Annotated in this window: 203 protein-coding genes, 1 pseudogene and 2 riboswitches (2 of these 206 cut by a window edge); of the genes and pseudogenes, 113 read left to right on the forward strand and 91 right to left on the reverse strand. The window is 70.3% G+C overall.

The features are described 5' to 3' along the window. The 3 genes from ABIC53_RS00540 to ABIC53_RS00550 form a co-directional block, all read right to left on the reverse strand. Nucleotides 1-338, reverse strand: the 5' portion of a protein-coding gene (locus tag ABIC53_RS00540; RefSeq protein ID WP_274178984.1) for a phosphatase PAP2 family protein. Its footprint begins 1762 nt before the window's first position; the window shows 338 of its 2100 coding nt (coding positions 1-338); its start codon is at nucleotides 336-338; its stop codon lies off the left edge, out of view. A 143-nt stretch (nucleotides 339-481) separates the two neighbouring features. Further along, nucleotides 482-1525 (reverse strand): ATP-dependent DNA ligase, encoded by a 1044-nt coding sequence (locus ABIC53_RS00545; RefSeq protein ID WP_274178983.1) that lies wholly within the window; start codon nucleotides 1523-1525, stop codon nucleotides 482-484. Nucleotides 1526-1534: 9 nt separating this feature from the next. Further along, a complete protein-coding gene (locus tag ABIC53_RS00550; RefSeq protein WP_274179039.1) occupies nucleotides 1535-2692 on the reverse strand; it encodes an AI-2E family transporter in 1158 nt (385 codons plus the stop codon). A 219-nt stretch (nucleotides 2693-2911) separates the two neighbouring features. Here ABIC53_RS00550 and ABIC53_RS00555 point away from each other — a divergent pair, with 219 nt between their 5' ends. Beyond that, the gene (locus tag ABIC53_RS00555; protein ID WP_274178982.1) at nucleotides 2912-4783 is read left to right on the forward strand and encodes an alkaline phosphatase; all 1872 of its coding nucleotides are present in this window, start codon (nucleotides 2912-2914) and stop codon (nucleotides 4781-4783) included. Nucleotides 4784-4857: 74 nt separating this feature from the next. Beyond that, the gene (locus tag ABIC53_RS00560) at nucleotides 4858-5838 is read left to right on the forward strand and encodes a COG1470 family protein (RefSeq protein ID WP_274178981.1); all 981 of its coding nucleotides are present in this window, start codon (nucleotides 4858-4860) and stop codon (nucleotides 5836-5838) included. A gap of 18 nt (nucleotides 5839-5856) precedes the next feature. Here ABIC53_RS00560 and ABIC53_RS00565 read toward each other — a convergent pair whose 3' ends face one another. After that, on the reverse strand, nucleotides 5857-7104 hold the full coding sequence (locus tag ABIC53_RS00565) for an acyl-CoA dehydrogenase family protein (protein ID WP_354449950.1): 1248 nt from the start codon (nucleotides 7102-7104) through the stop codon (nucleotides 5857-5859). A gap of 46 nt (nucleotides 7105-7150) precedes the next feature. After that, complete coding sequence (locus ABIC53_RS00570; protein WP_112617601.1) at nucleotides 7151-7816, reverse strand: TetR/AcrR family transcriptional regulator; 666 nt, start codon at nucleotides 7814-7816, stop codon at nucleotides 7151-7153. Between the two features lie 61 nt (nucleotides 7817-7877). Between ABIC53_RS00570 and ABIC53_RS00575 the strand changes: the two genes are divergently transcribed. After that, nucleotides 7878-9398 (forward strand): FAD-dependent oxidoreductase, encoded by a 1521-nt coding sequence (locus ABIC53_RS00575; protein ID WP_274178979.1) that lies wholly within the window; start codon nucleotides 7878-7880, stop codon nucleotides 9396-9398. Nucleotides 9399-9407: 9 nt separating this feature from the next. Here ABIC53_RS00575 and ABIC53_RS00580 read toward each other — a convergent pair whose 3' ends face one another. Next, nucleotides 9408-11102 (reverse strand): long-chain-fatty-acid--CoA ligase, encoded by a 1695-nt coding sequence (locus ABIC53_RS00580; protein WP_274178978.1) that lies wholly within the window; start codon nucleotides 11100-11102, stop codon nucleotides 9408-9410. A gap of 62 nt (nucleotides 11103-11164) precedes the next feature. Continuing rightward, nucleotides 11165-11665 carry a small multidrug efflux protein gene (locus ABIC53_RS00585; protein WP_282501432.1) on the reverse strand — a complete coding sequence of 167 codons (501 nt, stop codon included), beginning with the start codon at nucleotides 11663-11665 and terminating at the stop codon, nucleotides 11165-11167. A 112-nt stretch (nucleotides 11666-11777) separates the two neighbouring features. Between ABIC53_RS00585 and ABIC53_RS00590 the strand changes: the two genes are divergently transcribed. The 4 genes from ABIC53_RS00590 to sucD all read left to right on the forward strand — a co-directional run bounded on the left by ABIC53_RS00590 (nucleotide 11778) and on the right by sucD (nucleotide 15851). After that, a complete protein-coding gene (locus tag ABIC53_RS00590) occupies nucleotides 11778-13022 on the forward strand; it encodes a sensor histidine kinase (RefSeq protein ID WP_354449953.1) in 1245 nt (414 codons plus the stop codon). Further along, the gene (locus ABIC53_RS00595; protein ID WP_274178975.1) at nucleotides 13019-13621 is read left to right on the forward strand and encodes a response regulator transcription factor; all 603 of its coding nucleotides are present in this window, start codon (nucleotides 13019-13021) and stop codon (nucleotides 13619-13621) included. The genes ABIC53_RS00590 and ABIC53_RS00595 overlap by 4 nt, the downstream gene beginning before the upstream one ends. Nucleotides 13622-13754: 133 nt before the next feature. Then, entirely contained in the window at nucleotides 13755-14921 is a 1167-nt protein-coding gene (gene sucC / locus ABIC53_RS00600; RefSeq protein ID WP_354449955.1) for an ADP-forming succinate--CoA ligase subunit beta, read from the forward strand. 27 nt (nucleotides 14922-14948) lie between these two features. Continuing rightward, nucleotides 14949-15851: a succinate--CoA ligase subunit alpha gene (sucD, locus tag ABIC53_RS00605; protein ID WP_112617478.1), complete on the forward strand. Its 903-nt coding sequence runs from the start codon at nucleotides 14949-14951 to the stop codon at nucleotides 15849-15851. A 93-nt stretch (nucleotides 15852-15944) separates the two neighbouring features. Here the strand turns inward: sucD and ABIC53_RS00610 are convergent, their stop codons facing one another. Continuing rightward, a complete protein-coding gene (locus ABIC53_RS00610; RefSeq protein ID WP_269267966.1) occupies nucleotides 15945-17381 on the reverse strand; it encodes an NCS2 family permease in 1437 nt (478 codons plus the stop codon). Nucleotides 17382-17460: 79 nt separating this feature from the next. On the opposite strand from ABIC53_RS00610, the gene ABIC53_RS00615 reads away from it, so the two are divergent. The 7 genes from ABIC53_RS00615 (at nucleotide 17461) to ABIC53_RS00645 (ending at nucleotide 28053) form a co-directional block, all read left to right on the forward strand. Further along, nucleotides 17461-18747 (forward strand): cell division protein PerM, encoded by a 1287-nt coding sequence (locus ABIC53_RS00615; RefSeq protein ID WP_354449958.1) that lies wholly within the window; start codon nucleotides 17461-17463, stop codon nucleotides 18745-18747. Nucleotides 18748-18751: 4 nt separating this feature from the next. Continuing rightward, nucleotides 18752-19366: a phosphoribosylglycinamide formyltransferase gene (purN, locus tag ABIC53_RS00620; protein WP_354449960.1), complete on the forward strand. Its 615-nt coding sequence runs from the start codon at nucleotides 18752-18754 to the stop codon at nucleotides 19364-19366. A 39-nt stretch (nucleotides 19367-19405) separates the two neighbouring features. Further along, nucleotides 19406-21010, forward strand: a complete 1605-nt coding sequence (gene purH, locus ABIC53_RS00625) for a bifunctional phosphoribosylaminoimidazolecarboxamide formyltransferase/IMP cyclohydrolase (RefSeq protein ID WP_112617475.1) — start codon at nucleotides 19406-19408, stop codon at nucleotides 21008-21010. 94 nt (nucleotides 21011-21104) lie between these two features. Continuing rightward, nucleotides 21105-22544 carry an RDD family protein gene (locus ABIC53_RS00630; protein WP_354449962.1) on the forward strand — a complete coding sequence of 480 codons (1440 nt, stop codon included), beginning with the start codon at nucleotides 21105-21107 and terminating at the stop codon, nucleotides 22542-22544. Nucleotides 22545-22585: 41 nt separating this feature from the next. Next, complete coding sequence (locus ABIC53_RS00635; RefSeq protein WP_354449964.1) at nucleotides 22586-27163, forward strand: type VII secretion EssC family protein; 4578 nt, start codon at nucleotides 22586-22588, stop codon at nucleotides 27161-27163. 80 nt (nucleotides 27164-27243) lie between these two features. Further along, nucleotides 27244-27609 carry a hypothetical protein gene (locus ABIC53_RS00640; protein WP_274178970.1) on the forward strand — a complete coding sequence of 122 codons (366 nt, stop codon included), beginning with the start codon at nucleotides 27244-27246 and terminating at the stop codon, nucleotides 27607-27609. A gap of 204 nt (nucleotides 27610-27813) precedes the next feature. Next, on the forward strand, nucleotides 27814-28053 hold the full coding sequence (locus tag ABIC53_RS00645) for a hypothetical protein (RefSeq protein ID WP_274178969.1): 240 nt from the start codon (nucleotides 27814-27816) through the stop codon (nucleotides 28051-28053). A gap of 240 nt (nucleotides 28054-28293) precedes the next feature. Here the strand turns inward: ABIC53_RS00645 and ABIC53_RS00650 are convergent, their stop codons facing one another. Further along, on the reverse strand, nucleotides 28294-29793 hold the full coding sequence (locus tag ABIC53_RS00650; RefSeq protein ID WP_354449966.1) for an HNH endonuclease signature motif containing protein: 1500 nt from the start codon (nucleotides 29791-29793) through the stop codon (nucleotides 28294-28296). 589 nt (nucleotides 29794-30382) lie between these two features. Here ABIC53_RS00650 and ABIC53_RS00655 point away from each other — a divergent pair. From ABIC53_RS00655 to ABIC53_RS00690, 8 genes are all read left to right on the forward strand, one after another. After that, nucleotides 30383-30670, forward strand: coding sequence for a WXG100 family type VII secretion target (locus ABIC53_RS00655; protein WP_112617469.1), 288 nt, complete (start codon nucleotides 30383-30385; stop codon nucleotides 30668-30670). A 64-nt stretch (nucleotides 30671-30734) separates the two neighbouring features. Continuing rightward, entirely contained in the window at nucleotides 30735-31037 is a 303-nt protein-coding gene (locus ABIC53_RS00660; protein ID WP_023955668.1) for a P-loop NTPase family protein, read from the forward strand. Further along, nucleotides 31034-32161, forward strand: coding sequence for a hypothetical protein (locus ABIC53_RS00665; protein WP_088380581.1), 1128 nt, complete (start codon nucleotides 31034-31036; stop codon nucleotides 32159-32161). The genes ABIC53_RS00660 and ABIC53_RS00665 overlap by 4 nt, the downstream gene beginning before the upstream one ends. Then, the gene (locus ABIC53_RS00670; RefSeq protein WP_282501423.1) at nucleotides 32161-32802 is read left to right on the forward strand and encodes a hypothetical protein; all 642 of its coding nucleotides are present in this window, start codon (nucleotides 32161-32163) and stop codon (nucleotides 32800-32802) included. Before ABIC53_RS00665 ends, ABIC53_RS00670 begins: the two co-directional genes overlap by 1 nt. A gap of 9 nt (nucleotides 32803-32811) precedes the next feature. Continuing rightward, nucleotides 32812-33486, forward strand: a complete 675-nt coding sequence (locus ABIC53_RS00675; RefSeq protein ID WP_282501422.1) for a hypothetical protein — start codon at nucleotides 32812-32814, stop codon at nucleotides 33484-33486. A gap of 32 nt (nucleotides 33487-33518) precedes the next feature. After that, on the forward strand, nucleotides 33519-34004 hold the full coding sequence (locus tag ABIC53_RS00680; RefSeq protein ID WP_274178965.1) for a hypothetical protein: 486 nt from the start codon (nucleotides 33519-33521) through the stop codon (nucleotides 34002-34004). Nucleotides 34005-34111: 107 nt separating this feature from the next. Continuing rightward, the gene (locus tag ABIC53_RS00685; protein WP_274178964.1) at nucleotides 34112-34762 is read left to right on the forward strand and encodes a hypothetical protein; all 651 of its coding nucleotides are present in this window, start codon (nucleotides 34112-34114) and stop codon (nucleotides 34760-34762) included. Between the two features lie 80 nt (nucleotides 34763-34842). Further along, nucleotides 34843-35568 (forward strand): hypothetical protein, encoded by a 726-nt coding sequence (locus tag ABIC53_RS00690; protein ID WP_354449970.1) that lies wholly within the window; start codon nucleotides 34843-34845, stop codon nucleotides 35566-35568. 27 nt (nucleotides 35569-35595) lie between these two features. Here ABIC53_RS00690 and ABIC53_RS00695 read toward each other — a convergent pair whose 3' ends face one another. Beyond that, on the reverse strand, nucleotides 35596-37023 hold the full coding sequence (locus ABIC53_RS00695) for a dihydrolipoyl dehydrogenase family protein (RefSeq protein ID WP_354449972.1): 1428 nt from the start codon (nucleotides 37021-37023) through the stop codon (nucleotides 35596-35598). Between the two features lie 251 nt (nucleotides 37024-37274). Between ABIC53_RS00695 and ABIC53_RS00700 the strand changes: the two genes are divergently transcribed. From ABIC53_RS00700 to ABIC53_RS00735, 8 genes are all read left to right on the forward strand, one after another. Further along, on the forward strand, nucleotides 37275-37568 hold the full coding sequence (locus ABIC53_RS00700; protein ID WP_354449974.1) for a hypothetical protein: 294 nt from the start codon (nucleotides 37275-37277) through the stop codon (nucleotides 37566-37568). Next, a complete protein-coding gene (locus ABIC53_RS00705) occupies nucleotides 37565-39256 on the forward strand; it encodes an alpha/beta hydrolase (RefSeq protein ID WP_112617460.1) in 1692 nt (563 codons plus the stop codon). The genes ABIC53_RS00700 and ABIC53_RS00705 overlap by 4 nt, the downstream gene beginning before the upstream one ends. A gap of 3 nt (nucleotides 39257-39259) precedes the next feature. Then, nucleotides 39260-39961 (forward strand): hypothetical protein, encoded by a 702-nt coding sequence (locus ABIC53_RS00710; RefSeq protein ID WP_274178959.1) that lies wholly within the window; start codon nucleotides 39260-39262, stop codon nucleotides 39959-39961. A 4-nt stretch (nucleotides 39962-39965) separates the two neighbouring features. Continuing rightward, nucleotides 39966-40622, forward strand: a complete 657-nt coding sequence (locus ABIC53_RS00715) for a hypothetical protein (protein WP_274178958.1) — start codon at nucleotides 39966-39968, stop codon at nucleotides 40620-40622. A gap of 141 nt (nucleotides 40623-40763) precedes the next feature. Then, complete coding sequence (locus ABIC53_RS00720) at nucleotides 40764-42278, forward strand: AlkA N-terminal domain-containing protein (RefSeq protein ID WP_274178957.1); 1515 nt, start codon at nucleotides 40764-40766, stop codon at nucleotides 42276-42278. Next, on the forward strand, nucleotides 42275-42820 hold the full coding sequence (locus ABIC53_RS00725) for a methylated-DNA--[protein]-cysteine S-methyltransferase (RefSeq protein WP_274178956.1): 546 nt from the start codon (nucleotides 42275-42277) through the stop codon (nucleotides 42818-42820). The genes ABIC53_RS00720 and ABIC53_RS00725 overlap by 4 nt, the downstream gene beginning before the upstream one ends. Before the next feature lie 308 nt (nucleotides 42821-43128). Beyond that, nucleotides 43129-44979: an ABC transporter ATP-binding protein gene (locus ABIC53_RS00730; protein WP_323986452.1), complete on the forward strand. Its 1851-nt coding sequence runs from the start codon at nucleotides 43129-43131 to the stop codon at nucleotides 44977-44979. Then, nucleotides 44976-46787: an ABC transporter ATP-binding protein gene (locus ABIC53_RS00735; RefSeq protein ID WP_354449977.1), complete on the forward strand. Its 1812-nt coding sequence runs from the start codon at nucleotides 44976-44978 to the stop codon at nucleotides 46785-46787. Before ABIC53_RS00730 ends, ABIC53_RS00735 begins: the two co-directional genes overlap by 4 nt. Nucleotides 46788-46870: 83 nt before the next feature. Here the strand turns inward: ABIC53_RS00735 and ABIC53_RS00740 are convergent, their stop codons facing one another. Both ABIC53_RS00740 and ABIC53_RS00745 read right to left on the reverse strand, forming a co-directional pair. Then, the gene (locus ABIC53_RS00740; protein ID WP_354449979.1) at nucleotides 46871-47797 is read right to left on the reverse strand and encodes an N-acetylglucosamine kinase; all 927 of its coding nucleotides are present in this window, start codon (nucleotides 47795-47797) and stop codon (nucleotides 46871-46873) included. Next, on the reverse strand, nucleotides 47794-48774 hold the full coding sequence (locus ABIC53_RS00745) for an acetylxylan esterase (RefSeq protein ID WP_354449981.1): 981 nt from the start codon (nucleotides 48772-48774) through the stop codon (nucleotides 47794-47796). The genes ABIC53_RS00740 and ABIC53_RS00745 overlap by 4 nt, the downstream gene beginning before the upstream one ends. A 115-nt stretch (nucleotides 48775-48889) precedes the next feature. Here ABIC53_RS00745 and ABIC53_RS00750 point away from each other — a divergent pair, with 115 nt between their 5' ends. Next, a complete protein-coding gene (locus ABIC53_RS00750; RefSeq protein WP_112617452.1) occupies nucleotides 48890-51106 on the forward strand; it encodes an NADP-dependent isocitrate dehydrogenase in 2217 nt (738 codons plus the stop codon). A gap of 75 nt (nucleotides 51107-51181) precedes the next feature. Here the strand turns inward: ABIC53_RS00750 and ABIC53_RS00755 are convergent, their stop codons facing one another. The 3 genes from ABIC53_RS00755 to ABIC53_RS00765 all read right to left on the reverse strand — a co-directional run bounded on the left by ABIC53_RS00755 (nucleotide 51182) and on the right by ABIC53_RS00765 (nucleotide 53703). Further along, the gene (locus ABIC53_RS00755; RefSeq protein WP_274178950.1) at nucleotides 51182-51634 is read right to left on the reverse strand and encodes a GNAT family N-acetyltransferase; all 453 of its coding nucleotides are present in this window, start codon (nucleotides 51632-51634) and stop codon (nucleotides 51182-51184) included. Nucleotides 51635-51702: 68 nt separating this feature from the next. Beyond that, on the reverse strand, nucleotides 51703-53142 hold the full coding sequence (locus tag ABIC53_RS00760) for a L,D-transpeptidase family protein (protein WP_282501412.1): 1440 nt from the start codon (nucleotides 53140-53142) through the stop codon (nucleotides 51703-51705). Between the two features lie 123 nt (nucleotides 53143-53265). Next, nucleotides 53266-53703 (reverse strand): hypothetical protein, encoded by a 438-nt coding sequence (locus ABIC53_RS00765; RefSeq protein ID WP_269267931.1) that lies wholly within the window; start codon nucleotides 53701-53703, stop codon nucleotides 53266-53268. A 172-nt stretch (nucleotides 53704-53875) separates the two neighbouring features. Here ABIC53_RS00765 and ABIC53_RS00770 point away from each other — a divergent pair, with 172 nt between their 5' ends. From ABIC53_RS00770 to ABIC53_RS00790, 5 genes and pseudogenes are all read left to right on the forward strand, one after another. Then, on the forward strand, nucleotides 53876-55024 hold the full coding sequence (locus ABIC53_RS00770; RefSeq protein WP_274178948.1) for an ROK family transcriptional regulator: 1149 nt from the start codon (nucleotides 53876-53878) through the stop codon (nucleotides 55022-55024). 94 nt (nucleotides 55025-55118) lie between these two features. Then, nucleotides 55119-56378: a sugar ABC transporter substrate-binding protein gene (locus ABIC53_RS00775; protein WP_274178947.1), complete on the forward strand. Its 1260-nt coding sequence runs from the start codon at nucleotides 55119-55121 to the stop codon at nucleotides 56376-56378. 59 nt (nucleotides 56379-56437) lie between these two features. After that, the gene (locus tag ABIC53_RS00780; protein WP_274178946.1) at nucleotides 56438-57415 is read left to right on the forward strand and encodes a carbohydrate ABC transporter permease; all 978 of its coding nucleotides are present in this window, start codon (nucleotides 56438-56440) and stop codon (nucleotides 57413-57415) included. Then, a complete protein-coding gene (locus ABIC53_RS00785) occupies nucleotides 57412-58377 on the forward strand; it encodes a carbohydrate ABC transporter permease (protein WP_274178945.1) in 966 nt (321 codons plus the stop codon). The genes ABIC53_RS00780 and ABIC53_RS00785 overlap by 4 nt, the downstream gene beginning before the upstream one ends. After that, nucleotides 58374-59138, forward strand: a pseudogene (locus tag ABIC53_RS00790) (ROK family protein); the annotation flags it as partial. The gene ABIC53_RS00785 and the pseudogene ABIC53_RS00790, both read left to right, overlap by 4 nt. Nucleotides 59139-59245: 107 nt before the next feature. On the opposite strand, the gene ABIC53_RS00795 reads toward ABIC53_RS00790, so the two are convergent. The 5 genes from ABIC53_RS00795 to ABIC53_RS00815 form a co-directional block, all read right to left on the reverse strand. Continuing rightward, nucleotides 59246-59659, reverse strand: a complete 414-nt coding sequence (locus ABIC53_RS00795) for an NUDIX hydrolase (protein WP_162815470.1) — start codon at nucleotides 59657-59659, stop codon at nucleotides 59246-59248. Beyond that, nucleotides 59656-61023, reverse strand: a complete 1368-nt coding sequence (locus ABIC53_RS00800; RefSeq protein WP_274178944.1) for an FAD-binding oxidoreductase — start codon at nucleotides 61021-61023, stop codon at nucleotides 59656-59658. Before ABIC53_RS00800 ends, ABIC53_RS00795 begins: the two co-directional genes overlap by 4 nt. After that, nucleotides 61020-61418 carry a YrdB family protein gene (locus tag ABIC53_RS00805; RefSeq protein ID WP_274178943.1) on the reverse strand — a complete coding sequence of 133 codons (399 nt, stop codon included), beginning with the start codon at nucleotides 61416-61418 and terminating at the stop codon, nucleotides 61020-61022. The genes ABIC53_RS00800 and ABIC53_RS00805 overlap by 4 nt, the downstream gene beginning before the upstream one ends. A 62-nt stretch (nucleotides 61419-61480) precedes the next feature. Continuing rightward, the gene (nagA, locus tag ABIC53_RS00810) at nucleotides 61481-62641 is read right to left on the reverse strand and encodes an N-acetylglucosamine-6-phosphate deacetylase (protein WP_274178942.1); all 1161 of its coding nucleotides are present in this window, start codon (nucleotides 62639-62641) and stop codon (nucleotides 61481-61483) included. After that, a complete protein-coding gene (locus tag ABIC53_RS00815; RefSeq protein WP_354449986.1) occupies nucleotides 62629-64155 on the reverse strand; it encodes a beta-N-acetylhexosaminidase in 1527 nt (508 codons plus the stop codon). Before ABIC53_RS00815 ends, nagA begins: the two co-directional genes overlap by 13 nt. A gap of 70 nt (nucleotides 64156-64225) precedes the next feature. Beyond that, a riboswitch (ZMP/ZTP riboswitch) is annotated at nucleotides 64226-64309 on the forward strand. Nucleotides 64310-64362: 53 nt separating this feature from the next. On the opposite strand from ABIC53_RS00815, the gene glyA reads away from it, so the two are divergent. Continuing rightward, nucleotides 64363-65637 (forward strand): serine hydroxymethyltransferase, encoded by a 1275-nt coding sequence (gene glyA, locus ABIC53_RS00820; protein ID WP_274178940.1) that lies wholly within the window; start codon nucleotides 64363-64365, stop codon nucleotides 65635-65637. A 142-nt stretch (nucleotides 65638-65779) separates the two neighbouring features. Continuing rightward, nucleotides 65780-66661, forward strand: a complete 882-nt coding sequence (locus ABIC53_RS00825) for a bifunctional methylenetetrahydrofolate dehydrogenase/methenyltetrahydrofolate cyclohydrolase (protein WP_354449988.1) — start codon at nucleotides 65780-65782, stop codon at nucleotides 66659-66661. Between the two features lie 85 nt (nucleotides 66662-66746). Here the strand turns inward: ABIC53_RS00825 and ABIC53_RS00830 are convergent, their stop codons facing one another. From ABIC53_RS00830 to ABIC53_RS00840, 3 genes are read right to left on the reverse strand one after another with little or no spacing between them, the layout of a single operon-like run. Further along, nucleotides 66747-67526 (reverse strand): amino acid ABC transporter ATP-binding protein, encoded by a 780-nt coding sequence (locus ABIC53_RS00830; protein WP_407667113.1) that lies wholly within the window; start codon nucleotides 67524-67526, stop codon nucleotides 66747-66749. Further along, a complete protein-coding gene (locus ABIC53_RS00835) occupies nucleotides 67523-68368 on the reverse strand; it encodes an amino acid ABC transporter permease (protein WP_023955608.1) in 846 nt (281 codons plus the stop codon). Before ABIC53_RS00835 ends, ABIC53_RS00830 begins: the two co-directional genes overlap by 4 nt. A gap of 20 nt (nucleotides 68369-68388) precedes the next feature. Then, complete coding sequence (locus ABIC53_RS00840; RefSeq protein WP_112617438.1) at nucleotides 68389-69243, reverse strand: ABC transporter substrate-binding protein; 855 nt, start codon at nucleotides 69241-69243, stop codon at nucleotides 68389-68391. Between the two features lie 291 nt (nucleotides 69244-69534). Between ABIC53_RS00840 and ABIC53_RS00845 the strand changes: the two genes are divergently transcribed. Further along, nucleotides 69535-70614: a winged helix DNA-binding domain-containing protein gene (locus tag ABIC53_RS00845; RefSeq protein WP_354449991.1), complete on the forward strand. Its 1080-nt coding sequence runs from the start codon at nucleotides 69535-69537 to the stop codon at nucleotides 70612-70614. 125 nt (nucleotides 70615-70739) lie between these two features. Here ABIC53_RS00845 and ABIC53_RS00850 read toward each other — a convergent pair whose 3' ends face one another. Continuing rightward, a complete protein-coding gene (locus ABIC53_RS00850) occupies nucleotides 70740-72182 on the reverse strand; it encodes an XRE family transcriptional regulator (RefSeq protein WP_269267914.1) in 1443 nt (480 codons plus the stop codon). A gap of 118 nt (nucleotides 72183-72300) precedes the next feature. Here ABIC53_RS00850 and ABIC53_RS00855 point away from each other — a divergent pair, with 118 nt between their 5' ends. After that, nucleotides 72301-74199: a phosphoenolpyruvate carboxykinase (GTP) gene (locus ABIC53_RS00855; RefSeq protein WP_354449993.1), complete on the forward strand. Its 1899-nt coding sequence runs from the start codon at nucleotides 72301-72303 to the stop codon at nucleotides 74197-74199. Nucleotides 74200-74283: 84 nt separating this feature from the next. On the opposite strand, the gene ABIC53_RS00860 is transcribed toward ABIC53_RS00855, so the two are convergent. Continuing rightward, nucleotides 74284-76239, reverse strand: coding sequence for an ABC transporter ATP-binding protein (locus ABIC53_RS00860; protein ID WP_354449995.1), 1956 nt, complete (start codon nucleotides 76237-76239; stop codon nucleotides 74284-74286). A 95-nt stretch (nucleotides 76240-76334) separates the two neighbouring features. Between ABIC53_RS00860 and ABIC53_RS00865 the strand changes: the two genes are divergently transcribed. Beyond that, on the forward strand, nucleotides 76335-76871 hold the full coding sequence (locus tag ABIC53_RS00865) for a DUF6023 family protein (protein WP_354449997.1): 537 nt from the start codon (nucleotides 76335-76337) through the stop codon (nucleotides 76869-76871). 4 nt (nucleotides 76872-76875) lie between these two features. Here ABIC53_RS00865 and rraA read toward each other — a convergent pair whose 3' ends face one another. Both rraA and ABIC53_RS00875 read right to left on the reverse strand, forming a co-directional pair. Continuing rightward, the gene (gene rraA / locus ABIC53_RS00870) at nucleotides 76876-77343 is read right to left on the reverse strand and encodes a ribonuclease E activity regulator RraA (RefSeq protein ID WP_274178932.1); all 468 of its coding nucleotides are present in this window, start codon (nucleotides 77341-77343) and stop codon (nucleotides 76876-76878) included. 36 nt (nucleotides 77344-77379) lie between these two features. Further along, nucleotides 77380-78231, reverse strand: coding sequence for a sulfurtransferase (locus tag ABIC53_RS00875; RefSeq protein WP_274178931.1), 852 nt, complete (start codon nucleotides 78229-78231; stop codon nucleotides 77380-77382). A gap of 62 nt (nucleotides 78232-78293) precedes the next feature. On the opposite strand from ABIC53_RS00875, the gene ABIC53_RS00880 reads away from it, so the two are divergent. Genes ABIC53_RS00880 through ABIC53_RS00890 form a run of 3 tightly spaced genes read left to right on the forward strand, consistent with a single transcriptional unit; the run spans nucleotide 78294 to nucleotide 80916 of the window. After that, on the forward strand, nucleotides 78294-79235 hold the full coding sequence (locus ABIC53_RS00880) for an ABC transporter ATP-binding protein (protein ID WP_274178930.1): 942 nt from the start codon (nucleotides 78294-78296) through the stop codon (nucleotides 79233-79235). After that, on the forward strand, nucleotides 79232-80092 hold the full coding sequence (locus ABIC53_RS00885; RefSeq protein WP_354450000.1) for an ABC transporter permease: 861 nt from the start codon (nucleotides 79232-79234) through the stop codon (nucleotides 80090-80092). The genes ABIC53_RS00880 and ABIC53_RS00885 overlap by 4 nt, the downstream gene beginning before the upstream one ends. Beyond that, entirely contained in the window at nucleotides 80089-80916 is an 828-nt protein-coding gene (locus ABIC53_RS00890) for an ABC transporter permease (protein ID WP_114588579.1), read from the forward strand. The genes ABIC53_RS00885 and ABIC53_RS00890 overlap by 4 nt, the downstream gene beginning before the upstream one ends. A 74-nt stretch (nucleotides 80917-80990) precedes the next feature. On the opposite strand, the gene ABIC53_RS00895 is transcribed toward ABIC53_RS00890, so the two are convergent. The 8 genes from ABIC53_RS00895 to ABIC53_RS00930 all read right to left on the reverse strand — a co-directional run bounded on the left by ABIC53_RS00895 (nucleotide 80991) and on the right by ABIC53_RS00930 (nucleotide 88308). Further along, entirely contained in the window at nucleotides 80991-82433 is a 1443-nt protein-coding gene (locus tag ABIC53_RS00895) for an MFS transporter (RefSeq protein WP_269267903.1), read from the reverse strand. Between the two features lie 221 nt (nucleotides 82434-82654). After that, nucleotides 82655-83005 carry a Fe-S protein gene (locus tag ABIC53_RS00900; protein ID WP_274178928.1) on the reverse strand — a complete coding sequence of 117 codons (351 nt, stop codon included), beginning with the start codon at nucleotides 83003-83005 and terminating at the stop codon, nucleotides 82655-82657. Nucleotides 83006-83045: 40 nt separating this feature from the next. After that, entirely contained in the window at nucleotides 83046-83519 is a 474-nt protein-coding gene (ribH, locus tag ABIC53_RS00905; RefSeq protein ID WP_274178927.1) for a 6,7-dimethyl-8-ribityllumazine synthase, read from the reverse strand. Continuing rightward, nucleotides 83516-84835 carry a GTP cyclohydrolase II gene (ribA, locus tag ABIC53_RS00910; RefSeq protein WP_114588578.1) on the reverse strand — a complete coding sequence of 440 codons (1320 nt, stop codon included), beginning with the start codon at nucleotides 84833-84835 and terminating at the stop codon, nucleotides 83516-83518. Before ribA ends, ribH begins: the two co-directional genes overlap by 4 nt. Further along, nucleotides 84832-85464 carry a riboflavin synthase gene (locus ABIC53_RS00915; RefSeq protein WP_354450003.1) on the reverse strand — a complete coding sequence of 211 codons (633 nt, stop codon included), beginning with the start codon at nucleotides 85462-85464 and terminating at the stop codon, nucleotides 84832-84834. The genes ribA and ABIC53_RS00915 overlap by 4 nt, the downstream gene beginning before the upstream one ends. Then, complete coding sequence (gene ribD / locus ABIC53_RS00920) at nucleotides 85464-86546, reverse strand: bifunctional diaminohydroxyphosphoribosylaminopyrimidine deaminase/5-amino-6-(5-phosphoribosylamino)uracil reductase RibD (RefSeq protein WP_354450005.1); 1083 nt, start codon at nucleotides 86544-86546, stop codon at nucleotides 85464-85466. Before ribD ends, ABIC53_RS00915 begins: the two co-directional genes overlap by 1 nt. Before the next feature lie 57 nt (nucleotides 86547-86603). Then, nucleotides 86604-86750, reverse strand: a riboswitch (FMN riboswitch). Nucleotides 86751-86806: 56 nt separating this feature from the next. Then, complete coding sequence (locus tag ABIC53_RS00925; protein WP_269267896.1) at nucleotides 86807-87670, reverse strand: Fpg/Nei family DNA glycosylase; 864 nt, start codon at nucleotides 87668-87670, stop codon at nucleotides 86807-86809. Nucleotides 87671-87744: 74 nt separating this feature from the next. After that, nucleotides 87745-88308 (reverse strand): GNAT family N-acetyltransferase, encoded by a 564-nt coding sequence (locus ABIC53_RS00930; protein WP_112617420.1) that lies wholly within the window; start codon nucleotides 88306-88308, stop codon nucleotides 87745-87747. 402 nt (nucleotides 88309-88710) lie between these two features. Here ABIC53_RS00930 and ABIC53_RS00935 point away from each other — a divergent pair, with 402 nt between their 5' ends. Beyond that, nucleotides 88711-89592, forward strand: a complete 882-nt coding sequence (locus ABIC53_RS00935) for an endonuclease domain-containing protein (RefSeq protein WP_274178924.1) — start codon at nucleotides 88711-88713, stop codon at nucleotides 89590-89592. 494 nt (nucleotides 89593-90086) lie between these two features. On the opposite strand, the gene ABIC53_RS00940 is transcribed toward ABIC53_RS00935, so the two are convergent. The 8 genes from ABIC53_RS00940 to sdhC are packed head-to-tail and all read right to left on the reverse strand — an operon-like array spanning nucleotide 90087 to nucleotide 97276. Further along, the gene (locus ABIC53_RS00940) at nucleotides 90087-90617 is read right to left on the reverse strand and encodes a hypothetical protein (RefSeq protein WP_354450008.1); all 531 of its coding nucleotides are present in this window, start codon (nucleotides 90615-90617) and stop codon (nucleotides 90087-90089) included. Next, complete coding sequence (gene trpS / locus ABIC53_RS00945) at nucleotides 90610-91614, reverse strand: tryptophan--tRNA ligase (RefSeq protein WP_502915505.1); 1005 nt, start codon at nucleotides 91612-91614, stop codon at nucleotides 90610-90612. The genes ABIC53_RS00940 and trpS overlap by 8 nt, the downstream gene beginning before the upstream one ends. Before the next feature lie 50 nt (nucleotides 91615-91664). Then, nucleotides 91665-92504, reverse strand: a complete 840-nt coding sequence (locus ABIC53_RS00950) for an exodeoxyribonuclease III (RefSeq protein WP_112617418.1) — start codon at nucleotides 92502-92504, stop codon at nucleotides 91665-91667. A 33-nt stretch (nucleotides 92505-92537) separates the two neighbouring features. Further along, a complete protein-coding gene (locus ABIC53_RS00955; RefSeq protein ID WP_354450010.1) occupies nucleotides 92538-93698 on the reverse strand; it encodes a YihY/virulence factor BrkB family protein in 1161 nt (386 codons plus the stop codon). Nucleotides 93699-93755: 57 nt separating this feature from the next. Further along, nucleotides 93756-94526, reverse strand: coding sequence for a succinate dehydrogenase iron-sulfur subunit (locus ABIC53_RS00960; RefSeq protein WP_094260201.1), 771 nt, complete (start codon nucleotides 94524-94526; stop codon nucleotides 93756-93758). Further along, nucleotides 94526-96352 (reverse strand): succinate dehydrogenase flavoprotein subunit, encoded by a 1827-nt coding sequence (gene sdhA / locus ABIC53_RS00965; RefSeq protein ID WP_354450012.1) that lies wholly within the window; start codon nucleotides 96350-96352, stop codon nucleotides 94526-94528. The genes ABIC53_RS00960 and sdhA overlap by 1 nt, the downstream gene beginning before the upstream one ends. 46 nt (nucleotides 96353-96398) lie before the next feature. Next, nucleotides 96399-96842: a succinate dehydrogenase hydrophobic membrane anchor subunit gene (locus ABIC53_RS00970; protein ID WP_354450014.1), complete on the reverse strand. Its 444-nt coding sequence runs from the start codon at nucleotides 96840-96842 to the stop codon at nucleotides 96399-96401. Beyond that, nucleotides 96842-97276 (reverse strand): succinate dehydrogenase, cytochrome b556 subunit, encoded by a 435-nt coding sequence (sdhC, locus tag ABIC53_RS00975; protein WP_023955538.1) that lies wholly within the window; start codon nucleotides 97274-97276, stop codon nucleotides 96842-96844. Before sdhC ends, ABIC53_RS00970 begins: the two co-directional genes overlap by 1 nt. Nucleotides 97277-97465: 189 nt before the next feature. On the opposite strand from sdhC, the gene ABIC53_RS00980 reads away from it, so the two are divergent. The 8 genes from ABIC53_RS00980 to ABIC53_RS01015 all read left to right on the forward strand — a co-directional run bounded on the left by ABIC53_RS00980 (nucleotide 97466) and on the right by ABIC53_RS01015 (nucleotide 106916). Beyond that, nucleotides 97466-98581 carry a mannose-1-phosphate guanylyltransferase gene (locus ABIC53_RS00980; protein ID WP_282501399.1) on the forward strand — a complete coding sequence of 372 codons (1116 nt, stop codon included), beginning with the start codon at nucleotides 97466-97468 and terminating at the stop codon, nucleotides 98579-98581. 127 nt (nucleotides 98582-98708) lie between these two features. Continuing rightward, on the forward strand, nucleotides 98709-99821 hold the full coding sequence (locus tag ABIC53_RS00985; protein ID WP_114588573.1) for a BMP family lipoprotein: 1113 nt from the start codon (nucleotides 98709-98711) through the stop codon (nucleotides 99819-99821). An 85-nt stretch (nucleotides 99822-99906) separates the two neighbouring features. Then, complete coding sequence (locus tag ABIC53_RS00990) at nucleotides 99907-101421, forward strand: ABC transporter ATP-binding protein (RefSeq protein ID WP_112617412.1); 1515 nt, start codon at nucleotides 99907-99909, stop codon at nucleotides 101419-101421. After that, nucleotides 101418-102752: an ABC transporter permease gene (locus tag ABIC53_RS00995; RefSeq protein ID WP_274178918.1), complete on the forward strand. Its 1335-nt coding sequence runs from the start codon at nucleotides 101418-101420 to the stop codon at nucleotides 102750-102752. The genes ABIC53_RS00990 and ABIC53_RS00995 overlap by 4 nt, the downstream gene beginning before the upstream one ends. After that, nucleotides 102752-104029: an ABC transporter permease gene (locus ABIC53_RS01000; protein WP_282501397.1), complete on the forward strand. Its 1278-nt coding sequence runs from the start codon at nucleotides 102752-102754 to the stop codon at nucleotides 104027-104029. Before ABIC53_RS00995 ends, ABIC53_RS01000 begins: the two co-directional genes overlap by 1 nt. Before the next feature lie 7 nt (nucleotides 104030-104036). Next, the gene (locus tag ABIC53_RS01005) at nucleotides 104037-104438 is read left to right on the forward strand and encodes a cytidine deaminase (RefSeq protein ID WP_023955526.1); all 402 of its coding nucleotides are present in this window, start codon (nucleotides 104037-104039) and stop codon (nucleotides 104436-104438) included. Further along, complete coding sequence (locus ABIC53_RS01010; RefSeq protein WP_114588570.1) at nucleotides 104435-105745, forward strand: thymidine phosphorylase; 1311 nt, start codon at nucleotides 104435-104437, stop codon at nucleotides 105743-105745. The genes ABIC53_RS01005 and ABIC53_RS01010 overlap by 4 nt, the downstream gene beginning before the upstream one ends. 55 nt (nucleotides 105746-105800) lie before the next feature. Further along, nucleotides 105801-106916 carry an adenosine deaminase gene (locus tag ABIC53_RS01015; RefSeq protein ID WP_274178917.1) on the forward strand — a complete coding sequence of 372 codons (1116 nt, stop codon included), beginning with the start codon at nucleotides 105801-105803 and terminating at the stop codon, nucleotides 106914-106916. 88 nt (nucleotides 106917-107004) lie between these two features. On the opposite strand, the gene ABIC53_RS01020 is transcribed toward ABIC53_RS01015, so the two are convergent. From ABIC53_RS01020 to ABIC53_RS01055, 8 genes are all read right to left on the reverse strand, one after another. Continuing rightward, nucleotides 107005-107808 carry an endonuclease domain-containing protein gene (locus ABIC53_RS01020; protein WP_274178916.1) on the reverse strand — a complete coding sequence of 268 codons (804 nt, stop codon included), beginning with the start codon at nucleotides 107806-107808 and terminating at the stop codon, nucleotides 107005-107007. Between the two features lie 198 nt (nucleotides 107809-108006). Then, a complete protein-coding gene (locus ABIC53_RS01025; protein ID WP_274178915.1) occupies nucleotides 108007-108807 on the reverse strand; it encodes an alpha/beta hydrolase in 801 nt (266 codons plus the stop codon). Next, entirely contained in the window at nucleotides 108804-109970 is a 1167-nt protein-coding gene (locus tag ABIC53_RS01030; protein ID WP_282501396.1) for a mannitol-1-phosphate 5-dehydrogenase, read from the reverse strand. Before ABIC53_RS01030 ends, ABIC53_RS01025 begins: the two co-directional genes overlap by 4 nt. Continuing rightward, a complete protein-coding gene (locus ABIC53_RS01035; RefSeq protein WP_023955519.1) occupies nucleotides 109967-110404 on the reverse strand; it encodes a PTS mannitol transporter subunit IIA in 438 nt (145 codons plus the stop codon). Before ABIC53_RS01035 ends, ABIC53_RS01030 begins: the two co-directional genes overlap by 4 nt. Before the next feature lie 86 nt (nucleotides 110405-110490). Further along, nucleotides 110491-112074, reverse strand: coding sequence for a PTS mannitol transporter subunit IIBC (locus tag ABIC53_RS01040; RefSeq protein WP_112617403.1), 1584 nt, complete (start codon nucleotides 112072-112074; stop codon nucleotides 110491-110493). A gap of 48 nt (nucleotides 112075-112122) precedes the next feature. Further along, nucleotides 112123-113778, reverse strand: coding sequence for a phosphoenolpyruvate--protein phosphotransferase (gene ptsP / locus ABIC53_RS01045; RefSeq protein ID WP_112617402.1), 1656 nt, complete (start codon nucleotides 113776-113778; stop codon nucleotides 112123-112125). A gap of 50 nt (nucleotides 113779-113828) precedes the next feature. Then, entirely contained in the window at nucleotides 113829-114101 is a 273-nt protein-coding gene (locus ABIC53_RS01050; protein ID WP_023955516.1) for an HPr family phosphocarrier protein, read from the reverse strand. After that, nucleotides 114098-114451 carry a PTS sugar transporter subunit IIB gene (locus tag ABIC53_RS01055; protein ID WP_112617401.1) on the reverse strand — a complete coding sequence of 118 codons (354 nt, stop codon included), beginning with the start codon at nucleotides 114449-114451 and terminating at the stop codon, nucleotides 114098-114100. The genes ABIC53_RS01050 and ABIC53_RS01055 overlap by 4 nt, the downstream gene beginning before the upstream one ends. A gap of 107 nt (nucleotides 114452-114558) precedes the next feature. Between ABIC53_RS01055 and ABIC53_RS01060 the strand changes: the two genes are divergently transcribed. Further along, nucleotides 114559-116478, forward strand: a complete 1920-nt coding sequence (locus ABIC53_RS01060) for a BglG family transcription antiterminator (RefSeq protein WP_112617400.1) — start codon at nucleotides 114559-114561, stop codon at nucleotides 116476-116478. A gap of 10 nt (nucleotides 116479-116488) precedes the next feature. On the opposite strand, the gene ABIC53_RS01065 is transcribed toward ABIC53_RS01060, so the two are convergent. From ABIC53_RS01065 to ABIC53_RS01075, 3 genes are all read right to left on the reverse strand, one after another. Next, nucleotides 116489-117058, reverse strand: coding sequence for a GNAT family N-acetyltransferase (locus ABIC53_RS01065; RefSeq protein ID WP_274178911.1), 570 nt, complete (start codon nucleotides 117056-117058; stop codon nucleotides 116489-116491). A gap of 150 nt (nucleotides 117059-117208) precedes the next feature. Then, a complete protein-coding gene (locus ABIC53_RS01070; protein WP_274179038.1) occupies nucleotides 117209-118855 on the reverse strand; it encodes a phospho-sugar mutase in 1647 nt (548 codons plus the stop codon). Between the two features lie 80 nt (nucleotides 118856-118935). Continuing rightward, nucleotides 118936-119769 carry a purine-nucleoside phosphorylase gene (locus ABIC53_RS01075; RefSeq protein WP_274178910.1) on the reverse strand — a complete coding sequence of 278 codons (834 nt, stop codon included), beginning with the start codon at nucleotides 119767-119769 and terminating at the stop codon, nucleotides 118936-118938. 68 nt (nucleotides 119770-119837) lie between these two features. On the opposite strand from ABIC53_RS01075, the gene ABIC53_RS01080 reads away from it, so the two are divergent. Then, nucleotides 119838-121301, forward strand: a complete 1464-nt coding sequence (locus tag ABIC53_RS01080) for an NAD(P)H-quinone dehydrogenase (RefSeq protein ID WP_114588564.1) — start codon at nucleotides 119838-119840, stop codon at nucleotides 121299-121301. A gap of 114 nt (nucleotides 121302-121415) precedes the next feature. Here the strand turns inward: ABIC53_RS01080 and ABIC53_RS01085 are convergent, their stop codons facing one another. From ABIC53_RS01085 to ABIC53_RS01095, 3 genes are all read right to left on the reverse strand, one after another. Continuing rightward, nucleotides 121416-121868 (reverse strand): hypothetical protein, encoded by a 453-nt coding sequence (locus ABIC53_RS01085; protein WP_354450022.1) that lies wholly within the window; start codon nucleotides 121866-121868, stop codon nucleotides 121416-121418. A 16-nt stretch (nucleotides 121869-121884) separates the two neighbouring features. Beyond that, a complete protein-coding gene (locus ABIC53_RS01090) occupies nucleotides 121885-123651 on the reverse strand; it encodes an acetyl/propionyl/methylcrotonyl-CoA carboxylase subunit alpha (RefSeq protein ID WP_112617395.1) in 1767 nt (588 codons plus the stop codon). Between the two features lie 98 nt (nucleotides 123652-123749). Next, nucleotides 123750-124406, reverse strand: a complete 657-nt coding sequence (locus tag ABIC53_RS01095; protein WP_323986401.1) for a Maf family protein — start codon at nucleotides 124404-124406, stop codon at nucleotides 123750-123752. 44 nt (nucleotides 124407-124450) lie between these two features. On the opposite strand from ABIC53_RS01095, the gene ABIC53_RS01100 reads away from it, so the two are divergent. Genes ABIC53_RS01100 through ABIC53_RS01115 form a run of 4 tightly spaced genes read left to right on the forward strand, consistent with a single transcriptional unit; the run spans nucleotide 124451 to nucleotide 128710 of the window. Continuing rightward, nucleotides 124451-125743: a class I SAM-dependent RNA methyltransferase gene (locus ABIC53_RS01100; RefSeq protein WP_323986399.1), complete on the forward strand. Its 1293-nt coding sequence runs from the start codon at nucleotides 124451-124453 to the stop codon at nucleotides 125741-125743. Nucleotides 125744-125752: 9 nt separating this feature from the next. After that, nucleotides 125753-126409, forward strand: a complete 657-nt coding sequence (locus tag ABIC53_RS01105) for a response regulator transcription factor (protein WP_114588562.1) — start codon at nucleotides 125753-125755, stop codon at nucleotides 126407-126409. Next, nucleotides 126399-127637 (forward strand): sensor histidine kinase, encoded by a 1239-nt coding sequence (locus tag ABIC53_RS01110; protein WP_274178905.1) that lies wholly within the window; start codon nucleotides 126399-126401, stop codon nucleotides 127635-127637. Before ABIC53_RS01105 ends, ABIC53_RS01110 begins: the two co-directional genes overlap by 11 nt. After that, the gene (locus ABIC53_RS01115; RefSeq protein ID WP_112617392.1) at nucleotides 127634-128710 is read left to right on the forward strand and encodes a hypothetical protein; all 1077 of its coding nucleotides are present in this window, start codon (nucleotides 127634-127636) and stop codon (nucleotides 128708-128710) included. Before ABIC53_RS01110 ends, ABIC53_RS01115 begins: the two co-directional genes overlap by 4 nt. A 201-nt stretch (nucleotides 128711-128911) precedes the next feature. Here ABIC53_RS01115 and ABIC53_RS01120 read toward each other — a convergent pair whose 3' ends face one another. Continuing rightward, the gene (locus tag ABIC53_RS01120; RefSeq protein ID WP_181574234.1) at nucleotides 128912-129163 is read right to left on the reverse strand and encodes an acyl-CoA carboxylase subunit epsilon; all 252 of its coding nucleotides are present in this window, start codon (nucleotides 129161-129163) and stop codon (nucleotides 128912-128914) included. Beyond that, nucleotides 129160-130749 carry an acyl-CoA carboxylase subunit beta gene (locus ABIC53_RS01125; protein ID WP_181574233.1) on the reverse strand — a complete coding sequence of 530 codons (1590 nt, stop codon included), beginning with the start codon at nucleotides 130747-130749 and terminating at the stop codon, nucleotides 129160-129162. The genes ABIC53_RS01120 and ABIC53_RS01125 overlap by 4 nt, the downstream gene beginning before the upstream one ends. A gap of 129 nt (nucleotides 130750-130878) precedes the next feature. Between ABIC53_RS01125 and ABIC53_RS01130 the strand changes: the two genes are divergently transcribed. From ABIC53_RS01130 to ABIC53_RS01175, 10 genes are all read left to right on the forward strand, one after another. Beyond that, the gene (locus ABIC53_RS01130; RefSeq protein ID WP_274178904.1) at nucleotides 130879-131667 is read left to right on the forward strand and encodes a biotin--[acetyl-CoA-carboxylase] ligase; all 789 of its coding nucleotides are present in this window, start codon (nucleotides 130879-130881) and stop codon (nucleotides 131665-131667) included. A gap of 62 nt (nucleotides 131668-131729) precedes the next feature. Next, a complete protein-coding gene (locus ABIC53_RS01135) occupies nucleotides 131730-132284 on the forward strand; it encodes a PH domain-containing protein (protein WP_269267865.1) in 555 nt (184 codons plus the stop codon). A 76-nt stretch (nucleotides 132285-132360) separates the two neighbouring features. Continuing rightward, nucleotides 132361-133488: a 5-(carboxyamino)imidazole ribonucleotide synthase gene (locus tag ABIC53_RS01140; protein WP_112617388.1), complete on the forward strand. Its 1128-nt coding sequence runs from the start codon at nucleotides 132361-132363 to the stop codon at nucleotides 133486-133488. Nucleotides 133489-133599: 111 nt separating this feature from the next. Then, nucleotides 133600-134067 (forward strand): 5-(carboxyamino)imidazole ribonucleotide mutase, encoded by a 468-nt coding sequence (purE, locus tag ABIC53_RS01145; RefSeq protein WP_112617590.1) that lies wholly within the window; start codon nucleotides 133600-133602, stop codon nucleotides 134065-134067. Next, the gene (locus tag ABIC53_RS01150) at nucleotides 134064-135506 is read left to right on the forward strand and encodes an LCP family protein (RefSeq protein WP_282501387.1); all 1443 of its coding nucleotides are present in this window, start codon (nucleotides 134064-134066) and stop codon (nucleotides 135504-135506) included. Before purE ends, ABIC53_RS01150 begins: the two co-directional genes overlap by 4 nt. Then, a complete protein-coding gene (locus ABIC53_RS01155) occupies nucleotides 135503-136588 on the forward strand; it encodes a glycosyltransferase (protein WP_282501386.1) in 1086 nt (361 codons plus the stop codon). Before ABIC53_RS01150 ends, ABIC53_RS01155 begins: the two co-directional genes overlap by 4 nt. Before the next feature lie 69 nt (nucleotides 136589-136657). Next, nucleotides 136658-139324, forward strand: a complete 2667-nt coding sequence (locus tag ABIC53_RS01160) for an FG-GAP-like repeat-containing protein (protein ID WP_282501385.1) — start codon at nucleotides 136658-136660, stop codon at nucleotides 139322-139324. Nucleotides 139325-139410: 86 nt separating this feature from the next. Further along, nucleotides 139411-140313: an ABC transporter permease gene (locus ABIC53_RS01165; RefSeq protein WP_282501384.1), complete on the forward strand. Its 903-nt coding sequence runs from the start codon at nucleotides 139411-139413 to the stop codon at nucleotides 140311-140313. Beyond that, the gene (locus ABIC53_RS01170) at nucleotides 140310-141047 is read left to right on the forward strand and encodes an ABC transporter ATP-binding protein (RefSeq protein WP_282501383.1); all 738 of its coding nucleotides are present in this window, start codon (nucleotides 140310-140312) and stop codon (nucleotides 141045-141047) included. Before ABIC53_RS01165 ends, ABIC53_RS01170 begins: the two co-directional genes overlap by 4 nt. A 1-nt stretch (nucleotide 141048) precedes the next feature. Continuing rightward, on the forward strand, nucleotides 141049-143019 hold the full coding sequence (locus tag ABIC53_RS01175) for a DUF6541 family protein (RefSeq protein WP_282501382.1): 1971 nt from the start codon (nucleotides 141049-141051) through the stop codon (nucleotides 143017-143019). Here ABIC53_RS01175 and ABIC53_RS01180 read toward each other — a convergent pair. Further along, nucleotides 143016-143471, reverse strand: coding sequence for a DUF2304 domain-containing protein (locus tag ABIC53_RS01180; protein WP_282501381.1), 456 nt, complete (start codon nucleotides 143469-143471; stop codon nucleotides 143016-143018). The genes ABIC53_RS01175 and ABIC53_RS01180 overlap by 4 nt on opposite strands. A 2-nt stretch (nucleotides 143472-143473) precedes the next feature. Next, nucleotides 143474-144172, reverse strand: a complete 699-nt coding sequence (locus tag ABIC53_RS01185) for a glycosyltransferase family 2 protein (RefSeq protein ID WP_275887878.1) — start codon at nucleotides 144170-144172, stop codon at nucleotides 143474-143476. A gap of 56 nt (nucleotides 144173-144228) precedes the next feature. Between ABIC53_RS01185 and ABIC53_RS01190 the strand changes: the two genes are divergently transcribed. From ABIC53_RS01190 to ABIC53_RS01210, 5 genes are read left to right on the forward strand one after another with little or no spacing between them, the layout of a single operon-like run. Then, nucleotides 144229-145407, forward strand: a complete 1179-nt coding sequence (locus ABIC53_RS01190) for a glycosyltransferase (protein ID WP_282501380.1) — start codon at nucleotides 144229-144231, stop codon at nucleotides 145405-145407. Between the two features lie 47 nt (nucleotides 145408-145454). Continuing rightward, nucleotides 145455-146060: an acyltransferase gene (locus ABIC53_RS01195; protein WP_114588550.1), complete on the forward strand. Its 606-nt coding sequence runs from the start codon at nucleotides 145455-145457 to the stop codon at nucleotides 146058-146060. Beyond that, entirely contained in the window at nucleotides 146057-147157 is a 1101-nt protein-coding gene (locus ABIC53_RS01200; protein WP_282501379.1) for a DegT/DnrJ/EryC1/StrS family aminotransferase, read from the forward strand. The genes ABIC53_RS01195 and ABIC53_RS01200 overlap by 4 nt, the downstream gene beginning before the upstream one ends. Continuing rightward, the gene (locus ABIC53_RS01205; RefSeq protein ID WP_282501378.1) at nucleotides 147154-148137 is read left to right on the forward strand and encodes a Gfo/Idh/MocA family protein; all 984 of its coding nucleotides are present in this window, start codon (nucleotides 147154-147156) and stop codon (nucleotides 148135-148137) included. The genes ABIC53_RS01200 and ABIC53_RS01205 overlap by 4 nt, the downstream gene beginning before the upstream one ends. Nucleotides 148138-148171: 34 nt before the next feature. Continuing rightward, a complete protein-coding gene (locus tag ABIC53_RS01210) occupies nucleotides 148172-149950 on the forward strand; it encodes an ABC transporter ATP-binding protein (protein WP_282501377.1) in 1779 nt (592 codons plus the stop codon). Here ABIC53_RS01210 and ABIC53_RS01215 read toward each other — a convergent pair whose 3' ends face one another. Beyond that, nucleotides 149951-150928 carry a glycosyltransferase family protein gene (locus ABIC53_RS01215; protein WP_282501376.1) on the reverse strand — a complete coding sequence of 326 codons (978 nt, stop codon included), beginning with the start codon at nucleotides 150926-150928 and terminating at the stop codon, nucleotides 149951-149953. A gap of 53 nt (nucleotides 150929-150981) precedes the next feature. On the opposite strand from ABIC53_RS01215, the gene ABIC53_RS01220 reads away from it, so the two are divergent. The 4 genes from ABIC53_RS01220 to ABIC53_RS01235 are packed head-to-tail and all read left to right on the forward strand — an operon-like array spanning nucleotide 150982 to nucleotide 155658. Then, nucleotides 150982-152052, forward strand: a complete 1071-nt coding sequence (locus tag ABIC53_RS01220; RefSeq protein WP_282501375.1) for a glycosyltransferase family 4 protein — start codon at nucleotides 150982-150984, stop codon at nucleotides 152050-152052. Beyond that, a complete protein-coding gene (locus tag ABIC53_RS01225) occupies nucleotides 152045-153226 on the forward strand; it encodes a glycosyltransferase family 2 protein (RefSeq protein WP_282501374.1) in 1182 nt (393 codons plus the stop codon). Before ABIC53_RS01220 ends, ABIC53_RS01225 begins: the two co-directional genes overlap by 8 nt. 30 nt (nucleotides 153227-153256) lie before the next feature. Further along, a complete protein-coding gene (locus ABIC53_RS01230) occupies nucleotides 153257-154567 on the forward strand; it encodes a nucleotide sugar dehydrogenase (RefSeq protein ID WP_282501373.1) in 1311 nt (436 codons plus the stop codon). Continuing rightward, nucleotides 154564-155658, forward strand: coding sequence for an acyltransferase family protein (locus ABIC53_RS01235; RefSeq protein ID WP_282501372.1), 1095 nt, complete (start codon nucleotides 154564-154566; stop codon nucleotides 155656-155658). Before ABIC53_RS01230 ends, ABIC53_RS01235 begins: the two co-directional genes overlap by 4 nt. 45 nt (nucleotides 155659-155703) lie before the next feature. Here ABIC53_RS01235 and rfbB read toward each other — a convergent pair whose 3' ends face one another. From rfbB to ABIC53_RS01270, 7 genes are read right to left on the reverse strand one after another with little or no spacing between them, the layout of a single operon-like run. Continuing rightward, nucleotides 155704-156702 carry a dTDP-glucose 4,6-dehydratase gene (rfbB, locus tag ABIC53_RS01240; protein WP_282501371.1) on the reverse strand — a complete coding sequence of 333 codons (999 nt, stop codon included), beginning with the start codon at nucleotides 156700-156702 and terminating at the stop codon, nucleotides 155704-155706. A gap of 36 nt (nucleotides 156703-156738) precedes the next feature. Next, a complete protein-coding gene (locus ABIC53_RS01245) occupies nucleotides 156739-157638 on the reverse strand; it encodes a glycosyltransferase family 2 protein (RefSeq protein ID WP_282501370.1) in 900 nt (299 codons plus the stop codon). Beyond that, a complete protein-coding gene (locus ABIC53_RS01250) occupies nucleotides 157635-158873 on the reverse strand; it encodes a lipopolysaccharide biosynthesis protein (protein WP_282501369.1) in 1239 nt (412 codons plus the stop codon). The genes ABIC53_RS01245 and ABIC53_RS01250 overlap by 4 nt, the downstream gene beginning before the upstream one ends. After that, complete coding sequence (locus ABIC53_RS01255; RefSeq protein WP_282501368.1) at nucleotides 158866-159999, reverse strand: glycosyltransferase family 4 protein; 1134 nt, start codon at nucleotides 159997-159999, stop codon at nucleotides 158866-158868. Before ABIC53_RS01255 ends, ABIC53_RS01250 begins: the two co-directional genes overlap by 8 nt. Before the next feature lie 6 nt (nucleotides 160000-160005). After that, complete coding sequence (locus tag ABIC53_RS01260; protein ID WP_282501367.1) at nucleotides 160006-161205, reverse strand: glycosyltransferase family 2 protein; 1200 nt, start codon at nucleotides 161203-161205, stop codon at nucleotides 160006-160008. Continuing rightward, a complete protein-coding gene (locus tag ABIC53_RS01265; protein ID WP_282501366.1) occupies nucleotides 161202-162398 on the reverse strand; it encodes a glycosyltransferase family 4 protein in 1197 nt (398 codons plus the stop codon). Before ABIC53_RS01265 ends, ABIC53_RS01260 begins: the two co-directional genes overlap by 4 nt. A 4-nt stretch (nucleotides 162399-162402) precedes the next feature. Further along, the gene (locus tag ABIC53_RS01270; protein WP_282501365.1) at nucleotides 162403-164316 is read right to left on the reverse strand and encodes a DUF6541 family protein; all 1914 of its coding nucleotides are present in this window, start codon (nucleotides 164314-164316) and stop codon (nucleotides 162403-162405) included. 158 nt (nucleotides 164317-164474) lie between these two features. Here ABIC53_RS01270 and glf point away from each other — a divergent pair, with 158 nt between their 5' ends. From glf to ABIC53_RS01295, 5 genes are read left to right on the forward strand one after another with little or no spacing between them, the layout of a single operon-like run. Beyond that, nucleotides 164475-165611 carry a UDP-galactopyranose mutase gene (gene glf / locus ABIC53_RS01275; RefSeq protein ID WP_114588536.1) on the forward strand — a complete coding sequence of 379 codons (1137 nt, stop codon included), beginning with the start codon at nucleotides 164475-164477 and terminating at the stop codon, nucleotides 165609-165611. Between the two features lie 12 nt (nucleotides 165612-165623). Further along, nucleotides 165624-167219 (forward strand): acyltransferase family protein, encoded by a 1596-nt coding sequence (locus ABIC53_RS01280; protein WP_282501364.1) that lies wholly within the window; start codon nucleotides 165624-165626, stop codon nucleotides 167217-167219. Further along, nucleotides 167167-167691: an SGNH hydrolase domain-containing protein gene (locus ABIC53_RS01285; protein ID WP_282501363.1), complete on the forward strand. Its 525-nt coding sequence runs from the start codon at nucleotides 167167-167169 to the stop codon at nucleotides 167689-167691. The genes ABIC53_RS01280 and ABIC53_RS01285 overlap by 53 nt, the downstream gene beginning before the upstream one ends. Nucleotides 167692-167701: 10 nt before the next feature. After that, nucleotides 167702-168493 (forward strand): ABC transporter permease, encoded by a 792-nt coding sequence (locus ABIC53_RS01290; RefSeq protein ID WP_114588534.1) that lies wholly within the window; start codon nucleotides 167702-167704, stop codon nucleotides 168491-168493. Then, on the forward strand, nucleotides 168493-169233 hold the full coding sequence (locus tag ABIC53_RS01295) for an ABC transporter ATP-binding protein (RefSeq protein WP_282501362.1): 741 nt from the start codon (nucleotides 168493-168495) through the stop codon (nucleotides 169231-169233). Before ABIC53_RS01290 ends, ABIC53_RS01295 begins: the two co-directional genes overlap by 1 nt. Here ABIC53_RS01295 and ABIC53_RS01300 read toward each other — a convergent pair. Then, complete coding sequence (locus ABIC53_RS01300; protein WP_282501361.1) at nucleotides 169230-171146, reverse strand: glycosyltransferase; 1917 nt, start codon at nucleotides 171144-171146, stop codon at nucleotides 169230-169232. The genes ABIC53_RS01295 and ABIC53_RS01300 overlap by 4 nt on opposite strands. Before the next feature lie 93 nt (nucleotides 171147-171239). On the opposite strand from ABIC53_RS01300, the gene galE reads away from it, so the two are divergent. After that, nucleotides 171240-172235 (forward strand): UDP-glucose 4-epimerase GalE, encoded by a 996-nt coding sequence (gene galE, locus ABIC53_RS01305; protein WP_282501360.1) that lies wholly within the window; start codon nucleotides 171240-171242, stop codon nucleotides 172233-172235. A 4-nt stretch (nucleotides 172236-172239) separates the two neighbouring features. Here galE and ABIC53_RS01310 read toward each other — a convergent pair whose 3' ends face one another. Genes ABIC53_RS01310 through ABIC53_RS01325 form a run of 4 tightly spaced genes read right to left on the reverse strand, consistent with a single transcriptional unit; the run spans nucleotide 172240 to nucleotide 177470 of the window. Then, nucleotides 172240-173208 (reverse strand): glycosyltransferase, encoded by a 969-nt coding sequence (locus tag ABIC53_RS01310; protein WP_354450035.1) that lies wholly within the window; start codon nucleotides 173206-173208, stop codon nucleotides 172240-172242. 10 nt (nucleotides 173209-173218) lie between these two features. Continuing rightward, entirely contained in the window at nucleotides 173219-174565 is a 1347-nt protein-coding gene (locus ABIC53_RS01315) for an O-antigen ligase family protein (protein WP_354450037.1), read from the reverse strand. Further along, complete coding sequence (locus tag ABIC53_RS01320; RefSeq protein WP_282501356.1) at nucleotides 174562-176010, reverse strand: O-antigen ligase family protein; 1449 nt, start codon at nucleotides 176008-176010, stop codon at nucleotides 174562-174564. The genes ABIC53_RS01315 and ABIC53_RS01320 overlap by 4 nt, the downstream gene beginning before the upstream one ends. Nucleotides 176011-176045: 35 nt before the next feature. Further along, nucleotides 176046-177470, reverse strand: coding sequence for an O-antigen ligase family protein (locus ABIC53_RS01325; RefSeq protein WP_354450039.1), 1425 nt, complete (start codon nucleotides 177468-177470; stop codon nucleotides 176046-176048). Between the two features lie 71 nt (nucleotides 177471-177541). Here ABIC53_RS01325 and manA point away from each other — a divergent pair, with 71 nt between their 5' ends. The 4 genes from manA to ABIC53_RS01345 all read left to right on the forward strand — a co-directional run bounded on the left by manA (nucleotide 177542) and on the right by ABIC53_RS01345 (nucleotide 183497). After that, nucleotides 177542-178711, forward strand: a complete 1170-nt coding sequence (gene manA, locus ABIC53_RS01330) for a mannose-6-phosphate isomerase, class I (RefSeq protein WP_354450041.1) — start codon at nucleotides 177542-177544, stop codon at nucleotides 178709-178711. 147 nt (nucleotides 178712-178858) lie between these two features. Then, nucleotides 178859-179179 carry a WhiB family transcriptional regulator gene (locus ABIC53_RS01335; protein WP_023955405.1) on the forward strand — a complete coding sequence of 107 codons (321 nt, stop codon included), beginning with the start codon at nucleotides 178859-178861 and terminating at the stop codon, nucleotides 179177-179179. Nucleotides 179180-179268: 89 nt separating this feature from the next. After that, entirely contained in the window at nucleotides 179269-182109 is a 2841-nt protein-coding gene (locus tag ABIC53_RS01340; RefSeq protein WP_354450044.1) for a glycosyltransferase family 2 protein, read from the forward strand. Beyond that, nucleotides 182106-183497, forward strand: a complete 1392-nt coding sequence (locus ABIC53_RS01345; RefSeq protein WP_354450046.1) for a DUF5719 family protein — start codon at nucleotides 182106-182108, stop codon at nucleotides 183495-183497. The genes ABIC53_RS01340 and ABIC53_RS01345 overlap by 4 nt, the downstream gene beginning before the upstream one ends. A gap of 7 nt (nucleotides 183498-183504) precedes the next feature. On the opposite strand, the gene ABIC53_RS01350 is transcribed toward ABIC53_RS01345, so the two are convergent. Next, entirely contained in the window at nucleotides 183505-183945 is a 441-nt protein-coding gene (locus tag ABIC53_RS01350; RefSeq protein WP_354450048.1) for a metallopeptidase family protein, read from the reverse strand. Nucleotides 183946-184025: 80 nt separating this feature from the next. Here ABIC53_RS01350 and ABIC53_RS01355 point away from each other — a divergent pair, with 80 nt between their 5' ends. Continuing rightward, nucleotides 184026-184232 carry a DUF3499 family protein gene (locus ABIC53_RS01355; RefSeq protein ID WP_036305938.1) on the forward strand — a complete coding sequence of 69 codons (207 nt, stop codon included), beginning with the start codon at nucleotides 184026-184028 and terminating at the stop codon, nucleotides 184230-184232. Here ABIC53_RS01355 and ABIC53_RS01360 read toward each other — a convergent pair. Next, complete coding sequence (locus tag ABIC53_RS01360) at nucleotides 184204-185064, reverse strand: RDD family protein (protein ID WP_354450050.1); 861 nt, start codon at nucleotides 185062-185064, stop codon at nucleotides 184204-184206. The two genes, ABIC53_RS01355 and ABIC53_RS01360, sit on opposite strands and share 29 nt — an antisense overlap. Nucleotides 185065-185080: 16 nt before the next feature. Here ABIC53_RS01360 and ABIC53_RS01365 point away from each other — a divergent pair, with 16 nt between their 5' ends. Genes ABIC53_RS01365 through katG form a run of 3 tightly spaced genes read left to right on the forward strand, consistent with a single transcriptional unit; the run spans nucleotide 185081 to nucleotide 188959 of the window. Next, a complete protein-coding gene (locus tag ABIC53_RS01365; protein ID WP_274178866.1) occupies nucleotides 185081-186076 on the forward strand; it encodes a stage II sporulation protein M in 996 nt (331 codons plus the stop codon). Nucleotides 186077-186135: 59 nt separating this feature from the next. After that, on the forward strand, nucleotides 186136-186573 hold the full coding sequence (locus ABIC53_RS01370; RefSeq protein WP_274178865.1) for a Fur family transcriptional regulator: 438 nt from the start codon (nucleotides 186136-186138) through the stop codon (nucleotides 186571-186573). 40 nt (nucleotides 186574-186613) lie between these two features. Then, nucleotides 186614-188959, forward strand: coding sequence for a catalase/peroxidase HPI (gene katG, locus ABIC53_RS01375; protein ID WP_354450053.1), 2346 nt, complete (start codon nucleotides 186614-186616; stop codon nucleotides 188957-188959). Between the two features lie 544 nt (nucleotides 188960-189503). On the opposite strand, the gene ABIC53_RS01380 is transcribed toward katG, so the two are convergent. The 5 genes from ABIC53_RS01380 to ABIC53_RS01400 are packed head-to-tail and all read right to left on the reverse strand — an operon-like array spanning nucleotide 189504 to nucleotide 194819. Then, on the reverse strand, nucleotides 189504-190805 hold the full coding sequence (locus ABIC53_RS01380) for a DUF58 domain-containing protein (protein WP_354450055.1): 1302 nt from the start codon (nucleotides 190803-190805) through the stop codon (nucleotides 189504-189506). 6 nt (nucleotides 190806-190811) lie between these two features. Beyond that, entirely contained in the window at nucleotides 190812-191777 is a 966-nt protein-coding gene (locus ABIC53_RS01385; RefSeq protein WP_354450056.1) for an AAA family ATPase, read from the reverse strand. Continuing rightward, nucleotides 191774-192943, reverse strand: a complete 1170-nt coding sequence (locus tag ABIC53_RS01390; protein ID WP_354450058.1) for a DUF4350 domain-containing protein — start codon at nucleotides 192941-192943, stop codon at nucleotides 191774-191776. The genes ABIC53_RS01385 and ABIC53_RS01390 overlap by 4 nt, the downstream gene beginning before the upstream one ends. Beyond that, complete coding sequence (locus ABIC53_RS01395; RefSeq protein WP_354450060.1) at nucleotides 192940-193572, reverse strand: DUF4129 domain-containing protein; 633 nt, start codon at nucleotides 193570-193572, stop codon at nucleotides 192940-192942. The genes ABIC53_RS01390 and ABIC53_RS01395 overlap by 4 nt, the downstream gene beginning before the upstream one ends. Beyond that, a complete protein-coding gene (locus ABIC53_RS01400) occupies nucleotides 193569-194819 on the reverse strand; it encodes a DUF7847 domain-containing protein (protein ID WP_354450062.1) in 1251 nt (416 codons plus the stop codon). The genes ABIC53_RS01395 and ABIC53_RS01400 overlap by 4 nt, the downstream gene beginning before the upstream one ends. A gap of 142 nt (nucleotides 194820-194961) precedes the next feature. Between ABIC53_RS01400 and mtrA the strand changes: the two genes are divergently transcribed. The 5 genes from mtrA (at nucleotide 194962) to hpf (ending at nucleotide 200504) form a co-directional block, all read left to right on the forward strand. Further along, nucleotides 194962-195642 (forward strand): MtrAB system response regulator MtrA, encoded by a 681-nt coding sequence (mtrA, locus tag ABIC53_RS01405; protein ID WP_112617343.1) that lies wholly within the window; start codon nucleotides 194962-194964, stop codon nucleotides 195640-195642. 7 nt (nucleotides 195643-195649) lie between these two features. After that, on the forward strand, nucleotides 195650-197320 hold the full coding sequence (gene mtrB, locus ABIC53_RS01410; protein WP_274178859.1) for an MtrAB system histidine kinase MtrB: 1671 nt from the start codon (nucleotides 195650-195652) through the stop codon (nucleotides 197318-197320). After that, nucleotides 197320-198993 (forward strand): LpqB family beta-propeller domain-containing protein, encoded by a 1674-nt coding sequence (locus ABIC53_RS01415; protein WP_323986319.1) that lies wholly within the window; start codon nucleotides 197320-197322, stop codon nucleotides 198991-198993. Before mtrB ends, ABIC53_RS01415 begins: the two co-directional genes overlap by 1 nt. Before the next feature lie 89 nt (nucleotides 198994-199082). Continuing rightward, nucleotides 199083-199748, forward strand: a complete 666-nt coding sequence (locus ABIC53_RS01420; RefSeq protein ID WP_354450065.1) for a ComF family protein — start codon at nucleotides 199083-199085, stop codon at nucleotides 199746-199748. A 93-nt stretch (nucleotides 199749-199841) separates the two neighbouring features. After that, complete coding sequence (gene hpf / locus ABIC53_RS01425; protein WP_112617340.1) at nucleotides 199842-200504, forward strand: ribosome hibernation-promoting factor, HPF/YfiA family; 663 nt, start codon at nucleotides 199842-199844, stop codon at nucleotides 200502-200504. A gap of 72 nt (nucleotides 200505-200576) precedes the next feature. Here the strand turns inward: hpf and ABIC53_RS01430 are convergent, their stop codons facing one another. Further along, complete coding sequence (locus ABIC53_RS01430) at nucleotides 200577-201902, reverse strand: hypothetical protein (RefSeq protein WP_274178857.1); 1326 nt, start codon at nucleotides 201900-201902, stop codon at nucleotides 200577-200579. A gap of 160 nt (nucleotides 201903-202062) precedes the next feature. On the opposite strand from ABIC53_RS01430, the gene secA reads away from it, so the two are divergent. Together secA and ABIC53_RS01440 are read left to right on the forward strand one after the other, a co-directional pair. Further along, nucleotides 202063-204852 (forward strand): preprotein translocase subunit SecA, encoded by a 2790-nt coding sequence (gene secA / locus ABIC53_RS01435; protein WP_112617338.1) that lies wholly within the window; start codon nucleotides 202063-202065, stop codon nucleotides 204850-204852. Between the two features lie 60 nt (nucleotides 204853-204912). Beyond that, entirely contained in the window at nucleotides 204913-206136 is a 1224-nt protein-coding gene (locus ABIC53_RS01440; RefSeq protein WP_269267808.1) for a pyridoxal phosphate-dependent aminotransferase, read from the forward strand. 4 nt (nucleotides 206137-206140) lie between these two features. On the opposite strand, the gene ABIC53_RS01445 is transcribed toward ABIC53_RS01440, so the two are convergent. Continuing rightward, nucleotides 206141-206572 (reverse strand): Rv3235 family protein, encoded by a 432-nt coding sequence (locus ABIC53_RS01445; RefSeq protein ID WP_274179036.1) that lies wholly within the window; start codon nucleotides 206570-206572, stop codon nucleotides 206141-206143. Between the two features lie 141 nt (nucleotides 206573-206713). Here ABIC53_RS01445 and ABIC53_RS01450 point away from each other — a divergent pair, with 141 nt between their 5' ends. Beyond that, complete coding sequence (locus ABIC53_RS01450; RefSeq protein ID WP_274178854.1) at nucleotides 206714-207295, forward strand: hypothetical protein; 582 nt, start codon at nucleotides 206714-206716, stop codon at nucleotides 207293-207295. Between the two features lie 4 nt (nucleotides 207296-207299). Here the strand turns inward: ABIC53_RS01450 and ABIC53_RS01455 are convergent, their stop codons facing one another. Then, nucleotides 207300-207572 carry a helix-turn-helix domain-containing protein gene (locus tag ABIC53_RS01455; RefSeq protein ID WP_112617334.1) on the reverse strand — a complete coding sequence of 91 codons (273 nt, stop codon included), beginning with the start codon at nucleotides 207570-207572 and terminating at the stop codon, nucleotides 207300-207302. A 98-nt stretch (nucleotides 207573-207670) separates the two neighbouring features. Between ABIC53_RS01455 and ABIC53_RS01460 the strand changes: the two genes are divergently transcribed. The 3 genes from ABIC53_RS01460 to ABIC53_RS01470 are packed head-to-tail and all read left to right on the forward strand — an operon-like array spanning nucleotide 207671 to nucleotide 211059. Then, nucleotides 207671-208297: an SAF domain-containing protein gene (locus ABIC53_RS01460; RefSeq protein ID WP_354450069.1), complete on the forward strand. Its 627-nt coding sequence runs from the start codon at nucleotides 207671-207673 to the stop codon at nucleotides 208295-208297. Further along, nucleotides 208297-209556 (forward strand): CpaE/TadZ family protein, encoded by a 1260-nt coding sequence (locus ABIC53_RS01465; RefSeq protein ID WP_354450071.1) that lies wholly within the window; start codon nucleotides 208297-208299, stop codon nucleotides 209554-209556. Before ABIC53_RS01460 ends, ABIC53_RS01465 begins: the two co-directional genes overlap by 1 nt. 9 nt (nucleotides 209557-209565) lie before the next feature. Continuing rightward, entirely contained in the window at nucleotides 209566-211059 is a 1494-nt protein-coding gene (locus tag ABIC53_RS01470) for a sensor histidine kinase (protein ID WP_112617585.1), read from the forward strand. A 70-nt stretch (nucleotides 211060-211129) separates the two neighbouring features. On the opposite strand, the gene ABIC53_RS01475 is transcribed toward ABIC53_RS01470, so the two are convergent. Next, entirely contained in the window at nucleotides 211130-211378 is a 249-nt protein-coding gene (locus ABIC53_RS01475; protein ID WP_023955350.1) for a WhiB family transcriptional regulator, read from the reverse strand. Between the two features lie 221 nt (nucleotides 211379-211599). Between ABIC53_RS01475 and ABIC53_RS01480 the strand changes: the two genes are divergently transcribed. Continuing rightward, entirely contained in the window at nucleotides 211600-211986 is a 387-nt protein-coding gene (locus ABIC53_RS01480) for a histidine kinase (RefSeq protein ID WP_282501343.1), read from the forward strand. A 13-nt stretch (nucleotides 211987-211999) separates the two neighbouring features. Here the strand turns inward: ABIC53_RS01480 and bcp are convergent, their stop codons facing one another. The 3 genes from bcp to aroA are packed head-to-tail and all read right to left on the reverse strand — an operon-like array spanning nucleotide 212000 to nucleotide 214883. Beyond that, nucleotides 212000-212467 (reverse strand): thioredoxin-dependent thiol peroxidase, encoded by a 468-nt coding sequence (gene bcp / locus ABIC53_RS01485; protein ID WP_282501342.1) that lies wholly within the window; start codon nucleotides 212465-212467, stop codon nucleotides 212000-212002. Next, a complete protein-coding gene (gene rsgA, locus ABIC53_RS01490) occupies nucleotides 212464-213543 on the reverse strand; it encodes a ribosome small subunit-dependent GTPase A (RefSeq protein WP_282501341.1) in 1080 nt (359 codons plus the stop codon). The genes bcp and rsgA overlap by 4 nt, the downstream gene beginning before the upstream one ends. Then, entirely contained in the window at nucleotides 213540-214883 is a 1344-nt protein-coding gene (aroA, locus tag ABIC53_RS01495) for a 3-phosphoshikimate 1-carboxyvinyltransferase (protein ID WP_274178849.1), read from the reverse strand. Before aroA ends, rsgA begins: the two co-directional genes overlap by 4 nt. Before the next feature lie 66 nt (nucleotides 214884-214949). Here aroA and ABIC53_RS01500 point away from each other — a divergent pair, with 66 nt between their 5' ends. Beyond that, nucleotides 214950-215603, forward strand: a complete 654-nt coding sequence (locus ABIC53_RS01500; protein ID WP_378719613.1) for a sigma-70 family RNA polymerase sigma factor — start codon at nucleotides 214950-214952, stop codon at nucleotides 215601-215603. Beyond that, complete coding sequence (locus tag ABIC53_RS01505) at nucleotides 215600-215848, forward strand: zf-HC2 domain-containing protein (protein WP_112617327.1); 249 nt, start codon at nucleotides 215600-215602, stop codon at nucleotides 215846-215848. Before ABIC53_RS01500 ends, ABIC53_RS01505 begins: the two co-directional genes overlap by 4 nt. 97 nt (nucleotides 215849-215945) lie before the next feature. Here the strand turns inward: ABIC53_RS01505 and ABIC53_RS01510 are convergent, their stop codons facing one another. Then, nucleotides 215946-219665: a multifunctional oxoglutarate decarboxylase/oxoglutarate dehydrogenase thiamine pyrophosphate-binding subunit/dihydrolipoyllysine-residue succinyltransferase subunit gene (locus ABIC53_RS01510; RefSeq protein ID WP_354450075.1), complete on the reverse strand. Its 3720-nt coding sequence runs from the start codon at nucleotides 219663-219665 to the stop codon at nucleotides 215946-215948. Nucleotides 219666-219863: 198 nt separating this feature from the next. On the opposite strand from ABIC53_RS01510, the gene guaB1 reads away from it, so the two are divergent. After that, nucleotides 219864-221321, forward strand: coding sequence for a GMP reductase (guaB1, locus tag ABIC53_RS01515; RefSeq protein ID WP_269267798.1), 1458 nt, complete (start codon nucleotides 219864-219866; stop codon nucleotides 221319-221321). Here the strand turns inward: guaB1 and ABIC53_RS01520 are convergent. After that, a complete protein-coding gene (locus ABIC53_RS01520) occupies nucleotides 221311-221961 on the reverse strand; it encodes a GNAT family N-acetyltransferase (protein WP_354450078.1) in 651 nt (216 codons plus the stop codon). The two genes, guaB1 and ABIC53_RS01520, sit on opposite strands and share 11 nt — an antisense overlap. Nucleotides 221962-222087: 126 nt before the next feature. Between ABIC53_RS01520 and ABIC53_RS01525 the strand changes: the two genes are divergently transcribed. Both ABIC53_RS01525 and ABIC53_RS01530 read left to right on the forward strand, forming a co-directional pair. Then, nucleotides 222088-223455: a hemolysin family protein gene (locus ABIC53_RS01525; protein ID WP_354450080.1), complete on the forward strand. Its 1368-nt coding sequence runs from the start codon at nucleotides 222088-222090 to the stop codon at nucleotides 223453-223455. Beyond that, nucleotides 223452-224510 carry a hemolysin family protein gene (locus ABIC53_RS01530; RefSeq protein WP_112617324.1) on the forward strand — a complete coding sequence of 353 codons (1059 nt, stop codon included), beginning with the start codon at nucleotides 223452-223454 and terminating at the stop codon, nucleotides 224508-224510. The genes ABIC53_RS01525 and ABIC53_RS01530 overlap by 4 nt, the downstream gene beginning before the upstream one ends. A gap of 24 nt (nucleotides 224511-224534) precedes the next feature. Here the strand turns inward: ABIC53_RS01530 and ABIC53_RS01535 are convergent, their stop codons facing one another. Further along, entirely contained in the window at nucleotides 224535-225602 is a 1068-nt protein-coding gene (locus ABIC53_RS01535) for an NADH:flavin oxidoreductase/NADH oxidase (RefSeq protein ID WP_354450082.1), read from the reverse strand. Nucleotides 225603-225637: 35 nt separating this feature from the next. On the opposite strand from ABIC53_RS01535, the gene ABIC53_RS01540 reads away from it, so the two are divergent. The 4 genes in view from ABIC53_RS01540 to ABIC53_RS01555 are tightly spaced (at most 42 nt apart) and all read left to right on the forward strand, a layout consistent with a single transcriptional unit that may run on beyond the window. Further along, a complete protein-coding gene (locus ABIC53_RS01540; protein ID WP_274178844.1) occupies nucleotides 225638-226489 on the forward strand; it encodes an ADP-dependent NAD(P)H-hydrate dehydratase in 852 nt (283 codons plus the stop codon). 42 nt (nucleotides 226490-226531) lie between these two features. Next, nucleotides 226532-227737, forward strand: a complete 1206-nt coding sequence (locus tag ABIC53_RS01545; protein WP_274178843.1) for a glycosyltransferase 87 family protein — start codon at nucleotides 226532-226534, stop codon at nucleotides 227735-227737. A 14-nt stretch (nucleotides 227738-227751) separates the two neighbouring features. Continuing rightward, entirely contained in the window at nucleotides 227752-228096 is a 345-nt protein-coding gene (locus ABIC53_RS01550) for a thiamine-binding protein (protein ID WP_112617321.1), read from the forward strand. Next, nucleotides 228093-228302, forward strand: the 5' portion of a protein-coding gene (locus ABIC53_RS01555; RefSeq protein ID WP_274178842.1) for an MFS transporter. 1047 nt of this gene lie beyond the right edge of the window; the window shows 210 of its 1257 coding nt (coding positions 1-210); it begins with the start codon at nucleotides 228093-228095; its stop codon lies off the right edge, out of view. The genes ABIC53_RS01550 and ABIC53_RS01555 overlap by 4 nt, the downstream gene beginning before the upstream one ends.

Consider the following 228302-nt stretch of genomic DNA (forward strand, 5'->3'; position numbering starts at 1 on the left):
ATGTTGGCGTCGAGCACCGCCGCGCCGGCATCCGTCGCCCGGCCGGTGTCCCAGGTGGCTCCCGGCTGCCAGAGGTCGAGCATTCCCGAGAGCACACCGATCGCGGGGTTCGTCTCGGGCGTGGTGTTGGCGGAGCTGTTCGCGGTGTAGACGTCGACGAACGTGCCGTAGGGAGCGGCGTGCGGTGCGATCGCGTTCTCGTCGAGCAGATCGCCGGCGGCCGCGTTCGCGGGCGCGGCGACGCCGAGAGCGAGGGTCGTGACGGCGAGCGCCGCCACGGCCAGGGGGATGCCCGTGCGGCGCCGGGATGGATCGGAAGCAGAGGGAGCGAGGTGCATGCAGCGTCCTTCGGATGCGGGGGGAGAATCGCGCCCCCAGCCCGGGCGGGCGGGGGTTGCGGGCGACTCTCGCACGCTAGGAAGCGGCGCGCAACGATCGGTGGCCGCGGCGTGAACGGCCGGTGTCGCCCCCTCGCCCGCCGTCAGTCCAGAACGTCGGCAAGGTCGTAGGCGGCGACGGTCTCGAGCTGGTCGAACGTGCACGAGCGGGCGTCCCGGTCGTGGCGCCAGCGCTCGAACTGGACCGTGTGCCGGAACCGCCGACCCTCGAGCTGGTCGTAGCGCACCTCGAGCACGAGCTCGGGTCGCAGCCTCACGAATGAGACATCCTTCGACGATGCGAAGCGCGAGCGGTCGGATTCGCCGGTGACCGCCGCCCCGGCGGCATCCCGCTCGACCAGCGGCTCGAGCTCGTCGATCAGCTCACGGCGCCGCTTGTCGCTCCACGCGGACACCCCGCCGACCCCGTGCAGCTCGCCGTCATCGCCGTACAGCCCGACGAGCAGTGAGCCGACCCCGGTGCCGGACTTGTGGATGCGGTATCCGATCGCGACGACGTCCGCCATGCGGGCATGCTTGATCTTGAGCATCGTGCGCTTGCCCGGGGCGTAGGGCTGATCCACGGGCTTGGCGACGACGCCGTCGAGGCCGGCGCCTTCGAACTCCGCGAGCCAGCGACGCGCGGTGCGCACGTCGTCGGTCGCGCGCGTCACGTGGATCGGATCGGGCACGTCGCGCAGCAGCTCGACGAGTTCCTCACGCCGCCGCGAGAAGGGCTCGGCCTGCAGGTCTCGCTCGCCGCGGGCCAGGAGATCGAACGCGATGAACATGGCAGGTGTCTGCTCGCTCAGCAGCGCCACTCGCGAGGCCGCGGGGTGGATCCGCTGCGAGAGAGCCTCCCACTGCAGCCGCCGGCCGGCACCGGTGTCGGTGGCCACGACGATCTCACCGTCGATGAGGCACGGCTCGGGGAGCAGCCTCGAGAAGGCGTCGACGAGCTCGGGGAAGTACCGGGTGAGCGGCTTCGAACCGCGGCTTCCGATCTCGACCCTCTCGCCGACCCAGGAGACGATCGCGCGGAACCCGTCCCACTTCGGCTCGAACGACAGCCCCGCGCCGCGGGGGCCGGCATCCGGAATGGCGGGCACCGCTTTGGCCAGCATCGGGGCGGGGATGTCGTACGTCATCGCGGTCCCTCAGGCGCGCAGCTGCTCGCGCGGCTTCGGTCGGGCCCAGCGGGCGGGCAGGTTCGGCCCGTCCCACACCTGCACGATGCCCCACACGACGGCGGTGATCGGGACGGCGAGCAGGGTGCCCAGGATGCCGCCGATCGCGGTGCCGGCGGTCAGTGCGACGAGCACGACGAACGAGTGCAGCTTCATCGTGCGGCCCATGAGGACCGGCTGCAGGAAGTTGCCCTCGAGCTGGTTGACGAGCACGACGGCACCGACGACGAGGACCGCGTTGAGCGGGCCGTTCGCGACGAGTGCGACGAGCGCGGCCAGGATGCCGGCGAGCGTCGCACCGACGATCGGGATGAAGGCCAGGAGGAAGACGAGCACGGCCAGGGGGATGGCGAGCGGAACCTGGAGGGCGAGCAGCGCGATGAAGATGCCGACCGCGTCGACGAAGGCGACGGCGGCGGTGCCGCGGATGTAGGAGCCGAGCACCACGACCGTCTTGTCGCCGATACGGCGAGCCCGCTGCTCGTTCGCCCCGCGGAACGGGCGCAGCAGGAACTCCCACATGCGCGGGCCGTCCTTGAGGAAGAAGAACAGGATCACCACCATCAGCACCGCGCCGGTGATGAAGGTCGCGACCGCGCTCACGCCGGCTATGGCGCCCGATCCGAACTGAGCGCTGGTGACGAAGTCGCCGAGGGCGCCCAGCCACTCGTCGATCTGCTTCTGATCGATCGAGAAGGGCAGCGTCTGCGCCCAGGCGACGAGCTGCTGGAATCCTTCCTCGGCCTGGGAGTACAGGTCGTCCCACTGGTCGCGGACCGCCCACACGATGAGCCACGAGAGGCCGCTGAGCAGCAGCACGATCGTGAGCAGGGTGATGATCGTCGCCAGCAGCGACGGCACGCCGTGCCGACGCATCCAGCTCATGGCCGGCGCGAACGCGCACGCGAAGATGAGCGCGAGGATCAGGGGGATCGCGACGACCGACACCTGGCGCAGCACGTAGACGACGCCGATCGCGAGGATCACCAGGACGATGATCTGCACTCCGCGGATGGCCAGCCGCCCGAAGCCGTCGGCCCACAGGCCTGCGGGAGGTCGCTCGGCGTCGCGGTCGATGGCATCCGCCAGCACGATCTCGGGCCGCGGTCTCCGTCGGAACAGGCTCATGACGACGACGCTAGCGGACCGCGACGCCCCTGACGCGGGGTTGCGCTCGAGGCGCTCGCGGGGCAGGGCAGCGGCGACGGCGGTCACGTCCGCGGCTCCTCCCGTTCACCGACCCGTCGCTCAGGTGTCGGCGGGTGGACACCTGCGCCGACCACCGTTGAAGGGCCGCCCGCACGCGGCGGCTTTCGCACCTCCCCCCAGATACGAAAGAGGATCTCCATGCAACGGAGAGCGCACACGCGCGCCTGCACATTGACGGCGACGAGCATCGTCACCGGCCTCGCCCTCGCGTCGGCACCCGCCATCGCCGCGGGCGCGACCGAGGCCGACCCGGCATCCCTTCCGAAGAACGTCATCCTGATGATCTCGGACGGCGCGGGCTACAACCAGTTCGACGCCGCGAGCCTCTACGAACACGGAACGAGCGCGCACCAGGTCACCGTCGATCCCGCGACCGGCGCGATCGCGCACGAGGCGGCCACGCCCGGTCAGGCCTACGAGACCTGGCCCGTTCAGGTCGCCCAGTCGCACTACTCGGCCTCGGGTCGGGCGGAGTACGTCACCGAGAAGGCGTGGGGGGACTTCGACTGGGTCGCTTCGGGCGCCACCGACTCCGCGGCAGCGGGCACGGCGCTCGGAACCGGTGTGAAGACGAACAACGGGACCCTCGGCTTCGAGCCGGGCGGGGACCGCCTGCTCACCGTCGGCGAGCAGGCGCAGGAGGTCGGCAAGAAGGTCGGGCTCGTCACCTCCGTGCCCTTCAACCACGCCACCCCCGCGGGCTTCATCGCCCACAACGCCGACCGCAACGACTACCAGGGCCTGGCGGCGGAGATGATCGACAGCGGCGTGGACGTCCTCATGGGCGGCGGACACCCGATGTACACCGACGGACACCAGTCGCGTGCCGCCGACTGGACCTGGATCGCGCAGAACGACTACGAGCGGGTGTCGACGGGCGCCACGCCCTACAGCTTCATCGACGACAGAGCCGACTTCGAAGCTCTCGCCGCAGGCACCGCCGTCCCCGAGAAGGTGTTCGGCCTCGCGCAGGTGGCCGAGACGCTGCAGTACAACCGTCCCGGTCTCGCCAACGATGCCGTGCTGCCGTACACCGATCCCGCGAACGACGTCCCCGACCTGGACACGCTCGCTCGCGGCGCGCTCAACGTGCTCGACACGGGCGACGAGGGCTTCTTCCTCATGGTCGAGGGTGGGGCGGTCGACTGGGCCGGCCACGCGAACCAGACCACGCGCCTGATCGAGGAGCAGATCGCCTTCAACGACGCCGTCGAGGCCGTCGAGGCGTGGGTCGAGGAGAACAGCAGCTGGGACGAGACGCTCGTCGTCGTCACCGCAGACCACGAGACCGGCTACCTCGCGGGTGCGGGCGCCGGTCCCGAGGCCGGATGGACGCCGATGTCGGGAACGGCGGGTCAGCTGCCGGACCTCACCTGGCACTCGGGTGGACACACCAACGCGCTCGTTCCGCTCTTCGCCAAGGGCGCCGGGGCCGAGGTGCTCGAGGCGCGCGCCGATCAGTGGGACGTCGTCCGCGGCGCCTATCTCGACAACACCGCGATCGGCGAGACGATCTTCGACTTCCTCGGACACGGCGAGCGCAGCTCGGCGGATGCGGTGGCGCTCGAGGCCACGGTCGCGGGACATCAGGCGGAGGGGGCCCTGCGCCTGAGCGTCGCCGGCCACGGCGAGCGGGTGTCGTTCAGCGGTTCGGGGGAGGGGCTCGACGCCACTCTGCCGCTCGTGACGGTCGCCGACACGCGCAATGAGGTCCGCGCTCAGGGACGCGGTTGGACGCTCGCGGGCTCCGCGACCGATTTCGTCGCGGGCAACCGCACGCTCGCGGCGGAGAACCTCGCCTGGACGCCGCGCGTGATCCGGTCGGAGTCGGGCGCCGCCGCGGGCGGGCGCGCGACCCTCGAGGCTCCCGCGACTCTGGCGGCTGCGGACCGCACCTCGCGCCTGGGCGCGACGGTCGTGGGCGCTGATCTCGACCTGTCGATCCCCGCCGAGGCAGCTGGCGGTCGGTACGGCAGCGAGATCACGCTCACCCTGTTCGCGCAGGACTGAGCGTCCCGCGCAGCACACCCCCATCGGCGGGGGCGGGCTCCCGCCCGTCCCCGCCCACGCTCACCGGAGACACCATGCCCCGCATCCCTCTCGTCCGTGCCGTGCTGCTGGCGACCGGCGTCCTCGTCGCGCTCACGGCGTCCGCTTCGCTCACCGTCGTCCCGGCATCGGCTGCCGCGCCGGAGTCCCCCGCGATCGAGTGGGGGGTCGTCCCCGCCGACGCTGCGGGACCCGACGGCCGGGTGTCGCTGCGGCACACCATCGACCCGGGCGCCGCGATCACCGACGCCGTCGCGGTCACCAACCACTCCGCCGAACCCGCCGTCTTCGCCGTCTCCGCCGGTGACGGGCTCGTCGGCACCGACGGTGCTTACGACGTCCGCACCGATGAGCCGGAGGCGGGCGGCGCGTGGATCGATGTCGGCGGGCTCGACGGGGGGTCGCTGGCCCTGGCGGCGGGCGAGACCCGGGTGCTGCCGGTGACGATCGCCGTTCCGGCGGACGCGACGCCGGGCGATCATCCCGCGGGGATCGTCGCCGGACTCAGCACCGACGAGACGGGTGTGACGGTGACGCACCGCGTCGGCGTGCGCGTGCACCTGCAGGTTGCCGGCGAGATCGCCCCCGCGCTGCGGATCGACGCCGCCACGGCGAGCTTCACACCGTCGTGGATTCCGTTCGCGCCCGGGACCCTGACGGTCGAGTATCAGGTGACCAATACCGGCAACGTCCGGTTCGGGGCGAGCGCCGCCGCCGAGGCCGCGGGGCCGCTGGGGCTCATGCCGGGCAGGGGTGCCGGTGAAGCGCTCGAGGTGCTGCCCGGCGGATCGGCGACGCAGCGCATCGAGCTGCCGATTACGCCGCTGTTCTTCGCCGCCGGCGAGGTCGCGGTGACCCCGATCTCGCTCGGCGACGATCGCGTGCCGCTGCCCGAAGCGGCATCCTCGGGGTTCTCGACGCCGGCCGTGCCCTGGTCGTCGATCGCGGTCGTCGCGCTGGGCGCGGGAATCATCGCGCTCGTGGCGGTCATCGTGTTGCGCCGGCGCGCGCGCTGAGCCGCCGCCCACCGCGGATCAGGTGAACGCGCCGACGCCGGTGATGTCGCGGCCGAGCAACAGCGCTTGCACGCTCTCGGTCCCCTCGTAGGTGTGGATCGCCTCGATGTCGGCCATGTGCTGCATGACCCCGTTCTCGAGCAGGATGCCGTTGCCGCCGAGCAGGTCGCGCGCGACCTGGGCGATCCGCCGTGCGGCGCGGGTGTTGTGGTACTTCGCCAGGGAGGCCTGGGTCGGGCGCAGGCCGCCGGCGGTCTCGAGGTCGGCGAGGCGGCGGCAGTAGAGCTGCATCGCGGTGAGCTCGTCGAGCATCTGCGCGAGGCGCTCCTGCACCATCTGCGAACGGGCGAGCGGCCGCCCGAACTGGATGCGCTCCCCGGCATAGGTGACCGCAGCCTCGTAGCAGGCGGTCGCGTGGCCGAGCGCCGACCACGCGACCCCCGAACGGGTGGCGTAGAGGACGGTCGAGGCATCCCGGAACGACCTCGTGCCCTCCAGCACCGCGTCGGCCGGAACCCGCACGTCGCGCAGGGCCACGTGAGCCTGGTGGATGCCGCGCAGTGAAGCCTTGCCCGCGATGACGGTGCCGGTGTAGCCCGGGCGGTCCTGCTCGACCAGGAAGCAGCGCACCGAGCCGTGCAGATCATCGCCCTCATCGTCGACGCGTGCCCACACGAACGTGATGCCGCCCGAGGCGCCGTTGCCGATCCACTTCTTGGCGCCGCGGAGCACCCACTCGTCGCCTTCGCGGCGGGCGACGGTCTCGAGCGAGACCGAGTCGGAGCCGTGGTCGGGCTCGGTGAGGGCGAAGCTGCCCAGCACCTCGCCTGTCGCGAGGGGGCGCAGCCAGCGTTCCTGCTGGGCGGGCGAGCCGAACAGCGCGAGGGTGCGCAGCGCGAGCCCGCCCTGCACCGCGTGCGCCGTGCCGAGCGAGCCGTCGCCGCGTGAGATCTCCATCGTCACCAGGCCCGCCCCGAGCGGTGTGATGCGCGTCAGGTCCGCATGCTCGATGCCGTCGACGAAGAGATCGAGCTCACCCATCCGCCGGACGAGGTCGAGCGGGTAGATCGCGGAGTCCCAGGCCTGCTGCATCCGGTCGCCCACCTCGTCGACGAAGGCGCGGGCGCGGTTCCAGGCGGCCCGGTCCTCGTCGTCGACGTCGGCGAAGACGCCGTAATAGTCGGAGTCGCGGCGTCCCGTCAGGACATACGAGGCGACGCGCTCGCCGGGGAGCGCGTCGAGATCACGGTCGGCTTCATCGCTCATGACATCCAGTATCGCCCCGAATGGCACTGAGTGTCACCGGTTGCACTCAGGAGAGATCGGCGCGGAGACGGCGGGTGACCTCGGCGAGCGGCATGCGGCGGGGGAAGACGGCCACCACGACGTCGTCGGCGGCGGGCGCCTGACCGTCGGGGTGCACGCCGAAGCGATGCAGCAGGTCGTCCAGCGCGGCTTCCACCGTGGCTCGCGTGACGGCGTCGTCGCCGCGCAGGAGGCGGCGCAGGACATGGTTGTGCACCGCGGTCACCGCAGCGCTGAAGGCGACGGCCTCGGCGGCATCGAGGTCGGGCAGGCGTTCGCGCAGGTGGTCGCCGAAGAGCCGCTCGTAACGGAAGACCATGACGATCTCGCGCTCGCGCAGCGCCGGGACACCCCGCACCACGCGATACCGGCGTCGCGCCAGCTCGACATCGGCGGCGAAATGGTCGAAGGCCGCGAGGGCGGCGTCGCACACGGCCCGCCAGGGGCTCTCGTGCGGCGTCTCGAGCAGCTCGCGCAGCGTCGCGATCGCCACGTCGTGGTCGGCGAAGACCACATCGTCCTTGCCGCCGTACTGCCGGAAGAACGTCGACCGCGACAGACCCGCCGCCCGCGCGATGTCGTCGACCGAGGTGCGCTCGTACCCCTGCTCGTCGAACATCGCGACGGCCGCGGCCACCAGAGGGTCGCCGGGGGTGCGGGAGGCCTCGGTCATGGGCACCGAGCCTAGTGTCAAGTCGCTTGCCGCCGTCCGGCGCTCGGCGTTGACTGCGAAGATGACCGCGCTCTGGAAGTCCGACGTCACCGTGCCCGCCGGAACGCCGTTCGAACCCGGTCGACGCCACGACGTGATCATCGTGGGCGCGGGGCTGACCGGCCTCGCCACCGCCCTCGAGCTGGTCCGGAGCGGCATGGATGTCGCGATCGTCGAGCGCGGCGGCATCGGCGAGCTCGCCTCGGGCTCGAACACCGGCAAGATCTCGCTTCTGCAGGGCGCGACGCTGTCATCGCTCCGCCGGCACCACCCGGCATCCCTCGTCCGGGCCTACGTCGACGCGAACCGCGACGGCTTCGAGTGGATCACCCGCGCCGCGGACGAGCTCGGGGTCTCGACCACGACCCGAACCGCGTACACGCATGCGCAGGGGGCTGAGGGCGTGGCGGCCGTGACCGAGGAGTACCGGGCGGCCCGGGAGGCGGGCCTCGACGTGCGGCTCGCGGGCGCCGACGAGCTCGCCGCCAGTCCCGTCCACATGGCCAGCGCCGTCGCTCTGGATGATCAGCGCGCGATCGACCCCATGAGCCTGTTGGCGGCACTGGCGACCGCGTTCGTCGCGGCCGGAGGTCGGCTCCACCTGGGCACGGCGGTGAGCCGGGTGCGGGTCGTGCCGAGGCCGCGGGTCGACACCGAGGCGGGCCCGCTGTTCGCCGGGAAGATCGTGCTCGCCACGGGCGCCCCCATCACCGATCGGGGGCTCTACTTCGCCAAGGTGAGCGGGATGCGATCGGCGTGCGTGTCGTTCGATCTCGAGGGCGAGGTGCCCGACGGCATGTACCTGTCGGCCGACAGTCCCACCCGGTCGGTGCGCACCGCGACGGCCGCCGACGGTGCCGGCCCGGAGCGGTCACCGCAGCTCATCGTCGGCGGCGCCGGACACCCGGTCGGCCGGACCGACAGCGAGCTCGCGAAACTCGACGAGCTCATCGCGTGGGCCCGGGACACGTTCCCGGTGGGCGCGGAGACCCACCGCTGGTCGGCGCAGGACTACACCTCGCACAACCTCGTGCCGTTCATCGGCTCGATGCCGCGCTCGCTCGGTCGCGTGCGCTTCGCGACCGGCTACGCCAAGTGGGGGCTCACGAACGCGCCGGCAGCGGCCCTGCGGATCGCCAGCGAACTGCGCGGCGAGAAGATGCGCGAGCGGCCGACCTGGATGACGGTCATCGGAACGCGATTGACGGTGCCCGCAGACCTGGCGCGCGGGGTCTCCGAGAACGCGAAGGTCGGAGCCGTCGCCGCGCAGGGCTGGACCGCGGCGCTGGCCCGGTCCACCCCGGTCGCGCAGCCTGCGGAAGGCGAAGGGACCGTCGCGCAGCACCACGCCCGGCCGGTGGGCGTCTCGACGGTCGACGGTCAGACGCGGGCGGTCAGCGCGATCTGCCCGCACATGGGCGGTGTGCTCGAGTGGAACGACCTCGAGTGCACGTGGGACTGCCCGCTGCACGCGTCGCGCTTCACCCCCGACGGCGAGCGCATCGAGGGTCCCGCCTCGACGGGCCTGCGACGTCTGCGCTGACCCGAGAGGTCAGTCCCGCGCGAGCAGCTGTTCGCGCACCTGACGTCGCAGCACCTTGCCGATGAGCGACCGGGGCAGGTCGTCGACCGCGACGATGCGGCGCGGGACCTTGTACGCGGCCAGACGCGTCCGGCAGAAGTCGCGGAGCCCCTCGACGTCCAGCGAAGCGCCCTCGCGCAACACGACCGCGGCGACGACCTCCTCGCCACCGGATGAGCGGGGAGCCGCGACGACGGCCGCCGCCTCCACGTCGGGGTGCGCGTGCAGGGTGTCTTCGACCTCGCTGGGCGAGACGTTGAACCCGCCGGTGATGATCAGCTCCTTGAGCCGGTCGACGATCGTGACGAAACCGTCGGGCGAGACGACGGCGATGTCTCCGGTGCGCAGCCAGCCGCCGGGCAGCAGCGCGTCGGCGGTCTCGGCGGGGCGGCGCCAGTAGCCCGAGAACACCTGGGGACCGCGCAGGAGCAGCTCGCCCTCCTCGCCCGGTTCGCGGTCGACCGACGGGTCGTCGGGGTCGACGATGCGGATGTCCGTGCTCGGGAACGGCACCCCCACCGTGCCGGGGCGGCGCGAGGGACCCATGGGATTGCCGAGCGCGACGGGGGAGGACTCGGTCATGCCGTAGCCCTCGACGAGGAGCCCGCCCGTGGTGTCCTCCCAGCGGCGGACGGTGGCGACCGGCAGGCTCATCGCTCCCGAGATCGCGAACCGCACGCGCGAGAGGTCGATGGTGCCGCGGGATGCTGCGCGGGCGAGCTGGTCGTAGATCGGCGGCACGGCGGGGAGGAACGTCGGCGGGCTCTTCTTCGCGGCATCCGCCATGAGGCCGACGTCGAACTTCGGAAAGAGCACGAGCTTCGCTCCGATGCTCATCGCGAAGGTCAGGCAGAGCGTCATGCCGTAGGCGTGAAAGAGCGGCAGGACGCCGTAGAACGTCTCCTCGCCCTCGACGAGCCCGGGAACCCACGCGCGCCCCTGCATCGCGTTGGCCCGCAGGTTGCGGTGGCTCAGGACGGCGCCCTTGGGGATGCCGGTCGTGCCGCTGGTGTACTGCAGCAACGCCGTGTCGTCGAGGGCCGGTCCCGCCACACGACGCGACAGGGGGCGGTGGTCGACGAGCTTCGGCCAGGGCAGTGCATCCTTGGTCCGCGGCTTCGCGGTCAGCTGGGCGCGCGATTCCCGTGCTTTCGCGATCGGCAGCCGGAGCAGCATCCGCTTGCCGCGGGGGAGCGCCTCGGTGACGTCGACGCTGATGATGCGCTCGACGCGCAGATCGGTCGGGAAGTCGGCGATGGTGTCGACGGTCTTGTCCCACACGATGGCGAAGCGCGCGCCGTGGTCCTCGAACTGGTGGCGCAGCTCGCGGGCCGTGTAGAGCGGGTTGTGCTCGACGACGATCGCGCCGAGGCGCAGCGCCGCGTAGAACGCGACGACGTGCTGCGGGCAGTTGGGCAGCACGATCGCCACCCGGTCGCCCGCGGTCACCCCGAGCCGGCGCAGCCCCTCGGCGGCCCGGTCGACGTTCGCGCCGAGCTCGCGATACGTCATGGTGGCGCCGAAGAATTCCAGAGCGGTCCGATTGCCGTGCCGTTCGACGGTCGCGGCGAGCATCTCCGGCAGGGTCTGCGTCACCTCGTCGATCTCGGCGGGGACGCCGTCGGCGTAGGCCGACAGCCACGGGCGGGACTCGAGGGCGGTCATGTCCCCATCCTGCATTCCGCGGCATGCCCGCCGCTGAATACGGCCTGGGGGTTGCGTGCGCGTCAGGTGGCGACGTAGAGCACTCCGGTGATGAACAGCGTGATGATCGTCGTCCACATCACGATCGCCGCTCCCTGCCAGAGCAGGACGGTGCGCGGGGGCACTCCGGTGGCGGTCAGGGCGGCGGCGGTGAACTGCGTGGGCAGCAGAAGCGGACCGAGCAGGCTCACGCCCGGGGTGCCGTAGCGGTGGTACGCCTTCTGGAACTTCTCGCTTCGGGCCGACTTCGGCTTCTCGGGTGCCCCGCCGCGCGTCGTCACGGCCGTGCGGACACGAGCGGCCACGAGCACGACGACCGCGACGCAGACGAAGTTGCCGATGGCGCCGGCCAGCGCGGCGACGACGGGGTGGATGCCGCCGATGATGCCGATGCCCGCGGCGCCCTCGCCCTCGATGAAAGGCACAGCGCCGGCGAGGGCGACGATGACGGGCTGAAGGATGTCGGGCATCCGGGCCACGAGGTCCTGGAAGCCGAGGATGAGGTCTGCGAAGGGATTGGTCATGGATCCATCCCAGCGGCGGCCCGACGCTCACGGGAGTGCCGGGGCGTCACCGGAGTCCGGGAGGTTCTGCGACCCGGACCGTGACAAACGTCATGGCCGTACTGTGGGCCTCGTGAACGACCGCGACCCTCGCCCGGCAGCCGCGCCGCGCAGCACGACGCTCGCCCGCGAGGTCGTGGCCACCTCGTGGTACATCGCTGTGTCCATCGTCTTCTTCATGATCTCGGCGCTCGGCATCTGGAGCCTGTGGGCACTGCTGGTCCGCACCCGCCTGGAGGATCCGGCAGTGATCGTCGGATACGCGGTCGGATCGATCGCCGTCCTGGTGTCGACGGTCGTGCTGCTCGTTCGATACCGAGCCGACGGCGATGTGGGGGAAGCGGATCGCCCGCCTCGCCTGCGCCGCTTCCTGTCGTGGCCGGTTCTGCTGGGGACGGGCGGATCGGTGCTGCTCGGCGCGGCGACCGTGTCGGTGCTGTTCGGGGCCTCGGTCCTGGCGACCATCCTGTGCCTGGTGCGCTGGGGGCCCGGCATCCGGTGGCGCGGCGTGATCCTCGTCGAGGCCGCCCTCGTCGCGCTCTGGTTCGCCGAGCGTGCCCGTCTCGAGGGTGCGGGCTCGCTGACATTCGCTCTCCTCGTCTTCGGTGTCGCTCTGCCGGCATCCATCGCTCTGTCGCTGTGGTCCTGGGACGTGGTGCTCGAGCTCGATCGTGCGCGTGCGACCGAGTCGCGCCTCGCCGCGACGCAGGAGCGGCTGCGCCTGGCGGGGGAGCTGCACGACCTGCAGGGGCACCACCTGCAGGTGATCGCGCTGCAGCTGGAGCTCGCCGAGCGGATGCTCGCCCGGGATCCGGATGCCGCGGGGGAACAGATCCGCCTGGCCCGCGCCTCCGTCGACGCGGCGCGAACGGGCACCCGAGAACTCGCCGGACGCTTCCGCGGCGTGCCCCTGCCCGATGAGTTGGCCAACGCCGCCGATCTGCTGCGCGCGGCCGGACTCGCGGTGCGGTCGGACGTGGCCGCCGACGCCGTCCTCGCCCCCGCAGACCTGCTGGGGCCGGTGATCCGGGAGTGCACGACGAACGTCCTCAAGCACGGCGGTGGCCGATGGGCGGAGGTGCGGCTCGATCGCGACGGCGGATTCTGGCGTGTCATCTTCGCCAACGACCCGGGTCCGACGTCGTCGCTCGGCGCTGGCTCGGGCCTCGCGGGCATCTCGCACCGGGTCGGGGTGGCCGGCGGCGATCTGCGGACCCGCCGCGAGCACGACCGGTTCGAGGTCGTCGTCTCGGTACCCGCGGAAGCCCCCGCGGCCGCCGCGAGGCGGGAGCAAGCGGGCGAGGGGATGCCGCGGTGATCCGGGTGCTCATCGCCGACGACGAGGACATGATCCGTTCGGCCCTCGCCGCGCTGCTCCGGCTCGAGGACGACCTCGAGGTGATCGCCGAATGCCGCGACGGCGAGAGCGCGGTCGAACAGGCGCTCGAGCTGCGTCCCGACGTCTGCCTGCTCGACCTCGAGATGCCCGGCATCGACGGGGTCGAGGCGGCGGCCCGCATCCGGCAGCGGGTTCCGGCGCGCTGCGTCGTCGTCACACGGCACGCGCGGCCGGGCGTGCTGCGACGCGCGCTGAGCGCCGGCGTCGACGGCTTCGTGCCGAAATCCCGCCGCGCCGACGACGTCGCCGCCGTCATCCGCGAGGTTGCCGCGGGGCGACGCTACGTCGACCCCGAGATCGCCGCCGATGCCCTCAGCGACGAGCGGAGCCCCCTCACCGATCGGGAGCTCGACGTGCTGCGGGCAGGTGCCCGAGGCGAGACGATCGCCGAGATCGCGGCGACGCTGCATCTGTCGGCGGGCACGGTCCGCAACCACGTCTCGTCGGTGCTGGGCAAGCTCCATCTCGCCACCCGGCAGCAGGCGGCGATCATGGCGCGCGAGCGCGGCTGGATCTGACACCGCCCCCTCCGTTCGGCGGGGCGCGGGCACGGGGCCGTCAGGCGCGGGTAGTAGGCTTTCCGATCGGGCGATCTCTCGACATCGAGATTCTTCACGCCCATCACCCACCGTCGCCCAGCGAAGGATTGCAGTGGACCTTTACGAGTACCAGGCCCGAGACCTGTTCGAGAAGTACGAGGTGCCGGTGCTCGCCGGCATCATCGCCGACACCCCTGAGGAGGCGAAGGCGGCGGCCGAGAAGATCGGCGGTGTCGTCGTCGTGAAGGCTCAGGTCAAGACCGGAGGTCGCGGCAAGGCCGGCGGCGTCAAGGTCGCCAAGACCCCCGACGAGGCATACGCCGCAGCCGAGGCCATCCTGGGCCTCGACATCAAGGGCCACGTGGTCCAGCGCGTCATGATCGCGCAGGGCGCCGACATCGCCGAGGAGTTCTACTTCTCGGTGCTGCTCGACCGCGCCAACCGCTCGTACCTGAGCCTGTGCTCGGTCGAGGGCGGCATGGAGATCGAGGAGCTCGCCGTCGAGCGTCCCGAGGCGCTCGCGCGCATCGAGGTCGACCCGCTGCAAGGCATCGACAAGGCCAAGGCCGTCGAGATCGCCCGCGCCGCGAACTTCCCCGACGACCTCGTCGAGAAGGTCTCGGACGTGTTCGTCAAGCTCTACGACGTCTACAAGGGCGAGGGCGCGACCCTCGTCGAGGTGAACCCGCTCGTCCGCACGGGCGCCGGTGACATCGTCGCTCTCGACGGCAAGGTCTCGCTCGACGAGAACGCCAGCGAAGTGCGCCACCCCGAGCACGAGGAGCTCGAGGACAAGGGCGCCGCAGACCCGCTCGAGGCCAAGGCCAAGGAGTCGGGCCTGAACTACGTCAAGCTCGACGGTCAGGTCGGGGTCATCGGCAACGGTGCGGGTCTGGTCATGTCGACCCTCGACGTCGTCGCCTACGCCGGTGAGAAGCACGGCGGCGTCAAGCCCGCCAACTTCCTCGACATCGGCGGCGGCGCGAACGCCCAGGTCATGGCCTCGGGTCTCGACGTCATCCTCGGCGACGAGCAGGTCAAGAGCGTCTTCGTCAACGTCTTCGGCGGCATCACGTCGTGCGTCGCCGTCGCGGAGGGCATCGTCAAGGCCCTCGAGATCCTGGGCGACTCGGCGACCAAGCCGCTCGTCGTGCGTCTCGACGGCAACCAGGTCGACGAGGGCCGCGCGATCCTCGCCGACGCGAACCACCCGCTCGTGACCCTCGCCGCCGGTATGGACGAGGGCGCCGACAAGGCCGCCGAGCTGGCGAACGCCTGAGCTCCGGACGCGAAAAGGACCAACGACATGTCTATCTACCTCAACAAGGACTCCAAGGTCATCGTCCAGGGCATCACGGGCGGTGAGGGCACCAAGCACACCGCGCTGATGCTCAAGGCGGGCACCAACATCGTCGGCGGCGTCAACGCCCGCAAGGCCGGCACCACCGTCTCGCACACCGATGCCGACGGAAACGCCGTCGAGCTGCCCGTGTTCGGATCGGTCGCCGAGGCGATCGAGAAGACCGGCGCCGACGTCTCGGTCGCGTTCGTGCCGCCCGCGTTCACCAAGGACGCCATGGTCGAGGCCATCGACGCCGAGATCCCCCTCCTCGTCGTCATCACCGAGGGCGTGCCCGTCGGCGAGTCGGCCGAGGCCTGGGCCTACGCGAAGTCGAAGGGCAACAAGACCCGCATCATCGGGCCGAACTGCCCCGGCATCATCACGCCCGGCGAGGCTCTCGCGGGCATCACGCCGGCGAACATCACGGGCAAAGGCCCGATCGGCCTCGTATCGAAGTCGGGCACCCTGACCTACCAGATGATGTTCGAGCTGCGCGACCTCGGCTTCTCGACCGCCATCGGCATCGGCGGCGACCCGATCATCGGCACCACGCACATCGACGCCCTCGCGGCGTTCGAGGCCGACCCCGAGACGAAGGCCATCGTCATGATCGGCGAGATCGGCGGCGACGCCGAAGAGCGCGCGGCCGAGTACATCAAGGCGCACGTCTCCAAGCCGGTCGTCGGCTATGTCGCGGGCTTCACCGCCCCCGAGGGCAAGACCATGGGCCACGCCGGCGCCATCGTCTCCGGCTCCGCGGGCACGGCGCAGGCGAAGAAGGAGGCCCTCGAGGCCGCCGGAGTCAAGGTCGGCAAGACGCCTTCCGAGACCGCCGCGCTCATGCGGGAGATCATCGAGAAGCTCTGACGCTTCGGGATACGACGAAGGGGCGGATGCTGCGGCATCCGCCCCTTCGCTGTTCTCCGGAGCTGCGCCCGGCGGCGGCGTGCCGCGGTCGGGTCAGACTCCGAGGAGCGCCTCGAGGGGCCCGCGGGCGAAGAAGATCACGAATCCGCCGGCGACGACCCACAGCAGCGGGCTGATCTGCTTGACGCGGCCCGAGAGAGCGTTGACGAGCACCCACGAGATGAAGCCCGCACCGATGCCGTTGGCGATCGAGTAGGTGAGCGGCATGACGGTCGCCGTGAGGAACACCGGCAGCAGGACGCGGAAGTCGGTCAGGTCGATGTGCGCGATCTGCGACAGCATCATGGCTCCGACGATGACCAGTGCCGCCGCGGCGACCTCGGTGGGCACGATCGAGGTCAGCGGCGTGAAGAACATCGCCAGCAGGAAGACGAGGCCCGTCACGACGTTGGCGAGGCCCGTGCGCGCGCCCTCGCCGATGCCCGAGCCGGACTCGACGAAGACCGTGGCCGACGACGAGCTCGTCGCGCCACCCGCGATCGCACCGACGCCCTCGACGATCAGCGCCGACTTGATGCGCGGGAAGTCGCCCTTCGCGTCGGCGAGGTTCGCCTCCTTCGCGAGTCCGGTCATGGTGCCCATCGCGTCGAAGAAGTTGGAGAAGACGAGGGTGAAGACGAGCATGACGAGGGTCACGATGCTCACCTTGCCGAGGTCGAACCCGAAGTCGACTGCGCCGATGAGGCTCAGGTCGGGGACGCTGACGGGCGAGCCGGAGAGGGCCGGGACGGTCAGTCCCCACCCGCCGGGGTTCTCGGTGGCCGCGCCGAGGTGCCAGATCGCCTCGACGACGATCGACAGGACCGTGCCCGTGACGATGCCGATGAGCATGCCGCCCTTGACCTTGCGAGCGACGAGGATGCCGGTCAGCAGGAGGGTGATGACGAACATCAGGGTCGGCACCGACGCGACGGACCCGCCGACGCCGAGACCGACCGGGGGAGAGGCCTGTCCGGTCGAGGTCACGAACCCGGAGTTGACGAAGCCGATGAACGCGATGAACAGGCCGATGGCCACCGTGATCGCGAGCTTCAGCTGCACGGGCACCGCGTCGAAGATGAGCTTGCGCAGGCCGGTGGCCGCCAGCAGCACGATGATGACGCCGTTGATCATGACGAGCGCCATCGCCTCTGCCCACGTGACCTCGCCGACGACCCCGAACGCGACGAAGGCGTTGATGCCCAGGCCGGCGGCGAAGGCGAAGGGCAGACGCGTGATGAGACCGAACAGGATGGTCATGACACCCGCGGTCAGAGCGGTCGCGGCACTGACCGCCGCGAAGTCGAGGGTGGTCCCCGCGACATCCGGCTTGCCCGACAGGATGATCGGGTTCAGGATCACGATGTAGGCCATCGTGACGAAGGTCACGAGGCCGCCGCGGACCTCCGTGCCGATCGTCGAGCCGCGTCGGCTGATGTCGAAGAAGCGGTCGATGGCACCCTGGGGCGCGCGCGATTGCGTAGTGTTCACAAAATCCTCCGAGAAGACGGTAGCGCCCCGCGCGCGTCCGCCCGACACGCACAGGCTCGCTGGGTAGGGTCGATCAGGCATGAATCGCCTGCTCGTCGCCCTCCTCTCCGCCTTCGACGCCCTCGTCGCGGTGGCCGTCGGCGTTGCCGCGGCCCTGGCGCCGCTGACCGTCCTCTGGGCCGTCGCTTTCGGTGGTGGAGCCGACTGGTCGTCGCTCTGGCCCGCGTCGGTGCGCCTCTGGCAGTTCGGGAACCTGGTGCCGCTGCAGGTGACGCTGCCGCAGGAGTACACGGTGGGAACCGGTATCGGCGCCGACGCGATGTCGTTCTCGCTCTCGCTCGCGCCCCTCGCCGTGGCGCTGCTCATCGCGCTTTTCGCCGCGCGGTCGGGATCGCGCGCTGCCGGCGCGGGAGCTGGGTTCACGGGCGTGCTCACGGGGGCATCGACCGTCGCCGTCGTTTCGGCCATCCTCGCCGCGACAGCCTCGACTCCGTACGCCGTCGTCGAGACCTGGCAGGCCGTCCTGCTGCCCACCGCCGTCTTCGCGGTGCCGGCCCTGGTCGGCTCCGTGACCCGCGCGTGGCGCGACGGCGACGACGGCCCCGTCGATTCGCTCTTCGTGCGGCTCGACCGCAGCGGTCATGCCGCCGTGGTATCGGCGGGGGCTCGCGGCCTCGCGATCGCCGTTCTCGGCTTCGTCGCGGTCGGTGCCCTCCTCGTCGGCGTCGCCATGCTCGTCCGCGGCGGCGACATCGTGGCGCTCTTCCAGGCGGCCAACGTCGACGCGATCGGCGCGACGGTCATCACCATCGGCCAGGCGGCGTACCTGCCGACCTTCTTCGTGTGGGGCGGCGCGTTCGCGGCCGGCCCCGGGTTCTCGCTCGGCGCCGGCTCGACGGTCGCCGCCTCCGGCACGCAGCTGGGTGTGATCCCCGGTATCCCCGTGCTGGGAGCCGTCCCGCCGGCGACGCCGCCGATGCTGCTGCTCGCGGCGCTGCTGTTCGTCGCGGTGGGATTCGTCGCCGGGGCGGCGGCACGGCGCAGGCTTCCGGCGCCGGCATCCGCTCTCGCCGCCGAGCCCGTCGCGCCCCGGCTCATCGCCGCCGCGATTCTGGCGGTCGGAGGCGGTCTCGCCGTCGCGGTGCTGTCGATGTCGGCATCCGGCGCGTTCGGTCCTGACCGGCTCGACCAGATCGGCCCGTCCGCGGGCGCCGTCGGCCTCGCCTTCGCGGTCGAGGTCGGCATCGGTGCCGCGATCGCCCTCCTCGGCCCGCGGTCATCGCATCGCGAACCCGGGCGCGACGCCCCCTCGGCAGCCGATGCCGAACACCCGGCTCAGACCGCCGGAAAGGCGTGGGTAGAGTAGGACGGTGCTGACGGTCGCGGTCCTCATCTCCGGTGGCGGGTCGAACCTGCGGGCCCTCCTGGACGCCGCGGCCGAGCCCGACTTCCCCGCCCGCGTGGTGGTCGTCGGAGCCGACCGGCCCGCCGACGGTCTCGCTCATGCCGACGCGTACAACATCCCGACCTTCGCGGTCCCGTTCCGCGAGTACGCGACGCGTGAGGAGTGGGGTGACGAGCTCGCTCGCCAGCTGGCGGCCTGGGCCCCCGACCTCATCGTGCTCAGCGGGCTGATGCGACTGCTGCCTGCCGCGGTCGTCGACGCGTGGTCGCCCCGCATCATCAACACCCACCCGGCGTATCTGCCCGAGTTCCCGGGCGCTCACGGCGTACGTGATGCGCTCGCAGCCGGTGCCGAGCTGACGGGGGCAAGCGTCATCGTCGTCGATGCGGGCGTCGACACCGGGCCGATCCTGGCCCAGGAGCGCGTGCCCGTGCTCCCCTCCGACGACGAGTCGTCGCTGCACGAGCGCATCAAGCCCGTCGAACGCCGACTGCTCATCGACGTCGTGCGGCGCATCGCCACCGGCGAGATCGACCTCGCCGCGCCCGCATCCCCGAACCCGACCGCTCCGACCGCCTGACGCACCGCAGGCCCCACACCGCACCCGAGGAGAACCGCCATGGCCGGACCGAGCCACGACCCCGCCCTCTACCGCGCGCGCGACCTCGTCGCCGTCCGCCGAGCGCTCATCTCGGTGAGCGACAAGACCGATCTTCTGCCGCTCGCACAGGCTCTCGCCGATGCCGGTGTCGAGATCGTCTCGACCGGTGGATCGGCCGCGCTGCTCCGCGATGCGGGCCTGACCGTGACCGATGTCGCCGAGGTCACCGGGTTCCCGGAGTCGCTCGACGGGCGAGTGAAGACGCTGCACCCGGGCGTTCACGCCGGTCTTCTCGCCGACCTGCGACTCGAGAGCCATGAGGCCCAGCTCGGAGAGCTCGGCATCTCGGCGTTCGACCTCGTCGTCGTGAACCTGTACCCCTTCGTCGAGACGGTGGCCTCGGGCGCTGCGCCCGACGACGTCGTCGAGCAGATCGACATCGGCGGGCCCGCGATGGTGCGCGCGTCGGCGAAGAACTTCGCCAACGTCGCGATCGTCGTCTCGCCCTCGTCGTACCCGGCCATCATCGAGTCGGTCTCCGCCGGCGGCACGAGCCTCGCGCAGCGCCGCGACCTGGCTGCCCGCGCTTTCGCGCACACGGCGGAGTACGACCGGGCCGTCGCGACGTGGTTCGCCGAGTCGACCCTCGAGGGCGACGAGCTGCCGCAGCACCTCACGATCCGCGCCGAGCGTCTGGCGACGTTGCGCTACGGAGAGAACTCGCATCAGCGCGCCGCCATCTACACGCGCGCGGGAGGCCACGGCATCGCTCAGGCCGAGCAGCTGCAGGGCAAGGAGATGTCGTACAACAACTACGTCGACGCGGATGCCGCACTGCGCGCCGCGTTCGACATGGTCAAGCCCGCCGTCGCGATCATCAAGCACGCGAACCCGTGCGGCATCGCCGTCACCGCACCGCAGGCGCTCGACCCCATCGCATCCGCGCACTTGCGCGCGCACGAGTGCGACCCCGTGTCCGCATTCGGCGGGGTGATCGCCGCCAACCGGACCGTCACGCTCAAGATGGCCGAGAACCTGCGCGACATCTTCACCGAGGTGATCGTCGCTCCCGACTTCGAGCCCGCCGCGCTCGAGGTGTTCAAGCTGAAGAAGAATCTCCGCGTGCTGCGGCTCCCCGCCGACTGGCGTCAGGAGCGCATGGACGTCCGGCTCGTCTCGGGCGGGCTGCTGCTGCAGGACGCCGACCGCTTCCCCGATGACATCGAGTCGGTCGCCACGGACTGGCAGCTGGTGTCGGGGGAGCGTCCCGACCCCTCCGAGCTCGAGGGGATGATCTTCGCGTGGAAGGCGTGCCGTGCCGTCAAGTCGAACGCCATCGTGCTCGCTCAGGGGTCTGCGACGGTCGGCATCGGCATGGGACAGGTCAACCGCGTGGACTCGTGCCGCCTCGCCGTCGAGCGCGCCGGAGAGCGGGCGGCCGGCTCGGTCGCGGCATCCGATGCCTTCTTCCCCTTCGCCGACGGCCCGCAGGTCCTCATCGACGCGGGGATCAAGACGATCATCCAGCCCGGCGGTTCGGTGCGCGACCAGGAGGTCATCGATGCGGCCCAGGCCGCGGGCGTGACGATGTTCTTCACGGGCGAGCGCCACTTCTTCCACTGACGCCGAGCGGGGTCGGCCGAGTCAAGAGGTGATCGGCGGGCCCGGAACGGGCGATAGGGTCGCTTCGGGTGTGGATCGTTTCGAGGAGGAACGAGTGATCTGGGAGATCGATGAGCGCGCTCGGACGATCGAGGGGCTCGATGCGGACGGCCGACCGAGGCCGGAGTACGCCGCGTCTCTCGGACTGCGCCGAGCACCGTTCGGCCGGCGCGTGCTGGCCACGGCCATCGAAGCGCTGGTCCTGCTCCTGATCCAGTCGCCGCTGCTCGTCTTCGTGGTTCCGGCGCTGAGCGGCATCGCTCTGGCGGCCGAGCCCGTCGAGGCGCTCGGCGCCCGTGACGATCTGCTGCTGCTGATCATCCTCGCGGCCGTGAGCTCGGGTCTGTCGACGGCTTTCGTCCTCACCCAGCTCATCCTGCTCGGCCGCCGTGGAGTCACTCTGGGCAAGGCGCTGACGGGCTTGCGCGCCGTGAACGTCCGCACGCTGGAGCGTCCCGGCTTCTGGCGAGGCGCTGTCGTGCGCTACCTCGTCCTCTGCGCGAGCATGATCGTCCCGATTCTCGGCCCCCTGCTCGTCATCGCGCTCTCGCCCTTGTTCGACCCCAACCGGCGAGGCCGCAGCTGGCCCGATCTCGCGGCCGCCGTCTGGCTCGTCGACATCAAGCGCGGGCTCAACCCGTACGACGACAAGCGCATGCGCATCGCGAGGAAGACGGTCGCGACGGACCTGCTCGATGTGAAGACGGAGCTGCCGTCGCTCGCGACACCCGTCGCCTCGGCGGGCACCGGGTCGTACGTTCCGCTCGCGCGAAACAAGGGCGGTGTGCTCGGAGCCGTTCGCTCCGCACCCGGCAGCGGAATCATCGGCGAGACGGATGCCGTCGAGGAGGAGGAACGCCCGGGCATCCCCACCACGGTCGCGCCGGCGCCGTTCGTTGCACCCGCACCGGGCATGCCCGCGGCGTCGCCGCCGCCCGCAGCGCCGGGAGTGCCTGCCGGCGCACCCACGCCCGGTGCTATTGCTCCGGGGGCGATCGTCGCTCCCGCCGCCGGCGCGGCGCCGTGGACGCCGCCGTCGCTGCTCGAAGAGCCCGTTGCGCCGCCTGCCCCGGCTTCGCCTGCCCCGGCTGCCCCTGCCCCGGCTGCGCCCGCTGTGTCGGCCCCGGCACCCGTTCCCGCCGCCGAGCGGGTCGCCGCGCCGTCCGCGGTCGTCGAGCTCACGCTCGACTCGGGCGACACGATCGCGGTGCCGGGCGGGGGCGTCGTTCTGGGCCGGGCCCCGGCAACCGGTCCCGACGATGTGGACGTCTCACCCGTTCCGGTCGTGGACCACACGCGTTCGATCTCGAAGACCCATTGGGCGCTCCTTCGCTCCGGCGGCCGAGTCGTGGCTGTCGAGCGCGGCTCGACCAACGGAAGCGTTCTCGTGCGCGGCGCCCGAGAGCAGGTCCTCGTCCCCGGCCAGCCCGTCGAGCTGCGCGACGGCGACACCATCCGCTTCGGCGACCGCTCCGCGGTCGTCGCGATCCGCTGACTCCCCGCCGACCGACGTCGCACGGCTGACAGGAAACCTCGATGAGACTCAAGCTGACTCTGCAGCGCCGCGATCACACCGGGACGGACATCGTCGTCACGTCCGACTCGACCGCCACCGTGCACGACGTCGCGCGTCGGATCGTCGACAGCGACCCGCGACGTGAAGTCGCCGCGGGCGACTCGGATGTCCTGACGTTGACGGTGGCGCCGCCGACGTCGCCCGATTTCGTCATGCTCGACCCGAACATGCTCGTCAGCGATGCTCCGATCGGCTCGGGGTTCGTTGCCACCGTGACGAACCTCGGAGCGGACTACGTCGCCACCCGCGGTGCCGGCGGCCCCGTCGCCGCGATCCTCCACGTGGTCGGCGGGCCGCTTGCGGGACGCGAGTTCTCGCTCCCGCAGGGCCACTTCACGATCGGCCGCTCGCAGGGCAACGACATCGTGCTCGATGACCGGCTGGTGTCCAAGCGTCACGCGCGCATCGAGATCGGGGCATCCGTCGAGCTCGTCGATCTGAACTCCGCCAATGGAATCGTCATCGACGGCGGTCTCGTGCAGCGCCTGCGCGTGATCCCCGGCCAGCGGTTCCAGCTCGGCGACACCGAGCTCGTCATCTCGATGGTCGAGAGCTTCGCCCCCGTCGAGCAGGATCCTGTGCTCGAGCGGGGCGGCAGTCTCCTGTTCAACCGCAGCCCGCGGGTCGAGGCGCGCTACGTCGGCGAAGAGCTCGAAGAGCCGCGGATGCCGAAAGATCCGGTGTCGCGCCTCTTCCCATGGCCGATGCTCATCGCGCCCCTCATCCTGGGCATCGCGATGTTCTCGATCACCAACCAGCCGCGCACGCTGCTCATCGTCTTCATGACGCCGATGATGCTGCTCGGAAACTTCATCTCGCAGCGGACGCAGCTGGGCCAGCGTCAGCGCAAAGAGGTCGAGATCTTCGAGCGCACCTTCGAGGAGCTCGAGGAGAAGCTGTACCGGCTGCGGCCGCGTGAGCGCGAGGTGCGCAACGCCGAGGTCCCGCCCGTCGCCGTGGTCTTCGAGCAGTCGATGCAGCTCGGCCCGATGCTGTGGACGCGGCGCCCCGAGCACTGGAACTTCCTCTCGGTGCGGATGGGCACCTCCGAGGCTCCTTCACGCACGAGCGTCAAGCGTGCTGAGAACCCCGATGCGCTGCAGGAGTACGTCGAGCGCGTCGACCGGCTGCGCGAGCGCTACCGGATGATCGACGGCGTCCCCGTCCTTGAGTCGTTGCAGAGCGTCGGCGTGCTCGGCGTCGCCGGCGGCGCACGCGAGGCCGCGGATGCCCTCCGCGGGCTGGCCGTGCAGCTGTTCGGGCTGCACTCCCCGAACGATCTCGCCGCCGTCGCGCTGACCGAGCCCGAGTGGGCGAAGGAGCTCGAGTGGCTCAAGTGGCTGCCGCACACCTCGAGCGAGCGCAGCCCGTTCCGCGACATGCCGCTGTCGGATTCCGCCTCCACCGGCGCCGCACTGCTGTCCGGGCTCGAGGAGCTCGTGATGCGGCGATCGAAGGCGGCAGCCGCGCCCCGTCTGCCGTTCGACGACGACTGGGACCCGATGCGTTACGGCACCGATGTCCGTCGCGCCGCCGAAGAGGCGACCTTCCCGGGGCAGACCGCGGTGCTCGTCATCGTCACCTCCGACGCGCCGGTCGATCGTGCCCGTCTCACGCAGGTGCTGGAGCGCGGCGCCGACGTCGGTGTCTACGGCATCTTCGTCGCGCCCGTCGTCGACGCACTGCCCGCCGTGTGCCGCACGTTCGTCGACGTGTCGGCGGGACTCGGCGCGGCGCGTGTGGGAACCGTCCGCAGCGGCGTCGAGTACCCCGTCACAGAGGTCGAGGGCGTCTCGAACGAGCTCATGACGGTGCTCGCGAAGCGACTCGCTCCGGTGGCCGATGCCAGCACGATCATCGAGGACTCCTCCGACATCCCGAACTCGGTGATGTTCCTCTCGCTCGTCGGTTCCGAGCTCGCCTCCGACCCGACATTCGCTGTCGAGCGCTGGCGCGAGAACAACACGATCCTCGACCGCAGCGGGGGAGCGCTGCCGCGGCTGAAGAAGGCCGGCAACCTGCGCGCCATCGTGGGCCAGGGTGCGACCGACGCCATGACGCTCGACCTGCGGACGCAGGGGCCGCACGCCCTCGTCGGCGGTACGACGGGCGCCGGCAAGTCGGAGTTCCTGCAGGCGTGGGTGCTCGGCATGGCCGCGGCCCACAGCCCCGACCGCGTCACCTTCCTCTTCGTCGACTACAAGGGCGGATCGGCCTTCGCCGACTGCGTCGAGCTGCCGCACACCGTCGGCCTCGTCACCGACCTGAGCCCGCACCTGGTCCGTCGCGCCCTGACGAGCCTCCGGGCCGAGCTGCACCACCGCGAGCACCTGTTCAACCGCAAGAAGGCGAAGGACCTGCTCGAGCTCGAGAAGCGTCGCGACCCCGAGACGCCGCCCGCACTCGTGCTCGTGATCGACGAGTTCGCCGCGCTCGCGGGCGAGGTGCCGGAGTTCGTCGACGGCGTCGTCGACATCGCCCAGCGCGGTCGCTCGCTCGGCATCCACCTCATCATGGCGACGCAGCGTCCCGCCGGCGTCATCAAGGACAACCTCCGCGCCAACACGAACCTCCGCGTCGCCCTGCGCATGGCCGACGAGTCGGATTCCAAGGACGTCGTCGACGACCCCGTGGCGGCCCGATTCGACCCCAGCATCCCCGGCCGCGGTATCGCCAAGACCGGCCCCGGCCGTCTCGTTCCCTTCCAGTCGGCCTATGCCGGTGGCTGGAGCACCGATGAGGTCGTCGCCGCCGACGTCAGCGTCGCGGAGCTCCGCTTCGGGTCGGTGCAGCGCTGGGAGGTCGACGAGAAGCCCGAAGACCCGGCCGCCGAGGTCGATCCCGGACCCAACGACCAGAAGCGCATCGTCGCCACCCTCGTCGCCGCCGCGAACCGAGCGGCGATCCCGGCACCCCGTCGGCCCTGGCTCGACGACCTCGAGACCACCGTCGACATCCGTTCGCTGCCCGCGGGTCGCGCCGGGTCGATCCTCATCGGCAAGAGCGACATCCCCGAACGCCAGCTGCAAGAGGCCGTTTACTTCGAGCCCGACCGCGACGGCTCGCTGCTCGTGTACGGCACCAGCGGCTCGGGCAAGTCCACCGTCCTCCGCACGATCGCCATCGCCGCCGCGACGACGGGCCGCCGTGCCGAGAACATCGAGGTCTACGGTCTCGACTTCGGCTCGGGGTCGCTCAAGAGCCTCGAGATCCTGCCGCACGTCGGCTCGGTGATCCCCGGCGACGACGCCGAGCGCGTGCAGCGCATCATGCGTTCGCTCGGGAAGGTGCTCGATGACCGGGGCAAGCGCTTCAGCGCCGCCAACGCGTCGACCATCGCGGAGTACCGCGAGCTCACCGGCCGTGACGAGGCGCGCATCGTGCTGCTCCTCGACGGGTTGCCGCAGTTCCGGGCCGAGTGGGAATCCACCACGGCGCGGATGCCGTTCTACCAGGCGTTCATGCGGATCCTCGGCGAGGGACGTCCGCTCGGCGTCCACGTCGTGGCCACCGCCGACCGTTCCGGCTCGGTGCCGACGGCGGTCAGCTCGAACATCTCGCGCCGCGTCGTGCTGCGACTCTCGGACGAGAACGCCTACGCGCTGCTGAACGCGCCGAAGGACGTCCTCGACGAGCGCTCCGCGCCCGGGCGGGCGATCGTCGACGGCTTCGAGACGCAGATCGCCGTCCTCGGCGGCACGCCGAACGTCGCGGAGCAGACGAAGCTGCTCGGTCAGCTCGCCGACGAGCTGCGATCGCGCGGCGTGCGCGAGGTCGCGGAGATCGGGTCGCTGCCGACGCGTCTCGCGCCCGCGGACCTTCCCGACCGCATCGGCGAGTTCCCGGTGCTCGGCGTCGCGGAAGACACCCTGGCTGCGCGCGAGTTCGACCCCGTGGGAACGTTCGTCGTGGCCGGCCCGCCGATGGCGGGCAAGACGACCGCGATGAAGGCCATCATCACGTCGATGACGCGCCTCGACCCCGAGGTGACGCTGTTCCACTTCGGCGGCCGGCGCTCGCAGCTGCGCGACTTCGCGCCGTGGGTGCGCAGTGCCACGACGCCCGACGACGCGAAGGAGCTCGCCACCGAGCTGGCCGAGCTCGTCGCCGACGAGACCCTCGGGCGCCGCATCCTCATCGTCGTCGAAGACGTGCCGCAGTTCGCCGACTCGCCGGCGGAGCGCCCGCTGAAGGCCCTGTTCCAGGCGGTCAACCGCAGCGACCACCTGCTCATCGGCGACGCCGACGTCACGCAGGTGACCAGCGGATTCGGCCTCGTCGGCGACTTCAAGGGCGGGCGCAAGGGCGTCATCCTCAAACCGGATGCCTTCGACGGCGACGCCGTGTTCAAGGTGCCGTTCCCGAAGGTCAAGCGCAGCGACTTCCCCGAGGGCCGCGGCATCTTCGTGCAGGCCGGTCGTGCCGTCACGGTGCAGATGCCGCTGGTGGAGTCCGAGACCGTCGCGGCGTCTCGTCCGGTCGCGGCGGGCGCGGGGGAGGCCGTGTCGACCGACACCGTCACCGAGACCATCCGCTGAGTCGGATGTCGTCGGGGCGGGTCCGCGCGTCGCCAGCCACTGCGGGCGGGCGGTGGTGGGCGTGGATCGCGGGCGCCGGGATGACGTCCGCGGTCGTCTCGGCTGCCGTGATGTATCCACCGCTCCGGCGTATCCGGCTCGACCCCGGCCTCGCCCTTCCGATCATGGTGACGGCATCCGTGGTCGCGGTTCTCGCTCTCGGCGCGGCGGCCGTCGTCCGGCCCGCGGCAAGGCGAACGGATGCCGCGATCATCGCCACGATCGTCGCGGTGGCAATGGTCGCGGCGATCGGATACCGCGCTGTGGTGGGAACGTCTGCGGGCACGTCGTTCTCGGAAGCGCAACTGCGGCTGTGGTTCGCACTCGCCGTGGCGCAGGTCGTGCTCCTCGTCATCATCGCGGTGCAATCGCCCCGCACCCGGCGCGCCGATGAGGTGCGGCGTTGAGCATGCGAGCGACGATGCGGCGGTCATCGCCTACGTCCAGGCCGACCTCGAGCAGCTGTTCGCGTCGGTCGTCACGGTGACGCACTGAGCGTCTCTGTCGCTCCGGGCGCCGTGCCGCAGCGACCGCCTCACCACGACGAGCGCACTCCGCGAGCCGAACGCTCCATGTGGTGATCACCGTCGTCTCACCGATCGGGTGGCCAAGTGAGCGCACCGATGGACACGAAGTGGGACCCCGTCATCCCCTATCCGCTCTTCCTCGCGCCGACGGCGATCCTGGTCGGCCTCGCTGCCCTCTCCGGGGTTCTCGCGCTGGTGGTCGCCCTCAGTGCGCGAGCCGGCGACGAGTCAGGGCAGCGGGGTCCACTGGGCCCCACGGCGCCGGCCATGGTCAGTGCTTTCGCTTTCTCCTCCTCGTCCCCGACGGGGCACCCGGTGGGGTGACACCGTCTTCGGTGAGCAATGGGTGGCAGCAGCCGTTTGCGCCGGCGCGTTCGTCGTGCTGCTCTTCGGCGTGGCTGCCTCGTCCGCGAAGAGTCGTCGTCGCCGAGGCGCAGACGCATGAGCCCGTCCGCCGCGCACCTGGACGATGACCGCCCGCAGAGCGTGAACGTGGGATGACGTTCTTCAACGACAGTGCCACCGACTGGGCCGACGATCATTCCTTGAGCGCGGAGACGCGGTTCAGTCGCCTCGAAACGGTCGCTTTCCAGCGGCATTCCGAGATCTTTCATACCCTGGCGCTGCGCGTCGGAACGGCGGAGATGCGCGCCAGAACGGTGGTGGTACGTCGGGTGGTGGCTCAGCCGTGCCGTGTGGTTCTGGGATCGTGAAGGTGACCAGTGGTGGTGGTGCGTCTTCGCGATAGACCCGCCCGGTCGGTGAGGTCCAGACGAGGGTTCCACCCGCGAGTTGTACCACGTGCCATCTGGTGTGGTGTTTGACGTCGTGGTGGCGCTTGCAGAGGTCGGCGAGGTTGCACACGTGTGTCTTGCCGCCGTCGGATGCGGCGATGGTGTGGTCGAGTTCGCATCGGATGGCGGGTTGTCGGCATCCGGGGAACCGGCAGTGCCGGTCCCGGGCTCGCAGCAACCGGATCATCGCCGCGGTGGGCCGGTACGCGTCGCATTCCAGCACGGTTCCGGTGACGGGGTGGGTGAGCAGCCGGTCCCACGAGGTGGCGTTGCCCGCGAGCTCGCGGGCGGTGGCGGCGTCGATGGGGGAGCGCCCGGCTAGATCGGCCGGCCCCTCGTCCTGACCCATCAGCGTCAGCGCGGATACCGCGACCTGCACGTGTGCGCGGATCGCGCCGAGGGTTCCGTTGCCGTCACCGGTCGCGGTGGGATCGAGGGTCGGTGTTCCGGCCAGCAGGAGGTCGGAGAACACGTCGGCTCGAACCTGGTCGATGCTCCGGCCGTCGTCGATGAACGACGACCCGACATCAAGCGTCGTTTCGGCGTCGGGTGCGCGGCCATTCGCGTCGGCTCGCTCGTCAGGAACGCCCGCGGCGTCGCGCGCAGGTCGTGCGTTGATGATCTCCCGCGCCTGTCGCGTAAGTCGGTCGATGATTCCGTCGGCGATCACGGTCGGCAGCGTCGCGATCAAATCCGACATCCCGTCCGGGCCGGGCTTGACCGAGACGCACCTCCCCGCCGCGACCTCCTCGTGGCGTTCCGTGAACGATCGCGGGTGCACCCGTTCGGCGACCATCTGGAGCGCGTCGCGCACCCGGTTCGGGGCGTCGCGTTCGCACTTCTCGATCGCGAGGCGTTCGAACTCCGCACGGTCACCCGCCGGGATGACGCATCCGACGTCCTGGATGACCCGCACGTGCCCGCGGACGATCCGCCCGGCCTCCCATGCCGCCATCGTCAACGGGTAGTTGTCGACGAGGTCTCGGGCTTCGTCGATGCGACGCTGCAACGTCCGGTCGGTCGCGACGAACACCCCGGCAAGCTCGGCGGCGATCCCACGCAGTGCCATCTCCCGCGCCTTCACCCGCTCGGACGCGCCCGCCGACTGCTGCTCAGCCAGCACCCCCGCCGCCGCCAGAACCCGCACCTCCCGGACCTGCCCGGCCCGCACCACATCCGCAGCCGCCTCGGCATCCGCGACCAGCGCCGCGAGCGCGGCGACGTCGGCGTCGCTGCCCATCCCGCTGTCGGATGCGTGGTTCGAATGCATGTTCTAATCATGGCACCGACCTCCGACATTCATCCGAACTGTCCACAGGCTGCGGCATCCGCGCGATCGACCGTCGGAACATGCCGCAGCGCAGCCGTCCGAACCTGACGCGTCACGCACGTTCGGACCGCGGTGGAGCCTCCCGAGCGCCTGGGTTCCGCTCATCATCATCGCCGTCGTCAACATCGTTCCCGCCGCGATCGTTCTGGCTGGCCGCGGCCGCGGCTCACATCGCCCTGCACGTCTTCCTCTCGCGCGTCGTCCGATTCCGCGGGGGTGGTCCGATGTCGAGAAGCTCGAGATGACGATGGCGCCGGAGGCCATGTCGCCTCGCACGAAGGCCGCGCTCGCGGGTGTCGGCCACCTCACCTGAGCCCACCGACGGGCGGGATGGAAAAGACCGCGGTATCACGGCGCGTCCTCTCGGCATGAAGGGCGGAACTGCGCCACGGGCTGTCAGAGGAAAGCGATTGCCTAGCACATTCCGAGATGGGGAGTTCTCCCCATCGACCTCGGGCCTGGGCTGCCGATAGGTTTTGGGTGTCGGCTCCGGAGGGGGGTCGGGACATCTACTTTCAGGAGGGCCGTCATGGCTGATTTCGGTGCGTCTTATGGCGAGATGGAGCAGGTTGCGAGTTCGCTGGCGCAGGCTCGTGATGACATTCAGGGTCAGCTGGACACCCTGAAGTCGCAGGTCGACACGCTTCTGGGCGATGACTTCAAGACGCAGCACGCGTCGGGCAAGTTCGGTGAGGGCTACTCGGAGCTCACCACGGGTCTGAAGAACGCGGTCGATGGCATCAACGACATGTCCGAGTCGCTGCTGGGCATGATGCGCGCGATCCAGGACCTCGACCAGCAGCTCGCCGGCAGCTGATCTCGTCTTCTCGGAGCCGAGGCGTCCTGGGCGCCTCGGCTCCGCTCGATTCTCGGAGGTGACCATGGTCGACGTGCGGATCGACTACGGCGCGATGCGCGCCAGCCGCAACGCTTACGCGAACATGCGGGATGTTCTCGACGGGGCGACACGGGCGATGTCGAACGTGTCGGGCGCGGCCGTGCCCCAAGACGTGCTGCGGCGGCGTCTCGAGGATCTCCACGATTCGTGGGGTGGCGGTATCGACAAACTCGCCCGCTATGCGGAAGACGCGGGCACGGGACTCGAGGGCATTCTCGAGGCATTCCAGCAGCTCGACACCGAGCTCGGCAACAGCATGGTTCCGCAGGAAGGATCGGCGTCGTGACCGACTTCTCCGCTCTCGGCTTCGACCCCGCCCCTGGCGATGTCGCGACGCTCTCCGGATATGTGGATGCGCTCACCACCAGCTGCGACGGCGTCGATGACGCGCTGTCGATGATGGACGGCTCCGACGACGCCGCCTGGATCGGGAAGTCGGCGACGGCGTTCCGCGCCGCACTCAGCGAGGACTTCCGACCGCACCTCAGTGACACCGGCGAGGCGTTGCGCACATCGCGGACGGCCCTCGCGACCTGGACCGATCAGCTCACCAACTACCAGCGGCGTGCCGCAGCGCTCGCGGAGGAGGCCTCAGCGGCATCCGCGAGCGTCGCCTCATCGGAATCGGCCCATGCGCAGGCGCAGGCGAACAAGGACGCCGAGGACGCCGACCCGGATGCCGTGTCGAACGCGTCGACGGCGCTGGCGAACGCGCAGGGCGAGCTGGAGTCGATCCGCGCGCGCGCTCGTCAGCTCAAGGACGAGGTCGATGCCGACGCCGCCGCCGCGGCCGGAGCGCTGCTGTCCGCGAGCGACACGCTGAACTCCTACGCCGGCAACCCGGTCATGAACTTCCTGGGCTCGGCCGGCGACTGGCTCGCCGACGCAGGCAACTGGCTCATGGACAACGTGGTGCCGATCCTGGAGGACATCCTCCGGGCGGCGCTGCCGATCATCGCGATCCTCTCGCTCTTCATCCCCGTCCTCGGCACGGTGGCGCTCATCATGTCCATCGCGCTCGTCGCGATCGACGGCCTGCAGTGGGCGACCGGTCGCGGAACGTTCGCCGAGTTCGCCACCGGCGCCCTCGGACTGCTGGCGGGTGGTGCGCTCGGGCAGGCTGCGAAGGCGCTGATCGGCCCCGGTGGACAGGTGCTCATCCCGTCGATCCAGGGCATGACGCCGGCCATGGCCGGCGGTGGGGCCGCGGCGGGAAGCGTCGCCGTGGCGCTCAACGTCAATCTGCCGAACATGGTTGCGAATACCTACTGGACCGTGAACAGTGCGATGGACGCCCACAGCAAGGGGACGGATTTCGTCGACAGTCTGACCGGGCCGTGGCAGAACCTCTCCGAGCGGTTCAACAACACCCTGCGCGGCAACGGTCCGCGCACCGACGAGGAGGTCTGATGACCGAGCAGGAGGCGACGCTCGACCCGATCGCGGCTGAGGGGGCGCCGCTGCGGGTCTGGCAGCGCGTGCCCCAGGGGTGGATCGAGTTCCGCTCGTTCGGCGATCGTTCGCCGCAGGAGTGGCTCGACTGGTACCTCGTGAGTGCCGAGGGCTGGCTCCCGGATGCTGCGCGCGACGCGATCGTCGACGGATTCCGCGCCGGCGTCGAGCTGTTCGCCGACACAGCTTTCGCGTTCGCCGGTGTCTCGCTGACGTTGGGCGAGCGCCCGGCGGCGTTCTTCCTCTGCACGAACGTGGTGCCGGGGGCGGCCGAGACCGACGCCGCCGCGACGGCGTTCCACCGGCTGCTCCCGCTCGCGCGGTTCGGCGAGGGCGGGCGCAGCGAGAGCTTCACCACCCCGGACGGCCGCGTCGGCACCATCACCCTCGGTGCGTCGATGGACGGCGGGATGCCGCATCTCACGGCGGTCGGCGAGATCCGTCTTCCCGGCGGCGCGGGCACCGCCGTCGTCATGGGGTTGTGCTCCGACCCGCAGCAGTCGGCCGAGCTGGCGCTGCACGTCGCGTTCGCGCTCACGACCACGCAGGCTCTGCCCGAGGGTGTCGAGCCCGCGGAGCCCGAGCCCGCCGCCACGTAGCATTTGTCCATGGCGTTCGCTTTCATCCAGGCAGCATCCCGCCCGCTCCTCGAGACAGGCGAGGCGGGGGAGCCTGCGGCATCCGCGGGGCCGTCCGACGCCGATCGTGCTGTCACCGTCCTGCGTGCCGACTACGAGCGATGGTCGCGCTGGGCGCTCGGAATCGTCGGATTCGTCGCTGCCGCGGGCGGCGTGTTCTTCGCGGGCGGGCTGGTCGCGACCGTCGTGGCGATGGGCGTCGTGACACCGGACACCGTCATCGTCATCGTCATCGCAGCGGCGATCGCGCTCGGAGGCGTCGCGCTGCTCGTGGTGTTGTGGCGCACGGGTCGCGCTTTGACTCGCGCCGCGTCGTTCTGGCTGCGCGCACCGTACGTCGCGGGCCAGCGCGCGCCGCGCGCCGCCGGATGGGTACAGGCGCGTACCGTCAACCTCGAGCCGCGCATCCTGGTCCGTCTGAGCACGGCGACCTTGGCGCTGCTCGTCGCCATCGGCGGTGTCGCGGTCTTCGTGCGTGACCTCGGCGCCGGCGTCTCGGTTTTCACGGTGCCGGTCCTGCTGGTCGGCATCTGCGGCGCCCTCAGCGGCATCGGTCAGATCAGCGGCGTATTGCGTATCGTCAACGGCCTGAGTGCGGGCGACCCGCTGTGGGCGTGGCTGACGCGCTCGGTGCGCGCGCGCTGAGGCACGCTTCACCTGCCGCGTACGCTGGCCCCGTGATCCTGCCGTCGTCGCCGCCGAGCCGCGTGCACGCGTTCGCCACACGTGCCTTTGCGATCGTTGCCGTGATTCCGTCCGTTGCGCTGATCGTATTCCTCGTGGGGTCGCTGATCCTCTCGGGCGGGCAGGTCAGCGAGTCCACAAGGGCCAAGTGGGCCGTCGCGGCGCCGTATCCGCTCTTCGTCATGCCCGCCGGAGTCCTGATCGCGCTAGCCGGTGCATTCGTGGTCTTGGCCGTCGTCTCGGTGGTGACCGCGCGTCGCGACGATGTGCCGGGTCTGCGCGGACTTATCGGGCCTGGCATTGCCGCCGCGATCGCTGCGGTCCTGTTCGCCGGTATGACGCCGGAGCGCGGCGTGCGTGCGGGGGACATGGTGTGGGGTGCCCAATGGACCGCGGCCCCGATCTCGGCTCTCGCGGTCGTCATCCTGGTCGTGGGCATCGCCGTGCTCTCCCGACGTTCCTCGATTGGTGAGCGATGACGGCGGGCCGGCTGAGGCACTCGCGGAGCAGCTCATACCGCCACCGCGCGACAGGGCGAGCGCGACGCACGTTTGCCATGGCCCTGGCCACGGGAATGGTAGTGATCATGACGGGATGCAGTTCCGCAGCCGAAGCACCGACGGGAGATGCGCTCTACCGCGACGGCGAGGATCGATACCTCTCGTACGCGACGACCATGCATTCGGTGATCATGGCGATCCACGATGGTGAGTGGAAGGTGGATCAGGGGTCGTGGGGCGCCTCGCCTATCCCGTGCCGGACAGAGGGCGGCTCCGACGGGTATGCCTTCTCGTGGGCCCGACTGCTGGAGCAGGATGCCCCGGATGTCGACGCGATCGTGGCGGCATCATCCGCTGCCTTCGAGGCCGCAGACATGTCGGCGACCACCACGACCTACGGCGAGGGAGACCGCCAGGAAGTCAACGTGATCGCGACGGGTGGTCCCGTCGTTCGTGGCGTCGTGACCATCCGCCCTGCCCTGGGTACGATCCGAGTGACCGCGGAACCCGGGTGCTTCCCCGGTGACGCCGCGAAGCTGTATGACATGGTTTTCGCCGGCATCTCCTACCCCGGACTCGCCCTGCGCGTGCCGGCCTTCGAGGGGCCCGATTGGCAACCCCGGTTCTATTTCCCCGAGGACGGCAGCCCGGTGTACTGGAACGAGGACGGAACGCCGATCGAACCTCCGCCCGCGTCCACCGACTTTCCCGTCGCCCCGTACGGTGGTGACTCATAGGCTTCCTCCACACCACGGCTCGCGGCTGGGCAGAAGGCCACTCGCTCGCCGCTGACGTCCGATTCGCGCAACTCGAGGCTGTGGCCTACCAGCGGCATCCGGAGATCTTCCAGCACTTCGGCGCCGACGGCGCCGCGATGGCGCACCGCCTGCACGCGAACGCGAAGAGGTCATCGTTACATCGCATCCTCGACGTCGTGCTGTGGGCCCTCGTGATCGGCGCGTTCTTCGCACCGATCGCGGGCCTCGCCGTGCTCATGGGCGACCGCTTCGACTTCCACCGCATCGAGGCCCAGCGGGCGATGCCGATCGCGGGCGCGATGTTCACCGTCGCGGCGGTCAGCCAGGCCACCCTCCTGGTCATCTGGCTGGTCCGGGGCGCCCGGTTCTCGTGGCCGGAGTTCTCCATCCACCTCGTGGCGGCGGCGATGGCACTTCTCGCGCTGGGCACGATGCCCGGCGTCGCCGAGCTCGACGACTACACGGGGTGGCAGCAGTGGCGGGTTCCGGTCCTCATCGCGCTCGGCGTCGCCGGGCTGGCAGCCCTCGTGATGCTGGTGCGCTTCCGCGTCCGCGAGCCCGATGGCGACGGCGAGGGCGCGCCCGAGACAGGCCTCAGCGTCGGCGACATCCGCGCCCGCATCGCGGCGCTGCCGTGGGACGAGCGTCAGGCCATCATCGACGACCGCAACGCGGCGCTTGCGGTGCTGCACGAGCGCGGCTTGATCGACGCCGACACCCTGGAGCAGGCCCTCGGGTGCGAGCCGGGAACGCTGTTCCTCCTCGACGCCGAGCGGCGCGCGTGAGCCGGTGGGTGCGGAGGCGGGACCGGCTCAGACGTTCGGGCGGCCGTAGGTCTCGAGGAAGCGCAGCCACACCTCGCTGAGCGTCGGGTACGCCGGCACGGCATGCCACAGTCGCGCGAGCGGAACCTCGCCGACGACCGCGATCGTCGCAGCCTGCAGCAGCTCGCCGACATCCGCCCCGACGAACGTCGCTCCGATGAGAACGCCGCGGTCCTCGTCGACGATCGCCCGTGCCTGACCGGAGTAGGCGTCAGACCGCGTCGACGCGCCCGCGATCCACGAGAGGTCGTAGTCCAGCACACGGATGTTGCGTCCCGCAGCACGCGCGGATGCCTCGGTCTCGCCGATCGATGCCACCTCGGGGTCGGTGAACGTCACCTGCGGCACGGCGCCGTGGTCGGCGGTCGCGACGTGCGCGCCCCATGGGGCGTCGTCGATGGTGCCCCCGGTCGCCCGCGCGACGATCACGTCGCCCGCGGCGCGGGCCTGGTACTTGCCCTGGTGGGTGAGGAGGGCGCGGTGGTTGACGTCGCCGACCGCGTAGAGCCAGTCGGATCCGCGGACGAGCATCGTGTCGTCGACCTCCAGCCACGAGCCAGGCTGGAGGTCGACGGCATCCAGCCCGAGATCGTCGGTACGCGGGACGCGACCGGTCGCGACGAGCACCTCGTCGGCGCGGACGCGCGTGCCGTTCGACAGCTCGAGCTCGACCTGACCGTCGTCGACGCGCTGGGCGGAGACGAGGTCGGTGTGCAGCAGCACCCGCGCGCCGCGGTCGGTCAGCGACTGCGCGACGAGGTCGCCCGCGAAGGGCTCCATCGGTCCGAGCAGCCGGCTGCGCGCGATGAGCGTCACCTCGCTGCCGAGGTCGACGAACGCCGTGGCCATCTCCGCGGCGACGACACCGCCGCCGACGATCGCGAGCGAGCCCGGGATCTCCTGCACGGCGGTCGCTTCGCGACTCGTCCACGGAGACACATCGGCCAGGCCGGGGATATCGGGGAGGAGAGCCGCCGAACCGGTGCACACCGCGACGGCGTGACGTGCGATGAGGGTGGTGAGCGAGCCGTCGGGTCCGGTGACCTCGACGCGCTTCTCGCCGGAGAGGCGGCCGTGCCCGCGGACGAGGTCGACGCCGGCCCCCTGGAGCCACTCGACCTGCGACGCGTCGTTCCAGTCGGAGGTCAGCGAGTCGCGGCGGCGAAGCACCCCGGCGACGTCGATCTCGCCCGTCACAGCCTGCTTCGCACCGTCGACCGCGCGCGCCGCGCGGAGGGCGGCGCCGGCTCGCAGCAGACCTTTCGACGGCATGCACGCCCAGTACGAGCACTCGCCGCCGACGAGTTCGCTCTCGACGATGGCGACGCTCAGGCCGCCCTGCACGGCGCGGTCGGCGACGTTCTCTCCGACGGGACCGGCTCCGATGACGACGAGGTCGTAGGTGCGTTCGCTCATGTCGCGACGCTAACCCCGGTTGCGGGCTGTGCGCCAGCACTTGCGCTCAGCGGGGTCGCGCGTGCCGCCAACCGGCTGAGCGGCTCGATCCGACCCGTGAGCGGGGATGGCAGGGGGTTGAGCCTGTGCGCGGTCCGGTCGGGCGGCGATTCGTCGGCCGGCGACGCAGGGGAGTTCTCCCCATCGACGCGGCGTCCAGGCCCCCGATAGCGTGTGAGCGTCGGCCGGACCGAGCCGGCGGAGGGGGCCCGATGTCAGACGTCGAGATCTACTATCACGCGCTCACGAGCACCGCGGATGCGATCCAGACGCGGGTCTCGAGCGCGGTGATGGACAACGCCGACATCCAAGGCGACGACACCGGTGTCGAGAACCCCGCGCACCGGGTCGCGCTCCGTCTCGAGATGAACCGGCGGCTGAGCGGACTGAATCGCGCCGTGCTCGAGCGCACGACCGCGGCATCCCAGGTCGGCGCGTTGCTGACCGCGATCGCGACGCGCTACTCCGACCTCGACGTCGAGCTCACCGGGCAGGAGCAGCCGTGACCCTCACCTCTCCGAACCGCGGCTACCCGCTCGAACGCCTCGAGGGCAATCCCGGGTCGATGAGCTGGTGGAGCAGCGCGTTCAGCCGTGTCGCCGGCTCGCTCGGTGAACTCCGTACGACCGTCCAGTCCGCGACCGACCTCGACGGTGTCGGTGCATCGATCCGGTCGGCTCGCTCCAAAGCGCAGGAGGTCGCCAGCGCCTTGGCCGCGGAGATCGCCGAGGCGGAGCTTCTCGCGGGGGTGCTGCAGCGGTACGCGGACGCGTTCTCGTCGTCGGCGGAGGCGGCGAACCGGCTCATCGACGACATCGAGTCCGCCCACGCTTCGTTGGCATCGGCATCAGCCGCAGCCGATGAAGCGGGGCTGAACGCGCTATGGACCTCGCGCTCCGGCGAGCCGGCCGACGTCCGGCGCGCGAACGATGCGGCGCAGGATGCCGTCGCCGCCCGGGATGCCGCGGCGCGCGATCTGGCCGATCTTTGGGAGCAGTTCGAGAGCCACTACTCCGCCTGGGATGCGGCCTACGACGCGGCGCTCGCCGAGCTCGCCGGCGGTGCGGGGCCGGCGATGACGTCGCAGGCGCAGAACCTGCTCGACCAGCTGCTCGCGGCGGACACCCCGCAGGCGGTGCTCGAGCTGTGGCTCGCACACCCCGAGCTGCAAGACGAGATCGCCCGAGCGCATCCCGACATCATCGGCAACCTCGACGGCATCCCCTACGACGTCCGCGGGCGGGTCAACCGAGAGCGCCTGGAGGCGTTGTACAACTCCAACCTGACCGGAGAGTTCGGCGACCAGATCGACGCGCTCTGGAACACCCTCGTGCAAGGTGCACCGCCGCCACTTCTGGTTTCATTCGATCCGGACGGGTCGGCTCAGGTGACGGCCGCTCTCGCGTACGGCGACCTCGCGACCGCGACCGACATCAACGTGCTCGTGCCCGGGATGCTGTCGAACGTGACGGGGATGGGCGAATGGGGCGATTCTGCGCGTGCGCTCAACGCCGCCGGGTCGAACATCGCGAGTGTCGTGTGGTTCGGGTACGACTCGCCCACCGTCGCAGAGGAGCCGTCCATGCAGCGGGCGAACGACGGCGCTCCGGCTCTTCGTGCCTTTCTGCTCGGTCTTGACGCAGTGCACCCCGCGGCAGAGAAGGCCGTCATCGCGCACTCTTATGGCAGCACCACCGCCGCCCTCGCGATCGGGTCACGCCCGGACGCTCTCGGCGTCGACCAGTTCATCGCCGTGGGATCGGCCGGATTCCCGAGCGACCCGCAGATCTTGTCGAACCTTCAGAACGCCGAGGGCCTGAGGATGTACGCGACGCTGTCCGAGAACGACGCCTGGGCGCGGATCGGCCGCGACACGAGCTGGGGTGGCGCGCACGGCACCGTACCGGAGACTCTTCCGGGAATGACGGAGTTCGGCAGCGACGGTGGCCGCGCCGACGGCGAGGACCTCGCCCCGACACCTGGGCATGCCGCGCATTCGGGTGGGAACGGGCCGCTTCCCTCCGGGGACGGCGAGGGATACCTCGTGGAAGGATCGGAGTCGTTCTACAACATCCAGCAGATCATCCTGACCGGTGAGCCCGGGACGGAGATGGACGGCGAAGGCAGCGAGAGCGGCTTCTGGGATCTGCCCGACTGGCTGGAGTGGCTGCCCGTTGACCCTTACCGGACGTGACTGATGAGATCGACCTCGCGGATGACGATGACGGCGCTCGCCGTCGGATTGGTGTTGACGATGACCGGATGCGGTGGGCAGGGCGATCCCGGATCGACCGGAGGCGCCGGTGGCGGCGAGTCCGGTGAGACGTACGCCCAGGCCGAGCAGCGGTTCACGGCGCTCGCGACCGGCGTGCACTCGGTCATCATGGCCATCGAGCCGACCGAGTGGAGTGTGGTCGACGGCGCGTATGGTGCTCACCCGACCGGGTGCCAGTCGGGCCTCAGCGAAGAGGGCGGGTATCGTCTCGTGGCGGTCCGCGGGATCGAGCTTCCCGGCCGTGACCCGCTGGAGGTCGCTCAGGCGGCCACGGGAGCTTTCGATGCTCTCGGTATCGACAGCGACACCGCCGACCGTGGGCAGGGAGATGCGCGCGAGGTGACCGTCGTCGCGACAGGCGGCATCGCCGAGCGGACTGTGGTCACCATTCGCCCGGCAACGGGCCAGGTGAGGGTGTCGGCCGAGACGGAGTGCGCGCCCGGATCAGCGCACGACCTCGCGACGCAGGTCTTCGGCGAAGAACGGCTGCCCGCGGATGTCTGGCGCCGGCTCCCGGCCTTCGACGGTCCGACATCCGAGCCGTCGTTCTCGTTCCCGCCCGACGGGCCGCTGTACTACGACGAGTCCGGCAACCCCGTGCAGCCGCAGCCCAGCGGCGACTGATCGCGTGCGCGCTCGTCAGCGTCTCGCCGTCGTCGCGACGATCGTCGCCGTTGCGGGCCTGACCGGTGCGTGCGCCGGTACGCCCGACGCGGATCCGTACCCCCGGGCGCGCGAGCAGTTCACGGCGATGGCCGACGAGCTGCATACGGTGATCATGGCCATCGAGCCGACCGATTGGCGAGTCGACCAGGGACAGTACGGAGCCCGCCCGAGCGGATGTCAGCTGGGCGTCAGCTCGGACACGGGATATTCGTTCACGGCGGTGCGCGCGCTCGATCTGCCGGGCCGGGAAGCCGCGGAGATCGCGGCGGCGGCATCCGAGGGCTTCGCCGAGCTCGGTGTCGACGCGGAGACCGTCGAGCGGGGTTCAGGGGATGCGCGGGAAGTGACGGTGGTGGGCGAGAGCGATGCCGCGCGCACCGTGGTGGTGATCCGTCCGGTCGATGGCCGTGTGCTCGTCTCCAGCGAGACCGCCTGCACGCCCGGGTCGAGCTCGGAGATCCTCACTGCGATCTTCGGGGAGGAGCAGTATCCCGACGACGTCTGGCGTCGGCTTCCCGCGACGGAGGGGCCGTCATCGGTGCCGCAGTTCTCCTTTCCGCCCGGCAGCCCCCTCCACTACGACGCCACCGGCGCGCCCATCCTGCCCCCGCCCCGCTGACCTCCTCGTCGACTCGCCAGAAAGTGCGGGTGCGGGAGGGGCGGCATCCGCATTCTGTGGCGAGTCGACGCAGCAAAACCTCGGAACGGTCGTGTCCGATTTCCGCGAGCCGGTGTCGGCGGAGCGTGTCAGGCTGGGGGCATGACCAGTGACGGGATGACCTTCGACGAGCGGTATCGCGCCATCGACGCGCGCGACCGCCGCTTCGACGGCCAGTTCGTCACGGCGGTGCGCTCGACGGGCATCTACTGCCGCCCGAGCTGCCCCGCGCGCACACCTCAGCCCGCCAACGTGACCTTCTACCCGACGAGCGCCGCCGCTCACGAGGCCGGATACCGCGCGTGCAAACGCTGCCTGCCCGAGGCCACGCCCGGGTCGCCGCAGTGGAACCTGCGCGGCGACCTCGCCGCGCGAGCGATGCGTCTCATCGCCGACGGGGTCGTCGATCGCGAGGGCGTTCCGGGGCTCGCATCGCGCCTCGGTTACTCGTCGCGTCACCTCACCCGACTGCTCACCGCGGAGCTGGGGGCCGGCCCGCTCGCGCTGGCCCGCGCGCACCGTGCCCACACCGCACGTGCCCTGCTCGTCGACACCGACCTCGCCATCGCCGATGTCGCCTTCGCCGCGGGGTTCGCGAGCGTGCGGCAGTTCAACGAGACGGTCGGTGAGGTCTTCGCAATGCCTCCCGGCCAGCTGCGCGCGCGCCGGCAGGCGGGGGAGCGGATGCCGGGCCGCATCGACCTCGTCCTCCCGGTGCGCGAGCCGTTCGACGCCGCGGGCCTCTTCGGATGGATGCGGGCCCACGCCATCCCCGGGGTCGAGTCGGGCGACGAACGCTCATTCGCCCGCGTGATCCGTCTCGCCGGGGGACCGGCGTGGTTCGAGGTGCGCCAGGATGACGCGGGGCGCGTGCGCCTGCGCGCCGAGCTGGCCTCGCTGGCCGACCTGTCCACCCTCATCGCGCGGGTCCGGCGGCTGTTCGACCTCGACGCCGATCCGACGGCGATCGACGAGGCCCTCGCGCGGCATCCCGCACTCGCGCCTCTCGTGGCGCGGATCCCGGGCGTCCGCCTGCCCGCGGCGATGGACCCCGACGAGATGCTCATCCGCGCGATGATCGGCCAGCAGATCAGCGTCGCCTCCGCCCGCACCGTGCAGGGGCGCCTGACCGCCGAGCTCGGCGAGCCCGTCCAGACCGCCGCCGGCCCCGCGACACTCTTCCCGACGATGGCGGCGATCGCCGAGCGCGGCGCTGAGGTGCTGCGCGGGCCCGGGGCGCGCATCCGGGCGATCGTCGGCGCCGCCACCGCGCTCGCCGACGGCTCGCTGCGTCTGTCTCCCGGTGACGACACGCACGAGCAGCGCGCGGCGCTCCTCGCCTTGCCAGGCATCGGCCCCTGGACCGCCGACTATGTGCGGATGCGGGTGCTCGGCGACCCCGACATCCTGCTGCCCGGCGACGTCGCGGCACGCGCGGGGGCGGCCGCCGCCGGTATCCCCGCCGGCCCGTCCGAGCTGGTCGCCTGGGCCGAACGCGCCGCCCCCTGGCGCAGCTACCTCATGGCCCACCTCTGGTACGCCGCCCCCGTCACGCAGGCGTGGCGCGAAAGCGCGACCGAGCCGACCCTCCCGCCGTCCCGAAAGGCCCGAGCATGACCGCCGTCTCCCACGCCCCCGCCCCGATCGACGCCACCCGGGTCGAGACCGCTTCGATCCAGACGGTCGAGACGCCCGACGGCCCCTTCACGATCCTCGAGTCGCGCGGCGAGGTGCTCGCGTCGGGGTGGACGGCCGACCCGGTCGCGATCGTCGACCGGCTCCGGCCCGCCGCCCGCCCCATGCGGGTCGTCGAGGCTCCCACGGATGCCGCCGCCGCGGTCGCCGCGTACTATGCGGGCGACCTCGCGGCGATCGACGCGGTGCCGGTGCGCCAGTCGGGAACGGCGATGCAAAGCGCCGGCTGGCAGGCGCTCCGGCGGATCACGCCGGGCGAGCCGCTGACCTACACCGGCTTCGCGGCGGCGCTCGGTTCTCCCGGAGCCGTGCGTGCCGCGGCATCCGTCTGCGCCCGCAACGCCGCGGCCCTCTTCGTGCCGTGCCACCGCGTACTCCGCACCGGTGGGGCGCTCGGCGGGTTCGCCTGGGGCGTCGAGGTCAAGCAGAGTCTCCTGACGCGCGAGGCGCGGCTGGGCGGCTGAGCCGGCGCCAGTTTTTCCTTGCACTCAGCGAATACTCAGGTATAGCCTGGAGGGCTCCCGTGTGTGCAGCGGGTGCTCTGTCCGCTCGACCTCAGGAGGAAGCCATGTCCCCGGCCATCGTCATCACGAAGTCCGTCGCTCTCCTCATCATGATCGACGGACGCCCCGCACGCGGAGGAATCGCCCGGTAGCTCCGGGAAGCGCTTCGCCGCTTCCGACGTTTCCTCCCGCGGGGCCCCGGTCCCGCTTCGCCGCGCTCGCGCGCGCCCCTCGCCGTCTTCGGCATCCGCTCGACACACCTCAGGATCATGACTTCCTCGACGCCCCCTCGTCTGTCCACGCCGCGCGCGCTCGCGCGTCTGCTCCCCTTCGCCAAACCGGTGCTGCCCCGGCTGAGCCTCGGCTTCGCCAGCGCGCTCATCGCGAGCCTGCTGGCTCTCGGCATCCCGCTCGTCCTCGAGGTGATCGTCGGCCCTGACGGCCCGATCAACTCGGGCGACCCGTGGCTCATCGTCCTCGGCGCCGGCGCCGTGCTCGCCCTCGGTCTGCTCGAGGCCCTCATGGTCTGGGCGCGCCGCTGGTTCGTCCTCGCCCCCGCGACCAAGGTCGAGTACGAGCTGCGCACCGACTTCTTCGCGCGCCTGCAGCGGCTGCCGGTCGCCTTCCACGACCGCTGGCAGTCGGGTCAGCTGCTCAGCCGGATGATGCAGGACATCAGCCTCATCCGTCGCTGGCTCGCCTTCGGCATCGTCCTGCTCGTCGTGAACATGCTCACGATCGTCGTCGGCTCGATCATCCTGTTCCGGTGGCACTGGCTGCTCGGCACGATCTTCGTCGTGGTCTCGGCGCCGCTGTGGATCGCGGGATTCATCTTCGAGAACCGCTACGGCCTGCTCTCCCGGCAGAGCCAGGACCAGGCGGGCGACCTCGCCACAGCCGTCGAGGAGTCGGTCCACGGCATCCGCGTGCTGAAGGCGTTCGGCCGCGGCGGACACGCCCTGCAGAAGTTCACGCGCCAGGCCGAGACCCTGCGCGAGACCGAGGTCAAGAAGGCCAAGGCGGTCGGCTGGATCTGGTTCTGGCTCGTGCTGCTGCCCGACATCGCCTTCGCCCTGTGCCTCGGCGCGGGCATCTACCTCGTGCAGGCGGGCGAGCTCGGCGTCGACTCGCTGATCGCGTTCTTCGCGATGGCGACGATCCTGCGCTGGCCCGTCGAGTCGATCGGGTTCCTCTTCTCGTTCCTCGTCGACGCACGGACGGCCACCGACCGCATCTTCGAGGTGTTCGACGAGCAGAACACCATCGTCGACCCCGAGAACCCCGCGACCATCGCGCAGCCGCGCGGCGAGCTCGTCTTCGAGGGCGCTCATTTCCGGTACCAGGACGCCCCCGAGAGCGAGCGCGACCTGCTCGACGGCATCGACCTCGCGCTGCGGCCGGGGGAGACGATGGCGCTCGTCGGACTCACCGGCTCGGGCAAGACGACGCTCACGACCCTGCCGGGGCGCCTGTACGACGTCACCGGAGGCCGCGTGCTGCTCGACGGCGTCGACGTGCGCGACCTGCGGCTCGACGAGCTGCGCCGTCACGTCGGCATGGCGTTCGAGGACGCGACGCTGTTCTCGCAGACCGTCCGAGAGAACGTGCTGCTCGGTCGCGAGGACCTCGAACGCGGCAGCGAGGAGGCCGAGCGCGTCATGCGCGAGGCTCTCTCGGTCGCGCAGGCGAACTTCGTCGACTCCCTTCCGAACGGCGTCGACACGGTCATCGGCGAAGAGGGGCTGAGCCTGTCGGGCGGACAGCGGCAGCGCCTGGCGCTCGCCCGAGCCGTGGCCGCGCGCCCGGCCGTGCTCGTGCTCGACGACCCGCTGTCGGCGCTCGACGTCGACACCGAAGCGCTCGTCGAAGATGCGCTGCGCGAGGTGCTGGCCGACACGACGGCGCTCATCGTCGCGCACCGCCCCTCGACCGTGACCCTTGCCGATCGTGTGGCACTGCTCGAGGAGGGGCGGGTGACCGCGGTCGGCACCCACTCCGAGCTGCTGCGCACGAGCGAGCACTACCGGCACGTGATCTCGAGCCTCGAGGACGAGCAGGACCGACACGACCATGAACGACACGACCATGAACGACACGATGAAGCGGAGGTGACCCTGTGAGCACCGTCACCGGGACGAGCGGCGAGGACCGCTCCGATTACACCCGCGAGGAGAGCCGAGAGATCCGGCGACGCTCGCTGCGTCTGCTCGGGTCGCTGGTCTCCCCGCTGCGCATGCAGCTGGCGCTGGCGGCGGTCGTGCTCGTCATCTCGACCGCGCTGCGCGTCGCGGGCCCCGCGCTTGTCGGCTGGGGCATCGCCAACGCGCTGCCAGCCGTGCAGGAGCAGGCCGACTGGATGCCGACCATCGCGGTCGTCGTCGTCTTCCTCATCACCGCCGTCGGCGGCGCCGCGCTCATCGGCTGGTACGCCGTGGTGGCGGCGCGCCTGACCCAGGCGGTCATGATCGACCTCCGCAAGCGCATCTTCCGCCACACGCAGCGCCTCAGCCTCGAGTTCCACGAGTCGTACACGTCGGGACGCATCATCTCGCGTCAGACGAGCGACCTCGACACCATCCGCGAACTGCTCGACGGCGGCCTGAATGAGCTCGTCTCGGGTCTGCTCTACGGCGGATTCACGCTCATCGCGCTGCTGCTGCTCGACTGGCAGTCGGGCGTCATCCTCGCGGTCATGGGCATCCCGCTGTTCCTGCTCATGCGCTGGTTCTACCTGCGGTCGCAGGTCGTCTACCGCGAGTCGCGCGTCATCAGCGCGAAGGTGATCGTGAAGTTCGTCGAGTCGATGACCGGCATCCGCGCGGTCAAGGCGTTCCGCAAAGAACCCGCGAACGACACCGAGTTCGGTGGGCTGTCGAGCGATTACCGTGATGTGAACATGCGCTCGATCCGCCTGTTCGGAACGTTCGAGCCGGCGCTCATGGCCGTGGCATCCGTCTCGCTCGCCCTGGTGCTCGCCTGGGGAGGATTCCGGGTCGTCGACGGCACGCTGAGTCTCGGGTTCCTGCTGTCGGCCGTGCTGTACGTGCGGAACTTCTTCGCGCCCATGCAGGAGGTCGCCTTCTTCCTCAACTCGTACCAGTCGGCGACGGCGGCGCTCGAGAAGGTCTCGGGTGTGCTCGAGGAGGACCCGACGGTCCCCGACCCGACCGATCCCGTCGAGCTGCGGGAGGCCCGCGGGCACCTGCGGTTCGAGGACGTGACGTTCGGCTACTCGGATGCCGTGACGATCCTGCCCGACTTCGCGCTCGACATGCCCGCGGGGCAGACGATCGCGCTCGTCGGCACGACCGGTGCGGGCAAGTCGACGCTCGCCAAGCTCGTCGCGCGGTTCTACGACCCCACGAAGGGGCGGGTCACGCTCGACGGCGTCGACCTGCGCCGGCTGCATCCGAAAGATCTGCGCCGCGCGATCGTCATGGTCACGCAGGAGGCCTACCTGTTCAGCGGGACGGTCGCCGACAACATCGCGCTCGGCAAGCCCGACGCGACGATGGATGAGATCCAGGCGGCGGCGAAGGCCGTCGGGGCGCACGAGTTCATCGAGCGGCTGCCCGAGGGTTACGCAACCGACGTCAACAAGCGCGGCGGGCGCGTGTCGGCCGGGCAGCGTCAGCTGATCTCGTTCGCGCGAGCCTTCCTCGCCGACCCGGCGGTGCTGATCCTCGACGAGGCGACGGCGTCGCTCGACATCCCGAGCGAGCGGCAGATCCAGGAGGCCCTGGGCACGCTGCTGGCCGACCGTACGGCGATCATCATCGCGCACCGCCTGTCGACGGTGGCCATCGCCGACCGGGTGCTCGTGATGGAGCACGGCCGCATCATCGAGGACGACACCCCCGCGGCGCTCATCGCCGGCACGGGCAAGTTCGCCCAGCTGCACAGCGCCTGGCGCGAGTCGCTCGTCTGAGCTCACGCCGAGAACGCACCGCCCCCGCGAGAACGTACCGGGGGCGGTGCGTTCTCGGCGTAACGGTGCGTTCTCGCCGCCGGTCAGCGGATATCGCCGGCGCGGTGGGTGACCGCGGCGAGGGGGTGAGAGGTGCCGAGATCGGCGAGGGCCACCACTCCGTCGATGCCGACACCGACGGGGTCGACCAGGCGTACCGACGCATCGCCCGTGTGCAGGTCGGCGGTGAAGGCCTCGAGCAGCGGGATCGAACCGAAGACGCCGCCGATCGCGCACACCGGGAAGGTCTCCTCGTCGGTGCGCACCTGGGCGATCGCCGCGCGCACGCTCTGCGCGAGCTCGTGCGCGGCGCGGACCGAGATGTCCTGCGCGACGGTGTCGCCGGCGACGGCGGCGCGCGCGACGACGGCGGCGAAGCTCGCCACGACGCGGACCCGATCGGGATCGGCCTGCAGGCTCATGTACGCCTGCGACAGGTCAGGCCACCGGTCCGACACCGTCGCCGTCAGCTCGGTCGTCGGCCCCCGGCCGTCGTAGGCGCGCATCACGGCATCCAGGGCCTCGCGGCCGATCCAGTAGCCGCTGCCGGCGTCGCCCATGATCCACCCCCACCCGTCGACGCGCGCAGTGGTCTCCGCGCCGACGGCGAGCGTGACGACTCCGGTTCCGGCCGCGATGACGGCTCCGCGTCGGTCACCGAGCGCGCCGAGGAACGAGGTCGTCGAGTCGTGGGCGAGCACGACGCCGCGCACGCCCTGCGCCGCCGTGAGCGCGAGCATCGCGTCGGCGTCGGCGTTCGCGTCGGTCAGCCCCGAGATGCCCGCGACCACGATGTCAGCGGGCGAGCCTGTGCGCGCCGCGGTCTCGGCGACGACGGCGGCGAGCTGGGGGAGCAGCGGCTCACCGGTTCGGATGCCGGGGAAGAGCAGGTCTTCACCGGATGCCGCAGTCGCGCGCACCTTGATGCCGCTCTGCCCCGCGTCGATCGCGAGCACGCGTCGTTCGCTCACGGGGTGCCCCCGAGCACGCGGCGCAGGAAGCCCGCCTGCGCCTCCCACTGGTATCCCTGGCCGCCCTCGTGCTCGTTGAAGGGGAAGACCGACATCTCCTTGTGCGCGCCGCCGTAGGCGTTGAACGCGGCGTAGACCGTCGAGGGCGGGCACACCGGATCGAGCAGTCCGACCGAGAATAGGGTCGCCGCGTCGGCGCGGCGGGCGAAGTTCACGCCGTCGAAGTACGACAGCGTCTCGAAGACCCGCGCCTCGGCGCCGCGGTGCACGGCGAGCCAGCGCCCGACCTCCTGGTAGGGGTCGCTGCCGGTGAAACCGATGGCGCGCTCGAAGTGGCAGAGGAAGGGAACGTCGGGCATCGCCGCGACGAGTCCGTCGCTCAGGCCGGCGGCCGCGATGGCGATGCCGCCGCCCTGGCTGCCGCCCGTGACCGACACCCGTGAGGCGTCGACCTCCGGCAGCGACCGCACCGCGTCGACCGCGCGCACGGCGTCGGTGAACACGCGCCGGTAGTAGTAGGTCTCGGGCGACTCGATGCCGCGCGTCATGAAGCCGGGCACGGCGGGGCCGGAGCCGTGGGGGTCGGGAGTCTCGCCGCCGCTGCCCCACACACTGCCCTGTCCGCGGGTGTCCATGACGAACGAGGCGTACCCGGCAGTGGCCCAGGCGAGCCGCTCGGTCGGCAGGCCGCGTCCGCCGCCGTAGCCGACGAACTCCACGACCGCCGGCAGCGGGCCCTCGCGATGCGCGGGGAGGATCAGCCAGGCCTTCACGGGATCACCGCCGTACCCGGGGAAGGTGACGTCGTGCACGTCGACCGTCGCGTACAGCTCGGATGCCGCGGACACGGTCACCTCACCGCCGGCCTCACGCGAGCCCGCGAGCGTCGCCGACCAGAAATCGTCGAAATCGCTGGGCTCGCTCACCTCCGGGCGGTAGTCCTGGAGTTCGGCGAGCGAGAGATCGAAGCGCGGCACGCGCTCACCCTAGCGCGAAGCCCGGAGCCGTGAGAGATATCTCGACATCGAGAGAACCACCCCCGTGCGATACGCTGAGGAACGACCCTCGACGCGCTTTTTGGAGAGACGACACGTGCCCGACTCGACCATCATCTACACGTACACCGACGAGGCGCCGGCACTGGCCACCGCCTCCTTCCTGCCCATCGTCGAGGCCTTCGCCGGTGCGGCCGGCGTGGCCATCGAAACCCGCGACATCTCGCTCGCGGGTCGCATCCTCGCCGCCTTCCCGCAGAACCTCACGCCCGAGCAGCAGGTCGGCGACGCCCTCGCCGAGCTCGGCGGCCTGGCGACGCTGCCCGAGGCCAACATCATCAAGCTGCCGAACATCTCGGCCTCGATCCCGCAGCTGAAGGCGGCCATCGCCGAGCTTCAGGCCGCGGGATACGACATCCCGAACTACCCGGACGAGCCGCAGAACGTCGACGAGAAGGACGTGCGCGCACGCTACGACCGCATCAAGGGCTCCGCCGTGAACCCCGTGCTGCGCGAGGGCAACAGCGACCGCCGGGCCCCGCTCTCGGTCAAGAACTACGCCCGCAAGCACCCGCACCGCAACAAGCCGTTCGCCGACGGGTCGAAGACTCGCGTCGCGACGCTGGGCCACGACGACTTCAAGTCGAACGAGACCTCGACGGTCATCGAGGGCGACGACGTCCTCGCCATCCGCTTCACGGCTCAGGACGGCACCGTCACCGAGCTGAAGTCGGGCCTGAAGGTGCTGCCGGGCGAGGTCGTCGACGCGACCTTCCTCTCGGCCGCAGCCCTCGACGCCTTCCTCGCCGACACGGTCGCGCAGGCCGCGTCGGACGACGTGCTGTACTCGGTGCACCTGAAGGCGACGATGATGAAGGTCAGCGACCCGATCATCTTCGGCCACGTCGTCCGCGCCTTCTTCGCCGACGTGTTCGCTCGCTACGGCGATGACCTCGCCGCTGCCGGCCTCACCCCCAACGACGGCCTCGGCGCCATCCTCGCGGGCCTCTCGCAGCTCGCGAACGGCGACGAGATCCGTGCCGCCTTCGAGGCCGCCATCGCCTCCGGGCCCCGTCTGTCGTACGTCAACTCCGACAAGGGCATCACGAACCTGCACGTGCCCTCCGACGTGATCGTCGACGCCTCGATGCCGGCCCTCATCCGCAACGGCGGCAAGCTCTGGGGCGCCGACGGCGGCGAGGACGACACGATCGCCGTCATCCCCGACTCCTCCTACGCCGGCGTCTACCAGGCGACGATCGAGGACGTCATCGAACACGGCCCGCTCGACCCGGCCACGATCGGCTCGGTGCCCAACGTCGGCCTGATGGCGCAGGCGGCCGAAGAGTACGGCTCGCACGACAAGACCTTCGAGATCCCGGCCGCCGGAACCGTCGAGGTCGTCGACTCGTCCGGGTCGGTCCTGCTGTCGCACGAGGTTCAGGCGGGCGACATCTGGCGCGCGACGCAGACGAAGGATGTCGCGGTGCGCGACTGGGTCAAGCTCGCCGTCACCCGCGCGCGTGCGACGGGCGTGCCCGCCGTGTTCTGGCTCGACGAGAACCGTGCCCACGACGCGAACCTCATCGCGAAGGTGAAGACCTACCTCGCCGAGCACGACACGGACGGGCTCACGATCGAGATCCTCGCTCCCGCCGACGCGACGCGCTACTCGCTCGAACGCATCCGCCGCGGCGAGGACACCATCTCGGTCACCGGCAATGTGCTCCGCGACTACCTGACCGACCTCTTCCCGATCCTCGAGGTGGGCACGAGCGCCAAGATGCTCTCGATCGTCCCGCTGCTGGCCGGCGGTGGTCTGTTCGAGACCGGCGCGGGCGGTTCGGCTCCGAAGCACGTGCAGCAGCTCGTCGCCGAGAACTACCTCCGGTGGGACTCGCTGGGTGAGTTCTTCGCCCTCGCGGCGTCGTTCGAGCACCTCGCCGAGTACACCGGCAACGCTCACGCGAAGGTGCTCGCCGACACGCTGGATGCCGCCACCGGCACGTTCCTCGAGCAGGACAAGTCGCCGGGTCGCGCACTCGGCACGATCGACAACCGCGGCAGCCACTTCTACCTCGCGCTGTACTGGGCGCAGGAGCTGGCGGCTCAGACGGTCGACGCCGAACTCGCCGCCGCCTTCGCGCCGGTCGCCGAGACCCTCGCCGCGAACGAAACGGCGATCGTGGAGGAGCTGATCGCGGTGCAGGGTTCGCCGGCCGAGATCGGTGGCTACTACCGTCCCGACGCCGAGCTGGTCGCGGCCGTCATGCGGCCTTCGGCGACGCTGAACGGCATCATCGACGGGCTTTGACTCCGCTCTGACACAGCGAAACGCCCCGGCCGCTTCGGCGCCCGGGGCGTTTCGCGTCGTGCGTGGGGGAGTCCGTCAGAAGCGGATCTCGGCGACGACCTCGCCGTACTCGGTCTCGTTGACCGGCGTGAAGCCGACACGGGTGAAGAACGCTTCGGGCCCGCCCTCTCCGGCCTCGTAGATCACGTTGAGGCAGTCGAAGCCTCGCTTGCGCGCCTCGTCGACGAGCTGTTCGACGGCGAACCGTCCGACACCGCGGCCCTGGTCGTCGGCGTCGACGTTGATGCGCCACAGCACCGAGCGGAAGTGCTCGTGCGGCGCGTCGGGGTCGAAGCCCGCGCTGACGAAGCCGACGACCTCGTCACCGTCCAGGATCACGCGCTGCCACGAGGTCGCCGGGTCGACCACGGTCGCCGCGATCGCGTAGCTCTCGGGCACGACGAATCGCTCCTGCCCGGGCTTCAGCGACAGGTTGTTCACCGCGACGATCGTCGACGCCGACAGTTCTTCCACTCGGAGGTCAGCCATGGTCACAGGCTAACGGTGATCGATCGACCGCGCATCGGTCGATCGGGGGATGGGCCCGGATGCGTCGATCAGGCGTGGACGTAGACGTCGGTTCCGGCGACAGCCCACTCGTAGATCTGGGCGGCGCGCGAGTCGGGCATCCCGACGCAGCCGGCGCTCATCCGGTTGCCCCAGTTGCTGTGCCAGTAGACGCCGTGGAACGCCTGGTCGCCGTTGAAGTACATCGCCCACTTCACATCGGGCTGGACGTAGCTCACGCCCGAGTCGGCCGCGGTGCCGCGCATGTCCTGGCGCGGAGTCTTCCACCCGATCGTGTAGTAGCCGGTCTGGGTGTCAGCGCCGGGGCGGCCGGTGGAGACGAGCCACGAGTCGACCACGGCGCCGTTCTCCTTGAGGTAGAGGCGCTGTTCGCTCAGGTCGACCTCGAGCAGCCGTGTGATGGTCTCCGTCGTGACGGGGACGACCTCGACGGGCAGGCGGTAGGCGGCATCACCCGTCGCGAGCTGCTCCGCGAATCCGGCGGCGATGCCGTCCGTCGAGCTCAGCGTGCGACCGTCGAGGCCGGCGTCGGAGTCGTCGATGACCTCACCCGCGGCGTTGGCGAACACCACGCCGTTGACGGGCGCCCGATCGACGAGCCCCGGAAGGGTGTCGACCACGGGCTGGATGGCGGCGGGGTCGGCCGTGATCTCGAACGAGCCGTCGTCTTTCGTGCTGACCGTGAGCCAGCTCGCGGCGAGCGCGCGGTCGACGGGGACCGTGCGCTCGTCGCCGACGTAGAAGCCGACGCCGTCGAGCATGCTGTTCAGCGAAGCGGCGGCCTCCTCCGCCGCGGCGGTGGTGGTCAGCGCCGTCACGGGCGTGAGCTCGGGGTCGATGACCGCGTCGGTCGTGCCGGAGTCGAAGGCGCTCTGCAGGCCCGCACGGGCCGCCTCGGGGTCGACGCCCGCACCGGGGACGTCGGGACTGACGACATACGACGAGCCGTCGAAGGAGACGGATGCCGCCGTAGGCTCGACGTACAGGTCGCCCGCGGCGCCTCGCAGGGCGGTGGTGGCCGTCGCTTCATCGAGGGCCACGGGAGCAGCGATGGGCTCGCCGAACCACTGGGTGATGTTCCAGGCGGGCCGCGCGTCGAAGGCGGAGGAAGCGAGCTGCGTGCCGTCGACCTGTGCTCCGAGATCCGCACCGGAGACGCTGTCTCCGCCCTCGCCGAGCGTGACAGTGGTCTGATCGAGGCGGTCCTGTACGGCGGCCGCAGCGGCGCCCGGCGTCATGAAACCGACGGGAACACCGCCGATCGAGGTGCCGGGGGCGATCAAGAAGAGCGATGCGGCGGCGCCGCCGAGCGCGACGACGCCGACGGGAATGCCGATCCACAAGCCGAGGTGCCGCTTCTTGGGCGCCGGCTCCACGGGCGCCCATTCGACGCGCTGCCCGGCATCGTCCGAGGGCGTGCCTCGCTCGGCCGTGCTCTCGTGATCATGCTTCGACGCGACATCCGTCACCGCTGTACCCCCGTCTGCGCGTGAAAGCGCACTCGGTTCTTATGGTACGCGAAGGCACTCGGAGAGCGGCCTGAGTGAAACCAGAGCGTTATCTGGCGGCGCGATCCGGATCGCGCCGATGCGTCATTCCGTGCCGCAGAGCTCGGTGTAGGTGTCGATGCTGCCCTGCACGTCGCTCAGCGCCGTGGTGAGCTCCGTCGCACGATCGGTGTCACCGGCGGCCACAGCCTCCATCGATTCGGCGGCCGAGGAGAACGCCGTCTGCAGGTCGGGCAGGATGCCGGACACCTCTTCGTTCGTCACTTGGGCGGCGGCGTCGCCCATGCCGTCCGAGATCGTGCGCAGCGCGCCGGCGGCGGCGGCGGGATCGGAGGGGTCGATCTCCTGGATTCCCTGCGTCGCCTCGGTCATGACGTCGTTGACCTGGGTGCACGCCTCCTCGACCGACTGGGTGCTTGCGGGGGTCGAGCCCCCAGCAGCGGAGCCGTCTCCGCCGGTGCACCCGGTCAGGGCGACGAGCGCCAGCGCGGTGACGGTGAGGGCGGTCAGGCGACGGTTCATGGGGTTCTCCTCGATGCAGCGATCTCTCCACCCTACGGAGGCGCGACGATCGAACGTTCCCCTTGACATCTGCAGGGGAGGCAATGTGCGGATGTAACGGGTTTGTAAACATCGCTAGCAAACCTGGACGCAACTCTTGTGTCCGCCACATTCGTAAGGTCTACTAACAAACATGGCGAGCACCGATACCGAGGCCCCGCGGCGCACGACGCGCACCCGGCGCCCGGGCGCGAAGATCCTGCCCGAGCACGCTCGGGCGCATAACCGCGCGCTCGTGCTCGAACGGCTCTTCCACGGCGGAGCGATGAGCCGTGCTGACCTCGCTCGCCAGACCGGCTTGACCCGGGTGACGATCTCCGACCTCGTCGCCGAGCTCATCGGCGACGGCTTCGTCAGTGAGCGAGGCACCCGCGAGGCCGCCGGACCGGGCAAGCCCGCGATCCTCGTCGACCTCGCTCGCGACGGCCACCGCATCGTCGGCCTCGACCTCTCCGGGAGCGACCGTTTCCTCGGTGCGGTGATGACCCTCGACGGCGAGATCGTCGCTCGTCACGAGGTCGCCGTGCCCCGAGGCCGCGACGACATCCTGCCGGCGGTCGTGCACCTCGCGCGAACACTGGTGGACGACGCGCACGCGCCGGTGCTCGGCGTCGGCGTCGGCACCCCCGGTGTCGTCGATGACACCGGAGTCGTCCTCGCGGCACCCGGCCTCGGCTGGGATCGCCTCGACCTCACCGGCATCCTGAGCGAGGCGGTCGGCGCCCCGGTGCTCGTTGCCAACGACGCCAACGCCGCAGTGCTCGCCGAGCACACGTTCGGCGGTGCCGGCGACGACATCATCCTCGTGAAGGTCGGCCGCGGTGTCGGTGCGGGCCTGCTCACGGGTGGCGAACCGCTGCGCGGCGCGCGCTCGGCCGCCGGCGAGATCGGCCACGTGACGGTGGGCACCGACGGCGGCCCCGATTGCGCGTGCGGGAAGGTGGGATGTCTCGAGGCCTGGATCTCGGTTCCGTCGCTCTCCGCGCGTATCGCTGCCGGCGCCGCGAGCGACCGCGACGGTCTGCTGCGAGACGCGGGTGAACGTCTCGGCATCGCCCTGGCCCCCATCGTGGGTGCTCTCGACCTGTCGGAGATCGTCCTCTCCGGCCCCGCGGAACTTCTCGACGGCACGCTTGCGAGCGCCGCCGCCGAGACGGTGCGCACACGCACGCTCGCCACGTTCCACGACGAGCTGCAGGTGCGGATGACGGAGCAGGGCCAGGACATCGTCCTGCGCGGTGCTGCCGTCATGGTCCTGTCAGGGCGTCTCGGCGTCTCCTGACTTCGCTCCACAGCTCCATAGCCCCACCTGCACCACCAGCTCCACACCCGGGCGAGCCATCCGACTCGTCGACACCAGAGAAGAAGGAATCACCATGAAGAAGAGCCTCGGAGCACTGTCGCTCCTCGGTGTCTCCGCCCTGCTGCTCGCCGGTTGCGCGAGCGGCGACGCGGGACAGAGCGCCGAGACCGGCGACCTGACCGTATGGCTGGTCGGCACCGACACGCCTCAGGACGCCCGCGACTACCTCAAGAAGACGTTCGAAGCAGAGAACGAGGGCTGGACGCTGACGATCGAGGAGAAGACCTGGGCCGACACCGCGGACAACTACGTCGCCGCGCTGTCGTCGAACGACGCGCCCGATCTCGTCGAGGTCGGCAACACGCAGTCGCCCGGCTTCATCGATCAGGGTCTGTTCCTCGACATCTCCGACCTCCAGGCGGACCTCGGCGGCGACGAACTGCTGCAGAGCTTCGTCGAGCTCGGGTCGGCGGACGGCAGCCTGTACGCCGCTCCCTACTACGCGGGGTCGCGCATCGTCTTCTACTCGCCCTCTTCGTACAGCGGCGAGGTGCCGACGACGCTCGAGGAGTACGTCGCCGACGGCATCGCTGCGACGACCGCCACCAAGTCGGGCATCTACGCCCCCGGCAAGGACTGGTACAACGCGCTGCCCTACGTCTGGGCGAACGGCGGCGAGATCGCGACGCAGGACGGCGACACCTGGAAGGGCGGCTTCTCCAGCTCGGGCGGCATCGCCGGTCTGACGATGCTCCAGGACGTCTACCAGAACGCGACGACCGCGCCGGCTGACGCGGACGAGACCGATCCGCAGGTTCCGTTCTGCGCCGGCGAGATCGGCTTCCTCTCGGCTCCGGCGTGGGTGAAGTGGTCGATCCTCGCGCCCGCCGACGACGCGAAGGCCCCGGGCTGCCCCGAGACGGTCGGCGCCGATCTGAAGGCGTTCGCTCTTCCGGGCATGACCGCCGGTGAGGTCGCTCCGGTCTTCGCCGGAGGCTCGAACATCGCTATCGCGGCGAAGTCGGACGCTCCCGACAAGGCCGAGGCCGCACTCAAGATCATCCTCTCGGAGGGGTACCAGAAGATCCTCGCCGAGAACGGGCTCATCCCCGCGCTGACCTCGTTCGCCGACTTCCTGCCCGATGACGAGATCACGGTCGAGGCGGCGAAGGCCGTCGCATCGTCGAAGGCCGTTCCGGCGAGCCCCAACTGGTCCGAGGTCGAGTCTTCCGGTGTGATCAAGGACGCTCTCGTCAAGATCGCGCAGGGCGGCGACGTCACGGCGATCGCGACCGAGCTCGACGGTCAGATCGAAGCCATCCTCAACAAGTAGTCGTGAGTCGTGGGGCGCGGGAGTCCGCGCCCCACGAACACCGCAGAGAGGACAGCACGATGACTAACGTGCTCACCCGAACGCCGCGACGGCCCGAGCCGCGGGCGAAGCACGGGCCGCCGCCTACCGCGCGGCAACGGTCTCGGCGTCGCCGCGACAACGTCGGCGCGCTGACGCTCCTCGGCCCCTCGCTCATCATCCTCGGGGTGATGGTCGGGTACCCCGCCGTACTGATGCTCGTGCAGTCGTTCACCGACTACGCCATCCGCAACAAGGTGCAGGGCACGCTTCCCGACTTCATCGGGTTCGAGAACTACCTCGAGGTCTTCACGCAGTCCGACTTCCCGGCCGTCCTCGTCCGCAGTCTCGGGCTGATGGTGGCCATGACCGTGCTGATCGTGGGGCTCGGCGCCCTCGTGGCGGTGCTCATGACGCGCCTGCGGCGCGGGTGGCGCATCCTCGTCTCGCTCGGTCTCCTCCTCGCCTGGGCGATGCCGCCGCTGGCGGCGACCACGGTCTGGGGATGGATCTTCGACTCGCAGTACGGCATCGTCAACTGGGCGCTGAACACGATGACCGGCTCGACCGACTGGACCAACCACTCGTGGCTGGCGAACCCGTGGTCGTTCTTCTTCGTCCTGACGGTGATCGTGGTCTGGCAGGGCGTGCCCTTCGCGGCCTTCACCCTGTACGCGGCGCTGGGGCAGGTCCCCGCCGAGGTGCTCGAGGCGGCATCCCTCGACGGCGCGGTCGGGTGGCAGCGCTTCCGACTCGTCGTGTTCCCGTATCTGCGCAACGTCGTGACGGTCGTCGTGGTGCTGCAGGTCATCTGGAACCTCCGTATCTTCACGCAGGTCTACGCGCTGCAGCAGCGTGGCGGCCTCATCTCCGAGACCAACGTGCTCGGCACCTACATCTTCCGGCAGGGCCCGGGGGAGTTCGGCGTCACGAGCGCGATCGGCGTGCTCATGGTCGTGCTGCTCCTCACCCTCTCGTGGGGATACATCCGCACCACGCTCAAGGAGGAGGAGCTGTGAGCACCCAGGTCACCCCGGCGACCCAGCTCGGCACGATCGGGGTCGATGAGGTCATCGGCGAGGTGGGCCGGGCGAAGCGCCCCCGGCCGCGCTCGCTCGCCGTGCGACGACCGCCGCGCCGCCGCATCCTCTCGCGCGCAGGACTGAACCTCGCCGCGCTCGTCGTGTTCGTGTGCTCGGTGTTCCCCGTCTACTGGATGCTGAACATGTCGTTCACGCGCGGCGAGAGCATCATCAGCCGCACCCCGAGCTTCCTCCCCTTCGACTTCACGCTCGGCAACTACGCCACGGCATGGACGCGCGAGGCGGCCCCGGGGCAGACCGACTTCGTGCACGGGCTCCTCTCGTCGACCCTGGTGACGGTCGGCGTGCTCGTCATCACGCTGGTGCTGGCCTTCCTCGCCTCGATCGCCGTGGCCCGCATCCGCTTCCGTGGGCGGCGCTCGTTCATCGTCGCCGTCCTCATCGTGCAGATGATCCCGGGCGAGGCGATGATGTTCACGATCTACGGCATGATCGACGACTGGCGCCTGATGAACACCCTCGTCGGCCTCGGCATCGTCTACGTCGCCGCCGTCATCCCCTTCACGATCTGGACACTGCGCGGATTCGTCGCGGGTGTTCCGGCCGATCTCGAAGAGGCGGCCATGATCGACGGGTGCACCCGCACCCAGGCGTTCTGGAAGGTGACGTTCCCCCTGCTGGCGCCCGGACTCGTCGCCACGGGCATCTTCGCCTTCATCCAGTCGTGGAACGAGTTCACCATGGCGTTGCTGCTCATGAAGGGCTACAACCTGACGCTCCCGCCGTGGCTGCTGTCGTTCCAGTCGGCGACGGCAGCGACCAACTGGGGCGCCGTGATGGCGGCATCCACCCTCATCTCGATCCCCGTCGTGATTTTCTTCCTCATCGTGCAGGGGCGGATGTCGGGCGGGCTCGTGTCGGGGGCCGTGAAGGGATGACGCTGCGCATCGGTGTCGACGTGGGCGGCACGAAGATCCTCGCCGTGTCCGTGGATGGCGACGGCAACGAGATCGCCCGGCTGCGTCGGCCGACCGGGTGGGGCGGCGATGTCGTCGCCGACGGCGTCGCGGCGGTCGTCGCCGACCTCGCGGGGGCTGAATCGGTCGTCGCGGTCGGCGTGGGCGTGCCCGGGCAGATCCTGCCGGGCAGCGGCGTCGTCGAGCATGCCCTGAACCTCGGAATCGACCGGTACGACCTCGCGGGAGCCGTCGCGGCGCGGATCGGCATTCGACCGGTGATCGACAACGACGTGCGGTACGCGGCGGTGGGTGCCCGGGCACTCCGTGCCGGGGGAGGATCGCTCGCTTTCCTGAACCTCGGAACCGGCATCGCCGCGGGCATCGTCGACGAGACGGGCCCGCGCCGCGGCGGGCGCGGCGCGGCCGGTGAGGTCGGGCACATCCCCATCGACCCGAATGGGCCCCGTTGCCGCTGCGGACAGCGCGGATGCATCGAGGCGTTCGCCGGCGGGGGAGCCGTCGCCGAGCGCTGGGGCGGTTCCTCGCCGCTGCCCGTGCTCGCGGTCTTCGATGCTGCGGATGCGGGAGACGAGCGCGCCGACGGCATCAGAGCGGACGTGGTGCGCGGCGTCGAGGCGGCGGTCCGGCTGCTGGTGCTCACGACCGACGTCGACGTGGTCGTCTTGGGCGGGGGCGTCGCCGCGCTCTCCGATCGGCTGCTCGTCCCGGTGCGGGCCGCTCTCGCCGCATCCGCCGGCGCGTCGCCGTTCCTGCGGTCGCTGCGGTTGGACGAGCGGGTCGAGCTCGCGCCCCGGGACGTGCCCGTGGGGGCGCTGGGTGCCGCCGTTCAGGCCCAGGCGAGCGGAAGCAGGTGCTCGGTGCTGAGCGGTGCGAGCGGCAACGCCGCGGCTTCGGGAGCGGTGAGCCAGCGCGCCTCCGCGATCTCGGCGGCGGCGCTGACCGACGCGGGGTCGAGCGTGATCGCGAACGCCTCGGCGACGACGCGGAAGCCCGGCTCGTTCGCGGCATCCGACTCGAACCGGCCGAGGTAGACGAGGTCGGGCTCGGCCACGACGACGCCGAGCTCCTCGTGCAGCTCGCGGACGAGGGCCGCGCCGGCGGACTCGCCCGGCTCGGGCTTGCCACCGGGCGCCATGAACCGCTCGGTGCCGCGCTTCCGGACGAGCAGGGTACGCCCGTCGCCGTCGGTCACGACCGCCGCACTCACGTGGACCTCCCCGGCCGGGACGGAGTCGCTCACGGCGCGAACACCTTTCCGGGGTTCAGGATGCCGGCGGGGTCGAAGACCCGCGCGATGCGCCGCTGGAGCTCCCACTGGTCGTCGCCGAGCTCGTCCGCGAGCCAGCGCCGCTTGAGGACGCCGACGCCGTGCTCGCCGGTGAGCGTTCCGCCGAGGCGCAGCGCCGACTGGAAGAGGTCTTCCGCCGCCTCCCAGATGACCTCCGGGACCTCGTCGCCGTCGAAGATGAAGTTCGGGTGCAGGTTGCCGTCGCCCGCGTGGCACACGGTCGGGATCGTCAGACCGAAGCGCTCCTCGATGCGGGCGATCTCGTCGAACATCGCGGGCAGGGCGCTGCGCGGCACCGAGACGTCCTCGATGAGCGCGGTTCCGAGGGTCTCCATCGCGGGATGCATCGACCGCCGCACCGTCCACAGTTGCTGGGCCTCGGCGTCATCGGCGGCAAGGCGCACGGTGCCGCCGGCGGCCGCGAGCACCGCGACGACGGCCTCCGCCTCGGCCGTCGCGCCCGGGCCGTCGGTCTGGACCGTCAGCTGCGAGGCACCGGGCGTGGGGGCGGGAAGCCCGAGCAGGCGGTGCGAGGCGGCGAGGGAGGTCGCGTCCATCAGCTCCATGATCGCCGGCTGGATCCCGGCCGCCGTGACCGCCGATGCCGCGACCGCGGCGGAACGCACATCGGAGAACGTCGCGGCGATCGTCCGGGCCTGGCCGGGGACGAGGCGGCGGAGCTTCAGCGTCGCCGCGACGACGACGCCCAGGATGCCCTCCGACCCGATGACGAGCGAGGTCAGGTCGAGGCCCGTCACGCCTTTCACGGTGCGATGTCCGAGACGCATCAGGCGACCGTCTGCCAGCACGAGATCGAGGCCGAGGACCGCGTCTCGCACCACCCCGTACTTCGCGCAGAGCAGGCCGCCCGCGCCGGTGGCGATGTTGCCGCCGACGGTCGAGATGTCGCGGCTCGCGGGATCGGGCGCCCACCAGAGGCCGTGCTCCGCGAGCGCCGTGTTCAGCTGCCCGTTGAGGATGCCGGGCTCGACGACGGCGATGAGGTCGTCGGGGCGGACCTCGAGGATGCGGTCCATCGAACGCAGCGAGAGCCCGATCTCACCCGCGCCCGTGTTGGCGCCGCCCGCGAGGCCGGTGCCGGCGCCCCGCGGCACGACCGGGGTGCCGGTCGCGGAGGCGATGCGCATCGTCGCCTGGACGTCCTCGACGGTGCGGGCGTGAACGACGGCGAGGGGCGATCCGGATGCCGCCTGGCCCGACTTGTCCGCCCGAGCGGCGGCCCGACCGGCATCCGAGACGTCGACGCGGTCGCCGAGCTCGGCGACGAGCCGGGCGACGACGTCGGGAGCGGTCATGACAGGCGCCGGCGACCGGCGATCACACCGCAGGTCACCGCGATGACCCCGAAGACGAGACCGACCCAGGCCTGGTCCATGCTCCACCACGCGATGGTGGCCGAGGCGTAGACGAACAGCTCGACGAGGGCGCGCACGAACGGGTGCACCATGAGCACGGCACGCGGCGAGACGAACAGGGCCCACAGGAGGATCGCGGCGACCGGAGCGCCGATGCCGAAGACCAGGTTGAGGGGGAAGTCCCACGCCGCGAAGCCCCAGATCGCGAAGGTGACGAAGGCGAAGAGCTGGCAGGCGAAGGCGAGGAGGTCGATCGCCGAGAGAGCCCGTCGCGTGCCGGCCGCCTGCTGCGGCGCCTCGGGGGTGGCGGGACGGACGTTCGGCAGTTCGGACATGCCTCCGATTCTAGGCGCCGGCCTCACGTCGCCGACCTCGGGAGGGACCTCGGGCGAACGGGTCACGCGCGCCCGGTCCAGACGCGGCGGACGCGCAGGTCGGCGTCGAGCAGGACGGCATCGGCCGGGCTCCCGATCTCGAGCCTGCCGAGGTCGGGACGTCCGATCGCGCGGGCCGGAGTAGCCGTCAGCGCCGTCACAGCTGTCGGCAGCGCCACGCCCGCGGCGACGGCCGTCCGCAGCGCGGCATCCTGCGTCAGGGTGGATCCGGCGATCGTGTCGTCGGCGAGCCGCGCCACGGAGTTCTCGACGCGCACCGCGAGCGCCCCGAGCACGTAGTCTCCGTCGGCCGATCCGGCGGCCGCCATCGCGTCGGTGACGAGCGCGATGCGCCCCGGTGCGGCGGCGAAGGCGATCCGCACCACCTCGGGGGCGAGGTGCACGCCGTCGGCGATGACCTCGAGCGTGACGCGTGGGTCGGCGGTGGCCGCGCCGATCGGACCGGGCTCACGGTGGTGGAGGCCCGGCATGGCGTTGAAGGCGTGGGTGAGGATCGTGGCGCCGGCGTCGAAGGCCCGTCGGGCGGTCTCGGCGTCGGCGTCGGTGTGACCGACGGCGGCGGCCGCACCCGCGGCGACGATCCGCTCGATCGCGGTGAGCGCGCCCGGCAGCTCCGGAGCGATCGTGACCTGGCGGATGGTGCCGCGACCGGACTCGAGCAGCCGCGCGACGGCGTCGGCCACGGGCCCGATGAGCAGTTCCGGATCATGGGCGCCGTGATGCCCGGGATCGAGGAACGGCCCCTCGAGGTGCGAGCCGAGCACCGTGGCATCCGTTTCCGCGAGGTCGGCGATGGCGGCGACCCGTCGGACGAGGTCGTCGACGGATGCCGTGACGAGCGAGATGACCGCTCGGGTCGTGCCGTGCGCCCGGTGCAGCGCGCGCGCGGTGCGGATCGTCTCGGCACCGTCGTCGTATGCCGCGCCGCCGCCGCCGTGGCCGTGGATGTCGATGAAGCCGGGAGTGAGGATCGCGCCGGGGCCGGCGGCATCGGTGGCATCGACGACCTCGTCGACCGGTTCTTCGGCGACGGCATCGCGCCACGCGCCGCCGGTGCCCTGCGCGGCGACCCGCCCGTCGCGCACGACGAGCCAGGAGTCGGGCATCTCGCGGCCCCCGTCGACGAGCCGAACGGAATGGATGACGCGGTTCAGACCGTCCATGCGACCTCCGGGGAAGCGGGGAAGCGGATGCCGAGGGTCGTCCACAGCGGTCCGAGCGCGCCGACGCGTTCGCGGAAGGACTCCCACGTGCGGTTGTCTGCGCTGCCGGTCGCAGCCGACCAGGCGGCTTCAGCGGCCGCCGCGATGCGAGGGAAGGCGAGTGCATCGATGTCGTCCAGGTCGCGGACGGTCTCGGTCCACAGCGGCGCTTCGACCCCGAGGATGTCGTCTTCCGAGATGCCGGACACGACCTCGCCGGGCTCCCACGAGTAGGCCCGTTCGAGGCTCGTCGGACCGTTCGCCCAGGTCAGGCCGAGGGGAGCATCGGCCGTCGGTTTCATGTCGAGGTACACGGCGTCGGCGGGCGAGAGGATGACGCGGCCGCCGCGCGCGACGAAGGCCCGCGCACGTTCGTCGGCACCGTCGGTCGGCGAGACGAGGCCCCAGTACTGGCCGATCGTGCCGGGCGCGAGATCCGCGGCGGCGCCGGCCTCGTGCCAGGCGATCGGCGTCTTGCCGAGGTCGGCGATGACCCGCGAGGTGCGGGCCACGAAGGCCGCGAAGTCCTCCGCCGGGGTGCCGTGCGCCTCGTCACCGCCGAAGTGCAGGTAGGGGCCGGGGGTCAGCTCCGCCAGCTCCGTCAGGACGTCGTCGACGAAGGCATCGGTCTCGGGTGCGCCGATGCGCAGCGACGAGAAGCCGACGCCCATGCCCGTGTACGCCTCGCCGGCGACGGGAGCGGGGCCGCCCGCGGCATCCCACCCGTCCAGCGCCGGTGGCGCGGCGACCTCGGGGTAGGGGAGCCCGACGGCGTGGGTGTGGCCGGGCATGTCGAACTCGGGCACGACGGTCATGTGGTTCGCCGCGGCGCGGGCGATGATCGCGCGGTAGTCGTCGGCCGTGAAGAAGCCGCCGGCGCCGCCGCCTACCGCGCTCGCCGCCGCCCGGGCGGTGAGCTCCGGGCGGCGGGTCAGCGCGAGCCGCCATCCCTGGTCGTCGCTGAGGTGCAGGTGCAGGACGTTGAACTTGAGGCTCGCCGCCCGCTCGAGGTAGGCGGTGACGGTCGCGACGTCGTGGAAGTGGCGGGCGACATCGAGCATCACGCCGCGATACCCGAAGCGGGGGGCGTCGTCGATGTCGACCCCCGGAATCACCCAGCCGTCGGACGAGCGGGTGATCAGCTGGCCGAGAGTCTGCACGCCGTAGAAGAGGCCCGCGGAGTCGGCGCCCCGGATCGAGATGCGGCGGTGGTCGACCGACAGCCGGTACGACTCGGGCGGTCCGTCGCTGTCGACCGAGAGGTCGATCGCGGCGCCGTCGAGCTCCGCGGCGCTGTCGGGCTCCGCGGTGCCGGCGGCCGCGGTGAGGTGCACGCCGGTCCGGGTCAGGACGAGCCGGTGCAGGACGCCCGCGGCATCCGGGTCTCCCGTCACCGCGACGGTGTCCGTCAGGGTGAACGTCACCCCCTTCGCGGGCGTGACCGAGGCGGGCAACGGGACCAGCGGCAGCGACATCAGCGCGCCCCTATCTGTAAGGGTGCCTAACAAACTTTGAGCCAGCGTATCAGTGCGGCATCCGTTATGCTCGACGCGTCGCGACTGGCGTTGAGGTGGGCCACCACCGGGGAGCGACCGACACGGCATTCGACCGCACGCCTGGGCCGATGTGGAACCTTCACTGCTCGTAAGCTCCGTCCCGAAAGCCGTCGTCTGGAGATCGTCATGACCGATTCGTACTTCAACGCCCCGCTCGCCGAGGTCGACCCCGAGATCGCCCAGGTGCTCGAGCGCGAGCTCGACCGCCAGCGCGGCTACCTCGAGATGATCGCGTCCGAGAACTTCGTGCCTGTCTCGGTGCTGCAGTCGCAGGGTTCCGTGCTCACCAACAAGTACGCCGAGGGTTACCCGGGTCGCCGCTACTACGGCGGCTGCGAAGAGGTCGACGTCGCCGAAGAGCTCGCGATCGAGCGGGCCAAGGCGCTCTTCGGCGCCGAGTTCGCCAACGTCCAGCCCCACTCGGGCGCGACGGCCAACGCCGCCGTCCTGCACGCGATCGCGCGCCCCGGTGACACGCTCCTCGGCCTCTCGCTCGACCACGGCGGCCACCTCACCCACGGCATGAAGATCAACTTCTCGGGCCGGCTCTACGACATCGTCGCCTACGGCGTGAACCCGGACACCTCGCTGATCGACATGGACGAGGTCCGTCGCCTCGCCCTCGAGCACAAGCCGAAGGTGATCATCGCCGGCTGGTCGGCCTACCCCCGCCAGCTCGACTTCGCCGCCTTCCGTGCGATCGCGGACGAGGTCGGCGCGTACCTCTGGGTCGACATGGCGCACTTCGCCGGTCTCGTCGCCGCCGGTGTGCACCCGTCGCCGGTGCCGCACGCCCACGTCGTCTCGTCGACGGTGCACAAGACCATCGGCGGCCCCCGCTCGGGCATCATCCTCACCAACGACGCCGACCTGGCGAAGAAGATCAACACCGCGGTCTTCCCGGGCCAGCAGGGCGGCCCGCTCATGCACGTCATCGCCGCGAAGGCGACGGCGTTCAAGCTCGCCGCGACGCCGGAGTTCAAGGAGCGCCAGGAGCGCACCGTGCGCGGCGCCGCGATCATCGCCGACCGTCTGACGCAGCAGGATGTCGCGGGTGCCGGCATCGCCGTCCGCTCGGGCGGCACCGACGTGCACCTCGTGCTCGTCGACCTGCGCGACGCGGCGATCGACGGCAAGCAGGCCGAAGACCTGCTGCACGAGATCCACATCACCGTCAACCGCAACGCGGTGCCCAACGACCCGCGCCCGCCGATGGTCACCTCGGGCCTGCGCATCGGGACGCCCGCTCTCGCGACCCGCGGCTTCGGCGACGCCGAGTTCACCGAGGTCGCCGACATCATCGCGCTCGCGCTGCAGCCCGGCGCCGACCTCGATGCCCTGCGTGCTCGCGTGGCGACGCTCGCCGACGCCTTCCCGCTGTACCCCGGCCTGCAGCAGTAACCCGGCGTCGCCGGTCGCCGACCGGTCGCCGAGAACGCACCCTCCCCGCGAGAACGCACCCCGCACGGTACGTTCTCGCCCGGAGCGTATGTTCTCGGCGACCGCGCCCCGGCGACCGCGACCCTCTCGAACGGAGAACGACATGACCGCGCAGAAGCTCGACGGGCGGGCCACCGCCGCTGCCATCAAGACCGAACTGGCCGACCGCGTCGCCGCGCTGAAGGCCCGCGGAGTCACCCCGGGCATCGCGACGGTGCTCGTCGGGGCCGACCCGGCATCCCAGCTGTACGTCGGGATGAAGCACCGCGAGTCCGAGGCGATCGGCATGAACTCGATCCAGATCGAGCTGCCGGCCGAGTCGACGCAGGCGGAGGTCGAGGAGGTCATCGACCGCCTCAACGCCGACCCGACGTGCCACGGCTACATCGTGCAGCTGCCGCTGCCCAAGCACCTCGACACCGACCGCATCCTCGAGCGCATCGATCCGGCGAAGGATGCCGACGGCCTGCACCCCGTGAACCTCGGGCGTCTCGTGCTCAACGTCAACGACCCCATCACGACGCCGCTGCCCTGCACGCCGCGTGCCGTCATCGAGCTGCTTCAGCGCAACGGATACGACCTCGCGGGCAAGAACGTCGTCGTCGTTGGGCGCGGTGTCACGATCGGCCGGTCCATCGGCCTGCTGCTGACCCGCCGCGAGATCAACGCCACGGTGACCCTGACCCACACCGGAACCGCCGACCTCGGCGCGCACCTGCGCGAGGCCGACGTCATCGTGGGTGCCGCGGGCGTGAAGCACCTCGTCACCGCCGCGGATGTGAAGCCCGGCGCCGCCGTCCTCGACGTAGGCGTCACCCGCGAGAACGACCCCGAGACCGGCAAGTCGAAGGTCTACGGAGACATCGCGCCGGATGTCGCCGAGGTCGCGGGCTTCCTCTCGCCCAACCCGGGCGGCGTCGGCCCGATGACCGTCGCTCTGCTGATGACCAACGTCGTCGAGGCCGCCGAGCGCGCGACCGCCTGAGCCTGCTTCGTCCACCCGTCGACTCGCCAGAAAGTGCGGATGCCGGCCCGCCCGGATCCGCGTTCTCTGGCGAGTCGACGGGAGCTCAGAGGAAGCGGGAGAGGAAGGCGCGGGTCCGGGGCTCGCGGGGAGCGCCGAACACCTCCGACGGCGCGCCCTCCTCGACGATGACGCCCTGGTCGAGGAAGACGACGCGGTCGGCGACATCCCGCGCGAACGCCATCTCGTGCGTCGCCATGAGGATCGTCGAGCCGGACACCGCGAGGTCGCGGACGAGCTCGAGCACCTCGCCGACGAGCTCGGGGTCGAGCGCCGAGGTGATCTCGTCGAGCAGCAGCACCTCGGGATCGGTGGCGATCGCGCGGATGATCGCCGCCCGCTGCTGCTGACCGCCCGAGAGCCGGTCGGGGTGCTCCCCGGCCTTGTCGGCGAGCCCGATGCGCGCGAGCAGGTCCCGCGCACGCGCCTCCGCCTCGCGCCGGGGCACGCGGTGCACGACCCGCGAGGCGAGGGTCACGTTGTCGAGCACGGACAGGTGGGGGAAGAGGTTGTAGCTCTGGAACACCGCTCCCAGCCGCGCGCGCACCGCGTTCGCGTCGACCCGGGGGTCGGAGATGTCCGCGCCGGCGAGGAGGATCTGCCCGTCGTCGATCGGCTCCAGCAGCCCGAGGCAGCGCAGCAGCGTCGACTTGCCCGAACCGCTTGCGCCGATGAGGGCGACGACCTCGTTCCGGGCGAGCGACACATCGACGCCGCGCAGCACCTCTTTGTCGCCGAACGACTTGCGGATGCCGCGGGCGTGCAGCACGTCGGCAACGCTGCCGGGCTCGGTGTCGGGCGCGGTGCCGGGTCGGTTCCAGCTCACAGGATCGATCCCGTCTGCTCGCGGCGTCGGAGCCTCGCGGTGTACCAGTCCGTCAGTCGGATCGTCGGGATCGCGAGCAGCACGAACAGCACGCCTGCCACGACGTACGGGGTGAAGTTGTAGGTCGTCGCGACCACGCCCCGCGCCTCGGCGATCGCGTCGAACGCCGCGAGGATCGAGATCAGTCCGACATCCTTCTGCATGGAGATGAAATCGTTCATGAGCGGCGGGGTCATCTTGCGCAGCGCCTGCGGCAGCACGACCCGCACGAGGGTCTGCGGGTAGCTGAGCCCGAGCGCGCGGGCGGCGAGACGCTGCGACGGATGCACCGACTCGATGCCCGCCCGCACGACCTCCGCGACGTAGGCGGAGTACGTCAGCGTGATGGCGAGGACTCCCAGAAGCACCGGATCGATGCGGGTGTTCAGGATCGTCGGCAGCCCGAATCCGATCAGATAGAGCACGATGACGAAGGGCAGACCGCGGAAGAGGTCGGTGTAGGCCGCGGCGATCAGCCGGAGCGGGAAGAACACCGGTCCGCGCAGGGTCCGCAGCAGCGCCAGCACCAGCGCCACCGCGGCGACCGTGAAGACCGAGATGGCGAGCACCTGCAGGTTCACGAGGAAGCCCTGCCACACCTCGGGGAGGGCCTGCAGCGCGACGGCGGGGTCGAAGAAGCTCCGCTGGACGGTCGCCCAGCCCTCCGTGTTGATCACGGTCACCCAGACGACCGCGGCGAAGGCGAGTGTCGAAGCGACGGCGATCAGGACCGACCGGCGCTCGCGGCCGCGCCGATACGCTCGGCGCTCGAGTTCGAGCGCGCTCGGGACGGAGGTGGTCACGGATAGACGCTAGCGCGCCCTCACTGGAGGAGCGTCACGCCCTCCGTGAGTCCCGAGAGCCACTTCTGCTCGAGCTCGGCGAGGGTGCCGTCCTCGCGCAGCTCGTCGACGGCGGCCGTCACGGCGGGGGTGAGCGGCGAGTTCTTCGCGAGCAGCAGGCCCCATTCGTCCTCGATGCCCGCCTTCGGCAGCTCGCCGACGAAGAACGAGTTCTCGATGTAGAAGTTGACCGCGAGGTAGGCGGTGGGGGTGTCGAGCACGATCGCATCGATCTGTCCCGCGCCGAGCGCGGCCACGGCATCCTCGTTCGAGTTGTACAGGCGAGCCTCGGCGTCGGGCGCGACCTCTGCGAGGGTCTGCGCGCTCGTGGAGTTGGCCATCGCGCCGATCGTGAGGTCGGTCAGCCCTGCGATGTCGGAGACGCCGTCGGCCGCGCCGCCCCGGATCGCGACGATCGACTGGCTCGCGGAGTAGTAGGGCGAGGAGAAGTCGACGCCCTGCTTGCGCTCGTCGGTGATCGTGTACTGCTGGACGTTGATGTCGAAGCTCTTCGGACCCGGCGCGATCGCGGCCTCGAAGCTCGTGCGCACCCACACGACGTCGTCCGGTGCGAACCCGAGCTTGTCGGCGACGGCGTAGGCGACGGCGGCCTCGAACCCCTCGCCCGACTCGGGGTCGTCGTCGACGAAGTACGGCTCGTAGGCCGTCTCGCCCGTGGCGAAGGTGAGCTTGCCGGGGGTGACGTAGTCCTCGGCAGCGGGTCCCGACGCGGCATCGCCCGAGGCGGCGGGCGCGGGCGAGGACGAGCAGCCGGCGAGGACGATCGCCAGAGCGGCGACGCCGATCGAGGCGGCGCGGACGAGAGAGCGGGACATCGGGGAACCTCCGGGTGCGGATGCCGCGCATCGGCGTGCTGTCACCGGCGGCTGCATCCATTCTCACCCGGCCGGGATGCCGCGGCGCGCGCGGGTCGTCGTGTTACGCGGCCTCCCTGCAGGCCCGGCTGCGGGCCCGAACCCCGCGAGGTCCCACTTGGGCCGGGTAAGCGCGGCTCACACCCGGCCCAAGTGGGACCTCGCAGGGGTGGACCCGCGGGGGTGGGGTCGGGCAGGATCGGCGGCGTGCGAGACGACGGCGGTGGGGGAGGGTGCAGGGGAGCGGGGGCGATGACGACGCAGCGGCTGCGCTCGCACCAGCTGAGCGAACCCGCGTCGTCACTCGGCGAGGCCGGGGCTCACATGCTCGCCGTGCAGGCGCAGGAGTTCTGGTCGGGTCGATGGGCGCTGGCCCTCCGTACTGCCGGCGACCCTTCGTTGAGCGAGGTGGATGCCGCGTTCGAGGACGGCACGCTCGTGCGCTCATGGACCCAACGCGGCACCCTGCACATCGTGCGCTCGGTCGACCTCGCCGGGATGCTTGCGGTGACCGCCGACCGGCAACAGCGTGCCGCGGCGGGCATCCTGCGCGGGCTCGCGATCGACGAGGCGGTGCTGGCGACGGCTGAGCGTGCCGCCCGACAGGCGCTGCGCGGCGGGAACCGGCTCACGCGCGACGAGTTCGCCGACCTCCTGCGCGGTGCCGGCATCGGGACCGAGCGCTCGCGCGGCAACCACATCCTCTCGGCGCTCGCCGTCCGCGGGGTGCTCGCCTTCGGCCCGGTGGTGCCGCGCGAGGGTGGACCGACCCGCGACCAGTTCTTGGTCGCCGTGGACGAGTTGCCGTCCGGACGGGTGCCCGATGATCCGTTGGCCGAGATGTTCGCCGGCTACATCCGCTCGCACGGACCGGCCCGCGTCGAGGATTTCCGCTGGTGGGCGGGGCTGCCGATCGGAATGGCACGACGTGCGGCCGAGGCGGCCGGCGACCGCGTGGTCGAGATCGAGGCCGGACTGTTCGCGGCACCGGGCGCGGGGCCCGGCGTGCCGGCATCCGTTGCCGGGGTAGACCCGGAGCGCGACAGCGGGGATGTCGTCGCCCTGCCCGCCTTCGACGAGTACTTCCTCTCCTACGCCGACCGGACGACCGTCTGCGCCCCCGACCTCGCGGCTCGGATCGGCCCCACCCTGAACGGTCAGGTCGTACCGATCCTGGTCTCCGGCGGGCGGGTCATCGGCACCTGGCGCCACTCCGTCGACGCCGGGCGGCGCCATCTGCCACCTGAGCCCGCGCTCGTGACAGACCCAGCGGTCGCGGCATCCGCGATCGAGGCGTCGCTCGACCGGGTCTCGCGCTTCCTCGCCGGCTGAGCTCCCGCGTGGCGGTGCGCTAACTCCTCACACCCGCGGCGGCCATACGTCCGCACCCGCGCGAGCTCGTGATTCCGGCCTGCCGACGGCGTGAATCTGAGGAGCTATGGCGCGCCGGCCGCGAGTCAGCCGGCGGCGTGGCGGTCGAGGAAGGCGTAGACCTCGCCGTCATCGACACCGGGGAAGTTGCCGCGCGGCAGCGGCGAGAACATCTGCATGTGCACGCGGGCGCTCGGCCAGGCCTTGCCCTCCCATCGCGACGTCAGGTCGGGGTCGGGCCGCCGGCAGCATGACTCGTCGGGGCACGTGGATGTCGCCCGCTTCTGCGTCTCGCGGCCGCGGAACCAGCGGGCGTCGTCGAACGGCACGCCGACGGTGATCGAGAACTCGCCCTCGGCGGTGGTCCCGGTCTGGCTCGAGCACCAGAACGTCCCGCCCGGGGTGTCGGTGTACTGGTAGTGCTCGACCGTGCGGTTCTGCTCCTCGAACGCCGACCGCGCCGAGAAGGCCCGGCACACGACCTGGCCCTCCACGCTGCCGGTGACGTCCATCGGCAGCGGCAGGCCGTCGTTCTCGTAGACCCGTGTGATGGCCCCCGCGCCATCCACGCGCAGGAAGTGCAGCGGGATGCCGAGATGCCGGGTCATGAGGTTCGTCATGCGCATCCCGGCTGCCTCGTGCGTCACCCCGAACGCGTCGCGGAAGTCCTCGACCGCGAGGTTGCGGTCCTTCTTCGCCTGCGACAGGAACGCGACCGAGGCCGTCTCGGGCATGAGGCAGCACGCGGCGTAGTAGTTGATCTCGAGGCGCTGCTGCAGGAAGTCGGCGTAGTCGCTCGGGGGAGTGTGGCCGAGCAAGCGGTGCGCCATCGCCTGCAGCGCCATCGACCGCAGGCCGTGACCGCCCGGGATCGAGGCCGGCGGAAGGTAGATGCGCCCGTTCTCGAGGTCGGTGACCGAGCGGGCGGAGTGCGGGAGATCGGCGACGTAGAGCAGCTCGAACCCCAGCTGCTCGGCCATGATGCTCACGGTGCGGTGCGTCAGGGCACCCGAGGTGTGGCCGGCCGCCTTGAGCTGCTTCTCGGCGAGGCGCTCGATGTCGGGCAGGTAGTTCGCGACCTCGCGCATCCGCAGGCGCAGCTCCGTGTTCGCACGCCGGGCTTCCTCCGGAGTCGCGATCGCCTCGCGCTCGCGGCGCTGAAGTTCGCGATGCAGTCCGAGGATGGACTCGAGCGTGTCGTCGCTCATCGTCTTGCCCGCGCGCACCGGTGCGATGCCGAGTCGCCGGAAGACGGAACTGGCCTGCGCCCGCTCCAGCTCGAGCTCGAGGGCGGCCCGGCGGTTCGGGGGCTCCGGGGAGAGGAGGTCGGTCACGTCGGTGCCGGTCGCCGACGCGATCGCCTGCAGCAGCGAGAGCTTCGGCTCGCGTCGACCGTTCTCGATCAGACTCAGCTGGCTGCCGGCGACGCCGACCTGAGCGCCGAGCTCGTCGAGTGTCAGCCCGCGGGCGACACGGTGATGGCGGATGCGGTGCCCGAGGGTTGCGAGTTCGATTCCGGATGCGGCCATTCCTTGATCATAGGGAAAGAATCGGGTTTCTTGAAAGCATTGGACGCAGCAAGACGGGGTATTCATGCGTTGAAATCGTCAGGTATCACCGATCTCGCCGCCGACGTAGGAGACCGACATGGCCATCGCCGACCTCTTCACCCGCCCCGCCGTCACCGGCACAACCGCAGCGGGCGTCGCTCCCCGCCGCGCGCGGCCCGACCTCGGCGCCCGGCCGTCGGCGGCATCCGGTCCTCTCGGCGATCTCGTCGCCTGGGTCGACGAGATCGCCGCGCTCACGCAGCCCGATCGGGTCCACTGGGTCGACGGGTCGGCGGCCGAGAACGACGCACTGCTGCGCGAGATGGTCGACGAGGGCAAGCTCATCAAGCTCAACCCCGAGTGGCGGCCCGGGTCGTACCTCGCGCGCTCGCACCCGAGCGACGTCGCCCGCACCGAGGCGCGGACCTTCATCGCGTCCGAGCGCGAGGAGGATGCCGGCCCCACCAACAACTGGGTCGCACCCGACGACATCCGGGCGACCATGACGCCCCTGTTCGCGGGTTCGATGCGCGGGCGCACGATGTACGTCGTGCCGTTCTCGATGGGGGCGGTCGGCGGCCCGCTCTCGCACATCGGCGTGCAGGTCACCGACAGCGCCTACGCGGTGGCGTCGATCGGCATCATGACCCGCGTCGGGGCGGCCGTGCTCGATGAGATCGCCGGCGGCAAGCCCTGGGTCAAGACCGTCCACTCGGTCGGCGCGCCGCTGGCGCCCGGCGAGGCGGATGTCGCGTGGCCGTGCAACGACGAGAAGTACATCGTCCACTTCCCCGACACCCTCGAGGTCTGGTCGTTCGGGTCGGGCTACGGCGGCAACGCCATCCTCGCCAAGAAGTGCTTCGCGCTGCGCATCGCGTCGGTGATCGGCCGCGATGAGGGTTGGCTCGCCGAGCACATGCTGCTCATCCGGGTCATCGACCCGGCCGGCAAGGCGTACCACGTGGCCGCGGCGTTCCCCTCGGCCTGCGGCAAGACGAACCTCGCCATGCTGCGCCCCACCATCCCGGGCTGGCGCGTCGAGACCCTCGGCGACGACATCGCGTGGCTGCGTCCGGGATCCGACGGGCGGCTGTGGGCGATCAACCCCGAGGCCGGGTTCTTCGGCGTCGCGCCGGGCACCGGCGAGTCGACCAACGTCACGGCGGTCGAGACGCTGTGGGGCAACACGATCTTCACGAACGTGGCGCTGCGTCCCGACGGCGACGTCTGGTGGGAGGGGCTCACCGACGAGGCGCCCGCCGAGCTCATCGACTGGGAGGGCAAGCCCTGGACCCCCGACTCGGGCCGACCGGCCGCGCACCCCAACTCGCGCTTCACCGTCAGCGCCGCTCAGTGCCCGCAGATCGCGTCGGATTGGGATGCCGCCGAGGGCGTGCCACTCGACGCCATCCTCTTCGGTGGTCGCCGGGCGACGAACGTCCCCCTCGTCGTCGAGGCGACCGACTGGACGCACGGCGTCTTCATCGGCTCGAACATCTCGTCGGAGCGCACGGCGGCGGCCGAGGGGACGCTAGGGGAACTGCGCCGCGACCCCTTCGCCATGCTGCCGTTCTGCGGCTACAACATGGGCGACTACTTCGCCCACTGGCTGAAGGTCGGGCAGAAGCTGCGGTTCGACCGGGCCCCCCGCGTCTTCCAGGTGAACTGGTTCCGCAAGGGCAGCGACGGGCGCTTCCTGTGGCCCGGGTTCGGCGACAACTCGCGCGTCATCGACTGGATCGTGCGGCGCCTGAATGGCGAGGTCGACGCGGTCGACAGCCCGATCGGACGACTCCCGCGCGCCGAGGACCTCAACCTCGACGGCATCGAGGTGTCGCAGCGCGATCTCGATGAGCTGTTCGCGGTCGACACGGACTCGTGGCTGCGCGAGGCCGACCTCACCGAGGAGTTCTACGACACCTTCGGTGACCGGCTGCCCGCGGCCCTGCGTGCCGAGCTCGAGGCCCTGCGCTACCGCCTCGGCCACCGGGCCTGACCCCGGCCCGCCACGAGAACACACCGTCGCCGCGAGAACGCACCGGAAAGGGTGCGCGTTCGCGGCGATGGTGCGTTCTCGGCGTCAGACCAAGAGCTGGTGCTTCGCGAGGTCGCGGTACAGCGGGACCGTGGCGACGAGCTCGGAGTGCGTGCCCTGACCGACGACCCGGCCGTGGTCGAGCACCACGATGACGTCGCTGTCGACGACGGTCGAGAGCCGGTGCGCGATGACCACGAGGGTGCGGCCCGTCGCGACGGCGTCGATCGCCTCGCGCATCCGCTGTTCGTTGAGTCCGTCGAGCGAGGACGTCGACTCGTCCAGCAGCAGGATCGGGGGCGCAGCGAGCAGCGCGCGGGCGATCGCGAGGCGCTGACGCTCGCCGCCCGAGAGCATGACGCCCGCTTCGCCGACGGGCGCCTGAAGACCGAGCTCGCTGCGCTCGAGCACATCGCCGAGGTTGACGGCGCGCAGCACACGCTCGCACTCCGCGTCCGTAGCCCCGGGCGAGGCGAGGCGCAGGTTGTCGGCGATCGTGCCGGCGAGGGTGGGGGCGTCCTGCTCGACGTAGCCGAGCTGCGCGCGCAGCTCGGCCCGGGGGAGGGACCGGATGTCGTCACCCCCGACGAGCACCGCTCCGCCGGTGACGTCGTAGAACCGCTCGATCAGGGCGAGGGCCGTCGACTTGCCCGCACCCGAGGGACCGACGAGGGCCACGCGCGCACCGCGGGGAACGCGGAAGCTCACGCCGCGGAGCACCTCGCCCTCGGGGACGGCGGTCGCTCCGGCTGTCGCTGCGGACGAGGCGGCGGCGTCTGCGCCGTTCGCCGGCGAACCCGTCTCATCGGCCGTGACCGCAGCGACCGCCGAGGTGTCGACGCGTGCGTCCGCGAGGGTGCGCAACGCTTCGTCGGATGCCGAGCGCCGGGCGGCGACGACGGCCTCGGGGTATCGGAAGTGCACGTCTCGGAACTCGATCGCGACATCGCTGTCGCCCGAGACGGCTACGGTGGCTGCAGCATCCGGATCGGCCGATTCCTCCGTGGGCAGGTCGAGCACCTCCTGGATGCGGCCGAGCGCGCCGAGCGCCTGATTGACGGAGGTGATCGCCCCGAGGAACGACGCGAGCGGCTGCACGAGGAAGAACAGGAACATCACGAACGTCACGAGGCTCGCGATCGAGATGGCGCCCGAGGCGACGCGGTATCCGCCGACGCCGAGCACGACGAGCAGTGACAGCTGCAGCGCGACGCCCGCGACGGGCACGACGAGGGCCGACGCCTTCGCGACGCGCACGCCCGCGTCATAAGCCTGGCGTGCGGCCCCCGTGACGGCGGCCTCCTCGCGCTCGGTCGCTCCGGCGGCGCGGATCGTGCGGATCGATCCGATCGCCCGCTCGACACCCGAGGCCAGCTCGCCGACCCGTTCCTGCTGTTCGCGCGTGGCGCGACGGATGCGGGTGCTGAGACCCACGACGACGGCGACCGAGGCTCCGATCACGATGACGATGAGCAGCAGCAGCAGCGGGTCGATGAAGAGCATCGCGACGATCGCGCCGACGAAGATGAGCGCGTTGCCGACCGAGTCGGCCAGCCCCTGGGTGAGCACGGCGTAGAGCAGGGTCGTGTCGGTGCCCACGCGCGAGACCAGGTCGCCGGTGCGTCGGGCGTCGAACTCCGAGATCGGCAGTCGGAGCAGGCGTGCGATGAGCCGGCGGCGGCTGGAGAACACCACCGCCGTGCCGGTGCGCTGGAGCAGATAGTGCTGGAAAGCGCCGATGGCCGACGAGACGACGACGAGGATCACGAGCGCCCACACGAGGATGCCGAGGGTGTCACCCACCTGCACACGCTCGATGACCTGCCCGACGACGAGCGGCTGGCCGAGCGTGGCCACCGCCTCGACGATGCTGAGTACCGCGACCGCCACCAGCACGCCCTTGTGCTCGAACAGGTACGGGAGCAGCTGCGACAGGCGGGCGCGCGGGCCCTCGTCGGTGCGGCGGCGGCTGCCGCGCATGCGGCTGCGGGTGTCGGACATGCGGTTCCCTCGGTTCGGCGAAGCTCTCTCCTTCGACCGTACTTCTTTCATCGAGGGTGGTTGTCCGTCCGCGGTATCGATGGAAGAGTGCCCGGATGCGTTCGATCACGAAACGTCAGGCGGCACCGCTTGCCGCGGCCGCGTTCGTCGTGCTCACGCTCGCCGGCTGCACCGGCCCGGTTGCAGACGGCGAAGCGGCAGAGCCGTCGGCATCCGTCGGTTCCACGCCATCTCCCACCCCGACATCCGACGCGCGCACCGACGAGCAGCAGTTGCCCCTGCCGGTCGATGAGATCGCGGACTGGGCCAAGACAGCGGTGCCCCGGTCTTCGGACACCACCGGCATGGGGACGCTGTCGGGGTGGCTGAGCCAGCACACGTCCGCACACCAGACGTCGCAGTTCTCGTCGCTCCCCGCCGGGACGTACCAGGCGCAGGTAGCGTGCCGCGGTGCCGGCACGATCACGGTGACCGCGGGCCCGATCGACAGCGCGGCATCGGGCGATCCCGTGACGTGCGACAACAGCACGATCGCCTTCGACGTGACCGTCGAGCAGCCGGGCGTGAGCGTCACCATGGACCTCGCCGGCGACCCCACCATCTACGCGCTCTCGCTGGAGCGGACTGCTTAGCCCCTCAGCGCTCGACGAGAACGCCGTCGGCGTCGGCCCAGACGTGTCGGCCCGGCGTGAAGACCACGCCGCCGATGGTGACCGGAACGTCGACCTCGCCGCGGCCGTCCTTCGCGCTCTTGCGGGGGTTCGAGCCGAGCGCCTTGACGCCGAGGTCGAGCGACGCGATCGCGACACGATCGCGGATCACCCCGTTCACGATTATGCCCGCCCAGCCGTTCTCGACCGCCGACGCGGCGATCAGGTCGCCCACGAGAGCCGACTCGAGCGATCCGCCGCCGTCGACGACGAGCACGGCGCCGCCGCCCGGCGTCGCGAGCACGCGCTTCACGAGCGCGTTGTCGCGATGACAGCGCACGGTGCGGATCGGTCCCGCGAAGGAGGTCCGGCCGCCGAGGTCGAGGAACTGGACGCCGAGCGAGTCGAGCTCGTCGCCGCGTTCGTCATAGAGGTCTGCGGTGGCGGTCGTCATGTCGACAGGGTAGCGGCGACCGCCGAGTCCAAGCCGTCAGGCGCCCGTCGCGATGGGTCGATCGGGATGCTGCGACCACTGGCTCCACGAGCCGGGGTAGAGCACCGGCCGGTATCCCGCGAGGCTGAGGGCGATGGCCTCGTGCGCGGCGCTGACGCCCGAGCCGCAGTAGACGCCGACCGTCGCGCCGGGTTCTGCGCCCAGCGCTGCGAACCGTTCGCGCAGCTCATCCGAGCACCGGAACCGCCCCGACTCATCGTTGTTCTGCGTCGTCGGCGCGGACACCGCGCCCGGGATGTGGCCGGCGCGCGGGTCCATCGGCTCGACCTCGCCGCGGAACCGTTCGCCGGCGCGGGCGTCGAGCAGCAGGCCGGTGCGGGCCTGATCGAGGACGTCGTCGATCCCGAGCACCGGTAACTCGCCGGGCGAGACGACCGCGGTACCCGGACGCACGTCTGCCGCGTCGCCCTCCTCGAGGTCGAACCCCGCGTCGATCCAGGCGGCGAGGGCGCCGTCGAGCACCCGGACGTCGGCGATACCGGCATCCCGCAGCACCCACCAGGCGCGGCCGCTCGCCAGGTTGGCGACATCGTCGTAGACCACGACGGTGTCGCCCTCGTCGATGCCCCAGTCGCGCACGGCGGCCTGCAGCGTCTCGGGGGAGGGCAGCGGATGCCGGCCCTCCGTCGGCTCGCCGTGCTCGGCGAGCTGGGTGTCGAGGTCGGCGTAGCGCGCGCCGGGGATGTGGCCCGCGCGGAACGCCGGGCGTCCGTCGGGGCGGTCGAGCCACCACCTGACGTCGAGCACCCGCACGGGGCCGCCGTCGGGGTAGCGGCCCGCCCCGATGGCGGTCCGGAGTTCAGCGGCAGTGGTGAGGATGCGGTCCATGCGTGCGATTCTCGCGCACCGCGGCCCCGGTCGTCGTCGGACGTCGTCGCTAGTGTTGTCGCGTGCCAGAATCCGTCATCTCCGCCCGTGGGCTGCGCAAGACCTATGCCGTGAAGAGCAAGCCCGACTTCGTCGCGGTCGACGACCTGTCGTTCGAGGTGGCGCCCGGAGAGTCCTTCGGGCTGCTCGGCCCGAACGGCGCGGGAAAGTCGACCACGATGAAGATGATCGGCGCGGTGTCCACCCGCAGCGGCGGCGACCTGCAGATCCTCGGGCTCGATCCCGATCGCTACGGCCCCGAGATCCGATCCCGGCTCGGGGTGGTGCCCCAGCAGGACAACCTCGACGGCGAGCTGAACGCCCGCGAGAACCTCTACATCTACGGGCGGTACTTCGGTCTTCCGGGCAAGGTCTGCCACGAGAAGGCCGACGAGCTGCTCGCGTTCGCGCAGCTCGAAGACAAGGCGAAGAACAAGGTCGATCAGCTGTCGGGCGGCATGAAGCGGCGCCTCACGATCGCGCGCGGCCTCATCAACGACCCGCGCATCCTGCTGCTCGACGAACCGACGACGGGCCTCGACCCCCAGGCCCGCCACGTGCTGTGGGACCGGCTGTTCCGTCTGAAGGAGCGCGGCACGACGCTCGTCCTCACGACCCACTACATGGACGAGGCCGAGCAGCTGTGCGACCGACTCATCGTCGTCGACAAGGGGCGGATCATGGCCGAGGGCACGCCGGCCTCGCTCATCCGCGAGCACTCGAGCCGTGAAGTCCTCGAGGTGCGCTTCGGGTCCGACCGCAACGAGTCCGCGGCCGCTCAGCTGCGGGGCATCGGCGACCGCGTCGAGGTGCTGCCCGACCGCATCCTCGTCTACGCCCACGACGGTGAGGCGGCTCTCGAGCGTGTCTCGGCGGTGGGGCTCACGCCGCTCACGAGCCTTGTGCGCCGATCGAGCCTCGAAGACGTCTTCCTGCGCCTGACCGGACGGTCGCTGATCGAATGAGCACCCAGACCGCGCACCCCACGCTCGACGATCTCCGGGCCGAGGCGATGGCCGGTGGGCGCAAGCCCCGGCGCTACGGCACCTGGTACGTCGCCGAGCACATGGTCCGTGCGATGCGCGCCTACGGCTGGACGATCGTCGTCGGCGCGGTCGGGCAGCCGATCATGTATCTGCTCGGGCTGGCCGTCGGGCTCGCGGCGCTCATCACCGCGCCGATCTCCTCCCACGGCCAGGAGGTCGGCTATCTCCCGTTCGTCGCGCCGGCGCTGCTCGTCACCGCCGCGATCGCCGTGGCCTCCGAGGAGATGACCTATCCGGTGATGGCGGGCTTCAAGTGGCGCCGCTACTTCTACGGATTCAACGCGTCGGCGCTGTCGAGCCCGCAGATCGCGAACGGTGTCATCATCGGTGCGACGGCGCGGATGATCGTCGCCGTCGGTGCTTACTACCTCTTCATCTGGCTGCTGCCGTTCGGCGCTGTCCCGAACCCCGCGACGGGCTGGCTGTCGATCCTCGCCGGTGTCGCGGCCGGTATCGCCTTCGGCATCCCGCTCATGGCGTATGCGGGCTCCATCCAAGACGACAAGGGGCAGTTCGCCCTCGTGCAGCGCTTCATCTTCATGCCGATGTTCCTCTTCTCGGGCACCTTCTACCCCGTGGAGACACTTCCGGTCGGCCTGCAGTGGATCGCGTGGATCTCGCCCCTGTGGCACGGCGCCGAGCTGGGGCGCGCGGCGACCTACGGGGCCGACATCGGCGTCGGGATGATCGCCGTGCACGTGCTCTACCTGCTCGCACTCGCCGCCGTCGGCTACCTCTGGGGCCGCCGTGTCTTCACCGAGAGGCTCGCGAAATGAGCGCCGTGATCGCGCCGGAGACGCCGACGGGCCGCCGCGGGGGCGTACGCGCACTGTGGGCCGGCAACCCGGGCGCGGTCGTGCAGCGCGGTCTCATCGCGGCTCGTTCGTCGAGTTGGATCGTCGTCCTCTCGGGCTTCTTCGAGCCCGTGTTCTATCTCGCGTCTCTCGGCATCGGGCTCGGCGCCCTCATCGGCGAGGTCGAGACCTCGTCGGGAGCCGAGGTCCCGTACGCGGCGTACATCGCTCCCGCGCTGCTCGCGGTCTCGGCGATGAACGGTGCCGTGTACGACTCGACGTGGAACGTCTTCTTCAAGCTCAACTACGGCAAGCTCTACGAGGGGATGCTGTCGACCTCGCTCGGGCCGCTCGACGTCGCCCTCGGTGAGATCCTGTACGCGCTGCTTCGCGGTCTCGTCTACGCCACCGGCTTCATGATCATCATGCAGGTGCTGGGGCTGAACCTCGCATGGACCGCCGTGCTCGCCCTCCCGGCGGTGCTGCTCATCGCCTTCGGGTTCGCGAGCATCGGCATGGCCGTCACGAGCTACATGAAGACCTTCCAGCACATGGACTGGATCAACTTCGTGCTGCTGCCGATGTTCCTGTTCTCGGCGACCTTCTACCCGATCACGGTCTATCCCGAGTGGGTGCAGGTGATCGTGCAGGCGCTGCCGCTGTGGCACGGCGTCGAGCTGATCCGCGGGCTGACAACCGGCATCCTCTCCGCCGGAATGCTGTGGCACGTGCTCTACTTCGTCGTGATGATCGCGCTCGGTCTCGTATTCACGACCAAGCGGCTGCGCGCCCTGTTCCTCGACTGACGCGCCGCGACCGCGCAGAGACGACGGATGCCGCGAGCCCGAGGGCCCGCGGCATCCGTCGTCCGAGGCGGGGATCAGCGTGTGGCTGCCGCCTCGCCGATGTTCGCGTCGTACTCGGAGTCCTTGGTCTCCTTCGACAGCCACAGGGCGATGAAGGTGAGCACGGCGGAGGCCGTGAGGTACACGCCGACGAGCCAGGTCGAGCCGCCAGCGAGCGCCCACAGGGTCGTCGCGATGCTGGGCGCGACGGCGGCACCGAGGATCGACGCCACGTTGTAAGAGATGGCCGAGCCGGTGTAGCGAACGTTGGTCGGGAACAGCTCGGGGAGCAGCGCGCCCATCGGGCCGAACGTCGCGCCCATGAGCATGAAGCCGAGCACGAGGAACGCCTGGACGAGCGCCCCGGTGAACTTCGGGTCGAGCTGCGGTGCGAGGAAGACCGCGAACAGCAGGCCGAACACCGCGATGACGCCGGTGACCCACAGCAGCAGCTTGCGGCGGCCGATCGAGTCGGCGACGGGGCCCGACAGCAGCGTGAAGATGCCGAAGAAGATCACGCCGACGATCTGCATGATGACGAAGTCGGTGAACCCGAACCCGAGGCCCGGAACGTAGGCCGCCGCGTCGAAGGCCGCGCCCGATGCCTCGGCGGTCGCCTGCGCGGTCTCGAGGGTCGGCTTGGTGCCGTACGCGAGGGTGAAGCTCGTCATCAGGTAGAAGAGCACGTAGGTCGCGAGCATGATGAAGGTGCCGAGGATCAGCGCGCGCCAGTGTCCGCGGATGACGGATCCGAGCGGGAACTTGCGGATGGCGCCGGTCTTCTCCGCCTTCGAGAACGTCTCGCTCTCGACGAGCTTGAGGCGCACCCACAGGCCGACGATGACCATGACGGCGGAGAACAGGAACGGCACGCGCCAGCCCCAGGCGAGGAACTCCTCGGAACGCTGGGCCGGGCCGTCGGGGTGCGGCAGCGCGAAGTAGATCACGAGGAAGACCGAGTTCGCGATGATGAAACCGATCGGCGCGCCCAGTTGGGGGAAGGTGCCGTACCAGGCGCGCTTGCCCTTCGGGGCGTTCTCGGTGGCGACGAGCGCCGCTCCCGACCATTCGCCGCCGAGGGCGAAGCCCTGCGCGAGACGCAGCACGAGGAGCAGCAGCGCCGCCCACCAGCCGATGTCGTTGAAGGTGGGGAGGCATCCGATGAGGATCGTCGCGATGCCCATCGTGAGGAGCGAGGCGACGAGGGTCGCCTTGCGGCCGAACTTGTCGCCGAAGTGGCCGAAGACGACGGCGCCGATGGGACGCGCGATCATCGCGGCGCCGAAGACCGCGAACGAGGCGAGGAGCGACGCGGTGTCGTCGTCGCTCGGGAAGAAGAGGATCGGGAAGACCAGGACCGCCGCGGTCGCGTAGACGTAGAAGTCGTAGAACTCGATCGTGGTGCCGACGAGGCTGGCGGTGATGACGCGGGAACGGGGGTTCGCGGGCGCGGTGGGAGCCGCGGTGGCGGATGACATGTGCGGTGTGATGCCTGTCTGGGAGAACGGGTGAGCGCCCTCGTGGGAGCGTGCCGGTGGGCGGACGTCCGAGGCGGGGTGGTGCGGCGGACGTTCGACGCGGGGATCACCGGCGGCGTCGACGGTGTCGGCGACGCACGATCGTCCATTCTACGGCGGATGCCGCGACCCGGTGTTCCGAGACGCGGCATCCGCGCGTGGTGGACCGCAGTCCGGGGGTGTCAGCGCCAGAGCACCGCGATCGCGACGTTGGCCACCGTGCCGATTCCGATCAGCCAGAAGATGGCGGCGGGAACCGCCTGGGTGCGCTTCTGGCGGGCCGAGCCGATGCCCAGCAGCGCACCGATCACGAGCAGGATGACGAGCTTGACGGTGATCTTGACGTAGTTGAACTCGTGGTCGGTTCCCCACGGTGCTGCCAGGGCGAGCCCGGCGACACCGGCGACGAGGAGGCCGTAGCTCATGACCCGCGTGATGCGGCGGGCGCCGAGGGCTTCGACGAGCCAGGCGCCGAAGAGCGTGGCGAAACCGATGAGGTGGACGACGAGGACGATTCCGCGGAGGGTTTCCATACCCTCAGCCTAGCTGAAGGTATGGAGTGCCGACACAGTGTCAGCCGCGAAGCGAGCGCAGCGTCAGCGCCGTGCGCAGTGCAGCATCCGCCGCCTCCGCGCCCTTGTCCTCCTTCGAGCCGGGCAGACCCGCCCGGTCGATGCCCTGCTGCTCGTCGTCGAGGGTGAGCACGCCGAAACCGACCGGCTTGCCCGTGTCGATCGCGACGCGCGTCAGCCCGTCGGTGGCCGCCGACGACACGAAGTCGAAGTGGGGCGTTCCGCCGCGGATGATGACGCCGAGGGCGACGACGGCATCCGCTCCGGAATCGAGCGCGGCCTTCGCCACGACCGGGAGCTCGAACGATCCCGGCACGCGCACGAGCCGCCAGGCCGCACCCGACTCCTCGAGCACGCGCTCGGCGCCGGCGATGAGTCCGTCGGTGATGACGTCGTGCCACTGGCCGGCGACGACGACGACCTTCAGGTCGCCCGCGTCGATGTTCTGGCGTTCGGGAGCGCCGTGTCCGCTCATGCGATGTTCTCCGAGTTCTGTCGAGGGTCGGTGGTCTCGTCCGCGGGGGCCGCCACGGTGCCGCGGGCGAGCGCCGCGCTCAGCTCGGCGTCGTCGATGATGTGGCCCATGCGGTCGCGCTTCGTGGCGAGGTACTGGTGGTTGTTGGCGCCCACGCCGACGAGCAGCGGAACCTGCTCGGCGATGTCGAGGCCGAGCGCGCGCAGCTGCGACACCTTGTCGGAGTTGTTCGTCAGCAGGCGGATGCTGCCCACGCCGAGATCGGCGAGGATGCCGGCAGCCGCGGCGTAGTCGCGGGCGTCGGCGGGAAGCCCGAGCGCGAGATTCGCGTCGAGGGTGTCGAGCCCGCGCTCCTGCAGCTGGTAGGCGCGGAGCTTGTTGATCAGCCCGATGCCGCGACCCTCATGACCGCGCATGTAGATGACGATCCCGCCGTCGCGGTCGATCGCGTCGAGGGCGGCATCGAGTTGCGGGCCGCACTCGCACTTGAGCGAGCCGAACGCCTCGCCCGTGAGGCACTCCGAGTGCACACGCACGAGTGGGGCGGCATCTGCGAGGTCGCCCGAGACGACGGCGATGTGGTCGGTGCCGGTGACGCGGTCCTTGTACGCGAGGAAGCGGAACGTGCCGTGCGACGTCGGCACCTGCGCCTCGGCACGCAGGCTCACGCGGCGCCGGTTCGAAGCGGCGCCGCCGGCGGGACGCGGGTCGGTCTCGTCGAGGTGCGCGATGAGCTGCTCGATCGTGATGACCGGGATGCCGTCGCGCTCGCCGAGCTCGAGCAGGCCCGGCATCCGCATCATCGAGCCGTCGTCTGCGACGATCTCGGCGATCGCGCCGACCGGCTCGAGACCGGCGAGCTGCATCAGCTCGACCGCCGCTTCGGTGTGACCGCTGCGCTCGCGCACACCGCCCTCGACGGCGCGCAAAGGCAGGATGTGGCCCGGACGGATGACGCTGCCCGGCGTCGACGCGGGATCGGCGAGCACCGTGAGGGTGCGGGCGCGATCGGCCGCGCTGATGCCGGTGGTCACGCCGTCGGCGGCGTCGACCGAGACGGTGTAGGCGGTGCCGCGGGCATCCTCGTTCGTCTCGACCATCGGCGGGAGATCCAGCCGGTCGGCCCACTCGGCGGGCATCGGCGCGCAGATGAAACCGCTCGAGTGACGGACCGTCCACGCGATCCACTCGGGTGTGGCGAGCGCGGCCGACAAGATGACGTCGCCTTCGTTCTCGCGGTTCTCATCGTCGGCGACGATGATCGGCTTTCCGGCCCGCAGCGCGTCGAGCGCCTCGGAGAGGGGAGAAAGGCTCATCGGGAGCCTCCTTCGTTCGAGAGGGTGGTGAATGCCAGCAACCGCTGGACGTGTCGGGCGAGGATGTCGGTCTCGAGGTTGACCGCGTCGCCGACGATCCGGTCGCCGAGGGTTGTCGCGGCGAGCGTCTCGGGGATGAGGGAGACCTCGAGCCAGGCCTCCGCGACGTGGGCGGCGCTCACGGCGCTGACGGTCAGGGAGACGCCGTCGACCGTGATCGACCCCTTGTCCACGACGAGCGGGGCGAGGTCGGCGGGCACGGAGATGCGCAGGACGCGCCACTGCTCGCCGGGGCGTACCTCCAGGACGTGGCCGAGTCCATCGACGTGTCCTTGCACGATGTGCCCGCCCAGCCGGGTGTGCGCCGCGAGCGCGCGTTCGAGGTTGACGGCCCGGCCCGGCTCGATCCCGGTGAGGCTCGACACGTCGAGGGTCTGGCGCATGACGTCTGCCGTGAACCAGTCGTCGCCCTGGTCGACCACCGTGAGGCAGACACCGCTGACGGCGATCGAGTCGCCGTGGCCGGCATCCGACACCGCCTTCGGCGCGCGCACGGTGATCCGCACGCCCTCGCCCGACGGCTCGACGGCGACGACCTCGCCGATCTCTTCGATGATTCCGGTGAACATCAGGCGTCTCCTTCGGACGGGGATGTCGGGGGCGCGGGGGAGGCGACGATCAGCAGGTCGTCGCCCAGGGTCTCGACCGAGCGCACGCGCAGACGTCGCTGGTCGGTGATCGTCTCGACGCCGAGCGAACGCAGCGCCGGGCGGTCGTCGCCGACCGTGCCGGAGCCGATGAGGGTCGGGGCGATGTAGGCGAGGATCTCGTCGGCGAGCCCTGCCCGAATGAAGGCGCTGGCAATGGTCGGGCCGCCCTCGACGAAGACGCGCTGCACCCCGAGCTCACGCAACTGCGTCATCAGCGAGGGCTCGTTCGCGCTCTCGCCGCCGAGGTTCTCGCCGTCGCGGTGCAGGAGGGGCAGCGGGTGTCGACGCACGAGCGCGTCGTCGGGCACGGCACGCTGACCGAGGACGACGGGCATCGGCTGCCGCTCGTAGAGAGTGCCGTCGGGACGCCGCGCCGTCAGGGCGGGATCGTCGGAGAGCAGGGTGCCCGTGCCCACGACGATGGCGTCGGCCTCGCTGCGCCGGCGGTGGACGTCTGCTCGTGCGGCGGGGCCGGTGATCCACTGGCTCGTGCCGTCGGGTGCCGCGGCGCGACCGTCGAGCGACTGCGCCCACTTCACGGTGACGTGCGGCCGGCCGAGGCGCTGCACGGTGAGCCAGTCGTGGATGAGCGCGTGACCGTCGTCGGCGAGCACCCCGCCGACGACGTCGACCCCGGCATCACGCAGGCGCTGCGCGCCGCCGGCCGATGCGTCGCCCGGGTCGGACGCGGAGTAGACCACCCGCGCCACGCCGGCCTCGATGAGCGCGAGCGCGCACGGGCCGGTGCGGCCGGTGTGGTTGCAGGGCTCGAGGCTCACCACGGCGGTGGCGCCGCGGGCCGCGCCGGCGGAGAGCTGAGTGAGAGCGTCGACCTCGGCGTGGGGAGTGCCCGCGCCACGGTGCCAGCCCTCGGCGAGCACGGACCCGTCGGGTGCCAGGAGCACGGCGCCGACCTGCGGGTTCAGCCCGCGCGGACCGTTGCCGGCGAGCTCGAAAGCGCGACGCATCGCGGCGATCTCGCGGTCGGTGGTGCCCGGCATCCTTCGTCCTTCGGTCAGTCTCCGGGGACGCGGGCGGGCGCGCGCAGCGCGAACGCTGCCGTGCTTCCTCTCATCCGGACTAGCGACTCGCGTCGCATCACCGTCGGTCCCGGAATTCCACCGGATCAACCTCTCGGCCCGAGGGCCTCGAGGGTCGCGGACTCTCACCGCCGGTTCGGATTCTCACCGACCCCGGAGCACGTTCAATACTCCGATCGTACTCAACGCGGCGCTGCCTGCGGCATTCCCGACTTCCGCCGTCACTTGAGCAGGCGGGAGAGTCGGCGATCCGCGAGCAGCTTGCCGCCGGTCTGGCACGTCGGGCAGTACTCCAGGCTGTTGTCGGCGAAGAAGACGCTGCGCACCTCATCGCCGCAGACCGGGCACGCCTCGCCGCGGCGCCCATGCACCCGCATCCCGCGGCGTTTGGCGTCCTTCAGGTCGGCAGGAGGCTTGCCCGATGCCGCGGCGACGGCCTCGGCCAGCGTCGCGCTGAGTGCGGTGTAGAGCCGGTCGACCTCCGCGTCGTCCAGATTCGCGGCCAGCGCGTAGGGCGACATCTTCGCCGCGTGGAGGATCTCGTCGGAGTACGCGTTGCCGATCCCCGCGACGATGGACTGATCGCGCAGCACACCCTTGATCTGGGTGCGGCGGCCCGCCAGCAGGCCCGCCAGGGTGTCGCGGTCGAACGAGGGATCCAGCGGGTCGGGACCGAGCCGGGCGATGCCCGGCACCTCGGCCGGATCACGGACGACGTAGACCGCGAGCGACTTCTTCGTGCCGGCCTCGGTCAGATCGAACCCCGAGTCGTCGTCGAAGCCGACGCGGAGCGCGATCGGGGTCTTGCCGGGGCGGATGACGGTCGACGGCAGCGCGTCGTACCAGCGCAGCCACCCCGCCTTGGCGAGGTGGAAGACCAGGTGCGTGCCGCCGTCGGTGGCCAGGTCGACGAACTTGCCGTGACGGGATGCAGCGGTCACCGTCGCGCCCTCGAGCGTCTCGATCGGCGGGTCGTACGTCTTCAGCGCGGAGATCGCGCTGACCCGGGCTTTCGTGATGCGGCGTCCGGCGAGGCGACCGCCGAGGTAGTCGACGAGTCCCTGCACTTCCGGCATCTCGGGCATGGCGTCATCCTGGCACGCACCACCCCCACGCGGCACGGGCTTGCGCCCGGACCGCGGCCTGGTTCAGGCGTGGTTCAGTCGGCGAGGATCGGCCAGGGCTGCGGCGCGCGGTCGTCGTCGGGCAGGATGCCGGCGATCCAGCCGTCGTGGCGGGCGTCGCGGTGCGGGAGCCCGCGCCGCAGCATCCCTTCGTACCGGAAGCCGAGGCTGCGCGCGGTGCGCGCCGATGCGACGTTGCCGACGATCGCCCGCCATTCGATGCGCGCGAGCGACAGCGGCTCGGCGAAGCCGAAGTCGATGACCGCGCGGGCTGCCTCGCTCAGGTAGCCGTGCCCGCGCGCCGATACGCTCATCCAGAACCCGATCTCCGCGGCACCTTCCGGGCTCACGCGGTGCAGGCCGATCATGCCGATCCACTGGCCGTCCCGGCGGATGCCCCACGTCAGCTCGGACTGCTCGTCCCACCAGGCCGCAGCCTTCGCGATGAACTCCTCGGCGTGCTCGCGCGTGTAGGGAGAGGGCACGGTGGTCCAGCGCGGGACCTCGGGATCCTGCGCCGCCGCGGTGATCGCGTCGACGTCGTCGAGAGTGGGCATCGACAGCTCGAGCCGCGCGGTTCGGAGGGTCACCGGTTCCATCCTCCGACCCTACCGAGGCGGGCCGGCCGGTTCGGGTCGTGCCCAGCCTTCGTCGCGGTGCCGCGAACAGGCCCAGCCCGGTGTCGCCGTGCCTCGCGCCCCCGGGGCCCGCTCTCAGCCTGTTGACGGCACGCGTTTCAGCTGTTCCGGGGATCGAGCTCCGGTCAGCCGACATTCCGCGCCGGGACGGAGGACTCCTCGTCGTGTGCGTGCCAGGCGGCGTCCAGCCGTGCCGTCAACAGGCTGGCGGCGCCATGGCGCCTCTCATCGCGCGGAACGCGGCGCCTGAGCCTGTCGGTGGCACGGATCAGCGACTTCCGCACAGGCAGCGGGCGAGTCTGGCTGTTCACAATTTCCTCCTGCGCAGGCCATGCACGGGACCACGGACGACACCGTGTCGGCATGGACCCTCACGCCTCGTCAGCCTGGCTTCCCGCAGAGATCATGGAGTTGCGTCGTTGGTCGACATCCGATCTGCGCGCGGGTGGTCTCCGCAAGCGCGACATCGCGGATGCCGTCTCCGCCGGGCGACTTGTGAGGCCCCTGCGGGGCTCGTACCTCGTCGCGGATGCGCCACCAACCGTCGTCGTCGCGGTCTCGCTCGGCGGTCGTCTCACCTGTGTGAGCCTGTTGCGCCTTCTCGGGGTGTTCGTCCTCGAGCCGGCCGGGCCGCATGTGCAGCTACCGCGGACGGCCTCGCGCGTGCCGACGCGCGAGACCCTCGCGGGGTCGAAGTCGGTGCTGCATTGGACACCTCCCATCGCTCCGCGCCCCAGATGGTTCGCGTGCTCGAGCATCATCGACGCGCTGGTCCGCGCGGTGCAGTGCCAGTCACCCCGAGCTGCCGTCGCGACGCTCGACAGCGCGCTTCATCTCGGGCTTCTCCAGGCCGCGGATCTCGACAGCGTCTTTGCGGCCCTGCCTCTCCGATACCGCCCGATCCGGCGTCTGATTGACGGGCGGGCCGAATCCGGACCAGAGACGCTCATGCGGCTCCTCCTGCGCGGAATCGCCAAGACGGTCGAGGTGCAGGTGCGCATACCTGGAGTCGGACGAGTCGATCTGCTCGTCGATGGTTGGTTGATCGTGGAGTGCGACAGCGATGCTCATCATTCCGGGCTCGACGCGCGCCGACGAGACAGCGCGCGCGACCTCGCGGCCGCAGCCCTCGGCTACCTGACGCTACGACCGATGGCGGCGGACATCATGTGGCGACCCGATCGGGTCCTCGAAGCCGTGCGCGGCGTTCTCGCATCCGGTGTGCGGCCGGCTCGCGTGCGCTGACGCTTCTACCAGCGGATGCCTGCTGCTCTGCGTGCCGTGCGCAGGCTGAAACGGCTCGCGGTGGGGCGTAGGGGCTTGGGTGGGGCGCTGAGCCTGTTGACGGGACGGAGATGACGCGAAGACAGGGCTGTTCTCCGGCCCGCCCGGCCCGTGGGGCGGTTCTCGCTCGGTGGGTCGACAGGTCTCGCTCGACGCGCCGACCGGGCGACCGGAGTGCGGATGCCTGCTGTTCCGCGTGCCGTGCGCAGGCTGAAACGGCTCGCGGTCGGGCGTAGGGGCTCGGGTGGGGCGCTGAGCCTGTTGACGGGACGGGGACGGCTCGAAGATGGGGCGCCGACGCGACGGCTACCCCGCAGGACGGGGACGGCTGCCCCGCAGGACGGTGCCGGTAGGCCCGTCGGTGGCGACGGGGGTTCCGGCAGCCCCGCCGGTCGGGACGGGGCCGCCCGCAGCGGACGGGCCCCCGCAGCGGCGAGGACGGGGCCGTCCCGGGATCAGGCAGAGGGGTTCTGCGAGATGTAGACCGCCATCGCGGCGAGGTTCGTCAGGGGAGCCATCGCACCGTTGCCGGGTGCGTCGAAGACCATCGCTTCGACGCCGGCCTCGGCGTAGGACGCGACCCACGCCGCGGCCGACGGGAGCGGCACGGCGAGGAGGCGCGATGCCTCCTCTTCGGGCAGGCCGAAACCGAGGGCGGCTTCATGGGCGCGGTCGGCGGTGGAGAACGCGAAGATCACGGCGCCCTCGTCCGAGCGCAGCGCGAACGGGGTGGGCTCGTCGTCGGAGCCGCGGGCGATGAAGAGCCAGCGGTCGAGCGCGAAGGCGGCGCGCCAGAGTCGCTCCTGCACGGCGGCGTCGGCGGGGGAGGCCTTCGACGCGGCCGCCGCCTCGTCGAGCGCCTCGATCAGCTCGGGCGCGGGCTCGACCGGCATCTCCGCTGCGGTGGTCGCCGGCGCCGCGTTCTGGTTGCCGTCGGTCGCAGCGGGCAGTCCGGCGTCGGGCGCGGTCGATTCGTTGTCAGACACGACGCAGCAGTCCCAACTTGTCGTAGACGTCAGCGAGCGTGCGGTCGGCGACCTCGTCGGCGCGCGCGGCGTTCGACGCGAGCACCCGGTCGAGCTCGGCCGGGTCGTCGAGCAGCTCGAGGGCACGCTCGCGGACCGGTCCGAACTCGGAGACGACGACCTCGGCCAGTCCCTTCTTGAAGTCGCCGTAGCCGCGACCGGCGTACTCGTCCTCGATCGAGGGGATCTGGCGGCCCGTCAGCGCGGCGTAGATGACGAGCAGGTTCGAGACGCCGGGCTTGTTCTCGCGGTCGTAGCGAACCGAGCCCTCGGAGTCGGTGACGGCCCGCATGACCTTCTTCGCCGACACCTTCGGGTCGTCGAGCAGCCACAGCACGCCGGCATCCGACTCGGCGGACTTCGACATCTTCGAGGTCGGGTTCTGCAGGTCGTAGATGCGCGCGGTGTCCTGCTGGATGACCGGCATCGGCACGCGGAACGTCTCGCCGTAGCGCGAGTTGAACCGCTCGGCCAGGGTGCGCGTCAGCTCGACGTGCTGCTTCTGGTCGTCGCCGACGGGCACGATGTCGGTCTGGTAGAGCAGGATGTCGGCGGCCATGAGCACCGGGTAGGTGAAGAGCCCCACGTTGGTGGCGTCGGCGCCGTAGCGCTGCGACTTGTCTTTGAACTGCGTCATCCGGCCGGCTTCGCCGAACCCGGTGATGGTCGAGAGCACCCAGGCGAGCTCGGCGTGCGCGCGGACGTGCGACTGCACATACAGGGTCGAGCGCGAGGGTTCGATGCCCGCCGCGATGTACTGCGCTGCGGTGCGCCGAGTCTTCGCCCGCAGCTCGGCGGGGTCATGCGGCTGAGTGAGGGCGTGCAGGTCGACGACGGAGAAGAACGCGTCGTAGGTCTCCTGCAGGTCGCGCCACTGCATGAGAGCCCCGATGTAGTTGCCGATCTGGAGCGAATCGGCGGACGGCTGCATTCCGGAGTACAGGCGGGGCTTGGTCACCAGAAGAGTCTACGGGCGTCGCCCCGCGGGCCGTCGCCCCGTCGCCTCGATCAGCCCGGGAAGACGTAGTCGGCGACGACGGGGGCGTGGTCGCTCCACCGGGTGTCCCACGACGGCGCGCGCACGACACGGTAGTCGGTGACGCGCTCCGCGAGCTGCGGCGTGGCGAGGTGGTAGTCGATTCGCCACCCGGTGTCGGTGTCGAACGCCTTTCCGCGGTTGGACCACCACGTGTAGGGACCGTCGACCTCGCCGGCGAACCGACGTCCCACGTCGACCCACCCGAGGCCGGTGCCCCGCTCGCCGTCGACGGTGTCGATCTCGACGCCGGCGGGCGCGGTGAACCGGTCGAAATAGGCCCGCTCGCGCGGGAGGAAGCCGGCCTTCTTGCGATTGCCGCGCCAGTTGCGGATGTCGAACTCACGGTGGCCGACGTTCAGGTCGCCGGTGATGACAGCGAGTTCGCCGAGCTGCGGCATCCGCTTCTCCATCGCATCGAGGAAGGCGTACTTCGCGACCTGCTTCTCGGTGTCGGCCTCGCCGGTGAAGACGTACGCGCTGACGACCGTGAGATGCTCGCCCGCGACCTCGATGTCGGCCTCGACCCAGCGTCCCTTCGAGTCGAGATCGTCGTCGCCGAGCTCGATGCGCCAGACGTCGAGGGGCTCGCGGGCGGCGATAGCGACACCTGCGCGCCCCTTCGCGAGCGCCTCGTCGGAGACGAAGTGCCAGTTCGGCAGGGCAGCGGCGAGGTCGGAGGCCTGGGCGCGGACCTCTTGGAGGGTCAGGATGTCGACGTCGGCGGTCTCGAGCCACTCGTGCATTCCCTTGCGGGCGGCGGCGCGGATGCCGTTGACGTTGACGGAGGCGATGCGAAGACGACGTGACACGTCTGCCAGCGTAACCGCGGCCTCCGACAGGGCTCACCGCGCGGCGCGCTGCTCCGCGTCGAGACGTCGCAGCAGCTCGCGCGCCCGCTTCACATCCCGGCGGGCGGGAACTCGCCGCCACCACCCGGCTTCGGCGAGGGCGTGCTCGGCGTCGCGCAGCTGTGCCTCGGCGACCACACGCAGGGCGCGCCGCTCGTCCTCGCGCCTCTCTTCCTCGGTCCTCACCTCGAGCGGGATGCCGTCATCCGCCGCCGACACGGCCACCCACGACGCTGCGACGAGGATGACGATGCCCGCGAGGCGCAGCCAGAGGAGGAATCCGATGAGCACCGAGAACGTCGCGAGGAGCGGGTTGGTGGGGGAGTAGACGGCGAGGAAGCCGGCGCCGAGCTGCAGCACGCTCAGCGCGACGCCGCCGAAGATCGATCCGGGGATGATCTTGCGCCAGGGCAGCGCGGTCCCGGTCAGGAACCGGATGAGCGCGGTGAGGGCGGCCGCGTTGATCACGATCGCGACCAGCACAGACGCGAGTCGGCTGAGCACGTCGATCGTGGTCGACTCGTACGGGATCTCGAAGAGGTCGAACACCTGCCGAACGACGCCGCCCGCCACCAGACCCAGTGCGGCGCCGAGCACGAGCGCGAGGCCGAAAAGCAGGGCGGCGCCGAAGTCGCGCAGCTTCAGGAGCAGGTAGTTGCGCGTGTCGAAGGGGAGGCCGAAGATATCCCGCACCGCGCGGCGCGTGAACGTCACGAACCCGATGGCCGTCCAGATCGCGACCGCGAGGGCGACGGCACCCGTCACCGCCAGGACGCTGCCGCTGTTGCGGGCGATGTCGGCGACGTCGGTGGGGGAGACCGGACCGCTGCCGGAGATCAGCCCCGGGATGTAGCTGTTGACGACGTCGATGAGGGCGTCGATCGCCATGCGCGATCCCCCGAGCCACAGCCCGACGACGGCGAACGCCGTGTAGATGGTGGCGAAGAGGGCGAAGAGCGACTGGTAACTGATGCTCGCGGCGAGGAGGAAGCCGTTGTGCCGCAGAAAGTGGCGCCATACCCGGATCGGGAACCAGCCGAGCGTGCGACGCGTGATCGTCGTCGCACGCTCGATGGGCTGGTCGAGCCGCTCGCGCAGCCGAGACGCATCCCACCGTTCGCTCAGCGCATCTGTCGCGGAAGGGTCGGGATCCACGTCGTCGAATCTATCGGCAGCGGCGGCGCGAGCTGATCGGGCGCGAGCCCGGCCGGCTCAACGCCCGCGGAGAACCGCCTGCTTGACCTCGGCGATCGCCTTGGTGACCTCGATGCCGCGCGGGCAGGCCTCGGTGCAGTTGAAGGTCGTGCGGCAGCGCCACACGCCTTCCTTGTCGTTGAGGATGTCGAGGCGCACGTCGCCCGCGTCGTCGCGCGAGTCGAAGATGAAGCGGTGCGCGTTGACGATCGCGGCGGGGCCGAAGTACTGGCCGTCGGTCCAGAACACGGGGCACGACGAGGTGCACGCGGCGCAGAGGATGCACTTGGTGGTGTCGTCGAAGATCTCGCGGTCGGCGATCGACTGGATGCGCTCCTTGCCGGCCTCGGGCTTCGAGTTGGCGATGAGGAAGGGCTGCACGTCGCGGTAGGAGGCGAAGAACGGCTCCATGTCGACGACGAGGTCCTTCTCCAGCGGCAGGCCCTTGATCGCCTCGACGTAGATCGGCTGCGAGATGTCGAGGTCCTTGATCAGCGTCTTGCAGGCCAGGCGGTTGCGCCCGTTGATGCGCATCGCGTCGGACCCGCAGATGCCGTGCGCGCACGAGCGGCGGAAGGTCAGCGACCCGTCGACATCCCACTTGATCTTGTGCAGGGCGTCGAGGACCCGGTCGGTCGAATAGAGCTCGACGTCGTAGTCGACCCACCTCGGCTCGCTGTCGACCTCGGGGTCGAAGCGCCGGATGATGAAGGTGACCAGGAACGACTGGATGCCGGTGTCGTTCGCCGCCTCGGCAGGGGCCGCGGCATCGGTTTCGACGATCGTCATCAGTACTTCCTCTCCAGCGGCGGGTACCGCAGTTCGCCGTTCTCGTTCTTGGTGAACACGACGGGCTTCCAGTCGAGCCGGATGTGGTCCTCGGCGTGCGACGAGTGGGGGTCGCCCGACAGATAGGCCATCGTGTGCTTCATGTAGTTCTCGTCGTCACGCGTCGGGAAGTCATCGCGCATGTGTCCGCCGCGACTCTCCTTGCGGTTGCGAGCGGCGACCACGACGACCTCGGCGATGTCGAGCAGGAAGCCCAGCTCGACCGCCTCGAGCAGATCGGTGTTGAACCGCTTGCCCTTGTCGTCGACGTGGATGTTCTTGAACCGCTCGCGCAGGTCGGCGATGACGTCCATGACGTGCAGGAGCGACTCCTCGGTGCGGAACACCTGGGCGCCCTTGTCCATCTCGTCCTGGAGCGTCTTGCGCAGGACCGCGATGCGCTCGGTGCCGGGGTTGTTGCGCACGCCTTCGATGAGTTCGCGCACGTCCTTGGCGGGGTCCGCGGGCAGCGGCACGAAGTCGGCGGTCTTGACGTACTCGACGGCGTTGCGGCCGGCGCGCTTGCCGAAGACGTTGATGTCGAGCAGCGAGTTGGTGCCGAGGCGGTTCGAGCCGTGCACCGAGACGCACGCGCACTCGCCGGCGGCGTAGAGGCCCGGCACGACGGTGGTGTTGTCGGCGAGCACCTCGGCCTCGACGTTCGTGGGGATGCCGCCCATCGCGTAGTGCGCCGTGGGCATGACGGGCACCGGCTCGACGACGGGGTCGACGCCGAGGTAGGTGCGGGCGAACTCCGTGATGTCGGGGAGCTTGGTCTCAAGGACTTCGGCGCCCAGGTGCGTGCAGTCGAGCAGCACGTAGTCGCGGTGGGGACCGGCGCCGCGGCCTTCGGCGACTTCCTGCTGCATGCATCGCGAGACGATGTCGCGGGGAGCGAGGTCCTTGATGGTGGGCGCGTAGCGCTCCATGAACCGCTCGCCCGACGCGTTGCGGAGGATCGCGCCCTCGCCGCGTGCGCCTTCCGTGAGCAGGATGCCGAGACCGGCGAGGCCGGTCGGGTGGAACTGGAAGAATTCCATGTCCTCGAGCGGCAGGCCCTTGCGCCAGACGATGCCGACGCCGTCGCCCGTGAGGGTGTGGGCGTTCGAGGTCGTCTTGTAGATCTTGCCGAAGCCGCCGGTGGCGAAGATGACGGCCTTCGAGTGGAAGACGTGCAGGTCACCGGTCGCCAGGTCGTAGGCGACGACGCCCGCCGTCTGGGTCGAGCCGTCGGGCGCGGTCACCGTGATGAGGTCGAGCACGTAGTACTCGTTGAAGAAGTTGATGCCGAGCTTGACGCAGTTCTGGAACAGCGTCTGCAGGATCATGTGGCCCGTGCGGTCGGCGGCGTAGCAGGCGCGGCGCACCGGCGACTTGCCGTGGTCGGCGGTGTGGCCGCCGAAGCGGCGCTGGTCGATCTTGCCCTCGGGGGTGCGGTTGAAGGGCAGGCCCATGTTCTCGAGGTCGATGACCGCGTCGATGGCCTCCTTGGCGAGGATCTCCGCCGCGTCCTGGTCGACGAGGTAGTCGCCGCCCTTGACGGTGTCGAAGGTGTGCCACTCCCACGAGTCCTCTTCGACGTTGGCGAGCGCCGCCGCCATGCCGCCCTGCGCCGCACCGGTGTGCGAGCGGGTCGGGTACAGCTTCGAGATCACCGCGGTGCGGGCACCCGGACCGGCTTCGATCGCCGCCCGCATGCCGGCGCCGCCGGCGCCGACGATGACGATGTCGAACTGGTGGTAGTGGATGCCGTCCTTGACGACGACCGCTTCGGTCTGGGTGCTCACGGGGCGAGCCTTTCGTTGCTGTGATTCACGTCGTCGGAGCGCAGGGTCAGCCCTGGCAGGTCTCCCAGAGCATGCTGTCCGCGGTCACTCCGAGGCAGGGGTCGAAGGTGAACACGACCAGGGTGCCGAGCAGGATCAGCAGACCTGCCGAGAGCCAGATGGCCCACACGAGGACCTTCCGCGCCGTCGCACCCGCGACGTAGTCGTTCACGATCGTGCGCATGCCGTTCGCGCCGTGGATCAGGGCGAGCCAGAGCATCAGCACGTCCCACCACTGCCAGAACGGGCTGGCGAACTTTCCGGCCACGAAAGCGAAGTCGATGCCCTTGATGCCCTCGCCGAGCATGAGGTTGACGAAGAGGTGGCCGAAGATCAGGACGACCAGCAGCACGCCGGAGGCGCGCATGTAGACCCAACCCCACTTCTCGAGGTTGGCGCCCTTCTTGCGGACCTGCGGGCTGCGGGGAGCGGCAAGGGTGTCGGCGGTCATCAGTGACCCCCTCCAATCTCGGAGAGAACGATGGGCACGTGACGCGCCGCGAAACCGATGATGGTGACGGCCCAGACCGCGAGGACACCCCACCACAGCTGACGCTGGTGGCGCGTCGCCCACGGCCACAGGTCGACGGCGATGATGCGCAGACCGTTGAAGGCGTGGTAGACGATCGCGGCGACGAGGGCGACCTCGCCGAGACCCATGATCGGGTTCTTGTAGGTGCCGATAACGGCGTCGTAGGCCTCGGGCGACACGCGGATCAGCGCGGTGTCGAGCACGTGGACCAAGAGGAAGAAGAAGATGGCCACGCCGGTGATGCGGTGAAGCACCCACGACCACATGCCCTCGTTGCCGCGGTACAGCGTGCCGCGCGGGGTCTTGGATGTGGTCTGGGCTACCGACGGTGTGACGCGTGCTGGTGCAGACACGGTCGTCCTCCCTGGATCGAACACGGTTCGTGGGGGCGATCGATGCCCCGGTGGGGCGATTGACCCCCGGCGTCACATGGGCGCACATCGATTCTAGGCCGGGAAAATGACGCGGGGCGACGAAGGGCACCCTAAAGAAAGCGGGTTCTTGCGCCGGGGGCTGCGGCCGCGTCCCGGTACGCTCGGAGCATGATCGACGAGATCCCGGACTTCTACGCCGTCATCCCTGCAGGAGGCGTGGGCAGCAGGCTGTGGCCGCTGTCGCGTGCCGACGCGCCGAAGTTCCTGCACGACCTCACCGGATCGGGCCACTCGCTGCTGCGCGACACCTGGGACCGGCTTGCGCCGCTCGCAGGGCCCGACCGCATCGCCGTCGTCACCGGTCGCGCCCACCGTGCGGCCGTCGAGTCTCAGCTCCCCGGCATCCCCGACAAGAACGTGTTCCTCGAATCGGAGCCGCGCGACTCGGCGGCCGCGATCGGTCTGGCGGCCGCGATCCTCCACCGACGGCATCCCGACGTCATCATCGGCTCGTTCGCGGCCGATCACGTGATCCGCGGCAGCCGGGTCTTCGAGTTCGCGGTCCGAGACGCGGTCGAGGTCGCGCGCGAGGGCTACATCTGCACGATCGGCATCACCCCCTCCGAGCCCGCTGTCGGCTTCGGCTACATCAAGCGCGGCGGCGAACTGATCGTCGAGGGCGCTCGCGACGCCTCTCTCGTCGAGCGTTTCGTCGAGAAGCCCGACCTCGAGACGGCGCGAGCCTATGTCTCCGACCGGTCGTACCTCTGGAATGCGGGCATGTTCATCTCGCGGGCCGATGTCCTCCTGGCCGAGATCGAGGCGAACAGCCCCGAACTGCACGCGGGCCTGCTCGAGCTCGCCGAGGCCTGGGACGATCGCGACCGGCGCGGTCCCGCCGTCGACCGCATCTGGCCGCAGCTGAAGAAGATCGCGATCGACTACGTCGTCGCCGAGCCCGCCGCCGAGAAGGGCAAGCTCGCCGTCGTGCCGGGGCACTTCGACTGGGACGACGTCGGCGACTTCGCGAGCCTCGCGAAGCTCAACTCCAACGGACGCAAGAACGACCTGGCCATCCTCGGCGAGAACGCCCGCATCCTCTCGGACGCGGCCAGCGGCATCGTGGTCAGCCACACCTCGCGGGTCATCAGCCTGATCGGCGTGAAGGACATCGTCGTCGTCGACACTCCCGACGCGCTTCTGGTGACCACGAGCGAGAACGCGCAGCGCGTCAAGCACGTGGTCGACGCCCTCAAGCTGACGGGACGCGGCGACGTTCTGTGACGCGCACATTGCGTCTTTGTAACCATTCGCGGGGCGGGGTGCGTCCGGGGTGCAACCCGGACGAAACAGTAGGTAACTTCTTTCCAGCCGCCGCGAAGTCCGCGGCGCCTTCAATGTGGAGGCTGCATTGACACTCTCGACCCCCCAGAAGCTCGTCGGCATCACAGCTGCCGCGGGCCTTCTCGTCGCCCTCGCCGGTTGCGGAGCCGCACCCGATGAGGCTGGCGGATCCGCCGCACCCGAGGCGGGCTCGGACTTCACCCCCTGCCTGGTCTCCGACGAGGGCGGCTGGAACGACCGTTCGTTCAACCAGTCGGCGAAGGAGGGCATGGACCGCGCGGCGAAGGAGCTCGGCGTCGAATCGATCGAGGTCGAGTCCACCACCGAGAACGACTACGCGCCGAACCTCGAGACGCTCGTCTCGGAGGGCTGCGACCTGATCGTCGCCGTCGGCTACAAGCTCGCCCCGGCCACCGTCGCGTCGGCCACCGCGAACCCCGACATCGACTACGCCATCATCGACGACTACGCCGACACCGATTTCGACGGCAAGACCGACGCCCCCAACATCAAGCCGCTGGTGTTCAACACCGCGGAGGCCGCCTACCTCGGTGGCTACGCGGCGGCCTCGTGGTCGGCTGAGGCCGGCGTGAACAAGGTCGGCACCTTCGGTGGCGACAAGTTCAACTCGGTCACCGTCTTCATGGACGGCTTCCAGCTCGGTGTCGAGAAGTACAACGAGGACAAGGGCGCGAACGTCGGCGTCGTCGGCTGGGACATCACCGCTCAGGACGGCAACTTCACCGGTGGCTTCACCGCCAACGACACCGCGAAGCAGGTCGCTCAGGGCATCCTCGACCAGGGTGTCGACGTGATCCTGCCCGTCGGCGGCCCGATCTACCAGAGCGCCGCGCAGGCCATCCGCGAGGGCAACCGCGACGTCGTCATGCTCGGCGTCGACAGCGACCTCGCCGTCTCGGACGACACGGTCGCCGACCTGACGCTCGTGTCGATCCAGAAGGCGATCGACGTCTCCGTCTACGACGCCACCGTCGCGGCGCAGGGCGGCGACTTCACGACCGACCCGTACGTCGGCACGCTGAAGAACGAGGGTGTCAAGCTGTCGAGCTTCCACGACTTCGAGTCGCGTCTGCCGGCCGGTCTCGCCGACGAGCTGACCGCCCTGCAGGAGGCGATCGTCGCCGGTGACATCACCGTGGACTCGCCGAACTCTCCGTGAGCTCATGAGTCGTCGGGGCCGGGGGACGGAAGTTCCCCGGCCCCGACCGCTGTCCACCCACCATCCGTCGCATAGATTGGCCGACATGAAGCTCGAACTCCGGGGCATCACCAAGCGCTTCGGCACCCTGGTCGCCAACGACCACATCGACCTCGTCGTCAGGCCGGGCGAGATCCACGCTCTCCTCGGGGAGAACGGCGCCGGCAAGTCGACGCTCATGAACGTCCTCTACGGCCTCTATCAGGCCGATGAGGGCCACATCCTCCTCGACGACGTCGTCCAGGACTTCCGCGGACCCGGCGACGCCATGAGCGCGGGCATCGGCATGGTGCACCAGCACTTCATGCTCGTCCCGGTCTTCACCGTCGCCGAGAACGTCATGCTCGGTCACGAGAACACCAAGGGCCTCGGCGTCCTCGACCTCGCCGCGGCCCGCGCACACGTGCGTGCCGTGGCCGACCGCTTCGGCTTTCAGATCGACCCCGACGCCGTCGTCGGAGATCTGCCCGTCGGCGTGCAGCAGCGCGTCGAGATCATCAAGGCGCTCTCGCGCGAGGCCAAGGTGCTCGTCTTCGACGAGCCCACCGCGGTGCTCACGCCGCAGGAGACCGACGAGCTCATGGCGATCATGCGCCAGCTGCGCGACGAGGGCACCTCGATCGTCTTCATCACCCACAAGCTGCGCGAGGTCCGCGAGGTCGCGGACCGCATCACCGTCATCCGGCTGGGCAAGGTCGTCGGCGAGGCATCGCCGACGGCGAGCAACGCCGAACTGGCGGCGCTCATGGTCGGCCGCCCCGTCGAGATGGTCGTCGCCAAGGGGGCCCCGAACGTGGGGGAGGGCGGCCTCGTGCTCGACGGCATCCGCGTCGTCACGCCCTCGGGGATCGTCGTCGTCGACGACGTCGACCTGCAGGTGCAGTCGGGCGAGGTCGTCGCGATCGCGGGCGTCCAGGGCAACGGCCAGACCGAGATCGTCGAAGCGATCCTCGGGCTGCTGCCGATCGACCACGGCTCGATCCGCCTCGACGGCGACGAGCTGGGCGGGCGCAGCGTGCGCGCGATCCTCGACCGCGGTGTCGGCTTCGTGCCCGAGGATCGCAAGGAGGACGGTCTCGTCGGGGCGTTCTCCGTGCAGGAGAACCTCATCCTCGACCGCTCCGACGACCGCGCCTTCACTCGTGCGGGCACGATCGACCGCCGCGCCCTCGAGGCGTTCGCGCGTGAGCGCATCGCCGAGTACGACATCCGCACGCAGGGCCCCGACACGGCGGTCGGCACCCTGTCGGGCGGCAACCAGCAGAAGGTCGTCATCGCACGCGAGATGGCCCGCCCGCTGCGTCTGCTCGTCGCGGCGCAGCCCACGCGCGGCGTCGACGTGGGCAGCATCGAATTCATCCACAAGCGCATCATCGAGGCCCGTGACTCCGGCGTCGCCGTCCTCGTCGTCTCGACCGAGCTCGACGAGGTGGTCGCCCTGGCCGACCGCATCGCGGTGATGTACCGCGGTCGCATCGTCGGCGTCGTCCCGGCGACGACGCCGCGCGACGTGCTCGGCCTGATGATGGCCGGCGAGGTCCCCGAGGAGTCAGCAGCATGACCACCCCCACCCCCGGTCCCGGCCCCGACCTCCCCGTCGAGCCCGCGGACTCGCAACTGCCCCCCGTCGGCGGACCCCTGACCGGCAAGCCCGAGGTGGCCCCGCCGCCGACGACGAACCGCATCATCAGCGAGGTGATGCGCAGCAGCGGCGTCATCACCGTGCTCGCCATCGTGCTCGCGCTCATCGTCGGCGGCATCATGATGGCCGTCACGGACGAGCGCGTGGCCGCGGCATCCGGCTACTTCTTCGCCCGCCCGGGCGACACGCTGGTCGCGATCTGGCAGTCGGTGTCGGGCGGATACGACGCCCTGTTCCGCGGCGCCGTGTTCAACACGCGCGTCGACGGCTTCGCGACGCAGATCCGTCCGCTCACGAACACGCTCGGCTTCGCAGCGCCGCTGATCGCGGCGGGTCTCGGTGTCGCGCTGGCCTTCCGAGCCGGTCTGTTCAACATCGGCGGCCGCGGCCAGATCCTCATCGGCGCTGCGTTCGCGGCCCTCGTGACGTTCAACCTCGACCTGCCGATGTTCATCCACCTGCCGCTGACCCTGATCGCCGGCATCGTGGGCGGGGCCCTGTGGGGCGGGCTCGTGGGACTGCTGAAGGCGCGCACCGGCGCGCACGAGGTGATCCTCACGATCATGCTCAACTACATCGCCTACTACCTCGTCAGCTGGATGGTGCGCACCCCCTCGCTGCTGCAGCAGACCGGCACGACGCAGTCGATCTCGCTGCGTACCCCGGACTCCGCGCAGTTCCCCGAGCTGCTCGGCCCGCAGTATCCGCTGCTGGACTGGGGCTTCATCGTCGTCATCATCGCGACGATCGTCGTGTGGTGGGTCATCGAGCGCTCCAGCCTCGGGCTGCGCCTGCGCGCCGTGGGCGAGAACCCGCACGCGGCACGCGCCGCGGGCATCTCGGTCGAGCGCATGTACATCTACGCGATGCTCTTCGCCGGCGGGCTCGCGGGCCTCGCGGCCATGAACCAGGTGCAGGGCCAGGTCACCACCGGCTTCACCGGCTCGATCGACGCGGGCATCGGATTCGACGCGATCACGGTCGCCCTGCTCGGGCGTTCGCGTCCGTGGGGCGTCTTCGCCGCCGGCATCCTGCTCGGCGCGCTCAAGGCGGGCAGCTTCACGATGCAGGGCTCCGAGGGCATCCCCGTCGAGATCGTGCTCGTGGTGCAGGCGCTCATCGTCCTGTTCATCGCAGCCCCGCCGCTCGTCCGGACGATCTTCTTCCTTCCCAAGACCGAAGCTGAGAAGCGCGCGTCGGGCCGCACGAAGAACTCGTCGCGCCGCGCCGCTGTGAAGGCGGGTGCCTGATGGCAACGACCGATCTGACCTCCGCCGCCGCGGCCCCCGCCGCGGTGAAGGTCCGCCACCTCAAGCCGGCCATCGCCCTCGGCGTCGCCACCGTGCTGCTGGCACTGCTGTTCGCCCTGGTCCCGCGCGGCGGCACGAGCACGTTCCGTCTCGCCGACGGCGGGTCGACGATCCCGATCCCGGACGTCGCCCTCCCGACGGGGCCGACCAGCTGGGCGCTGCTCGCCCTGATGGCCGTCATCACGGGCGTCGCGGCGTGGGACGCCCTCGCCTATCGCCGCCCTCGCACCTGGCTGATCGCGGTGGCCGGTTTCGTGGGGGTGTTCGCCTTCCTCGTCTGGGCCGCGGCCGAGGGGCTCGTGCCCGTCATCGGTCTGCTGTTCGGTGCGGTGTCGCTGTCTGTCCCGCTCATCTTCGGCGCCCTCGGCGGCGTCATCGGTGAACGGGTCGGTGTCGTGAACGTCGCCATCGAGGGCCAGTTCCTGCTCGGCGCCTTCGGCGCGGTGCTCGTCGGCAGCATCACCGGCAACCCGTTCATCGGACTGATCGCCGCCATGGTCGGCGGCGTCCTGGTGAGCCTCGTCCTCGCGGTCTTCTCGATCCGTTACCTCGTCGATCAGGTCATCGTCGGCGTCGTGCTGAACGTGCTGGTGACCGGCCTCACCGGCTTCCTCTTCGGAGCGCTCCTCGCGCCGAACGAGGCGACGCTCAACCGCGCGACGACCTTCCAGCGCCTGCCGATCCCGCTGCTCAGCGACATCCCCGTCATCGGACCCGTGCTGTTCAACCAGACGTTCATCGTCTACCTGATGTACGTCACGGTCGGTCTCGTCGCGTGGGGTCTGTACCGCACCCGCTGGGGTCTGCGTCTGCGCGCCGTCGGCGAGCACCCGCAGGCGGCGGACACCGTCGGCATCAAGGTGAACCCGACCCGGTTCTGGAACGTCAGCCTCGCCGGTGCGATCGCCGGCGCCGGTGGTGCGTACTTCACGCTGGTGTCGGTGCCGACCTTCACCAAGGAGATGACCGCGGGCCTGGGCTTCATCGCCCTCGCCGCCGTGATCTTCGGACGCTGGGACCCGATCCGCGCCACCCTCGCGGCGCTGCTGTTCGGGTTCGCGACGAACCTGCAGAACCTTCTGACGGTGCTGCGGACGCCGATCCCCAGCGAGTTCATGCTCATGCTGCCCTACCTCGTGACGATCCTCGCGGTCGCCGGGTTCGCGGGGCACATCCGTGGGCCGGCCGCCGCCGGCAAGCCGTACATCAAGGGGTGACACCGCTGTGACAGACATCGATTGGGACGAGCTGCGCGCCGTCGCGACGGAAGCCATGACGCGCGCCTACGCGCCGTACTCGCGCTACCGGGTGGGCGCGGCAGCGCTCGTCAGCGACGGACGCATCGTCTCGGGATGCAACGTCGAGAACGCGTCGTACGGCGTCGGGCTGTGCGCCGAGTGCGCCCTCGTCGGCGACCTGCACATGTCGGGCGGCGGACAGCTCGTCGCCTTCGTGTGCGTCAACAACGACGGGCAGACGATCATGCCGTGCGGTCGGTGCCGCCAGCTGCTGAACGAGTTCGCCCTGCCCGGAATGCTGCTCGAGACCGTCTCGGGCATCCGCACGATCGACGAGGTGCTGCCCGATGCGTTCGGGCCCCGCGACCTCGAGGAGGCCGCCCGATGAGCGCCGAGTCCACCGCATCCGCTGTCGAGGCGTTCGACGCCGTCGACGTCATCCGCACCAAGCGTGACGGGGGTGCCGTCCCTGAGGACGCGCTCCGCTGGATGATCGACGCGTACACGCGCGAGTACGTCGCCGACTCGCAGATGGCGGCTTTCGCGATGGCGGTGCTGCTCAATGGGATGCAGCGCGACGAGATCCGCGTCATGACCGACGCGATGATCGCTTCGGGCGAGCGCATGAGCTTCGCCGGTCTCGGCAAGCGCACGGTCGACAAGCACTCCACCGGCGGTGTCGGCGACAAGATCACTCTGCCGCTCGCGCCGCTCGTCGCCGCGTTCGGCGTCGCCGTGCCGCAGCTGTCGGGACGCGGCCTCGGCCATACCGGCGGCACGCTCGACAAGCTCGAGTCCATCCCCGGCTGGCGTGCCGCGCTGTCGAACGACGAGATGTTCGCGCAGCTTCGCGACGTCGGCGCCGTGATCTGCGCCGCGGGATCGGGCCTCGCGCCCGCCGACAAGCGGCTGTACGCGCTCCGCGACGTCACCGGCACGGTCGAGGCGATCCCGCTGATCGCCTCGAGCATCATGTCGAAGAAGATCGCCGAGGGCACCGAGTCGCTCGTGCTCGATGTGAAGTTCGGCTCCGGCGCCTTCATGAAGGACGTCGACAAGGCTCGCGAGCTCGCCCGCACGATGGTCGCGCTCGGCGCAGACTCGGGGGTCGCGACGACCGCGCTCCTCACCGACATGAACGCCCCGCTCGGTCTCGCGATCGGAAACGCGAACGAGGTCCGCGAATCGGTGGAGGTGCTCGCCGGCGGCGGCCCCGCCGACGTCGTCGAACTGACCGTCGCGCTCGCGCGCGAGATGCTCGCGCTCGCGGGTCAGCCCGACGCCGACGTGGAGGCCGCCCTCGCCGACGGCCGGGCCATGGACGTCTGGCGCCGCATGATCCAGGCACAGGGCGGCGACCCGGATGCCGCACTCCCGACGCCCCGCGAGACGCACACGATCACCGCGCCGACGGCCGGCGTCGTCTCTCGCCTTGAGGCGCTGCCCTTCGGCATCGCCGCCTGGCGTCTCGGTGCCGGCCGTGCGCGTGCCCAGGACCCCGTCATCCACGCCGCGGGCATCGACCTGCACGTCAAGCCGGGCGACGAGGTGGCAGCCGGTCAGCCGCTTTTCACCCTGCTGGCCGATGATGGTGCGCGGTTCGACCGCGCTCTCGACGCGCTGCACGGCGCGTGGGAGATCGACGACGACGCCCCGCCTGCGGGGCCGCTCGTCCTCGAGCGCATCACAGCCTGAGCCCGCCGGCACACCCCGTCCGTCCACCCGCCCGTTTCTTCCGGAGGAGCCCGTCATGCCGATCGAACAGCACGCCGACGTCAAACTGCAGGGCGTTTCCGTCCGGTCGCTGCCGAAGGTGTCGCTGCACGACCACCTCGACGGCGGTGTCCGCCCCGCGACCATCGTCGAACTGGCGGACGAACTCGGGCTCGACGTTCCCGAGACCGACGCCGACGACCTCGCCGACTGGTTCGAGGAGCAGAGCGACTCGGGTTCGCTCGTCGACTACATCAAGACCTTCGAGGTCACGCTCGGGGTCATGCAGACCGGCGAGGGACTGCGCCGCATCGCGCGCGAGTTCGTCACCGACCTCGCCGCCGACGGCGTGGTCTACGGCGAGGTGCGGTGGGCGCCCGAACAGCACCTGCGCGGCGGACTGTCGCTCCAGGAGGCCGTCGACGCCGTGCAGGAGGGCATCGAGGAGGGCGAGGATGCCGCCGAGGCGAAGGGTCACGACATCCGCGTCGGTCAGATCCTCTCAGCGATGCGTCAGGCCGACCGCTCGCTCGAGATCGCGCGTCTGGCGGTCGACAACCGCGGTCGCGGAGTCGTCGGCTTCGACATCGCGGGACCCGAGGACGGCTTCCTCCCCGCACAGCACCGCGAGGCGTTCGACTACCTCGCCTCGGAGTTCTTCCCGGTGACGGTGCACGCGGGCGAGGCTGCGGGACTCGACTCGATCCGATCGGCGCTCATCGACGGCCGGGCGCTGCGCCTCGGTCACGGCGTGCGCATCGCGTCGGACCTCAACGTCGTCTCGCGTGAGGGCGAAGAGGTGCTCGTCCAGTTCGGCGACCTCGCCCGGTGGGTGCGCGACCGCGAGATCCCGCTCGAGCTGTCGCCCTCGTCCAACCTGCAGACCGGAGCCATCGCCGGATGGGGCACGCAGTGGGAGGACCACCCCTTCGACCTGCTGTACCAGCTGGGCTTCTCGGTCACCGTGAACGTCGACAACCGCACGCAGAGCCGCACCTCGCTCACGCGAGAACTCGCGACTCTGGCGCAGACCTTCGACTACGACCTCGACGACCTCCAGGCCTTCCAGCTGAACGCCGCCGCCGGTGCTTTCCTCTCGGTCGAGGAGCGCGAGGAGCTGATCGAGGTCATCGCCGAGGGCTTCGGAGCCTGACCCCGAACTGGGACCCAACTCCTCAGATCTGTGCCGATTGCGCGGAGTTTGCGCGTTCCACCGAGGCCCTGAAGCTGGATCTGAGGAGTTAGCGCGCCGGACGGTTCGACACCACAGCTCGGAGCTGGTGCGCCAGCCGGTCGCGGTGGTGGAAGATGTCCTCGGCGAGCGGACGAATGGTCATGTACCCCTGGGTCGCGGCTGCGAGATCTCGTCGCTTGTCGCGCTTCTGGGCATCCCAGCCCGAGTGGTGGGCCTCGCTGTCGCATTCGATGATCAGCCACCCCTCGACGAGGAAGTCGACGCGGCCTACCCCGGGGATGACGACCTGGCTCTCGAAGCGGCACCCGATCGACCGGAGAATGAGGCGGAGGAGCGACTCGGAACCAGATTCTGCTGAGGGGTCGAGCAGTGGACGGAGGCGTCGGTAGCGGCGCGGCAATCTCTGAAAGACATCCTCGATGTCCTCCGCGTCGATCATGCGCTGGTGCCAGGCGTTGTCGAGAGTGGCGACCGCTGCGCGCGGATCTTGGCAGCGGCAGGCCTGCGCAAGGGCCGACACGAGATCGGCGGCAACCGAAGTCGGCGGGTCGTCATCGATTCGCCAGTGCCGGATGACGCCGTCGGGCGCCGCCGGAAGCCTGCTGGACCCGACGCGGGCGTTCACATGCAAAGAGTGTCGATCCAGGACGAACACGCCGACAGCTTTCAGCAGCGACACGCAGTCGAGACGGCAGCCCAGACGCGCCGCCGCCAGGAGATCGTGATGAGTCGAGGCGGGAAGGTAACGGCCGCGGCGGACACGGACCAGCGTTCCCTCCGCGAGCGCGCGGTCGATCTCTGAACGGCGGAGACCGAGGTCTGTCGCGCTCTTCCAATCCGTCGGCAGCACTCCGGCAGTATGCGAACTCCGTGCCTCCTGCGGGGGGCGTAGTGCGCTGCTGTGGACAGCAGGCCCCGGAATCAGCTCGGGGGAGGATCCGCTGCCCCGGCATCAACTCCTCAGTTTTTCAACCTCCGCAGGACCCGCTGCAGTCTCGGGCGTCTTCGGCGCCCACATCTGAGGAGTTATGCCGCCCGGGCCACCGGGTCAGCGGGGGAGAGAGGCCACGAGGTCCGACAGAGCCGCAGTAACCTCGGCGCGCATGTCGGGATCGGAGATGGTGGGGGTGCCGTCGCCGGCCTGCGGGCCGTAATCGCCGAAGGATGCGTGGCTGGCGCCGTCGATCTCGACGAAGGTCGTATCCGCGGGGAGGAGGTGGCGGTTGTCGTCGACCTTCTGAGGGGTCGTCAGGCCGTCCTCCGAGCCGGACAGGCTGAGCACCGGCAGCCCCGACGCCGACAGATCGGTCGCGCAGTACGACGCGAACAGGACGAGCCCGTCGGCATCCGCGGCCAGCTGACAGGCCCGTACGCCACCGAGCGAATGCCCACCGACCAGCCAGGCGTCCACACCGGGGACGAGGTCGGTGAACGACGAGAGCGAGCGAGGGTCGAAGAAGGCGAGGTTCAGCCACGGCCGGGTGATCACCACGCTGACGTCCTCGTCGGCGACGACATCGGCCAGGATCGCGGCGTATGCCTCGGCCTGCACCTTCGCACCCGGCACGAAGACGAGTCCGACCTCTGCCGGTCCCGCAGCCGGTTCGAGCACGAGACTGCCGCCTGCCTCCGACATGACGATGCGCTCGTCGGCGCGGACGGCGTCGAGCGGCCCGGCCTCGGCGTCCATGACTCCGACCTGGCTCCAGACCAGCATGCCGATCACCGCGGCCACGACGATCCCGACGACCGACAGAACGACGACGAGGACGATCCGACGCCGTCGCGAGCGACGATGCGGGCGAGCGGGCTCGTCACCCGTCGCCCGCACCGCTGCCGCGTCGCTCATCGAGCGTCGGAGCCGATCGCCGCCTGACGTTCGGAGACGGCGCGCTCGACCCGCGGGTACAGCGGGTGCGAGGGCTCGAGTCCGGTAACGGATGCCGTGAAGGATGCCGCGTCCTCGGCACGCAGGCGCTGCTGCAGCTCGACGGACTGCGGGTCCTCCGGGTCGTCGAACGCGAGGGCGGCACCGATCGCCGCGACCAGCGCATCGACCGACAGGCCGGCCTCGGCTGCTTCCGCGGCCGGGCCGACGAAGCGCTCGTGCCGGGAGAGCTTGCGCAGTGGCTGACGCCCCACACGTCCGACGGTGTCGGGCAGCTCGGGGTTGGCGAAGCGCCGCAGGATCGTGGCGCGGTAGTCCGCGAGCTCGCCGGCGTCGAGACCGTGCTTGTGGACGAGGAGCGCCGAGGTCTCTTCGAGCGCGGCCGAGACGCTCGCGGCGATCTCCGGCACGGCGAGGGCTTCGGCCACGGTCGGGGTGCCGGCCTGCGCGCCGAAGTACGCGGTCGTGGCATGACCGGTGTTGACCGTGAAGAGCTTGCGCTCGATGTACGGCTCGAGGTCCTCGACGAAGTGCGCGCCGGGGATGTTCGGCAGTTCGCCGCCGAACGGGCCGGACTCGATCGCCCACTCGTAGAACGGCTCGACCGTGACGTCGACTCCGGCGCCGGCGGGCTGCGCGGGCACGATGCGGTCGACGGCGGTGTTGGCGAAGATCGCTCGGCCCGAGAGGGTCTCCCACGCGTCACCGGCCTGGGCGCGGATCTCGTCGCGCAGCAGGTCGGTGGCGCCGATCGCGTTCTCGCAGGCCATCACGGCCAGCGGTGCCGCGGCCGGGTCGCGCAGAGCGAGGCCGGCGAGGATGTGGGGCGCGATGAACTTCAGAACGGTGGGACCCACCGCGGTCGTGACGACGTCCGCGTTCGCGACGGCATCCGCGACGGCCTGCGGGTCCTCCGCGCTGTTGAGTGCGCGGAAACCGGTGACGGTGCGGTCGACACCGCCCTCGCCGACCTCGTGGACGGTGTACTCGGAGGCAGCGTTGATGGCGTCGACAAGGGGAGCGGCGACGTCGGAGAAGACGAGCTCGTAGCCGCCTTCGTTCAGGAGGAGGCCGACGAAGCCGCGGCCGATGTTGCCGGCTCCGAAGTGGACCGCGGTGCTCACTGGTTCACCGAAGCGAGCAGGGCGTAGAGCTCGTCGGGGGTCTGCGCGGCCTTCAGGCGAGCGACGTCGTCCTCCTCGGAGAAGAGGAGGGCGATCTGAGACAGGATGTCGAGGTGCTCGTCGCCCTTGCCGGCGATGCCGACGACGAACGACACCGGCTCCCCGCCCCAGTCGACACCGCCGTCGTAGCGGACGAACGACAGCGCCGAGTCGAGGATCGCGTCCTTGGTCTCGTTGGTGCCGTGGGGGATGGCGAGCTCGTTGCCCATGTACGTCGACACGGTCTGCTCGCGCTGCTGCATGGCGTCGAAGTACGCGGAGGTCACGGCACCTGCGGACTCGAGCAGGTCAGCGGCCTCCTTCATCGCCTCTTCGCGGGTGGCGCTTCCGGAGTGGATGCGGATCTGACCGATGTTCAGGACCTCACGTGCCATGTCTGTCTCCTTCGAATGATGTTGCTGGGGGATGACGCGGGGCCGGGGCGGATGGACCGCCCCGGCCCCGGGTCTGGGTTTCGAGCCTACGCGTCGGCGTCGTGCTGCTTGCGGACCATCTCCACGACCTCGTCGTACTTCGGCGAGTTCATGAAGTTGTCCACCGACACGTGAACCGCGTCGGGGTTCTGCGCCTTGGCGCGGTCGGTCAGCTGCTGCTGCGTGATGACCAGGTCGGCGGTGCCGTCGAGGTTCGCGATCGCCTTGTTGACGACCGTGACGTCCTCGATGCCGGCCTTCTTGAACTTGTTGCGCAGGACGCTCGCGCCCATCGCGGACGAGCCCATGCCGGCGTCGCAGGCGAACACGACCGACTGGATTGGCTTCGTCGCCGTCGCGGTGGCGGCGCCGGTCTCGGCTGCTGCACCGGTGGCGGCGGCAGCACCCGATGCGCGCAGACCCGACAGGGCCTCCGAGCTCTTGCCCTTGTTGGCCTCGGTGCGTGCGATCGCGTCCTCGAAGGTGCCCTCACCAGCCTGCTCGCGAGCGAGGTCGCGCTTGCGGCTCGCCAGCAGGATCGCCGCCGAGACCGCGAACGTCACACCGGCCGAGATGATCACCGAGAGGATGACGCCGAGGTGGCTGCCCGGGGCGGTCTGGATGAGCACCGCGAAGATGGATCCCGGCGAGGCCGCGGCGACCAGGCCGGAGTTGAAGATGGCGTTCGTGGCAACACCACTGGCGCCGCCGGCGATGAGCGCGACGATCAGGAGGGGCTTCGCCAGCACGTACGGGAAGTACACCTCGTGGATGCCGCCGAAGAACTGGATGATGAACGCACCCGGTGCGGTACCGCGCGCGATGCCGACCCCGAAGACGGAGATCGCGAGCAGGAGGCCGGCACCCGGGCCGGGGTTCGCCTCGACGAGGAAGAGCAGGCTCTTCCCGGTCTCGAGCGACTCCTGGGTTCCGAGCGGGGTGAACACGCCGTGGTTGATGGCGTTGTTGAGGAACAGAACCTTCGCGGGCTCGACGATGATGCTCGCCAGCGGGATCAGGCCGCGGTCGACGAGGAAGCCGACGGCGCCACCGAGCACGTCGGTGACGAACTTCATCACCGGGGCGAGCCAGAAGAAGGCTGCGAGCGCGGCGAAGAATGCGACGAAGCCGGCGCTGAAGTTGTCGACGAGCATCTCGAATCCGGCGCGGACCTTGCCCGCCCACAGCTTCTCGATCCACTTGAGTGCCAGGGCGGTCAGGGGACCGGCGACCATTGCGCCGAGGAACATGATGGTCCCCGAGGCGCCCACGATGACGCCCATCGCAGCGACGGCGCCGACGACACCGCCGCGGACACCGAAGACCATGCGGCCACCGGTGTAGGCGATCAGGGTGGGCAGCAGGTAGGTGATGATGGGACCGACCAGGCCGGTCCACTCGGTGCCGTCAGGGGTGACCCCGCCGCCGAGCATGCGGGAGTCGGCCCACTGCCAGGCCTCGATCGGCCCGTCCTGTCCGACCCATCCCGTGTCGATGAACAGAGCGGTGATCAGACCCCATGCGATGAAGGCCGCGATGTTGGGCATGACCATTCCCGAGAGGAAGGTTCCGAAGCGCTGGACGCGGACCCGGACCCCACCTCCCGCGGGTGGTGTTGACGTCGTTGTCATTTCTGGTTCTCCTTCTGGTGCAGTGTGTGGTGCGGGTGCTGGTGCTGATCAGATGCCGGCGGCGGTCTGGGCGGCGGCACGTGCCGAGGCCGCGTCGGTCGCGGTCAGGGCGGCCTCGGCGATGCGGCGGGCGTCGTCGAGGGTGTGGTTGAGCAGGGTGGCGCGAACGTCGGCGAGCGCGGTGGGCGCCATCGACAGGCTCGTGGCGCCGAGGCCCACGAGCACGACGGCCAGCAGCGGGTCAGCTGCGGCCTCGCCGCAGATGCCCACGGGCTTGCCGTTGGCCTGGCCCGCCTTGCCGGTCTCATGGATGAGACGCAGCACAGCCGGGTGCCAGGGGTCCTGGAACGACGACACCGAACCGAGCAGGCGGTCGGCGGCGAGCGTGTACTGGGTGAGGTCGTTGGTGCCGATCGAGGCGAAGTCGGCGACCTTGAGGACGTGGTCAGCGAGCAGCGCCGACGACGGCACCTCGACCATGACACCCGCGGTCTTGATGCCGTACTCGCGGGCGATGCCGACGAAGTACTCGGTCTCCTCGACGGTCGAGACCATCGGCGCCATGACCCACAGGTCGGCCTCGGTCGCGGCATCCGCCTCGGCGAGCGCGGTGAGCTGTTCGCGCAGGATGTCCTCGCTGGCGCGCAGGGCGCGGAGACCGCGGAGGCCGAGCGCCGGGTTCTCCTCGTGCGCGTCGTTGAGGAACGCGAGCGGCTTGTCGGCGCCGGCATCCAGCGCGCGGACGACGACCTTCTGGCCCGGGAACGCCTGCAGCAGCTTCGTGTAGGCCTCGCGCTGCTGGGCGACGGTGGGCGCCTGCGACGAACTGAGGAAGAGGAACTCGGTGCGGAAGAGGCCGACGCCCTCGGCGCCCAGCTCGACGGCCTGTGCCGCGCCCTCGGGCTTGCCGAGGTTCGCCAGCAGCGGGATGGCGGTGCCGTCGGCGAGCGCGCCGGGGGTGATCGGGGCGGATGCCGCCGACTTGCGCTCGTCGGCACGGTTCTGCGCCTGTGCGAGCTCGTCCTCGCTCGGGTCGGTCGTGACGACGCCCTTCGCGGCGTCGACGATGACCGTCTCGCCCTCGGAGAGGCTGGCGGCGTCCGTGACGCCGACGACGGCGACGATCGACTTCTCGCGGGCGAGGATCGCGGTGTGCGAGGTGGGCCCGCCCTCGGAGGTCACCAGCGCCAGGACCATGTCGAGGTCGAGCAGCGCGGTGTCGGCGGGGGCGAGGTCCTTGGCGACCAGCACGAAGGGGTGGCCCGGCTCGGGGACACCCGGTGCGGGGACGCCGCGGAGGTGAGCGATGACGCGCTGCGCGACGTCGTCGAGGTCGGCGGCGCGCTCGCCGAGATAGCCGCCCATCGCGGACAGCTGGTCGCGGAACGAGGCGAAGGCGTCGTACACGGCGAACTCGCCGGTCTTGCCGGCCTGCAGGCGGGTCGAGACCTCGGCCTCGAGGCTCGGGTCCTCGGCCATCATGGCCTGCGCTTCGAGCACGTCGCGGGCGGCGCCGCCCGCCTGTGCGCCACGCTGTTCGAGCTCGCGCGCGACAGCGGCGACGGCATCCTTCACGCGCGCCGTCTCCTCGTCGAGCGACAGCTCCGACTTCTCGTCCTTCGGCGCGGGAAGCGGCTCCGCCATCCGTGCGATCGGTCCCTGCGCGACTCCCAGGCCGATGCCCACTCCGCGAAGCTCACTCATTGCTCGATCTCCTTCGTATCGTCCGTGTTCGTATCGATGGTCGTTCGTGGTCACTCGTCGTGATCGGTGGCGAGCAGGTCGGCGAGTTCGTCCAGGACGCTCTCGGCGCTGTCGCCGTCGGCCGTGAGGGTGACGTAATCGCCGTACTCGACGCCGAGCGCGATGACTCCGAGGATGCTCGCGGCGTTCACGGGAGAGCCCGAGCCCTTCGCGATCGTGACGTTGGCACCCGACTGCTTGACCGCCTGGGCGAACAGCTTCGCGGGACGGGCGTGGAGCCCGTTGGACGATCCGATGCGGACGGTACGCGATGCCTCGCTCATGAGGGGGTCCTCTCCGTTGAAGGGATGTCGGTGCTGGAACGTGTCGTGGTGGTGGCCGGAGCGGTGATCAGCGCGAGCGTCCGGCTCCCGTCGAGATCTCGGAAGATGTCGGCGGGCATCAGGATGACGCGCGTTCCGCGGGCAGCCGCGGCCTCGGTGATCCGGTCCAGCTTCGGGATGAGCTGGGGGCCGACGAGGACGATGTCCGCCGCGTCGAGATCGATCGGCAGTGACTGCTCGGTTCCGGCGGTGGCGGTGATGTCCAGGCCACGCGTCTGCGCCGCATGGCGCACCCGCTGTGCGACGAAAGTACTCGACGCGCCCGCGCCGCATACGACCAGGATCCTCATCGACCCGCCTCCTCCTCTCCCCATTGTTGTGAGACCCCTGAGAGGCGACAAGGTCTTCCTGCTTCCGCAGGGGCGGAAGGTCGGCCGGGCCATGATGGAATGGGAGCGTGACCAGGAGCCGGCAGGACCGCGTCCTCGCGATTCTCGCGCGCGACGGCGACTGGGTGACCGCAGCCGCGCTCGCGGATGCGATCGGGGTCACTCCGCGCTCGATCCGCAGCTACGTCACGGCCCTGAACGCCCGGGTGCCGGATGGCGTCGTGGTCGAGTCCGGACCGCAGGGCTACCGCGCGGGGCCGGAGAGCGCCGCGGCGGTGCATGTGGGCGACGCCGGCACTCCGCGCGACCGGCTGCACCGTCTGGTGCGCGCGCTGCTCGATTCCCCGGACGGAATCGACGTCTTCGAGACGGCCGAGGCCTTCTTCGTCAGCCCCGCCACGATCGATGCCGATCTCAGCCGGGTGCGCGGGCTGCTCGGCGGCACCGAGCTCAGCCTGGAACGCACGTCGTCGCGGGCACGGCTGCGCGGCACCGAGATGGCCCAGCGACGGCTGCTCAGCAGGCTCGCCCACGAGGAGACCGATGACGGCTCCTTCGACCTCGACAGCCTCCGTCGCACTCTCGGCGAACGGTCCGTCGGGGCGGTCGCCTTCGGCCCCTTCAAGGACGACCTGGTCACCGAGCTGACCGAGCTCGGCTACTTCGTCAACGAGTTCGGCATCGGGGATGTCGTCATGCACATCGCCATCGCCGCCGACCGGATCACGCGGGGTCGGGCTCTCGAAGTGGCGGAGGCCGACGACGCCGCGTTCCGCGCGGAGGTCGGCGACATCCTCGACCGCCTCACGCGCCGGCACCTCGGCGTCGTGCTGGGGTCGGGCGACCGTCAGCATCTCGCCGCCCTCGTGCTCACGCGCGTCGTGGCGCCCGGTGCGACCGAGCCGGCGGCGCTCATCCGCGAGCGCATCGACCCGGACGTCGCGACCGCCGTCCGGGACGTCGTGCGGCGGGCGGCCGCGGAGTTCCTCGTCGACATCGACCAGGAGGACTTCGTGCTGCGCCTGTCGCTGCACGTGCAGAACCTCAAGCACCGGGCACGCGAGCAGGCGTGGTCGCGCAACCCGCTCACACGATCGCTGAAGACGACGTATCCGATGATCTTCGAGGTCGCCGTGTACATCGCCGACGCGCTGCGGGGTCTGCTCGGCATCCCGCTCCTCGACGACGAGATCGCCTACATCGCGATGCACGTCGGCGGGCGCCTCGAACGCAGCCGGCTCTCGGCGCAGGCGCTGACGGCGACGATCGTGTGCCCCGGGTACTACGAGCTGCACGAGCTGTTGCGCTCGAGCGTCGACCGTTCGCTGGGACAGGCACTCGACGTGGTGGGCGTCGAGACGCGCGTCGACCCGGACTGGGCCTCCATCGACACCGACCTCATCCTGTCGACCATCGCGCCTCCGGTCATGAGCGACCGGATCGTCCACATCCAGCCCTTCCTCACCGACGCCGACATCGATCGGGTGCAGACCGCCGCCGCGCGGCTCCGCCGGGCCCGGCGCCTGACGCGCTTGCGCGCCGAGCTGGAGCGCTACTTCGACCCGTCCGCGTTCATCCGCGGGCTCGACGGCGACGGGGGAGAAGAGGCCGCGATCCGCCGGCTGGGCTCACTGCTGGTCGATCAAGGCGTCATCGACGACGACTACATCGAGCGCACGATCGAGCGCGAGCGGCTCTCGTCCACAGCCTTCACCGACGCGCTCGCCGTCCCGCACGCCATCGGGATGACCGCGACGCGTACGGCCATCTCGCTCGGGATCGCCGACCCTTCGATCGCATGGGGTGACGGCCGGGTGCAGGTCGTCGCGATGGTCGCCTTCTCGGAGTCGGACCGCGCCGCGTTCCAGACGGTCTTCGAGCAGCTGGTCGAGGTGTTCAGCGAGCGCGAGAGCGTGCAGCGCATCGTGCGACGGGGGACCACCTTCAGCGCCTTCCTCGACGAGCTCGTCGCGGTCGTCGACGGCTGATCGCTCGCGCTCAGCGGGCGAGTCGTGCTTCGAGCCCCAGCTTCACCGCAGGCCACTCGTGCGGGAGCACGGAGTACACGACCGTGTCGCGGAGCGTCCCCTGCGGGCCCAGCCGGTGGTTGCGGAGCACACCGTCCTGCTTCGCGCCGAGACGCTCGATCGCCGCGCGCGACTGGCGGTTGTGCCACGACGTGCGGAACTCCACCGCGATGGCGTCGCAGCTCTCGAACGCGTGGCCGAGCAGCAGACGCTTCGCGGCCGTGTTGACCGCCGTCCGCTGCGCCGACGGCGACAGCCAGGTGTGCCCGATCTCGACGCGGCGGTTGGGCTGGTCGATGTTGCAGAACGTCGTCATCCCCACCGCGACATCGTCGCGCAGCACGGCGAAAGGGTTCATGTGGCCCTCGTCGCGCCAGGCGAGACGCTGCGCGATGTCAGCGGGAACGGACGCGGGAACCGAGGTGTACCAGGCGTACTCGAGGCCGGCCGTGGCTCGCGCGAGGTCGTCGGCGTGGTCGAGGTCGAGCGGGACGAGTCTCACGTGGTCGTCAGCGAGCTCCACAGGTTGCGTCAGCAGCACTCCCGAAGCCTAGCGGCGCGGATACGCGATACAGACGTCGGACGGGTGGTGCTGGTGGGGTGTGCGGGGTCGCTCGAGGCGACATCAGCCCCGCGCGTCCGACGAATGTATCGCCAGAAGCGCGGGACCGTGCAGGCCGGAGGGCGGGGATCAGCCGATGGCCGCGAGCAGCTCGCGCACGCCGGCCTCGAGCGCGGCGAGCCGGGATGCCGCGTCGGCGGCCGAGTCTCCGCGAACATCGAGGTACAGCTTGAGCTTCGGCTCGGTGCCGCTCGGGCGCACGAGGATACGGGCGTCGCCCTCGAGCCAGAGGCGCAGGATGTCGCCGAGCGGCGGACCCGATACCGGAGCGGCGAGATCCTCGAACGACACGACTGCCGCGTCGCCGATGCGGGTCGGCGGTGCCGCGCGGAGCGCTGCGGTGATGCGTCCGATGACCGCGAGATCGTCGACCCGGACCGATACCTGCCCGCTCGCGAAGCTGCCGAACTCGGCGTCGAACTCGGCGAGCAGGTCACCCAGCGTCCGACCCTGTTCGCGCGCCTCGGCGGCGAGGCCGAGGATCGCGATGGCGGCGGAGATGCCGTCCTTGTCCTTCACGGTCTCGGGGTTCACCAGATAGCCGAGTGCCTCTTCGAAGCCGAAGACGAGTCCGGGGGCGCGCGAGATCCACTTGAAGCCGGTGAGGGTGGCGTGGAAGGCGAGGCCGTGGCGCTCGGCGACGACCTGGAGCGCCGGCGAGGATACGAGCGAGCAGGCCAGCGACGCGCCCTCGGCGACGCCGCCCTCCGCGGCTCGACGTGCCGCGCGCCAGCCGAGCAGCAGGCCGATCTGGTTGCCGGTCAGTCGCCGCCAGCCGCCCTCGACGGCGGTATCCGGAATGGCGACGGCGAGGCGATCGGCGTCGGGGTCGTTCGCGAGGATGAACTCCGCGTCGTTCGCGCGGGCGGTCTCGAGTGCCAGATCCATCGCGCCCGGTTCCTCGGGATTCGGGAACGCGACGGTCGGGAATCGGCCGTCCGGCTCGGCCTGCTCGGCGACCGGGACGGGGTGCGGGTAGCCCGCAGCGTCGAGGATGCGCAGCATGGTCTCGGTTCCGACACCGTGCATGGCGGTGTAGACCCAACGCATCCCGTTCGCGCCCGCGGGCGCCGGGGCGACGGTCGCCGTCGCGGCGACGTACGCCTCGACGACGGTGTCGTCGGCGGTCTCGTACTGCTCGGAGCGGGGGAGGACCGAGATGTCGCCGGCGTCCGCCACCCGCTGGATGTGCGCGGCGATCTCGCCGTCGGCGGGCGGGACGATCTGCGAGCCGTCGTCGGCCCCGCCGAGGTACACCTTGTAGCCGTTGTCGTCGGGCGGGTTGTGGCTCGCCGTGACCATCACACCGGCGTCGGCGCCCAGGTGCCGCACCGCGAACGCGAGAACCGGCGTCGGGAGCAGCCGCGGCAGCAGGATGGCGCGCAGCCCCGCCCCCGCGAAGATCTCGGCCGAGTCTCGCGCGAACCGCGCTGAGCCCCGGCGGCCGTCGTAGCCGATGACGACGACGGGGGGAGCATCCGGTCCGGCCTTCTCGAGCAGATACGCCGCGAGCCCCGCGGCTGCTTGCGTGACGAGCACGCGGTTCATGCGGTTGCTGCCGGCGCCGAGGCGGCCGCGGAGTCCCGCGGTGCCGAAGGCCAGGCGCGTGCTGAAGCGGTCGACGAGGTCGGCCGCGGCCGCTTCGTCGCCTGACTCGGCTGCGGCGATGACTGCGGCCAGCTCATCGCGGGTGTCGGAGTCGGGGTCCTGGGCCATCCAGGCGCGCGCAGCGTCCCAGGGAACCGCCGGCGTCGTCGCGTCGACATTCACGCCCGTGACCGGCTCGTCCGCGCCGGTCACAGCGCCTCGATCACGCGGGCGAGGAGCGCCGAGATCACCGGCTCGGCCTCGCGCCCGGCCTCGATCACCTCGGCGTGGCTGAGCGGGGTCTCCTGGATGCCGGCGGCGAGGTTCGTGATGAGCGAGAACCCGAGGATCTCCATGCCGGCCTCGCGGGCCGCGATGGCCTCGAGCGCCGTCGACATGCCCACGATGTCGCCGCCGAGCGTGCGAGCCATGCGCACCTCGGCCGGCGTCTCGTAGTGCGGGCCGCGGAACTGCGTGTACACGCCCTCGTCGAGCGTGGGATCGATCGAGCGCGCGATGTCGCGCAGTCGCGAGGAGTACAGGTCGGTCAGGTCGACGAACGTCGCGCCCTCGAGGGGCGAGTCGGCGGTGAGGTTCAGGTGGTCGCTGATGAGCACCGGCTGGCCGGGCCGCCACGTCGGCTTGATGCCGCCCGCGCCGTTGGTCAGCACCATGATCTTCGCGCCGGTGGCGGCGGCGGTGCGCACGCTGTGCACGACCCGGCGAACGCCGTGCCCCTCGTAGTAGTGGGTGCGGGCGCCGATGACGAGGATGCGCTTGCCCTCGGGGGTCAGGATGCTGCGCAGCGTCCCGACGTGCCCCTCGAGTGCGGGTTTGCTGAAGCCGGTGACGTCGGTGGCGGGGATGGTCGCCGTGGTCTCGCCGATGAGCTCGGCTGCGCGACCCCAGCCGCTGCCGAGGGTGAGCGCGATGTCGTGGCGCTCGACGCCGCTGATACGGGCGATGTCGGCCGCAGCCTCGCGGGCCACATCGAGCGGGTCGACAGCGGGATCGTCGAGCGGGTGCGCGGAGGAGTCAGGCATCCCCCCACTCTAAGACTCGCGACCCTCCAGACGCAGGCGTGCGCGACCGACTCCGCGGCTGAGGAAGAATGGAGACCATGTCGCCTCTCAGCTTCGAGCGCACCCAAAGCGTCGCCGTCCTCGGCGGCGGCCCCGGCGGATACGAGGCGGCCCTGGCCGCCGCCCAGCAGGGTGCGGAGGTGACGCTGGTCGAACGCGCCGGCGTGGGCGGCTCGGCCGTCATCACCGACGTCGTCCCCTCGAAGTCGCTGATCGCCACGGCTGATGCGGCCGTCGCCATCAGCGAGGCATCCGATTTGGGCGTGCAGCTGTTCGCGCGGTCCGACTCCGGCACTCCGCTCAAGCCGGAGGTCGCCATCAATCTCGCGGCCGTCAACCGCCGGCTGCTCTCTCTCGCTCGCCAGCAGTCCGACGACATGCGCGCGCAGCTCGTCGAAGCGGGCGTGCGCATCATCTCCGGCCACGGGCGCCTCGACGGCACGCACGCCCTGATCGCGGCGACAGGCCCCGGTGGCACCGACTTCGACCGCGTGGAAGCCGACACCCTCGTCGTCTCCGTGGGGGCGTCGCCGCGCGAACTGCCCAGTGCGAAGCCCGACGGGGAGCGCATCCTCACCTGGACGCAGCTCTACGACATGAAGTCGCTGCCCGAGCACCTCATCGTCGTGGGATCCGGTGTGACGGGAGCGGAGTTCGCCTCGGCCTACATGAACCTCGGGGCGAAGGTGACGCTGATCTCCAGCCGCGACCAGGTGCTCCCGGGCGAGGACGTCGACGCGGCCGCCGTCATCGAGAAGGTGTTCAAGCGCGGCGGGATGACGGTGCTGTCGAAGTCTCGCGCCGAGAAGGTCGAGCGCACCGAGAACGGCGTCGTGGCGACCCTCTCGGACGGGCGCACGGTCGAGGGGAGCCACTGCCTCATGGCGGTCGGCTCGATCCCCAACACCGCCGGCATCGGTCTCGAAGAGGCGGGCGTCCAGCTGACGGATTCGGGCCACATCCAGGTCAACCGCGTCGCGCGCACATCCGTGCCGAACATCTACGCCGCGGGTGACTGCACCACGTTCGTGCCGCTCGCCTCGGTCGCCGCCATGCAGGGGCGCCAGGCCGTGTTCCACGCGCTCGGCGACACCGTCATCCCGCTCGAGCGTCGCCGCATCACCGCGAACATCTTCACCGCGCCCGAGATCGCGACGGTGGGCCAGCAGCAGAAGGACATCGAGTCGGGCCTGGTCAACGGGTACGTGCACAAGCTCCCGCTCGCCGCGAACCCGCGCGCCAAGATGATGGGCGTCAAGGACGGCTTCGTGAAGATCATCGCGCGCGAGGGCTCGGGAACCGTCATCGGCGGTGTCATCGTGGCGCCCCGCGCCTCGGAGCTCATCTACCCGATCGCGATCGCCGTCGAGCGCCGTCTCACGGTCGACCAGGTCTCGCGGGTCTTCGCGGTGTACCCCTCGCTCACGGGCAGCATCACGGATGCCGCTCGCGCGATGCACCTCGTCCAGCGCGACGAGGATCCGCTCTCCTGAGCCGAGCCGAGCCCACGAGCGTCGGAGAATCGCGCGAAAGTCGGAGTGATCCTGGCGATCGCTCCGATGTACGCGCCTCTCTCCGACGCTCACGCGCGGTCATGCGGCGCCGTGTCACCTCACATCGGCGTAGTAGCGCGTCTCCGGCTCGGCGCGGACGGCAATCCTGACGGCTGTGGTGCGGGTGGCATCAACGAGCTCGAGAGCGTGCGGCTTCTCGTCGCAGTCGATGCTCGTCTCCACGCCACGCGAGCCGGACGTCGTCGAAGCCTCGACGAACACCGTCGCGGTGTGACCGCCGAAGCACCGCACCTCGACCACACTCGCCGGCGCCGGCTCGGCGAGCGTCAGGATGACCCCTGCGCTCCGGTCGCCGGAGTTCTCCAACGGCATCGTATGGCCGCTCGTCGTGCCGATGCCGACATCCGCGCCGGCTTGTTCGGCCGCGACCGCGGCGAGCCACCCGTCGGCCGCCGCGAGGTCGACCGTGTCGGAAGCGCAGGCGCTCAGCCCGAGAGCGAGCACCAGCAGGCAGACGATGGGAAGAACACGTGCAGGGCGGCGCATGCCCGCACCCTAGGGGTCAGGAGATGGTGAGCAGGGGGTGACCTGCGCCCACGGTGGTGCCCGGCGTCGCGTCGATGGAGCCGACGACGCCGTCCTTGTGGGCCTGGATGGGCTGCTCCATCTTCATCGCCTCGAGCACCACGACGAGGTCGCCCTTGACGACCTGCTGGCCGGCTTCGACCGCGACCTTGACGATCGTCGCCTGCATCGGTGACTTCACGGCGTCGCCGGATGCCGCGGCGCTGGCGTTGGCCGCGTGCGAGCGCCGCGAGGGCGGCACCTGGGCGGGGCGGCCCACCGCGACCGGCGGGGAGGCGACCCGGTCGGGGAGGCTCACTTCGAGGCGCTTGCCGGCGACCTCCACGACGACCGTGTGGCGGCCGCTGGGCTCGGCGGGAGCCTCGAGCTCGCCGTCCCACGCCGGGATGTCGTTGACGAACTCGGTCTCGATCCACCGCGTGAACACGCCGAATGTGCCGTTCTCCGCCGTGAAGGCGGGCTCGCGCACCACGCGGCGGTGGAACGGCAGGACGGTGGGCATACCGGCGACCTCGAACTCGTCGAGCGCGCGGCGAGAGCGCTCGAGTGCCTCCTCACGGGTGCGACCCGTAACGATGATCTTTCCGAGCATCGAGTCGAACGCGCCGGAGACCGAGTCGCCGGCCGTGACACCGGAATCGAGACGGATGCCGGGACCGCCGAACGTCTTGAAGACGTGGATGCGGCCGGGCTGCGGGAGGAAGTTGCGTCCCGGGTCTTCGCCGTTGATGCGGAACTCGATCGAGTGTCCGACCGGCGCAGGATCGTCGTAGTCCAGCGTGCCGCCCTCGGCGATGCGGAACTGCTCGCGGACGAGGTCGATCCCGGTCACCTCTTCGGACACGGGGTGCTCGACCTGGAGGCGCGTGTTGACCTCGAGGAACGAGATCGTGCCGTCGGCGCCGATGAGGAACTCGCAGGTTCCCGCCCCGACATAGCCGACCTCGCGCAGGATGGCCTTCGAGGCGGAGTAGAGGATGTCGTTCTGCTCGTCCGTGAGGAAGGGCGCGGGCGCTTCTTCGACGAGCTTCTGGTGGCGTCGTTGCAGCGAGCAGTCGCGCGTGGAGACGACGACCACGTTGCCGGCTGCGTCGGCGAGGCACTGCGTCTCGACATGGCGCGGCTTGTCGAGGTACTTCTCGACGAAGCACTCGCCTCGGCCGAACGCGGCGATCGCCTCACGAGTGGCCGACTCGAACAGCTCGGCCACCTCGTCGAGCTCGCGCGCGACCTTCAGACCACGCCCGCCGCCGCCGTAGGCGGCTTTGATGGCGATCGGCAGGCCGTACTCGTTCGCGAAGGCGATGACCTCGTCGGCACCGTCGACGGGCCCGGGGGTGCCGGGCGCGAGCGGAGCGCCGACCTTCTCGGCGACGTGCCGCGCGGTGACCTTGTCGCCGAGAGCCTCGATGGCCTCGGGGGAGGGGCCGATCCAGGTGAGTCCCGCGCCGATGACGGCGCGGGCGAACTCGGCGTTCTCCGCGAGGAAGCCGTAGCCGGGGTGCACGGCGTCGGCGCCGGAACGTCGCGCGACGGAGAGGATCTTCTCGATGGAGAGGTAGGTCTCGGCGCTCGTGGACCCCTCGAGGGCGTACGCCTCGTCGGCGAGGCGGGCGTGGAGCGCGTCGCGGTCCTGGTCGGCGTAGACGGCGACGGACGCCTTCCCGCTGTCACGGGCGGCGCGCACGATACGGACGGCGATCTCGCCGCGGTTCGCGATCAGGACCTTGGCGATCTCAGGCATGAATGCCAGCCTAGCGAGCACGCGGCCCCGACTTTTGGATCACTCGCACAAAGTGACCGGGCGAACGTGAGTGGATGCCTACGAAGCGGGCCCGCCGTTCATGATGTCAGCCGCGTGGTCCAGAGGTCGGGCCAGGCCACGCCGAGCTCACGGACGAGGCGGCGCAACGTCGACAAGGACATCCCGACGACCGTGGAGGGATCGCCGTCGACCCGCGTGATGAAGGGGCCGCCGAGGCTGTCGACAGTGAAGGCTCCCGCCACCTGCAGAGGTTCGCCGGTGCCGACGTACGCCGCGATCTCGTCGGCGGTGATGTCGTCGGCGAAGGTCACCGCGGCGTCCGCGACGGCGTACGCCTCCTGCGCAACGGTCCCCGGGCGCACGCGGATCACCGAGTGCCCCGAGTGGAGGCTGCCTGTGCCCCCGCGCATCCTCTCCCACCTCGCGGTCGCCACGTCGGGCCGGAGCGGCTTGCCGAGGACCTCGCCGTCGAAGGCGAACATCGAGTCGCCCCCGATGACGATGCCGTCGAAGTCGGGTTCGAGTCGCGCGAGCGTCGCGACCACGTCGGCCGCCTTGCGTCGCGCCAGCAGCAGGACGTGCTCGTCCGGCGGCAGCACGCGACCCTCCTCGGCCTCGAGGGCGGCGATGACGGCCTCCTCGTCGACCTCGGGGGCACGGGTCGCGGGTTCGATGCCCGCCTGACGCAGCAGCATGAGGCGGGCGGGGGAGGTCGAGGCGAGGCACACGCGCATGCCGTTCACGCTACCTGCGGTCGCGCGTGTGCGAGCATCGAGGGATGCAGTCCGGCGACCTCCTCGATCTCGACGTCACCGACGTCGCCCACGGCGGCGTCTTCGTCGCACGACACGAAGGCCGCGTCGTCTTCGTCCCCGACGCGATCCCCGGTGAGAGGGTGCGCGCGCGGCTGACCGACACCGCGAAGTCGTCGTTCTGGCGTGCCGAGGCGCTCGAAGTGCTCGAGGCTTCGCGGCATCGGCGACCGCACGTCTGGTCGCCCGCCGACATCGGCACCGCGCCGGAGAACCGCCCGGGCGGGGCCGACTTCGGGCACATCGACCTCGAACACCAGCGCGAGCTCAAGCAGCGCGTCCTCCGTGACGCTCTGAAGCGCTTCGGCGGTGTCGACAGCGACGTCGTCGTCGCGGCAGCCGGCGCCGACGAGACGCCGGACGGCACGGGATGGCGCACGCGCGTGAGCCTCCACGTCGACGGGGATGGACGCATCGGGCCCTTCGCCGCGCGCTCGCACCGCGTCGTCGAGGTCGACGACCTGCCGCTCGCCACCCCGGCGATCGCCGAATCGGTAGCCCGCGGCCGGTCGGCCGCTCCCGGGCGCCTCGACCTCGTGCAGCCCTCCGACGGGCGCGTGCGAGCCCTGGCCCGCCCGGAGACGCCCCGCGGTCGAGGTCGGGGCGGTCCGCGTCCGGTGGCCGACCCGGCGCTGCGCGAAACCGTGATCGAGAGGGTCGGCGACCGGGAGTTCCGCGTCGACGCCGGAGGGTTCTGGCAGGTCCACCGGCTCGCGCCGGTCGCGCTGCGCGACGCGGTCCACAGCGGCCTGCGATCCGCCGGCCGAACCGTCGATCCCGACGCATGGCACCTCGACCTGTACGGCGGGGTCGGTCTCCTCGCGGCCGCCGTCGCCGAACTGGGAGGCACGGCCACCCGCATCACGAGCGTCGAGTCCGACACCCGCGCCACCGACCACGCCGGGGAGAACCTGGCCGAGTGGGTGGGTGCCCGCGCCGAGACCGGCCGGGTCGACCGCTGGCTGGCGCAGGTCGAGGAGACCGCATCGGCTGCCGAACGCGCCCGGCTGCGCGCCGGGGTGACGGTTCTCGACCCGCCGCGGTCGGGAGCGGGACGAGACGTCGTCGATTCGCTGCTGCGGCTTCGGCCTGCGACCCTCGTCTACGTCGCGTGCGATCCGGTCGCCCTCGCGCGCGATCTCGGCATGCTGCGCGCGGGCGGCTACGCGCCGGTGTCGTTGCAGGGCCTGGACCTGTTCCCCCATTCGCACCACATGGAGGCGGTTGCGGTACTCACCGACGAGGGCCCCCTGTCCTAGGCTGAGCCCATGACACGGGTGGCACTCATCGACGATCACGAGTCGGTCCGGCTCGGGCTCGCCGCCGCCTGCTCCCGAGCGGGAGTCGGGGAGGTCGTCTTCACCGGCAGCACCGTCGCCGAGTATCTGCGATGGCGGAAGGACACGGGGGAGTCACCGGCGGATGTCGTTGTGCTCGACCTCATGCTCGGCGACGGCGCCACCGTGGCGGAGAACGTCGCTCAGCTCGTCTGGGACGGATCGCAGGTCATCATCCACAGCGTCGCCGACCGGCCGGCGGCGGTGCGTGAAGCCCTCTCTGCGGGCGCGTTGGGCGTCATCAGCAAGTCGGCGCGCACCGACGACGTCGTCGCGGCGGTTCGGACGGTGGCGCGGGGCGAACACCTGGACAACGTCGAGTGGGCCAGCGCGGTCGACGGCGACCGGGCGTTCGCCGATGCCCAGCTCTCCGCACGCGAGCGCGACGTGCTCCGCCTGTACGCCGCCGGACTGCCCCTGAAAGCGGTGGCCGAGCGGCTCGGGATCGCCTACTCCACCGCGAAAGAGAACATCACCCGGGTGCGCGTGAAGTACGTCGAGGTCGGCCGTCCCGCACCCACCAAGGTCGACCTCCTCCGCCGTGCGATGGAAGACGGTCTCGTCGGCGAAGCCTCCGATGCCCGCTGAGACCCCGGGCACCGGCACTACCCGCCCGCGTCGTCCCGCGGAGTTCCGCGAGGCCCTGGCCCAGACTCAGCGCTTCACCCAGTCGCGCATCGACCGCATCCTGGGCATCGTCGTCGGCACCGGAAGCGCCGTCATCGGAATCCAGGCGCTCGTGGGAGCGCTCAGCACCCCCGCCGGACATTCCGCCTGGCACACGATCCTGCTGATCGTGGTCCTGGGCACGCTGCTGATGATGTGCGTCGCGTTGATCACCTCGCGGGCCGTCCGCGTGTTCGCCGCGATCTTCGCCGGCGTCTTCCCGATCGCGACCGTCCTCTGGCCGCTGGCGGCCGACCGGTCGACCACCGTCGACGAGCAGCCCTGGTTGTGGTTCCTCATCAACGTGGGGACCGTCGCGGCCGTCTTCTGCATGCCGCTCGCCGGACAGATCGTCTGGGCGTTCCTTCTGCCGTTGCTGTACGGCGCGATGCGGCTCACACTTCTGCCTCTCACGCCCGCCACCGTGCTCGACGTCGCGCTCGACTCGGCGTTCGCGATCATCCTCGCGAGCGTCCTGATCGTCGTCGGCTGGATCCTCCGGTCCCTCGCGGCGAGCATCGACAGCGGACGGGAGGGCGCGGTCCGCTCCTTCGCGCAGGCGGCCGCAGCAGACGCGGTCGAGAAGGAGCGGGTCGCCGTCGCGGCACTCATGCACGACAGCGTGCTGGCAGCACTGATCGCGGCCGAACGCGCCGAGACCGACCGGGAGCGGACTCTCGCGGTCGCCATGGCCCGCGAAGCGCTCACGCGACTGGCGAACGTCGACCAGGAGGTGGGCGAGGGCCCCGACGCCCCCATCCCGGCAGGCGTCGTCGGTGCCGAGCTCGAAGCGACGGTCCACCGACTGTCTCCGGACGCCGGGGTCTCTCAGCGGATCGAACCCGATGCCCGGTCTGTGCCGGGCCGTGTCGCCCGAGCGCTGCACCTCGCGGCGGCGCAGGCGGTGACGAACTCGGTCGAGCATGCCGGCGCTGCGAATCTGCGCGTGTCGTTCCACGCCGACAGGGCTGGGCTTGCGATCACCGTCGCCGACGACGGACCCGGTTTCGAGGCGACGCGCGTCGCCGAGGATCGCCTCGGGATCCGTGCCTCGATCATCGCGCGGGTGGCCGCTGTGGCCGGGGCCGCCACGGTCGACTCCGACGCATCAGGGACGACCGTGTCCATCAGCTGGCAGGAGAGCTCATGAACCGCTCGGTCCGCTGGGTGCTGTCGGCACTCGGGGTCGCCTTCACGGCGTACTTGGCGGTCGGCGGCATGTTCTGGACGCGCCCCGTCGATGTCCCCGTCGTGCTGATCCTGAATCTCGTCGTCTACCTCGCCGTCACGGGCCTGTGCATCTTCTGGCCCACGCGGCCGATGGATGCGGCGGCGAAGCCGGCCGCGGAGGTTCCGGCGATGAGCGCCGTGACGGCGGGCATGAGCCGTCCGGCGCCGCTGCCCCTGTGGATCGCGCTCCTCGCCCTCGCGGTCACCGTCGTGATCCCGTCAGCCACCTGGTGGGCCGCGGGCGAAGAGGGGCGGCTGCAGCCGTTCGCGACCTGGAGCCTCGGCGGGCTCGGTGCCTTGATGGCTGTCCTCGTCGTTCGCCGGCGCTCGATCGTGGCCTGGTCGGGCATCGTCGTCCTGTTCCTGCAGTCGGTCGTGTGGATCGGCCCGGAGCCGACGCTCTCGCTGGGAGCCGTCGGTTCGGCGATCTGGGTGGGCGGAGCGCAGATCATCGTCCTGCTGATCGACCGCGCGGCCGTCGAGACCGCGCAGCTCACGGCGCTTCAACGGGAGGCGTCCGAATGGCTCGCCACACAGGAGGGCCGCCGTCGCGAGCGCCGGGTCCGCGTGCAGCGCGCGCTCGCCGTTGCGGGGCCGGTGCTCTCGCGCACCATCAACGCGGGCGGCGACCTCGACGACGACGAGCGTCTGCAGGCGCGGCTCGCGGAAGGGCGTCTGCGCGATGAGCTGCGCGGTCCGCGGCTGCTCGACGACGCGGTGCGCCGCGTGCTCGAAGACGTCCGGCGAGCCGGATCCCACGTCACTTTCCTCGACGAGGGCGGCCTCGACGGCCTCGATGAGCGCGAACTCGCCGCCATCCGCGCCGAGCTCGCCGACGTGCTCGATGGGGCACGGTCGGAGCGGCTCTACATCCGCACCTCGACGCATCCCGACACGGCGGTCACGGTCGTCGGTCGCTCGCGTCATGACGACGACGCCGATGAGACGGTCGATCTCTGGCGCGAGATCGCGCGGCCCCGCCCGCGTCTCTGACCGAACGGAAGGTGCTGGGGGCGAGGGGCGGCGAAGCCGCCCGCCCCTCGCCATGCGAGTGGTTACCCGAAAACCGACTCGCAGCAGTCACCGGCTAGAAGCTCGGGTGACCGAACGCAGTAGCGTTCCAGCACATTCAGTCTGCGGCAGCGTGCCAGATCCGTCTGTAGGTATTTCGGGGGACAAAATCAGTTTCGCCCGTCAACCGGTGAAACGCCCCCAGCCGAAGCCGCGCCGCAGCGGCGTCCGCAGCGCGCGTGCCGAGCGCCGCCAGGCGGACTCGGGGGCCGGCTCGGGGGCGATCGCCTCCGCGGCTTCCTGGGCGTACGACTCGCTCACGACGGCGATGACGGCGGCCAGCTCCTCCGGGGTCGGATCGCCGCGCCGCACCTCGATGCGCAGGGGTCGCTCGTCGTGGCCCGCCTCGTCCCGGGAATCCTCTCGACCGCTCACAGCGGGATGTTCCCGTGCTTCTTCGCGGGCAGCTCGGCCCGCTTCCCCCGGAGCGCGCGCAGCGACTTCGCGATGTAGACGCGCGTCTGCGCCGGCTCGATGATGCCATCGAGCTCGCCCCGCTCGGCGGCCAGGAAGGGGGAGGCCACGTTGTAGGTGTACTCGGAGGCCAGGCGCGACCGCACCGCGGCGACATCCTCGCCTGCCTCTTCGGCGCGCTTGATCTCACCGCGGTAGAGGATGTTGACCGCGCCCTGGCCGCCCATCACAGCGATCTCCGCCGTCGGCCAGGCGACGTTCACGTCGGCGCCCAGCTGCTTGGAGCCCATCACGATGTAGGCGCCGCCGTAGGCCTTCCGGAGGATGACCGTCACGAGCGGAACCGTCGCCTCGGCGTAGGCATAGAGCAGCTTGGCCCCGCGGCGGATGACGCCGGTCCATTCCTGATCCGTGCCGGGAAGATAGCCCGGAACGTCGACGAGGGTGACGATCGGCACCGAGAAGGCGTCGCAGAAACGAACGAACCGGCTCGCCTTCTCGCCGGCATCGATGTTCAGAGTGCCCGCCATCTGCGAGGGCTGGTTGGCGATGATGCCGACCGTCCGTCCCTCGACCCGGCCGAAGCCGACGACGATGTTCGGTGCGAACAGCGGCTGCACCTCGAGGAAGTCGCCCTCGTCGACGATCCCCGAGATGACCTGGTGGATGTCGTAGGGCTGGTTGGGTGAATCGGGGATGACGACGTTCAGGGCACGGTCGTCGTCAGTGGTCTCCCACTCGAAGCCGGTCTCGTACACCGGGGCGTCCGACATGTTGTTGTCGGGCAGGAAGCTCAGGAGCGACCGGGCGTAGTCGATCGCGTCGTCCTCGTCCTGGGCCAGGTAGTGCGCGACACCCGAACGCGTGTTGTGGGTGTGGGCGCCGCCGAGCTCCTCCATGCCGACGTCCTCGCCGGTGACGGTCTTGATGACATCGGGGCCGGTGACGAACATCTGGCTCGTCTTGTCGACCATGATGACGAAGTCCGTGAGGGCGGGGGAGTAGACCGCGCCGCCCGCGGCGGGCCCCATGATCAGCGAGATCTGGGGGATCACTCCCGACGCCGCGGTGTTCAGGCGGAAGATCTCGCCGTACTTGCCGAGCGCCACGACGCCCTCCTGGATTCGGGCGCCACCCGAGTCGAGGATGCCGATGATCGGCATCCCGCCGCGCAGCGCGAGCTCCATGACCTTGATGATCTTCTCGCCAGCGGACTCGCCGAGCGAGCCGCCGAACGTCGTGAAGTCCTGCGAGTAGACCGCGACGGTGCGGCCGTGGATCGTGCCGACGCCCGAGACGACGGAGTCGCCGTAGGGGCGGGATCGGTCCATGCCGAACGCGGTGGTGCGATGGCGCACGTACTCGTCGAGCTCCACGAACGACCCCGGGTCCACGAGCATCTCGATGCGCTCGCGGGCGGTGAGCTTGCCCTTCTTGTGCTGCTTCTCGCGTGCCGCGGTCTCGGCGTCGACGACGGCCGTCTGGTAGCGGGCGCGGAGGTCGGCGATCTTGCCGGCGGTCGTGGACAGGTCGGGCTGGTCGGTCACGCGTTCCACCCTATCCAGCGCGGCCCCGCAGCCGTTGGAGCACACCCACAACGACGACGGCGATCGCCTGTGGAAACCCTCGGGCGCAACCCCTCGCCGAGCCGCGATCCGGCATCGTAGGGTGACGCCATGACGATCCCCGAGAACGGCTATCCCCGCGCGGCCGCGGTCTCGCCCCGCGTGCACGTCGTCGAGCACACCGATTCGACCAACGCCCACCTGCGTCGCGACGTCGAGGCCGACCCCGATGCCCACCCGCACCTCTCGGTGCTCCTGACGACCGACCAGCGCGCCGGTCGCGGCCGGCTCGATCGCAGCTGGACGGCTCCCGCGGGCACCGCGCTCGCGATCTCGGTGCTCCTGCGCGTGGGCGCTGTGCCGGTGCACTCGCGCGGCTGGATCCCCCTGGTCGCCGGTCTCGCGATGAGCGACGCCGTCTCCGCGCAACTGCACGGACGGCAGGTCGGTGTGAAATGGCCCAACGACGTCCTCGTCGACGGGCGGAAGATCAGCGGCATCCTCGCCGAGGTCCTGCCGGGCGAGACCGGCGACGTGATCCTGGGTGCCGGGGTCAACACCACGATGGCCGAGGTCGACCTGCCGGTCGCCACGGCGACCTCGTTCGCCGTGCTGGGGGTGGAGGTCGACGAGGACCGACTGCTCGCGGACTACCTCACGGGCCTGCGCGACCACATCGCCCACCTCGCGGTGAGCGGCGCCGACGACGCCCTCCGGGAGCGGGTCGCCGCGGCGTGCGTCACGATCGGCGAGGACGTCGTCGTCTCGCTGCCCGGCGGCGAGACGCTGACGGGGACGGCGGAGCGCCTCGATGAGGACGGGCGCCTGGTCGTGCGGACGGGCGCTGTCGAGAGCGTCGTCGGAGCCGGCGACGTCGTGCATGTCCGCGGAGTCGGCTGAGGCCTCGCGGCATCCGGGCGTGCCGCCGAGGCGTTGTCGCACCCGCGGGCCATGATGGTGCTGTGACACAGCCAGCAGCCTCGTTCGGTCGCCCCGTCGCGCCAGCGCTCGGTGCCGCGGCCCCCGAGCTTCGTGTCGCGCGGTTGCGCCCGCACGCCGGGCCGCTCCTCTTGCCGGCGCTGCTGCTCATCGTCATCGCGGGTGTCACGGGGTACTTCACCGGGAACGTGCCCGACCCCTTCACCAACGTGATGCTGTGGTCGGCCGCGGGGCTGGTGGTCGTGCTCCTCGTCGTGCTGCCGTACCTGCGCTGGCTCGCGCATTCGTACACGATCACGACCCGTCGGGTCATCGAAACCTCGGGACTCATCGTCCGTCGCCGGTCGGAGCTCAGCCATATCCGTGGCTACGGCATCGACGAGTCGCGCGGCCCGATCCAGCGCCTGAACGGGACGGGAACGCTGACGCTCTCGAACGGCGTCGACCCCGCCATGCGGCTGCGGAGCATCCCGGCCGTCGCCCTCGTCCACGAGGTGCTGGCAGACCAGGTCGAGGTGAGCCAGATTCTGGCGCATCGCGACTCGCACAGCATGCCGATCATCGGCTCCGACGCCTGAGCATGATCGCGCCCGCTCACGCGTGCGACCCCGTCTTCGTGTGCGGGATGATGGATGCGAACCCGGAGGAGGCGCCATGTCGTTGCGAGTAGGAATCGTCGGCGGAGGGCAGCTGGCCCGCATGATGATTGCGCCGGCCGTCGAGCTGGGACTCGATGTGCGCGTCCTGGCCGAGGAGCCGGGCATGTCTGCAGCCATCGCGGCGACCGCGACGGGCGACTACCGCGACCTCGAAACGGTCCGGGCCTTCGCTCGCGACGTCGATGTCATCACCTTCGATCACGAGCACGTTCCGCAGGAGGTGCTCCGGGCGCTCGTCGATGACGGCGTCGCCGTGCACCCCGGTCCCGACGCTCTCTTCTATGCACAGGACAAGCTGCGCATGCGCGCGAGGCTCGCCGAGCTCGGGATGCCGCAGCCCGAGTGGGCCGCGATCTCCGATGCCGCCGGCCTGCAAGCCTTCCTCGACGACAACGGCGGGCGCGCGGTCGTGAAGACGCCGCGCGGTGGATACGACGGCAAAGGCGTTCGTGTCGTCCGTTCCGCAGACGACGCCGCTGACTGGCTTGACGCCCTCCAGCCGGGGGGACAGCTGCTCGTCGAGGAGCTCGTCGAGTTCACGCGCGAACTCGCGCAGCAGGTGGCGCGGCGGCCCTCCGGGGCGTGGCGTTCGTACCCCGTGGTCGAGACCGTGCAGCGCGACGGGGTGTGCGCGGAGGTCATCGCCCCGGCTCCGCGGGCGGGTCAGCGCCTGATCGAGGTCGCCGAGAACATCGGGGTCGCGATCGCGGAAGGGCTGGGTGTCACCGGCATGCTCGCGGTGGAACTCTTCGAGACGGCCGATGACCGGCTCCTCGTGAACGAGCTCGCGATGCGCCCGCACAACAGCGGTCACTGGAGTCAGGACGGCGCCGTGACCGGACAGTTCGAGCAGCATCTCCGCGCGGTGCTCGATCTGCCCCTCGGCGACACGGCTCCGCGAGCGCCGTGGTCGGTCATGATCAACATCCTGGGCGGTCCCGTCTCCGACTCGCTCGCCGCGCGCATCCCCGCCGCTCTCGAAGCCCACCCGGGTGCGAAGGTCCACACCTACGGCAAGGCCCCGCGGCCCGGGCGCAAGGTCGGACACGTCAACCTGTCGGGCGACGACCTCGACGCCGTCGTCGGCGACGCCCGCGTGGTGGCGGCGAACTTCGACGACTGAGCCCTCGGGGGTACCGCGCCGCTCCGGGGATTCCACAGGTGGCCCGCCTAACCTGGGTCGGTGACATCCTCGCCGCTGCATTCGTCGGACGCTCCGCTCGTCGGAGTCGTCATGGGTTCGGACTCCGATTGGCGCGTCATGAGCGACGCATCGCAGGCGCTCACCGACCTCGGTGTCGCGCACGAGGTCGAAGTCGTCTCGGCCCACCGCACCCCCGACAAGCTGCTCCGCTACGGTCGTGAGGCACGCGCGCGAGGGCTGCGCGTCATCGTCGCCGGCGCGGGGGGAGCGGCGCACCTCCCGGGCATGCTCGCGTCGCTGACGCCGCTGCCGGTCGTTGGCGTGCCGGTGCAGCTCGCGACCCTCGACGGACTCGACTCGCTGCTGAGCATCGTCCAGATGCCCGGCGGCATCCCCGTGGCCACCGTGTCGATCAACGGCGCGAAGAACGCCGGCCTCCTCGCTGCGCGCATCATCGGCGCGGGCGACGCTGAGCTCGCCGATCGGCTGGAGGAGTACGCCCGCAGCCTCGAGCAGCAGGTCGAGGAGAAGAACCTCCGACTCAAGGAATCCCTGTGACCGTCACCGCTCCGCCGCGCAACTCCGCACGGCCGCGACGCGGAAGCCTTATCGAGGAGCGGCCGCTGCGGCATCCCGACACTACCTCGCCCGAGGTCATGGGTCGTCGCGGGTGGTGGCTCGTCGTGCTCAACTTCCTCCTGCCCGGCTCTGCCCAGGTGCTCGCCGGGAATCGCCGACTGGGGCGTTTCGGTCTCGCCGCAACGATCACGATGTGGGTCATCGCGCTCCTGACCGTGCTGACCGGTCTGCTGTGGCGCCCGCTGCTGCTCTCGCTCGCCACCAACTGGTTCGTCCTGCTGATCGTCCAGGTGGTCATCGCGTTCTACGCGGTGCTGTGGATCGTGCTGACGGTCGACACGTTGCGTTTGGTGAAGCTCGTGCGCGCGGGCACGGTGGCCCGCATCGGCGTCCCGCTCCTGGCCATTCTGCTCGCCGTCGCGTCGACGTCGGCCGCCGCGTGGACGTTCGACCGCGTGAACTCCGTTCGCGAGACGCTCAGCACCGTGTTCGGTGCGAGTGGGCCGAGCGTTCCGCCGTCGGACGGCTACTACAACGTCCTCCTGCTCGGTGCCGACAGTGGTGAAGGCCGCGACTCCATGCGCTTCGACTCGATCTCCGTCGTGTCCGTGAACGCGGAGACCGGGGCGACCACGATCACCGGTGTCCCGCGCGACATGGGGCACTTCCCGTTCGCTCCGGGGCCGATGAAGGATCTGTATCCCGACGTCCACGAGGGACGCGTCGACCCGAACTGCGGGTGGAGCAGCGGCATCAACCAGCTGCAGACCGAGGTGGAGATCTGTCGCGACGGCAACGCCCTCTATCCGGACGCACATGACGACGGATCGTCGCCGGGGGTGGAGGCGACGAAGGACGCCGTCGAAGGCATCCTCGGAATCACGATTCCCTACTACGTCTTCATCGACATGAAGGGCTTCGCCGACCTCGTCGACGCGCTCGGCGGTGTCGACATCAACGTCGTCGAGCGCCTACCCAAGGGCGGCGGGCCCCAGTACGAGGGGCAGCCGGCCGACGACTGGGCCGAGGGATGGATCGAGGCGGGCCAGCAGCACATGGACGGTGACACCGCCCAGTGGTATGCCCGGTCGCGCTACACGACGAGCGACTTCGACCGGATGCGTCGCCAGCGCGAGCTGCAGCAGGCGATCCTCGCGCAGATGACACCGCAGAACGTGCTCGACCGGTTCACCGAGATCGCGGATGCCGGGCAGGTGCTCGTCCAGACCGACATCCCCGCCGATCTGCTGCCGTTCCTCGCCGATATCGCGATGAAGGCCAAGGAACAGCCGGTCACCACGATCGAGCTCACGCCCGAGAACGGAATCGAGGAGCGTGACCCCGACTTCGCGCTGGCGCAGGAGATGGTGCGCAACGCGCTGCACCCGCCGACACCGGAAGCGGAGACCGAGGGATGACCACCGTCCTCAAGCTCGTGCTCGACCAGCTCGCCGACGTCGTCGACGCCGACACGGCGGAGGCATCGCTCGAGGTGGCGCGCGCGCTCATCGCCACCGCCCCGGCCCGCTGCGAAGTCGCCGGGTTAGTCGCCTCGGATGCGGGCAATGCCGCCGCCGCGATCGCCGGTCTGGCGCAGACCGTCCGCGCACCGTTCCCGCGCACCGGGCTGCTGGCCTCGTGGCCCATGGGCATCACGGGGGGAGTGGCCGGGGGACTGCTGCACGCCCCCACGCTCCTCGCCCCGCTGGTCAAGCACGACCGTGCCCACGACCTCGAGCAGACCGTCGTGACGGTCTGGGACCTCGCCGCGTGGGAGACTCCCGCCCTGCTGCCCAGGGCGACGGTGCTGGCTCAGCGCGCGCTGCTCAAGCGCGCCGAGAAGCACGCGGATGCCGTGGTCGTCCCGACCCACGCCCTCGCCGAACGCCTCGCCGAGATCGCCCCGCGGCTCGGAGCGCGGGTCCGCGTCATCCCCGGGGCTGCGCCGGATGGGTTCCGCGTGCCCACGGACGCGATCGGGCGCCGCCGCGAGCTCGGGGTTCCCGACCGGGTCGCGATCGTCGCCGGCGGCACCGAGGACCAGCTGCGCGCCGTGCTGTCGTCGATCGCCGGCGAAGAGACCGTCAGCGTCGTGATCTTCGACGAGCCGGCTGATATCGCCGGCGTGATCGAGAACGCCGGCATCGCCCGCGACCGGGTGATCATCCCCGGCCGACTGGATGCCGCCGACCGTGCGGCCGTCCTCGACGCCGCGGTGCTGCTGATCGCGCTGTCGGAGCAGTCCGCGTTCCCGTGGCGCGCCATCGAGGCGATGGTGCTGGGCGTACCGGTCGTGGCCGCTGATTCGCCCGTGCACCGCGAAGTGCTGCTCGACGGGGCGCGCATCGCTCCGTTCGCCGAGCTGCGCGACGCCGCCGGCGAGGTGCTGGCCACCCCCGACGAGCTGCACCGATGGGCGGTGCGGGCCGGCGATCGCGGACGAGCCTTCTCGTGGCGGGATCACGCGGAGCGGGTCTGGGCGCTGCACGCCGAGCTGTGACGGGGTCGTGATGCACGGCCGATCGATTTCTGTTTCGCAGACTGGAACAACATCGGTCACACTGTTCACATGAGTCGAAGGTGGAACACCCTGTCGCGGCGACTGCTTTCGCCTCTCGTCGCCGTCGCGGTGACCGCAGGACTGCTCGTGAGCATGTCCGCCACGGCTCCGGCAGCGGCCCAGCCGAACCAGGCTGTGCAGGGCGCCGCGTCTGCAGCCACGCTCGGACGGTCCGCGCCGACGGCCGTTGACATGTCGCAGTTCCGCGCCGGCAACATCATCTCGGACGCCATCTTCTACAACGGCGCCGCGATGAACGAGGGCCAGGTTCAGGACTTCCTCAACTCACAAGTGACCACGTGCCGGTCAGGCTACGTCTGCTTGAAGGACAAGACGGACCAGACGCGGTGGATCGCAGCCGATCCGATGTGCCGCACCTACGAGGGCGGGGGCGTCGAGAGCGCGGCACGCATCATCACGAAGGTCGCCCAGGCATGCGGCCTCAATCCGCAGGTGCTCATCGTGATGTTGCAGAAGGAGCAGGGCCTCGTCACCGACACGTACCCGTACGACTCCCAGTACCGCATCGCGATGGGGCAGGGTTGCCCCGACACGGCGGGCTGCGATTCGGCGTACTACGGATTCTTCAACCAGGTGTACGGAGCGGCACGTCAACTTCGCCGCTACGAGAACCCGCCGGGGACCAGCAACTTCTTCACCTGGTACGCGCCGGGTCGGACGTGGAACATCCTGTATCACCCGCCGGCGCTGGTGAACGGCCAGTGGGTCGATCAGTGCGGCTCGTCACCGGTCTACATCGAGAACAAGGCGACTTCGGCGCTGTACTACTACACGCCGTATCAGCCCAACGCCGCGTCCTTGCTGGCGGTCACGGGGGAGGGGGACGGATGCTCCTCCTACGGCAATCGCAACTTCTTCCGGTTCTTCCACCAGTGGTTCGGCAGCGCACAGCCCGACTACTGCGCGGCGCCGCGTGAAGAAGAGGTCGCGGCGGTCTCGGGCATCTACGTCGTGACGGCGGACGCGCTCAACGCTCGCCGCGCTCCCGATGAGCGGTGCGGAACCGGAGTCATCACCCTGTCCGGCGGAGAGATGGTCGTGCGCCGGGCGACCTACGGTGAGTGGGTGCGGGTCGACGCGCACGGGCGTGTCGCCTGGGTTCACTCCCGCTATATCGCGCCAGTCAACTCGCAGCCAACGCCGACTCTCGACCTCGACGGCGCGTCCCATCTGTTCGCGGCGGGTTCGGACGGAACTATTTGGGCGTACCCCTACGCCGCTCCCGCTCGCTGGGGTTCGGCCGTCGCGCTCGCTCGCAACACCGGAATGCGTTCCATCCTCGGCATCGGAGACTTCGACCGTGACGGTCACCGTGATCTCATCGGGGTCGACGCCAGTGGTGATCTCTGGCTGTTCCGAGGCGACGGGTCCTCGCTGGGAACCCCGACGAAGATCGACGGCGACTGGCGGTCGGTCCGGCTGATGTCAGCGGCCGGCGACGTCGACGGAGACGGCATCCCGGATCTCGTCGGCATTCAGGGCTCGTCCCTCATGCTGTGGCGCGGTGACGGCAAGGGCGGTTTCCAGGCCGGTGAGCGTGCGGGCCGCGGGTGGGGTAGCATGACTGCGCTCGTCGGCGGGTCGGATTTCACGGGTGACGGCAACACCGACATCATCGCCCGCGATGACGCTGGTGTGCTGCGCCTGTATCCGGGCACGGGAAGCGGGGGGTTCGGGGCGGCGATCAACCTGGGCCGGGGTTGGACATCCATGGCCGCGTTCGCCGCGATCGGTGATTTCACCGGAGACGGGAAACCGGACCTCGTCGCTCGTCATAACGATGGAGCCCTCCACCTGTACCGCGGTACGGGCGGTGGACTCGCCCACGTCGCGCCGGTCGGGAGCGGTTGGGGCGGGATGGTCTCGCTCGCAGGGCCAGGCGCGCCGGTCGTGAGCCCGCCGTTCGTGCGCGATATCGACGGTGATGGCGGTGCAGACGTACTCGCGGTCGCCCCGCCGGGCCTGACTCTGTACCGGGGCGACGGGCGGGGCGGCTGGGCGGGAACGCTCTCGCTGGCAACCGACTGGCCCGCCGGTGCGAAGCTGGTGAGCCTCGGAGACTTCTCGGGCACCGGTCATGTCGACGTCGCCCGCATCGAGCCCAACGGGCGCTTCGTGCTGCTCCCCGGAGCGGGTGACGGACGCGTCGGACCGCCCCGATCGATCGGGAACGGCTGGGGGACGTTCACATCCGTCATCGGCGGCATCGATTTCGACGGCGATGGCCACGTCGATGTCATCGCGCGCGACTCGGCCGGGCGGCTGCTGCTCTACCGCGGCGACGGCGCGGGGGGCTGGCTCGGAGGCGGGCAGCAGATCGGTCGCGGCTGGGGAGGGTTCGTCGATCTCACCGTCGTCGGCGATTTCGCCGGTGACGGCACCGCTGACATCCTCGCTCGCAGCACCGACGGTCGCCTCTGGCTCTACTCCGCGCAGGGCGACGGAACCTGGACGCCCGGACGAGTGGTCGGTCGTGGTTGGTCCGGGATGACGAGCCTCGTCGGCACCGGCGATTTCGACGGCGATGGTCGCCCCGACGTGATCGCGCGGACCGCGGCCGGCGCGCTGCTCCTGTATCGCGGGAACGGCGCCGGGGGCTTCTCCGGCTCCGTACAAATCGGGCGTGGTTGGGCCGGCTTCGAGCAGGTCGGCTGAGGCCTGGCCTCGGCAGGCCCCCAGCCCGATCCGGCTATGATGAACCGGTTGCGGACGCCTCCGCGCATCGACCCGAATAGCGAAACGTGACCGATACATCTCCTCTGTTCGCCGCCGTGCCACGCAGCGAATTCGCCCGTCCCGGCTCGGGGCGGGGCCTGCTCGACGTGGTGCGTTGGCGCTACCTGCTGCGGCTGCTGATCCGGACGGGCGTCACCACGCGCTACCGGAACTCCGTGCTGGGCTGGACCTGGTCGTACGTCCGCCCCGCTGCGCAGTTCCTCGTGTTCTGGGTCGTGCTCGGCCTCTTCCTCAGCCTCGAGCGGGGCATTCCCAACTACGCGGTGTACCTGTTCTCGGGGATCATCGTCATCAACCTGTTCTCGGAGGCGTACAAGAACGCGACGACCTCGATCGTGGGAAACGCGCCCCTCGTGCGCAAGGTCTACCTGCCTCGGCAGCTGTTCGCGATCTCCGCCGCCGCCGTAGCATTCGTGCACTTCCTGCCGCAGCTCGCTCTGCTGCTGATCGTGTGCGGTTTCCTCGGTCTTTTCGCCCAAGCATCGCTGCTGTCGGTCCTGGCCGTCCTGGCGGCCGTCGCCATCATCCTCATCTTCGCGCTGGGGCTCGGGCTGCTCTTCGGCGCGATCAACGTCCGCTTCCGTGACGCCGAGAACGTCGTCGAGCTGCTCTTGCTGCTCGCCACCTGGGCATCGCCGGTCCTGTACTTCTGGACGATGGTCCGCGATGCACTCACAACACTCGGGCTGCCGTCGTGGCTGCTCGAGGTGTACCTGCTGAACCCCATCACCCAGGCCGTCGAGCTCTTCCATTACGCGTTCTGGTTCCCCATCAGCGACAGCGCGCTCGAGATGCCGCCCGCCCTCGGGATCAACACGATCTGGGCGTTCGTGATCTCCTTCGCGTTCCTCTTCCTCGGACAGAGCGTGTTCCGTCGCCTCGAGGGAAGGTTTGCGCAAGACCTATGACAACCACAGCCACTCGGCGGCCGAGCATCATCATCGACGGCGTCGAGAAGACCTTCCTGCTCAATCACGCCTTCTCCCTGAAGGACAGCGTGGTGTCGTGGCTGCGCGGTCGGAAGACGACGAGCGTGTTCCATGCGCTGCGCGGAGTCGACATCGTCATCGAAGAGGGTGAGTCGGTCGCGATCCTCGGTTACAACGGGTCGGGCAAATCGACGCTTCTCAAACTCATCTCCGGCGTCATGCAGCCGGATGGCGGCGAAGTCCTCACCCGAGGGCGCGTCGCAGGACTGATCGAGGTCGGTGCGGGTTTCCATCCCGAGCTCTCCGGGCGGGAGAACGTGTTTCTCAACGCGGCGATCCTCGGCATGAGCCGGAAGGAGATCGAGGCGCGATACGACGACATCGTCGCCTTCAGCGAGATCGGTGAGTTCATCGATCAGGAGGTCAAGCACTACTCGTCGGGCATGTTCATGCGCCTCGCTTTCTCGGTCGCGATCCACGTCGAGCTCGATGTCCTGCTCGTTGACGAGATCCTTTCCGTCGGCGATGCCCCGTTCCGCGAGAAGTGCCGGCTGAAGTTCGCCGAACTGATCGAGCAACGCAAGACGTTGGTGGTCGTGTCGCATGACATGGAGATGGTGCGCGAGCTGTGCAGCCGCGGCATCGTCATCCAGAAGGGCGAGGTCGTGTTCGACGGGCCGGTCGAGGAAGCGATCGCGCAGATCGGCGACTAGCGTGACCGAATGGTTCGCGAGCAGCCCGGCGTATATCGTCGCGGCCATCGTCGTCCTCGTGCCCGGGCTGGGGATGGGATCGATCCTGCGGCTCCGGTCGCTGGCTCTGTGGGCGCTCGCTCCCGCCTTCACGGTGGTCATGGCCGTGGGCTCGGCTCTTGTGCTCGGTCTGCTCGGCCTGCCCTGGTCACCCGTCAGCGCGCTCATCGCGTTCGCCGGCCTCTTGCTGCTGGTCTGGGGTATCCGCTGGGCTCTGCCCTGGCCGGGTCTCGGCGGCGTCGACCCCCGCCGTGGGACGGACACCACCATCGTCTTGATCGGGCTTCTGCTGGGCGTTGTGCTGCTCGGCATCCGGTTCGTCGCCGAGTTCGGCACGCCCGACGCCATCTCGCAGACGAATGATGCGGCCTTCCACCTGAGCGCGGTGCGGTTCGCGACCGAGACGGGTATCGCCTCACCGCTCGCGATCACCGAGGTCATCGGCGCCCGGGGCTTCTACCCGTCCGCCTGGCACACTCTCGCGGCCCTGATCCCGCCGCTGACCGGCGCGTCGATCCCCCTCGCGGCGAATGCCGTGACGTTCGTCATCGGCGTCGTGGTCTGGCCCCTCGGGCTGGCCTTCCTCGCCTTCCGCGTGGCCGGCCCCGTCGCAGCCGGCGCTTCAGCCACGGTCGCGGGTGCCGTCATGGCATTCCCTCTCGGCCTCGTGCAGTGGGGCGTCCTGTACCCGCAGCTGCTCGCCGGCGCGCTCCTCCCCGCCGCCGTCGCCACGACCATCCCCGCACGCGTCTCCGAGCATGTCGCCGGCGGCGCGAACGCGCTCGAGCGGCGTGTTGCCATCGGCGCAGTGGTACGCGGGCTCGCGGTCGTCCTGCTCCCGCTCGGTGCCGTCATGGTGGCGCAGCCCTCCACCGCGCTCGCCTGGGGAGTCGCCGCTCTGGCGTTGCTGCTGTGGTCGCTGCCGGAGCGCTTCGCGCGCAGGAAGCGCGCGGGGCTGACCGGCCTGATCGCAGCCGTTGCAGCGGCCGGCGCGCTGATCTGGGTGTGGTGGTACTTCGGAGCCAGCGTCTCCGCCACCTGGGAGCCGCACACCCGCATCCGTTCGGCGGCCATCGAGGTCGGCGTCAACGGCTTCCTGGGCTATGCGCCGGCTCTGTCCGTCAGCATCGCGATGCTCCTGGGCCTGCTGGCCGGTCTGGCCGCGGGCGGGTGGCGCATCCGAGCGATCGCCTCCGCATGGGCGGTGAGCGCCGGTCTGTACGTCGTCGCCGCGGCGGTGGGGTCGGATCAGGTGCGGGCGGCGCTCGTGGGGCCGTGGTACGAGGACCCGTACCGGCTCGCTGCCATCGTTCCCGTCTTCGGGCTCGTGCTCGCCGGTGCGGCAGTCGCCGCCGTGGCGGACCGCATCTCGGCGCTCGCGCGGCGGCGCACCGACGGCTATTCCTCGCGCGCACTCGTGGCCGGCGCAGTGGGGTTGCTGTTGTGCGTTCCCGTGATCGTCCAGACGGTTGCGACGCCGCGTGTCGAGCGACGAGACGTCTTCGCCAGCGAAACGGATCCGCATGCCTACGAGGTGTCGGCGACCTCCTTCGTCTCGGAGGACGAGCTCGCACTGCTCGAACGTCTCGACGATGTCCTGCCCGAGGATGCCGTCGTGATCGCCAACCCGAGCACCGGCGCGTCTTTCGGCTATGCGCTGAGCGGGCGCGACGTGATCCCGCGCACGTGGGCGCCGCCGTCGGCCGACCCGTATTGGCTCCTCGCCGAGAACCTGCGCAATGTCAGCGACGACCCGGCCGTCTGCGACGCGCTCGCCGTCTTCGGCGCGGATTACCTGCTCGACTTCGGACCGGGTGAGTGGTACCCCGGACGCTGGATGATGCCGGGGTTTGCCGACATCGATGAGCGGCCGGGCTTCCAACTGGTCGACCGCGAGGGCGACGCATCGCTCTGGCGCGTCACCTCCTGCTAGACGCTGGGCTCATCACCGCTACCGTCATCGACAGCGGCTCGGTGCTGCGGCGAGGGAGCGGTCGCGTGCCCGTCCGAGGGCGATGCGGGTGTCCCTTCGGCGTCCGTGCGAAGCTGCCGGGCTTCGGCGAGGAGCGCCTCCTGAATCGCGAATCTTCGCGCCAGCCGGGTGAGCTGGCGTTGCAGACCGGCGTTCGCTCGGTACTGCGCGTAGACGAACGCGAGGAAGACGACGACGAGCGCGTACAGCAGAAGATCCGTGCCGCGTCCGACGCCCATCAGCTGCGCGAGCCACGTCAGCCACTGCGGGAACAGCACGGACAGGATCGCAACGAGGGCGAACGCGGCGAAGAGCATGCGGCGCAGCGCCTGGTGGGTGTCGCTCCCCGGCTTGCGCAGCAGAAGGAACCCCAGGACGAGGATGGACCCGATCAGCAGGATCTGAATGCCCACGATCACTTCACCACCAGGTCCACGAGGATGTTGACGGCATTGAGCAGGCTCTGCCCCTTCGCCTTCGAATAGTCGGTGTAACGCAGCTCCACCGGGTGTTCGGCGTGCGGGAGACCGGTGCGGTTGAGCTGTAGGACGATCTCCGTCGCGTGCGCCATGCGGTCCTGTTGCAGATCGACCCGCGCGGCCGCGTCGCGCCGCAGCACGCGCAATCCGTTGTGGGCATCGGTGAGGCGGGTGCCCGTCGTCATGTTCGTGACCCAGACCGCGGTCTTCAGCACGATCTTCTTGGCCCATCCCGGCCGCGTGCGGTCATCGAGGAAGCGCGAACCGAAGACGATGGCCAGGTTCTCGTCGTGCGCTCGGCGGACCATGGCTACGGCGTCCTCGACGCGATGCTGCCCGTCGGCGTCGAACGTGACGAGGTACTCCGCCTGCGGGTGTGAGAGAGCGAACTCGATTCCCGTCTGCAGCGCCGCGCCCTGCCCCAGATTGACCGGATGCCGCACGACCGTGGCTCCGGCCGCGACGGCAGCAGCGACCGAGTCGTCGCGAGAGCCGTCGTCGACGCAGACGACGTGATGGAAGTGAGCGGCGAGTTCGCGAACCACGTCCCCAATGACCGTCATCTCGTTGTAGAGGGGAACCACCACCCAGGTGATGGCGCCGACGCGATCGACGGGAGGGATGGCGGGGGACACGGTCTCATTGTCGCAGACGCGGACGAGAAGCCCGGGGTGGTTAGGATCGAGGGGTCATGCGCATCCAGGTCGTCTCGCGAATCTATGCGCCGGAACCGGCTGCGGCGAGTCTGCGGCTCTCGCTCCTCGTCCGAGAGCTCGACGAGCGCGGACACCATGTCGAGGTTCTCACCAGCCGTGCACCGCGGTCAGCGACGTCGGTGCGTCTGGCCGGACGGGTTCGCCGCTGGCCGGTGCTCCGAGATCGATCCGGGCAGGTGCGGGGTTACCTGCCTTACCTCAGCTTCGACATCCCGGCGTTCTTCCGCGTGCTGTTCGGCCCGCGAGCGGATGTCGTGGTCGTGGAGCCCCCGCCGACGACCGGAACCGTCGTGCGCATCGCCAGCGCCATCCGGCGGGTCCCATACGTCTACTACGCAGCCGACCTCGTCTCCGTCGCGGCCGAGTCAACGAGCGCACCGCGGATGGTCGTGCGGCTCGTGCGCGCCCTCGAGACGTGGTCGCTCGGCGGAGCGCGCGCGGTGCTCGCGGTGACCGCGGGAGTCGAGGCGACGGTGCGCGCCCTGGCCCCCGGCGCGCACGTGACCGCCGTGGGGCACGGCGTCGACGACGAGACCTTCCACCCGGCGGTGACGCCCGACGCGGCCGCTCACGTCGTCTACATCGGCACCGCCAGCCAGTGGCACGGTGCGGGAGTCTTCGTGGACGCGCTGGCGGTCGCGCGTTCTCGGGGACACGCGATCACCGCCTTGTTCGTCGGTCAGGGTGGCGAATGGGATCAGCTGAAAGCGCGCACGAGGCAGCTCGGCCTCGATGACCTCGTGCGCTTCCGCGAGCAGGTGCCGGCTCCTGAGGCTGCTCGATTGATCCGGGGAGCGCGTGCGGCGCTGGCGTCGATCCGCGAGGGCGGGGGGTACGAGTTCGCCGTTCCGACGAAGGCATACGCCGCACTCGCCGTGGGCACTCCGGTCGTCTACGCGGGGCCGGACCCCGTGCGCTCGCTCGTGGTCGACAACGATCTGGGTGCCGGCACCGCGTGGGATGTCGAACCGGTCGCCGCCGCGCTGATCGAGACGGCCTCGGCCGAGCCGTCTGCGGAGCGTCGGGCCGCGGTGGCGGCCTGGGCGGCGCGGAATCTCTCCGGGCGCGCCGTCGCTCGCCGCGCAGCCGACGTGACGCTCGCCGCCGCTGACGACCCGGGGTTTACACGGGGTCGTCGCAGACGGGCTCGTTAGGATGAATACGGTGTGCGCCTTCTCGCGGTGCGCACGGGAAGTTTGAGATGACCCATTCACATGACACCCGCGTGGTGGACTCAGCCGACGTCGCCGCTGATGTCTCCCTGGGGGCGGGCACCGCGGTGTGGCACTTGGCCCAGATCCGAGAGGGTGCGCGCATCGGACGCCGTTGCGTCATCGGCCGCGGAGCGTACATCGGCTCCGGGGTGACGGTCGGCGACAACTGCAAGATCCAGAACCTCGCGCTCGTCTACGAGCCGGCGCGCCTAGCCGACGGTGTGTTCATCGGTCCGGCCGCGGTCCTGACGAACGACACCTACCCGCGCGCGATCACCCCCGAGGGTGAATTGAAGAGCGCGGACGACTGGACGCCCGTCGGGGTCGAAATCGAGCACGGGGCGTCCATCGGTGCGCGCGCGACCTGCGTCGCCCCCGTGCGCATCGGCCGCTGGGCCATGGTTGCAGCCGGCGCGGTCGTCGTGCGCGACGTGCCCGACCACGCGCTGGTCGCGGGAGTGCCGGCCAAGCGCATCGGTTGGGTGGGGAAAGCCGGGGTACGCCTCGAACAAGCGGAGGACGGCGTGTGGGTCTGCCCGAGCACGGGCGAGCGCTACACCGAATCCGCCGGAATGCTGAAGGAGTCGCGATGACTGAAATGATCCCGCCCGCTCGTCCGATCGTGGGCGATGAGGAACGCGCCGCCGTCGACCGCGTGCTCCGGTCCGGCATGATCGCCCAGGGCCCCGAGGTGGCCGCGTTCGAGCAGGAGTTCGCGGCGCACTTCGTCGAGTCGCGGCCCGTGGTCGCGGTGAACTCCGGTACGTCCGGCCTGCACCTCGGCCTTCTGGCGGCCGGGATCGGACCGGGCGACGAAGTGATTGTCCCGTCCTTCACTTTCGCGGCCACGGCGAACTCGGTGGCCCTCACCGGCGCGACGCCCGTCTTCGTCGACATCGAGCCCGACACGTTCTCCCTCGATCCCGCGGCCGTCGAGCAGGCGATCACCTCGCGGACCCGCGGCGTCCTCCCCGTTCACCTGTACGGTCACCCGGCTCGGATGGACGAACTCGCCGACATCGCGACGCGACGCGGTGTCGCCCTCTTCGAGGACGCTGCACAGGCTCACGGTGCGGCGCTCGGTGGCCGCCCTGTCGGCACCTTCGGCGCGTTCGCGATGTTCTCGCTCTATCCGACCAAGAACATGACGAGCGGCGAGGGCGGCATGGTTTCGGCCGTCGACGAGGAGTTCGCCCGCCGCGTGCGTCTTCTGCGCAATCAGGGGATGGAGCGTCAGTACGAGAACGAGGTCGTCGGTTTCAACGCTCGGATGACCGACATCCATGCCGCCATCGGACGGGTGCAGCTGACGAAGGTCGAAGCGTGGACCGAGAAGCGCCGGGCGAACGCCCGGTTCCTCGACGACAACCTCCGCGGGGTCGTCGTTCCCCCGGTCGTCGAGGGCGCACGCCACGTGTACCACCAGTACACGATCCGAGTCCCCGAGGACCGTGACGGCTTCGTCCGCGCGCTGCGGGATGAATACCAGGTCGGATCGGGCGTCTACTACCCGATCCCGAATCATCGTCTGCCCTCGCTCGCCTCGTTCGCACCCGGCCTGGAGCTTCCCGAGACCGAGCGTGCTGCGGCCGAGGTCATCTCGCTGCCGGTGCACCCCTCGCTGAGCGACGGCGATCTGGAGCGCGTCGTCGCGGCGGTCAATGCGCTGGCATCGGCGGGTGCCGAATGACGCTGCGTGCGGGACTCCTCGGCGTCGGCATGATGGGACGCCACCACGCCCGCGTCCTCCGTGAGGTCGACGGGGTCGAGCTGGTCGCGATCGCGGATCCCGCGGGCGATCCCTTCGGCGTCGCCGGCTCGCTGCCTGTGCTCGACGACGTGGACGCGCTGATCGCCGCGGGGATCGATATGGCCGTGGTGGCGGTTCCGACCCGATTCCACGAGGACGCCGCGTTGCGGCTCAGTGCGGCCGGCGTGCACACCCTCGTCGAGAAGCCCATTGCCGACACGGTCGAGGCCGGGGCGCGCATGGTCGAGGCATTCGACGCCGCCGGCCTCGTGGGAGCCGTCGGTCACATCGAGCGATTCAATCCTGCGCTGCAGGAGATGCGGCGTCGCCTCCGCGAGGGCGAACTCGGCCAGGTCTATCAGATCCAGACGCGCCGTCAGGGCCCGTTCCCGGCCCGCATCGCCGATGTCGGGGTGACCAAAGATCTGGCGTCGCATGACATCGACCTGACCGCGTGGGTCGGCGACAGTACCTACGAACGCGTATTCGCCCAGACCGCTCACCGCAGCGGCCGCGAGCACGAGGACATGATCGCGATCACTGGACGGCTGGCGTCGGGCGTCATCGTGAATCACCTGGTGAACTGGCTGTCGCCGATGAAGGAGCGGGTCACGGTCGTCACGGGGGAGCGGGGAGCCTTCGTCGCCGACACCGCGACCGGTGATCTCACCTTCTACGCGAACGGGACTATCCCGCTCGAATGGGAATCGGTGTCGAGTTTCCGCGGCGTGTCCGAGGGGGATGTGATCCGGTTCGCCTTCCCGAAGCGCGAGCCTCTCCGTGTCGAGCACGAGGCCTTCCGTGACGCGGTGCTCGGACGACCCAGCGACGTCGTGACCATGGCCGATGGGCTGCGAACGTTGTCCGTCGTCGAGACGGCGCTGAGCGCCGCCAAGACCGCGAAGGCGGCGACGCTCTGATCGCGCAACCGTCATCGCGCGCCGGGGGACCGCAGTGAAAGAACTCTGGCTGTCGTTGCGGGAGCTCCTCCGGCTGCTTCCGCCGAACGCTCGAGGTTTTCTGACCCGCTACGCGATCAGTTCCTCGGCGCTCGCGCTGATCGACATCGTGGCGCTCGGCCTCCTGGCGCTGGTGCTGGGCTCGTTCGCCGTCGGCCGACCGGTGACGCTGCCGGTGTTCGGCGAGGTGTCCTCCGCTGCCGTCATCTGGCTGCTGGTCGGCGCCTGCGCTCTCATGGTCGTCAAGTCGATGATCGCCCTCGCGCAGCAGTGGTACGTGACGCGCCGCATGGCCGAGTTCGAGCTGACCATCGGCAACCGGCTGTTCGAGGCGTACATCCGCGCTCCGTGGCTCGAGCGGCTCAAGCGCAACTCGTCCGAGCTCGTCCGGATGGCGGATGTCGGCATCGCCAACACGACGTCCGGTCTGCTGCTCCCCGCGGCCTCCCTGCCCTCGCAGGTCGTCACCTTCCTGTCCGTGCTGCTGGTGCTCGTCGTTTCGCAGCCGCTGATCGCCGCCGTCACGCTGCTCTACCTCGGGCTGGTCGCCGCGCTGCTCTACGGTTGGGTCTCGCGTCGTGCTGTCCGCAACGGACGCATCAACCGTGACTATTCCTTCAAGACCGCTCAGCTCATGACGGAGATGGTGCAGGCGCTGAAGGAGATCACGCTGCGCGACAAAGCGCAGGAGGTCGCCTCTCTCGTCAGCGCCAATCGCGAGCAGGCGGTGCGCGCGCGCGCCACCATCGGCTTCCTCGGCGCCATCCCGCGATTCGTCGTCGACTCCGCCATCATTCTCGGCTTCCTCCTCATCGGCGGCGTCGGTTATGCGACCGGCGGCGTCGAGACGGCGTTCACGTCGATCGCCCTGTTCGGTCTCGCCAGCTTCCGGATGGTGCCCTCGATGCTGCAGTTCCAGGGTGTGATGACCTCGACGGCGTCGACCATGCCGCATGCCCGCGCCGTGATGCGCGATATCCGAGCGGCGGACGAGTACGTTCGCGATGCGGAGTCCGTCGGCTATGGTGCGCTCGACCCGCAGCCGGAACGCCTCGTCCTGAGCGGTGTGTCGTTCACCTACCCCGGCAGCGCGGTTCCCGCACTCGCCGACGTCGATCTCGAGATTCCCTTCGGCGGGCACGTCGCTTTCGTCGGAGCCTCGGGCGCAGGCAAGTCGACGATGGTTGATCTGCTTCTCGGCCTCATCACGCCCTCCGCCGGATCGATCCGCGTGGACGGCCAGGATCTCCGGGGAGTCCTCGGCACCTGGCGCTCACGCGTGGGATACGTGCCGCAGGATGTCGCCCTGTTCGATGGGACCATCGGTCAGAACGTCGCGCTCACCTGGAGCACGGACTACGACCGAGACGCGGCGGCATCCGCGATCGACCGCGCGCAGCTGGGCACCTTCCTGCAGGCCCGCGAAGGCGGGCTCGACGCGCGGATCGGCGAGCGCGGTCTCGCCCTTTCCGGAGGTCAGCGCCAACGACTCGGTATCGCACGTGCCCTCTATCCCCAGCCGGTCGTCCTCGTCCTCGACGAAGCGACGTCCGCCCTCGACACGACGACCGAGGACGCCGTCACCGCTGCGATGGAACGGCTGCGCGGTGCCGTGACCGTCATCACGGTGGCGCATCGCCTGTCGACGGTGCGCCGTGCCGACCTCGTGTGCTTCTTCGCAGACGGACGCATCGTCGCCAAGGGAACGTTCGACGAGGTCGTCCGTCAGGCACCCGACTTCGCCGCCCAGGCGCGCTTGGCGGGCCTGACCTGATCAGTGATGCCGGATGATGCGCCGGTAGGTCTCGTCGAGCTGGGGCAGGTAGCGTGCCGCGGTATGCCAGGTGCGCGCCCAGTCATCGGCCGCGAGCTCGGCGGACGCCGCGCGCGGGTCGGACAGGTCGCGGAGCACCTGCTCGGTCACGGCTGCGGGGGTGCCCTCGCGGATGGGCAGACGCCCGCCGTCGGGCCCGGGAAGGTGATCGCCGACGGCCGCCAATGGCACCCCGATCGCGAGGGCCTCGAGCTCGGAAACGCCAAGCACCGAGTTCGACTGCCCGACGGCGACCGACGCATGCGAGAGGAAGTCGAGATAGTCCGGGTGCGACATCCGCGGCTCGAGCTTCACGCCGAGCGCGGCCGCTTCGGGGGCACCGGGACCCCAGTCGAGGCCGCGGACTTCGACCCCAGCCGCGATCAGCCCGCGAGCGACCGTCAACATGTCGCGCTGGCCCTTCACGTCCTCCCAGCGCGAGGAGAAGGCCACGTAGGGCTGCGGGCGCCACAGGGGCAGCTGCCGCGGATCGATGAAGATCGGCAGGTACTCGGCGTCGCTTCGTGCCTGGGTGGCGTTACCGGCGAGATCAGGCGTCGAGTAGAAGACATGCGCTGCCTGGTCGATATACGACTGGATCTTGGCGTGTTCGCTCGACGCCCAGCGGGTGCGGATGTCGGTGCCATGCAGGTGCAGGACGTAGGGACGTGACGGGACGAACCAGGGGAGGACCCGGCTCGCCGTCGTGGCGAAGTGCACGTGCATCGCCTGCGACCATGCGGCCCCCGCTGCGATGCGCGCGAAGGTTCGGGCGAGCGCGGGCTTGGAGGGCTTGGTGCGACCGGGCCGCACCGCGGGCCACGACTTCTCCGGCGGGATGATGCGCCACGGACGGCCGCTGTCGCGTGCCGCTGTCACGATGTGTCGTCCGACGAAGGCGCAGTCGTTGAGGTGCAGAACGCGCGGGGAACGAGGCATCCCTCCATGCTAAGCGGCCCGGCCGAACGCACCCGCGCTGTTATTCTCGGTGAGTGCGCGTGCGAGTGGTGACGTCCTGGTACCCCACGCGCCAGAACCCGGGCGCAGGGTCGTTCATCGCACGGGATGTGCAGGCGCTCACACGGGACCACGACGTCGAGGTGCTGCACCTCGTCGGACGCCGCCTCGACGACGGACGGCGGGCGTTCGTGGACGGAGGGGCGCGTGTGCGACGGATCCCGGTCGATGTGCGCTCGCCGCGCGGCTGGGTCTCGGTGCAGCGACACTTGGACAATGTCGACAGGGGCGTCGACATCGTGCACACGATGGCCGCGCCCGCCGCTATGCCGTTCGCGCTGCGTCGTCCCCGACGCCCCTGGGTCCACACCGAGCACTGGGGCGCCATCCCGCGACTCGTCGACGAGGGCCCCGTCGGCAGTGGAGCAGCCCTCGGCATGCTCCTTCACGGCCCCGACGAGGTCGTGGCCGTCGGCGAGCATCTCGCCGACCGTATCCGGGCTGTGCGGAAGCGCCCGGTGTCGGTGGTGGGGAACATCGTCGATGAGTTACCGGTCCCCTCGACCGTCCGGCACGAGCGAGGCGGGGTTCTGCGGGTCGTCGTCGTCGCGTCCCTCGTCGAGTGGAAGGGGTGGCGCATCGCGCTCGAGGCGATCCGACGCCTGCGCGATCGCGGCGTCGCGATCGAGCTCGACTGGATCGGTGACGGAGCGGACCGAGCGGAGTTCCTCGCGCAGGGAGCGGATGTGATCCGAAGCGCGCCGGGGCATCGGGACCGTGCCGGAGTCGCGCAAGCGCTCGCGGACGCCGACGTGTTCCTGCTTCCTACCAACGGCGAGACCTTCTCGCTCGCGACGGTGGAAGCGCTCTCGATGGGGACGCCCGTCGTGGTGACCGGTGCCGGAGAGCACAACACCTTCGTCGCGCCCGCTGTCGGCGAAGCCGTCAGCCGTGACGCGGCAGCGATCGCGCCGGCCATCCTCCGGGCGGCCGAGCTCGACCGTGAGGCGGTGCGCGAGCACGGACGGGACCTGTGCGCGCGGTTCAGCGAGACCGCCTTCCGCGAGGCCTATCGCTCGATCTACGAGAGGCATACCGGTGAGTGACAGAACCGTAGACATCATCATCGCCGTGCACGACGTCCGGCGGAACATCCGTCGCGCCGTCGGATCGGTGCTCAGCGACGGCGATCCGTCAATCCGCGCCCTGGTCGTCTGCCACAACCTGCCCGCCGCTGTTGTGACGGCCGAACTGGCCGACGTCATCGAACGGTCTCCCGGGCGCGTGCGGTTCATTCAGCTCGACGACGGCGTCCCGAGCCCCTCGGGTCCGTTCAATCTCGGTCTCGCCGTCTCGGATGCGGACTACGTGGGGATCATGGGCTCCGACGACGAGCTCGATCCGGGTGCTGTCGCGCAGTGGCGTGCTGTCGCCGAGCGTCACCGCGCAGACGCCGTCATCGCGAAGGTCGTGCGGGGCGACCGGCGCGCTGTCGTCCGCTCACCGGCCAAGCGCGTGTGGAAGACGGGCGTCCTCGACTTCGCGAAGGATCGGTTGCCTTACCGCAGCGCGCCGCTGGGACTCATGCGGCGGGATGCCGTGGAGCGCCTGCGACTGCGCCTCATGGACGGTGCCCGCAGCGGCGGCGACCTCCCGTTCGTCACCCGGTTGTGGGCGCTCGGACGCGTCGTGCCGGCGGCCGGAGTCGCGGCGTACATCGAGCACGCCGACGCTCCGGTACGCGTCACGTGGGATCCCAAGCCGGTGCGGCAGGAGCTCTCCGCCATCCGCGAGGTGCTGGGCAGCGCGTTCGTCCGCTCTCTGGCTCCCGGCTACCGCGACGCGCTCGCCACCAAGCTACTGCGCCGCAACCTCATGGACACCGTCCGCATCCGAGACGGCGGGCGCGGATTCACCCGCGATGATGTGCGGGCCTTCCGCGAGGTCGTCGACATGATCGAGTCGATCTCGCCCCGCAGCCTCGGCTACATCGCGCTGATTCATCGGCTCACCGTCGACGAGCTGCGCCGCGGCGAGCCCGATCTCGAGGTCGTGCACCGGTTGAGCGAACAAATGGCGAATCCTCGGCACTGGGCGATGGTCCGGCCGGCGAAGTTCACGGCGTTCTTCCATGCTCAGGCGCAGCCGCGCTATGTCGCGGCATCCGCTCTGATCAAGGTTGGGGCTTCTCGGTTCCTGCCGCTGGCGAGGAACACAGCTGTCGGTGTCGCCGGGCTCGTGCTCGCGACGCTCGTCGCGCTGCTCCTGCGTCGGAGATAGCCGCGGAGCTCCGCTTATAGACTGGGGTGTATGCGCATCGCCGTGATCGCCCTTGGAAAAATCGGGCTTCCTCTCGCCGTTCAGTTCGCCGAGTCGGGCCACGAGGTCATCGGGGTCGACGTCAACGCGAGCACTGTCGCGTCCATCAACGCGGGCGTCGAGCCGTTCCCCGGTGAAGCCCACCTGCAGGAAAAGCTGGCGCGCTTGGTCGCGGACGGGCGCCTGCGCGCCACCGTCGACTACGCCGAAGCCGTCCCCTCGGCGGACGCCGTCGTCCTCGTCGTGCCGCTGTTCGTGGACGACAGTACGTGGGAGCCGGACTTTGCGTGGATGGACGCCGCCACTCGGTCCCTTGCGCAGCATCTCACTCCCGGCACCCTCGTCTCCTACGAGACGACCCTCCCGGTGGGGACGACCCGGAATCGGTGGAAGCCGCTTCTCGAAGAAGGCTCCGGGCTCACCGAGGGCGACGACTTCCACCTGGTGTTCTCGCCTGAGCGTGTGCTCACCGGTCGCGTCTTCGCGGACCTGCGCCGCTACCCCAAGCTCATCGGTGGACTGTCGGGGGCCGGCGCACAACGGGCCCGCGAGTTCTACAAAGCGGTGCTGCAGTTCGACGAGCGCCCCGATCTGCCCCGACCCAACGGCGTGTGGGACCTCGGAAGTGCCGAGGCGGCGGAAATGGCCAAGCTCGCCGAGACGACCTACCGCGACGTGAACATCGGGCTGGCGAATCAGTTCGCGCTGTTCGCCGGCGACCACGGTATCGACGTGTACCAAGTCATCGAGGCGTGCAATTCGCAGCCCTACAGCCACATCCACCGGCCCGGCATCGCCGTCGGGGGACACTGCATCCCCGTCTATCCGCGGCTCTACCTCTCGACCGACCCGGATGCCGACATCGTTCGTACAGCCCGCCTGCTCAACGCTTCGATGCCCGAGCGCCTCGTCGCCCGGGCGGAGGAGCTGCTCGGATCCCTGGAAGGGCTGCGCGTGGTCGTGCTGGGTGCCGCGTACCGCGGGGGAGTGAAGGAGACCGCCTTCTCGGGCGTGTTCCCGACCGTCGAGGCGCTCCGCCAGCGCGGAGCCGTCGTGACGGTGCACGACCCGCTGTATGACGACGATGAGCTCGGTCGATTGGGGCTCGCCGCGCACAGCGCCGGTGCGACCGTCGACATGGCGATCCTGCAGACCGACCACGACGAGTATCGGGAGCTGACTCCGGCGGACCTGCCCGGCATCCGGCTTCTCGTGGACGGACGCAACGCGACCGACGAGAGCCGCTGGGCGGGCACGCCCCGCATCGTCGTGGGTGCGGCGTCGGGATCGACCATGGCATGACCGGGCTCGGGCCGGCGTCGGCCCGACCAAGACAGGACTGGGTCGACATCGCGAAGGCTCTCGCGATCCTCCTCATCGTCGTCTACCACGTCACGACGTGGTTCGCCGGGTACGTCGCGCCGTGGGTGTTCGAGCATCGGTCGTTCATCGTCTGGCGCGAACTCAGCCGCGTACTCGTCCCGGTGCGAATCCCGCTGTTCTTCCTCGTTTCGGGACTCTTGGCGCAACGGGCGATCACCCGGCCCTGGGGGGACCTCTGGCGCTCGCGGTTTGCAACACCGCTGTGGGTCTTCGCTATCTGGACCTGTCTGATCGCGGCGCCATGGTCATTCCGGGCTGCTCCTGGCGACCCCGCGGGCCACCTCCCGATGGTGGTTCAGTCACTATTGCTCGCCGGGACGCACTTCTGGTATCTCCCTGCGCTCGTCGTGTACATCGCCGTCGCCAAGGTCGCGGTCGGGCGACCCCGCTGGGCCCTGGGCGCGAGCGCCCTGGCGACCTTCGTGGTCGGACCGTTGCTGGTGGGGCATCTGGATGTCCTCGGCCCTGTCCTCGGCCCGAATGTCGAGCGACTATTCCTATTCGCCGTGTGGTTCTGCCTCGGGTGTTTTGCGCCTTCGCTCGTCCAGCGGGTCAGCACCCTGCGGTACCGGTGGCTGATCGTCGCGGGGGCGGTCTTCGCCTTCGCGTGGACACTCGTCCCCCTCGGGTGGCTGGCGCAGCGGGTCGTCGTCCCAACGATCACCATCGCGGGCATTGTCGCGCTCGTCCTCATCAGCCGCATCCTGGAGCGCGCCGCCGTCGTGCGCACCTGGGGCAGATACCTCGCGCGGCGCACATTACCGATATACGTCGTCCACGCCTTCCTGCTCGAGGTGCTGGCGCTCGTGATGACGCGGTTGCCGATCGGCGCCAGCCCAGGGCTGGCGCTGCCGGTCGGGTCCTGGACGGCGGCGCTCTTCGTGCCCGTGACCTTCGCTCTGGTCGTCGCGGCGTCCCTGGCGCTCGACGCCGTCGCGCCGCGCATCGGGGCGAGATGGCTATTCACGGCGCCTCGGCTCGTCGCGGGTTCCGTCGCCGTGAAGATGTGAGCGGCGGTGGCGCAGCGGCGTGAGGGAGGCAGCGCTGCGGGTGAGCTATTGGCCGCGCTGCGCGTAGAAGGCCTCGGCGGCGTCCTTGGCCGGTGCCCACCATTCCTCGTGCTCGCGATACCAGTCGATAGTCGCTGAGAGTCCGGCTTCGAAGTCCTGGTAGCGCGGAGCCCAGCCCAACTCGGCACGGAGCTTCGTCGAGTCGATCGCGTAACGCTGGTCGTGTCCCGCGCGATCAGTCACGTGGTCGTACGCGTCGGCGGAGTGCCCCGTCAGGCTGAGGATCAGCTCGACGACCGACCTGTTGTCCCTCTCCCCGTCTGCACCGATGAGGTAGGTCTCGCCGATGTCGCCCTTCTCGAGGATCGTCAGGACCGCGGACGAGTGATCATCGGCGTGGATCCAGTCGCGCACGTTCGCGCCCGCGCCGAAAAGTTTTGGACGGACGCCGCGCAACACGTTCGTGATCTGCCGGGGGATGAACTTTTCGACGTGCTGAAACGGCCCGTAGTTGTTCGAGCAGTTGCTGATGGTCGCACGTATGCCGAACGAACGGATCCAGGCCCGCACGAGCATGTCCGAGCCCGCTTTGGTGGACGAGTACGGTGACGAGGGGTTGTACGGCGTGCTCTCGGTGAAGCGCTCCGGAGCATCGAGCTCGAGGTCGCCGAACACCTCGTCCGTGGAGATGTGGTGGAACCGTATGTCGTGCTTGCGCGCAGCTTCGAGCAGCGTGAAGGTGCCGACGATGTTCGTGTCGACGAACGTTCGCGGCTCGTGCAGCGATCGGTCGTTGTGCGATTCGGCGGCGAAGTGCACGACCGCGTCCACTCGCGAGAACAGCGTATTCACGAGCGCTGCGTCCGCGATGTCTCCCCGAACGAGACGCACTCGGTTCTCGGGGAGGTCCGCCAACGATGCCGGATTCCCGGCGTAAGTGAGCTTGTCCAGGACGATGACCGCGTGGTCGGTGCGGGCCATGACGTGATGGACGAAATTCGCGCCCACGAATCCGGCACCGCCGGTCACGAGCAGGGTCTTCATGAGGGTGAGCTTACGAACATCGACGATGCCTCGGTGCTACCGCGACACGGCCTTCAGGGTCGGATCGGCACCGATGATTCGGCCTCGCACGCCCTCGAGGCGGCCGATGAACGCAGTCCATCCCGCGCTGAGGGTGTATTCGGAGCCGCGCCGAACGCCGATAAGCAGCCCCGCAACGACGAATGCGTAACGCTGCCATCGCGGGAAGGGGTGCCGGCGGTACACGTAACCGACCCCACGCCCGTATGCCCGAAGTTTGCGCATCGACTCCGCGCGGGTCAGGCCCGAGACCTCCGCGATGCCGTTCACGTGCGCACCTGCGTCGTGCACCCAGACGAATGTCGACCGAAGCGCGGGGTGCTGGTTCAGCACCCTGAGGAGAAGGTCGGTCACCTCGCCCGCCTGCCACGGGGTCGCCGCCCCGGTTCCGATCGACTCGTCGAAACCACCCGCGGTGCGGAACACATCGAGGTCGATCACGAGGCCCATCTCGATGACGGACCAGACGTTGCGGGCATCGACGGGTGTGCCGGAGGGCGGGAGCGCGAATCGCGCTCCCGAGGGCGTCTCCACCCGGACCGCACCGGCGGTCGCCCCCGTCATCGCGCGCCGAATCGCGGCGACGCTTCCCGGCGGGAACGTCGTGGTGTCGTTCGGGAACATCACGTGGGCGTCGCGCAACCCGTCCGACCCCAGACGGACGCCGGCGTTCCGTCCTCGGGACGCGCCGCGATCGGATGTCGCGACGTGAAGGCCGGCCGCAAAGCGGGGACGCCAGCGCGCGACGAGTCGCTCGACGTCCGCGACATGGGACTGCGCGATGATCGTGAGCCGATCATGCGGCTGGAGTTGATCCGCGAGACTCTGCAGCAACAGGTCGAGGGCACTCACCCGTCCGAGCGTGGAGACGACGAGGAGCAGCGGCTTCTCGGTCATGAAACACCCTCCTGTACCAACCGGCGGAACCCATGCGCCGTCTGCCGCGCCAGAAGGACGGTCGAGACTGATTCCGTCACGGCGAAACCGACCGCGACGCCGAGCGGGCCCACAAGCCATGCGCCTGCGAGCATGGCCGGCACGCCCACGATCGTTGCAGTCACCGTCGCCCACATGACGCTCTTCTCGGCTCCCGCCGGGAAGAGGACGTGACGGGTCATGGAAGTCCGGAGCGAGTACATCGCGAACCCGATGCCCAGCGCAAAGCACACGCCCATCGCCGCCCCGGCTTGCGGTCCGAAGAAGAGGGCGGTGACGGGCGGGCCGGCGAGGCCCAGCACGACGGCTCCGAGGGCGCCGAAGCCGCCGTGCATCAGCAGCGCCGTGCGCAGCCGCTTACCGCGCTCGGCGCCGGTCACCTCCGCCGTCCACGACTGAAGGGCGTTGGCGAGGGTCAGGGGTAGGAACTGCCCGAGTTTGGCGAGCTTGTCGGCGGACGCGAAGCCGGCGGCGGCCGAGCCGGACGCGATCGTGTTGACCAGCGGCATGGGCACCGAAGAATACGCGCCGAGCGCGCCGTCGTTCAGGGCTACGGGCGCTCCCACGCGGAACAGTCCCGGAATCTCCCGCAACGGCGGCCACGGCGACGGGTAGCGTCGGAGGAGTCGCAGGGTGTACACCGTCGTTCCGATCAGCGTGACGAGGATGCCGACGGTCGGGTACACCTCGACCGGCACACCGCCGACTATCGCGATCATCGCGGCGACGGCGACGAACAAGCGCGGGATCACGTCATAGAACAGAATCGAGCGCGGGTCGCCGACACCTACGGCGAACCACGTGAAAGACAGGCCGATGAGGGCGCCTTGCAGCCCCATAAGCGACGCGAGAAGAGCATGACCCGGCGCCGCTACCGCCGCACACAGCACGACGAGCAGCGGCAGGGCCACCACGGACATGGCCAGTCGCACCACCACGGCATCCCGGTACAGGCGCCCCCGTCTGACGGGGTCGGTGGTGCCGGCGATGAGCGCCGGGCCGACGGTGGTCCAGCCGTACGCGACGGCGATGGCCGCGAACGTGCCCACCGATTCGCCGGCGATGGCGCTGGCCCAGCCGTCGTCGCCCGCGGAGCGGGACACCGCAGGCAGGACGACGAGGGGTGACACCGCGGCGATGGCCGGGATGAGAGTGAAGCCGAAGAGACGCGCCCGCAGCGAGCTGCTCTCAGACACGCGGGCGCCTCGCTTCAGCGGCCGCACGCAGCACGTCCGCCACGCCGAGCGCGGAGGCGTCCCAGGTGAAGCGCTCCGCCCAGGCTCGCCCGGCGGCGCGGCGCTCCTCCCGCTCGCCGGCATCGAGCTCAAGCACGCGCGAGATCTGCCGGCCGAATTGCTGCGGGTTCCGAGCATCGGCGTAGAAGGCGTGCTCGCCTCCGACTTCCCGCAGGACGGGCACATCGTTGGCGACGACCAGGCAGCCGGCGCGGAGCGCATCCACGACGGGCAGCCCGAAGCCTTCGGTGAGCGACGGACAGGCATAGACCGTCGCCGCAGCGTAGAGCGCTCCGAGCTGATCGTCGCTCACCCAGCCCGGGAGAACGACGTCGGACTGGAGACCGAGAGCCGCGACGGTCTCGGCGAGGGGGTCGTGCTCGCCGCCGCCGACCACGACCGTCCGGGGGCGGAGCGCCGGCTCGATCGTCGCGATGGCGGCGAGCAGTCCCGCGAAGTTCTTATGGGGCATGCGGTTACCGGCACTCAGCAGAAGGGGGCGTTCCGCGGAGACGCCGAGGGAACGCAAGGCCGGCAGGGGGTCGGCGCTGCGCCGTGACGGCGCGCTGCCGTTGTGCACGACCGTGATGCGGCTGCCCGCGAGGCCGAGGTGATGCGAGATGGCGGCGCCCGCGGCATCCGAGACCGTCAGGACCCGGTCGGCCGTCCGTGCGGCCCGAGCCATCAGCCACGCAGTGACGGCGCGGGGGAAGCGCGCGATTCCGGTGCCGCGCACCTCGTGATAGATCACGTCGTGGATCGAGACGACGCGCGGGACCGCGCCGCGCGTGACGGGTCCGAAGTTCGCGGGCGACCAGACGAGGTCGGCGCGTGCACGGCGAGCCCGCCGACTGACGGCGAGGATCTCACCGAGGGCCCACGTGGCCCGGTCCGCGCCGACCCACGGCACCGTCTCGACCCGGCCGGGGAAGAACCCCGAGACGGCTGCGGCCCCAGAGCGGCCGGTCACGGCCACGAAATCGGCGTCCGGCAGGATGCCGGCGAGCCGGGGGAGGAGCTCCCGGACATACGTCTCGGTGCCGCCGCGGCCGCCGGTGTATCCCAGAAGGTCGACGAGGATCCGCATCCGCGGTCAGCTCTCGATGACGACTTCGGGCTTCTGCTCTCGGCGCGGGGTGGTGAGCACGCCCGAGAAGAAGCTCATCATCACCGTCTGGAATCCGAGGATGATGCCGAGCGCGCTCGGGATGGCGATGCGCACGGCCTGCGCGGCATCCTGCGTGCCAAAGTCGATGCTCCCCCACCGTGCGACCTGGACGATCCCGATGACCACGCCGAGGAGGAAGATCGCAACGCCCACGAGGAGCCCGCGTTCGGCAGACCACTTCGCGACGATCCGGCGATATCGAGCACTGGTGGGGAGGAATCCTTCTTGCGTCGCGTACAACTTGGTGAGCCAGAAAAACAGCAGCGCCTGATAGCCCAGCACGCACAACGCGCTCGCGTAAACCATCGTCGTCACGTCGAACCCGATCCCGGCGACCTCGACGCCACCGAAGGCGAGCACGGCGACCGTGACGGCGCCGAGGAAGAAGGCGACGAGACCGGGGAAGACGAAGAGCCAGCGCGGGGCGAAGAGCAGGAGGAACCGCAGGTGGCGCCAACCGTCGTGCCAGCTGCGCAGGTGCGGCGGCCGCGAGCGCCCGTCCTTCTTCAGGGTCGTCGGGACCTCCTCGATGCGGTACTTCGCGAGAGAGGACTTCACCACCATCTCCGAGGCGAACTCCATTCCGGTCGTCTGCAGATCGAGCTCGCGCATCCGCTCGCGATTGAATCCGCGCAGGCCGCAATGGAAGTCTCTAACGTTCGGGCGGAAGAACAGCTGGCCGATGGCCGAGAGGACGGGATTGCCGAGGTACTTGTGCAGGGGCGGCATGGCGCCCGGCTCGATGCCACCGGCGAAGCGGTTGCCCATCACCAGATCCGCACCCCCGCGCAGCCTCTCGACGAATGGCTCGAGGTTCTCGAAGTCGTAGCTGTCGTCCGCGTCGCCCATGATGATGTAGCGACCACGGGCGTTCTCGATGCCGTTGATGAGCGCGGCACCGTAGCCGCGACGGCTGGCCGCCGAGACGCGGGCACCGAGGCGGAGAGCGATCTCCTGGGAACCGTCCGTGCTGCCGTTGTCGGAGATGAGCACCTCGCCGTTGATGCCGGTGCGGTCGAGGAATCCCTGCGCCTTCCGGATGCAGACCTCCAGCGTCTCGGCCTCATTGAGGCACGGCATGAGGATCGTCAGCTCGATCGTCGTGTTCGGTGCGGGAGAGGTCACGCAGGGCCTTCTTTCTGTTTCCGTGCTGCGGAATGCGAGCGGGACAGCGCCGTGAGGATCTTCTCGACGGTGCTGCGGATCGTACGCGTCTGGACGGCCGTGTCGTACCATTCGCGGGACGTGCGGCGCATGCGGTCACCGCCGGAGGCGACCGTGATGATCGCATGAGCGATGTCGGCGGCATCAGCGGATCGTGCGACGACACCGTTGATGCCGTCGTCGATGAGCTCGGTCGACGCGTTTCCCTCGTCGGCGACGAGGACAGCGGGGGTTCCGTGCGCGTTAGCCTCGACGACCACCAGACCGTATCCCTCGCGGCGCGAGGGGTTCACGAGGCAGAGCGCTCCGTGCATCAGCGCGTCGAGCTCGTCTTCGCTGACGAAACCGGGGAAATCGATCCAGTCGTCGCCCCCCGCAACCGTGGCGGCGCGGCGGACGTCGGCCGTGCTCGGGCCGCTGCCCAGGATGACGAGACGCAGGTCCGGGATGTCGACACGGGCGGCGGCGACCGCAGCGGGGAGGGTCTCGACGCGCTTGTCGGGAATGTGACGGCCGGCGTAGAGCACATACGGGGGCGTCGCTGCGGGCTGGACAGGCCCGGCATCGACCGCGTTGTCGATGAGCCCGGGGCTCACAAGGGGCTCGTTGCGCAGCCCCTCGGCGCGCAGTCGGCGCGCGCTGAGCTGCGAGTGGCAGGTCGCGAGGGGGGTGGCGGCGATCGCCAGGCGCTGCAGTGCCCACGCCACGAATCCGGTGACCCCGCCGGAGTACTCCTGCCACTGTGAGCGCGGCCACACCTCGAGGTAGTCGACGGCGACGCGGGTGCCGGAACCGAGGAGCGCGAGACGGGCGGCGAACACGTTGAACACCGGGAGCCCGCTGACGAGGATCGCTTCGTAGCGGCCACGCCGCCGGACGAGCGTCATGAACAGGCCCGCTGCGAACCGCAGGGCAGCGGGGATCCGCCGCGTGCCATCGGAGTTGTAGAGCGTCAGGCGCGGCGTCACAGTGATGACGTCGAACCGTTCGAGCGGCGGCGCGGACGCGTCCCATTGGCGCGCGGTCAAGTACTCGACTTCGTGGCCGGCGTCGATCATGGCCTCGGCGAACGCGCGGTACTGGCGCTCGCCGCCGCCGGTGGAGAAGGGGAACAGGCAGTCGTAGGCGACGGCGATCCTCGGGTTTCTGATCACGTCGTCAACATCCCTCGATGCGGAACAGGCGCGCGTCGGTACCCTCGGAGTCCACGAGCACCAGGTGCTCGCCGGGGTCGAGATCCTGGACGCCGTCGTACGCCGGGGCGAGGGACTGGTCCATGACGTCATGCCGACCGAAGTCGAGGACGTAGTCGATTCCCAGCCTGTCGACCACCGAGCACACCTGCGGGTCTTCGTCGATGTCCCGCAGGTGTCGGTTCAAGAACAGCAGGTCCTCGGACGGGGATCCGAATACGTGGCGTTCCGTCACTTCTCGCTCAGCGAACGCGAGAGCCAGGGACGCGCCGGTTCGAGGGCTTCCGATGATGAGGGCATCCGGGGGAGTCGTCTCATCCAGGCGTTCGAGCAGAGCCTGCTCCTCCTCGGTGAGGATGGGTGCTTCCTCGGTGTAGGCGTATGCCTCGCGGACCTCTGCGAGCGCGATGCGGGCATTCGGGCCGAGCGCGACCGTCGCCAGCAGGGCGAGCGCGACCGCTCCCGCGAGCTGGCGTGACCAGCGGGGCAGACCCAGCCGTGCTGCGAGGCGGCGCGACGCATCGACGATGACGACGGCGCCCAGCGTCGCTGCGGGGACGGCGGCCAGGGGGATCAGCGCCGCGAGGCGATTCGAATCGTTGTACCAGGGATTGGTCAGGATCTCTCGCACCGGGTGATCGATGCGCAGACCCGAGGCGACGACGAAGAGGAGCACGGCCACGGCGAACGGGAGCACCGAAGGGAGCAGTCGGGGGCGACGGGCGACCGCCACGGCCGCCGCGATCAGAAGCACGGCGATCGTCACCGTGGGTGTGAAACCTCGGGGAGCGACGAGGAGACCCTGCCCGAAGGCCTGCGCCGGGTCCTGCCACGGAGACCACCACGAGTGCTCCGGCGAGGTGCGGAACACGGTCCATACGGCGACCGAGACGAGAGCAAGGCCGGCTGTCACCGACGCCAGCAATACCCAATCCACGCGTGTCGGGTTCGAGACCGCCCGCGCCGTGAGCGAACTCACGACGAAGACGGTGGCGAACGCCAACAAGGCGAGGAACGCGTTCGGGTGGCCGAGGAAGACCCCGCCACCGATCAGCGCCGCCAGAAGCAACGCGCGGACCAGCCCGCCGCGCCGCTCCTCCATGCTCAGCACGACGGCCGCGAGCCCGGCGGGCACCATCGCGTACCCCATGAGGTTCGGGTAGAGGACTCCCCAGTTGAAGAAGAGCGCGGGGAAGGCTCCGAAGCCGGTGGACAACGCCGCGGAAGCGATGAACACCAGGCGTCGCTGACGGAACAGAGCAGCCGAGAGCGCCATCGCGGACGCGGGCCACAGGATGGCGACGATCGCGAGATTCGCGACGTTGACCCCCACGGGAACCGAGCTGCCGGTCAGCTCGACGACGAGCGCCGTGAACGCGTGCCATCCGTTGGGATAGGCCGAGATGTCCGAGGTCGCACCGATCTGGAACGGAGACGCATCGCCGACCTGGGTTGCCAGACCGATGGCGTTGAGGTGAACGATGTTGTCGAAGCGCTGCGCGATGTTGGCGGGTGCGCCGAAGGCGCGGGCGAACAGCACGGTGTTGACGACCGCCGCGAAGGCGAGCGACAGCAGAGCGGTCACGTCGGCGCGGCGCGGCGCGGTCAGCGGATCAGGGCCGGCCAGCCGCCGGAGCAGAACGGCTATGCCCGTGATGACGACCGTCATGACCAGCATGGGCCACACGCCCCACGGAAGTCCCACGAGAGGGGCGACCGTCGCGGCGCCCGCTGCGATCGTCACCGATACGGCCGGTGCGAGCAGCCACCGCGTCGGAGTACGCAGCCCCCATCCCGCGGCTATGACGACGAGGCCCGGGACGATGAGGATCACGACGGCGATGAGCAGTGACGGAAGCACGCTGAACCAGCTACCCATTCGATCCCGTCTCCGTTACTGCGTTAAATTCGACATGTCATCGTAGCCGACGCCCCCTTGGCGCTTACTCAACGCCCGCTGTCTCTCAGGGTCGGTCGCTTAGGCTTGATGATGCCACGCACGGGCTGCGCCCGTCCTGACACGAAAGACGCCCTTTCATGGATCTCCTCATCGTCGGTTCCGGATTCTTCGGCCTCACCATCGCCGAGCGCGCTGCGGCCGCCGGCCGGAAGGTGACGGTCATCGACCGCCGGCATCACATCGGTGGCAACGCATACACCGAGAACGAGCCGACGACCGGTATCGAGGTCCACAAGTACGGCGCGCACCTCTTCCACACGTCGAATGCGACCGTGTGGGAGTACGTCAACCGGTTCACGGCCTTCACCGACTACGTCCACCGTGTGTACACGACCCATAAGGGCGTCGTGTACCCGCTGCCGATCAATCTCGGCACGATCAACCAGTTCTTCCAGGCCGCCTACACGCCGGGTGAAGCTCGCGATCTCATCCACGAGCTCGCGGGTGAGTTCGACCCGAAGAGCGCCCAGAACCTCGAGGAGCGCGCCATCGGGCTCATCGGGCGCCCCCTGTACGAAGCGTTCATCCGCGACTACACCGCGAAGCAGTGGCAGACCGACCCCAAGGAGCTGCCGGCGGAGATCATCTCGCGGCTTCCGGTTCGGTACACCTACGACAACCGCTACTTCAACGACACGTGGGAGGGCCTGCCGGTCGACGGCTACACCGCCTGGCTCGAGCGGATGGCGGACCACCCGAACATCGACGTACAGCTGAACACCGACTTCTTCGACGAGTCCCAGCCGCTGAACAAGGCGGCGACGGTCGGCCAGGTCCCGATCGTCTACACCGGGCCCGTCGATCGCTACTTCGACTACACCGCGGGCGAGCTGTCGTGGCGCACGCTCGACTTCGAGCAGGACGTGCTCGACATCCCCGATTTCCAGGGCACGAGCGTCATGAACTACGCCGACGCCGACGCGCCGTACACGCGCATCCACGAGTTCAAGCACTTCCACCCCGAACGCGCGGACCGCTACCCGACCGATAAGACCGTCGTCGTGCGGGAGTACTCGCGGTTCGCTACGCGCGAGGACGAGCCCTACTACCCGGTCAACACGGCCGACGACCGCAACGGTCTCCTCGCTTATCGCGATCTCGCCAAGGGAGAACCGGACGTCCATTTCGGTGGGCGCCTGGGCACCTACCAGTACCTCGACATGCACATGGCGATCGGCTCTGCGCTGTCGATGTGGAACAACCAGCTGGCGTGAGGGCGCGTACCCATGGTGCGCACGCCCGCAGTAGCAGCGGACGCGATCGGAAGTCGCCGGCGATACGCGGAGCTGCGAGCGTATCGCGCTGACATCGACGGGCTGCGGGCGGTGGCCATCCTCCTCGTCGTCACCTACCACATCTGGTTCGGCCGCGTCTCGGGAGGCATCGACGTCTTCCTCATGCTGTCGGCGTTCTTCCTGACAACATCTTTTTTGCGGCGCGTCGACACGGGACGGGCCGGCGGCACGGCGGCTCGTCTCGCGGCGACTTTCCGCCGGCTCCTGCCCGCGGCGGCGGTGACGCTGCTCGCCGTCCTTCTCGTGGTGCGTGCGGTGTACCCCGCGACGATGTGGCGCGACATCTGGGCGCAGACGTGGGCGTCTCTCGCGTACGTCCAGAACTGGTGGTTGGCTGCGGATGCGGTCGACTACTACGCACGGTCCGAAGCGGTCAGTCCGCTCCAGCACTTCTGGTCGCTCTCCGTTCAGGGGCAAGCCTTCGTGCTCTGGGCTCTGCTCTTCGCCGTCTGCGCTGTGGTGATCCGCCGGACGCGGCGCTCGTCCACGCTCGTCCTCGGCGGCGTGTTCGGCGCGGTCTTCGTCGTTTCGCTGACCTATTCGATCGTCCGCACGGCCACGGCGCAGCAGCCCGCCTATTTCGACACCGGGGCCCGCCTGTGGGAATTCGCTGCTGGATCGCTGCTCGTCGTGGCGCTCCCACACGTGCGGCTAGCGCCGGCGGCCGCCGCTGTCCTCGGATGGGGTGGCCTGAGCGGGTTGATCGCGACGGGTGTGATCTTCGACGTGCAAGGGGGGTTCCCCGGCTATCTCGCGCTGTGGCCGATCCTCTGCGCGGCAGCGGTCGTCGTCTCGGGGGCGACTCCGACGGCCTGGGGGCCAGCGCGCGTCCTCGCCTCGCGGCCGTTCCGCTTCGTCGGTCGCGACGCCTATGCGCTCTACCTGGTGCATTGGCCGATCCTCGTGACGTGGATGGTGCTCCGCGACCGTACGGAGATCGGTCTGTTCGGCGGAGCCTTCCTCCTCGTTCTCTCGCTCGCCTGCGCGCGGGTGCTGACGGCCACCGTCGATGAGCCCATGCGCGCGTGGCGGCGGGGCGCACCGGGGCTGCGGGCACCTTTGACAGTCCTCGCGGTCGCCTCGGCGGCGGTCATCGCGCCGCTGACGGCGTGGCAGGCGATCACGACGCACCAGGTGCGCGTCGCTACCGAAGCGGCCGTGGCCGCCAACCCTGGAGCCCGAGCCCTGCTCACGCAAGACGTCGTGCTCCGCACCACCGACGCCCCGCTGATTCCGCTGCCCACCCAACTCGACGCCGAGTGGGTGCAGCTCGAACGGGAGTGCGCGGGGCCGTTCGCGGCGGAGGACCCGCTCCTCACCGGCACCTGCTTCCAGACGGCGGACGCGGCGCGGTCGTCCGATGTGATCGTCGTGATCGGTGACTCCCATGCTCAGCAGATGACCGGCGCTCTGCTGCCGGTTGCCGAGGAGCATGGCTGGGGCGTCATCACCCTGATTTCGCGGCGGGTGCGCCATGGGGCTGGCCGAGCCCGGGTTCGATCCCGAGATGTGCGGGCGGTGGCGTGAGGCGGCGATCCGGCACGTCGAGTCGATCCGCCCCGACGCGGTCATGACCATCGTGACTCGAGCGGACCCCGGCGAGGAGGACGAACAGCTGCGGCCGGGCATCGTGGAGTTCATCGAACGGATCGACGCGGCCGGCATCCCGCTCGTCGCTGTGCGCGACAACCCCCGCTTCGAGCACGATATGTTCTCGTGTCTTCTGACGGCGGACGAACCGAGCGACTGCGCCGTTCCGCGTTCTCAGTCTCTCGCGGCTAGTAATCCCGCGCTGGAGCTCCCGCACGAGCACCTCGTCCACGTGGACCTCACCGACTGGATCTGCCCCGATGATCTGTGCGAACCGGCGATCGGCAACATCGCGGTCTTCCGCGACGACAACCATCTCAGCCCTCCTACGCGCGCAGCTTGGCGCCCGTCCTCTCACAGCAGCTGGGGAGCGGCCGCTGAAGCGGCTACGGCCGGACAGCGCCCGTAGGATCGAATCTGTGAGTCCTGCCGTCGTCGGCGCCCCCGGATCGCCGCGGCGCTATTTCCACTCGTTGTGGCTGCTGTCGGCGCGCGACCTGCGGGTGCGGTATTCGACGAGCGCGCTCGGATACCTCTGGTCGGTGCTCGATCCACTCGTCATGAGCGGTATCTACTGGTTCGTCTTCACACAGGTCTTCCAGCGCGACGTCGGCGAGACGCCGTACATCGTCTTCCTCATCACGGCGCTGCTGCCCTGGGTATGGTTCAACGCCGCCGTCACCGACTTCACTCGCGCGTTCAACAAGGATGCGCGGCTCGTGCGCTCGACATCGATCCCTCGGTCGATCTGGGTGGGCCGTATCGTGCTCAGCAAAGGCGTCGAGTTCCTCTTCTCGCTGCCCGTGCTCGCGCTCTTCGCGATCTTCGGAGGTGCCTCCGTCACCTGGGGACTCCTGCTGTTCCCTGTCGCCGTGCTGCTCCAGGTGGCGCTGCTGGTCGGGCTCGGTCTGATCGTTGCGCCGCTCTGCGTCCTCTGGGGCGACCTCGAGCGAACGACCCGCCTCGTCCTGCGAGCGCTCTTCTATGCGTCCCCCATCATCTACGGCGTCGCCGACCTGCCCGGCGTCTTCAGGGAGCTCGGAGCGTTCAACCCGTTGGCCGGCATCCTCACGCTCTACCGCGTCGGTTTCTTCCCCGACCAGTGGGACACACTCTCGGTCGTCGTCGGCGCCGTCTCCAGCATCCTCGTGCTCGTCCTCGGGGTGTTCGTCTTCCGCCGGCTCGAACGCCCGGTCCTGAAGGAGCTGTGATGAAGCCGCTCGCCATCGACGTGCGCGACCTCGGCGTGCGTTTCCGGCGCAACCGCCGGGGACGGCGCAACCTCAAGGACCTCTTCGGTGGCTCGTCGCGTCGTAGCCGCCCCGGCGAGTTCTGGGCGCTGCGGGGCGTGACGTTCTCGGTAACCCCCGGGGAATCGATCGGCGTCGTCGGTCGTAACGGGCAAGGCAAGTCGACGCTGCTCAAGCTGGTCGCCGGCGTGCTGCTGGCCGACGAGGGCTCGGTCGACGTCAACGGCGGCGTGGCTCCGCTTATCGAGATCACCGGTGGCTTCGTCGGTGATCTGACCGTTCGTGAGAACGTCCGGCTGACGGCAGGCCTGCACGGGATGTCGAAGGCCGAGGTGAACCGCCGGTTCGACGACATCATCGACTTCGCGGAGATCGGCGACTTTGTCGACACTCCGTACAAGCACCTCTCGAACGGCATGAAGGTCCGACTGGCCTTCTCGGTCGTGTCGCAGCTGGACGAACCGATCCTGCTGGTCGACGAAGTGCTCGCCGTCGGCGACCGCGCTTTCCGCGCGAAGTGCTACAAGCGCATCGACGAGCTGCTGGCCGAGGGGCGCACGCTCTTCTTCGTCAGCCACAACGAGAAGGATCTGCGCCGATTCTGCACCCGCGGTCTATACCTGGACAAGGGTGCACTGGTCTTCGATGGGCCGATCGGCGATGTGCTCGACCGATACAACGAGGATCACAACGCCGGCTAACCGCGCGGATCGGTGCCAAAGATCCGCGCCCAGCTCTCGGTCGAGGTGATCTCGGGCAGCGCGCGTCGGTACTCCGCGGCCAGGCGCGGCCAGTTGCGCCGAAGGCTGGCGTGCAAACGGATGCTGTCGACGAAGAGCGCCCGGAACTTCCTCCGGTCGCGCGTGTAGATGTTCTTGCCCGAGCCGTCGGCCGCGCTCACGAGGGCGCTGTCGTAGCGGGGGATGCGCCACCAGTTCGCATCTCCCTTGCCGAACTCGGCCTCAGGCTGGGCGACGTTCTCTGCAGCGGGTTCGTGGAACCAGTGTGCGACGACGGTGCTGAGGGTGAACCAGCGCAGCGAGAAGCCGGTCGGGCTGTCGAACACGTTCCGACGGTAACGTCGGAACACCTGACGCCCGCGCCGCGAGCGCAGCGGAATCCCCGAGTCGCGGTGGATGACGGTCTCCGGGAACCGTGCTGAGAGAGCGCGAGCCGCAGGCATGGCGGTGGCGATGTTCTCGGCCATGTGGCCGGGACCGCGCAAGACGTCACGCAGCGCACGGTTGCGCAGTGCTACCGGGTAGTACTGCATCATCATCAGGTGCTTGAGGTCGACACGGCGGCTGTGACGGATGAGCGTGCCCCCGCGCTCCGAACGGGAGTGCAGCAGCGCGGCGACGATCCGGTTGCGGGCGTGGAAGTAGGCCTGCCAGTCGATGGAGTCGTCCTTGCCGGCCCAGGAGACGTGCCAGAGCGCGACGCCCGGTAGCGACACCGTCGGGTAGCCGGCGTCGCGAGCCCGCACGCAGTACTCCGCGTCATCCCACTTGATGAATGCGGGCAGCGACAGGCCGATCTCGCGCAGAATCTCCGTCGGGATGAGGCACATCCACCAGCCGTTGTAATCGGCGTCGAGGCGCATGTGGAGAATCGGCGACTGCCGCAGGTTCGTGATCGAGAAGTCGTGTGGCATCTTCTCCTGGAAGAGGTTGCGCCACATGAACGCCTTATCGTCGACCACCTCGGCCCACGCGTGCAGCTTGGGACGGTCGAGGAGGTCGAACATATGAGCACCGACGATGGTCGGTGTTGTCGAGAACCGTCCGAAGACGATCGATCGACGCAGCGATTCCGGCTCGAGCCGGACATCGTCGTCCAGCAGCTGCACGAAGTCGCTCTCGGGGCGCGCGAGGGTCTCGACCATCGCTCGGGCGAATCCGCCCGAGCCCCCCAGATTGGGTTGCCGGATGACATGCAGGGTGTCGCCGAGCGAGTCGGCGGCCTCGGCATAGCCCGTCTCATCGGCGACGAGCTGCGTCCCCTGGTCGATGAGGAAGATGCGGTCGATGAGTTCGAGCACATCCGGGGCGGCGGCGAGCGCCCCGAGCGTCTGAACGCAGTAGTCCGGCTTGTTGTACGTCGTGATGCCGAGGGAAGCCTTGCCGGTTCGTACCGGCTCGTCCGTGGTGGTCCACTCCGCGCCCTCGAAGCGGGCGGCCTCTTCGTCTGCGACTATGTCGAACCAGATCCAGCCGCCGTCGCTGTACTGGTTGAGGACGAGGTCGAAGTGCGACTCCACCGTGCCGACCACCTCGCGCGTCTCGAGGCGCTGGCGCACTCCGCCGCCGTTCGAACGGTAGACCAGGATGGTCGCCGGACCGGAGGTGCGCACCGTGAGCGTGATGTTGCGCACGGACGTCCAGTGCTGCCAGTACGAGGCGGGGAAGGCATTGAAGTAGGTGCCGAACGACACGCGCCGGCCGGGGACGATGCGTGCGCTGTGCCGGTCGATGATGTTCGCGAGCTGCGCGCGTGACGAGACGCGCACGGCCTCCTCGTCGATCTCTGTCCAGGTCTCGGGGTCGACGTAGAGCGGAATCAGATCGGGGTCCCGTTCGAGCGGAAGCACGACATTCTGCAGAACGTGAGGCAAGACAACTCCGAACGACGAAGGGGGGACACGACCTCGTGAGCTTACCGTGCCCGGCTCGGAGGCATCTTCCGGCGGCTCCGATAGGATCGTCCGATGCGGCTCGATGCTCCGAAGGTGTTGATCACGGGTGGGGCCGGTTACATCGGCGCCACCGTCGCGAGCGCCTGCCTCGACGGCGGACTTATCCCGATCGTGGTCGACGATCTGTCGACGGGCCTCGAACGCCACGTCCTGAATCGTCACTTCTACCGCGGCGACATCGCGGATGACGGCGTCATCGACCGTGTGCTCGATGAGCACGGGGACCTGTATGCGGTCATACACTGCGCCGCCCGTGTCGTCGTCCCCGAGTCGGTCGCCGATCCATTGGCCTATTACGCCTCGAACGTGGCGGCGAGCGTCGCGCTGCTGCGGCGGCTGAGCGACCGCGGTATGAGCCGTTTCATCTTCAGCTCCTCCGCGTCCGTGTACGCGGAGGTCGAGGGCGGGGTGACAGAGGACGCCCCGCTGCATCCCGCGAGCCCCTACGCCCGAACGAAGGCCATGACGGAGCAGATCCTGGCGGATGCCGCTGTGGCCGGCCAGATACGCGCGATCAATCTGCGCTACTTCAACCCGGTAGGCGTCGACCCGCAGCTGCGCACCGGCCCCACCTCGCGGCACCCTTCGCACGTGCTCGGTCGCATCATGGCGGCCGCCGAGGAGGGATCCGCCTTCACGATCACCGGCAGCGACTGGCCGACGCGGGACGGTTCCGGGCTACGCGACTTCGTCCATGTCTGGGACCTCGCGCGTGCACATGTTCAGGCCGTCCGCCGGTTCGACGCAATCGTGGACGACGAATCACCCATCGTCACGCTCAACGTCGGCACCGGTACCGGCACCACCGTGCGCGAACTCGTCGACGCCTTCGTACGGGTCACCGGCGTCGAGGTAGACGTCCGCATGGGTGAGCGAAGGCCTGGTGATTCCGCCGGCGCATACGCTGTCGTGGATCGCGCACGCCGGCTGCTCGAATGGCGAGCGGAGCGCACCGTCGACGAGGCGATCGCCGACGCGTGGGCATGGACCCGCGCGCAGGAGGACTAGGGGACTACGCGGCCGGCTGATCAACCAGCGGCTGCATCGGCTGCCACGTGCGGTCACGGGCGATGCGCCGCCCGTCGCGGAGGCCGCGGAAGAGATTCGAGGTGCCTCGCACGGTGCGCTCGACGAGGAAGAGCCGGATGAGCTCCTTGCCGAAAGTCAGCGTCGTGCCGAGGCCGAACAGCACCGGGTTGTAGACGCCTTTCGTGCGGTAGTACTGCTTGATATGCGCCCGGTTGCGCATGATGTAGTACCGGTAGGCGTCGCTCGAGGCGTTCATGTGGCGGATGCCCATGTCCCACTGGCGGATCTCGCGCGTGCGGCGCAGGACGAATTCGTCGACGATGACCGACGTCGTGATGCGCGAGGCGAGCCAGCCGTAGAGCTGGTCGTCCCAGTAGATGAAGAAGCGCGGGTCGGGCAGTCCGATGCGGGCGACGATGTCGCGGTGGATGAACATGCCCTCGAAGCAGCCGGAGTTCATCTCCTTGTACCCGGGCTCGCCGAAACCGGCGGGCGCGAAGGGGATGGGGATGCCCATGCGTTCCGCGATCCGGTACTGCCAGTAGAACTCGCTGCCGTCGTAGTCGTACCGGCGACCCTGGATGCTGCGGAACCGCGGCGCCCAGCGTCCCATCTTGGCGAGCCCGTCGGGCAGCACCTCGACGTCGTCGTCCATGAGCCAGATCCACTCGGACCCGAGCTCATAGGCCACGCGCACGCCTTCGCTGAATCCGCCGGATCCGCCGGTGTTCGTCTCGAGGCGCCGGTACACGAGCTCGGTGCCCAGTCGATCGCGGAACGACTCGACGACCGCGGTCGTGTCGTCGGTCGAGGCGTTGTCGATGATCACCACGCGACCGGGCTTCGGGTCCATCCGGACGACGCTCTCGAGCAGCCGCGACAGAAGCGCGGAGCGGTTGAAAGTGACGACGGCGATGGTCGCCGATGTCGGGTCGAAAACCTGCGCGCTCACCGGCCCGATCCTACCGTGCGATGCCGTGCGTTCCCGTCGAGGTGTCGTCGGGCAGCCCGGCGGCGGGCGATCCCGGCCGCGCGGCGTCCCGGATGTTCTCGCGCCACGACTTCGACTGCCCGGCTCGCAGCGCGCAGAGGACGAGCATCAGCCAGCCGTACCCGTGCAGCGGGAAGCTCTCGAACAGGGCGTCGACGAGGACCGTCACGAGGATGAGGGGAGTCCAGGCGTAGAGGATCGACCGGCGTTCGCTCGCGACGAGCCACGCGCGTCCCAGTGCCAGTCCGGCGAAGGTGATGAAGATGAGGAGACCGACCCACCCGAGCTGGAGCACGACGTCGACGTACGCGTTCAGCGCCGAGTTGTGGCGGTCCCCGAGCGCGAAGTTGATCGCGTTGAAAGGGAAGTCGGTGCGCGACCACGGCCCGAACCAGCCCCATCCGCGCACCGGCTCGACGCGAACGAACGAGGCGACCTGGTCCCACAGCTCGGCCCGGATCGAGAAGTCCGTCCCGGCTCCGATCCACGCGATGATGCGCTCGCGCAGCAGATAGCCGACCATCGCGCTGACGATCACGGTGGCACCGAGCACGGACTGTACGGTGCGTCGGAGTGCGTGTCGGGTGCGACGCACGAGGCCGAGTGCCGCCGTCGCGACGGCCGTGGCGACGGCGAGGACGAGGACGGTGGGGGAGTCGGAGAGGGCGGCGAGGAGCGCGGCCAGCACGGCCGAGAACAGCGAGACACCGGTTCGCACCGACACCGTGCGCCACTCGATGTAGAACGTGATCAGTGCCAGGACCGCGATGAAGCCGAGGGAGTTGCGGGTGCCGAAGATGCCCTGAACCGGCCCGAGAGCGGCGATGTCCCCTTCGATGCCGAGGAAGGTGAACGGCATGTCGAAGAACACACCCGAGAGCAGCTCGAGCAGGAGCGACAGCACCAGCAGCACCCGGAAGACGTCGGCCAGCGCGCGGACCGTCTGCAGGGTGTCGCGCGTGTTCGCGATGACGACGGCGAGGAACGCGATCGCCGCGAGCGCGAGCCAGCCACTGACGGTCCCGGAGGTGTCTGTCGTCCACGTGACGCTCGCGAGGGCCCAGCCGAGGAACAGCACGAGGGTCGATGGGATGAGGCGCACGAGGGTGAACTCGCGACGGCGGACCAGCAGCACGGCCGCGCCGACCGCGCACAACCCCGCGATCACGGTGAACCAGGTGACCCGGCCCGCGGTGCGGTCGACGAGGTGCTGAGCGAACACCGCGGCGATCGCCGTGTGTGCGAATGCCTGCGCGAACGCCGCGGAGTCGAGGGTGCGGACGACCCAGGAGGCGGACAGTCCGGGTGGAGTCGTCACGCCACGCCTTCGACGGGCGCGCCGCGCTCGATCGGGGCACCGCCCTCGAGGGGCCACGCGGCAGCGAGTGTCGAGCGACGCCGGACGGGTGTGCCGCGAACGGAGGCGGGGGCCTGCTTGATGGCGAAGGCGAGCATCACGAGCAGGAACCAACCCCAGTTCAGCAGAGGCGACGACTCGGTGATGCTCTGGACGAGAAGGATCGTCGCCACGAGCGCGGGGATCAGCAGGAGGCGCGACCGCGGTTCCCGCTGGGCGCCGGGGCGGGGGATGCGGCCGAGCGCCAGGAACCATGCGCGCCAGGTGAAGGCGCCGAGGGCGACGGCGAACAGCACCACGCCCACCACCCCGAGCTGCATGGCGACGTCGAACCAGGTGCTGTGCGCTTGCATCACCGTGACGCCGCGGTCGACGATCCAGCCGTCGAAGAAGGGATCCGTGGGCACCCACGGCACCGAGTAGCCCCAGCCGATGATCGGGCTCTCGGCGAATCGCTCGCCCACCGTCGCCCAGATCTCCTTCCGACCGCTGAGGTCGGAGGAGCGCCCGAGCATCTCGAACAGGGCTTCGCGGACGAGCCACAGGGTCGTGATCAGGGCGACGCCCGTGACGGTGAAGACGATGTAGAGGATGCGGCGGGTGCGCGCTGTGCGCGCGCGTCGCATGAGCAGGACGACCACGATGACGATCGCGATGGCGATCGCGCACATCGCGGCGGTGGCCGACGAGCCGCGCCAGAAGCAGAAGGCCGCCAGCAGTGTCCACACCACCAGCGGGCCCCGGCGGCCGGCCCGGGTGTTGATCTGCAACCCGAAGACGACGAGTCCGAGCAGCGCGATGTAGGCGAGCGAGTTCGCGTTGCCGAAGATCCCCTGGATGCGGTCATCCGTGAAGAGCTTGTCGCGAGACCAGAACATGATCGGGTCGCCCGTGAAATCGGGCCCCGGGCGGACGAAGCCCGGGAGGATCGGCCCGCGCCAGATGAGCGAGACCCACAGCTCGAAGGCCAGGGAGAGCGCCAGCATCCACTTCACCGCCGCGGCGATCGCCTCGATGATCTGACGTCCCGTGAGGACGGACGCGACGAAGATGGCCTGCGCGGTGGTCGCGAGCAGCAGCGCCAGCGTCATGGCGGTCGCGCGCGGCCATTCCGTCCACAGCAGCGAGACCACCGCCCACCCGACGTAGGCCAGGGCGAACCACGGCAGGCGGCGCCAGCGGCGGCGGGGTCGCTGAATCAGCCAGATCGCCGCTGACACGGTGGTCGTGACGGCGACCACGACGGCCGAGCCGCCTACCCCGATCGCCATGAGCCAGGCCGTGCCCGCCATCGAGGAGGCGATGATCAGGGTGCACCAGGCTCGCACGAGCCGGAGCGGGAGGCGCCGCGGCGATGAGGTCGTCGCCGCATCCGTTCCGGATTCCCCGCGCGTATGACTGGCCATGATGCTCTCAGATTAGCCGCAGGGGCTGAGAGCCATCACGTACCCCGGAGCGCCTCCGGCTGCTCGGGAAGGCGGTCGCCCTGCTCCGCGTCGAGACGTTGCTCGGCCGGACCGCGCCCGATGAGCGGGGCCTGCTTGATCTTGAACGCGAACAGGATGATGAGGAACCATCCCCAGTTCAGCAGCGGTGCCGACTCGGCGAGCCCCTGGACGAGCAGGATGGTCGCGACGAGGGAGGGAACGAGCGTCAGAGCCGTATACGGGCGATCGGCCACGAGGTCCCACCGGGGCCGATCGACGGCGAAGAACCAGGACCGCCAGACGAACGCCAGCAGGGCGAGCGCGATGAGAGCGACGCCGATGAAGCCGAGCTGGAGCGCGACGTCGAGCCACATGTTGTGCGCCTGCATGACGCTGACGCCGTGGTCGACGATCCAGCCGTCGAACGCCGGGTCCGACGGAACCCAGGGGGTCGAGTAGCCCCACCCGATCAGCGGCCGCTCGGCGATGCGCTCGCCGACGGCGTCCCAGATCCGCTGACGTCCCGTCAGATCGGACGAGCGGCCGAGCAGATCGAACACCGTGTCGCGCGCGAGCCACACGACGGCGCCGCCGAGGCCGGCGACGACGAGGTACATGACGTAGAAACGCGTGCGCTCGCCGGGGCGGCGCGCGGTGCGCATCAGCAGGATCGTCACGAGCACGACCGCCACAGCGATGGCGCACAGGAGCGCGGTGGCCGAGGCCGCCCGCCAGAAGAGGAAGACAGCGAGCGCCGTCCAGAGCCCGAGCAGGAACCTGCGCGGCGCGCCCGATGCGATTCGCACGATGAAGACGATGATCGCCAGGAGGGCGATGTAGGCGAGGGGGTTGGCGTTGCCGAAGATCCCCTGCAGGCGGCCGCCGTTGAAGAGGTTGTCGCGTGACCAGAGGGTGATGGGGTGGCCGGCGTAGTCGGCATCCGGTCGGACGAAGCCCGGGAGGATGTCACCCCGCCAGATGAGGGCGACCCACAGTTCGAACAGGATCGACAGGGCCAGCATCCACTTCAGCGCCGCCGCGACCGCGCGCAGGATCTCGCGCCAGGTCAGCACCGCGCCGACGAACATCGCCTGCACGGTCGTCGATACGAGCAGCAGCAGCGTGAGCTCGGTGGCACCCAGCCACGCGGACCACAGCATCGACATCACGGCCCACGCGACGTAGGCCAGCGCGAACCACGGCAGGCGGCGCCACTGCACCCGCGGCCGCAGAGAGACCCAGAGGACCGTCGACACGAGTCCGGTCGCGACGACGACGACGCCTGCGACCGCCGGGCCGAACGCCATCAGCCAGCTCGTGCCGGCCATCGACGCGGCGATGACGAAGACGCACCACGCCCGCAGGAGGAGATGCCCGGTGGTCTCTCGCGCGGGCGCCGCGGGAGGCGCCGAGACGGGGTGGCGTGAGTAGACGGCCATGGTGCAGACAGGCTATCGCGGCGGCGCGTCCGGCACCCGATCCGACGGTGCCCGCGCTCTAGGCTGGGCTCGTGCTGATTCCGATCTCGAACATCGCCAGAGACTACGCATGGGGCTCCCAGACGCTCATCGCCGAGCTGCAGGGTCGCGAGCCGTCGGGGGAGCCCGAAGCGGAGATCTGGTTCGGTGATCATCCGGGCAGCCCGTCGCGCGTCGACGACGGCACGGGACGCGCGCTCGACCTCGCCCTGTCCGAGGCTGGGCTCGAGCCGCTTCCCTACCTGCTGAAGATCCTCGCGGCGGCGACATCGCTGTCGATCCAAGCGCACCCTTCCCGAGAGCAGGCAGCCGTGGGATTCGCGCGCGAAGAGGCGGCGGGCATCCCGCGGGATGCCGGGGACCGCCTCTACCGCGACGAGAATCACAAGCCCGAGATCATCGTCGCCCTCTCGGATTCATTCCGCGCGCTGGTCGGATTGCGGCCGATCGCCGACACCCAGCGTCTGCTCGCCGCTCTGGGCGAACGTGCGGGCGTCGTCGCGTTGGCCGCTGCGCTCACGCCGACCGACGCCGAGGACGAGTCTGCGGCGCTCCGCCGCGTCATCGGATGGGCGCTCTCGGGCGAGGCATCGGATGTCGTGACCGGCCTCGCCGCTGCGCTCGACAGATCTGCGGGGGCGGCCCGCTCGGATACGGACTTCGCCGCCGAGACGGCCGTGCTCAGCGAGATCGCGGGTGCATTCCCCGGCGACCCGGGGCTCATCGTGGCGACCCTCATGAATCTCGTCGAGCTGCGACGAGGCGAGGCGCTCTTCGCGCCGGCGGGTGTGCTCCACGCTTATCAGCAGGGCCTCGGAGTCGAACTGATGGCCGCCAGCGACAACGTGCTCCGCGGTGGCCTCACGCCCAAGCACGTCGACGTGACGGAGCTGCTGCAGATCGTCAGCACCGACAGCGGTCCCGCGCCGATCGTCGAGCCCATCGAGGTCGCTCCCGGGGTGTTCGGCTATGACGTCGGCGTGCCGGACTTCCGTCTCGCGCGCGTCGAGACGACCTTCGAGGCGGTCACCGAGATCGCGCTCGCCGGCACGGCGATCGTCCTCGCGACCCGCGGCGACGTCGTCGTCGAAGCGGACGGTCAGCGCGTGGAGCTCGTGCCCGGCACGGCGGCCGTCGTCGCGGCGGCGTCCGTCGCGATCGGCGGCGCGGGGGAGGCATTCGTCGCGCAGCCCGGCGCCTAGCGAGTCGCGACACGCCGATGGAGCGTCGCGAAGCTTAAACATGGGCTTGAGGGTTTACGATCCGCGACTTGACCCAGAGGAATCACACGGGTGTAATTAATGCGAGACACGCGGCTCGCGTGCCGGCCGGCGAGGAGGGGACACGATATGACGGCATACCGTTCGGGCGTTCCCGACAACTGGTTCGTCGATCCGGTCAACCTGGGCGTGCCCGGTGTTCGCCGCGTCGACACCGACGGTGACGACAATGCGCTCGCCTGGCAGACCGACGCGCTCTGCGCGCAGACCGACCCCGAGGCGTTCTTCCCCGAGAAGGGCGGCTCCACCCGCGACGCCAAGCGCATCTGCACGTCGTGCGACGTCCGCGGGGAATGCCTCGAGTACGCCCTGCAGAACGACGAGCGCTTCGGCATCTGGGGCGGCCTCAGCGAGCGCGAGCGCCGCAAGCTGAAGCGTCGCGCGGTCTGACGAGCTCCGGCGGCCGGGGTCGCTGATATCGGCGAACCGCCTCGCCGCTGTCGAGCTCGCTCAGAATCGCCACCTAGGCTTGCTCCGTCATGCCCGCCCGTGTTCATGCGCTCCTGGTCGTGCGTCCCGATGGACGCGCACCGGCGGCCTTCCATCTCACGCGCACGCTCGCCGCGCTGCGCGATCAGACGCGCGCCGTCGACGCATTGACGATCGTGCTGTGCGGCGGCGACGACCGTCTGCGCGCTCTCGCGGAGGAGTCGGGTGCCGAGGTGGTGATCGCCGCGCCGTCCCGAACGGGCTTCGCTGCCGCGCTCCGGCTGGCGTCACGACGTCTCGACCGTGACGCGGTGTGGCTGCTGGCGCAGGACGTCGCGCCCGAGCCGCAGGCGCTGCAGCGGCTGGCCGCCGCGCTCGAGACGGCGCCGTCCGTCGCGATCGCCGTTCCGAAGCTCGTCGAGTGGGATGACAACACGCGCATCGTCTCGCTGGGACGCTCGATGACGAGGTTCGGCGCTGCGGTCGGTCTCGCTGACGGTGAGCACGACCAGGGCCAGCACGACGGGACGGACGACGTCCTCGGCGGTGATGTGCGCGGCATCCTCGTCCACACCGCGGCGTGGCGGGAGCTCGACGGGCTCGACGATGCCCTCGCCGGTGCCGACGAGGGGCTCGATCTCGGCGTGCGTGTGCGTCTGGCCGGCGGCCGCGTGGTCCTCGCGCCCGGGGCGCGCATTGCCGTCGCGCACGACGGCGTGGCCGGCCCCCCAGCACCGCGGACCACGGGCGCCCGCGCCCGCGTCACGCATGCCGCCCGCGTCGCGCAGCTGCATCGGCGATTGGTTTACGCCCCGCCGCCCGTCGTCGTACTGCACTGGCTCACGCTCCTGCCACTGGCGCTCTGGCGCAGCGTCGTCGACCTCGTCGGCAAACGTCCCGCGCGGATCGGCCCGGAATGGTCGGCCGCCGTGACCGTGCTGGTCCGGTTGCGTGCCGTCGCCCGCGCCCGACGTCGGATCGCTCGTCACCGGCGCGCATCCTGGTCGCAACTGGCGTCGCTGCGAGTCAGCTCACGGGTCATGCGGCAGCGTCTCATCGAGGATCAGCCCGCCGGCGACGGTCCGCGTCGGACCGAGCTCGGCTTCTTCTCCGGCGGTGGTGCGTGGGCAGTCCTCGCAGCCCTCGTCGTCTCGATCGCGGCGATGCCCGCGGCATTGAGCTGGCCCTCCATCGGCGGCGGAGCCCTCGCTCCGCTCGCCGCCAACGCGGCCCGCGCCTGGTCCGAGGCGACGGGTGCGCAACGACCGCTCGGGTGGGAAGCGGTCGGCCCCGCTGACCCGTTCAGCGCCGTTCTCGCTGTGCTCGCATCGTTCTCGCCGACGGACCCGTCGCGCGCGCTCGTGGTGCTGTGGCTCCTCGCCCTCCCGCTCGCGGTGCTCGGCGGATGGTTCGCTGCCACGCGCGTCACCGAGCGTGCGGCGCTGCGCATCGTCGGTGCCGCGATCTGGGCACTGGCGCCGATGCTCCTCGTGGCACTGGGCGACGGGCGCCCGGCATCCGTCATCGTCCACCTCGTGCTGCCGTGGCTGGCGTTCACCGCTGCCGGCGCTCACCGTTCGTGGGGCAATGCCGGTACGGCTTCGATCCTCCTCGCCGTCGTCTTGGCCTGCTCCCCGGTTCTGTCCGCTCCCGTCGTGATCATCTGGGTCTTCGCCGTCGTGCTGTCGATGGTGCTCCGGGGCCGGCGCGCGGCGTTCCGGTGGCTGTGGATCATCGTCCCGTCGCTCGCGCTGTCGGCACCGCTCGTTCTCGCCCGGCTCCGCGCCGGAGACCCGTGGTCGCTGCTGGCCGACCCGGGGGTGCCGTGGAGCGGCCCGCGATTCGCCGATGATGTCGTCGGGAGATTCCTGTTCGCCGCCGGGTTCCCTGCAGATGCGGGGTGGGCGGCCTTCACGGGAGCCTCCGGCCCGGTGTGGTGGTTGCTGCTGTTCACCGCGCCTCTGCTCGCGCTCGCGCTCGCCGCTGCCGCGTCGACGCGTCGCTTCGTCGGAATCGTGCTCCTGGCCGTCGCGGGTCTCGGAGTCGCGACCGCCTTCGCCGCGGCAGGCCTGGCCGTCGCCATCGACGGGACGACCGCGATCCCGCTCTGGCCGGGCGCCGCCCTCAGCCTCGCGTGGATCGGAGTCGTCGGCGCGGCGCTGTTGACGCTCGACAGCGTGGTGCCGGTTCGAGCGGTCCGGACGGTCGCCGCCGCGATCGCCGTCGCCGGTCTGGCCGTCGCAGCCGTCCCGACGCTGACCGCTCACGCGCGGGATGCCGCGGCCGTCGGTCGCGGCGAGACGAGCACCCTTCCCGCGTTCGTGGCGGCCGAGGGGGCGAACACGCCGGGACTCGGAACCATCGTGCTGACTCCCACCGACGACGGTGTCGCGGTCGATGTCGTCTGGGGCGGCAGCGCGACCCTCGGCGGCCAGTCCTCACTCGTCACCGCGCGCACGGAGCTGACCGATGCCGATCGGGAAGCGGCGCAGGTCGCCGCCGACCTCGTCGCCGATACCGCGAACGACGTCGTCGGCGAACTGCGCGACCACGGTGTCGCGTTCATCCTGCTCGCGTCGAACGGCGACGACGAATCCGCGGCGGCCCGCAGCACACGCCTCGCGGCGGCGACGGCGCTGGGCAGCCGCGACGGCTTAGACGCCGTCGGCTCGACGGACAAGGGCGAGCTGTGGCGCCTGTCCGGTGAGGTGGCTCCCCGGGCGGACGCGCCGGCATCCGCGCGCGCATTCGCCGCCGCAGCGTGGAGCGGCATCGCCGCGGTGTTCGCCATCGCCCTGCTGCTGGCCCTGCCCACGCGGGGCAGCCGATCGGCATCTCGGGCCGCTCCGCGTCTCGTGGGGATACGCGCGCTCCGCAGGAGGGACCGATGACCACGCGAACTGCACTCGTGACCCGTCTCGTGGCGGGAGCCGTGACCGCTGTCGTCATCGGCGGCGGCGTGATCGCTGCCGCTGCCGCGCCGTGGCCGACCCTCACGCGCGAGCCGATGTCGCTCGACGTTGTGCCCGAGGCGGCGCGCTCGGTCGCGGCGTGCGACGGACCCCTGCTCGCGCTCGGCCGTGACGCGACGGCTGCGAGCGCGATCACCAGTGCCGCGTCGTCGACCGTCGTCGCGGCTGCCGACGGGGCCGAACCCACCGAGTACACCCTCGCCGCCCCTGACCGTGCGGACGACGGTGCACCGCCGGCGGCCTTCTCGGCAGAGCCGACGGGAGGTCGGCCGACGGATCTCGGCGCGGCGTCGGCCGCATCGCTCGACGAGGCCGACCTGCGCGGACTCGCCGTCTCGGCCTGCACGCGTCCCGCGATGGAGTCGTGGCTGGTCGGCGGATCGGCGGCGACGGGCGCCAGCGACCTGGTCCTCCTGACGAACCCGGGCGATGTCGCCGCGACCGTCGACCTCCGCGTGTTCGGCGCCGACGGTATGCAGGAACCCGTCGCGGGCCAAGGCATCGTCGTCGGGGCTCGCTCGCAGCGGGCCATCCCCCTCGCGGCTCTCCGTCGCGGCGAGCAGAGCCCGGTCGTGCAGGTCACGGCCCAAGGCGCCCCCGTCCGGGCCTCGCTGCAGTCGACACTGACCCGCACGCTCATCGCGGGCGGAGTGGACCAGATCGGTGCGAGCGCGCTCCCCGCTCCCCAGCAGGTGATCCCGGCCGTGAACGTGACGGTCGCACCCGACTCCGGCGCTTCGGCCGGAGGGCTCTCGGTGCGCCTGATGGCCACAGCGGCCGACGCAGGCGCGAGCGTCACGGTGCGTTCCGTCGCGGACGGCGGTGTGGTATCCCAGCAGGATGACATCGCCCTCACGGCTGGCCGACCGGTCGAGCTCGAGGTGACGGGGATGCCCGTCGGCGACTACACGGTGACCGCGACCGCGGATGCGCCTCTCGTGGCGGCGGCATGGACATCGACCGACCTGGCGGCCCCTGCCGACTTCGCCTGGGCGGTGGCAGCGCCGCTCGTCGAGGCCCCCACTCTCGTCGCCGTCGCGCCGGCCCCCGGGCCGACGCTCACGCTGACGGCCGACCGCGAGACCATCGCCACGGTGACGCCGGTGAGCGGCGGAACGCCCCGGACGCTCGAACTCGCCGCCGGGCAGTCGCGGACGATCGAGGTCGAAGCCGGAACGATCTACCGGATCGATCCCGGGGCCGGCGGCATCCGCGGTTCCATCGGCTTCTCGGGCGACGGACAGCTCGGAACCTACCCGGTGGCCGGTTCCGCCGCAGCGGCGGCCGAACTCACCGTCTATCCCTAGGCGTCGGTCAGAGGAAGCGGAAGCGATCGGGCCCGAGATCCCACGGGTCGCGATCGAGGTACTCGGCCGCAGCGCGGAAGACGCAGCTCTCGACCATCATCCGGCGGTGCAGGTCGTCGTTCCGGTGCAGTCGGTTCAAGCGCTCTATCGGCAGGCGGTACAGCACGATCCGTTTCTCGGCGGCGAAGACCTGCCAGCGAGGGATGCCGTCTCCGTCGCTCGCCGCGGGCATCCCGGCGACCTCGAAGCGGACCTCCCGCAGCTCGGGCCAGGCGCTGCGCAGGAACTCAGCAGCGGTGCCCACCGACAGATCGAATCGCTCGGAGCGCGTCTCGAGGGGAGGGAGTGGCGGCCGCACGACGGGGCTCCGGTCATCGCGGCCATGACGGCCGTGCCGCGACGGCCGGTTCCGCCGCGGCGGGACGGGTCGGGAACGACGCCGGATCATGAGGCCATCCTATGCCGCGAGGGGCGGAGGCTCGGCGCGGCATCCGGACGTACGGGGTACACGGCGTTACCGTGGATGCGATGCGCGAGAGACTGTGTTCGAAGGTGGGCTGCGCCCGCGAGGCCGTGACGACCCTCACCTTCGACTACGGCGACCAGATGGCCGCCCTGGGTCCGCTCGGCGGCGGAACGGACCCGCACGCGCACGACCTCTGCGCCATCCACACCGAGCGCCTGTCGGTGCCGAAGGGCTGGGTCGTCATCCGGCACGAGACCCTGCGGGTCTGACCGGGAATCCGCGCGGCGTCTCCTGGGCCGCGCCGACGAGCGCCGCTGCGCGCTCGTCGGTTCGCATGATCGCGGCGTACTCGCGGTCGCGTCGCACCGCCACGACCGCTCGCACGAGCGTCTCCGGGTCCGAGTGCGGCAGGGGTGAGACGAAAGGTGCGATCTCGGCGGCGATCATCGCCGCCGAGCGCGAGCGCGCCCCCGGTTCCATGCCCTCGGCCGAGCGTGCGAACTGAGTCGCCCGTCGGGCGATGCGGTCGGGCAGTCTTCCCACATCGGCCACCTCCGCCCATTCCTGCAGCTGACCGGGGACGGGCCCGGCGGGGGTCGGGAGGCGGGGCGCGCGCGTGCGTTCGCAGTACGTTCCCGCGACCATGTCGCCGAGGCGGGTCGATCGCGGGGTGAACGTCGCGACGATCCCCGCGAGGGCGCCGAAGGTGAACCAGATCTCCAGCACACCGACGAGGGCGCGGATGAAGGCCTGGCGGAATCCGGTGGCGCCACCGTCGGTGCGGACGATGCGACCGCCGACCGCCAGCTTCCCGAGGCTGCGGCCGCGCGTGAGCGTCTCGATCGCCGTCGGGATGACGACGAGCACGAGGACGAGCGCCGAGACGACGAGGATTCCGGACAGGTTCTCGAGGCCGAGGCCCCCGACGACGAAGCCTCCGACGAAGTAGGACAGCAGCAGCAGCGCGACGCCGCAGAGGACGTCGATGAGAGCTCCGAGCGCGCGGAGGAAGAAGCCGAGGGGCTGAACGTCGAGTGCGACCGCCTCGCCGGTGAGGATCTCGTCCTGGGCGATCTGCACCGGGGGAGCGGGCGTGGTCATGGGTACAGTTAAGCAAATGGACCTCGACGCCCTCGTCGCCGCGCGTCGCGCCGAATGGGATCGGCTCGACGCGCTCGGCCGCGCCCGCCGCTTGTCGAGCGACGAGGTCGACGAGCTGGTCACCCGCTATCGCGCGGCGTCGGCCGATCTCGCCGACATCAAGACCTCGGCGGGTCGCAGCGTCGAGGGCGATCGGCTCTCGATGATCCTGTCGCGCGCACGTCTGCGGCTGACCGGAGCCCCCGAGAACGTGCTCCGGCAGCTGCCCCGCTTCTTCCTGCAGCAGCTTCCGGCCGCGCTGTACCGCGTGCGCTGGACCACGCTGGCGGTCGCCGTCGGCTTCGTCGTGATCAGTGCCCTCGTCGCCTTCTGGGTCTCGGGCGATCCGGCCGCGGTCGCCGCCCTCGGCTCGCAGGCGCAGCTCGAGCAGTATGCCGAGAACGACTTCACCGCCTATTACAGCGAGAATCCCGCCGCGGTGTTCGCGGGAACCGTGTGGACGAACAATGCGTGGATCGCCGCCCAATGCGTGCTGTTCGGGATCACCGGCCTGTGGCCGGTCATGGTGCTCATGCAGAACGCCGTCAGCATCGGTCAGGCAGCGGCGATCCTCATCTCGTTCGACCGCGGCGACGTCTTCCTGCTGCACATCGCACCGCACGGCCTGCTCGAGCTCACCTGCATCTTCGTGGCCGGGGCGACGGGTCTGCACATCTTCTGGGCGTGGGTCGCGCCCGGGCGGCGCAGCCGCGGCGAGGCGCTCGCAGCCGCCGGCAGATCCCTCGCGACGGTCGCGATCGGACTGATCCTCGCGCTCGCGCTCTCCGGGCTGGTCGAGGGCTTCGTGACGCGTCAGCCCTGGCCGTGGCCGATCAAGATCGGCATCGGTGCACTGGCCCTCGCCGTGTTCCTCGCATACATGCTGGGCCTGGGCCGCATCGCGGCGCGGCGGGGCGAGACCGGTGACCTCACCGAATACGAGGCCGGCACCCCGCGTCTCGTCGCGGGCTGACGAGCGCGTTCACCGCGGCTTAATTTGATCTGATCAAAAATACCGGATACGATCGGGGCATGACGATCGCGACCGCTCCCGAGGCCATCCGCGCCTTCGGTCTGCGTGTGACCGAGTCCCGCTCCGCCGTCTACGACGCTCTGCATGCGAGCCCCCACGCCAGTGCCGACGAGGTCTATGCGGCCGTCGTCCAGCGGATGCCGCAGACCAGTCGGCAGTCGGTGTACAACGCCCTCAACGACTTCGCCGACGCCGGTCTCGCTCGGCGCATCGAGCCCGCCGGCCGCTCCATGCTGTTCGAGCTGCGCGTCGGCGACAACCACCACCACCTCGTGTGCACCGAGTGCGGCCGGGTCGAAGACGTCGACTGCGCCGTCGGGCACACGCCGTGCCTGCACCCGTCCGACGACCACGGGTTCGAGGTCGCCTCGGCCGAGGTGACCTACTGGGGTCGGTGTGCGGCGTGCGCCGCATCCGCGCCCCCGGCAGCATCCTGATCTTCTCTCTCTCCCGAAAACCCCCAACGGAAGGATCCCCATGAGCGATCGCGACCAGCAGTCCGCGCCCATCGGCGAGGACGTGACCGACACCGACCAGGCGGTCACCCCCATCGACACACCCGAAGACGAGCGCGCCGACGGCGAGACCCGGCCGCGTTCCAACGACGCCGGCGGCTGCCCCGTCATCCACGGCGGCGAGCAGGGACAGGGGCACGGCCACGGATCGCACGGCGGACAGCCTCACCCGACGGTCGGCAACGCCAACCACGTCTGGTGGCCGAACCAGCTCAACCTGCGCATCCTGAAGAAGAACCCCGCCGTGGCCAACCCCGTCGGTGAGGACTTCGACTACAAGGCCGCGTTCGAGTCGCTCGACCTCGCCGCCGTGAAGAAGGACATCGAAGAGGTCCTGACCACGTCGCAGGACTGGTGGCCGGCCGACTTCGGTCACTACGGCCCGCTCATGATCCGTATGGCCTGGCACTCGGCCGGCACGTACCGCGTCACCGACGGCCGCGGCGGCGGTGGGGCCGGCCAGCAGCGCTTCGCCCCCCTGAACAGCTGGCCCGACAACGTCAACCTCGACAAGGCTCGGCGCCTGCTGTGGCCCGTCAAGAAGAAGTACGGCCAGTCGATCTCGTGGGCTGACCTCATGATCCTCGCCGGCAACGTCGCGCTGGAGTCCATGGGCTTCTCGACCTTCGGCTACGCCGGCGGCCGTCCCGACGTCTGGGAGCCGGACGACGACGTGTACTGGGGCCCCGAGACGACGTGGCTCGCCGACGAGCGCTACTCCGGCGACCGTGACCTCGAGAAGCCCCTCGCCGCCGTGCAGATGGGCCTCATCTACGTCAACCCCGAGGGTCCGAACGGCGAGCCCGACCCGCTGAAGTCGGCCCGCGACATCCGTGAGACGTTCGGCCGCATGGGCATGAACGACGAGGAGACCGTCGCCCTCATCGCCGGTGGCCACACCTTCGGCAAGACCCACGGCGCGGCCCCCGACTCGAACCTCGAGGACAACCCCGAGGCCGCGGGCCTCGAGATGCAGGGCCTGGGCTGGAAGAACAACTTCGGCACCGGCCACGGCGACGACACGATCACGTCGGGCCTCGAGGTCACCTGGACGTATCACCCCACCCGCTGGGACAACGAGTTCTTCCACATCCTCTACGCCTACGACTGGGAGCTCATGCGCAGCCCCGGCGGCGGACACCAGTGGCGTCCCGTCAACGGTGCCGGTGCCGACATGGTGCCGCTCGCGCACTCCGACGGCCGCCGCGAGCCGCGCATGCTCACGAGCGACCTCGCGCTGCGCATGGACCCCGCCTACGACGAGGTCTCGCGTCGCTTCAAGGACGACCCGGTGGCCTTCGGCGACGCGTTCGCTCGCGCCTGGTTCAAGCTCACGCACCGCGACATGGGCCCCATCGCCCGCTACCTCGGACCCGAGGTGCCGCAGGAGGAGCTCATCTGGCAGGACCCGCTGCCCGCCGTCGACCACGAGCTGATCGATGACGCGGATGCCGCCGACCTCAAGGCGCGCATCCTCGCGACCGACCTGACCGTGAGCGAGCTCGTCTCGACGACGTGGGCCGCGGCCTCGACGTTCCGAGGCAGCGACAAGCGCGGCGGCGTCAACGGCGCCCGCATCCGTCTCGCCCCGCAGAAGGACTGGGAGGCCAACAACCCGGCCCAGCTGCAGCGCGTGCTCGGCGTGCTCGAGAGCGTGCAGGCGTCGTTCAACGACGGCCGTGCCGACGGCAAGAAGGTCTCGCTGGCCGACCTCCTCGTGCTGGCGGGCAACGCCGGTGTCGAGAAGGCCGCGCGCGACGGCGGCGTCGAGGTGACGGTTCCCTTCCGTCCCGGACGCACCGACGCCACCGCGGAGCAGACCGACGAGCTGTCGTTCAGCCACCTCGAGCCGGTCGCCGACGGGTTCCGCAACTACTACGGCCCGAACGCGTTCCTGCCGGCGGAGCACCACCTGATCGACAAGGCGAACCTGCTGACGCTGAGCGCTCCCGAGATGACCGTGCTCGTCGGTGGCCTTCGCGCCCTGGGAGCGAACTACGACGGATCGTCGTTCGGCGTGTTCACCGAGCGTCCGGGCGTGCTGACGAACGACGTGTTCGTGAAGCTGCTCGACCTCGGCGCCACCTGGAAGCCGCTCGACCCCGGCTCGCACGCCTTCCGCGGCGTGAACGCCGACGGTTCGGAGATCGGCATCGGCACGCGCGTCGACCTGCTGTTCAGCTCCAACTCGGAGTTGCGCGCCATCGCCGAGGTGTACGCCTCGGATGACGCGAGCGAGAAGTTCGTGCGCGACTTCGTCGCCGCCTGGACCAAGGTCACCGAGCTCGACCGCTTCGACCTGCGCTGACCCGCAGCATCCCTGCGAAGGCCCGTCCCGATTCCCCGGGGCGGGCCTTCGTCGTCGCTGCTCGCGCTGGTTCGGGTTCGGGTTCGGGTTGGCAGTTGGGGCCCCAACCTGGGTCTCGTAGGGGCGCGAGCTGCCAGGTGAGCAGGGGCTGCGGGTTTGGGTTGGCAGTTAATGCCCAAACTTGAGGCTCGAGAGGGCGCGAGCTGCCAGGTGAAGGGGATGCTGCAACGCGGGGCCCGGGGCGGGGCAGGGCTACACGGCTGGGTTGGCAGTTGGTGCCCAAACCCGGCTCGGAAGGGGGCGCGAGTTGCCACGTGAGCAGGGGCTGCGGGTTTGGGTTGGCAGTTGGGGCCCCGACCTGGGGCGTGTAGGGGCGCGAGCTGCCAGGTGAAAGGGATGCCGCAACGCGGGGCCCCGGGGTGGGGCGGGGCTGCGGGTTTGGGTTGGCAGTTGGTGCCCAAACTTGAGGCGCGAGAGGGCGCGAGCTGCCAGGTGAAAGGGACGCTGCAACGCGGGCACGGGTAGAGCACGGCTGCGGGTTGGGTCAGAGGCGGCCGGCGGCCTTCAGTGCGAGGTAGTGGTCGGCGATCGCGGGGGGCAGCACGTCGGGCGTCGCGCTGAGGGCGGCGCCGCCGGCGCGACGGATCGCCGCCGCGACCGACTCCGAATCACGCGTGGCGTGCGCGATCGCGGCTTCGCGGTAGACGTCCTCGGCGGTACGCTCAGCCGGCGCAGCCTCGGGTGCATCCTGTGCCGACCCGACGAGAACGGTGGCGCGCTCCGTCAACGATGGCAGGGCTCCGAGGAAACCTCGGGCGGCATCGGGGGCGTCCTGCGCGGTCAGCAGCACCACGAGAGAGGGCCGCGACGTCAGCGCACGCACCTCCGTGAGGACGGCGTTCCAGTCGGTGTCGATGAGCGTCGGCTCGACCGGTGCCATCGCGTCGACGAGGGCAGGCAGCAACCGCGGGCCGTCGATGCCGGTGACTCGCGCGCGCCGAGCACGGTCGAACATGACCAGATGGACATGGTCGCCGGCACGTTGGGCGAGGGCGCTGAGCAGCAGCGCCGACTCCATCGCGGCATCCAGACGGACACCGTCACCCACGCGCGATGCGCTGGTGCGGCCCGTGTCGATGACGATCACGACGTGTCGATCGCGTTCCGGACGCCAGGTGCGCAGCATCGTCGTCCCGGCGCGGGCGGTCGCACGCCAGTCGATGGAGCGGACGTCGTCACCCCGCACGTATTCGCGCAGGCTGTCGAACTCCGTGCCGCGCCCGCGCACCTGGACGCTCGTGTTGCCGTCGAGCTCGCGCAGCCGGGCGAGCCGCGACGGCAGATGCCGACGCGAGGCGAACGGGGGCAGCACGCGCAGCGCACCCGGTGCCGCGATCACCCGCTGCCGCCCCGCGAGCCCCAGCGGGCCGCGGCTGCGCAGCGCGACGAACGCCGAGCGCAGCTCGCCCCGGCGCCGGGGGAGGAGCGGCATGGCGACAGCTCTCCGCTCACCTGCAGGAAGGTCGACGGCGGCGCGCGCGTCGCCGGCACCGGCGGTCGGCTGCCAGCCGTCGCGAAGGAGACCACGGATACCGCGGGCCCCGCGATTGCGCAACAGGATGCTCGTCTCGACGGGCTCGCCCGCCCGCGCGCGTGAGGGGATGCGACGCTCGATCTCAACGGTGCGCAGCGGTCCGGCGGCTATGACGTCGACGGTGGCGAGGACGAGGCACAGCCCGATCCACGCGAGCGCCGCCCACGCCGCATCGAGCCCCGCCGCGGGAGCGAGCACGACGGGCACGACGCCGGCGGCGACGAGCAGCACGAACAGGCCGGAGAGGTACACGACGCCTCAGATCGGGACGCGGGTCTGCTGCAGCACTGAGCTGAGGATCGTGTCTGCGGAGACGCCCTCGATCTCGGCATCCGGGCGCAGCTGCAGCCGGTGGCGCCACGCGGGAACGAGCATCGTCTGCACGTGGTCGGGCGTGATCGCCGGGTAGCCGCCCAGCCAGGCCCACGCCTTGGCGGCGGCGAGCAGCGCGGTCGCGGCGCGCGGGCTCGCGCCCAGCTGGACGGACGGGGACTGCCGGGTCGCCCGGGCCAGATCCACGACGTATCCGAGGACGTCGTCCGAGACCGCCACGGCGGCGGCGGCCTGCTGGGCGGCGCGGATCTCGGCGGCGGTGACGACCGCCGACACGCCCGCGCTCTCGAGGGATCCGGGTCGGAAGCCGTCGGCGTGGCGGCGCAGCACGGCGATCTCGTCGTCGCGCGCGGGCAGGTCGATCACGAGCTTGAGCAGGAAGCGATCGAGCTGGGCCTCGGGCAGGGTGTAGGTGCCTTCGTGCTCGACCGGGTTCTGCGTCGCGGCGACGAGGAACGGATCGGGCAGCGGACGCGAGACGCCGTCGGCCGAGACCTGGCGCTCCTCCATGGCCTCGAGCAACGCGGCCTGCGTCTTCGGCGGCGTGCGGTTGATCTCGTCGGCGAGGAGCACATTGGTGAAGACGGGCCCGGAACGGAACTCGAACTCTCCGGCGTGGGCGTCGTAGACGAGCGATCCGGTGACATCGCCCGGCATGAGGTCGGGGGTGAACTGGATGCGGGCGGTGTCGAGGCCGACCGCTCGGCTGAAGGTGCGCACGAGCAGCGTCTTGGCGACGCCGGGCACGCCCTCGAGCAGCACGTGTCCGCGGCCGAGAAGCGCGATCAGGAGGCCCGTGACGGCCCCGTCCTGTCCGACGACGGCCTTGCCGACCTCGAGCCGGACGCGGTTCATCGCCTCGCGCAGGTCGCCGGGTGCGGTCTCGCTCATGGGGTGTTCCTTTCGGGACGGACGGATCGGAGGACTGCTGCTTCCACCTCGCGCAGACGGTCGGCGGCGTCGACGAGGTCGCGATTGTTACGGGGGAGGTCATCGAGCAGGATGCCGCGGACGCGCGCGCGATCGTCTCCGATGCGGCTCGCCGCGGCATCGGAGACCGCGCCGGCGTCGGCGGCGCCGAGTCCCAGCAGGCGCGCGATGCGGCGCAACGTCTCGCGGCGGAGCTGGTCGAGCGCGTGCACGGGGTCGGCTGACGCGGCGTACAGGCGTGCCCGCCCCTCGGTGGTCTCGGACGCGCGGACGGTGACGGGCAGATTCTCCACCACGAGCGGGCCGAGGCGCCGGCCCCGCCAGATGGCGGCCGCGACGGCCGAGGCGACGAGCAGGAGAATCGACGGTGTCACCCAGGGAGGCGTGAGCTCACCCAGCGACGGCGCGGCTGTGAGGGAACCGTCACCGATGGACGGCAGGTACCACACGACGGTGCCGGTGCCGCCCAGCAGATTCAGGCCGAGCGCGGCGTTGCCCGCTTCGTCGAGCCGTTGGTTGACCAGCAGCGCGGTCGCGTCCAGAGCGACGACGGTGTCGGCGCCGCGGCCCGAGACGATGAGGCCGTAGCCGTCGCCGGCCGCGTAACAGGTGCGGTCTGCGCCGTCTCCGGTGAACACCTCGCCCGGCCGGACCGGCCCGCTGACGGCTGCGGCGGGCAGGTTGCATGCGGGTGCGACGGCTGAGCCGTCGCCGAAGCCGGCGCTGCGCGGGTCTCCGAGGAGCACACGCAGATCGCGGGTGCGCGGCTCGAGCAGGACGACGCCGGAGGCGGCATCCCGCAGCTCCCGGAGGTCGTCGTCGTCGAGGGGTGAGGTGTCGGCTATCGCGAGCGTCGCGTCGCCGCCCTCGAGCGCCTGGAGGGCGGCCGTGCGGTCGCGGGCGATCTCGACCTCGACGCCGCGATCGCGCAGCAGTTCGGCCAGTGCGCGCGAGCCCTCCGGCCCGGCGGCCTCCGGATCGAGGAGGCCCTGTGCCGGCATGGTGTTGATGCCGGCGATGGCGGCGACGGCGAGGCCGGCGACGAGAAGGCCGGCGGTCACCGTCGCCCAGCCGAGCACCGAGCGCGATCGACGGCCGGCGGACGGCGTCGCGACCCCCGCACTCATACGGGCACCTCGACCCGCGCACCGGCCAGTCGCTCATCGAGGGTGCGCACGGCGGCGTAGCCCTCGGCTGTTCCCGGGCGTCGAAGGTAGCGAACGTCGTCGAAGGTCCGCGCCACCGCTTCGAGCTCGACGCTCTCTGCCGGGAAGGCGCGCCCCGCCTCAGCAGCGAAGCGATGCACGGTCGTGCCCGGGGCCGGGTCGACGATCGTCCGCTCGGCGAGTCCACGGGCGAGCGCACGCATGCGCAGCACGATGGCCTCGTCCCACGCGCTGCGGCGCGCGGCATCCTCGGCGTCCGAGCGCAGCTGAGCGGCGCTTCTCGTCTCGTCCTCACCGAAGAGCGGCACGCTCGCGCGCGAGCGGACGACCGCGCGGGGACGCCCCCAGATGAGGATCGCCACGGCGACCAGCACCAGCAGCACCACGATCGCGCCGACCGCGAGCCACGGGCCGAGCGTCGCGGGTACCTGCCCGCTGAAGAGAGCCGCGAAGAAGTCGACGACGCCGCGAGCGAAGCGGTCGATCGGGGTGGGCTCGGCCTCCTGGTACGCGGTCTTCGACAGTTCCTCTTCCGCCCATCGACGGGCTTCGTCCGGGTCGGGCGCGATCGGGGTGGCGAAGAGCCTCATGCGCGGTCAGCGCCCGGAGCGGTCCAGTCGGTCGACGACGGGCGGTCCGCCGGTGCGACGGGGGGCTCGGCTGCCGTGGCGGGCTGTTGCGGCGCGGGCGATCCGGCGGGCGGGGACTGAACGGGCTGATAGCCGGGGTACTGTGTGGGCGGCGGCGGGTAGCCCGGCTGCGTGCCGGCATAGGCCGCGGGTGGCTGCCAGCGTCCGTCCATCGCGCGTCCCACGTTTCGCCGATACGGATCGGGCGCGGGCGCGCCGGCATCGCGCTGATCGATGTACGCCGACAGATCGAGGTCGAGTCCCTCGCGGCGCATCCGGCAGTCGATGTAGACGAGCGCGCCGGCGGTCGACTGGACGATGACCGCGATGGTCTGGATGAGGGTGACGAACGCCTGGGCGAACAGCGTGCCGACGAGCAGGGCGATGATCTGGCCGGGTTCGGGGTCGCCGGTCGGAGTGATGACCGATGTCAGCCCCATCGTGACGAACGAGAAGGGCACGCTGATGACCTGCGCGAGGATGCCGAAGCTCATCGAGATGATGACGATGATCCCGAGCGTCGGCCAGAACCGGCCGCGGGTGAGCCGCCAGGATCGCCCGATCGCCCCGAAGACGCTCGCCTGCTCGAGGACGATGACCGAGGGCACCAGCAGCAGCTTCGTGCTCAGCCACAGGCTGAGCGGTATCGCCGACAAGGCCAGGAGGATGGCGAGGACGATCGCCGCCGGCCCCACGCTCACGGCGAGCCCGATGACGCCCGCGGCGAGTACGCCGATGACGACGGCCACGATGAGGAAGACCAGAGCCGAGTATCCGATCAGTCGCCACGCCACCGGCTTCACCCGCTGCCACAGCGCGCCGAGCGTGTGCTTCTCGGCGACGACGGCATGGGCCACCTCGCTGACCACGACGCCTTGCACGAGCACGCCGAGCGCGCCGGAGGCCAGCGACAGCACCAGCGCGGTCGCCCCGCTGATCGCGATGGACCCGGCCAGGACCGTCTCGAACTCGTCGGTGCCGGGGCGCAGCGACGCGAGTCGGCCGAACGTCGCGAAGCCCACCGCGACGATGCCCGCGGTGGCGACGAGGATCGCGACCGTCTGCACGACCAGCGCGAAGCCCAGCAGCACCTTCGGGTTCTGCCGCAGCGCGGAGAACGAACGGCCCAGGATCACCCCGAACGAGAGCGGATGAAGCGGGATGATGCCGGGACGCGGCGCCGGCGTCCACGCGGGGTATGACGTCACGATGCACTCCTGGAACAGTCGGCTCGGTCGAACCCATCGTGTCACACGAGGGCGCGGCATCCGGAGTCGCGGGTCCGTGGGTCGGGTACGGTGAATACGCGCACGTCGCGCGCGAGCCCGAGCCGAAAGACGAACGCCGCCCATGACTTCTCGCATCCTGGTGGTCGATGACGACACCGCACTGGCGGAGATGATCGGCATCGTGCTGCGCACCGAGGGGTTCGACACCGTCTTCTGCGCCGACGGCGCGGCGGCTGTCGAGACCTGGCGCACCGAGAAACCCGACCTCATCCTCCTCGACCTCATGCTCCCCGGCGTGGACGGCATCGAGATCTGCACGCAGGTGCGTGCGGAGTCGGGCGTGCCGATCATCATGCTGACCGCGCGCACCGACACGGCCGACGTCGTGCGCGGGCTCGAGTCGGGCGCCGATGACTACATCGTCAAGCCGTTCAATCCCAAGGAACTCGTCGCCCGCATCCGCACGCGCCTGCGCCCCGCCGTCGCGTCGGCCTCCGAGTCGCTGCGCATCGGCGACCTCGTCGTCGACGTCGAGGGCCACGAGGTGCGGCGCGGCAGCGACGCCATCGCGCTGACGCCGCTGGAGTTCGAGCTGCTCGTCGCGCTCGCCTCGAAGCCGCAGCAGGTCTTCTCGCGCGAGATGCTCCTCGAGCAGGTGTGGGGCTACCACTACAAGGCCGACACGCGGCTCGTGAACGTGCACGTGCAGCGGCTGCGGGCGAAGGTCGAGATCGACCCCGACAACCCGCGCATCGTGACGACCGTCCGCGGCGTCGGCTATCGCGCCGGCGCCGTCATCTGACGCTGCGATGCCCATCCGCACCGTCACGACGGCGACGGTCGCGACGCACGGCTGGCGGTCCTGGGGGCGGCGGCTCGCCCGGACCTGGCGACGATCGCTGCGGTTCCGCACCGTCGCGATCACGCTGGGTGCCACGGCGCTGACGATCACCGTGGCGCTGGTGTGGATGTCGCTGGCGATTCAGAACGACCTCTTCGAGTCGCGCACCTCGCAACTCCTCGGAGAGGCTCAGCGCGCGACCCAGTCGGCGCAGGCGACCCTGGATGCCGCCGAGGTCGGGGGCGATGTCGTCGCGGTCGACAACCTGATGGAGAGCGTGCGCACGTCCATCCAGCGGCAGTCCTCGACCGATCGCATCGCCGCCTTCCGGATCTCCTCGGAACCGTCCGCCATCGCGCCGCAGGACTTCGACTCGGCGGGTCTCCCGGCCGACCGCATCAGCGACGCGCTTCGCGCACAGGTGCAGAGCGACGACGAGCTGCAGTGGTGGCAGCCCGTCGGCTTCGCCGTCTCCGGCGGCGGGCAGGTGCCCGGCATCGTCGTCGGGCAGCAGATCGTGCTGCCGGAGGTAGGCGCCTACGAGCTGTATCTCGGGTACGACCTCGCCAGCGAGGCCCAGACGCTCGGCTTCGTCCAGATCACGCTGTGGATCGTCGGCGTGGGGCTGGTCGTCCTCATCGGCGCGATCTCGTGGATCGTGCTGCGCTCGGTCACCGAGCCGATCGCCCAGGCCGCCGAGAGCAGCTCGCGACTGGCGGCGGGAGACCTCGCGGTGCGGCTGCAGGTGCGCGGCGAGGACGAGTTCGCGACCCTCGGACGGTCCTTCAACGCGATGGCCGACAGCATCGAATCCCAGATCAAGGAGCTGGCGGAGCTCTCGCAGGTTCAGCAGCGCTTCGTATCGGATGTCTCGCACGAGTTGCGCACGCCGCTGACGACGATCCGGCTGGCCTCCGACATGCTGAACGATCGGCGCGAGGAGTTCGATCCGGTGGCGGCGCGCGCCGCGGAGCTGCTGCACGACCAGGTGCACCGGTTCGAGGTGCTGCTGACCGATCTGCTCGAGATCAGCCGTTACGACGCGGGCTCGGTGCAGCTCGAGAGCGAGCCGACGAGCATGACGCAGCTCGCGGAGGATGTCATCGCATCGATGGAGCAGCTCGCGGAGCAGCACGGCAGCGACGTGCGCCTCGTGGCACCCGGGGGCTACTCGCCCGTGGAGATGGACCCGCGACGCGTGCGCAGGATCGTCCGCAACCTGCTGGGCAACGCGATCGAGCACGGCGAAGGCCGACCGATCGTCGTCAGCGTCGACAGCGATGCCCGAGCGGTCGCGATCGGCGTGCGCGACTACGGCCTCGGGATGCGCCCGGCCGACGCCGAGCGCGTCTTCGACCGTTTCTGGCGCGCCGATCCGTCACGCAAGCGCACCATCGGGGGCACCGGCCTGGGGCTCTCGATCGCCCTCGGCGACGCGCGGCTCCACGGCGGCACCCTGGCGGTGTGGTCCGAGCTCGGGCGCGGAACGAATTTCGTGCTCACCATCCCTCGACGCAGCGAGCCGCTCGACGGGCACTCCCCGCTCCCGGTCGATCCCGGTGAGGATGGCGTACCCTTCGACGACCTGGGCCTGACCCAGCCGATCTCCCTTCCTCGTTCCGCGAAAGGCTCGTCGTGATGCGTCTGCGCCCGGTCGCCGCCGTCCTGGGGATGCTGTTCGTGCTGCTGCTCGCGGGCTGCACGGGGCTGCCGACCTCCGGTCCGGTCGTCGCGGGCGCCCCGATCGATCAGGAAGCCGGCTCGGTCGACTTCTCGTTCCTGCCCGACGATCCGCCCCCGGGAGCAACGCCGCAGCAGATCGTCGCGGGCTTCCTCGCGGCCGGGTCGGGGCCTCGGGACGACTGGGGGACCGCCCGGCAGTTCCTCGCACCGGACTTCCGATCGTCGTGGCAGCCGACCGCGCGCGCCACGATCGACCTTCCCGGCGAACGGGTGTACACCGTCGCCGGCGACGGGACCGTCACGGTCTCCATCACCCCTGAGGCCGCGGTCGACGCGTCCGGCGCGCTGTCGGTGACCGACGGCGGATCCATGCCGCTCGACTTCGCTCTCGTCGAGGTGGACGGCGAGTGGCGCATCTCGGACGCCCCCGACGGCGTCGTGCTCGACCGCGCCCGGTTCCAAGCGGTCTTCCGCGAATACTCCGTGATGTACTTCGATCGCTCGTGGACGTATCTCGTGCCCGATCGTCGCTGGTTTCCGGCGACCAACGCGGCCACCCACATCACCGAGGCCCTCATCGACGGCGACCCGAGCCCGTGGCTGTCCGGCGCGGTGTACTCGGCGTTCCCCGAGAGCCTCGAGCTCGCGACCCGCGCGGTTCCGCTCGAGGGGGGCGTTGCGCAGGTGCCGCTGTCGCAGTCTGCGCTCGCGATCGTGCCCGAGACCCGCAACCGGATGCAGGCGCAGCTCGACGCGAGCCTCCAGTCCGCCGGCATCCGCGGCGCCCAGATGTCGGTCGACGGCGAGCCCGTCGCTGCGCAGGCGGTGGACGTCCGTCCTATCCGCGTCGACGTCCGACCCGCCGTGCTCACCGAAGACGCTTTCGGGTTCCTCTCCGGCTCCGAGATCGAGCCGCTGCCCGGGCTGTCGACCGTCATCCCCGACCTCGACCCCGAGTCGATCCAGGTGGGGACCGACCGGAGTGCGGCCGCTGTGCGCACGGCCGCCGGTGCCGTCGTGCGCGCGCGCGATGACGCCACCTTCGAGATCGTCGACGAGCGGGCGGGCCTGATCGACCCCACGATCGATCCGCAGGGATTCATCTGGAGCGTTCCCGCCAGTGCGCCGTCGGGACTGACGGCGACCGGGGCGGACGGAACGGTCGTCTCCATCGCGAACGCCTGGCCGGGCGCATCGCAGATCTCGAGCATCGAGGTGTCACGGGACGGAACGCGCATCGCCGCCCTGGTTCGCGACGGCTCGCGCCCGGCGCTGTGGATCGCCGGCATCCTCCGCGACGACGACGGCTCGCCCGTCGGGCTCGGCGATCGTGAGACCGTGACCCAGCTGCCGGGTACGGGCATCGACGCGAGCTGGGTCGACGGTTCGACCATCGCGGTCCTCGCCGAGGACGGCGACGCCGATGTCGTCATCTCGCAGTCGGTGGGCGGGTTCGGCGAGCGGATCACGGCGCCGGCGGGGCCGGTCGCCATCGCAGCGACGAATCAGTTGCGCGCCGTGCGGCTGCTCGACGGCGAGGGCGTGCTCTACGCGCAGAAGGGCCAGGCCTGGCCGACGGTCGCGGGCGGCATCCGGGTGCTCGCCAGCCAACAGGGTTCGCCGCGCTGACTCCTCCCCACCGACCGTGTCGGCGCTCTCTTCCACAACGGGGAGGTTCGGTGCCAGGGGCGACGCGAGCGCCTCGACAGCATGGAAGCGTGCAGCCGATCGCCTCCCATCCCGAGTCCTGGCGAGAACACCTCGCGGACGCGCTCGACCTCCTGATGCCCGTCTGGTGCGCCGGATGCGACGCACCGGGACGCGCGCTCTGCGCGACGTGCGTCGCAGACCTCCCGCGGCCGCGCCGGCGCGATGCCGACGGTCTCGACGTCCGGAGCCTCGCGCGGTACGAGGGCGCTGCGGCACGCATCATCCGAGCGCTCAAGGAAGACGGCCGCACCGGATTGTGCCGCCCCCTCGGCCGTCTGGTGGCAGGCCTCGTCCGCGATGCGGGGTGGGAGGACGCCGTGCTCGTTCCCGTTCCGCCGTCTCGGGCGGCCCTACGACGACGGGGGTACGCCGTGCCCGAGATGATCGCACGGCACGGCGACGTCCGCACGGCACGTCGGCTCCGCGTGCGCGGCCGCGTCCTCGATCAGCGCCGCCTCGACCGCGCCGAGCGGCAGCGGAATGTCGCGGGCTCGTTCGTGGCACGGCCCGGGACGACGGCCGCTGTCATCGTCGACGACGTCATGACCACCGGGGCGACGCTGCGCGAGGCGCAGCGTGCGCTCCGCGAGGCCGGCTCACGCGTCGTCGGCGCCGTCGTGCTCGCGGACACGCCCTTGCGGATGACGGTCGGAGATATTCCTGGCGGTTCATGAGTGACATTGCTCGCTCGCCGCACTAGCGTGGGGGAGACCAAGGCGAACGAAGGTCCGCCCTTGAACCGGGCGGACCGGAGCAAGGAGGTCAGGATGGAAACCAGCATCGTCGGCGTGGGAGTCGGGATCACGGATCGCTTCCGCACGGTGGCTGAAGAGAAGTCCAGTCGCATCGAGACGCTCGCACCCCGTGCGCAGCGCCTCGACATCAAGGTCACGCATCACGCCTACCGCAACGGGCGCATGGATGATGAGACCGTCGAACTGACCCTCACCGGAAAGGGACCGATCGTTCGGGCCGAGGCCACGGACGGCGACAAGTTCGTCGCCCTCGACCTCGCGGTCGACAAGCTCGTAGAGCAGGTGCGTCGCGCCAAGGACAAGCGGGTCGACGCGCGGAACCACCCCCGAGGGGCCAAGCTCGACAAGGGAACCGGAGCCCTGGAAGGCATCGACGTCGAACCGGCGTCGGTCGACGTCCTGCGCGCCGTGGCGACGGGCGAGGTGCCCGTCATCGGCGACTCGGCGGAGGAAGAGGACTACACGCCCGTCGTCATCCGCACGAAGGAGTTCGGTGCTGAATGGATGACCGTCGAGGAAGCCGTCGACCGGATGGAGCTCGTGGGCCACGACTTCTTCCTGTTCATCAACGCGCGCACCGACCACCCGAGCGTCGTGTATCGCCGCAAGGGCTGGGACTACGGTGTCATCTCGCTGACCGCAGCCGCCCCGCCGGAGGCCGAGCTGGCGTCCTGACCTGAGGACGACGACGGGGGCGGGTGCCATCACGGCATCCGCCCCCGTCGTGTGCCGGTCGAAACCGGGCCGTCAGTCGAACATGCCGTCGAGCATGCTGCCGATCACGAGACCGCCCAGGATGCCGCCGACCATGTTGCCGCCGCTGCCGCGACCGCCCCAGCCGCCGCCGTATCCTCCGGGGCCGCCCCAGCCGTCGTTCGGGCGCGAGCCGTCGATGTCGCGCTGGGCGAGCTGCAGGGCTTCGCCGGCGAGAGCGGCGCAGCGCCGCGCGTCGGCCAGCGCCTTCTCGCGATCGTCCTCGGGGATCGGACCGACCGGGGCGAGCCCGAGTCGCAGGCTCTCGGCCTCGGCCAGTCGCGTGCGCGCGTCCGCACCGATCCAGCCGCGGTGTCCGGCGATGACGCTGCGCGCGACGGACAACTGTCGGTCGGCGTCGTCGATGGCGTGTCGCACGTGGCTCTCGGGCGGGATCGGGCGGGCCGCCCGCTCGCGGGCGGTGTCGACGGCGACGTCCAGCGCGGCGTTCTTCTCGCGGAGCATCGACAGCTCGGCGAACGGGTCGCCCTTCGAACCGGCGGGGCTGACGCGGGTCAGCGCCTGCTGGAGCTCCGCCATCGCGGTGGTGACCGCCGGGGTCTGCGGTGCCGTCCGCGCGGCGACGAGGTCGTCACGCGAGTCGGCCACGACATCGGCGAGCGTCGACTGCGCTCGCAGCGCTTCGACCTCGAAGTCGTCGACCGCGTCGAGCAGCGTGCGCGCGCGGCGCACCGCTTCGGTCGCCGTCTCCAGCGCGATGTTGGCCGGCCCGCGCTCGCCGGCAGCACGCCGGCGCTCGGCGACATCCGCCCCGTGCTCGGCGAACTCGAGGAGTCCGGCGGCCTCGTCCGCGTTCCCGCTGACCCGGTTGAGCGCGTCGGGGTGATAGCGGCTCGAGACCCGGTCGATGACGGCGCGTGCGGGGTCGATGCGCTCGCGCAGAGTGGCGACGTCGGCGCGGATGCCGGCGAGGATCTCGGGCGCCCGCCGCGCGCGCTCGATCGCCTCCGACAGGGCCGATACACGGTCGTCGAGCAGATCCTGAGCCCACTCGCACAGCTGGACGATGCGCGCGTTGCGCGTGCGCACCTCTTCCGGCGTGTCGGGGATCTCGTCGTGGTTGAGCTGCTTGAGGTGGAACGCCTCACCGAGGTGGTGGCGCACGGCGGCGATGGCCTCGCGCAGAGGAGCCGTGGCCTCCTCGCCGAGCTCGGCCTCGGCGAAGACCATCTCGTCGCTCGTGACGCGCAGGCGCTCGTCCGCCCCGACGAGGGCGATGTCGGCCTCGCGTGCCAGGTTCGCGTCCGCGTCCGCGACGTCCTGCTGTTCCCGCTTGCGTCTGCCCCAGAATCCAGCCATGTTCCGATCCTAGGTCTCGGCGGTCGGCGGAGGAGGGGATGTCGTCGTCTCTCGCAGGCGACGCCAAGGTCACGGGCCGATAACATGGCTCCATATGCCCGTGCGTACGCGCGGGCGCGGCCGACGTGGCGTCGGCGCACCCGACAGATGGAGATCCGCTGTGGCCAACCCTCTCGAGAAACTGCTCCGCGCCGGTGAGGGCCGTGTGCTGCGCCGCCTGCAGCAGATCGTCAAGGCCGTGGGCGCGCTCGAAGAGGACTACGCCCGCCTCACCGACGACGAGCTGCGGAACGAGACCGCCGAGCTCCGCACGCGTCACGAGGCCGGCGAGACGCTCGACCGGCTGATGCCGGAGGCGTTCGCCGCGGTCCGCGAGGCCGCCAAGCGCACGCTGGGTCAGCGCCCCTACGACGTGCAGGTCATGGGCGGTGCGGCCCTCCACCTCGGGAACATCGCCGAGATGAAGACCGGTGAGGGCAAGACGCTGACGGCCACCTTCGCGGCCTACCTGAACGCCATCGCGGGCAAGGGCGTCCACGTCATCACCGTCAACGACTTCCTCGCCTCGTACCAGTCCGAGCTCATGGGTCGCGTCTATCGCGCGCTCGGCATGACGACGGGGACGATCGTCTCGGGTCAGACCCCCGAGGTCCGACGTGAGCAGTACGCGGCCGACATCACGTACGGCACCAACAACGAGTTCGGGTTCGACTACCTGCGCGACAACATGGCGTGGCGCCGCGAAGACCTCGTGCAGCGCGGCCACTTCTTCGCGGTCGTCGACGAGGTCGACTCCATCCTCATCGACGAGGCCCGGACCCCGCTCATCATCTCGGGGCCGTCGTCGGGGGAGGCGAACCGCTGGTTCGTGGAGTTCGCGCGCGTCGCCCTCACCCTCGAACCGGGTGTCGACTACGAGGTCGACGAGAAGAAGCGCACCGTCGGAGTGCTCGAGCCCGGTATCGAGAAGGTCGAGGACTACCTCGGCATCGACAACCTCTACGAGTCGGCGAACACCCCGCTCATCTCGTTCCTGAACAACTCGATCAAGGCGCGGGCCCTGTTCAAGCGCGACACCGATTACGTCGTGATGAACGGCGAGGTCATGATCGTCGACGAGCACACGGGCCGTATCCTCGTCGGCCGCCGCTACAACGAGGGCATCCACCAGGCCATCGAGGCGAAGGAAGGCGTTCCGGTCAAGGCCGAGAACCAGACGCTGGCCACCGTCACGCTGCAGAACTACTTCCGCCTCTACGACAAGCTCTCGGGCATGACCGGTACCGCCGAGACCGAGGCGGCCGAGTTCATGTCGACCTACAAGCTCGGCGTCGTCCCGATCCCGACGAACAAGCCGATGATCCGCAAGGACCAGCCCGATCTCGTCTACAAGAACGAGACCGCGAAGTTCGCGCAGGTGGTCGAGGACATCGTCGAGCGTCACGCGACGGGTCAGCCGGTGCTCGTGGGCACGACGAGCGTCGAGAAGAGCGAGTACCTCTCGCGCCTGCTCGCGAAGAAGGGCGTCAAGCACGAGGTCCTCAACGCCAAGAACCACGCCCGTGAGGCCGAGGTCGTCGCCCGCGCCGGCCGCCTGGGCGCCGTCACGGTCGCGACCAACATGGCCGGTCGCGGTACCGACGTCATGCTCGGCGGCAACGCGGAGTTCCTCGCCGTCCAGGAGATGAAGTCGCGCGGGCTCGACCCCGTCGAGACCCCGGAGGAGTACGAGGCCGCGTGGGACGAGGTCTTCGCGTCGGTCCGCGAGACCGTCGCCGAAGAGGCCGAGAAGGTCGTCGCAGCCGGTGGTCTGTACGTCCTCGGCACGGAGCGTCACGAGTCGCGCCGCATCGACAACCAGCTGCGCGGTCGTTCGGGCCGTCAGGGCGACCCCGGTGAGAGCCGGTTCTACCTGTCGCTGACGGACGACCTGATGCGTCTGTTCCAGTCGGGCGCGGCCGAGGCGATCCTCGCGCGGACGAATTTCCCCGAGGACGTCGCGATCGAGTCGTCGATGGTCTCGCGGGCGATCAAGAGCGCGCAGGCGCAGGTCGAGGCGCGCAACGCCGAGATCCGCAAGAACGTCCTCAAGTACGACGACGTCCTCAACCGTCAGCGTGAGGCGATCTACGCCGACCGCCGCCAGGTGCTCCACGGCGACGACCTGTCGGAGCGCGTGCAGCACTTCATCGAAGACGCCATCAGTGCCGTCATCGACGACCACACATCGTCGGGCCACACCGAGAGCTGGGACTTCGACGCTCTGTGGACCGAGCTGAAGACGCTCTACCCCGTGGGTGTCACGATCGACGAGGTCGTCGCGGAAGCGGGGAACAAGGGGCGGATCACCGCCGAGGTGCTCAAGCGCGAGCTGCTCTCCGACGCGAAGATCGCCTACCAGAACCGCGAGGAGGCGCTCGGCGAACCCGCTATGCGTGAGCTCGAGCGGCGCGTCGTGCTGCAGGTGCTCGACCGCCGCTGGCGCGACCACCTCTACGAGATGGACTACCTCAAGGACGGCATCGGCCTGCGGGCCATGGCTCAGCGCGACCCGCTCATCGAGTATCAGCGCGAAGGCTACGAGATGTTCCAGTCGATGATGAGCCAGATCAAGGAGGAGTCGGTCGGCTTCCTCTACAACCTCGAGGTCGAGGTGCGCTCCGCCGAGAGCGGCGAGGTCGACGCCAAGGGGCTCACCCCGACGCCCGTCGAGACGCAGAAGCTCGAATACTCCGCCCCGAGCGACACCGGATCGGGCGAGGTCGAGGTACGCAACGACCGCGGTCAGGTGCAGAAGAGCGCCACGGCGAAGGCCCGTCAGCACGCCGCGGAGCAGGAGGCGCCCGCCGACGCACCGCGCGGCGCGTTCGGCCAGAAGACAGGCACGGCCGAGGACGCCGGCGACGCGGGCAACCGCGCCGCACGACGCGCCGCAGGCAAGAAGAAGTGATCCGGCGAGCGGGCCACGCATCGTCGATCGGCCCGCTCGACCCCCGGATATCCTGATCGGATGAACCGCCGAATCCTCGATCAGTCATCGAAGCTCAAGGACGTCCTGTACGAGATTCGCGGCAGCGCCCTGGCCGAGGCCGACCGACTGGAGGCCGACGGCCACAGGGTGCTCAAGCTCAACACCGGTAACCCCGCCATCTTCGGGTTCGAGGCCCCCTTCCAGATCGTCCGCGACATGATCGAGTCGGTGCCCAACGCGCACGGCTACAGCGACAGCCGCGGCATCCTCTCCGCGCGGCGGGCCGTCGTCTCGCGGTACGAGGAGGTTCCCGGGTTCCCGCACGTCGATCCCGACGATGTCTACCTCGGGAACGGTGTCTCCGAGCTCATCACGATGACGATGCAGGCTCTCCTCGACGAGGGCGACGAGGTGCTGATCCCAGCGCCCGACTATCCGCTGTGGACCGCCATGACGAGCCTCGGCGGCGGCAAGCCCGTGCACTACCTGTGCGACGCGACACAGGGCTGGGAGCCCGACCTCGACGACATCCGCTCGAAGGTGACCCCGCAGACGAAGGCGATCGTCGTCATCAACCCGAACAACCCCACGGGTGCGGTCTACAGCCGCGAGGTACTCGAAGGCATCGTGCAGATCGCCCGTGAGAACTCGCTCCTTCTGCTCTCGGACGAGATCTACGACCGGATCCTCTACGACGAGGCGACCCACATCCCGCTGGCGACGCTCGCTCCCGATCTCCTCTGCCTGACCTTCAACGGCCTCTCCAAGACGTACCGCGTCGCCGGATACCGGTCGGGCTGGCTCGTCATCACCGGGCCGAAGGCGCACGCGAAGGGCTTCCTCGAGGGCATCCAGCTGCTCGCATCCACGCGGCTGTGCCCGAACGTGCCGGCGCAGTTCGCGGTGCAGGCGGCGCTGTCGGGCGTGCAGTCGATCGAGGCGCTCATCGCCCCGTCGGGGCGGTTGCACGAGCAGCGGGATGCCGCATGGCAGGGTCTCGAGAGCATCCCCGGCGTGACCTGTCACAAGCCCGAGGGTGCGCTGTACGCCTTCCCGCGCCTCGACCCCGAGGTCTACGACATCCATGACGACGGCAAGCTCGTCTACGACTTCCTCGTCGCGGAACACGTGCTGCTGGTGCAGGGAACCGGCTTCAACTGGCCCGATCCGGATCACCTGCGCATCGTCACGCTGCCCGAGGCGCGCGTGCTGACCGAGGCGATCGAGCGGCTGGGGAACTTCCTCTCGTCTTACAAGCAGTAGCCCGTCACAGCAGGGCGAGCGACGTCGCGCGCCACCGCCCGTCGAGGCCTTCGAGCCGGAGCGCGACGGCCCGCGTCCGATGCGGAGTGGTGACGACCACCGTGCCCTCGACGACGCCGTCCGCCGGCTCGCACGTGCGGACCGAGACGATCGAGTGGACGGGCCGCGCCGGCGTCACCTGTCGGGCACTGCGTGCACGCGCCGCGAGATTCGCGCGCGTGACGAGAACGCGGAAAGCATCCTCGCTCAGCCATCGAGCGAGCTGCTCGACCTCGCGCACTCCCGCCAGCACCTCGAGGACCCCGCGGGTCAGGTTGCGGATCAGCGGCTCGGGATCGGGCAGATCTGCCGTCGACGTCGGCTGCGCTGCGAAGTACTCGGCGACGTCGAGCGAGGACCCGATGCGGGGGTACCGGCGGGGTTGGTTCGCGCTCATCGACGTCATCGCACGCTCCTCCTTCCATCGGCTGTGTCAACGCCGACGAGTACAGCACACCGCCGAATCTGGCCGGATGAGAATCCTCCAACCTGTGGAAAGCGCCCTCGGGGTGCGCCGCGTCACCGCTAGCCTCACGGGGTGCGATGGCGGCGGTTCTTCGAGGATCTCGAACACCAGCTCGACTCCGAGTGGGAGGCCGAGCGAGCGGCGCTCGACACCGAGGCCGAGCGGTTGCGACTCTCGCGGCTGACTCTGCGCGAGCGGCTTCAGGAATCGATCGGCGCAGAGGTGACCGTCGATGTGGCCGCCGGTGATCCGATCCGCGGCCGCCTGACGGGGGTGGGAGCCGACTGGGTGGGCCTGGACCGCGCGGACGGCCCCGGTGCCGCCGTCGTGCCCTTCGCCGCTGCGTCGTCGGTCGTCCTCGCGGAACCTGATCTGCTCCGCAGCGCGCGTCCCGCGGGACGCGGCTCGGCGCTGTCGGAACGGATGACGCTCGGGTTCGTGCTGCGTGACCTGGCGCGCCGTCGCGTCCCCGTGCACATCGTGGTCGCGGGCGGAAAGACCTGGGCGGGGACGATCGATCGCGCAGGCGCCGACCACCTCGATCTCGCGCTGCACGACGCAGCTGAGCCGCGGCGACCGAGCGCTGTCACGGGGCACCGGATGATCGCCTATTCGGCTCTGCGGGTCCTGCACCTGCAGAGCGGCCACGGCTGAGAAGTCAGTCGCTGCGGTTCCGCCGCCCCCACAGCTCGGGGAAGCTGGCGACCTGCGACTGCTGCCACAGGGCGGCGCGGCGGGCGTCCTCGACTTGCGCGTCGAGGTAATCCTCGACGCTGGACGACTCGATCCGCCAGCGGGGCGGTGTTCCGACCTTCGCTCCGACGAGACGCCCCTCGACGGCGAGCGCGACCACTTCGTCGACCTCGATCTGCAGCATCTCCGCGACCTGGGAAGGCGTCAGGAAGCGCGCGCTGTCGGGCGTGGCGGGCATGGTCCCATTATCCGCGGGCGAATGTTCGCCCGCTCGGCTCTTGACAGCCCTGTGGACAACCAGCACGGCCGTGGCACCGCCTCGCCCACGATGGTGGCATGGTCGCACGAACCTCGTTCCGTAACCGCATCCGTCGCGCCGACGCACGCGTCATCATCGGCGTCGTCCTCGTGTCGATCTCCGTCGCGGGGGTCTGGGCCGCGGTGTCAGCGGCGCGGCAGACGTCGGCGGTCCTGACCGCGGCGCGGACCATCGTCGTCGGCGAGACCGTCGAGGCTGCCGATCTGCGCGTCGTGGAGGTGGCGCTCGGATCGGCTGACGACATCTATGCCGCACCGGGTGCGCTCGAGCCGGGCGGTGTCGCGACGCGGACGATCCCCGCCGGCGAGTTCGTGCCGCGCGCCGCAGTCGCATCACCGGACAACGTCGAGGTGACGACCGTCGTCGTGCAGACAGCCGGTGCCGTGCCCGGCTCCGTGTCGCCGGGGACCCGCGTCGAGGTGTGGAGTGCGCCGCAGCGCGAGCGAGGGGTCTTCGGCGAGCCGCGCATCCTCGTCCGAGAAGCCACGGTGCGCGCCGTGCAGGCCGGCGACGGGCTCATGGCACAGCAACGATCCGCCGCTGTCGAGCTGGTGGTGGCGCGCACGGACGTCTCGGCCGCGCTCGCCGCTGTCGCGGCCGGTGACGCGGTGTCGGTGATCCCGGCCGCGGGCGGGACGCGCTGATGCGTATCGTCGTGGCGATTCCCGATGCCGCGCCGTTCACCGAGCGACTGCGCGCCGGAGGTTTCACCGAGGTAACCGCGCTCGCGCCCGAGGATGTGGCCGCGGCAGCGCACGACGCGACCTTCGCATGGTCCGCTCCACAGGCGCGCGAGCTATCCGGTACCGCTGCCGTGATCGCAGGCGCGGACGTGCTCCTTCTCGCAGCATCCCGTTCGTGGCTCACGCGCGACGTCGTCGAGTTGTGCGACCGCACCGCGACCAGGATCGTCGCGTGGAGCCGGGGCGCGGCCGAGCATCGAGCGGCCGAGATCCTCGGGGTCGCGGTCGTCGATTCGACCACTGATGCCTTGGACGCCGTCACCGCCGTTCCCGCATCGACCCCGCCCGTTCGGTCGCGCGGGAGGGTGATCGTCGTGTGGGGCGCCTCGGGCGCGCCCGGTCGCACGACGATGTCGATCGAGATCGCTCGCGAGACGGCGCGCGATGGGCGCAGCGTCGCGCTCGCGGACGCGGACGCACACGCGCCCGCCGTCGCCGTCGCGCTGGGCGTTCCCGACGAGGGGCCGGGCCTGGCCGGCGCGTGCCGACGTGCGTCGCGCGGCGAACTGACACCGGCGGAACTGGCTCGCATCGCGGAGCCTGCGGGCGCCGTCGATGTCCTCGTCGGCATCAACCGGCCGGCGCGCTGGCCGGAACTCGGGTTCGAGCGTGTCACGCGCGTCCTCGAGACCTGTCGTGACTGGGTCGACGATGTCGTCGTCGACGTCTCGGCATCGCTCGAACGGGATGAGGCGATCGTCAGCGATCTCGACGGGCCCCGGCGCAATGCCGCGACCCTCGCCGCGCTCGAGTCGGCCGACCTGGTCGTCGCGGTCGCTGCCGCCGACCCCGTGGGGCTCTCGCGGTTCCTGCGGGCTTACCCCGAGCTGCGCGCGACCGTCGGGGCCGTGCCCGTCCACGTCGTCGTCAACAAGCTCCGGGGCGGCCCGCTCGGGATCGATCCACGAGGCCAGATCCGCCGCAGCTTCGAGCGGTACGCCGGGATCGAGCGATGCTGGTTCGTCCCGTGGGACCCGCGCGCCACCGATGCGGCTCTGTTGGGGGCCCGGCCCGTCGGCGAAGGAAACGGTCGGGGCCCCATCCCGGCAGCCGTCCGCCGACTCGTCGGCGAAGCGATCTCGCCCCCGATGCGCGCGGTCGCGGCGTCGCGCCGCCATCGTGTGACGGCGCACGCCGCGTCGGCGGGATCGGCCCCCTAGTCTGGGATGGTGTCGACCCTCAGCGATCTCGTCCATGCTCAAGGACTGTCCACCGACGCCGACGTCGAGTGGCTCCACCGCCTCGCCGGTGACGGTCAGCTGCTGGCCGATCTCGCCTTCGCCGACATCGTCATCTGGGTGCCTACCGCGGACGACTCGTTCATCGCCGTCGCGCACACCCGGCCCGGGGGAGCCGCGACCCTCTTCTATCGCGACATCGTCGGCGATCGGGTGCGCCCGCAGTGGCGCACGCAGGTGAAGGATGCCTTCACCCAGGCGCGCATCGTCGACTCGGCCTCGCCCGACTGGTTCGAGGAGACGCCCACCCGCGTGCGCGCGGTGCCGATCGTCCGGGAACGGGCGACCGAGGGGCGCGCCGCGCACGTGGTCGGTGTCCTCACACGACACACGAACCTCGGCGAGGCACGGACTCCCTCGCGTCAGCAGATCACGTTCAACGACTGCGCCGACGACCTGTTCGGGATGGTCGCCTCGTCCGACTTCCCCGATCTGAACGCCCCGACGGCTCCGCGTCGCGGCGCTCCGCGCGCATCCGACGGGCTCATCCGGCTCGATGTCGACGGCATGACCACCTTCGCCAGCCCGAACGCTCTCTCGGCCTTCAACCGGTTGGGCTTCGAGGACGAGCTCGAGGGCGAGCCTCTGATCGAGGTGGCAACGGCGATCCTTCCCAGCAAGCGCGAGTTCGACGAGTCGCTGCCGATCGTGATGGCCGGCCGTGCACCCTGGCGCGCCGACATCGAGGCCCGCGGCGTCACGGTGTCGCTGCGCACCATCCCGCTGCGCGACCACGGCACCCGCATCGGCGCGATCGTCCTATGCCGCGACGTGAGTGAGATCCGGCACCAGGAGCAGGAGCTCATCACGAAGGACGCGACGATCCGTGAGATCCACCATCGCGTGAAGAACAACCTGCAGACCGTCGCCTCGCTGCTGCGTATCCAGGCCCGCCGGACGCACTCCGAGGAGGCGCGTGACGCTCTCACCCAGGCGATGCGCCGGGTGTCGGCGATCGCGGTGGTGCACGACACCCTGTCGGAGGGGCTGGCACAGAACGTCGACTTCGACGAGGTGTTCGCGCGCGTCCTCAAGCTCGTCGCCGAGGTGGCGGCCGCGCCGAACACCCGCGCTCGCACGCGGTCGTCGGGGCGCTTCGGCACCCTGCCGAGCGAGTACGCGACGCCGCTCGCGCTCGCGCTCACCGAACTCGTCACGAATGCCGTCGAGCACGGGCTGGCGGGCACGGAGGGCGATGTCGAGATCGTCGCGGAGCGTTCCGCGGAGCGCCTCGAGGTGAAGGTGCGCGATTCCGGCAGCGGCTTGCCGGAGGGGCAGGTCGGGCGCGGCCTCGGCACGCAGATCGTCCGCACTCTGATCCAGGGCGAGCTCAGCGGCACGATCGACTGGCACACGCTCGTCGGCAGCGGAACCGAGGTGACCATCGAGATCCCGCTGCGCTACATCGAGCGCGACGCGGGCTGAGCGCGTCGCGGGGTCCCCGTCAACGCGCGGACCCCGCGCCGACGTGTCGGCAGCGGGGTCGGGGAGCGGGTCAGGACGCGCGGCGAGCGCGTGCAGCGCGGCGCTTCAGTGCGCGACGCTCGTCCTCGGACAGGCCGCCCCAGACGCCCGAGTCCTGGCCGGTCTCGAGGGCGTACTGCAGGCAGATCTCCGTCACGGTGCAGCGGGCGCAGACGGCCTTCGCCTTCTCGATCTGGTCGACGGCGGGGCCCGTGTTGCCCACGGGGAAGAAGAGTTCGGGGTCGACGGTCAGGCAGGCAGACTTGTCGCGCCAATCCATGTGGTGCTCCTTGGGGTGGTGATTCTGTCGGGCCGGACTCGGGTAGTCCGGTACCCTGGTTAAGTGTGCGAGCGGATGCTCGCCCCACTTCGCTGTGGGAGCACACGGCTTGATCTATCGTCCCATAGCCCGGACAGATGAATCAAGGGTGAACTGCGGATTTGCTCGCCGCCGGGCCGTGAATACCGGTATCGCGCGGCTCTGATCGAAGGTCGGATGCCATGGCCCCCACTGCTGTCGAACGTCTCGCGGGAGCCGTGCTCGCCGCAGAAGCCATCGCGTTGCTCGCGGTCGTCGGCTGGGAGATCGTCGCGCTGGTCGGCGGCGACACCATCGACGTTCCCAGCTCCGTCGCCCTCATCGTGTTGACCGCCATCGGTGCCGTGGCCCTCGCAGCATTCGCCGTGTCGGTCTGGCGCCGGGTGTCGTGGGGCCGTTCGGGCGGCATCGTCGCGCAGCTTCTGATCCTGGCGGTCGCCCTCGGCGCTGCCACGGGTCAGTACGCCGACGCCGGCACCGCTGTGCTCATCGCGGTGCCGGGCGTGGTCGGCTTCGTGCTGCTGGTGGCCGCGACCCGGCGTGCAGCACGCGGCCGCGGCGACGCCTGAGTCGTCGAGGCCCTCAGTCGAGACCGAGCAGCGCGCGGACTCGCGCGACGTGACCCGTCGCCTTGACGTTGTAGAGCGCGTGCTCGATCCGGCCGTCGGCGTCGATGACGAAGGTGGATCGGATGACGCCTTCGACGGTCTTGCCGTAGTTCATCTTCTCGCCCCATGCGCCGTACGTCTCGTGCACGGCGTGGTCGGGATCGCTGAGAAGCGGATAGGTGAGCTGCTCCTGCTCGCGGAAACGGCGCAGCTTCGCCTCGTCATCGCGCGAGATTCCGATGACCTCGATGCCCGCTGCGCGCAGCGACTCGACGCTGTCGCGGAAATCGCAGGCTTCCCGCGTGCAGCCGGGAGTCATGGCCGCCGGGTAGAAGAACACGACCGTGCGCCGTCCGCGCAGGTCCGACAGCGAGAGCGTCGAGCCGTCCTGGTCGTCGAGGGAGAATTCGGGGGCGAGGTCGCCCGGTTGCAGACGCGTCATGATTCCAGCCTAGAACGGCGAACCGCCGGGTCGACCCCGGCCGAGAAGGTGCCGAGCAGGCGCTGAAGCGAGTCGAGTCGCGCCGGGCCACGTTCTCCCAGCCGGCCCTGCGCGACGGCCTCGACGATCGCGCAGTCGGGCGCATCGGGAAGATGCGTGCAGCCCCGCGGGCACTCCTCGGCGACAGCGGCGAGGTCGGTGAACGCGGCGAGGATGTTGGCGGGGTCGACGTGCCCGAGGCCGAACGAGCGGACCCCGGGCGTGTCGATGACCCAACCGCGCCCCTCGGGGCCGAGATAACGAAGCGATACCGTCGAGCTCGACGTGTGGCGACCTCGACCGGTGACTTCGTTGACGTGTCCGGTCGCCCGCGCGGCTGTCGGCACCAGGGCGTTCACGAGGGTGGACTTGCCGACGCCGGAGTGACCGACGAACACCGTGGCGTGGCCCACGAGCTTCGCGCCGAGCTCGTCGACCGGCATCCGTCCCCGCCCGCTCGTGAGCACTTCGAGGTCGTCGACCCCCTCGAAATGCGCGAGGAACGCGGCCGGGTCGGCGAGATCGGTCTTGGTCACCACGAGCAGGGGATGGATGCCGGCGTCGAGCGCCGCGATGAGGTAGCGGTCGACCAGGCGCGGGCGGGGCTCAGGGTCGGCTGCGGCGACGACGATGACCATCTGATCGGCGTTGGCCACGACGATCCGCTCCACCTGGTCGGTGTCGTCGGCGCTGCGGCGAAGCAGCGTCGTGCGTGGTTCGATGCCGACGATGCGTCCGAGAGTGCCTTCGTCTCCCGACACGTCGCCGACCACGCGTGCCCGGTCGCCGCTGACGATGGGCTGCTTCCGCAGCTCGCGAGCGCGCACCGCGAGCGTGGTGTGCTCGTCGTCGCCGTCCTCGTCGATGAGCACGGTGTAGCGGCCGCGGTCGACACCCACCACGCGCGCCACCTGGGCGTCGCTGTGGGCGGGTCGTCGCTTGGTGCGCGGCCGATTCGCCTTCGGGTTCGGACGCATCGGGATGTCGGACTCGTCGTACTCCTCGTCGAGGTCGTCGTCGCCGCCGAGCCAGCTCACCCGGCGACCTGCGCGTCGGATCCGAGCATCTCTGCCCACAACTGGGGGAACTCGGGCATCGTCTTCGCGGTCGTGCCGATGTCGTCGACCTCGACGCCCGGGACGCGCAGGCCGATGATCGCCCCCGCCGTGGCCATCCGGTGGTCGTGGTGCGCCCGCCAGAGCCCGCCGCGCAGCGGCGTGGGCGTGATGCGGATGCCGTCCTCGAGCTCTTCGGCCGAGCCGCCGAGCGCTCGGAGGTTGCCCACGAGAGCGGCGATGCGGTCGGTCTCATGGCCGCGGATGTGGCCGATGCCGTGCAGTGTGCTCGGCGAGTCGGCGAACGCCGCGAGCGCGAAGAGCGACGGGGTCAGCTCGCTCGCCGCCGACAGGTCGAGGTCGACGCCGCGCAGCTCGCCGGTGCCGGAGACCGCGAGAACACCGCTGCGTCGCGTCACGCGGGCGCCCATCTCGGTCAGGATGTCGACGAGCAGCGCACCCGGCTGGGTCGAGTGCACGGGCCAGTGCGGGATCGTCACCCGCCCGCCCGTCAGCGCGGCCGCGGCCAGGAAGGGGGCCGCGTTGGACAGGTCGGGCTCGATCGTGAGCTCTTTGCCGCGGAGCGGACCGGCGGGGACGAGCCACTCGCGGTCGCTCGGACGCTCGACGTTCACGCCACGGTGGCCGAGGGCCTCGACCGTCATGTCGATGTGCGGCAGGCTCGGCAGGCGGTGACCGTCGTGCACGAGGCGGAGCCCGACATCGAACCGGGGCGCCGCCAGCAGGAGCCCCGACACGAACTGGCTCGAGGCGCTCGCGTCGATCGTGACCTCGCCGCCGCGAACGTGGCCGTGCCCGTGCACGAGGAACGGCAGCGTCCACCGGCCGCCGTCGTCGATGTCGACGCCGAGCTCGCGGAGGCTCCGGATCATCTCCGCCATGGGCCGGTGCAGGGCGCTCTCGTGGGCCGTGACGGTGACCTCGCCGCGCGCGAGTCCGGCGAGGGGAGTGACGAAGCGCATGACGGTGCCGGCTTGCCCGCAGTCGACCACGGCATCGGCCGGTTCCGCCCCGAGCGGCGTCACGACGAGGTCGGGGCCGAAACGGCCCTCGCCGGGCACGGCTTCGATCTGGGCGCCGAGAGCTCGCAGCGCGTCGATCATGCGCGCGGAGTCGTCCGAATGCAGCGGCGCGATCAGGCGCGAGGGAGTCTCGGCGAGGGCCGACAGCACGAGCTCGCGGTTGGTGAGCGACTTGGAGCCGGGCACGGCGACCTCGGCCCGGACGGGGCTCTCAGCGACGGGCGCGCGCCACGGCGCGCCGACGTCGGCGGTGCGGGGGGAATACGCGGCGGTGGTCATGGGTTTCACAGTATCGAACGCCCTCGTGCTGTCGAGGTCGTTGGTCCCACCGAGTGAGAGGAGCCCATGATCGCACTCGCCGATCCTGCGGTCGCGCCGTGGGACGCCCACGTAGACTGGCCGCTGATGGAAGAGCAAGCGGTCACCGATCCGAGCGCCCAGTTCGAGGAGCAGGCGCTCCCGTTCATGGACCAGCTTTACGCCGCCGCCATGCGGATGACCCGCAATCCCGCTGACGCAGCGGACCTCGTGCAGGAGACGTTCGTCAAGGCGTTCGCCTCGTGGTCGTCCTTCACGCAGGGGACCAACCTCAAGGCGTGGCTGTACCGGATCCTGACCAACACCTACATCAACACCTACCGCAAGAAGCAGCGGGAGCCCTACCAGGGCACCATTGACGACCTCGAGGACTGGCAGCTGGGAGGAGCGGAATCCACCACCGCATCCCGGAGCCGCTCCGCCGAGGCTGAAGCGATCGACCACATGCCGGCGTCCGCGGTCAAGGACGCGCTGCAGTCGATCCCCGAGGATTTCCGGTTGGCGGTGTACCTCGCGGACGTCGAGGGCTTCGCCTACCAGGAAATCGCCGACATCATGAAAACCCCGATCGGCACGGTCATGAGCCGTCTGCACCGTGGCAGACGCCTGTTGCGTGACCTGCTGGCCGACTATGCGAAGGAGCGGGGCATCGAGATGCCCCCCACGAGGAGCAAGAAATGAGTGACTGCGGCTGCGAGAAGGCGCGACGCGATCTGGAAGAGTACCTGCGCAACGAGGTCTGCAAGACCGAGCACGCCGACATCCGGGAGCACCTCGAGTCATGCCCGGCTTGTCGCGACGAGGCCCTGGTGTCGCGCACCCTCACCGAGGTCGTCGCCCGAGCGTGCCGGGAATCGGCACCCGAGGAGCTGCGCGACCAGGTTCTGGCGCGTCTGCGGGAGGCCCAGGAGGCCGCTCACGCGTGAGCGCGCTCCGCGCCCGAGCCCGATGACGGCCTGAGCTCGGCCGTGAGAGCAGAAAGGGGCGGACGTTCGCACGTCCGCCCCTTTCGCTACCGCTGGCTCAAAGCGTGAGCGCCTGCTCGATGAGCTTCGCCTGCTCCACGGCGTGCACCTTCGGCGAACCGGTCGCCGTCGACGCCGCCGCAGGCCGGGTGATGCCGCGCACCGAGCGGCCATCGAGCTTGGCGGCGGCTTCGAGGGCGATGAACGGCCAAGCGCCCTGGTTCTCGGGCTCGTCCTGGACCCACACGACCTCGGCGTTCGGGTAGCCCGCGAGGACCGCCTTCAGCTCGTCGATCGGTGCCGGATAGAACTGCTCGAGACGCACGAGCGCGATGGCCGGGTTCGGCTTCTTGTCGAGCTCGGACTTCAGGTCCCAGTGGATCTTGCCCGAGTGCAGCAGCACACGCTTGACCGCGCTCTTGTCGGTGATCGCGCTGTCGTCGATCACGGGCTCGAACTTGCCGCGCTGGAAGTCCTCGACCGGGCTCGTCGCACCGCGCAGGCGCAGCATCGCCTTCGGCGTGAACACGACGAGGGGGCGGCGCGGACGTGCGTAGGCCTGGCGGCGCAGCAGGTGGAAGTACGACGCGGGGGTGGAGGGCCGAGCGACCGTCATGTTGTCCTGAGCGCACATCTGCAGGTAGCGCTCGATGCGAGCCGACGAGTGATCCGGCCCCTGGCCCTCGTAGCCGTGGGGGAGCAGCAGGACGACGCCCGACTGCTGGGCCCACTTCTGCTCGGCCGACGAGATGAACTCGTCGATGACCGACTGCGCGCCGTTGGCGAAGTCGCCGAACTGGGCCTCCCAGAGCACGAGCGAGTCCGCGCGCTCTACCGAATAGCCGTACTCGAACGCCATGGCCGCGTACTCGCTCAGCAGCGAGTCGTAGACGTAGAAGCGGCCCTGGTTCTCGGACAGGTTCGCGAGCGGCAGCCACTCCTGGCCGTTCGAGCGGTCGTGGAGGACGGCGTGACGCTGCACGAACGTTCCGCGACGCGCATCCTGACCGGCGAGGCGGACGTTCGTGCCCTCCATGAGCAGCGAGCCGAACGCGAAGAGCTCGCCCATCGCCCAGTCGATGTTGCCGTTGCGGCTCATATCGTGGCGCTTGTCGAGCAGCTGCTTGAGCTTGCCGTGCACCGTGAAGTTCTCGGGGGCGTTGACGAACGCGTCGCCGATCTGATGGATGACGTCTTCACCGACACCCGTCGTCTCCGGGGCGCCGACGGCCTGATCGATCGGTCCCGACAGGCCCACCGGGCCGGACGCGCCGGTCTCGGCGGCGTGCGTCTCGGCGAACGCGACCTCGAGGCGGTCCTGGAAGTCGCGCTTGGCCTGCTCGTACTCTTCCTCGGTGATGTCGCCGCGTCCGACCAGCGACTCGGTGTAGAGCCGGCGGACCGAGCGCTTGGCCTCGATGAGGTTCGTCATGAGGGGCTGGGTCATCGACGGGTCGTCGCCCTCGTTGTGACCGCGGCGGCGGTAGCAGACGAGGTCGATCACGACGTCGCGCTTGAACTCCTGGCGGTAGCGGAACGCGAGCTGCGCGACGTGCACGACGGCCTCGGGGTCGTCGCCGTTGACGTGGAAGATCGGCGCCTGGATGGTCTTGGCCACGTCCGTCGCGTAGACCGAGCTGCGGGCGTCGAGGGGGAGCGTCGTGAAGCCGACCTGGTTGTTGACCACGACGTGGACCGTGCCGCCGGTCCGGTACCCGCGCAGCTGCGACATCTGCAGCGTCTCGACGACGACGCCCTGACCGGCGAACGCGGCGTCGCCGTGGACGAGGATCGGCAGCCACGAGAACGAGCCGATCGGGCCGCGGTCCTGCTTGGCGCGCACGATGCCCTCGAGAACGCCGTCGACGGTCTCGAGGTGCGACGGGTTCGCGGCGAGGTACACCGGCAGTTCGTCGCCCTCATCACCGACGAAGGTGCCCTCGGTGCCGAGGTGGTACTTCACGTCGCCCGAGCCGCTCTTCGAACCGATCGCGACGGAGCCCTCGAACTCGCGGAAGACCTGGCCGTAGGTCTTGCCGGCGATGTTCGTCAGGACGTTGAGACGGCCGCGGTGGGCCATGCCGATCGCGGCGCCCTCGAGGCCCGTGCGCGCCGCGCCCTGGAGGACCTCGTCGAGCAGCGGGATCAGCGACTCGCCGCCCTCGAGGCTGAAGCGCTTCTGGCCGACGTACTTGGTCTGCAGGAAGGTCTCGAACGCCTCGGCCTGGTTGAGCTTGCCGAGGATGCGCAGCTGCTCGTCGTGACCGGGCTTCTGGTACTTGACCTCGACGTTGTCCTGGAACCACTTGCGCTGCTCGGGATCCTGGATGTGCATGTACTCGATGCCGATCGTGCGGCAGTACGAGTCGCGCAGAACGCCGAGGATCTCGCGGAGCTTCATGACGCGCTTGCTGCCGAACCCGCCGGTAACGAACTCGCGGTCGAGGTCCCAGAAGGTCAGACCGTGCTGCTCGATCTCGAGGTCGGGGTGCGTGCGCTGGCGGTACTCGAGCGGGTCGATGTCGGCCATGAGGTGGCCGCGCACCCGGTAGGAGTTGATGAGCTCCTGCACGCGGGCCGTCTTGTCGACGCGCTCGGCGAGGTCGACGTTGATGTCGGTCGACCACTGGATGGGCGCATAGGGGATGCGCAGGGCGGCGAAGATCTCGTCGTAGAAGCCGTTCTTGCCGATCAGCAGCTCGTGAACGGTCTTGAGGAACTCGCCCGAGCCGGCACCCTGGATGACGCGGTGGTCGTAGGTGCTGGTGAGAGTGATGGTCTTGCCGATGCCGAGGTTGACGAGCGTCTTCTCGCTCGAGCCCTGGAACTCGGCCGGGTAGTCGAGCGCGCCGGCGCCGATGATGCTGCCCTGGCCGCGCATGAGCCGCGGAACCGAGTGCACCGTGCCGATGCCGCCGGGGTTGGTCAGCGAGATCGTCGTGCCCTGGAAGTCGGCAGCGGTGAGCTTGTTCTTGCGAGCACGGCTGACCAGGTCTTCGTAGGCGGCCAGGTACTCGCCGAAGCTGAGCGACTCGGCGCGCTTGATGCTCGGCACCATGAGCGCGCGCGTGCCGTCGGGCTTGGGGAGGTCGATCGCGATGCCGAGGCCGACGTGCGCGTGCGCGATCACCGACGGCTTGCCGTCGACCTCTGCGTACGAGACGTTCTGGCTCGGGAAGGCCTTGAGCGCCTGGATGAGCGCCCAGCCGATGAGGTGGGTGAAGCTGATCTTGCCGCCGCGCGTGCGCGACATGTGGTTGTTGATGACGATGCGGTTGTCGATCATCAGCTTGGCGGGGATGGTGCGCACACTCGTCGCGGTCGGCACCGTGAGCGAGTCGTCCATGTTCGCCGCGAGGGTCTTCGGCATGCCGCGCAGCGGGGTGACGACATCCTCGCGCTGCTCGACCTCGGCGGCGGGGGTCGTCGGGGCCTGCGCGGGCACCGGCTGCGCGGCGGCGGGCCGAGCCGTCGTGCGAGCGACCGGCTGCGAGCCGACCGTCGGCACCGGGGCCGTCACGGGGTGCGACGCCGCCGCGGGCTGTGCGGGGGCGGGTTGCGCGGGAGCGGTGCCGGCGGGCTGCGCCGGGGCGGACCCGGCGGGCTGGGAAGCGCCGCCGTTCACGTGAGCGGCGTAGGCCTCGAGCGTCGGCCACCACTCCTTGTCCACCGAGTTCTTGTCTTCGCGGAACTGTTCGTACAGTTCCGCGACGAGCCATTCGTTCGCCCCGAACTCGCCGTCGTTCGAGGTTCCGATTCCGGTCGCCTGGCTGGACACGGCAGATCGCCTGCTTTCATCGGTGAAGATCGGTTCTCACGGCGGTCGTCCGCCGCCGCGCACAGTCTCCTAGGGTAGCCCAGATCAACCGACCGGATGCCGCGGCGACACCCGTGGTATCGCATCGTGATGGAGCCCGCCCGGCCCTCTCGCCGCACGCCCGGCTGTCTGTCGGGTCGGCGGCGTAGCGTATGGAGCATGCGTTTCTCCGGTGCTGAGCCCACGGTCGACCTGACGTACTCCGACGTCTTCCTCGTGCCCCGCCGATCGGCGATCACGAGTCGGCTCGATGTCGACCTCGCCCCCGGCGACGGCACGGCGGCCACGCTGCCGATCGTCTCGGCGAACATGAACTCCGTCACCGGCCCGCGTCTGGCCGCCACGCTCGCCCGCCGCGGCGGACTCGGCGTGCTGCCGCAGGACATGCCGCTGCAGGACCTCGACGCCGCCATCCGGTGGGTCAAGGCTCAGCCGGTCGCATGGGACACCCCCATCGTGCTCTCACCGGATGCCACGGTCGCCGAGGCATCCCGCATCCTTCCCGCGCTGGATGGGCACGGCATCGTGGTCGCGGACCCGTCGGCGCCGACGCTGCGTATCGACGACATCACCGGGATCGTTCCCGCGGCCCGCCTGGCCACCGCACTGCCGGACGCCCGCCTGGGCGACCTGGTACGCGACCGTGCGACCGCGATCGACGCCGATGACGTCTCCGGTCCTCGCGCCGCCTTCGACCTCATCGACGCGGCCGATGTACCGGTCGTCGCAATGCTCCATCAGGGTGCGCTCGTCGGCACGCTGTCGCGTCGCAGTGCGCTGCGCACCGCGATCTACCGCCCCGCCGTCGACGGCGACGGGCGTCTCATCGTCGCGGCAGCGATCGGGATCAACGGCGACGCGGCAGCCAAGGCGCGGGCGCTCGCCGCCGCGGGCGTCGATGTGCTCGTCGTCGACACCGCCCACGGGCACCAGGAGGGGATGCTGCGCGCACTGCGCGAGGTCGCGGCGCTCGACCTCGGTCTGCCGATCGTCGCGGGGAACATCGTCACGGCCGACGGCGTCGCAGACCTCGTCGAGGCGGGTGCCACGATCCTCAAGGTCGGCGTCGGCCCCGGGGCGATGTGCACGACCCGCATGATGACGGCCGTCGGACGGCCGCAGTTCTCCGCCGTGCTCGAGACCGCGCAGGCGGCGGCGGAGCGCGGGGCGCACGTCTGGGCCGATGGGGGAGTCCGCTATCCCCGGGATGTGGCGCTGGCGCTCGCCGCGGGCGCGGCATCCGTCATGATCGGCTCCTGGTTCGCCGGCACGATCGAGTCGCCCGGCGAGGTCCAGCTCGACGACGAGGGGCGTGCGTTCAAGGAGTCGTGGGGCATGGCTTCGACGAAGGCCGTCGTCGGCCGGTTCGGGCGCCTCGACGCCTACGAGCGAGCCCGCAAGGAGCTGTTCGCCGAGGGCATCTCGTCGTCGCGGATCTACCTCGACCCGCTGCGCCCGGGCGTCGAGGATCTGCTCGACATGATCACCTCGGGTGTGCGCTCGTCCTTCACCTACGCAGGAGCCGCGACGGTGGCAGAGTTCCACGAGCGCGCGACGGTCGGTCTCCAGTCGGCCGCCGGCTACGAAGAGGGCAAGGCGCTTCCCGTCAGCTGGTAGAGCTCGCCGCCTGCGCCGGCCTCTGGCCAGACGACTCCCATTCGTCGCGCAGTACACCCATGACGACCGAGTCGTACCGTCGGCCGCGCACCTCGCGCGCATCGCGGAAGCGCGCCTCCTCGACGAAACCGAGACGGTGGCCGACAGCGAGCATCCGCTCGTTCCCCGACCAGGTCGCGAAGTCGAGCCGGACGACGGAGGTCGTGCGGAAGAGGTACTCGGTCCAGAGGCGCAGGGCCTCGGTGCCGACCCCGCGGCCGCGCTGGGTCGGGTCGTAGACCGTCAGGCCCATCCGCCGCCAGTCCGAGACCTCCGACTCCCAGTGCCACGAGACCGTGCCGAGCATCGTCGCCGGATCGTCCGCCGTGACGATGACCGCCCGCGTCAGCGGGGCGTGTGCGCCGTACGAGCCGTCGGCGATGCTGGATGCGAGTCGTGCGCACGCGGCATCCACCCCCGCGACGTCGAGCTTCGGGAAGTAGGGGCCGTCCCAGCGATGCCAGTCCTGATGGGGCTGGAGCCACCTCCGGTAGGGCTCTACATCGGCCGGCACGAACGGACGAACCCGGATGCCACGGCTCTCGCCGATGCCCGTGGTGCGGTCTTCCGTTCTCCCCGGCGCGCTCGTCGAATCTGTCATGAGTCGATTGTCGCGGCTGCGCCCGGCGCGCGCCTCGGACAGGCGTAAGATCAGGCGCACGATGGACGACCCTCCTAGTTGCCGACCCTCGCCCCGCCGACCCCGACCGATCGGGGGTGACGCCTGATGGATTTCATCATGCTGGGCGTGGGGCTCCTGCTGACCGTCGGCACCGGTCTGTTCGTCGCGAGTGAGTTCGCGCTCGTCAACCTCGATCGCGCGGACCTCGAGGCCCGCCAGGCGGCGGGCGAATCGCGCCTCTCGATGACGATCGCGGCGCTGCGGATCACCTCGACGCATCTGTCGAGCGCGCAGCTCGGCATCACGCTGACGACGCTGCTCACCGGTTACACGATGGAGCCGGCGATCTCGAACCTGCTGTCGCCGGTCTTCGAGGCGTGGGGCTGGGCCGAGACCGTGTCGCGGCCCGTCGCCGCCGTCGTGGGCGTGTCGATCGCGACGATCTTCTCGATGATCCTCGGCGAGCTCGTCCCGAAGAACTTCGCTCTGGCGATCCCTCGTCAGACGGCAAAGCTCGTCATCCCGTTCCAGACCCTCTTCACGACCGTGTTCCGGCCGGCCGTCACGGTGCTCAACGGCAGCGCGAACGGAGTGCTCCGCTCGATGGGCGTCGAGCCCAAGGAGGAGCTGTCGGGGGCCCGTTCGGCGGAGGAGCTGTCGAGCCTCGTGCGCCGGTCCGCGAGCGCGGGCGTGCTCGAGAAGGACACCGCATCGCTGCTGGACCGTTCGCTCACCTTCGCTCGGCTGACCACGGCCGACGTCATGACGCCGCGCCCGAGCCTGCACGCGGTCGCTGCGGGCGACAGCGTCGAGGACGTCATCCAGCTCGCGCGGCGCACGGGCCACAGCCGGTTCCCGGTCTTCGGTGACTCGATGGACGACATCACCGGAATCGTCCACGTCAAGCAGGCGGTGAGCGTCCCGCGCGAGCGCCGCGCAGACGTTCCCGCCGCCGCCATCGCGGAGGATCCGCTGCGGGTGCCCGAGGCCGTGCATCTCGACGCCGTGCTCAGCGAACTGCGCGCCCGGGGGTATCAGATGGCCATCGTCGTGGACGAGTACGGCGGCACGGCCGGTGTCGTGACGCTCGAGGATCTCGTGGAGGAGATCGTCGGCGAGGTGCTCGACGAGCACGATCGCAACCGCGCCGGGGTGCTGAGGGTCGCCGGCGGCATCGTCTTCCCCGCGGAGCTGCGTCCCGACGAGGTGCTCGACCGCACCGGCATCCGGGTTCCCGAGGGCGACGTCTACGACACCGTCGGAGGGTTCGTGATGAGTGTGCTGGAGCGCATCCCGGTCGTCGGCGACACCGTCGAGATCGAGGACGGCACGCTCACCGTGCAACGGATGGACGGCAGGCGGGTCGACCGCGTGCGTTTCGAGCCCACCCCGGTGCCCGAGGAGGCACCGACCGCGTCCCCGGTCGAGCCGATGCGACCGGCGCCGCGCCGCGAGGACGGTGATCGTCGATGAACGACTGGGCGGGACTGGCCTGGCTCGTCGTGCTGCTGGCCTTCAACGCGTTCTTCGTCGCGAGCGAGTTCGCCGTCATCTCCGCGCGCCGATCGCAGATCGAGCCCCTCGCCGACAAGGGGTCGCGCTCGGCGAAGACCGCGCTGTGGGCGATGGAGCACGCAACCCTCATGCTCGCGACGTGCCAGCTGGGCATCACGATCTGCTCGCTGGTGATCCTGAACGTCTCCGAGCCGGCGATCCACCACCTGCTGGCCGTGCCGCTCGGGCTCACCGGGTGGGGCGAGGCGGTGGTCGATGTCGTCGCCTTCGCCGTGGCGCTCATCGTCGTGTCGTACCTGCACGTCGTGTTCGGCGAGATGGTTCCGAAGAACCTGGCCTTCTCGCTGCCCGACCGCGCCGTGCTGCTGCTGGCGACGCCGCTGCGGTGGGTCTCGCGGCTCTTCTACCCGATCATCGTGGCCCTGAACTGGATCGCCAACCACGCGGTGCGTCTGTTCCGGGTCGAACCGAAGGACGAGGCGACCTCGACCTACACGCTCGACGAGGTCGCGACCATCGTTGCGACATCCCGTATCGAGGGCGTGCTCGACGATGCGTCCGGAACGGTCGCGGCCGTCGTGGAGTTCACCGACAAGAAGGCGGCGGATGTCGCCGTGCCGTTCGGCGAACTGGTCACGCTGCCCGAGACGGCGACCCCCGAGGACGTCGAGCGCGCCGTCGCGCGGCACGGCTTCTCGCGCTACGTCATCGTCGATGACACCGACCAGCCGGTCGGCTATGTGCACCTGAAGGACGTGCTGCGGGAGGCGGAGGATGCCGACGGCGCGGCATCGCGTCCGATCAAGTCCAAGCGCATCCATCTGATGGTGCCGGTCGCCGAGACGACCGATCTCGAGGACGCGCTCGCCCTGATGCGCCGATCGAGCCGTCACCTCGCCCAGGTTCGGGATGCCGAGGGTCGGACGACCGCGGTGCTCTTCCTCGAGGACATCATCGAGGAGCTCATCGGCGAGGTGCACGACGCCACGCGCCGCGCACCTCGCTGGGCCTGAGCCTGGCCGGGTGACGGCGCTCGCTCAGCGGCGCCGCGCGCGAACGTACTGCGGCGGCCAGACCGAGGCGTCCTCGCCCAGCTCGTCGGCCGCGCGGAGCCCGAAGTGGGGGTCGCGCAGCCACTCGCGTCCGGCCATGATCGCGTCGGCGTCTCCGGCGGCGAGGATCTCCTCGGCCTGCGCGCCGGTCGTGATCTCGCCGACCGCGCTGACGGGCAGCCCGGTGGTCGCGCGGATCTGGCTCGCGAAGGGCACCTGGTAACCCGGTCCCGTGGTGATTCGCTGGTGTGCGACGAGGCCGCCGCTCGAGACGTCGATGAGGTCGGCGCCGCGCTCGTGCGCCCAGGCCGAGACCGTCGCCGTCTCGGCGACATCCCAGCCGCCCTCGGCCCAGTCGGTCGCCGAGAAGCGCACGAACAGCGGGGCGTCGGGAGCGGCGGCGCGAACCGCCTCGACGATGAGCAGCAGGAGCCGGGCGCGGTTCTCGAGCGACCCGCCGTACTCATCGGTGCGCTGGTTCGACAACGGCGACAGGAACTCGTGCAGCAGATAGCCGTGGGCCGCGTGGATCTCGAGCACGTCGAAGCCGGCTTCGCGTGAACGGCGTGCCCCATCGGCGAACGCGGTCACGAGGGCGTCGATCTCAGCGCGCTCGAGCTCGTCGGGCCGGGCGTAGCCGTCGAAGGCGACGGCCGAGGGGGCGAGTGCCTGCCAGCCGCCCTCCGCCTCCGGCACGGTCCCGCGCTCGGCGGCGAACGGCGAATACGTCGACGCCTTGCGGCCCGCGTGCGCGAGCTGGATCGCGGCCACGGCGCCGCGGTCGTGGATCGCCGTCACGATCGGGCGCCAGGCGTCGCGCTGCTCGTCGTTCCAGATGCCGGTGTCTTCGGGGGTGATGCGACCCTCGGGCACGACCGCGGTCGCCTCGGCCATGACGAGTCCGGCGCCGCCCGAGGCGAACTGCGCGAGGTGGACGTGATGCCAGTCGTTCGGCATGCCGTCCTGCGCCGAGTACTGGCACATGGGGGCGACCCAGAGGCGGTTGCGCACCTCGACGGTTCGGATGGTCAGGGGGCTGAACAACTGGCTCACGCCGGGCTCCTTCGGGGCGCCGATAGGGTGGCGCCATGGTCGAGATCCACGAATGGGATGCGCGCGACACGGTCGCGCTCCTGCGCAAGCCAACTGCCGACGACCACAAGTATTCCCGCGGGGTGCTCGGTGTGCGAACCGGATCGCAGGAGTATCCCGGTGCCGCCGTGCTCGGTGTCGAGGCCGCCTGGCGGACGGGCATCGGGATGGTCCGCTACCTCGGCCCCGAGCGTCCCGCCGACCTCGTGCTCCAGCGCCGGCCCGAGACGGTCACGGCGCCCGGCCGCGTGCAGGCGTGGCTGATCGGATCGGGGACGGATGCCGCGACCCGGCCCGCCGCCGAGACCGCACGGCTGGGAGAGTTGCTGCAGGGCGACCTCCCCGTCGTCGTCGACGCCGGGGCCCTCGACCTGGTCCCCGGCGCGACCGCCCCGCTCGTCGTCACGCCGCACCAGAGCGAGCACGCGCGCCTGCGCGGGCTGCTCGGCCTCGACGACGTGACACCGACGTCACTGACCGACCGCATCGAGGCCGCCCGCGAGACCGCGGCCGCGGCCGGGATCACCGTGCTGCTCAAGGGCGCCGAGACCGTCGTCGCGGCCCCCGACGGATGGACCGCCGTCGTCCGGGCCGGCACCGGGTGGCTCGCCACCGCGGGCACCGGTGACGTGCTCGGCGGCATCCTGGGTGCTGTCGTGGCGGCCCGGGGCGCGCAGCACGATCTGGATGCCGCGGCCCTGGCACCGCTGGCCGCCGCGGCGGCGTACATCCACGGACATGCCGGTCGCGGTGCCGGTCCCGGCCCGATCACGGCGCTGGACGTCGCCGAGGCCGTACCCGCCGTGATCCACGTGCTGCTCTCCGGCGGCGACCCGGCCGCCCGCTGACACCACCGGTGGGCCCCAATGGCCTCACCGTAGGATGTGACGGTGTCGAGACGGGGAACGCTGTGGGTCGCGTTCGCGCTCGTCCACGTCGTGGTCTCGGTGCTCGGATTCGTGCTCCCGAATCAGCCGATGGGGGATGTCTACCTCGTCTACGAACCCTGGTCGCAGCGAGCGCTCGCCGGTGAGGGCATCGTGGGGATCGACGAGGACTGGGTGTACCCCCAGCTCGCCCTCGTCCCGCTTGTGCTCGCCCACGGGTTCGCGTGGATCGCCGGCTACACGGTGGGCTGGGCCATCTTCGTCACGGCTCTGGACGCCGTCGCCTTCGCGGTCCTCGTGGGCCGCGCGCGATCGCGCGGACGCGTGACGGCGGCGTGGTTCTGGCTCGCGGCGATTCTGCTCCTCGGCCCGGTCGGCCTCTACCGGCTCGACGCCGTCACCGTCGCGCTCGCCGTGATGGGTGGCCTGTGGCTTCGCGGACGGCCCTGGCTGGCCGGCATCCTGCTCGCCGTGGCGACATGGATCAAGGTCTGGCCCGCGGCGATCATCGCCGCCGCGGTCATCGCGCTCCGGCGGCGGTGGGCGCTCGTCGGTGCCGGGCTCGTCGTCTCGGTCGCGACGCTCGCGGCCGTCGTCGCCGCCGGTGGCCTCGACCATGCGCTCGGGTTCATCGGAGATCAGACGGGGCGCGGTCTTCAGGTCGAGGCGCCCGTGAGCATGTTCTACCTGTGGGGGCAGATGCTCGGCATCCCGGGGTTCTTCGTCTACTACTCGACCGAGATCCTGACGTTCCAGGTAACCGGCACCGAGATCGATCCGGTCATCGCGTCGATGACTCCGATCCTCATGATCGGGGTGGGGGCCGTGGCGGTCGTCGCCGCCCTCAAGGTGCGCCGTGGCGCTGCGGTGCGCGACCTTCTGCCCGTCGCGGCGCTCGCGATCGTCACCGTCTTCATCGTGCTCAACAAGGTCGGTTCGCCGCAGTACCTGTGCTGGCTCGTCCCGCCCGTCGTGCTCGGACTGGTCGTCGCGCGCCGCGCCTGGGTGCGACCGGCGATCCTCGTCCTCGTGCTCAGCGCGCTCACCCAGCTCGTGTACCCGGTGTTCTACGGCGAGGTCCTCGCGGCGCATCCCCTCGGCGTCGGCATCCTCACCGTGCGCAACGCCCTGCTCATCGTCCTCGGTGTCTGGATGGTGGTGCGCCTCGTCCGGGTGCCGGTCCGGACGCCGTCATCCATCCCCGCCTGATCCGGAGGTCCATCATGCTCATCGCCTTCTCCGTCGCTCCCAGCGGCACCGGCAGCAATCCCGACGGCTCGGTGCACGATGCCGTCGCCGCAGCCGTGGCCGTCGTGCGGGCATCCGGCCTGCCGCACCGCACCACTTCGATGTTCACCGAGGTCGAGGGGGAGTGGGACGAGGTGATGGCCGTCGTCAAGCACGCGACCGAGGCGGTCATGCCGTTCGGGTCACGCGTATCGCTCGTGCTCAAGGCCGACATCCGGCCGGGCTACAGCGGCGAGCTCGACGGCAAGATCGAGCGCCTCGAGGGCGCGCTCGAATCGATTCGACATGAGGGGGAGCGCGGCGCTACGCTCCCGGAGTGACGACGCCCGCCATCTCCCGCCCGACCGCCCGCCGGGCCCTGCTCTCGCTCGCGATCGGCAGCTTCGGCATCGGGATGACGGAGTTCGTCGTCATGGGCCTTCTGCCGGAGATCGCCGGCGAGCTGCTGCCCTCCGTCTACGCGAGCGATCCGGAAGCCGCGATCGCCCAGGCGGGGTGGCTCATCACGCTCTACGCCGCCGGCGTC

Origin of the sequence: Microbacterium sp. 1262 (assembly GCF_040544895.1) — a bacterium.
In the GTDB taxonomy this organism is placed as follows: Bacteria; Actinomycetota; Actinomycetes; order Actinomycetales; family Microbacteriaceae; genus Microbacterium; species Microbacterium plantarum.

What these genes read in the sequence shown, in the direction of transcription:
- ABIC53_RS00570 (WP_112617601.1), bottom strand. Translation starts at nt 7,816, where the DNA reads ATGACCGAGGCCTCCCGCACCCCCGGCGACCCTCTGGTGGCCGCGGCC.
- ABIC53_RS00565 (WP_354449950.1), bottom strand. Translation starts at nt 7,104, where the DNA reads ATGAGCGATGAAGCCGACCGTGATCTCGACGCGCTCCCCGGCGAGCGC.
- ABIC53_RS00545 (WP_274178983.1), bottom strand. Translation starts at nt 1,525, where the DNA reads ATGACGTACGACATCCCCGCCCCGATGCTGGCCAAAGCGGTGCCCGCC.
- ABIC53_RS01285 (WP_282501363.1), top strand. Translation starts at nt 167,167, where the DNA reads ATGGGGCTGGCCGAGCCCGGGTTCGATCCCGAGATGTGCGGGCGGTGG.
- ABIC53_RS00580 (WP_274178978.1), bottom strand. Translation starts at nt 11,102, where the DNA reads ATGACCGCCCTCGAGTCCCGCCCGTGGCTGTCGGCCTACGCCGACGGC.
- ABIC53_RS00845 (WP_354449991.1), top strand. Translation starts at nt 69,535, where the DNA reads ATGACGACGCAGCGGCTGCGCTCGCACCAGCTGAGCGAACCCGCGTCG.
- ABIC53_RS01055 (WP_112617401.1), bottom strand. Translation starts at nt 114,451, where the DNA reads ATGAGGATCCTGGTCGTATGCGGCGCGGGCGCGTCGAGTACTTTCGTC.
- ABIC53_RS00560 (WP_274178981.1), top strand. Translation starts at nt 4,858, where the DNA reads ATGCCCCGCATCCCTCTCGTCCGTGCCGTGCTGCTGGCGACCGGCGTC.
- ABIC53_RS01075 (WP_274178910.1), bottom strand. Translation starts at nt 119,769, where the DNA reads ATGCCTGACTCCTCCGCGCACCCGCTCGACGATCCCGCTGTCGACCCG.
- glyA (WP_274178940.1), top strand. Translation starts at nt 64,363, where the DNA reads ATGACCGATTCGTACTTCAACGCCCCGCTCGCCGAGGTCGACCCCGAG.
- sucD (WP_112617478.1), top strand. Translation starts at nt 14,949, where the DNA reads ATGTCTATCTACCTCAACAAGGACTCCAAGGTCATCGTCCAGGGCATC.
- ABIC53_RS00650 (WP_354449966.1), bottom strand. Translation starts at nt 29,793, where the DNA reads ATGCATTCGAACCACGCATCCGACAGCGGGATGGGCAGCGACGCCGAC.
- ABIC53_RS00960 (WP_094260201.1), bottom strand. Translation starts at nt 94,526, where the DNA reads ATGACGATCGTCGAAACCGATGCCGCGGCCCCTGCCGAGGCGGCGAAC.
- ABIC53_RS01350 (WP_354450048.1), bottom strand. Translation starts at nt 183,945, where the DNA reads ATGATCCGGCGTCGTTCCCGACCCGTCCCGCCGCGGCGGAACCGGCCG.
- ABIC53_RS00980 (WP_282501399.1), top strand. Translation starts at nt 97,466, where the DNA reads ATGATCGACGAGATCCCGGACTTCTACGCCGTCATCCCTGCAGGAGGC.
- ABIC53_RS00840 (WP_112617438.1), bottom strand. Translation starts at nt 69,243, where the DNA reads ATGTCCCGCTCTCTCGTCCGCGCCGCCTCGATCGGCGTCGCCGCTCTG.
- ABIC53_RS01505 (WP_112617327.1), top strand. Translation starts at nt 215,600, where the DNA reads ATGAGTGACTGCGGCTGCGAGAAGGCGCGACGCGATCTGGAAGAGTAC.
- ABIC53_RS00850 (WP_269267914.1), bottom strand. Translation starts at nt 72,182, where the DNA reads ATGGCCGCATCCGGAATCGAACTCGCAACCCTCGGGCACCGCATCCGC.
- ABIC53_RS01070 (WP_274179038.1), bottom strand. Translation starts at nt 118,855, where the DNA reads ATGGCCCAGGACCCCGACTCCGACACCCGCGATGAGCTGGCCGCAGTC.
- ABIC53_RS01050 (WP_023955516.1), bottom strand. Translation starts at nt 114,101, where the DNA reads ATGAGCGAGGCATCGCGTACCGTCCGCATCGGATCGTCCAACGGGCTC.
- ABIC53_RS00935 (WP_274178924.1), top strand. Translation starts at nt 88,711, where the DNA reads ATGGACCCTCACGCCTCGTCAGCCTGGCTTCCCGCAGAGATCATGGAG.
- ABIC53_RS00800 (WP_274178944.1), bottom strand. Translation starts at nt 61,023, where the DNA reads ATGACCGCTCCCGACGTCGTCGCCCGGCTCGTCGCCGAGCTCGGCGAC.
- purH (WP_112617475.1), top strand. Translation starts at nt 19,406, where the DNA reads ATGGCCGGACCGAGCCACGACCCCGCCCTCTACCGCGCGCGCGACCTC.
- ABIC53_RS01475 (WP_023955350.1), bottom strand. Translation starts at nt 211,378, where the DNA reads ATGGATTGGCGCGACAAGTCTGCCTGCCTGACCGTCGACCCCGAACTC.
- ABIC53_RS00720 (WP_274178957.1), top strand. Translation starts at nt 40,764, where the DNA reads ATGACCAGTGACGGGATGACCTTCGACGAGCGGTATCGCGCCATCGAC.
- ABIC53_RS01085 (WP_354450022.1), bottom strand. Translation starts at nt 121,868, where the DNA reads ATGCGCCGCCCTGCACGTGTTCTTCCCATCGTCTGCCTGCTGGTGCTC.
- ABIC53_RS01245 (WP_282501370.1), bottom strand. Translation starts at nt 157,638, where the DNA reads ATGACCGAGAAGCCGCTGCTCCTCGTCGTCTCCACGCTCGGACGGGTG.
- ABIC53_RS00660 (WP_023955668.1), top strand. Translation starts at nt 30,735, where the DNA reads ATGGTCGACGTGCGGATCGACTACGGCGCGATGCGCGCCAGCCGCAAC.
- ABIC53_RS01090 (WP_112617395.1), bottom strand. Translation starts at nt 123,651, where the DNA reads ATGCCTGAGATCGCCAAGGTCCTGATCGCGAACCGCGGCGAGATCGCC.
- ABIC53_RS01035 (WP_023955519.1), bottom strand. Translation starts at nt 110,404, where the DNA reads ATGGCACGTGAGGTCCTGAACATCGGTCAGATCCGCATCCACTCCGGA.
- ABIC53_RS01190 (WP_282501380.1), top strand. Translation starts at nt 144,229, where the DNA reads ATGCGCATCCAGGTCGTCTCGCGAATCTATGCGCCGGAACCGGCTGCG.
- ABIC53_RS00765 (WP_269267931.1), bottom strand. Translation starts at nt 53,703, where the DNA reads ATGAACCGTCGCCTGACCGCCCTCACCGTCACCGCGCTGGCGCTCGTC.
- mtrA (WP_112617343.1), top strand. Translation starts at nt 194,962, where the DNA reads ATGACTTCTCGCATCCTGGTGGTCGATGACGACACCGCACTGGCGGAG.
- ABIC53_RS01335 (WP_023955405.1), top strand. Translation starts at nt 178,859, where the DNA reads ATGACGGCATACCGTTCGGGCGTTCCCGACAACTGGTTCGTCGATCCG.
- ABIC53_RS01355 (WP_036305938.1), top strand. Translation starts at nt 184,026, where the DNA reads ATGCGCGAGAGACTGTGTTCGAAGGTGGGCTGCGCCCGCGAGGCCGTG.
- ABIC53_RS00655 (WP_112617469.1), top strand. Translation starts at nt 30,383, where the DNA reads ATGGCTGATTTCGGTGCGTCTTATGGCGAGATGGAGCAGGTTGCGAGT.
- ABIC53_RS00860 (WP_354449995.1), bottom strand. Translation starts at nt 76,239, where the DNA reads ATGTCCGACACCCGCAGCCGCATGCGCGGCAGCCGCCGCCGCACCGAC.
- ABIC53_RS00725 (WP_274178956.1), top strand. Translation starts at nt 42,275, where the DNA reads ATGACCGCCGTCTCCCACGCCCCCGCCCCGATCGACGCCACCCGGGTC.
- ABIC53_RS01025 (WP_274178915.1), bottom strand. Translation starts at nt 108,807, where the DNA reads ATGAGCGACGCGGCAGCGGTGCGGGCGACGGGTGACGAGCCCGCTCGC.
- ABIC53_RS00710 (WP_274178959.1), top strand. Translation starts at nt 39,260, where the DNA reads ATGAGATCGACCTCGCGGATGACGATGACGGCGCTCGCCGTCGGATTG.
- ABIC53_RS00925 (WP_269267896.1), bottom strand. Translation starts at nt 87,670, where the DNA reads ATGCCCGAGATGCCGGAAGTGCAGGGACTCGTCGACTACCTCGGCGGT.
- galE (WP_282501360.1), top strand. Translation starts at nt 171,240, where the DNA reads ATGCGGCTCGATGCTCCGAAGGTGTTGATCACGGGTGGGGCCGGTTAC.
- ABIC53_RS01015 (WP_274178917.1), top strand. Translation starts at nt 105,801, where the DNA reads ATGCCGATCGAACAGCACGCCGACGTCAAACTGCAGGGCGTTTCCGTC.
- ABIC53_RS01445 (WP_274179036.1), bottom strand. Translation starts at nt 206,572, where the DNA reads ATGAGCGCGAACCAACCCCGCCGGTACCCCCGCATCGGGTCCTCGCTC.
- ABIC53_RS01385 (WP_354450056.1), bottom strand. Translation starts at nt 191,777, where the DNA reads ATGAGCGAGACCGCACCCGGCGACCTGCGCGAGGCGATGAACCGCGTC.
- ABIC53_RS01550 (WP_112617321.1), top strand. Translation starts at nt 227,752, where the DNA reads ATGCTCATCGCCTTCTCCGTCGCTCCCAGCGGCACCGGCAGCAATCCC.
- guaB1 (WP_269267798.1), top strand. Translation starts at nt 219,864, where the DNA reads ATGCGTTTCTCCGGTGCTGAGCCCACGGTCGACCTGACGTACTCCGAC.
- ABIC53_RS00995 (WP_274178918.1), top strand. Translation starts at nt 101,418, where the DNA reads ATGACCACCCCCACCCCCGGTCCCGGCCCCGACCTCCCCGTCGAGCCC.
- ABIC53_RS01525 (WP_354450080.1), top strand. Translation starts at nt 222,088, where the DNA reads ATGGATTTCATCATGCTGGGCGTGGGGCTCCTGCTGACCGTCGGCACC.
- ABIC53_RS01235 (WP_282501372.1), top strand. Translation starts at nt 154,564, where the DNA reads ATGACCGGGCTCGGGCCGGCGTCGGCCCGACCAAGACAGGACTGGGTC.
- ABIC53_RS00640 (WP_274178970.1), top strand. Translation starts at nt 27,244, where the DNA reads ATGACGTCCGCGGTCGTCTCGGCTGCCGTGATGTATCCACCGCTCCGG.
- ABIC53_RS00755 (WP_274178950.1), bottom strand. Translation starts at nt 51,634, where the DNA reads ATGGCTGACCTCCGAGTGGAAGAACTGTCGGCGTCGACGATCGTCGCG.
- ABIC53_RS00990 (WP_112617412.1), top strand. Translation starts at nt 99,907, where the DNA reads ATGAAGCTCGAACTCCGGGGCATCACCAAGCGCTTCGGCACCCTGGTC.
- ABIC53_RS01105 (WP_114588562.1), top strand. Translation starts at nt 125,753, where the DNA reads ATGACACGGGTGGCACTCATCGACGATCACGAGTCGGTCCGGCTCGGG.
- ABIC53_RS00770 (WP_274178948.1), top strand. Translation starts at nt 53,876, where the DNA reads ATGGCGAGCACCGATACCGAGGCCCCGCGGCGCACGACGCGCACCCGG.
- ABIC53_RS01215 (WP_282501376.1), bottom strand. Translation starts at nt 150,928, where the DNA reads ATGCCTCGTTCCCCGCGCGTTCTGCACCTCAACGACTGCGCCTTCGTC.
- ABIC53_RS00970 (WP_354450014.1), bottom strand. Translation starts at nt 96,842, where the DNA reads ATGACCGCCGACACCCTTGCCGCTCCCCGCAGCCCGCAGGTCCGCAAG.
- katG (WP_354450053.1), top strand. Translation starts at nt 186,614, where the DNA reads ATGAGCGATCGCGACCAGCAGTCCGCGCCCATCGGCGAGGACGTGACC.
- ABIC53_RS01000 (WP_282501397.1), top strand. Translation starts at nt 102,752, where the DNA reads ATGGCAACGACCGATCTGACCTCCGCCGCCGCGGCCCCCGCCGCGGTG.
- ABIC53_RS01195 (WP_114588550.1), top strand. Translation starts at nt 145,455, where the DNA reads ATGACCCATTCACATGACACCCGCGTGGTGGACTCAGCCGACGTCGCC.
- ABIC53_RS00775 (WP_274178947.1), top strand. Translation starts at nt 55,119, where the DNA reads ATGAAGAAGAGCCTCGGAGCACTGTCGCTCCTCGGTGTCTCCGCCCTG.
- ABIC53_RS00730 (WP_323986452.1), top strand. Translation starts at nt 43,129, where the DNA reads ATGACTTCCTCGACGCCCCCTCGTCTGTCCACGCCGCGCGCGCTCGCG.
- ABIC53_RS01230 (WP_282501373.1), top strand. Translation starts at nt 153,257, where the DNA reads ATGCGCATCGCCGTGATCGCCCTTGGAAAAATCGGGCTTCCTCTCGCC.
- ABIC53_RS00635 (WP_354449964.1), top strand. Translation starts at nt 22,586, where the DNA reads ATGAGACTCAAGCTGACTCTGCAGCGCCGCGATCACACCGGGACGGAC.
- ABIC53_RS00890 (WP_114588579.1), top strand. Translation starts at nt 80,089, where the DNA reads ATGAGCGCCGTGATCGCGCCGGAGACGCCGACGGGCCGCCGCGGGGGC.
- ABIC53_RS00675 (WP_282501422.1), top strand. Translation starts at nt 32,812, where the DNA reads ATGGCGTTCGCTTTCATCCAGGCAGCATCCCGCCCGCTCCTCGAGACA.
- ABIC53_RS01500 (WP_378719613.1), top strand. Translation starts at nt 214,950, where the DNA reads ATGATCGCACTCGCCGATCCTGCGGTCGCGCCGTGGGACGCCCACGTA.
- ABIC53_RS00615 (WP_354449958.1), top strand. Translation starts at nt 17,461, where the DNA reads ATGAATCGCCTGCTCGTCGCCCTCCTCTCCGCCTTCGACGCCCTCGTC.
- ABIC53_RS01095 (WP_323986401.1), bottom strand. Translation starts at nt 124,406, where the DNA reads ATGCGCGTGTGCCTCGCCTCGACCTCCCCCGCCCGCCTCATGCTGCTG.
- nagA (WP_274178942.1), bottom strand. Translation starts at nt 62,641, where the DNA reads ATGGACGGTCTGAACCGCGTCATCCATTCCGTTCGGCTCGTCGACGGG.
- ABIC53_RS01345 (WP_354450046.1), top strand. Translation starts at nt 182,106, where the DNA reads ATGACCACGCGAACTGCACTCGTGACCCGTCTCGTGGCGGGAGCCGTG.
- ABIC53_RS00815 (WP_354449986.1), bottom strand. Translation starts at nt 64,155, where the DNA reads ATGTCGCTGCCGCTGGTCCCGTTGCCCGCCTCGGTCACGCCCGCGAAG.
- ABIC53_RS00550 (WP_274179039.1), bottom strand. Translation starts at nt 2,692, where the DNA reads ATGAGCCTGTTCCGACGGAGACCGCGGCCCGAGATCGTGCTGGCGGAT.
- ribA (WP_114588578.1), bottom strand. Translation starts at nt 84,835, where the DNA reads ATGAGCCTTTCTCCCCTCTCCGAGGCGCTCGACGCGCTGCGGGCCGGA.
- rraA (WP_274178932.1), bottom strand. Translation starts at nt 77,343, where the DNA reads ATGACGACCGCCACCGCAGACCTCTATGACGAACGCGGCGACGAGCTC.
- ABIC53_RS00670 (WP_282501423.1), top strand. Translation starts at nt 32,161, where the DNA reads ATGACCGAGCAGGAGGCGACGCTCGACCCGATCGCGGCTGAGGGGGCG.
- ABIC53_RS00575 (WP_274178979.1), top strand. Translation starts at nt 7,878, where the DNA reads ATGACCGCGCTCTGGAAGTCCGACGTCACCGTGCCCGCCGGAACGCCG.
- mtrB (WP_274178859.1), top strand. Translation starts at nt 195,650, where the DNA reads ATGCCCATCCGCACCGTCACGACGGCGACGGTCGCGACGCACGGCTGG.
- ABIC53_RS01520 (WP_354450078.1), bottom strand. Translation starts at nt 221,961, where the DNA reads ATGACAGATTCGACGAGCGCGCCGGGGAGAACGGAAGACCGCACCACG.
- ABIC53_RS01130 (WP_274178904.1), top strand. Translation starts at nt 130,879, where the DNA reads ATGACGATCCCCGAGAACGGCTATCCCCGCGCGGCCGCGGTCTCGCCC.
- aroA (WP_274178849.1), bottom strand. Translation starts at nt 214,883, where the DNA reads ATGACCACCGCCGCGTATTCCCCCCGCACCGCCGACGTCGGCGCGCCG.
- ABIC53_RS00780 (WP_274178946.1), top strand. Translation starts at nt 56,438, where the DNA reads ATGACTAACGTGCTCACCCGAACGCCGCGACGGCCCGAGCCGCGGGCG.
- ABIC53_RS01480 (WP_282501343.1), top strand. Translation starts at nt 211,600, where the DNA reads ATGGCCCCCACTGCTGTCGAACGTCTCGCGGGAGCCGTGCTCGCCGCA.
- ABIC53_RS01370 (WP_274178865.1), top strand. Translation starts at nt 186,136, where the DNA reads ATGACGATCGCGACCGCTCCCGAGGCCATCCGCGCCTTCGGTCTGCGT.
- ABIC53_RS01365 (WP_274178866.1), top strand. Translation starts at nt 185,081, where the DNA reads ATGGACCTCGACGCCCTCGTCGCCGCGCGTCGCGCCGAATGGGATCGG.
- ABIC53_RS01530 (WP_112617324.1), top strand. Translation starts at nt 223,452, where the DNA reads ATGAACGACTGGGCGGGACTGGCCTGGCTCGTCGTGCTGCTGGCCTTC.
- ABIC53_RS01200 (WP_282501379.1), top strand. Translation starts at nt 146,057, where the DNA reads ATGACTGAAATGATCCCGCCCGCTCGTCCGATCGTGGGCGATGAGGAA.
- ABIC53_RS00875 (WP_274178931.1), bottom strand. Translation starts at nt 78,231, where the DNA reads ATGGACCGCATCCTCACCACTGCCGCTGAACTCCGGACCGCCATCGGG.
- bcp (WP_282501342.1), bottom strand. Translation starts at nt 212,467, where the DNA reads ATGACGCGTCTGCAACCGGGCGACCTCGCCCCCGAATTCTCCCTCGAC.
- hpf (WP_112617340.1), top strand. Translation starts at nt 199,842, where the DNA reads ATGGAAACCAGCATCGTCGGCGTGGGAGTCGGGATCACGGATCGCTTC.
- ABIC53_RS01295 (WP_282501362.1), top strand. Translation starts at nt 168,493, where the DNA reads ATGAAGCCGCTCGCCATCGACGTGCGCGACCTCGGCGTGCGTTTCCGG.
- ABIC53_RS01270 (WP_282501365.1), bottom strand. Translation starts at nt 164,316, where the DNA reads ATGGGTAGCTGGTTCAGCGTGCTTCCGTCACTGCTCATCGCCGTCGTG.
- ribH (WP_274178927.1), bottom strand. Translation starts at nt 83,519, where the DNA reads ATGAGCGGACACGGCGCTCCCGAACGCCAGAACATCGACGCGGGCGAC.
- ABIC53_RS01430 (WP_274178857.1), bottom strand. Translation starts at nt 201,902, where the DNA reads ATGGCTGGATTCTGGGGCAGACGCAAGCGGGAACAGCAGGACGTCGCG.
- purE (WP_112617590.1), top strand. Translation starts at nt 133,600, where the DNA reads ATGGGTTCGGACTCCGATTGGCGCGTCATGAGCGACGCATCGCAGGCG.
- ABIC53_RS00865 (WP_354449997.1), top strand. Translation starts at nt 76,335, where the DNA reads ATGCGTTCGATCACGAAACGTCAGGCGGCACCGCTTGCCGCGGCCGCG.
- ABIC53_RS01340 (WP_354450044.1), top strand. Translation starts at nt 179,269, where the DNA reads ATGCCCGCCCGTGTTCATGCGCTCCTGGTCGTGCGTCCCGATGGACGC.
- ABIC53_RS01170 (WP_282501383.1), top strand. Translation starts at nt 140,310, where the DNA reads ATGACAACCACAGCCACTCGGCGGCCGAGCATCATCATCGACGGCGTC.
- ABIC53_RS01390 (WP_354450058.1), bottom strand. Translation starts at nt 192,943, where the DNA reads ATGAGTGCGGGGGTCGCGACGCCGTCCGCCGGCCGTCGATCGCGCTCG.
- glf (WP_114588536.1), top strand. Translation starts at nt 164,475, where the DNA reads ATGGATCTCCTCATCGTCGGTTCCGGATTCTTCGGCCTCACCATCGCC.
- ABIC53_RS01325 (WP_354450039.1), bottom strand. Translation starts at nt 177,470, where the DNA reads ATGGCCGTCTACTCACGCCACCCCGTCTCGGCGCCTCCCGCGGCGCCC.
- ABIC53_RS00895 (WP_269267903.1), bottom strand. Translation starts at nt 82,433, where the DNA reads ATGTCATCCGCCACCGCGGCTCCCACCGCGCCCGCGAACCCCCGTTCC.
- ABIC53_RS00695 (WP_354449972.1), bottom strand. Translation starts at nt 37,023, where the DNA reads ATGAGCGAACGCACCTACGACCTCGTCGTCATCGGAGCCGGTCCCGTC.
- ABIC53_RS01540 (WP_274178844.1), top strand. Translation starts at nt 225,638, where the DNA reads ATGGTCGAGATCCACGAATGGGATGCGCGCGACACGGTCGCGCTCCTG.
- ABIC53_RS00855 (WP_354449993.1), top strand. Translation starts at nt 72,301, where the DNA reads ATGGCCATCGCCGACCTCTTCACCCGCCCCGCCGTCACCGGCACAACC.
- ABIC53_RS01010 (WP_114588570.1), top strand. Translation starts at nt 104,435, where the DNA reads ATGAGCGCCGAGTCCACCGCATCCGCTGTCGAGGCGTTCGACGCCGTC.
- ABIC53_RS01100 (WP_323986399.1), top strand. Translation starts at nt 124,451, where the DNA reads ATGCAGTCCGGCGACCTCCTCGATCTCGACGTCACCGACGTCGCCCAC.
- ABIC53_RS01415 (WP_323986319.1), top strand. Translation starts at nt 197,320, where the DNA reads ATGCGTCTGCGCCCGGTCGCCGCCGTCCTGGGGATGCTGTTCGTGCTG.
- ABIC53_RS00805 (WP_274178943.1), bottom strand. Translation starts at nt 61,418, where the DNA reads ATGTCCGAACTGCCGAACGTCCGTCCCGCCACCCCCGAGGCGCCGCAG.
- ABIC53_RS00825 (WP_354449988.1), top strand. Translation starts at nt 65,780, where the DNA reads ATGACCGCGCAGAAGCTCGACGGGCGGGCCACCGCCGCTGCCATCAAG.
- ABIC53_RS01395 (WP_354450060.1), bottom strand. Translation starts at nt 193,572, where the DNA reads ATGAGGCTCTTCGCCACCCCGATCGCGCCCGACCCGGACGAAGCCCGT.
- ABIC53_RS00885 (WP_354450000.1), top strand. Translation starts at nt 79,232, where the DNA reads ATGAGCACCCAGACCGCGCACCCCACGCTCGACGATCTCCGGGCCGAG.
- ABIC53_RS01140 (WP_112617388.1), top strand. Translation starts at nt 132,361, where the DNA reads ATGTCGTTGCGAGTAGGAATCGTCGGCGGAGGGCAGCTGGCCCGCATG.
- ABIC53_RS00585 (WP_282501432.1), bottom strand. Translation starts at nt 11,665, where the DNA reads ATGACCAATCCCTTCGCAGACCTCATCCTCGGCTTCCAGGACCTCGTG.
- ptsP (WP_112617402.1), bottom strand. Translation starts at nt 113,778, where the DNA reads ATGAGTGAGCTTCGCGGAGTGGGCATCGGCCTGGGAGTCGCGCAGGGA.
- ABIC53_RS01360 (WP_354450050.1), bottom strand. Translation starts at nt 185,064, where the DNA reads ATGACCACGCCCGCTCCCCCGGTGCAGATCGCCCAGGACGAGATCCTC.
- ABIC53_RS00685 (WP_274178964.1), top strand. Translation starts at nt 34,112, where the DNA reads ATGACGGGATGCAGTTCCGCAGCCGAAGCACCGACGGGAGATGCGCTC.
- ABIC53_RS00930 (WP_112617420.1), bottom strand. Translation starts at nt 88,308, where the DNA reads ATGGAACCGGTGACCCTCCGAACCGCGCGGCTCGAGCTGTCGATGCCC.
- ABIC53_RS01465 (WP_354450071.1), top strand. Translation starts at nt 208,297, where the DNA reads ATGCGTATCGTCGTGGCGATTCCCGATGCCGCGCCGTTCACCGAGCGA.
- rfbB (WP_282501371.1), bottom strand. Translation starts at nt 156,702, where the DNA reads ATGAAGACCCTGCTCGTGACCGGCGGTGCCGGATTCGTGGGCGCGAAT.
- ABIC53_RS01205 (WP_282501378.1), top strand. Translation starts at nt 147,154, where the DNA reads ATGACGCTGCGTGCGGGACTCCTCGGCGTCGGCATGATGGGACGCCAC.
- ABIC53_RS01155 (WP_282501386.1), top strand. Translation starts at nt 135,503, where the DNA reads ATGACCACCGTCCTCAAGCTCGTGCTCGACCAGCTCGCCGACGTCGTC.
- ABIC53_RS00555 (WP_274178982.1), top strand. Translation starts at nt 2,912, where the DNA reads ATGCAACGGAGAGCGCACACGCGCGCCTGCACATTGACGGCGACGAGC.
- ABIC53_RS01460 (WP_354450069.1), top strand. Translation starts at nt 207,671, where the DNA reads ATGGTCGCACGAACCTCGTTCCGTAACCGCATCCGTCGCGCCGACGCA.
- ABIC53_RS01455 (WP_112617334.1), bottom strand. Translation starts at nt 207,572, where the DNA reads ATGCCCGCCACGCCCGACAGCGCGCGCTTCCTGACGCCTTCCCAGGTC.
- ABIC53_RS00900 (WP_274178928.1), bottom strand. Translation starts at nt 83,005, where the DNA reads ATGGAAACCCTCCGCGGAATCGTCCTCGTCGTCCACCTCATCGGTTTC.
- ABIC53_RS01115 (WP_112617392.1), top strand. Translation starts at nt 127,634, where the DNA reads ATGAACCGCTCGGTCCGCTGGGTGCTGTCGGCACTCGGGGTCGCCTTC.
- ABIC53_RS01320 (WP_282501356.1), bottom strand. Translation starts at nt 176,010, where the DNA reads ATGGCCAGTCATACGCGCGGGGAATCCGGAACGGATGCGGCGACGACC.
- ABIC53_RS01080 (WP_114588564.1), top strand. Translation starts at nt 119,838, where the DNA reads ATGGAGACCATGTCGCCTCTCAGCTTCGAGCGCACCCAAAGCGTCGCC.
- ABIC53_RS01255 (WP_282501368.1), bottom strand. Translation starts at nt 159,999, where the DNA reads ATGCGGATCCTCGTCGACCTTCTGGGATACACCGGCGGCCGCGGCGGC.
- ABIC53_RS01160 (WP_282501385.1), top strand. Translation starts at nt 136,658, where the DNA reads ATGAGTCGAAGGTGGAACACCCTGTCGCGGCGACTGCTTTCGCCTCTC.
- ABIC53_RS00700 (WP_354449974.1), top strand. Translation starts at nt 37,275, where the DNA reads ATGTCAGACGTCGAGATCTACTATCACGCGCTCACGAGCACCGCGGAT.
- ABIC53_RS01040 (WP_112617403.1), bottom strand. Translation starts at nt 112,074, where the DNA reads ATGACAACGACGTCAACACCACCCGCGGGAGGTGGGGTCCGGGTCCGC.
- ribD (WP_354450005.1), bottom strand. Translation starts at nt 86,546, where the DNA reads ATGCCGGGCACCACCGACCGCGAGATCGCCGCGATGCGTCGCGCTTTC.
- ABIC53_RS01280 (WP_282501364.1), top strand. Translation starts at nt 165,624, where the DNA reads ATGGTGCGCACGCCCGCAGTAGCAGCGGACGCGATCGGAAGTCGCCGG.
- ABIC53_RS01440 (WP_269267808.1), top strand. Translation starts at nt 204,913, where the DNA reads ATGAACCGCCGAATCCTCGATCAGTCATCGAAGCTCAAGGACGTCCTG.
- ABIC53_RS01110 (WP_274178905.1), top strand. Translation starts at nt 126,399, where the DNA reads ATGCCCGCTGAGACCCCGGGCACCGGCACTACCCGCCCGCGTCGTCCC.
- ABIC53_RS00915 (WP_354450003.1), bottom strand. Translation starts at nt 85,464, where the DNA reads ATGTTCACCGGAATCATCGAAGAGATCGGCGAGGTCGTCGCCGTCGAG.